General features: G+C 45.7%; 170 protein-coding genes and 1 other RNA gene (1 of these 171 only partly in view). 89 read left to right on the forward strand and 82 right to left on the reverse strand.

All coding sequences use genetic code 11. The annotated features are described in order from the left end of the window. From FME95_RS09495 to FME95_RS09515, 5 genes are all read left to right on the forward strand, one after another. Positions 1-960, forward strand: partial view of a histone H1-like repetitive region-containing protein gene (locus tag FME95_RS09495; protein ID WP_147714147.1) — the 3' portion only. Its footprint begins 213 nt before the window's first position; the window shows 960 of its 1173 coding nt (coding positions 214-1173); its start codon lies off the left edge, out of view; its stop codon occupies positions 958-960. 65 nt (positions 961-1025) lie between these two features. Then, positions 1026-2927 (forward strand): ABC-F family ATP-binding cassette domain-containing protein, encoded by a 1902-nt coding sequence (locus tag FME95_RS09500; protein WP_147714148.1) that lies wholly within the window; start codon positions 1026-1028, stop codon positions 2925-2927. A gap of 209 nt (positions 2928-3136) precedes the next feature. Continuing rightward, positions 3137-3697, forward strand: coding sequence for an ATP-dependent Clp protease proteolytic subunit (locus tag FME95_RS09505; RefSeq protein WP_147714149.1), 561 nt, complete (start codon positions 3137-3139; stop codon positions 3695-3697). Positions 3698-3794: 97 nt separating this feature from the next. Then, positions 3795-4133 (forward strand): P-II family nitrogen regulator, encoded by a 339-nt coding sequence (gene glnK, locus FME95_RS09510; RefSeq protein WP_147714150.1) that lies wholly within the window; start codon positions 3795-3797, stop codon positions 4131-4133. 286 nt (positions 4134-4419) lie between these two features. Continuing rightward, positions 4420-4863 (forward strand): hypothetical protein, encoded by a 444-nt coding sequence (locus FME95_RS09515; protein WP_147714151.1) that lies wholly within the window; start codon positions 4420-4422, stop codon positions 4861-4863. 72 nt (positions 4864-4935) lie between these two features. Here FME95_RS09515 and FME95_RS09520 read toward each other — a convergent pair whose 3' ends face one another. Both FME95_RS09520 and FME95_RS09525 read right to left on the reverse strand, forming a co-directional pair. Then, positions 4936-5478 carry a cysteine hydrolase family protein gene (locus tag FME95_RS09520; protein WP_147714152.1) on the reverse strand — a complete coding sequence of 181 codons (543 nt, stop codon included), beginning with the start codon at positions 5476-5478 and terminating at the stop codon, positions 4936-4938. 48 nt (positions 5479-5526) lie between these two features. Further along, positions 5527-6144 (reverse strand): HAD family hydrolase, encoded by a 618-nt coding sequence (locus tag FME95_RS09525; protein ID WP_147714153.1) that lies wholly within the window; start codon positions 6142-6144, stop codon positions 5527-5529. A gap of 97 nt (positions 6145-6241) precedes the next feature. Between FME95_RS09525 and FME95_RS09530 the strand changes: the two genes are divergently transcribed. Continuing rightward, on the forward strand, positions 6242-7162 hold the full coding sequence (locus tag FME95_RS09530) for a bile acid:sodium symporter family protein (RefSeq protein ID WP_147714154.1): 921 nt from the start codon (positions 6242-6244) through the stop codon (positions 7160-7162). A gap of 95 nt (positions 7163-7257) precedes the next feature. Here FME95_RS09530 and glpX read toward each other — a convergent pair whose 3' ends face one another. Continuing rightward, positions 7258-8277 (reverse strand): class II fructose-bisphosphatase, encoded by a 1020-nt coding sequence (glpX, locus tag FME95_RS09535; protein WP_147714155.1) that lies wholly within the window; start codon positions 8275-8277, stop codon positions 7258-7260. Between the two features lie 459 nt (positions 8278-8736). Here glpX and FME95_RS09540 point away from each other — a divergent pair, with 459 nt between their 5' ends. Further along, entirely contained in the window at positions 8737-11010 is a 2274-nt protein-coding gene (locus tag FME95_RS09540; protein ID WP_187265490.1) for a sensor histidine kinase, read from the forward strand. Between the two features lie 23 nt (positions 11011-11033). Further along, the gene (locus FME95_RS09545) at positions 11034-11636 is read left to right on the forward strand and encodes a response regulator transcription factor (RefSeq protein ID WP_147714157.1); all 603 of its coding nucleotides are present in this window, start codon (positions 11034-11036) and stop codon (positions 11634-11636) included. A gap of 35 nt (positions 11637-11671) precedes the next feature. On the opposite strand, the gene FME95_RS09550 is transcribed toward FME95_RS09545, so the two are convergent. Both FME95_RS09550 and FME95_RS09555 read right to left on the reverse strand, forming a co-directional pair. Beyond that, complete coding sequence (locus tag FME95_RS09550; RefSeq protein WP_147714158.1) at positions 11672-12265, reverse strand: FG-GAP repeat domain-containing protein; 594 nt, start codon at positions 12263-12265, stop codon at positions 11672-11674. Between the two features lie 126 nt (positions 12266-12391). Then, positions 12392-13270, reverse strand: coding sequence for an AraC family transcriptional regulator (locus FME95_RS09555; RefSeq protein WP_147714159.1), 879 nt, complete (start codon positions 13268-13270; stop codon positions 12392-12394). 169 nt (positions 13271-13439) lie between these two features. On the opposite strand from FME95_RS09555, the gene FME95_RS09560 reads away from it, so the two are divergent. The 3 genes from FME95_RS09560 to FME95_RS09570 all read left to right on the forward strand — a co-directional run bounded on the left by FME95_RS09560 (position 13440) and on the right by FME95_RS09570 (position 16694). Further along, a complete protein-coding gene (locus tag FME95_RS09560; RefSeq protein ID WP_187265491.1) occupies positions 13440-14588 on the forward strand; it encodes an aminotransferase-like domain-containing protein in 1149 nt (382 codons plus the stop codon). An 83-nt stretch (positions 14589-14671) separates the two neighbouring features. Further along, a complete protein-coding gene (locus FME95_RS09565; RefSeq protein WP_147714161.1) occupies positions 14672-15475 on the forward strand; it encodes a TatD family hydrolase in 804 nt (267 codons plus the stop codon). A gap of 40 nt (positions 15476-15515) precedes the next feature. Beyond that, positions 15516-16694, forward strand: a complete 1179-nt coding sequence (locus FME95_RS09570; RefSeq protein WP_147714162.1) for an MFS transporter — start codon at positions 15516-15518, stop codon at positions 16692-16694. Positions 16695-16733: 39 nt separating this feature from the next. Here FME95_RS09570 and FME95_RS09575 read toward each other — a convergent pair whose 3' ends face one another. The 4 genes from FME95_RS09575 to FME95_RS09590 all read right to left on the reverse strand — a co-directional run bounded on the left by FME95_RS09575 (position 16734) and on the right by FME95_RS09590 (position 19063). Then, a complete protein-coding gene (locus FME95_RS09575; RefSeq protein WP_147714163.1) occupies positions 16734-17534 on the reverse strand; it encodes an inositol monophosphatase family protein in 801 nt (266 codons plus the stop codon). 232 nt (positions 17535-17766) lie between these two features. Next, positions 17767-18402, reverse strand: coding sequence for a LysE family translocator (locus FME95_RS09580; RefSeq protein ID WP_222709930.1), 636 nt, complete (start codon positions 18400-18402; stop codon positions 17767-17769). Beyond that, positions 18402-18728 carry an antibiotic biosynthesis monooxygenase family protein gene (locus FME95_RS09585; protein WP_147714164.1) on the reverse strand — a complete coding sequence of 109 codons (327 nt, stop codon included), beginning with the start codon at positions 18726-18728 and terminating at the stop codon, positions 18402-18404. Before FME95_RS09585 ends, FME95_RS09580 begins: the two co-directional genes overlap by 1 nt. After that, on the reverse strand, positions 18725-19063 hold the full coding sequence (locus FME95_RS09590) for an NIPSNAP family protein (protein ID WP_147714165.1): 339 nt from the start codon (positions 19061-19063) through the stop codon (positions 18725-18727). Before FME95_RS09590 ends, FME95_RS09585 begins: the two co-directional genes overlap by 4 nt. A 192-nt stretch (positions 19064-19255) precedes the next feature. Here FME95_RS09590 and FME95_RS13720 point away from each other — a divergent pair, with 192 nt between their 5' ends. Continuing rightward, positions 19256-19678 carry an ArsR/SmtB family transcription factor gene (locus tag FME95_RS13720; protein WP_246109346.1) on the forward strand — a complete coding sequence of 141 codons (423 nt, stop codon included), beginning with the start codon at positions 19256-19258 and terminating at the stop codon, positions 19676-19678. 257 nt (positions 19679-19935) lie between these two features. Here FME95_RS13720 and FME95_RS09600 read toward each other — a convergent pair whose 3' ends face one another. Genes FME95_RS09600 through argC form a run of 3 tightly spaced genes read right to left on the reverse strand, consistent with a single transcriptional unit; the run spans position 19936 to position 22313 of the window. Beyond that, positions 19936-20610, reverse strand: a complete 675-nt coding sequence (locus tag FME95_RS09600) for a class I SAM-dependent methyltransferase (RefSeq protein ID WP_187265492.1) — start codon at positions 20608-20610, stop codon at positions 19936-19938. 4 nt (positions 20611-20614) lie between these two features. Further along, positions 20615-21340: a 16S rRNA (uracil(1498)-N(3))-methyltransferase gene (locus FME95_RS09605; protein ID WP_147714166.1), complete on the reverse strand. Its 726-nt coding sequence runs from the start codon at positions 21338-21340 to the stop codon at positions 20615-20617. A 25-nt stretch (positions 21341-21365) separates the two neighbouring features. Next, entirely contained in the window at positions 21366-22313 is a 948-nt protein-coding gene (argC, locus tag FME95_RS09610) for an N-acetyl-gamma-glutamyl-phosphate reductase (protein WP_147714167.1), read from the reverse strand. 138 nt (positions 22314-22451) lie between these two features. Here argC and FME95_RS09615 point away from each other — a divergent pair, with 138 nt between their 5' ends. Beyond that, positions 22452-24266 carry a choline/carnitine O-acyltransferase gene (locus FME95_RS09615; RefSeq protein ID WP_222709931.1) on the forward strand — a complete coding sequence of 605 codons (1815 nt, stop codon included), beginning with the start codon at positions 22452-22454 and terminating at the stop codon, positions 24264-24266. A 48-nt stretch (positions 24267-24314) separates the two neighbouring features. On the opposite strand, the gene metF is transcribed toward FME95_RS09615, so the two are convergent. The 4 genes from metF to FME95_RS09635 form a co-directional block, all read right to left on the reverse strand. Beyond that, positions 24315-25151 (reverse strand): methylenetetrahydrofolate reductase [NAD(P)H], encoded by an 837-nt coding sequence (gene metF, locus FME95_RS09620; protein WP_147714168.1) that lies wholly within the window; start codon positions 25149-25151, stop codon positions 24315-24317. A gap of 102 nt (positions 25152-25253) precedes the next feature. Continuing rightward, entirely contained in the window at positions 25254-26636 is a 1383-nt protein-coding gene (ahcY, locus tag FME95_RS09625; RefSeq protein ID WP_147714169.1) for an adenosylhomocysteinase, read from the reverse strand. 39 nt (positions 26637-26675) lie between these two features. Continuing rightward, positions 26676-27830, reverse strand: a complete 1155-nt coding sequence (metK, locus tag FME95_RS09630; RefSeq protein ID WP_147714170.1) for a methionine adenosyltransferase — start codon at positions 27828-27830, stop codon at positions 26676-26678. Between the two features lie 16 nt (positions 27831-27846). Beyond that, positions 27847-28791, reverse strand: coding sequence for a metalloregulator ArsR/SmtB family transcription factor (locus FME95_RS09635; RefSeq protein ID WP_147714171.1), 945 nt, complete (start codon positions 28789-28791; stop codon positions 27847-27849). A gap of 158 nt (positions 28792-28949) precedes the next feature. Here FME95_RS09635 and FME95_RS09640 point away from each other — a divergent pair, with 158 nt between their 5' ends. The 3 genes from FME95_RS09640 to tkt all read left to right on the forward strand — a co-directional run bounded on the left by FME95_RS09640 (position 28950) and on the right by tkt (position 33576). After that, positions 28950-29504: a hypothetical protein gene (locus FME95_RS09640; protein ID WP_147714172.1), complete on the forward strand. Its 555-nt coding sequence runs from the start codon at positions 28950-28952 to the stop codon at positions 29502-29504. Continuing rightward, positions 29494-31392, forward strand: coding sequence for a DUF3857 domain-containing protein (locus FME95_RS09645; protein ID WP_147714173.1), 1899 nt, complete (start codon positions 29494-29496; stop codon positions 31390-31392). Before FME95_RS09640 ends, FME95_RS09645 begins: the two co-directional genes overlap by 11 nt. 195 nt (positions 31393-31587) lie before the next feature. Further along, positions 31588-33576 carry a transketolase gene (gene tkt / locus FME95_RS09650; RefSeq protein ID WP_147714174.1) on the forward strand — a complete coding sequence of 663 codons (1989 nt, stop codon included), beginning with the start codon at positions 31588-31590 and terminating at the stop codon, positions 33574-33576. 89 nt (positions 33577-33665) lie between these two features. Here tkt and FME95_RS09655 read toward each other — a convergent pair whose 3' ends face one another. Together FME95_RS09655 and FME95_RS13825 are read right to left on the reverse strand one after the other, a co-directional pair. Further along, a complete protein-coding gene (locus tag FME95_RS09655) occupies positions 33666-34778 on the reverse strand; it encodes a hypothetical protein (protein ID WP_147714175.1) in 1113 nt (370 codons plus the stop codon). Between the two features lie 136 nt (positions 34779-34914). Beyond that, positions 34915-35115 carry a YfgJ family double zinc ribbon protein gene (locus FME95_RS13825; protein ID WP_147714176.1) on the reverse strand — a complete coding sequence of 67 codons (201 nt, stop codon included), beginning with the start codon at positions 35113-35115 and terminating at the stop codon, positions 34915-34917. 285 nt (positions 35116-35400) lie between these two features. On the opposite strand from FME95_RS13825, the gene FME95_RS09665 reads away from it, so the two are divergent. The 7 genes from FME95_RS09665 (at position 35401) to FME95_RS09695 (ending at position 45725) form a co-directional block, all read left to right on the forward strand. Next, positions 35401-36441 (forward strand): BMP family lipoprotein, encoded by a 1041-nt coding sequence (locus FME95_RS09665; RefSeq protein WP_147714177.1) that lies wholly within the window; start codon positions 35401-35403, stop codon positions 36439-36441. A 154-nt stretch (positions 36442-36595) separates the two neighbouring features. Continuing rightward, positions 36596-38173 carry an ABC transporter ATP-binding protein gene (locus FME95_RS09670; RefSeq protein ID WP_147714178.1) on the forward strand — a complete coding sequence of 526 codons (1578 nt, stop codon included), beginning with the start codon at positions 36596-36598 and terminating at the stop codon, positions 38171-38173. Continuing rightward, positions 38170-39291: an ABC transporter permease gene (locus FME95_RS09675; protein ID WP_147714179.1), complete on the forward strand. Its 1122-nt coding sequence runs from the start codon at positions 38170-38172 to the stop codon at positions 39289-39291. The genes FME95_RS09670 and FME95_RS09675 overlap by 4 nt, the downstream gene beginning before the upstream one ends. A gap of 3 nt (positions 39292-39294) precedes the next feature. Next, a complete protein-coding gene (locus FME95_RS09680; protein WP_147714180.1) occupies positions 39295-40281 on the forward strand; it encodes an ABC transporter permease in 987 nt (328 codons plus the stop codon). 357 nt (positions 40282-40638) lie between these two features. Further along, complete coding sequence (locus tag FME95_RS09685) at positions 40639-42465, forward strand: ABC transporter ATP-binding protein (RefSeq protein ID WP_187265493.1); 1827 nt, start codon at positions 40639-40641, stop codon at positions 42463-42465. Positions 42466-42474: 9 nt separating this feature from the next. Beyond that, positions 42475-44403 carry an ABC transporter ATP-binding protein gene (locus FME95_RS09690; protein ID WP_187265494.1) on the forward strand — a complete coding sequence of 643 codons (1929 nt, stop codon included), beginning with the start codon at positions 42475-42477 and terminating at the stop codon, positions 44401-44403. A gap of 20 nt (positions 44404-44423) precedes the next feature. Further along, positions 44424-45725 (forward strand): sulfatase-like hydrolase/transferase, encoded by a 1302-nt coding sequence (locus FME95_RS09695; RefSeq protein ID WP_147714183.1) that lies wholly within the window; start codon positions 44424-44426, stop codon positions 45723-45725. A gap of 85 nt (positions 45726-45810) precedes the next feature. On the opposite strand, the gene ahpF is transcribed toward FME95_RS09695, so the two are convergent. Both ahpF and ahpC read right to left on the reverse strand, forming a co-directional pair. Next, entirely contained in the window at positions 45811-47367 is a 1557-nt protein-coding gene (ahpF, locus tag FME95_RS09700) for an alkyl hydroperoxide reductase subunit F (RefSeq protein WP_147714184.1), read from the reverse strand. A gap of 126 nt (positions 47368-47493) precedes the next feature. Then, complete coding sequence (ahpC, locus tag FME95_RS09705) at positions 47494-48057, reverse strand: alkyl hydroperoxide reductase subunit C (RefSeq protein WP_147714185.1); 564 nt, start codon at positions 48055-48057, stop codon at positions 47494-47496. Positions 48058-48227: 170 nt separating this feature from the next. On the opposite strand from ahpC, the gene FME95_RS09710 reads away from it, so the two are divergent. Further along, a complete protein-coding gene (locus FME95_RS09710; protein WP_147714186.1) occupies positions 48228-49133 on the forward strand; it encodes a hydrogen peroxide-inducible genes activator in 906 nt (301 codons plus the stop codon). 345 nt (positions 49134-49478) lie between these two features. Here FME95_RS09710 and rho read toward each other — a convergent pair whose 3' ends face one another. The 3 genes from rho to hemB form a co-directional block, all read right to left on the reverse strand. Next, positions 49479-50735 (reverse strand): transcription termination factor Rho, encoded by a 1257-nt coding sequence (gene rho / locus FME95_RS09715; RefSeq protein ID WP_147714187.1) that lies wholly within the window; start codon positions 50733-50735, stop codon positions 49479-49481. Positions 50736-50920: 185 nt separating this feature from the next. Then, complete coding sequence (trxA, locus tag FME95_RS09720) at positions 50921-51247, reverse strand: thioredoxin TrxA (protein WP_147714411.1); 327 nt, start codon at positions 51245-51247, stop codon at positions 50921-50923. Positions 51248-51369: 122 nt separating this feature from the next. Then, positions 51370-52365 (reverse strand): porphobilinogen synthase, encoded by a 996-nt coding sequence (hemB, locus tag FME95_RS09725; protein WP_147714188.1) that lies wholly within the window; start codon positions 52363-52365, stop codon positions 51370-51372. Positions 52366-52503: 138 nt separating this feature from the next. On the opposite strand from hemB, the gene ubiE reads away from it, so the two are divergent. The 10 genes from ubiE to FME95_RS09775 all read left to right on the forward strand — a co-directional run bounded on the left by ubiE (position 52504) and on the right by FME95_RS09775 (position 59121). Beyond that, entirely contained in the window at positions 52504-53292 is a 789-nt protein-coding gene (gene ubiE / locus FME95_RS09730; protein WP_147714189.1) for a bifunctional demethylmenaquinone methyltransferase/2-methoxy-6-polyprenyl-1,4-benzoquinol methylase UbiE, read from the forward strand. Then, on the forward strand, positions 53289-53897 hold the full coding sequence (locus FME95_RS09735) for a ubiquinone biosynthesis accessory factor UbiJ (protein WP_147714190.1): 609 nt from the start codon (positions 53289-53291) through the stop codon (positions 53895-53897). Before ubiE ends, FME95_RS09735 begins: the two co-directional genes overlap by 4 nt. Then, on the forward strand, positions 53894-55510 hold the full coding sequence (ubiB, locus tag FME95_RS09740; RefSeq protein ID WP_147714191.1) for a ubiquinone biosynthesis regulatory protein kinase UbiB: 1617 nt from the start codon (positions 53894-53896) through the stop codon (positions 55508-55510). The genes FME95_RS09735 and ubiB overlap by 4 nt, the downstream gene beginning before the upstream one ends. A gap of 96 nt (positions 55511-55606) precedes the next feature. After that, positions 55607-55936 carry a phosphoribosyl-ATP diphosphatase gene (locus tag FME95_RS09745; RefSeq protein WP_147714192.1) on the forward strand — a complete coding sequence of 110 codons (330 nt, stop codon included), beginning with the start codon at positions 55607-55609 and terminating at the stop codon, positions 55934-55936. A 16-nt stretch (positions 55937-55952) separates the two neighbouring features. Continuing rightward, entirely contained in the window at positions 55953-56312 is a 360-nt protein-coding gene (locus tag FME95_RS09750) for a histidine triad nucleotide-binding protein (protein ID WP_147714193.1), read from the forward strand. Between the two features lie 102 nt (positions 56313-56414). Beyond that, positions 56415-56645, forward strand: coding sequence for a twin-arginine translocase TatA/TatE family subunit (gene tatA / locus FME95_RS09755; RefSeq protein ID WP_147714194.1), 231 nt, complete (start codon positions 56415-56417; stop codon positions 56643-56645). A 24-nt stretch (positions 56646-56669) separates the two neighbouring features. Next, positions 56670-57026 carry a Sec-independent protein translocase protein TatB gene (tatB, locus tag FME95_RS09760; RefSeq protein ID WP_147714195.1) on the forward strand — a complete coding sequence of 119 codons (357 nt, stop codon included), beginning with the start codon at positions 56670-56672 and terminating at the stop codon, positions 57024-57026. Continuing rightward, complete coding sequence (tatC, locus tag FME95_RS09765) at positions 57013-57759, forward strand: twin-arginine translocase subunit TatC (RefSeq protein WP_246109347.1); 747 nt, start codon at positions 57013-57015, stop codon at positions 57757-57759. Before tatB ends, tatC begins: the two co-directional genes overlap by 14 nt. Before the next feature lie 98 nt (positions 57760-57857). Beyond that, complete coding sequence (gene aroE / locus FME95_RS09770) at positions 57858-58670, forward strand: shikimate dehydrogenase (protein ID WP_147714196.1); 813 nt, start codon at positions 57858-57860, stop codon at positions 58668-58670. 109 nt (positions 58671-58779) lie between these two features. Continuing rightward, positions 58780-59121: a HopJ type III effector protein gene (locus FME95_RS09775; RefSeq protein WP_147714197.1), complete on the forward strand. Its 342-nt coding sequence runs from the start codon at positions 58780-58782 to the stop codon at positions 59119-59121. Between the two features lie 101 nt (positions 59122-59222). Here FME95_RS09775 and FME95_RS09780 read toward each other — a convergent pair whose 3' ends face one another. Continuing rightward, complete coding sequence (locus FME95_RS09780; RefSeq protein WP_147714198.1) at positions 59223-59666, reverse strand: YaiI/YqxD family protein; 444 nt, start codon at positions 59664-59666, stop codon at positions 59223-59225. Positions 59667-59909: 243 nt separating this feature from the next. On the opposite strand from FME95_RS09780, the gene FME95_RS09785 reads away from it, so the two are divergent. Further along, a complete protein-coding gene (locus FME95_RS09785; protein ID WP_147714199.1) occupies positions 59910-60413 on the forward strand; it encodes a copper chaperone PCu(A)C in 504 nt (167 codons plus the stop codon). Positions 60414-61001: 588 nt separating this feature from the next. Here FME95_RS09785 and FME95_RS09790 read toward each other — a convergent pair. The 4 genes from FME95_RS09790 to FME95_RS09805 all read right to left on the reverse strand — a co-directional run bounded on the left by FME95_RS09790 (position 61002) and on the right by FME95_RS09805 (position 62432). Then, positions 61002-61583: a 5-formyltetrahydrofolate cyclo-ligase gene (locus FME95_RS09790; protein WP_147714200.1), complete on the reverse strand. Its 582-nt coding sequence runs from the start codon at positions 61581-61583 to the stop codon at positions 61002-61004. Positions 61584-61637: 54 nt separating this feature from the next. Next, positions 61638-61816: non-coding RNA, 6S RNA (gene ssrS, locus FME95_RS09795), on the reverse strand. 78 nt (positions 61817-61894) lie between these two features. Continuing rightward, positions 61895-62227 (reverse strand): cell division protein ZapA, encoded by a 333-nt coding sequence (locus tag FME95_RS09800; protein WP_147714201.1) that lies wholly within the window; start codon positions 62225-62227, stop codon positions 61895-61897. Beyond that, entirely contained in the window at positions 62220-62432 is a 213-nt protein-coding gene (locus FME95_RS09805; RefSeq protein ID WP_147714202.1) for a TIGR02449 family protein, read from the reverse strand. The genes FME95_RS09800 and FME95_RS09805 overlap by 8 nt, the downstream gene beginning before the upstream one ends. 226 nt (positions 62433-62658) lie before the next feature. Between FME95_RS09805 and FME95_RS09810 the strand changes: the two genes are divergently transcribed. Together FME95_RS09810 and pepP are read left to right on the forward strand one after the other, a co-directional pair. Continuing rightward, the gene (locus FME95_RS09810) at positions 62659-63249 is read left to right on the forward strand and encodes a UPF0149 family protein (RefSeq protein ID WP_147714203.1); all 591 of its coding nucleotides are present in this window, start codon (positions 62659-62661) and stop codon (positions 63247-63249) included. Between the two features lie 61 nt (positions 63250-63310). Continuing rightward, the gene (gene pepP / locus FME95_RS09815; protein ID WP_147714204.1) at positions 63311-64633 is read left to right on the forward strand and encodes a Xaa-Pro aminopeptidase; all 1323 of its coding nucleotides are present in this window, start codon (positions 63311-63313) and stop codon (positions 64631-64633) included. 131 nt (positions 64634-64764) lie between these two features. Here the strand turns inward: pepP and prlC are convergent, their stop codons facing one another. Beyond that, the gene (gene prlC / locus FME95_RS09820) at positions 64765-66813 is read right to left on the reverse strand and encodes an oligopeptidase A (RefSeq protein ID WP_147714205.1); all 2049 of its coding nucleotides are present in this window, start codon (positions 66811-66813) and stop codon (positions 64765-64767) included. A gap of 149 nt (positions 66814-66962) precedes the next feature. Here prlC and FME95_RS09825 point away from each other — a divergent pair, with 149 nt between their 5' ends. The 8 genes from FME95_RS09825 (at position 66963) to FME95_RS09860 (ending at position 75360) form a co-directional block, all read left to right on the forward strand. Beyond that, on the forward strand, positions 66963-68450 hold the full coding sequence (locus FME95_RS09825; protein WP_147714206.1) for a hypothetical protein: 1488 nt from the start codon (positions 66963-66965) through the stop codon (positions 68448-68450). 89 nt (positions 68451-68539) lie between these two features. Next, positions 68540-69256: a ribonuclease PH gene (gene rph, locus FME95_RS09830; RefSeq protein ID WP_147714207.1), complete on the forward strand. Its 717-nt coding sequence runs from the start codon at positions 68540-68542 to the stop codon at positions 69254-69256. Positions 69257-69327: 71 nt separating this feature from the next. Then, positions 69328-70191 carry a YicC/YloC family endoribonuclease gene (locus tag FME95_RS09835; RefSeq protein WP_147714208.1) on the forward strand — a complete coding sequence of 288 codons (864 nt, stop codon included), beginning with the start codon at positions 69328-69330 and terminating at the stop codon, positions 70189-70191. Positions 70192-70392: 201 nt separating this feature from the next. Beyond that, entirely contained in the window at positions 70393-71544 is a 1152-nt protein-coding gene (locus FME95_RS09840; RefSeq protein WP_147714209.1) for a cytochrome-c peroxidase, read from the forward strand. Between the two features lie 287 nt (positions 71545-71831). Beyond that, positions 71832-72716, forward strand: a complete 885-nt coding sequence (locus FME95_RS09845) for a metal ABC transporter substrate-binding protein (protein ID WP_147714210.1) — start codon at positions 71832-71834, stop codon at positions 72714-72716. Next, positions 72716-73600: a metal ABC transporter ATP-binding protein gene (locus FME95_RS09850; RefSeq protein ID WP_147714211.1), complete on the forward strand. Its 885-nt coding sequence runs from the start codon at positions 72716-72718 to the stop codon at positions 73598-73600. Before FME95_RS09845 ends, FME95_RS09850 begins: the two co-directional genes overlap by 1 nt. A gap of 9 nt (positions 73601-73609) precedes the next feature. Continuing rightward, positions 73610-74509, forward strand: coding sequence for a metal ABC transporter permease (locus tag FME95_RS09855; protein ID WP_147714212.1), 900 nt, complete (start codon positions 73610-73612; stop codon positions 74507-74509). After that, positions 74506-75360 (forward strand): metal ABC transporter permease, encoded by an 855-nt coding sequence (locus tag FME95_RS09860; protein WP_246109348.1) that lies wholly within the window; start codon positions 74506-74508, stop codon positions 75358-75360. Before FME95_RS09855 ends, FME95_RS09860 begins: the two co-directional genes overlap by 4 nt. Before the next feature lie 58 nt (positions 75361-75418). Here the strand turns inward: FME95_RS09860 and FME95_RS09865 are convergent, their stop codons facing one another. Next, positions 75419-76780, reverse strand: coding sequence for an MATE family efflux transporter (locus FME95_RS09865; protein ID WP_147714213.1), 1362 nt, complete (start codon positions 76778-76780; stop codon positions 75419-75421). A 323-nt stretch (positions 76781-77103) separates the two neighbouring features. Here FME95_RS09865 and gmk point away from each other — a divergent pair, with 323 nt between their 5' ends. The 6 genes from gmk (at position 77104) to FME95_RS09895 (ending at position 84176) form a co-directional block, all read left to right on the forward strand. Continuing rightward, positions 77104-77730 (forward strand): guanylate kinase, encoded by a 627-nt coding sequence (gene gmk, locus FME95_RS09870; RefSeq protein ID WP_147714214.1) that lies wholly within the window; start codon positions 77104-77106, stop codon positions 77728-77730. A gap of 70 nt (positions 77731-77800) precedes the next feature. Beyond that, positions 77801-78010, forward strand: a complete 210-nt coding sequence (gene rpoZ / locus FME95_RS09875; protein WP_147714215.1) for a DNA-directed RNA polymerase subunit omega — start codon at positions 77801-77803, stop codon at positions 78008-78010. Positions 78011-78207: 197 nt separating this feature from the next. Further along, a complete protein-coding gene (locus tag FME95_RS09880; protein WP_147714216.1) occupies positions 78208-80307 on the forward strand; it encodes a RelA/SpoT family protein in 2100 nt (699 codons plus the stop codon). Positions 80308-80617: 310 nt separating this feature from the next. Beyond that, positions 80618-81145, forward strand: a complete 528-nt coding sequence (locus FME95_RS09885; protein WP_147714217.1) for a disulfide bond formation protein B — start codon at positions 80618-80620, stop codon at positions 81143-81145. A 71-nt stretch (positions 81146-81216) separates the two neighbouring features. Beyond that, a complete protein-coding gene (locus tag FME95_RS09890; RefSeq protein WP_147714218.1) occupies positions 81217-82449 on the forward strand; it encodes a hypothetical protein in 1233 nt (410 codons plus the stop codon). A 293-nt stretch (positions 82450-82742) separates the two neighbouring features. After that, entirely contained in the window at positions 82743-84176 is a 1434-nt protein-coding gene (locus FME95_RS09895) for an aspartate kinase (protein ID WP_147714219.1), read from the forward strand. On the opposite strand, the gene FME95_RS09900 is transcribed toward FME95_RS09895, so the two are convergent. The 5 genes from FME95_RS09900 to coaBC all read right to left on the reverse strand — a co-directional run bounded on the left by FME95_RS09900 (position 84173) and on the right by coaBC (position 88667). Next, positions 84173-85066: a GGDEF domain-containing protein gene (locus FME95_RS09900; protein ID WP_147714220.1), complete on the reverse strand. Its 894-nt coding sequence runs from the start codon at positions 85064-85066 to the stop codon at positions 84173-84175. The genes FME95_RS09895 and FME95_RS09900 overlap by 4 nt on opposite strands. Positions 85067-85268: 202 nt before the next feature. Then, positions 85269-85868, reverse strand: a complete 600-nt coding sequence (gene slmA, locus FME95_RS09905) for a nucleoid occlusion factor SlmA (protein WP_147714221.1) — start codon at positions 85866-85868, stop codon at positions 85269-85271. Beyond that, positions 85865-86776, reverse strand: coding sequence for an acetylglutamate kinase (gene argB, locus FME95_RS09910; RefSeq protein ID WP_147714222.1), 912 nt, complete (start codon positions 86774-86776; stop codon positions 85865-85867). Before argB ends, slmA begins: the two co-directional genes overlap by 4 nt. A gap of 152 nt (positions 86777-86928) precedes the next feature. Further along, a complete protein-coding gene (gene dut / locus FME95_RS09915) occupies positions 86929-87390 on the reverse strand; it encodes a dUTP diphosphatase (protein WP_147714223.1) in 462 nt (153 codons plus the stop codon). Positions 87391-87452: 62 nt separating this feature from the next. Next, positions 87453-88667 carry a bifunctional phosphopantothenoylcysteine decarboxylase/phosphopantothenate--cysteine ligase CoaBC gene (gene coaBC / locus FME95_RS09920; RefSeq protein WP_147714224.1) on the reverse strand — a complete coding sequence of 405 codons (1215 nt, stop codon included), beginning with the start codon at positions 88665-88667 and terminating at the stop codon, positions 87453-87455. A 243-nt stretch (positions 88668-88910) separates the two neighbouring features. Here coaBC and radC point away from each other — a divergent pair, with 243 nt between their 5' ends. The 4 genes from radC (at position 88911) to FME95_RS09940 (ending at position 91193) form a co-directional block, all read left to right on the forward strand. Next, the gene (gene radC / locus FME95_RS09925; RefSeq protein WP_147714225.1) at positions 88911-89585 is read left to right on the forward strand and encodes a RadC family protein; all 675 of its coding nucleotides are present in this window, start codon (positions 88911-88913) and stop codon (positions 89583-89585) included. A 318-nt stretch (positions 89586-89903) separates the two neighbouring features. Further along, positions 89904-90140 (forward strand): 50S ribosomal protein L28, encoded by a 237-nt coding sequence (gene rpmB / locus FME95_RS09930; protein WP_147714226.1) that lies wholly within the window; start codon positions 89904-89906, stop codon positions 90138-90140. Positions 90141-90152: 12 nt separating this feature from the next. After that, positions 90153-90311: a 50S ribosomal protein L33 gene (gene rpmG, locus FME95_RS09935; RefSeq protein WP_147714227.1), complete on the forward strand. Its 159-nt coding sequence runs from the start codon at positions 90153-90155 to the stop codon at positions 90309-90311. Positions 90312-90521: 210 nt separating this feature from the next. Then, complete coding sequence (locus FME95_RS09940; protein ID WP_187265495.1) at positions 90522-91193, forward strand: lysophospholipid acyltransferase family protein; 672 nt, start codon at positions 90522-90524, stop codon at positions 91191-91193. Between the two features lie 109 nt (positions 91194-91302). Here the strand turns inward: FME95_RS09940 and FME95_RS09945 are convergent, their stop codons facing one another. Next, entirely contained in the window at positions 91303-92046 is a 744-nt protein-coding gene (locus tag FME95_RS09945) for a DsbA family protein (protein ID WP_147714229.1), read from the reverse strand. A gap of 139 nt (positions 92047-92185) precedes the next feature. After that, a complete protein-coding gene (gene udk, locus FME95_RS09950; protein WP_147714230.1) occupies positions 92186-92818 on the reverse strand; it encodes a uridine kinase in 633 nt (210 codons plus the stop codon). A 259-nt stretch (positions 92819-93077) separates the two neighbouring features. On the opposite strand from udk, the gene FME95_RS09955 reads away from it, so the two are divergent. The 8 genes from FME95_RS09955 to FME95_RS09990 all read left to right on the forward strand — a co-directional run bounded on the left by FME95_RS09955 (position 93078) and on the right by FME95_RS09990 (position 101275). Beyond that, the gene (locus tag FME95_RS09955) at positions 93078-94238 is read left to right on the forward strand and encodes a phosphoglycerate kinase (RefSeq protein ID WP_147714231.1); all 1161 of its coding nucleotides are present in this window, start codon (positions 93078-93080) and stop codon (positions 94236-94238) included. A 167-nt stretch (positions 94239-94405) separates the two neighbouring features. Continuing rightward, complete coding sequence (fbaA, locus tag FME95_RS09960; protein ID WP_147714232.1) at positions 94406-95482, forward strand: class II fructose-bisphosphate aldolase; 1077 nt, start codon at positions 94406-94408, stop codon at positions 95480-95482. A 471-nt stretch (positions 95483-95953) separates the two neighbouring features. Continuing rightward, positions 95954-96292 (forward strand): P-II family nitrogen regulator, encoded by a 339-nt coding sequence (gene glnK, locus FME95_RS09965; RefSeq protein ID WP_147714233.1) that lies wholly within the window; start codon positions 95954-95956, stop codon positions 96290-96292. A 26-nt stretch (positions 96293-96318) separates the two neighbouring features. Continuing rightward, positions 96319-97560 carry an ammonium transporter gene (locus tag FME95_RS09970; protein ID WP_147714234.1) on the forward strand — a complete coding sequence of 414 codons (1242 nt, stop codon included), beginning with the start codon at positions 96319-96321 and terminating at the stop codon, positions 97558-97560. A 130-nt stretch (positions 97561-97690) separates the two neighbouring features. Continuing rightward, entirely contained in the window at positions 97691-98521 is an 831-nt protein-coding gene (locus FME95_RS09975; protein ID WP_147714235.1) for an LEA/WHy family protein, read from the forward strand. A gap of 115 nt (positions 98522-98636) precedes the next feature. Continuing rightward, positions 98637-99185 carry a DUF2058 domain-containing protein gene (locus FME95_RS09980; protein WP_187265496.1) on the forward strand — a complete coding sequence of 183 codons (549 nt, stop codon included), beginning with the start codon at positions 98637-98639 and terminating at the stop codon, positions 99183-99185. 4 nt (positions 99186-99189) lie between these two features. After that, positions 99190-100428, forward strand: coding sequence for a cystathionine gamma-synthase family protein (locus FME95_RS09985; protein WP_147714237.1), 1239 nt, complete (start codon positions 99190-99192; stop codon positions 100426-100428). A 190-nt stretch (positions 100429-100618) separates the two neighbouring features. Then, on the forward strand, positions 100619-101275 hold the full coding sequence (locus FME95_RS09990; protein ID WP_147714238.1) for a response regulator transcription factor: 657 nt from the start codon (positions 100619-100621) through the stop codon (positions 101273-101275). A gap of 79 nt (positions 101276-101354) precedes the next feature. On the opposite strand, the gene FME95_RS09995 is transcribed toward FME95_RS09990, so the two are convergent. Continuing rightward, the gene (locus tag FME95_RS09995; RefSeq protein WP_147714239.1) at positions 101355-104858 is read right to left on the reverse strand and encodes a PAS domain-containing hybrid sensor histidine kinase/response regulator; all 3504 of its coding nucleotides are present in this window, start codon (positions 104856-104858) and stop codon (positions 101355-101357) included. 92 nt (positions 104859-104950) lie between these two features. Between FME95_RS09995 and hemH the strand changes: the two genes are divergently transcribed. Further along, the gene (gene hemH, locus FME95_RS10000) at positions 104951-105964 is read left to right on the forward strand and encodes a ferrochelatase (RefSeq protein ID WP_147714240.1); all 1014 of its coding nucleotides are present in this window, start codon (positions 104951-104953) and stop codon (positions 105962-105964) included. Positions 105965-106318: 354 nt separating this feature from the next. Next, entirely contained in the window at positions 106319-106591 is a 273-nt protein-coding gene (locus tag FME95_RS10005; protein ID WP_147714241.1) for an HlyU family transcriptional regulator, read from the forward strand. 18 nt (positions 106592-106609) lie between these two features. On the opposite strand, the gene hslO is transcribed toward FME95_RS10005, so the two are convergent. Together hslO and hslR are read right to left on the reverse strand one after the other, a co-directional pair. Further along, entirely contained in the window at positions 106610-107488 is an 879-nt protein-coding gene (gene hslO / locus FME95_RS10010; protein WP_147714242.1) for an Hsp33 family molecular chaperone HslO, read from the reverse strand. 12 nt (positions 107489-107500) lie between these two features. Next, positions 107501-107905, reverse strand: a complete 405-nt coding sequence (gene hslR / locus FME95_RS10015; RefSeq protein ID WP_147714243.1) for a ribosome-associated heat shock protein Hsp15 — start codon at positions 107903-107905, stop codon at positions 107501-107503. Between the two features lie 212 nt (positions 107906-108117). On the opposite strand from hslR, the gene FME95_RS10020 reads away from it, so the two are divergent. Then, positions 108118-108948 carry a 3'(2'),5'-bisphosphate nucleotidase CysQ family protein gene (locus tag FME95_RS10020; protein ID WP_147714244.1) on the forward strand — a complete coding sequence of 277 codons (831 nt, stop codon included), beginning with the start codon at positions 108118-108120 and terminating at the stop codon, positions 108946-108948. Positions 108949-109011: 63 nt separating this feature from the next. On the opposite strand, the gene FME95_RS10025 is transcribed toward FME95_RS10020, so the two are convergent. Continuing rightward, a complete protein-coding gene (locus FME95_RS10025) occupies positions 109012-109896 on the reverse strand; it encodes an HDOD domain-containing protein (protein WP_147714245.1) in 885 nt (294 codons plus the stop codon). Between the two features lie 111 nt (positions 109897-110007). On the opposite strand from FME95_RS10025, the gene FME95_RS10030 reads away from it, so the two are divergent. Then, positions 110008-111204 carry a class I SAM-dependent rRNA methyltransferase gene (locus FME95_RS10030; protein ID WP_147714246.1) on the forward strand — a complete coding sequence of 399 codons (1197 nt, stop codon included), beginning with the start codon at positions 110008-110010 and terminating at the stop codon, positions 111202-111204. A 42-nt stretch (positions 111205-111246) separates the two neighbouring features. On the opposite strand, the gene FME95_RS10035 is transcribed toward FME95_RS10030, so the two are convergent. Together FME95_RS10035 and FME95_RS10040 are read right to left on the reverse strand one after the other, a co-directional pair. Then, positions 111247-112404: an imelysin family protein gene (locus FME95_RS10035; RefSeq protein ID WP_187265497.1), complete on the reverse strand. Its 1158-nt coding sequence runs from the start codon at positions 112402-112404 to the stop codon at positions 111247-111249. Next, positions 112401-113063: a histidinol-phosphatase gene (locus tag FME95_RS10040; RefSeq protein ID WP_147714248.1), complete on the reverse strand. Its 663-nt coding sequence runs from the start codon at positions 113061-113063 to the stop codon at positions 112401-112403. The genes FME95_RS10035 and FME95_RS10040 overlap by 4 nt, the downstream gene beginning before the upstream one ends. 188 nt (positions 113064-113251) lie before the next feature. Here FME95_RS10040 and FME95_RS10045 point away from each other — a divergent pair, with 188 nt between their 5' ends. Then, positions 113252-113731, forward strand: coding sequence for an RNA pyrophosphohydrolase (locus FME95_RS10045; RefSeq protein ID WP_147714249.1), 480 nt, complete (start codon positions 113252-113254; stop codon positions 113729-113731). A 141-nt stretch (positions 113732-113872) separates the two neighbouring features. On the opposite strand, the gene typA is transcribed toward FME95_RS10045, so the two are convergent. After that, positions 113873-115687 carry a translational GTPase TypA gene (gene typA, locus FME95_RS10050; protein ID WP_147714250.1) on the reverse strand — a complete coding sequence of 605 codons (1815 nt, stop codon included), beginning with the start codon at positions 115685-115687 and terminating at the stop codon, positions 113873-113875. A 153-nt stretch (positions 115688-115840) separates the two neighbouring features. Here typA and FME95_RS10055 point away from each other — a divergent pair, with 153 nt between their 5' ends. After that, the gene (locus FME95_RS10055; protein ID WP_147714251.1) at positions 115841-116938 is read left to right on the forward strand and encodes a DUF6630 family protein; all 1098 of its coding nucleotides are present in this window, start codon (positions 115841-115843) and stop codon (positions 116936-116938) included. 74 nt (positions 116939-117012) lie between these two features. Here the strand turns inward: FME95_RS10055 and ilvA are convergent, their stop codons facing one another. Then, positions 117013-118527 carry a threonine ammonia-lyase, biosynthetic gene (gene ilvA / locus FME95_RS10060; protein WP_147714252.1) on the reverse strand — a complete coding sequence of 505 codons (1515 nt, stop codon included), beginning with the start codon at positions 118525-118527 and terminating at the stop codon, positions 117013-117015. A gap of 183 nt (positions 118528-118710) precedes the next feature. On the opposite strand from ilvA, the gene rpiA reads away from it, so the two are divergent. Further along, positions 118711-119415: a ribose-5-phosphate isomerase RpiA gene (gene rpiA, locus FME95_RS10065; protein ID WP_147714253.1), complete on the forward strand. Its 705-nt coding sequence runs from the start codon at positions 118711-118713 to the stop codon at positions 119413-119415. Between the two features lie 14 nt (positions 119416-119429). Here the strand turns inward: rpiA and glgC are convergent, their stop codons facing one another. The 4 genes from glgC to FME95_RS10085 all read right to left on the reverse strand — a co-directional run bounded on the left by glgC (position 119430) and on the right by FME95_RS10085 (position 123496). After that, complete coding sequence (gene glgC / locus FME95_RS10070; protein ID WP_222709932.1) at positions 119430-120683, reverse strand: glucose-1-phosphate adenylyltransferase; 1254 nt, start codon at positions 120681-120683, stop codon at positions 119430-119432. Positions 120684-120770: 87 nt separating this feature from the next. After that, positions 120771-121250: a Cys-tRNA(Pro) deacylase gene (gene ybaK, locus FME95_RS10075; RefSeq protein WP_147714255.1), complete on the reverse strand. Its 480-nt coding sequence runs from the start codon at positions 121248-121250 to the stop codon at positions 120771-120773. Positions 121251-121281: 31 nt separating this feature from the next. Further along, the gene (locus FME95_RS10080) at positions 121282-122667 is read right to left on the reverse strand and encodes an ATP-binding protein (protein WP_147714256.1); all 1386 of its coding nucleotides are present in this window, start codon (positions 122665-122667) and stop codon (positions 121282-121284) included. A gap of 127 nt (positions 122668-122794) precedes the next feature. Continuing rightward, positions 122795-123496: a response regulator transcription factor gene (locus tag FME95_RS10085; protein WP_147714257.1), complete on the reverse strand. Its 702-nt coding sequence runs from the start codon at positions 123494-123496 to the stop codon at positions 122795-122797. 176 nt (positions 123497-123672) lie between these two features. Here FME95_RS10085 and smrA point away from each other — a divergent pair, with 176 nt between their 5' ends. After that, entirely contained in the window at positions 123673-124263 is a 591-nt protein-coding gene (smrA, locus tag FME95_RS10090; protein ID WP_147714258.1) for a DNA endonuclease SmrA, read from the forward strand. A gap of 88 nt (positions 124264-124351) precedes the next feature. Here the strand turns inward: smrA and FME95_RS10095 are convergent, their stop codons facing one another. After that, the gene (locus FME95_RS10095) at positions 124352-125500 is read right to left on the reverse strand and encodes a polysaccharide deacetylase family protein (protein ID WP_147714259.1); all 1149 of its coding nucleotides are present in this window, start codon (positions 125498-125500) and stop codon (positions 124352-124354) included. 1 nt (position 125501) lies between these two features. Next, the gene (locus FME95_RS10100; protein WP_147714260.1) at positions 125502-127232 is read right to left on the reverse strand and encodes a tetratricopeptide repeat protein; all 1731 of its coding nucleotides are present in this window, start codon (positions 127230-127232) and stop codon (positions 125502-125504) included. 275 nt (positions 127233-127507) lie between these two features. Here FME95_RS10100 and hisC point away from each other — a divergent pair, with 275 nt between their 5' ends. Next, on the forward strand, positions 127508-128566 hold the full coding sequence (hisC, locus tag FME95_RS10105) for a histidinol-phosphate transaminase (protein ID WP_147714261.1): 1059 nt from the start codon (positions 127508-127510) through the stop codon (positions 128564-128566). Positions 128567-128580: 14 nt separating this feature from the next. Here the strand turns inward: hisC and FME95_RS10110 are convergent, their stop codons facing one another. After that, a complete protein-coding gene (locus tag FME95_RS10110; RefSeq protein ID WP_187265498.1) occupies positions 128581-129081 on the reverse strand; it encodes a hypothetical protein in 501 nt (166 codons plus the stop codon). A gap of 289 nt (positions 129082-129370) precedes the next feature. Here FME95_RS10110 and FME95_RS10115 point away from each other — a divergent pair, with 289 nt between their 5' ends. Both FME95_RS10115 and lplA read left to right on the forward strand, forming a co-directional pair. Next, a complete protein-coding gene (locus tag FME95_RS10115; protein ID WP_147714263.1) occupies positions 129371-131041 on the forward strand; it encodes a glutamine--tRNA ligase/YqeY domain fusion protein in 1671 nt (556 codons plus the stop codon). 125 nt (positions 131042-131166) lie between these two features. After that, positions 131167-132180, forward strand: a complete 1014-nt coding sequence (gene lplA, locus FME95_RS10120) for a lipoate--protein ligase (protein WP_281289407.1) — start codon at positions 131167-131169, stop codon at positions 132178-132180. Between the two features lie 12 nt (positions 132181-132192). Here the strand turns inward: lplA and thpR are convergent, their stop codons facing one another. The 4 genes from thpR to FME95_RS10140 form a co-directional block, all read right to left on the reverse strand. After that, positions 132193-132714, reverse strand: coding sequence for an RNA 2',3'-cyclic phosphodiesterase (gene thpR / locus FME95_RS10125; RefSeq protein WP_147714264.1), 522 nt, complete (start codon positions 132712-132714; stop codon positions 132193-132195). A gap of 81 nt (positions 132715-132795) precedes the next feature. Then, positions 132796-133239, reverse strand: coding sequence for an NfeD family protein (locus FME95_RS10130; RefSeq protein WP_147714265.1), 444 nt, complete (start codon positions 133237-133239; stop codon positions 132796-132798). Beyond that, positions 133240-134139 (reverse strand): SPFH domain-containing protein, encoded by a 900-nt coding sequence (locus FME95_RS10135; protein WP_147714266.1) that lies wholly within the window; start codon positions 134137-134139, stop codon positions 133240-133242. It abuts the gene before it with no gap. Between the two features lie 75 nt (positions 134140-134214). Further along, entirely contained in the window at positions 134215-135120 is a 906-nt protein-coding gene (locus FME95_RS10140) for a LysR family transcriptional regulator (protein WP_147714267.1), read from the reverse strand. 146 nt (positions 135121-135266) lie between these two features. Between FME95_RS10140 and FME95_RS10145 the strand changes: the two genes are divergently transcribed. Next, positions 135267-135656: a tautomerase family protein gene (locus tag FME95_RS10145; protein ID WP_147714268.1), complete on the forward strand. Its 390-nt coding sequence runs from the start codon at positions 135267-135269 to the stop codon at positions 135654-135656. Between the two features lie 104 nt (positions 135657-135760). Here the strand turns inward: FME95_RS10145 and FME95_RS13775 are convergent, their stop codons facing one another. Continuing rightward, positions 135761-136789, reverse strand: coding sequence for a methyl-accepting chemotaxis protein (locus FME95_RS13775; protein WP_222709933.1), 1029 nt, complete (start codon positions 136787-136789; stop codon positions 135761-135763). Positions 136790-137406: 617 nt separating this feature from the next. Here FME95_RS13775 and FME95_RS10155 point away from each other — a divergent pair. Both FME95_RS10155 and FME95_RS10160 read left to right on the forward strand, forming a co-directional pair. Further along, positions 137407-138384, forward strand: a complete 978-nt coding sequence (locus FME95_RS10155) for a YHYH protein (RefSeq protein ID WP_222709934.1) — start codon at positions 137407-137409, stop codon at positions 138382-138384. Further along, on the forward strand, positions 138384-138683 hold the full coding sequence (locus FME95_RS10160; RefSeq protein ID WP_147714269.1) for a hypothetical protein: 300 nt from the start codon (positions 138384-138386) through the stop codon (positions 138681-138683). Before FME95_RS10155 ends, FME95_RS10160 begins: the two co-directional genes overlap by 1 nt. 16 nt (positions 138684-138699) lie before the next feature. On the opposite strand, the gene aptA is transcribed toward FME95_RS10160, so the two are convergent. Continuing rightward, positions 138700-140022: an omega-aminotransferase AptA gene (gene aptA, locus FME95_RS10165; RefSeq protein ID WP_147714270.1), complete on the reverse strand. Its 1323-nt coding sequence runs from the start codon at positions 140020-140022 to the stop codon at positions 138700-138702. A gap of 124 nt (positions 140023-140146) precedes the next feature. Between aptA and FME95_RS10170 the strand changes: the two genes are divergently transcribed. Together FME95_RS10170 and FME95_RS10175 are read left to right on the forward strand one after the other, a co-directional pair. Next, on the forward strand, positions 140147-141064 hold the full coding sequence (locus FME95_RS10170) for a LysR family transcriptional regulator (RefSeq protein ID WP_147714271.1): 918 nt from the start codon (positions 140147-140149) through the stop codon (positions 141062-141064). A gap of 130 nt (positions 141065-141194) precedes the next feature. After that, a complete protein-coding gene (locus tag FME95_RS10175) occupies positions 141195-141632 on the forward strand; it encodes a hypothetical protein (protein WP_147714272.1) in 438 nt (145 codons plus the stop codon). A gap of 135 nt (positions 141633-141767) precedes the next feature. Here FME95_RS10175 and FME95_RS10180 read toward each other — a convergent pair whose 3' ends face one another. From FME95_RS10180 to FME95_RS10225, 10 genes are all read right to left on the reverse strand, one after another. After that, positions 141768-142784, reverse strand: coding sequence for a hypothetical protein (locus FME95_RS10180; RefSeq protein WP_147714273.1), 1017 nt, complete (start codon positions 142782-142784; stop codon positions 141768-141770). Positions 142785-142800: 16 nt separating this feature from the next. After that, positions 142801-143352, reverse strand: coding sequence for a HEAT repeat domain-containing protein (locus FME95_RS10185; RefSeq protein ID WP_147714274.1), 552 nt, complete (start codon positions 143350-143352; stop codon positions 142801-142803). A 23-nt stretch (positions 143353-143375) separates the two neighbouring features. Further along, positions 143376-143783 (reverse strand): GFA family protein, encoded by a 408-nt coding sequence (locus FME95_RS10190; protein WP_147714275.1) that lies wholly within the window; start codon positions 143781-143783, stop codon positions 143376-143378. Between the two features lie 139 nt (positions 143784-143922). Then, positions 143923-144432 carry a chalcone isomerase family protein gene (locus FME95_RS10195; RefSeq protein WP_147714276.1) on the reverse strand — a complete coding sequence of 170 codons (510 nt, stop codon included), beginning with the start codon at positions 144430-144432 and terminating at the stop codon, positions 143923-143925. A 324-nt stretch (positions 144433-144756) separates the two neighbouring features. After that, entirely contained in the window at positions 144757-145317 is a 561-nt protein-coding gene (locus tag FME95_RS10200) for a DUF3833 domain-containing protein (protein ID WP_147714277.1), read from the reverse strand. Continuing rightward, positions 145318-145857, reverse strand: coding sequence for a chalcone isomerase family protein (locus FME95_RS10205; protein WP_147714278.1), 540 nt, complete (start codon positions 145855-145857; stop codon positions 145318-145320). It lies immediately after the preceding gene. Further along, on the reverse strand, positions 145829-146326 hold the full coding sequence (locus tag FME95_RS10210; protein ID WP_147714279.1) for a DUF2878 domain-containing protein: 498 nt from the start codon (positions 146324-146326) through the stop codon (positions 145829-145831). The genes FME95_RS10205 and FME95_RS10210 overlap by 29 nt, the downstream gene beginning before the upstream one ends. 187 nt (positions 146327-146513) lie before the next feature. Further along, a complete protein-coding gene (locus FME95_RS10215; RefSeq protein ID WP_147714280.1) occupies positions 146514-147794 on the reverse strand; it encodes a hypothetical protein in 1281 nt (426 codons plus the stop codon). A gap of 2 nt (positions 147795-147796) precedes the next feature. Beyond that, positions 147797-148576 carry an outer membrane lipoprotein-sorting protein gene (locus tag FME95_RS10220; protein ID WP_147714281.1) on the reverse strand — a complete coding sequence of 260 codons (780 nt, stop codon included), beginning with the start codon at positions 148574-148576 and terminating at the stop codon, positions 147797-147799. Next, complete coding sequence (locus tag FME95_RS10225; RefSeq protein WP_147714282.1) at positions 148573-150804, reverse strand: efflux RND transporter permease subunit; 2232 nt, start codon at positions 150802-150804, stop codon at positions 148573-148575. The genes FME95_RS10220 and FME95_RS10225 overlap by 4 nt, the downstream gene beginning before the upstream one ends. Positions 150805-151231: 427 nt before the next feature. Here FME95_RS10225 and FME95_RS10230 point away from each other — a divergent pair, with 427 nt between their 5' ends. Further along, positions 151232-152698, forward strand: coding sequence for an NAD-dependent succinate-semialdehyde dehydrogenase (locus tag FME95_RS10230; protein WP_147714283.1), 1467 nt, complete (start codon positions 151232-151234; stop codon positions 152696-152698). A 105-nt stretch (positions 152699-152803) separates the two neighbouring features. On the opposite strand, the gene hpxO is transcribed toward FME95_RS10230, so the two are convergent. After that, a complete protein-coding gene (gene hpxO / locus FME95_RS10235; RefSeq protein ID WP_147714284.1) occupies positions 152804-153961 on the reverse strand; it encodes an FAD-dependent urate hydroxylase HpxO in 1158 nt (385 codons plus the stop codon). Positions 153962-154369: 408 nt separating this feature from the next. Here hpxO and FME95_RS10240 point away from each other — a divergent pair, with 408 nt between their 5' ends. Next, a complete protein-coding gene (locus tag FME95_RS10240; RefSeq protein WP_147714285.1) occupies positions 154370-155080 on the forward strand; it encodes an SDR family NAD(P)-dependent oxidoreductase in 711 nt (236 codons plus the stop codon). A gap of 29 nt (positions 155081-155109) precedes the next feature. On the opposite strand, the gene FME95_RS10245 is transcribed toward FME95_RS10240, so the two are convergent. Then, positions 155110-155817 carry a glutamine amidotransferase-related protein gene (locus FME95_RS10245; RefSeq protein ID WP_147714286.1) on the reverse strand — a complete coding sequence of 236 codons (708 nt, stop codon included), beginning with the start codon at positions 155815-155817 and terminating at the stop codon, positions 155110-155112. A 281-nt stretch (positions 155818-156098) separates the two neighbouring features. On the opposite strand from FME95_RS10245, the gene FME95_RS10250 reads away from it, so the two are divergent. Then, positions 156099-157586: an aldehyde dehydrogenase gene (locus FME95_RS10250; RefSeq protein ID WP_147714287.1), complete on the forward strand. Its 1488-nt coding sequence runs from the start codon at positions 156099-156101 to the stop codon at positions 157584-157586. Positions 157587-157662: 76 nt separating this feature from the next. On the opposite strand, the gene aguA is transcribed toward FME95_RS10250, so the two are convergent. The 9 genes from aguA to FME95_RS10295 all read right to left on the reverse strand — a co-directional run bounded on the left by aguA (position 157663) and on the right by FME95_RS10295 (position 167047). Further along, positions 157663-158751: an agmatine deiminase gene (gene aguA / locus FME95_RS10255; protein ID WP_222709935.1), complete on the reverse strand. Its 1089-nt coding sequence runs from the start codon at positions 158749-158751 to the stop codon at positions 157663-157665. A gap of 11 nt (positions 158752-158762) precedes the next feature. Beyond that, entirely contained in the window at positions 158763-159635 is an 873-nt protein-coding gene (gene aguB, locus FME95_RS10260; protein ID WP_147714288.1) for an N-carbamoylputrescine amidase, read from the reverse strand. 32 nt (positions 159636-159667) lie between these two features. Next, the gene (locus FME95_RS10265; RefSeq protein ID WP_147714289.1) at positions 159668-160210 is read right to left on the reverse strand and encodes a cupin domain-containing protein; all 543 of its coding nucleotides are present in this window, start codon (positions 160208-160210) and stop codon (positions 159668-159670) included. A gap of 22 nt (positions 160211-160232) precedes the next feature. Further along, on the reverse strand, positions 160233-161078 hold the full coding sequence (locus FME95_RS10270) for an ABC transporter permease subunit (protein WP_147714290.1): 846 nt from the start codon (positions 161076-161078) through the stop codon (positions 160233-160235). After that, complete coding sequence (potH, locus tag FME95_RS10275; protein WP_147714291.1) at positions 161078-161986, reverse strand: putrescine ABC transporter permease PotH; 909 nt, start codon at positions 161984-161986, stop codon at positions 161078-161080. The genes FME95_RS10270 and potH overlap by 1 nt, the downstream gene beginning before the upstream one ends. Further along, positions 161983-163092: a polyamine ABC transporter ATP-binding protein gene (gene potA / locus FME95_RS10280; protein ID WP_147714292.1), complete on the reverse strand. Its 1110-nt coding sequence runs from the start codon at positions 163090-163092 to the stop codon at positions 161983-161985. The genes potH and potA overlap by 4 nt, the downstream gene beginning before the upstream one ends. Positions 163093-163200: 108 nt before the next feature. Next, positions 163201-164304: an extracellular solute-binding protein gene (locus tag FME95_RS10285; RefSeq protein ID WP_147714293.1), complete on the reverse strand. Its 1104-nt coding sequence runs from the start codon at positions 164302-164304 to the stop codon at positions 163201-163203. 42 nt (positions 164305-164346) lie between these two features. Further along, entirely contained in the window at positions 164347-165690 is a 1344-nt protein-coding gene (locus FME95_RS10290; RefSeq protein ID WP_147714294.1) for an aspartate aminotransferase family protein, read from the reverse strand. A 25-nt stretch (positions 165691-165715) separates the two neighbouring features. Continuing rightward, positions 165716-167047: a glutamine synthetase family protein gene (locus FME95_RS10295; protein ID WP_147714295.1), complete on the reverse strand. Its 1332-nt coding sequence runs from the start codon at positions 167045-167047 to the stop codon at positions 165716-165718. A 243-nt stretch (positions 167048-167290) separates the two neighbouring features. On the opposite strand from FME95_RS10295, the gene FME95_RS10300 reads away from it, so the two are divergent. Together FME95_RS10300 and FME95_RS10305 are read left to right on the forward strand one after the other, a co-directional pair. Continuing rightward, entirely contained in the window at positions 167291-168664 is a 1374-nt protein-coding gene (locus FME95_RS10300) for a glutamine synthetase family protein (protein ID WP_246109349.1), read from the forward strand. Between the two features lie 44 nt (positions 168665-168708). After that, positions 168709-169986 carry an NAD(P)/FAD-dependent oxidoreductase gene (locus tag FME95_RS10305; protein WP_147714296.1) on the forward strand — a complete coding sequence of 426 codons (1278 nt, stop codon included), beginning with the start codon at positions 168709-168711 and terminating at the stop codon, positions 169984-169986. Between the two features lie 63 nt (positions 169987-170049). On the opposite strand, the gene hemL is transcribed toward FME95_RS10305, so the two are convergent. Both hemL and FME95_RS10315 read right to left on the reverse strand, forming a co-directional pair. Continuing rightward, entirely contained in the window at positions 170050-171348 is a 1299-nt protein-coding gene (gene hemL / locus FME95_RS10310; RefSeq protein ID WP_147714297.1) for a glutamate-1-semialdehyde 2,1-aminomutase, read from the reverse strand. A gap of 103 nt (positions 171349-171451) precedes the next feature. Next, positions 171452-173170: a chloride channel protein gene (locus FME95_RS10315; protein ID WP_147714298.1), complete on the reverse strand. Its 1719-nt coding sequence runs from the start codon at positions 173168-173170 to the stop codon at positions 171452-171454. A 106-nt stretch (positions 173171-173276) separates the two neighbouring features. On the opposite strand from FME95_RS10315, the gene FME95_RS10320 reads away from it, so the two are divergent. The 4 genes from FME95_RS10320 (at position 173277) to FME95_RS10335 (ending at position 175335) form a co-directional block, all read left to right on the forward strand. After that, positions 173277-174035 (forward strand): DUF6776 family protein, encoded by a 759-nt coding sequence (locus FME95_RS10320; RefSeq protein WP_147714299.1) that lies wholly within the window; start codon positions 173277-173279, stop codon positions 174033-174035. A gap of 7 nt (positions 174036-174042) precedes the next feature. Next, complete coding sequence (locus FME95_RS10325; protein ID WP_246109350.1) at positions 174043-174459, forward strand: bactofilin family protein; 417 nt, start codon at positions 174043-174045, stop codon at positions 174457-174459. A gap of 74 nt (positions 174460-174533) precedes the next feature. Beyond that, positions 174534-174887 (forward strand): iron-sulfur cluster insertion protein ErpA, encoded by a 354-nt coding sequence (erpA, locus tag FME95_RS10330; RefSeq protein WP_147714301.1) that lies wholly within the window; start codon positions 174534-174536, stop codon positions 174885-174887. Beyond that, entirely contained in the window at positions 174877-175335 is a 459-nt protein-coding gene (locus FME95_RS10335; RefSeq protein WP_147714302.1) for a DsrE family protein, read from the forward strand. Before erpA ends, FME95_RS10335 begins: the two co-directional genes overlap by 11 nt. A gap of 120 nt (positions 175336-175455) precedes the next feature. On the opposite strand, the gene FME95_RS10340 is transcribed toward FME95_RS10335, so the two are convergent. Continuing rightward, the gene (locus FME95_RS10340; protein WP_147714303.1) at positions 175456-176832 is read right to left on the reverse strand and encodes a peptidoglycan DD-metalloendopeptidase family protein; all 1377 of its coding nucleotides are present in this window, start codon (positions 176830-176832) and stop codon (positions 175456-175458) included. Positions 176833-176895: 63 nt separating this feature from the next. Between FME95_RS10340 and tyrS the strand changes: the two genes are divergently transcribed. After that, entirely contained in the window at positions 176896-178089 is a 1194-nt protein-coding gene (gene tyrS, locus FME95_RS10345) for a tyrosine--tRNA ligase (RefSeq protein WP_147714304.1), read from the forward strand. Positions 178090-178668 lie beyond the last annotated feature (579 nt).

The raw sequence follows: 178668 nt of genomic DNA on the forward strand, positions 1-178668 counted from the left end.
TCATTGTCAAAGAAAGTAGCGACAGCTACGACCAAGGCAAAAAAAGCCACTGAGCGTAAACAAAAAGCCGCAGCTCGTGTTCGCACTTCTAAAACAGCTGTAGCCGCTCAATCGCTAGAAACTGCAGTGAAAGCTTTGACAGTAGCAAAAGACGAGTTAGCGGGTTTAAAAGCTGAGCTAGCCACTGCTAAGTCAACTTTAGCGAGCGCTAAGTTTGAACTTAAACTGGCAGAAAAAGTTAACAAAGGTTTAGAGCGTCTTCGTAAAGAAGAAGATAAAGAGCGTGAAGTTCGCGCTAAAGAAGAAGCTAAGAAATTAGCAATAGCAGAAAAGAAAGCAGCAGCTGAAGCCGCTAAAAAAGAAAAAGCTGAAGCTAAAAAGGCAGCCGCCGCCGCCAAAAAAGCCGCAGCTAAGCCAGCCGCTAAGAAGCCCGCAGCCAAAAAAACGGCAGCGAAAAAGCCAGCCGCTAAAAAAGCAGCGACTAAAAAGCCAGCAGCAAAGAAAGCGGTAGCTAAAAAGCCTGTCGCCAAAAAAGCCGCAGCTAAGCCAGCCGCTAAGAAGCCAGTAGCCAAAAAAACGGCAGCGAAAAAGCCAGCCGCTAAAAAAGCAACTGCTAAGCCAGCAGCTAAAAAGCCGGTTGCAAAACCAGCAGCGAAAAAGCCAGTCGTTAAAAAAGAAGCCGCTAAGCCAGCAACCAGCAGCACACCTGCTGTCGCACCAGTTAAAAAGCCAGAGCCAGCAACAACAGTAGCACCTAAGCCTGTTGTACCTGCTAAGCCAGAGCCTGCTAAAGTTGAGACAAAGCCTGAAGTAAAGCCGGGCTTTACAGCACCAGCACCTAAGCCTGCAGTGCCGTCAACGCCAGTGACTTCAGCGCCATCAAGCACGACGTCATCAACACCAGCTAGCAAGCCTGAAACTGAAGGCCGTAGCCTGTTTAATCCTAAATCTGACGCCTAATAGTTTTAATCTAAAGGTGTTTACAAAAAGGAGCTCCGGCTCCTTTTTTTATTGAAGTTAAATCGATGATTAAGTTATCTAACGTATCTATTCAACTGGGCGGTAAGCCGCTACTTGAAAACGCTTCCGCGACTTTTAATCCAGGTGAGCGCATTGCGGTTATTGGTCCGAACGGCAGTGGTAAGTCGACATTATTTAAAGTAATGCAGGGTGAGCTGGCGTTAGATGCTGGCGATTACGATGTACCTAAACATTGGCGTCTGTCACATATGGCGCAAGAGGTCGAGGCTGTCGATAGACCCGCGTTGGAGTTTGTTTTAGACGGCGATAGCGAACTGCGTCGGCTAGAGCAGCTGTTAAAGCACGCAGAACAATCCGGTAATGATGATGATATCGCAGAAGCGTTAGGGCAGCTGGATAACTACCAAGCCTTTAACAAGCGCCATCAAGCTGAACAGCTGCTGGCGGGGTTAGGGTTCTCGGTTGAGCAATACAACAATACCGTAGGGCAGTTTTCTGGCGGCTGGCGTGTTCGACTGAACTTAGCTCGTGCGCTGATGTGCCCAGCAGATTTACTGCTCTTGGATGAACCGACCAACCACTTAGATCTACATACCTGCTATTGGCTAGAAGGTTGGCTTCGACAGTTTGAAGGCACTCTGTTGTTTATTTCTCATGACCGTGACTTTATGGATGGTGTCGCTACTCAGGTGGTGAGTTTTGATAATAAACAGCTGACGCTATACCGTGGTAATTACAGCCAGTTTGAGCGACAGCGCGGTGAGCGCTTTGCTCAGCAGCAGGCCGCTTTTGACAATCAGCAGCGCCAGCGTGAACATCTTGAGTCCTTTGTTCGTCGTTTTAAAGCCAAAGCCACCAAAGCAAAGCAAGCGCAAAGTCGGGTTAAAATGTTAGAGAAGCTAACGCTTGAAGCACCGATGATTATGAGCCACGGCTACGACCTTTCCATCGATACCGGTGGTCGAGTATCGGACCCGGTGATCAGCTTGCACGATGTGAGTTTGGGTTACGAAGATAAAACCATTCTATCGGGCTTAAACCTAAGCTTGCACCCAGGTACTCGGTTAGGTTTGCTAGGGGTTAATGGTGCTGGTAAATCGACCTTGATAAAAGCATTGTCAAAAGAGCTTAGGCCAAAGCAAGGCCATATTCATTTTGGGCAAAACATTGCAGTCGGCTATTTTGCGCAACATCAACTAGAATCTTTAGATGATGATGCCAGTCCGTTTTTGCATATCCGCCGTATTGATAACGAAGCGCGTGATCAGGATATTAAAAACTTTATTGGCCGTTTTGGTTTTTCAGGTGAGCGCGCTAGTGAGCCGGTTGTTAATTTTTCGGGTGGAGAAAAGGCGCGTGTTGCACTAGCGATGATTGCTTGGCAAAAGCCAAACCTTTTGCTGCTGGATGAGCCAACCAACCACCTAGATTTAGATATGCGTGAATCATTGAACCTAGCGCTGCAGCAATATGAAGGCGCAGTGATTTTGGTGTCGCACGATCGTTATCTGTTAAACACCACTGCCGATGAATTTTGGTGGGTACGAGATGGCGGCGTTGAACCTTACCATGGCGATCTTGCGGATTACTTCCAGTTGCTGCTTAAAGCGCCAACGCAAACCAGCTCGACAAGCCGTGAGCAGAGTGATGATTCAGCTGTCGATAAAAAAGCACAAAGGCAAGCCAGAGCGGCACAAAGGGAACGTTTAAAGCCATTGCAAAAGCAGTTAAAAGCAACCGAGCAGAAGGTTGAAAAGCTACAACAGCAGCGTGAGCGAATTGAAATAGCGTTAGCGGACCCAACTATATACGAGGCAGACAACAAAGCGTTATTGCAACAAAGCTTGCTTGAGCAGGGTGAAGTTAAAACCGCACTGGAGCAGAGTGAAGCTCAATGGATGGAATTACTTGAAGAGCTTGAGGCGTTGCAGGCGGGCGACCAGTAGCTGCAGTACATCATAGAAGCCTAAACAAAGCGCAATATTTCGTGCTTTAGGCTTGCGTTCAAGGTGAATTTAATCATTAATCGGACATAACCCCTAATTACAATGGTGACATAGGGCGCTATCAGAAAATCTGAATAGCAAGCCATGGCAGCAGCGGGCATTTAATCGCTCATGTGTAATGCTTGTTGGCCCTATTTGAGGAGAATGAAGTGAAAAGCGAAGAAAATACAAACCCAGTAAGCGAGCGCCTGTTTTCTGGTCGTAAGGTTTTAATCTGTGAAGAAATTAATCAGACGATGGCGAAAAAAGTGACGGCTCAATTGTTGGCATTAGCAGAAGAGTCGGATGACGACATTACTCTGTTTATTAACAGCCAAGGCGGCCATGTAGAAGCCGGAGATACTATTCATGACATCATTCGCTTTATTAAGCCGAAAGTAAAAGTCATCGGCACCGGCTATGTTGCTAGCGCAGGTACTCATATCTTTTTAGCGGCCGAAAAAGAAGATCGCTATTGTCTGCCAAACACTCGTTTTCTAATTCACCAGCCGTCTGGTGGTGTACAGGGTCAAGCCAGTGATATTGCCATCCAGGCGCAGCAAATTGTGCGTATGAAAGAACGTCTTGCGAACATTATTTCTAAACAAACCGGCCAGCCGGTTGAGCGTGTTCGTGAAGACATCGAGCGTGACAACTGGATGACGACGGACGTTGCCATAGAGTATGGCATTGTCAATAAAGTCATCGAAACTATCAGCGAGCTAAACTAGGCTAAACTGATCAAAAAAGAGCCGTAAATACTCTTTGTATTTACGGCTAGCCAGGTAAGCTTGCGTAACCCAGATAACTATAATTGAGGGAAATAAAATGAAGCTAGTCAGTGCTATTGTGAAACCATTTAAATTAGATGACGTCAGAGAGTCGTTATCCGAAGTTGGCATTCAGGGTATCACCGTTACCGAAGTAAAGGGTTTCGGTCGTCAAAAAGGCCACACTGAGCTGTACCGCGGCGCTGAATACATTGTCGATTTTTTGCCGAAAGTGAAGGTTGAAATTGCCGTTGAAGATGATCAGGTCGATACCGTCATTGAAGCGGTAACGAACGCAGCGGCTACCGGGAAAATCGGTGATGGCAAAATTTTTGTTTCACCTCTTGAGCAGGTTATTCGTATCCGTACGGGCGAAACAGGTCCTGAAGCGATCTAGTCAGCTGATTGTAGATGTTAATGTTATCTAATCGGTAAAAGAGCTAAATCGGTAAAAGGGTTGCATAAAGCAGCCCTTTTTTTGTGCCAACGATAAATCCGTTGCGTTTGCTAATACCTCACCACGACCTTTTGCTAATCGCTGCCTAAATAAGGCTAAGCCGATTTCTGTATACGTTTAAACATGCGCTGAGTCGCATACAAAAATAACCACTACAGCTTAGAATAACCGACTAAACTTATCTGACTGATACAGTCTATTTAGTGGCCTGCCTATGGTTAATTCAATGGGTGATCGATTACCCGTACCGCCTGCGTTGGTGTATTTGCTGCACCAATTGAAGGTAAACAACATACGTTATCATCTGTTTGGTGAGATTCCCGGTACAGAAATGGCTTATGTTGACCTAGATAGAGATTATGCCGCTAACCTCAAGCAGCAGGTCTTGCCAGATAATTGGTCAATGATAACGCCGCATTTTTTGGCTAACCGAGCCTTGGTGCAAGGTCAGCAAGACCCTATTCAACAAGGCGAAGAGCCAGAGTCTATCGTTATCGCCTATGGTGATCATCACGATAAAGAGATTGAGCATTTGCAGGGTATTTGTGAGCAAATTCGCTATCTGCGTGAGCAGGTTGCCTCACGGTTGGTTTACCACAAGGCTCATCCACCAGAGCCGATGGAAATCCATCAGCTGATTAAGCAGCTAAAAGGGTCCGATCTTAGTTAGAGAGCAATTGGATAGAGCTACCAGTGGATAGCACTGCGATAAAACCAGCAACAAAATATAATGAGCTATAGGTTACAACGACTCTTCAATTGCTTTGGCGCTCATTACCTTTGGCGTGTATTTATAGCTGCTAATATTTGCCCATGTCTCATTATGATGAGCGGATATAGTTTTAGCATCTAATACTCTTGTATCGAGAGTAGTGTGTGCATCGCTCACAACCGTGATAGAAAACCCACGAGACAAAGCGTGGCGTAGAGTGCTATCGACACAAAACTCGCTCTGCATACCACAAATAACCAATTCGCTAACGTCTAGGCTTGAGAGTTGAGCTGCTAAGTCAGTATCTTTGAACGCATCTGAAAAGCGTTTTTGTACGATTATGTCGTCCTCTTCTTTTATAAGGCCTTCAGCCAGTTGCCAGCCTTTAGATTGCTCTTTGAGAGGCCCGTCTTTTGCTTGATGCTGTACAAAAATAACAGGAAGCTGCTTTTTTCGAGCAACATTGGAAAGTGAGTTAATCGTGCTGATGACGTTTTCTGAATTAAAGGTTTTATATTCACCAGAACATAGAGCGTTTTGAACATCGATAATAATCAGTGCTTTTTGTGGCATGCTTAAAGTCCAAGGTTGGTTAGGGCTGATGGTTTATTCTTAAACTGGCTAAGAAAGCAAAATACTGTATTTAGGTAATAGCGCTTTAATATCTTCAGGGCCAAAAACCTGTTCTGCATGTATGCCGCATTCGCGTGCTGCCGTGACGTTTTTTAAGCCATCATCAAAAAATAGTATTTCATCGGGTTTGCATTGCAGCGCGTTAATCAACGCTTGGTAAATTTTAGTGTCAGGCTTCATGACACCAAAGCTCATGCTGGTAAAAGGGTTGTCGAGCAGCGGCAGAAAGCTGTTTCGTTGTTTTAGAATTTGCCAATGAAAGGCGTTGGTATTGCTTAGCAGGCTCAATTGGTAGTTCGGCTTAAGTTGTTTAAGTAGCTCTACCACGCCGGGAAAGTCATCTTGCAGGATATTGCGAAAGCAGCGCTCAAAGTCAGGTTTGCTGATGCTTAGGCTGTTTTCTGCAACCAGTTCAGCGTAGAAAGTATCGAAGTCTATTTTGCCTTCTTCAAAATCAGTCGCAGCTTTTGAATTTGCCCAGCGAGCGTGAATTTTATCAAAAGCTATATTCTCGCCTAAAATTTTAGACACCTGATTGTGCCAGTCGATGTTGACCAGCACGCCGCCCATGTCGAAGACCAGATGCTTTATTTCTGTTTGCAGCATTGAAGTCGCCCCGAATCACTTAAAGGCAGCACTATATACTTTGCTTAGTTAAATGTAGATGATCAGCGGCTCAGAAAAGTTTATGAGTTGTTGTTCGATGCTTAACGTTATTACGATGCTGTTTCCGTTATGGGCGATCTTAGGGTCATTAGTTGCGTATTTTCAGCCAGAGCTTCTTGTTGGCTATAAAGGCCAAATTGTCCCGTTATTGATGATTATTATGTTGGCGATGGGGCTTACCTTAAAATTGGAAGATTTCTGGGCCGTTGTTTCCAATAAAAAGGCGTTAATACTGGGTGTGATTTTGCAATTTACGGTTATGCCTATTGTTGCATTAATCATTAGTATCGTGCTGCAAATGGATAAGGCTGTAACGATTGGAATGGTCTTGGTGGGTAGTGTTGCTGGTGGAACGGCTTCGAATGTTATTTGCTATTTGGCGCGCGGTAATGTGGCGCTTTCGATCAGTATGACGGCTACTTCTACGCTCGTAGGTGTTGTCATGACTCCGTTATTGATTGATCTTTTGCTGGGTGTTTCTGTCGACGTTCCGGCGTTAAGTATGATTGTGAGCTTGGCCAAGATTGTTCTATTACCTGTTTCAGCTGGCATCATGCTGAATTATTTCTTTGCCCGATACGTAGTGCGATTAGCCGATGTGTTTCCTTTTATTTCTATGGTCGCCATTGTTGCGGCCATCTCAATTATTGTAGCGATTAATCAAGCGCAGATAGCGACAGTCGGAATGGTGGTTTTCATCGGAGTTGTTTTGCATAACGCAATTGGCTGCTCAGTTGGGTATGGCGTCACTCGATTATTAGGCTTTGATCGGACCGTTTGTAAAACCATTGCTATTGAGGTTGGCATGCAAAATTCTGGCTTAGCAACTGCTTTAGCACTGAAATTCTTTACGCCCTTGTCGGCATTGCCTGCCGCGATATTTTCAATTTGGCACAACATAGCAGGTTCCATATTCGCTCTGGTCGCGGTATGGGCGGAGAAAGAATCAAAGTCGTGAACTGGTGGTGCAGAATTTGTTATGAGACTAACCACATCGCTGACTTATCTGTTTGGCGATAGTGAGTGACGAGTGGTTAGTCTAAAGCGATAGAACTAGCCTTGGTTTAAAATAGTATTTTTAATATCTTCGTCTTTTCGGTTCAGGTAATGAGTTGACTGAATTTTACGAATGGTTCGGCATTTGCCTCTAATCAACAGCGTTTCGGTAGTGGCAAGTTCGCCTTTACGTTTAACGCCTTCCAATAAGTCGCCTTTGGTAATGCCCGTGGCCGAGAATATCACGTTGTCCGAACTGGCCATTTCATGTAATTGATAAATACGGCCCGGTGAAACACCCATCTGTTCGCAACGAGTTGCTTCTAGTTGGCTTAAGCGAATGCTTTCTTCGTCTTCACCTTTGGCGTCTTTGCGTAACATAAGGCGACCTTGCATGTCGCCGCCTAGGGCACGAATAACCGCAGCTGAGACAACGCCCTCTGGCGCGCCGCCAACACAGTACATCATATTGACATCGCTCTCCGGCATGCAGGTCAGGATGCTGGCAGCAACATCACCGTCGGGTAGCGCGAAAACGCGTACACCCATTGCCTGCATTTCTTTAATGGCATCATCGTGGCGCGGTTTGGCTAATGTCACCACGACCAGTTCAGAAAGCTCTTTGCCTAATGCTTTGGCTACTGCGGTAACGTTGTCTTGCAGCGGTTTGTCTAAATCGATGACGCCACGTGCTTGTGGCCCGACAACCAGTTTTTCCATGTACATATCTGGTGCTTTAAGAAAAGAGCCCTTTTCACCGACAGCCATAACAGCAACTGCATTGGCTTGGCCCATGGCTGTCATGCGCGTGCCTTCAATAGGGTCAACGGCTATGTCGCAAGCATCGCCGACACCGGTGCCGACTTTTTCGCCGATATAGAGCATGGGAGCTTCGTCTATTTCGCCTTCACCAATGACGATCTCGCCGTCGAACTCGACTTTATTTAGCATCGCACGCATCACCTCAACGGCAGCCGCATCGGCTTTGTTTTTGTCGCCACGTCCTAACCAGCTATAGCCAGCTAAGGCGGCAGCTTCAGTGACACGGGAAAAATTAAACGCCAGATCGCGATGCATAGGGGAGCTCTCCAAAAAGTTTGCCATATTCTACCTGTTTTTATTGTTAAACGGCAGGTTCCCAGCCGTTAGGCGAAGCTAAGGTGCTGCCTTTAGTATGCGGCCGCTTTACTTGAAAGGTTAAAGGAATAACAGTTTTCATTTACCTAACAGAGCGTTTATCAGTATGATTTAGCGGCTTGGTCAGGCGTAAGTGGGTGACTAACGAAACGAGCATACTATTCGACTCTGTCTAGTAGATTAGATAGTTATTCGATCAGGAAATAGCGTGCTTTTTATAATAATAAATCAATGACGCCTATTCACAGTTCCATGCAACGCTTTTTAGCCGTCTGCTTTAATAAAACAGTGAGTGATCGGTGGCGCTATGTTTTTAATACAACCATGTTTTTAACAGTAATCATTGAACTTTATCGTCGACGCCATTGGCTAGCTAGCTTTTGCTGGATAGCAGTGCTCGTGAGTAGTGGTTTTGTTCAGGCTAGGGCAGAAGGCTTATTGGTTGAAGAGCATTCGACCGAAACGTCGCTTACTCAAGATTCTTTGCCATTAACTACTCAGCCATTGGTGCTCGCATCAACATCCGAGCCTTATTCGGTAGTATCGCGAACCACATCCAGTGGTTATTTTGCTGTCCAGCCAGAAGATTTTTTCAGCCTTAGTCAGCAAACTGAAATGCCGCAAGTGCCGAATTTATCGGACGATCAATTTGAATTATTTCCCGATTATCGCAGTAACCCTGTACAGGCGATTGCTCTGCGTGTCGACAACCAGACCAGCACTAAAGATTGGGTGTTACACGTCAGCAATTTTGGTCCTGATCAATATGTCGTTTGGTTGAAAACCGGGCAGGAGATTGAACGCCTCACTGTTGAGGCGGGTCATCAACCACTTGGAAATGCCTTAGGCCGTGCGATATCGCTGAGCCTGCCTGCGGGCGAGCAGACTGAAATCGTTTTACAGCAGTACGCGACTCATAAGGGCTGGATACCCTATGTTGGTCTGATGACCGCGGAACATTACAGTCAATGGTCTGCTCGAGTGGATTTTATTTATCAGGCTGCCGTCGGAGTTATTTTGGGGCTGTCGGTCGCCGGCCTATTGTGTTGGCTGTTGTTAAGGGAGCCGACCTTTTTTTGGGCTTCGATATCGGCACTTTGTGTCAGTCTTTATTACTTAGAACATGGCTACCTGTTTGAGCACTTTTATGGCGTTAAACATCAACGTGGCGATTCCTTTTGGTGGATTATCTCGCTCTCTAGTGCGTCTTTACTGGCATTTGCTGGCAGCTTTATTCAATTGGGTAAAGGCTGCAAAGCGCTAAAAATAAGTTTTTACAGCCTGGGCATTATTGCCATGCTGCTGCCGTTTATTGCGCCCTACGTAAGTTTTTTTACCAAGGCGGCACTGTATGCATTGGTTACCAATGCATTGATGCTGGCTATTTTGATCTCGGCGCTGATAAAGATTCGTAGCAGCGGTCGCTACTACTTAATGTATCTATTGGGTTGGCTACCGCTATGTTTCACCATTGGCCAATCGGCGTGGTTCTTTTTTGCAGACTGGTCGGAGGTCTCTCAGCTCGATGTCTCCTATAAGCTGATTTGGGAATTCTATCTGCATGTATTACATGTACTCATACACATCATTGCGTTAGTGGATCGGGTTCGCAGAATGAGAATAGAAAAAGCAGAAGCGGTGAGGCTGAGTAACGCAAAATCCCTTTATATGGCGCACAGCAGTCATGATTTACACCAGCCTATTTATTGCATGAATCTCTATGCCGATGCATTGCGGCCGTTTTTAAAGCAGCCGCAAGCGCTTGAGATCTTGGATAAATTGCAGACGTCTCAGAGTGCAATGAGCCGTTCGTTGCAGCAGATTATGGATTTAAATCGGCTAGAGGCTGGTGTGATCCAACCGCAGATCCAAGCCGTTGCGCTGCAATCTCTATTTAATGAGGTGCAGGGTGAGCTGGCAATTTTAGCGCAAGAAAAAGGCTTAAAGCTGCGCTTTTGTGCGACAACTCGATGGGTTCAGACCGATCCAGACTTGCTCTTGCGCATGGTAAAAAATCTGGTATCTAATGCGATTCGTTATACCGAGAAAGGCGGAGTGTTGGTTGGCTGCCGACATCGAGCAGGAGCAATCGAGCTGCAGGTGATCGACACTGGGCAAGGTATGTCGGACGACGCCATCTCACAAGTGTTCGATATTTATCAGCGAGTCAGCTCGGGTGAGCAAGATGGCGCGGGCATTGGCTTGTCGATCGTTAAGCATCTGGCTGAGCTACTGAATCATCCTATCCAAGTATCGTCACGCTTAGGTCAAGGCAGCTGTTTTAGTCTTCGCTTACCGCTTACGGAAAAACCGGTTAATTGTCAGCCATTAGCGAAACCTGAAACTATTGCTTTAGTTTGCCCTGAAGCAGGTCAGCGTTATTTGACCGATTACTTTATGGCTCAAGGCTTTGGTGTTGAAAGTTTTGCGTCTGTTTCAGCGGCTGTTGCGGCGGCCGTCGATAATCAAATCGCTATGCTGGTCTGTCATGCATCCTTATTGGCAGAACCAGAGCTGGAATTAATCTCCCAAGCAGCGTCGTTGAAAAACTGTACCTTGGTTGCAATAGACGCAGACTCACTGCCGAGTCATTGGTTGCAATTGCGCAGCGCGATGAACCTGATTCAATTAAGAGCGCTATTGAATTTCCATCAACGAAAAGCGAATCATTAGCTGATGTTTAGGTTGAAAAGCTCATGCTAAAAATAGTCCATACCGATGATCACGATATTTTCCGTGATGGCATGAAGCTGTTGTTGACGCAGTTATTTCCAGAGGCAGAGTTACTCGAAGCAGATAGTTTAGAGCAGTTAGAAGCTGTTTTAGCCGAGCATTTGGATGTCAGTTTGGTGCTGTTGGATATTCGCATACCTGGCGTTGAAGGTTTAGCTGGCCTTAAGCATATCAAACAGAGTTATCCGATTTTGCCGGTGATTGTCATGTCCACCGTTGATCAGGCTGCGAGTATTCAACAGATGGTTGCGCTCGGTGCCGACGGCTTTATTTCTAAGGACCTCGATAAAGCCAGTATTGTTTCCGCACTGAAAAGAGCGATTACTGGAGAACGAGTTTTTGTCAGCCCACATCATGCCGAACCGTTCTTGCAACTCAGTCCACGCAAGATTGAACTTATAAAATTGTTAGAGCAGGGTTTATCCAATAAAGAGATTGCCGATCAGATTCGGTTGTCTTCTTCTACCGTTCGAGATTATGTCTCTGAGTTGTTGACTCTGTTTGAATGCGATAACCGAACGCAGCTGGTCACTAAGGTGCGCAAGCTAGGCTATATAATCGATTAGACTGTGGGCTTGATCGTTAAGAGGGTTGTTCACCGTTAGCGAGAATGTACTAGAACCGTCTGCTGGTTTGTCTCATTGAAGCTATGTAATAAAAAATTGCCTTGGCCGTCATTCTCATACCAACCGATGTTTTTGTCGTTCATAGAGGTTGAGAATAAATCCAAGTCGCCATCAAGATCGATGTCGGCGGCACTGACCCAGCTAACCGCTTCTGTATTATCGTGAACTATGTGATGGGTAAACTGCTGATTACCGTCATTTTCGAACCAAAGTATACGGTAATTGGTTGAGCTAACGGCAAGCACATCTAAGTCTTGATCGTTGTCTAAATCGGCAGAAGAAAGGAAATAAACACCGTAGCTTTCGTTGGGATTACCAACCGACTTTTTGGTGAAGTTTTGTGCGCCGTCGTTTTCATACCAAGCTATATGATCATCGGCATAGAGCGATGAAATAACATCAAGATCGCCATCTTGATCTAAATCGACAGCGTAGGCTGCTAATACAGAATCATCCAATTCACTGAGATGCAGAGCCGCTTGGTCATGGCTATTAGCACTGGCTGAGCTTAGACGGCAGCCAGAGTACAGGGTGATAAATAATAAAGTGAGATAAAACGCTAATTGCATGCTCTGAAAGCCTATTTATCGGTTCATTTTGAACGCCTTTATAACGGCGCCTAAGGTACCTTTAATGAGGCTAAAACGTAATCCGACAGATGTCGGGTATTGAGTAATCATTTGATTGCTCTGAAGCTAGAGCCATAGCGGTATGCAGAATGTTAAATCAAAATGCTCTTCTGGGTCTATAAAGTGACAACGACGATAATTAGCGTACCCCGGCGTTGGTGCCAAACTGTAGCCACTGTTGGGGAGCCAATCATGGTAAAACTTATGCAGTATGGGCAGTAAGTCACCATAGAAGCCAGAGGCTTCAAAGCAAGCGTAGCTGCCACCGGGAATGATAAATTGGTTAAGTGGTAAAGCCTTTTTTGGTGAGATATCGACTTCGATACAGGCAACATAATGGCACTTATCTAAGGGCGTAATGTCGGCGTTCGAATGGTGCAGTCCTAGCTTAGGGAGTGAATCCCAGTCTAGCGATTGTTGACGTGCCCAGACTTCTAGCTTTTCCCATGTTTGTCGTATATCTCTGCCATAGCTTAGGTGACGAAGATACACGGCTTTGCGAGGAGGTAATGTTTTGACTGTGACCTGTGGCGTGGCGTAGTTCGCTGCTTTTTCTGCACGCTCGACGATAGCGCTGTCCCAATTTTGTTGTGTTTGTCTAATTCGGGCTTGGTAGCCATTGCTTCGCCATTGGCTAGGTGTGCATGCGAACTGTTTTTTGAACGCGTGTGAAAAGGATGCCTGAGATTTAAATCCGCACTGGCTAAGTATATTGCCTATGGATAAATCAGGGAAAAAAACCAATTGATTTGCGGCTAATTCTAAACGAACTCGACGAATATAGTCGGTAACGTTCTCTCCTACGACAGATTTAAAACAGCGATGGAAATGAAACGTTGACCAGTTAGCGGCTTCTGCCAATTGCTTTGCACTGAGCGGCTGATCAATGTCTCGATGAATTTTATGAAGGACATCGTTGATCCTGTGTTGCTGGCTTTTATGCATTGGTTTATTTCCAGTATCTATAAACGAGACGCTATCAGCTTAATTTTTAGGATGTTATAGAAAGCAACCAAAATAGCACAAATGGACAAAAGACTAAGCAACTTAGCGCAAACCTCATTGAATGCTTACGCGTAGAGTTTTGCTCTTCATTAGAGCAAAGGAGGTATTCATGTTACCCGCTCAACGTATGGCTTCGGTGCAGCCTTCCTATATTCGGAATATTTTAAAAGCCACCCAAGGAAACAATGTCATGTCATTGGCTGGTGGCTTACCTGATGAAAGACTATTTCCTACTCGGTTATTGGATAACGCAGCAAGAGAGTTGGACCAAAATATAGAAGTCTACCAGTATGGTTTGACTCGTGGTCTTCCAGCGTTAGTCGAGCACTTATGTGCTGAAAATAATCTGCCATCCGATGAACAGCTGCTTATTACTACTGGATCTCAGCAGGGGTTGGATTTAATTTGCCGAGCCTATTTGAACCCTGATGACCGAGTTTTGGCTGAAGCGCCAGTTTATTTAGGTGCATTACAGGCGTTTCAGCTTGCTCAAGCCAAAGTCGGCTTAATTGACGCAACATCAAAAGGGCCTGATCTTGACCAACTAGAGGCGAAGCTTGCTAAGGGCTGCGTGAAGTTTTTTTACGCGGTACCGGATTTTCATAATCCAACCGGCACTTGTTGGAGTAAGGCAACGCGAATCGCTGTTGCGGAATTACTTGACCGATATGAAGTGGCACTTATTGAAGATGTTCCTTATCGGCAGCTTAGATACAGTGGTGAACATCTGCCTTTGGTCAGTAGCTTGATGAAAGGAGACTTCTTTCTGCTTAACTCGTTTTCCAAAATAGCAACATCGGGTATGAGGCTTGGTTGTGTTCAGGCAACGAAAAAATTGTTACAGCCGTTAATTACAATTAAACAGGCCAGCGATTTACACACAGCTTTACCTATGCAGCAGATGCTATTGAGTCTATTGCAAGCGCCTGAATTTGAGGGCCATATTGCTTCATTGAGGCATCATTATGGACAGCGTGCACAAGCGCTCGCCAATGCACTGATCAGCCAAATTGGTGGCCGGTTAACATTCAATGAAGTGGAAGGTGGAATGTTTCTTTGGGCACGGATCAACTGCGTAAATGCGGTATCACTTGCTCAAGAGTGTTTAAAAAACGATTTGGCTGTCGTGCCGGGTCAAGCGTTTTGGCCGGAAGGCAAAGCAGGTTATCAAGCAATTCGGCTAAATTTCACTCGCTTAGCGCCCGCTGATTTAGAAAAGGCTGTCGGCCGTTTATCATCAGCGATGTCTGCTCTTTAAAACAAGAGTGACTTTTATCCCGGCGCTGAACCTGTAAACTTCGGCTTTTATTGTATTTTTCCAGTGAGCAGTGACGTTATTTTATGAGTAAAACTAAGCGCCCCATCCCTGTTTTTGATCAGCCGATTATCGAAACCCATTGCCATCTAGATTACCTTGAAGGTGAGGCGGTCAGTGAGGTATTGGAGCGCGCCACGGCAAAGGGCGTTGAGAGGATAGTCACCATTAGCGTCTCACCTGATAATCTAGCCAAGGTGCGCGAGCTCACTGAAAACCCGCTTATTTGGGGTACGCAAGGTATTCATCCGCACGATGCAGATGCCTTTACCGAAGCAACGGCAGCAGAGATTCTTAAACATGGTAACGATGACAAGATCGTCGCCATTGGTGAGATTGGTCTGGATTACTACTACGAGCACTCTGACCGTGCGGTACAACGTAAGGTGTTCGAGCAGCAGTTAGAAATCGCTATTCAGCTGGGTCAGCCTATTGTTGTTCATACTCGCGAAGCTGATGAAGACACCCAAGCGATTCTGAAAAACTTCAGCTCTCAATTAAAGGGTAATGGCGTTATTCATAGCTTTACTTCAGGATTACCGCTGGCCGAGTTTTGTTTAAATGAAGGCTTTATGCTCGGTTTTAATGGCATCGTAACTTTTAATTCTGCACAAAATGTTCGCGACGTAGCTGCCATTACGCCGCTTGATCGTATGTTGGTGGAAACCGATTCGCCTTATTTAACACCCGCGCCTTATCGCGGTCGTCCAAATGAGCCGCAATATTTGCCATTTATCGTGGAAAAATTAGCCGAAGTTAAAGAGCAGACGGTTGAGGTGATTCTTGAACATACTTACCAAAACGCTAAGCAACTGTTTGGTTGGCATTAACCGATTGTTAGCAGACTGCTGAAAATAAAAAGGAGCCATTATGCTAGGTATTGTTGTTTGGGGTTTAACGCTTGGCCAGGCGCTGTTAGTGACCGGCAATATTTTGTTGGTATCGGTCACGGCATTGGTTGGTGAAGTGATCAGCCCATCCTTAAGATTGGCGACCTTGCCAGTGGCGATGCAGTTTGTCGGTTTAATGAGCGCAACGTTACCAGCGGCTCTGTTAGTAAAGCGGTTAGGGCGTAAACGTATCTTTCTAATCGGTAATAGCATTGGTTTATTTGGTGCAGCGTTAGCCTGTTATGCTTTGTTTTTGGCGAATTTTTGGTTGTTTTCGTTAGCCACTTTTTTACTGGGTGTGGCGATTGGTATTGGTCAGCAATATCGTTTTGCTGCGATTGAAAACTGTGCGCCAGATAAAGCACCACAGGCCATTAGCCTGATTATGGCCGGTGGCGTATTAGCCGCAGTCTTAGGCCCTAATTTAGCTGTATGGTCGCAAAAGCTGATGCCTAGTGATCTCTACATTGGCGCCTTTGCTTGCCTATTCGCGCTGTATTGCCTCACCACCTTGCTTGTTGCATTACTGCCGCTGAAACCTGCTAGTTTAGAAGAGCAAATGGGTACAGCGCGCAGCTATAAAACTCTTTTAGCACAGCCAACGCTTATTGCTGCGATGACATCCGGTGCGATTGGTTATGGCGTGATGGTGTTGGTGATGACAGCAACGCCACTGGCGATGAAAAGCTGTGGCTTGGAATTCACTCATACTGCAAGCGTTATTCAATGGCATGTATTAGGTATGTTTGCGCCTGCCTTTGTAACGGGTCGCTTAGTGAGCCGATTTGGCGCCAGTAAAATTATTCAAACAGGATGTATTTTGTTGCTAGCCAGTGTCTTTTTAAGTCAGTTCGGCCAAAGCTATTGGCACTTTTGGACCGCATTGGTGTTGCTCGGTATCGGTTGGAATTTTACCTTTGTTGCCGCTACAGGTTTGTTAACCACAACTTACCAGCCAGCGGATAAAGCCAAGGTTCAGGGTTTAAACGACTTTTTGGTGTTTTCTAGCTCAGCGCTTGCCAGCATTTTAGCCGGTTATTTGCAGAGCCTGTTGGGCTGGAGTTTGCTTAATATAGTGATGATTCCGGCTATCTTGATTGCCATGCTGACGGTGTTTATCAGCGTTAATCAGTCACGGCGTCAAACGGTTGCGGCTTAATAAAGCCACAACCATTGCATTCGCCTGCCTAGTTTTGACTTACTGAGCGTCAGCTTCTGCTAATAAGCCTTGAATGCCAGAATAAATAGCCGGCGTCGTTACTAAGATATTTTGGCCAAATAACTGAGGGTTTTCGCCTTCAGGAATATCAATGAAGTGACCAAACTGAGCGCCGGCTTCACGTGCGATTAGCTGCGCTGCGGCAAAGTCCCAAGGTTTCACCGATTCGAAATAAGCATCCATACGGCCACAGGCAACCCAGCAAATATCGAGCGCGGCAGCGCCAATACGGCGTAAGTCGGCGCAGTTTTTCAGCACATATTCCACGCGTTTAAGAATCGGGTCGATGTTATCTTTCTGGTAAGGAAAGCCAGTAGCAACAATGGCTCGGTGTAGTTGGTTTTTTCCAGACGGCTGAATAGCTTGCCCATTTAACAAGGCACCTTTGCCTTGAATCGCGCTGAAGGTTTCTTCAGTAAAGGGGTTATGTACCACTGCAACTTTGCAGTCACCCTGATAAAAGTAAGCGATAGAAATGGCTACCTGATGATGGCCATGCGCATAGTTAACCGTGCCATCGATTGGGTCGATCACCCAGAGGTGCTCGCATTCGGTCGTGCTGTTCGGCGCGAGCTCTTCTGACAAAATATCGTGGCCTGCGAAGCTTGCCTGAATACCTTCACTAATGAGTTTGTCGGCGGCAACATCGGCTTGGGTGACGAGTTCGGTGTCGTCAAATTTAAACTCAATGGTGAGTGATTTACGTAACTGTTTAATTTCTTCACCAGCCTGTTTGGCGAGTGTTAAAGCCAGCGTTAGCATTGGCTGATAATCGGTCATAGTGCTTTACTCAAAAGTTCTTAAGGTTGTGGAATGCATGTATTCAAGAAGGTAGATCTTGGTCTGCTGTAACCGACTCGCCACCCTGTTGAAATCTGTTTGTCATATTATCCCTAAAATAGATGAACATCTTGCGACATCGTTAGGAAAGTTGATTTGGCTAGTTTGCGATAAAGCCTACACATTAAAGAGTGTCAGCTTTATCGCTCGATAAGCCAAAATCAGGATGTGATTAAGAAGACGCCATTTTGGCAGCAACGAAGACGAAAAAACCACCAAGGCAAGCTTCTACCCAACGCCGAAATTGACTGTATAGACGACGAATCGTTTCAGCAGAAAGCATCAAAGCCCATGCGCCATGGCAAACAAACGATATTATACATGCACCGAAAACATAGACAGTTGTTATGGTGATCCCGGCATTGTGGACAGCACCGACGGAAGTGATGGCAAGCCAAAACGCAATAGCTTTTGGATTGGTGACTTGCAGTAATAAGCCTGTCGAAAAGCAGCGAGCCAGCGAGTGAGATTGCGTCTTACTCGCCGTGACGGGAGGCGGGTTGAACGATTTTTTAAAGGCGCCGTAGGCTAAATAAAGCAAATAGCCTGTACCTACTAATCTCAAAATTAGCATGGCCCACGCCACTTCTGACAAAAGCAAACCAACACCTAAAAGTGTTAATAGGTTGATGCAGACGCTGCCCAAAGCGATGCCAGCGCAAGCCGTTAAGGCTTTCGTTCTTCCTTGTTCAGTCGCCAAGCCCATAAGCATCATCACCGCAGGCCCAGGAGACAGGCACGCGCCAATAAGGATAGAGTAAGCCGTAATAATCCCTGGTAAGAAAATCAGGATGTCATTCATTTTCATTATTCCCCTTTTTCGTTAATGGCTGGATTCATAGTGTAATCTCGATCAATGTGAGCAACACAGATACGATAGTCACTAAAAAGCTGTTGAATTCCGGTTTCTTGGGCGTCTAAATGCAAATGGTGGTTTCGCCATTGTTTAACGGAATCCTCATCTTTCCAGAAAGACAGTGACAAGTAACGATTGTCTTCGTTGATTGATTGAAAACGTTCGACTGAGATAAAGCCTTCAATTTTTACAAGGTGTTCTTTTAGCTGCTTGGCGATCTCAAAGTAATCGTTATTCGCAGAATCGTTAAGTGTGACTTGAAAAATAACGGCAATCATATCGATGCTTTTGGCGTTTGTTTATAGGTGCCATCGACAACTTCTAGAAAAGATCGATGCTCGGATACAATGAATTGCTGTTCTGACGCTAGGGTAAAGTTTTGTTGCCCAGCGGCATCGCCTCTTAGGCGCTTTCGGTAGCGCTCGTAGTCTGCCAAGCTGTTAAAGCTAATTAAGCCAAAGGCTTTGTCGTTCGTGCCCTCGTGCGGTAAGAAGTAACCTAATAAATCACCTCCGCACAGAGGAATAATTCGCCCCCAGTTCTCTGCGTACTGTTTGAATTGCTCTCGTTTGTAGGGGTCTATCTTATACTCAATAAAGCAAGTGATGGTCATTGTTTGTTACCTTTCGTTAGGTTGATTAAAGGTTTATCGATATAAATAAAATTACCAATAGGGTTTACCTTAAAGGTATAAATAGAAGCTTGCTTCGGTCGCCATCGAACTAATGTATTTTTCAAATTAAGAGAATGCTATTTTGTGGTGATCTGATTTTTCATGGGCCAGTAACGGTTAAGGAGCATTCAATTGGAGCCGAATTTTTCAATCATCGCAGGTTTAATTGGTGATCCTGCTCGTGCTCGTATGTTAAGTGCGCTCATGGCGGGTAAAGCTTTAACCACCACAGAACTTGCGTTAGAAGCGGACATCACCGCGCAAACGGCGAGCAGTCATTTAGCAAAATTGGTTGATGCTCAGCTGTTGGCTGTGCGTAAGCAGGGCAGGCATCGTTACTTTCAATTGCATCGTCCCGATGTTGCAGAACTGATCGAAAAACTTTTGAACGTTACCGTGACTTCAACAATTCAAACGGGGCCGGTGGACAGTAAGTTGAGGCATGCTCGAGTTTGTTATGACCATTTGGCTGGTGCGTTGGGTGTTGCGCTTTATGATTCATTAGTTAGCAAGAGTTTTTTAATCGATAACGGTGAAGAGGCAATAATAACCTAGCAGGGCAAAGCCTTTTTCCAAGATAAAGGTGCTAATTTCAACGAATTTAATCAGTGTAAGCGGCCCGTTTGTAAGTCTTACCTTGATTGGAGTGAACGTAGAAATCATCTTGCCGGTCAATTAGGCCACTGGGTTTTAGAAGATTTGTTGCATAAAAAATGGGCGCGCCGAGTCGAGGGATCTCGGCAAGTACACTTTACTAAATCAGGTCTACAGCATTTTCAAAAAGCGTATCAGCTAAGCGATATTTTGGCTGATTAGGCACCCTTCTGAATAAACACCATATCGCGGCCGACAAATTCAATAGCCTGAGCGCCAAAAGCTTCTGCTAACCAATAAAAGCTTTGCTCATGATAAAAGCAGACATGGGTTGGGTCGTTTTTGTATTGCCAGCGCTCAAAGGCATCCACATCTTTAACTCGTTGCGTCATTAACGCCAGCCAGCCGTTAGGCTTGAGCTGTTGCCAAAGTTTTTCGAGCTCTTGGCGTGGCTGATGTAAGTGCTCGATCACTTCGGTAGCGACAATGGCGTGGTAACTGTCTTCTAAAACGGTATTGTTCGGCTGATAAAAACTATCGTATAGGCTGACGTCGAAGCCTTCTTTTTGCAGTTGCTTGGCTAATGCCGGTGCTGGGCCGCAACCGAAATCAAGAATCTGTGCCGGCGGTGAAAGCCGTTCTTTCAGTGGTGAGACGATGCGGTTTAAGAATTGGTTATAGCCACTGTCGTCGACATCGTTTTCATGCAAATCGTAAATGGCTTTTTCTTCATGTGCAGATGGCCAGGTACTTTGTTCTGTGAACACCAGTTGGCAGTTCTGGCACTGAAAAAAGGTGCGCTTTTTATCTTCGCTGAAAAAAGACAGCTGATGCGATGAGCATAACGGGCAATCGGCAGGTGCTGTTTTGTTGGTGTTGTTCTTATTGAGCACGGCGTTAAAAATCGCCCCAGCGTTGTTGCAGCAAGCTGAGAATAACGACCGGTGCGGTCTCGGTTCGTAAAATACGCGGGCCCAGTTGCCAACTTTGAAAATCAGCCTGTTGTGCCAGTTCGACTTCTCGATCGGTTAAACCGCCTTCTGGGCCGATTAAAAAGCTGATTGAATGCGGTGTGTCTTCGGGCCAGCTAGGTTCTGTGGCGCTGGTATGTAACACCAGTTTAACGTCCGCCTGTGCGTTACTAACCCAGTTTTCAAGTGAACTAATTTCGTTCAAACGCGGCACAAAATCTCGATAGCATTGCTCGCAAGCGCTAGTGATAACAGCTTGCCAGTGCTGTTGCTTTTTTTCGGCGCGCTCGGCATTGAGTTTTAGATCGCAGCGTTCGGCGGTCAGCGGAGTAATTTCGGTTACACCCAGTTCGGTTGCCTTTTGCAGCGCGTAATCAAAGCGGTCGCCTTTGCTCATCACCAAACCCATGTGAGTGCTAATGGCGGGTTCCTCGGTTGCCGTAATTTCGGCGTTGATTTTAACGTTGGCCGAGCGTTTGCCGACTTCGACTAATTCAGCAGCAAATCGCTTACCTTGGCCATTGAATACTTCCAGAGGGTGGCCGTTGTTGAGCCGCAGAACTTTAATCAGGTGCTGAAACACTGAGGCTGGCAATTCCAATTGCTGGCCAGCGAGTGTTGCTTCGGCGAGGTAGGCTCGAATGGTGCGCATATAAAGTACCCTGTTGGTCAGAATGCTAGAGCGTTAAGCCTGTGGTTTCATCGAGCCCGAAGCGGCAGTTCATATTCTGTACCGCAGCGCCGGAGGCACCCTTACCAAGGTTATCTAATCGCGCAGTTAAATAGATGCGATCTTCACTGGCAAAGACAAACAGCTCAATACGGTTGCTACCGTTGCACGCGGTTGGTGCTAAAAAGCCATCTTCTAATTGTGAGTCGTCGTTCAGCGAAAACAGTTTCACAAAGGCTTCATTGGCGTAGGTATCGGCCAGCGTTTGCTGGATTTTTTCAGCATCGCCATTAATGGCATGAGCATGTAGTGCAACAGAAACCAACATGCCTTGCTCAACATTAGCCACGGTTGGCACAAACACTGGCGCATATTTTAAACCGGTGACGCGGGTCATTTCTGGTAAATGTTTGTGGTTTAGGTCGAGGTTTTTTAACCGCGCAGCGGCTTGGCTAGCATCGTTGCCTGTTTTGGCTTGGTAGTCGGCAATCATCGCATTACCGCCACCGCTGTAACCGGTAATGGCAGAAACCGTCATGGCGTAATCTTTAGGCACTATGCCTGCTTCAACCAATGGTGTAATCAGCAATGTCATGCCGCTTGGGTAGCAGCCTGGGTTGGCAATACGGTTACTGGTTTTAATTTTTTCACGGTAGCCGGGAAGCTCGGGAATACCGTAAACCCAGTTGTCATCTGTTCTGAATGCAGTTGAAGCATCGATAATCACGGTTTTTGGATTGTCGATTAGAGAGACCGCTTCGCGAGAGGCGTCGTCAGGCAAGCACAAAAAAACTACATCAGCATTATTTAAAAACTGACGGCGCAGTTCCGGATCTTTCTTTTGAGCTTCCGGAATACTGAGTAGCTCGACATTCGGATGCGCTGATAATCGCTGTTGAATTTGTAAGCCGGTGGTGCCGTATTGGCCGTCAATGTATGCGGTGATTTTGTTCATGTGCGATCAACCTAAATTGGATGCTGGTGAAAATAGAGCATGATTATACGCAAAAATTTGAGTTAGGCCCGACTCGGTTTTGATGCGCTGTATATCATTCATGCAAATGATGTCGATATAGTAGGAATCCGCGGGCCAATGGAAAAAACCTTCAGTAGCCAAACAACACTACCCATTATGGCGGTGCCGAGCCTCAAGAGTAGTTGTCAGAAATTGCTCGATTGGTCTAAGCCATTACAGACGAAACAACAACAGAATAAATCTAAGGTGATCATTGATCAATTCCTGCAGCCAAAAGGTGAAGGTGAACGGTTGCAAAATGCGCTGATTGATTGGAACCAAACTCAAGTGAACTCTAGCTGGCCCGCGGCTGTTTGGCAGGACCTCTATTTAGAGTCTCGCGATTCGGTGGTCATCAATAGCAATGTTTTTTATAGTTTGAAAAGCAAGTTAGATCGCCAAGTCTGTTCGCAGGCTCATATTGGCGCAGCGCTCATCGCCAGTGTCTATGGTTTTATCGCACTGATTGATCAAGAAAAACTGTCGGTCGATCAACAAAAAGGCGCACCGCTGTGCATGAATCAGTACAAAAATCTGTTCTCATCGATACGAATTCCGCAACCGCAAACGGATGTTTTTAAGGTTTCTGCTAATCGGCAGCATATAGTGGTGCTGTATAACCAGTGCATTTTTAAATTGAATGTTCTTCAACAAGACGCTACCCCTCGTTCGCCAAAGGCCATTGAGTGTGATTTGGATTTTATTTTAAGTCATCAGCAATCAGGCCAAAATTTAGGCATATTAACCAGTTTGCCACGCTCAGAATGGTCAGAGAAACGACAAGATCTGTTAGCGTTATCGGAAAAAAATCAGCAAGCCATGGCGATCATTGAGCAGGCAGCATTTGTTTTGTGTTTGGATCAACAAAGTCCTGAGGAAACGGTTGAGTTATCCAAGCAACTGCTTCATGGCTCTGGCTGTGATCGTTTTTTCGATAAGTCGTTGCAATTTGTGGTCTTTAAAAACGGCAAGACAGGTATCAATTTTGAACATACTGGCGTTGATGGCTCGGTCATGCTTCGACTTAATGCCCATATATACGACACCATCGATAGCGTTTCTTTTGTTGTGGACTCAACGGTTGTTACTGAATCGAATGTTGGTCCGTTAGCGCGTGCTGATGTCTCGGTTAAAGAGGTCCTGTTCGAATTAAATAGCGATTTACATCAGCTGTTAGATTCTGCCGCTCAACGCTTTATTGCTCATATACATAATACCGAGACTCGATTTTTAGATTTTTTGCCGTTTGGAAAGGCGCAAATTAAGCAATTTGGTGTGAGTCCCGATTCGTTTGTTCAATTGGCGTTGCAATTGGCCGAGCATAAGTTGTTTGGAAAATGTTTGAGTGCCTATGAAGCGGTAATGACTAGAGCATTTTTAGGCGGCCGAATAGACGTGTTGTATACCGTTTCGCCGCAATCGATCGCCTTTATTGAAGCCTTCCGCTCTAAAAGTCGTAGTAAAGAAGAGAAGATTAACGCGTTGATTTGCGCCAGTAAAAAACATATCGAAAGGGCCAATGAATGCCGAACGGGTGAGGGTATCTACACTCATTTATTGGCGCTTAAATACTGCTATAAAATCAAAGCTAAGCAGCTCGCTATCGATGCGCTGCCGGAGTTATTTTCAGACAGTGCATATCAATTGCTCACTCAGAGTGTTGTTTGTACCAGCACAACGTCAGAATATGGCGTCGACTTAGCTGGTTACGGCCCCATTGTGGATGATGGCTTTGGTATTCGATATTTTACGAAGCAGGACTCTATTCGTTTTAATATGACCAGCCGAATGAAGATGAAAGATCAACTAGCGAAAATGCAGCACTATATTGAAGAATCGTTACTCGAAATGGCAGAGCTGATGAAAAGCCAAACCGATCTCGTGGCGGAATAAAGCAAGGCTAGGCAGCAGCCAGTTTTAACTGGCTAGCTGCCTTTTGGGCTATTTTGTTAGTTTTTCTAAAATAGCTAAGGTCGGCTCGGAGCGATTCATGCTGTAAAAATGCAGCTTGGGTGCGCCAGCGGCGATTAAGTCTTTGCACAGGTTGACGATAAGATCGACACCCAGCTGGTGGATGCGCTTGCTGTCGTCGCCACAGGCTTCAAAAGATTTTCGCATCCAGCGTGGAATGTCAGCACCGCAAGCATCAGAAAAGCGCACTAGGTTGCTGTAATTGGTGATCGGCATAATGCCCGGCACTATATCGATATCGCAGCCGCGCTTACGCACCTCGCTGACAAAGTTTGTGTAGGCGCTGACGCTATAAAAATATTGCGTAATGGCGCTGTCGGCACCTTCTTGCGCTTTGGCAACAAAGTTGTCGATGTCTTTATCGAGGTTGTCGGCTTGAGGGTGCATTTCTGGGTAGGCTGCAACTTCGATTGCGAATGCATCGCCAAATTCCGATTTAATGTAACGCACAAGATCGGAAGCGTAATTGAAATCGCCGCCAGTGCCTCGCATACCGCTGGGTAAGTCACCACGTAATGCAACAATGCGCTTAATGCCAGCATCTTTATAACGAGTCAGTAATTCATGTACGGTATCTAAAGTGGAGCCAATGCAACTTAAGTGCGGTGCTGCGGGTACGCCACGACTGTTCATTTCTATAACTGTATTGATGGTGCGTTCTTGCGTGGAACCGCCAGCACCGTAGGTAACGCTAAAAAATTCAGGGTTGGCGGCTTTCAGCTCAGTGTGAGCTTTGAGCAGGTTATCAAAGCCGGCATCGGTTTTGGGTGGGAAGAACTCAAAACTGACAGGGACGGGCGTGTTCATTTTTCATTCCTTGTAATCTCATCTCAATCAATGGCAAACACATCAGGCGATGAAGCGCAGAAGTGTTTACCCTGATTGATAGCGCTATTAACTAAGCGTTAATCAGTACTTGTACTCTTCTGGCTTGAATGGGCCTTCAACCGGTACGTTAATGTAGCTGGCCTGTTTTTCTGTCAGCGTTGTGATCACACCACCGAAGCCTTTGACCATTTCTGCAGCGACTTCTTCGTCGAGCTTTTTAGGTAATACTTTGACGTAAACGTTGGCTGCTTTTTCATCGGCCGGTAAATCGGCAAATTTGCGCTCATAAAGATAGATTTGCGCTAACACTTGGTCGGCAAACGAACCATCCATAACGCGGCTTGGGTGGCCGGTCGCATTACCTAGGTTTACCAAGCGGCCTTCAGAAAGTAGAAGGATAAAGTCGTCAGCAGAATCAGAACGGAAAATCTGGTGTACCTGCGGCTTAATCTCATCCCAACGCCAGTTTTTGCGCATAAAGGCGGTGTCGATTTCATTATCGAAGTGACCAATATTACAAACCACAGCGCCGGTTTTAACGGCTTGCAGCATGTTTTTATCACAGACATCAGTGTTACCGGTTGTGGTCACAATGAGGTCGGTTGAGCCTAAAAGTTCTTTGTTAATGCAGCTTAATTCGCCAGTGTTGTTGCCGTTGATGTAAGGCGAAACCACTTCAAAGCCATCCATGCAGGCTTGCATCGCACAGATTGGATCAATTTCAGTGACTTTAACGATCATGCCTTCTTGGCGAAGCGATGCCGCAGAGCCTTTACCAACATCGCCGTAACCGATAACCAGTGCTTTTTTGCCGGCTAACAGGTGATCGGTAGCGCGCTTAATGGCATCGTTAAGTGAATGACGGCAGCCGTATTTGTTGTCGTTTTTCGACTTGGTGACCGAGTCGTTAACGTTAATGGCAGGAACTTTCAGTTCGCCTTTTTCAAGCATCTCAACCAAACGGTGAACACCGGTGGTAGTTTCTTCGGAGATGCCGTGAATTTGGTCGAGTAGACTTGGGTATTTGTTGTGAACCATTTCAGTCAGGTCACCGCCATCATCTAGGATGATGTTGGCATCCCAAACATCACTGCCGTCTTTTTCAGCCAAGATAGTTTGTTCAATACACCATAAAAACTCTTCTTCCGTTTCGCCTTTCCAAGCAAACACAGGAATACCAGCGGCAGCAATTGCCGCAGCAGCGTGATCCTGAGTTGAGAAGATGTTACAGCTAGACCAGCGAACTTCGGCGCCTAAATCGATCAATGTTTCGATTAGTACCGCCGTTTGAATGGTCATGTGAATACAGCCCATGATTTTGGCGTCTTTTAATGGCTGTTCTGCTTTGTATTTTTTACGCAGTGCCATCAGTGCTGGCATTTCACTTTCGGCAATGGCGATTTCTTTGCGGCCCCATTCGGCCAAGCTAATGTCGGCAACTTTGTAATCGGTGAAGGTAGTCATATCGGCGTCCTTAAATTTTTTAATAATGTGTTTTGCTGATTAGCTGTTCAGTGCTTTAGCCAGCTCATCGGCTTTATCGGTTTTTTCCCAACTAAAGCCTTCGCGACCAAAGTGGCCGTAAGATGCTGTTGGGCGGTAAATCGGCTTACGTAGATCAAGCATTTCGATAATGCCGCGCGGACGTAGATCGAAGTGCTGGCGAACCAGTTCAGAAATCTTGGCTTCGCTGATTTTGTGAGTGCCGAAGGTGTTGATCGAAATAGAAGTCGGCTCTGCAACACCAATAGCGTAAGAGACCTGAATTTCACATTTATCGGCAAGGCCGGCAGCGACGATGTTTTTAGCAACGTAACGACCCGCATAGGCAGCAGAACGGTCAACCTTACTTGGGTCTTTGCCAGAGAAGGCACCGCCGCCGTGACGGGCCATGCCGCCGTAAGTGTCGACAATAATTTTACGGCCAGTGACGCCGCAGTCGCCAACAGGACCGCCGATGATGAACACGCCCGTCGGGTTAATGTGGAACAAGGTGTCTTTGTGTAGCCAATCACTGGGTACCACTGGTTTGATGATTTCTTCTAATACCGCTTCGCGTAACTCAGGCAATTGAATGCTTTCATCGTGTTGGGTTGATAACACCACAGCATCAATAGCGACTGGCTTGCCGTTTTCATAGCGTAAGCTTATTTGCGATTTAGCGTCTGGTCGTAACCATTTGAGAGCGCCGTTTTTACGCAGCTTTGCTTGTTGCTCAACTAAGCGGTGTGCGTAGTAAATTGGCGCGGGCATTAGGGTATCGGTTTCGTTGGTGGCGTAACCAAACATCAGGCCTTGGTCGCCAGCGCCTAAATCTTTGTCTTCGGCTTCATCAACGCCGACGGCAATATCTGACGATTGCTTGCCAATGGCATTAAGTACCGCACAAGAGGCGCCATCAAAGCCGACATCTGAAGAGTTGTAGCCGATGTCTAAAATAACGTCGCGCACGATGTCTTCAAGGTCAACGTAAGTCGAGGTGCGGACTTCGCCAGCAACAACCGCCATACCAGTTTTGACCAGAGTTTCTACTGCAACGCGAGCATGAGGGTCTTCTTTGATGATGGCATCAAGGATGGCGTCAGAGATTTGGTCTGCCATCTTATCTGGGTGACCTTCTGAAACGCTCTCTGATGTAAACAGGTTATATTCGCTCATATTATTCCCTCAAGGTTTAATGTTCGTTGGCTGCGGCTCGGTAGACTTGTGTCTGCACTTGAAAGCCATTTCGCAGCGCTAAAAAGTTTGATTGACTGTGGCTAAACTGGTGACGTTTTGCCCACAGATGTAATTCATTCGGTTCAAAGCCCAGCCATTGGTCGCCACACTGTTCTCTTGCCCATTCTTGTTCGTGTTGGCAAAGATCGGTGATGATCAATAACCCTTCGGGCTTTAGTAACTTGGCGCACTGCGCGATCTCTTCTTCTGGCATCGGTACATGGTGTAACACCATATTGTAGAAGATGATGTCGTATTGATGCTGTTGCTGGTTGAGTAATTCGGTGCTGCCTTCAACCAGAGTTACGTTACTGTATTGCTGTGTTTGCTCAGCCGCTATGCTCAGCATAGCTGGTGAAATATCAAGACCAGTGACCTGATCGAAACGTTTCGCCAGTGCTGCTAAAAATTCGCCTTGGCCAGGGCCGACTTCTAATACGTTTGAATGGCCTGTTTGGTTTAGGCTATCAAGTAACTGAAGCGCTTCAGGACCGTAATGCTCGAATAACACAATGCGTTCTTGGTGCAGTTCGAATTGATCGGCATGATCAATAAAAAACTGCTTCGCCGATTGCAAACGCTCTTCACTGATGCGCTGTTGTTGTGCTTTTACATTGGCTGGCAACGGTTGGACATCAAGTTCACGAAACAGCCGCTGCTGAACTTCTAAAGCATCGCCAAGCGTGCGTCGATAAAAAATAGTATTGCCTTCGCGCCGCTTCTCGACCCAGCCAGCTTGGCTTAAAATTTTTAAGTGATGGCTCATGCCAGACTGCTTCACTTCGAGCATGTCGCTCAGCTCTAAAACCCCATAGGCACCGGTACCCAGCACTTGCAAAATGGAAATGCGGATTGGGTCGCCAATGGCTTTAAAAAATGTCGGTAATTGCGCTAGGTTCATGGTGGGAAAGATAGCAGCGCTATGGTCAATTGCAAGAACTATATCAAAATATTTTAATATAGTGCCTCATGACTGGTTTTCGGTTGGCTTGAGCATTTTTATTTTAACCAGCACAATGCGTTCAGGACCTGATAATTAACGCAGTGGTAGGCACATAGATGTATAAAACCTCGTCGATATGGCTGTTTTTGATCGGTATGACATTGGCGCTGCCTTCTACTGCAGTTGCCGAGCAAGCAAACAGGCGGCTGATAGCGGATGGCCTTTACCATAATGCAGCAACTAGCATCCTGTTATTGTTGCCAAAAAATACTCAGTGGTTTGAGCTCGATGTCGAGCCGAATGACAGCGACGATGCGTTATTTCAGCTGCAAGATGCCGATGGCCAGGTAAGTATCGTGGCATTTGAGTACCTTAATAACAGTATTTCTAATATTGCCAAGAATCGGCACATTCGTGTTTTGAACTCAGATAACGGTGTCGACTTTGGTTGTCAGGAGGCAATCACGCTGATCGACGCTGAACGTTACCGAGTGCGATCCGTGCAAAGCTGCATCCGTTCGGCTAGGTCTAATCAAACGGCTTATATCTCGACTCTGTTGCAAACCGATGATGCGTTATATGAAGTCTATTTTAACGTCCAAAAAAGCCCCGCCAATCTAGTAAAGGGTCTGATTCAGTCGGCACAAGGAGTGGATGTAGATGAACTCTAAGTTAATGGCCTTAATCTGGGCTGTGGTTGTCGCCTGTTGTGTTCAAGCTCAAGCCAGTATCCGCTATTCATTGGATAACGATGAGCTGATTCAATATGCCCTTGAACACATCAATGATCCGCCTGATGAGTTGACGATTGTGCTGCATCGTAAACGCTTCGACATTGACGGCAGCATCGTAAAGCGACGCGTGCAGGTTATTTGGTATTACCCAGATAACGATTCGATCGAAGATTACGGCACCGAGCAAATTCACTACAGCGGTTATGCCGATGACGTCGAAGTATTAGCTGTAGCCACAGTACGGCCCGATGGCACTGTGAAGCGCTTTAACCCCGACTTCGCGCAGCTATCGGACACCGATAATTACAACGCCTTTAATGATAATAAGGTCATCAACTTACCAGTACCTGGGCTCAGAACCGGCAGTTACTCGGTGCTTGATTATGTCATTACCACCGATAATCGACGCCAAGAGTCGGATATTTTTGAAACCGCCTGGGCGGGTTTTAGTGCACCGACGCAACGGCATGAGGTCTCGGTACACTGGCAGAATATCGATTTAAAGGTGCTCAACACCCATCCCGATTTGAGCTGTGTTAGCAAGCAACGCAGCTTTGTTTGTCAGGGCGATAACATAGCTGCCCCTAAAATCGACCGGCAAACCCTATGGCGCGACAAGTGGCAAGGGGTTTATATCGCATCGATGTCGGATTGGCAGCCAGTTGTTGAGAGTATGTCTGAGGCATTTGATAAGGCGTTTATTGATCAAACTGGGCTCGAACCGGTTTATCAGACATTAACCGCAGGCTTAACCAGCCAAGAAGAGATCGTCAGCGCACTGTACCGATTTGTCGCCGATGATATTCGTTATGTCTCGTTGTCGAATGCGGGCAATACACACACGCCTCACAGCATCGAGTCGATTATTGATAACCGCTATGGCGACTGTAAGGATAAGTCGGCACTGTTGCAGGCGCTAATGGACCGCGCCGGCATTGAGGCCTATCCGCGATTGGTGGCGACGAACCGTTCCAATATCGCCCAGATGCCGCTGGCGAGCGCGAATTATTTTAATCACATGGTGCTGTGCATTAAGCTCGACGGCCAAGAATATTGCTTAGATGCCACCGATAAAACCATCGACTGGCAATACACCTCAAGCTGGATTCAAAATCGAGCCAGCTTAGCGCTGGTGGATGGTGCGCAGCCTATGCCGATAAGCCCAGCGCAGTATCGTTGGCAAATGGATGTTATGACTCAGCTCGATTTTAACGAGCAAGGTGGTCAAACCGAAAAGCAAATACGTACTTATTATGGTGAATACGCAGCTTACATGCGCTCTAAGTTAACCGGGCTCGATGAAGAAGAAAGCAACGATTACCTACTTGAGCAATATCGAGATGTGGTCTCGGATATCGAACAGATTGAGCTTGATCAGCTCCCCGATTTGGATGCTGGTTACCAAGAGTTGAAGGTGCACACACAGGCGCAATTCGACCCCTTTGCGAATACCGATAAGTTATTGGCCTATGCGGAAGATGAGAGTTGGCTGCGCAATGAGCTAAATAGCTATGAAAACAATAATAAGTACGATGAGCTGTGGATAGCAGGGGTAAAACAGCGAAGTTTTGTACAGATAGATACCCAGGATATCTGGCAGCTAAGTAAGCCGGTGGCCAGTATCAACTTTACCAGCCAGTTTGGTGACTTTACTCGCAGTAGTCATATCTTAGGTGATCAGCTGTATATCATTACCAATTTACAAATCCCTCATCAGCAGGTGAGTCTTGAGCAAGCGGATCAGTTCAACCAATTTCTCGATATAGTGTTGGATCATTTGCGTTTCCATATTGAAGCCTTGCCCACTCATCCAGCAGCAGATTAATCGCGTTGTTTGCCTGCTGATTATTGCTGGTTGGTTATTTCGTCAATATAGCGGCGAAAAAGTGCATTTGGTTTTTGCCAGCAACGCCAAATTTTGGGACAATCAGCGCCCCATTGCGCAGTGCCGCAATGTCTTTGCCTCTAATGCCAAACTATATCGATAAAACGCGCGCCCAAAATTAAGGAAATAACGATAATGCCTTCTCGCAGTGATCTCGCTAATGCAATCCGTGCTTTAAGTATGGATGCCGTCCAAAAAGCCAAATCTGGCCACCCTGGTGCTCCAATGGGTATGGCTGATATTGCTCAGGTTCTATGGAGTGACTATTTAAAGCATAATCCAACTAACCCAACGTGGTTCGACCGAGACCGCTTTGTGCTTTCTAATGGTCACGGCTCAATGCTGATTTATTCACTGCTGCATCTTTCTGGCTATGACCTTTCTATTGACGACATTAAAAACTTCCGTCAAATGCATTCAAAAACACCGGGCCATCCTGAATACGGTTATACCCCAGGTGTTGAAACAACCACAGGTCCATTAGGCCAAGGTATTGCCAACGCTGTTGGTATGGCGCTAGCGGAGAAAACCCTCGCTGATCAGTTCAACCGTGAAGGCCATACGATTGTCGATCACAACACCTATGTGTTCTTAGGCGATGGTTGCATGATGGAAGGTATCTCGCACGAAGTCAGCTCACTTGCCGGTACTTTAGGTTTAGGTAAGCTGATTGCCTTTTACGATGACAACGGTATTTCAATCGATGGTGAAGTTGAAGGTTGGTTTACTGACGATACGGTAAAACGTTTTGAATCCTATGGTTGGCAAGTGATTCCAGCCGTTGATGGCCATAATGCAGAGCAAATAGCGGACGCGATTAAGGCTGCCAAAGCTAATACCGATCAGCCAACATTAATTTGCTGTAAAACCATTATTGGTTTTGGTTCGCCAAACAAAGAAGGTAAAGAAGATTGTCACGGTGCACCATTGGGTGACGATGAAATTGCCTTAACCCGTGAACGTCTTGGTTGGAAACACCTAGCCTTCGAAATTCCAGCAGACATCAAAGACGCTTGGGATGCGACTGAAAAAGGCGCAGCTTTCGAGCAAAACTGGCAGCAAGCCTTCGCAGCCTATCAGCAAGAATACCCTGAATTAGCGGCGGAGTTTTTACGCCGAATGAAAGGTGAGCTACCAGCAGACTTTGCTCAAACCGCACAGCAGTATATTGAGCAGGTGAATACGCAAGGCGAAACCATTGCCAGCCGTAAGGCATCACAAAACGCAATTGAAGCGTTAGCTCCAGCATTACCAGAACTACTGGGCGGCTCGGCCGACCTTGCTGGTTCAAACCTGACATTATGGAGCGGTGCAAAAGGCCTGACTGCTGATGATGCCTCAGGCAACTACTGTTTCTACGGTGTACGTGAATTTGGTATGTCGGCGATGATCAACGGTATTCAGTTACATGGTGGCTTAAAGCCTTATGGCGCTACCTTCTTTGTGTTTATGGAATACGCGCGTAACGCTATTCGCATGGCCGCATTAATGAAGCAGCCGGTGATTCATGTTTACACTCACGACTCTATCGGTTTGGGTGAAGATGGCCCAACGCACCAACCTGTTGAGCAACTTGCAGCCATGCGTGCAACGCCAAATTTAAATACTTGGCGTCCAGCGGATGCTGTTGAAAGTGCGGTGGCTTGGGTTTGTGCAATCGAAAGCAAAGAAACGCCAAATGCGATGGTGTTTTCTCGACAGGGCTTACCGCATCAGCCTCGTACAGCTGAGCAGTTAGCGAATATTCGTAAGGGTGGCTATGTACTGCAAGCTGCCGAACAACCTGATGCCGTACTACTTGCGACAGGTTCAGAGCTTGGTTTAGCGGTTGAAGCTGCTGAGCTATTGCGCGCGCAAGGCAAACAGATTCAGGTTGTTTCTATGCCCTGTACGGACGTCTTCGACGCTCAAGATGCCGCCTATAAAGAGTCGGTTTTACCAACAGGCGTTAAGCGCTTTGCAATTGAAGCCGCGGCGAAAGACTTCTGGTACAAGTACGTTGGCCTAGAAGGCGGAATCGTTGGCATGGAAAGCTTCGGCGAGTCAGCACCAGCGGCTGAATTGTTTGAGCATTTTGGTATTACAGCCAAAGCGCTTGTTGAGCTAGTGTTAGAGAAAGCCTAATCACTGAGCTAAACAAGTCAGAACAAAAAAAGGGCTAACAGTTAGCCCTTTTTTGTGCCTGATAGAAACAAGTTAAATATCAATAGTGACTAGCTCAAATAGGTTGCTATCGCATTTTTGGCGACGCTCGACTCAACTAGCTGTAGGTCAGCATCCTTAGTGGTGCGATCTTTTTTCCAGTTAGTCGTGGTGGCTTGGCAGTGCAAGTAATTAAAGTCTGTTGTTTCGGTGAGCAGAAAGTAGCCACCGCCAAAGCGGTGTACTGCCCAGCCAAAGCGATTGATAAAGCCTTTGCCGTTAACGCACCATTTGGTGTTGCCATAATTGAAGTCTTCTTTAACGAGAGTGTGATCGCGATGCGAATAAGCTGCACCATCGTCACCGGCAGGGTAGGTTTTGATTTCTCGAAATGAAATCGCGCCCCAAAAGGAATTAACCGCAGCGTCAAAAACATTCTGCTCGGTATTTTTAATGACCAGCTCATCAATATCGACACTTAAAACTGCCCGAGCGTCGCTAAATAGATCGCGTTTCACCAAGTTCATCATTGAGGTTTGTAGGAATCGCGGGCTAATTTCGAATCTAGAGCTCCAATTAGAAGGCCCGTATGGGAAGTCTGCGCCTAGCACGGTTGCAGCCTTCAGGCCTTTAATCGACTCAAGCTCAGCTAACAGCTGTTCTTTGGTGTAGTCGGTTGAGCCGTTATCAATGATGCAGACGCCTTCTAAACCGTGGGCTTTTACATGGTATTCAACCCAGTCTTTAATCCAAGACAGCTGGTTGTTTTTGTTCATGGCTAAGGCGCAATTTAAGCCTGCAAACAGTTCTGAAATACTGGTACGTGGCGTAATTTCAGTACTGAAATGGGGGTGTTGGATGCTTAATTTAGCATCAGCTGGTGCGCGGAATGAAATCTGATCGCAGCGCTGCCAAGTATTGCGCTTAATGCGGCCTCGAAAACGTTTGCCATTTACATACAGGTGTTTGCGCATAACAAACCACAGATTAAGAAAGCGTGGTGCGGTAATGATGAAAGATTTCGTTTTAGCAACATAGACACAGTCATAAAACAGCGTTTGCTGGTCGTAACGTTCTAAATAATGCTCTGTCCAGCGCTCTTCTGAGCGAACATGCTTGCGTGATAGGCCGCTGTTTTTGGGCAGCACAACGCCGGGTAAGTCGATAATTTGAAAAGGGTTCATAGTTACCTTTGGCATATTTAAATTTCAGCCAGCAGTATACTCATTGAAACCACAATATAGCGAGTTACGGCAATAACATAGGGACGCCTCGCTCAATTTAAAACGGCACTAGAACAGATGTTTTACAGTGGTCAGTTCATGACTTGACTGATCGGTTGGGTTTTTGCTCATTATTAGTGCTTTTTGCAAAAGACGGCTCGCTTCCGGCTTCATCATCGGGCTCAATAACACGCTTTCTGCTGACAAGTTGATTGCAATGGTTGCAAAAATAGCTAGAACTGCCGCAAGAACAGACGTGTTCGAGTGGCTTTTTACAATCTGGGCACAGTTTTGGCATGGTGATTCCTCCGGCTATATTAGTGTAGCCATTTTATACAGGCGCGCAGGTTGCAGACTGATCAGTCGCAATCGCGTAAAAGATAGCACTGCGATGTGGTTTGTTTCACATAATTAAATGATGACAAACCAGTATAGTCGCGATGAAACGACTGGTTGTACGTGTATAATGCAGTCGAAGTTTTTGCCATGCCTCAATAGTTAGAAAGAAAGGGTGTCTTAGCGCCTGACGTTGTAACTTCTGTAGCTGACAATCTCAATGTTAAACACCGAAAGGGGATTTTAAATGAAAGCGAACTTTAAAGCTGGCTTAGCTGCTTTATCGATTTTATCGACAGTATTTATTTTGAGCAGTTGTGATAATGCCGAAGAGGAAACTGCATCGGCATCAGACTCATTCAAACCAGCGGTTATTTATGACACAGCCGGTAAGTTTGATAAGTCGTTCAACGAAGCGGTTTTCCGTGGTGGCGTAGAACAGTTTAAATTAGACAAAGGCGTTGAGGTTGCAGAATTTGAACCGCAAAACGAAGAGCAGCGTGAGCAAGGTTTACGTACGCTAGCACAGCGTGGTCAAAGCCCAATCGTTGCTGTTGGTTTCAACATGCAGTCTGCGGTACAAAAAGTAGCCGAAGAATTCCCAGAAACACAGTTTGCTATTATCGACTCAGTTGTCGACCTACCAAACGTTCAGTCAATGTTGTTTGCTGAGCACGAAGGTTCATTCCTTGTTGGTGCGTTAGCGGCGATGGCTTCTGAAACAAACAAAGTTGGTTTTGTCGGCGGTATGGACATTCCTCTAATCTCTAAATTTGCTTGTGGTTATGAGCAGGGTGCTAAGTATGTTTCTGCTGATGCAGAAGTCTTCCAAAACATGACTGGCTCTACGCCAGCTGCATTTGGTGACCCAGCACGTGGTTCAGAACTTGCTAAATCACAAATCGCTAAAGGCGCAGACGTTGTCTTTGCTGCCGCTGGTGGTACTGGCTTAGGTGTTTACCAAGCTGCGAAAGACGAAGGTGTTTATGCCATCGGTGTTGATTCAAACCAAAACTATATTCAGCCAGGTTCTATGTTGACCTCTATGGTTAAAAAAGTTGGCTTCGCTAGCTATACCACTTGGGCTGAAGCGCTAGAAGGTGATTGGCAGCCAGGCATTAAAGTGTTTGACCTAGCCTCTGGTGGTGTTGATTACGCAATTGATGAGTACAACGAATCATTGATTACTGCAGAAATGAGCTCAACTGTTGAGTCTATTAAAGCAGACATCATTGCCGGTAACATCACGGTTCATGATTACACAGCAACGATGTCTTGCGACTACTAAGTTGCTTGGCTTAATTTGCTAAAACTCTAAACAGCACCGCACTGGTGCTGTTCTAATAAAAAGCAGGTTAGCGCCTGCTTTTTCCTGTTGTAAACCATGGTTACTATTAGCTCCAAACTAATTCGACCAAAAAGACGAAGAATTCGGGTGAGTCATGACTGCTCAAACACAGGTTGCTGCAAAACCAGCAATTGAGTTATGCGGTATTGATAAGCGTTTTGGCGCGGTTCATGCCAATAAGAACATCGATCTCAAAGTAGCGAAAGGCACTATTCACGGCATTGTCGGTGAAAACGGTGCGGGTAAATCAACGCTGATGAGTATCATCTATGGCTTTTATGAGGCCGATAGTGGAGAAATCCTTATCGACAATAAAGTCACAAAGATTGCAGATTCTAAAACTGCAATTGCCTCAGGTATTGGCATGGTGCACCAGCACTTTATGTTAATTCAAAATTTCACTGCTTTAGAAAACGTCATTCTTGGCGCCGAGTCTGGCGTGATGCTTAACGTCAGTTTAGATAAAGCGCGTAAGGAACTCACACGCCTTGCATCCGAATATGGTTTGGATGTGCCATTAGATGTACCGGTAGAACAGTTGTCTGTCGGTATGCAACAACGTATTGAAATTCTTAAAGCGCTTTATCGAGGCGCGAAAGTTTTGATCTTAGATGAGCCGACCGGTGTGCTAACGCCACAAGAGGCGGAGCATCTATTTAAAGTCCTTGAAGCACTGAAAAAGCAAGGCAGTACCGTCATTATCATTACCCATAAGCTACAAGAAATTATGGCGATCACTGATAACGTCAGCATTATGCGTCGCGGAGAAATGGTCGGTCATGTGAAGACCGCAGAAACCAACCGTGAACAGTTGGCTGAGATGATGGTGGGTCGCAAAGTATTATTGAATGTGAATAAAACGGCAGCCAAGCCAACCGATACTTTACTGAAAGTAAATCACTTATCTTGGCAGGATGATGCTGGCGTGCAGCGTCTAGAAGATGTTGCTTTTAGTGTGCGTGCTGGTGAAATCGTTGGTATTGCTGGTGTCAGTGGTAATGGTCAGTCGGAGCTTTTAGAGCTGCTTTCTGGCATCAAAGATATTCAGCAGGGTTCGGTTGAAGTTGCTGGTACCCAGTTAGATCAGGATAGCCAGATGACGCCAGAACAATTACGTGCGATTGGCGTGGCACATATTCCTGAAGACCGTCATAAGATGGGCTTAGTTAATTCTTTTGCCGCTGATGAGGCTTTTATTCTCGGTTATCACCGAGCTGACCAATATAACGGCAAGCTGTTAATGGATCAGGCCGCTATTCGCAAAGACTGCGCGGAAAAAATGCAGAAGTGGGATGTTCGTCCGCAGGACCCAAAATTAAAAGCGGCGAACTTCTCTGGCGGTAATCAACAAAAATTAGTGATTGCCCGTGAGATGGAACAAAAACCAGATGTTTTATTGGTTGGACAGCCAACGCGAGGCGTTGATATTGGCGCAATCGAGTCAATACACAACCGAATTATTGAGATGCGGGATGCCGGAAAAGCGGTGTTACTTGTGTCTGTAGAGTTAGAAGAAATTATGAGTTTGGCCGACAGAATTTTAGTGATGTTCGATGGCAAAATTGTCGGTGAAGTACCAGCAAGCAAAGCTAATGAACAAATATTAGGTTTAATGATGGCGAATATCGTTCCAGACGAAGTTAAGGCCTTGCAACAGGAGGCAGAAGCATGAGTCAGCAAGAAATCCCAAATTGGGTGTCCATCGTTATCGTACCGATTGTCAATATTATCTTGGCTGCTATCGTTTCTGGCTTTGTCTTTTTATACCTAGACATCAACCCTATCGATGCAGTGAGCACCATGGCGTATGGCGCATTTGGTAGCTCATATGGCTGGGGCTATACGCTTTATTACACCACTAGTTTTATCTTTACCGGATTGGCCGTCGCGGTCGCGTTTCACGGCAGCATGTTTAACATCGGCGGTGAAGGTCAGGCCTATATTGGTGCGCTGGGTGTAGGTTTGGTGTGTTTGTTTTTAGGTGGCAAGGTGCCATTTTTATTGCTGCTACCAATGAGCATTATTGCTGGCGGCTTGTTTGGCGCTTTGTGGGCATTTATCCCTGCGTGGTTGGCGGCTAACCGTGGTTCCCATGTTGTGATTACCACCATCATGTTCAACTTTATTGCGGCATCCTTGATGGCGTTTTTATTAGTTGAAGTGCTTAAGCCTGCTGGTTCAATGTCGGTTGAGACGGCGGTTTTTGATCAGGCAGCATGGATTCCTAAGGTGTTTGAAGTAGCAGGTAGCTTTGGAATTAAGATGCAGCGTTCGCCGCTTAATCTATCCATTATCTGGGCGCTTATATGTTCTGTATTTGTTTATATCTTTATTTGGAAAACCAAATGGGGTTATGAGATTCGCGCCATGGGGCAAAACGCCTCTGCAGCTGAATACGCAGGTATTAGCCTGAATAAAACCATCATTATGACCATGCTGATTTCTGGTATGTTGGCCGGATTTTTTGCACTCAATGTGGTTCAGGGTGAAGCGCACCAGATCAAATTAAGTTTGGTTAATGGCATGGGCTTTACCGGTATTGCTGTGGCACTGATGGGTCGTAATCACCCAGTGGGGATTTTGTTCGCAAGTCTGTTGTTTGGTTTTTTATACCAAGGTGGCGGCGAGCTTCAATTTGAATACGGTGTCGATCCAAGAATCATTGTTGTGTTGCAAGGTCTGGTGATTTTGTTCTCAGGCGCACTGGAGCATATGGCGAAACATCCGGTAGAAAGGGCTTATTTGATGTTGACGGGTAAATTTAACAAAACCGAACAAGAAGGAGCCTAAAAGATGGAATATTTTCAAACCGTTATTCTAATTTTAGATGCGACTTTACGAGTTGCGACGCCGCTTATTTTTGCTGCGTTAGCAGGCTTGTTTTCTGAGCGTTCGGGTGTTGTTGATATTGGCCTTGAAGGCAAAATTTTAGCCAGTGCCTTTGCTGGAGCTGCCGCAGCTTACGTATTTAACTCTCCTTGGATGGGTTTAATTGTCGGCGTTTTAGTGTCTGTTTCATTAGCCATGCTGCATGGCTTTGCAACCGTGACACACCGAGGTGATCAAGTTGTCTCTGGCATGGCAATTAATATTTTAGCCATGGGCCTAACCGCCTCGTTGGGTAATTTTTGGTTCCATCAGGGTGGCAATACGCCAAACCTAGTGAATGCGTTAGAGAATATCGATGCGCGTTTTACTACGATCGTATTTCCTTTTGCTGAGCAGCTGAAAGATGTGCCCATTATTGGCGGCATCTATTCTGAGTTGTTATCAGGCCATTTTTTATTGGTTTATTTAGCGTTAGCAGCGGTACCGCTGTCGTGGTTTGTACTATTTAAAACACGTTTTGGTTTGCGTTTGCGGGCGGTAGGTGAAAACCCAACCGCTGTTGATACCGCAGGTATTTCGGTTGTTGGTATGCGCTATATGGCGTTAGCAATCTGTGGTGCCTTAGCGGGTTTGGCTGGTGTTTACTTGTCGGTTGCCGTAACAGCACAGTTTTTACCGAACATGTCAGCTGGTAAAGGCTATATGGCTTTGGCGGCGTTGATCTTTGGTAAGTGGCGTCCTCGAGGAGCCTTGTTAGCCTGTTTGATGTTTGGCATATTGCAGGCCATTGCTGACCGCTCACAGGGTGCGATGATTGGTAGTGTAGAAATTCCAGTGCAATTAATTGAAGCGCTGCCTTATATCCTAACCGTTGTGTTACTCGGTGGCTTTATCGGAACCGCTATCGCGCCGAAGGCCATTGGTAGACCATACGTTAAAGAGCGTGAGTAAGTTTTGATAACCGCTTAGATTTAAAGCCCGCTATATGCGGGCTTTCTTTTTTGTACTTGCAATAAAAAATGATCTAGCCTAAATTGCTTACCACTGCTCGAATGGTTCGTGCAGAAACCCGAATGGCAACCTTATGATCAAGCAGATTTAACAAGGACATCCTCCATGAGTTTCATCTTAAGCTACATCATCGTTAGCGCATTTTTTGCGCCTAAAGGTTATTGCTAACGGGCAGATTTTTGCAAACTGGCCCGTAGCAAAGCGGGTTATTTGATTGTATTCAAGGCTCGCATTATGCGGGCTTTTTTATTTTCGAATAAAAATCCCGCAAACAATAAATTTAAGGGATTTTTAATTGTGAATACGCACGTTGAACACAAAAATCGTTTTTTACTGAACCTGATACAACAAAAAAAATGGTATTACTTGGGTTCGGTGTTAAGTGTTGGTTTAGCCAGTTATTTTTTGTATTTGGTACCTACCATTGGCCGTATCGCTATCGATCAAATTGTCAGCGACAGCGCAGCTGTTGATGGTGATTTAACAGCGCAACTTTTTGCACTCTTTACTTCTGTCCACGAAAAGCCCGAGCAACTGCTGATGGCCGGGTTGGCCATTGTCTTGGTCACTGCCTTTGCTGGGCTATTCATGTACTTAAAAGATTATCTCGCTGCAACGGCGTGTGAAGATACCATTCAAACACTGCGCAATCGTCTGTTTGAGCATTTGCATAAATTAGATGAACGTTACCTCAGCAAAGCCGATAGCGGTGACCTAGTGCAACGCTGTACATCGGATATCGATACCTTGCGTGAATTTTTAACATTGCAGGTGATGAACATCGGCCGCACGGTCGTGTTGGCGCTGATCATGGTTCCGTTGATGTTTATGCAGCATGTTTGGATGTCGGTGTTGTCGTTATTTTTAGTGCCGGTAGTAATTTATTTTGCTTGTACGTTCTATGTTCGAATTCGAGGTTTGTTTCAGCAGGTCGATGACGCAGAAGGTGAGCTGACGACGATTGTGCAAGAAAACCTGACCGGCATTCGCGTTGTTCGAGCGTTCGCACGGCAACAGCATGAGTGTGACAAGTTTGATCATTACAATCGAAAATACAGTGATTTGAATTACCGACTGCTGTGCATGCTCGCTAACTTTTGGTCGACGGCTGACATATTGTGTTTTTGTCAGAATGCTATTTTGCTGTTTGGCGGCGGTTGGCTGGTGGTGAATGATTATGTCTCGATCGGAACCTACTTTGCCTTTATCGGTTACATCAACATGCTGATCTGGCCAATTCGTCAGTTGGGTGAGGAGTTGAGTGAAGCCGGTAAAGCAACGGTTGCAATCAATCGCATTCAGCAAATATTGGATGCGCCAGAAGAAGTTGAACAGCAATCGTTGGTTGATTTGCCAGATGATTTTACCGCCGATATTGAATTTGATTCGGTAAGCTTTTCATTTGATCAGCAAAAACCGGCATTAAACAATGTCAGCTTTAAGGTTGCGGCCGGCGAAACCATTGCCATTGTTGGCCCAACGGGCGCCGGTAAGTCAACTTTGATCCAACTGTTGATGCGTCTGCAAGATTACCAACAGGGTTCCATCACTGTTGGTGGTATCGAGCTGAATCGTATTGCGCGTCAACAGATTCGTCAGCGCATTAGCACTTTATTGCAAGAGCCGTTTTTATTCAGTCGCTCGTTGCGCGATAACATTAAGCTGGGGCATAAGTTGGCAACCGATGAGCAGATGGTTACCGCGGCCAGCGATGCTTCGGTGCACCACACAATTAAAGCATTTAAACAGGGTTATCAAACCCTTATTGGTGAGCGTGGCGTTAGCCTAAGCGGCGGTCAAAAGCAGCGCGTGACGTTATCGAGAACGCTACTTAAAAAAGCAAAAATGCTGGTATTGGACGACACCTTAAGTGCCGTTGATTCTGATACGGAGCATAAAATTATTTCAGCCCTGCATAAAAAACGAGGTGAACAGACGCTGCTGATCATTACTCACCGCATCAGTGTTTGCCAACAGGCCGACCGTATCTTTGTGATGCAAGATGGTTGTTTGGTTGATAGTGGCAGTCACCAAGCGTTGCTATCTCGGCCAGGGTTTTATCAACAGTTGTGGCAAATACAAGCCGATCAACAACAGGCTGCTGATCAGCCGAATTTGGTTTAAGGAGTGATGATGAATACTCAAGATCAAACCGTACAAGCTGGCTCAGCGAACGACGCAGCCTCAGCTCAACAGAGCGCCGACAGCCAAATGGAAGAGATGCAAATCGACAACAGAGCGGCAGAAAACAGCACGCCAGCACAAAAGGGTGCTTGGAAACGATTGTTTTGGATGTGCTATCAGCCACATAAAAAACTATTTCATAAGATCATATTTCTTGCACTCTGTTGCGCCATGATAGAAGCCAGCTTAACACTGGTAACTAAAGCGGTGGTTGATGACATGGTGGCTTTAGGGCCAGAGATTAATTTGCAAAAGTATGCGCTGCTGTACTTGGCGATGATTGCTGTATTTGTCAGCTGTATTCGTGCGTTTATCCGTATTACTGGCCGACTATCTTCTGAGTTGATGTACTCATTACGCAAACAAACCTTTGAGCACTTACAAAGTTTATCGTTTTCGTTTTTCGATAAGAATGCCGTCGGCTGGTTGTTGTCCCGTGTGACTTCAGACATCGCGCGTATTGCCAGAGTTATCGCTTGGGGCACGCTGGATTTATTTTGGGGAGTGCCCTTTATCATTGCCATCTTTACAGTGTTGTTGGTGTTGGATTTAAAAGTGGGCTTGACCGTTTTAGCGTTGTTCCCGTTATTGGTCGCAGTGGCGTGGCTTTTTAATACCAAAATTCTTAAAAGTTCACGCAAGGTTAGGCGCACTAACAGCCGGCTCACCGCTATCTACAATGAAAGTATTGCCGGTATTCAAACCAGCAAGGTGTTGAACCGAGAGCAGGAGAATTTGCAGGCATTTAAGGTTGATAGCGCGATGATGCACAAACAGTCGAAGCACAACCTGCTGTTAACCTCTGCGTTTTATCCGTTTATTAATCTGTTTATCTCTGTCGCCATCGGTGTTGGTCTGTGGCTTGGCGGCATCGAGGTATTGGTTGGTACGTTAACGCTGGGCTCGTTAGTGGCCTTTATGACTTATGCCAGAATGTTGATGGATCCAATGTTAGAGGTTTCTGGAAAATTAGCAGAATTACAACGAACCACTGCCTGTGTCGAGCGAGTGGTTGGGCTGCTGGATGTTGAGCCAGAGATCAGCGATTCGCACTACGTGCGCCAAAAGATGGTGAATGCGATGGCGGCCGGTAGTAATGTCATTGATGGTGGTGATGAGACTATAAGCAGCATTGAATTCAATGATGTGAGTTTTGCTTATAAACAAAACGAGCCGGTGTTGTCGTCGTTTAATTTTAAAACAGAGGCAGGCAAAACCATCGCATTGGTTGGTGCAACCGGCAGTGGTAAATCGACTATCGTGAATTTATTGGCTCGCTTTTATGAACCGACGTCTGGCGAGCTTAAAATAAATGGTCTCGATTATCGTCAGCGCAGTTTGGCCTGGTTGCAATCCAATTTCGGCATTGTGCTGCAAACGCCGTTCTTATTTACTGGCAGTGTTGCGTCTAATATTCGCTACGGTAAGTTGGATGCCAGCGATGAAGAGGTGATCGCTGCAGCGAAGGCGGTCAACGCGCATGAGTTGATCATGAAGATGGAACATGGCTATCAAACGCAGGTTCAGGAAGGTGGCAACAACTTATCGACTGGGCAAAAGCAATTAATCTCCTTTGCTCGTGCCATTATTCATAATCCACAGATATTAATTATGGATGAGGCAACATCGTCGGTTGACACACAAACTGAGCATCTGTTGCAGCAAAGCTTAAAGGCGGTTTTAAAAGGCCGAACCAGCTTTGTCATTGCGCATCGACTATCGACCATTCGCGCGGCCGATGAAATTTTGGTAATCGATAAGGGCGAGTTGATTGAGCAAGGTGACCACCAGGCTTTGATGAATAAGCAGGGTGTTTATTATGGGCTCTATCAAAAACAATTTCAGACTGAGCAGCAGGCATCCTTGTTGACTCAATAACAAAAGCAGGAGGTACGATAATGAGTGTTCATCCTAGTGGGCTAATCTTGGTTGTGTTTTCGCTGCTAGCCAGTGTTGTTAGCGCCGACGATCAACCCAATATTTTGCTTATTATTGCTGATGACATGGGTGTCGATGCCTCTGCTTGTTATTCGTTGGGCGATCAACAGGCGAATATGCCCACCATTGAGGCTATGTGTCAGCGTGGCAAGGTGTTTGAAAATGCCTATGCAGCGCCCTTGTGCTCACCGACACGGGCGACGATTATGTCGGGCCAATATGGTTTTCGCACCGGTGTTGGTTCGGCCATTACCAAGCTTAATGCACAGGGGTTATCGACTGATACCCCCAGTCTTTTCGATCTCCTCGCTGACACCGATTACAGTGCCAATGTAATCGGCAAGTGGCATTTGGCTGGAATGGATGAAGGCTTCGACCACCCAGCTGCTTTAGGTGTTGAAGAATTTTGGGGCTTGTTCAGCGGTTCATTGAAAGACTATCAACATTGGACGGCGGTGTCCGCTGGTAAAGAGGAATCGGTAAATGAATACGCAACCACAGCCATTACCGATCAGGCTTTAAGCTGGATTGGCGAACAGCAAAATCCTTGGTTTTTGTGGCTAGCCTATACTGCGCCGCATACACCATTCCATTTGCCTCCGAGCGATCTACACAGCGCGACTGACTTAACTGGTGGCACTCAGGCGGATATCAATAAAAACCCTACCGCCTATTACAACGCCATGCTGCAAGCATTAGATACAGAAATCGGCCGACTACTGGCTTCAATGTCGGCTGATGAACGTGAAAATACCATCGTTATGTTTATCGGTGATAACGGTACGCCTGGCCGAGTAGCGCGTTCCGTTTATGGCGCTAAACGAGCCAAGGGTTCTATCTATGAAGGTGGCGTGCATGTGCCATTTATTGTTTCTGGCCCCAATATCGAGCCCGGTCGCATGACCGATTTAGTACAAACATCGGATCTGTTTAGTACCATTGCCAGCTTAGCTGGAGTTCGAGTGAGCCAGCCAGATAGCTTTGATTTTAGTCCGGCACTTTATGGCGATAAGAGCGCACGAGATTATATTTATGTTGAACATTTTGGAGTCGCGAGTTCGCAGCAGCGAGCCAATGTTTATGGTTGGGCGATTCGTCAGGGTGATTATAAGCTGTTGCAAAAACAGGATGCTGAGTCTGAGCTCTACAACTTAGCGACAGATCCTTATGAACATGAGGATTTATTCGCCGATGGTAAGTCTAATCAAGAATTGGTGATTGAAGCTAATATCATGGCTATTTATCAGGCGATAAAAAAGTGACTTGAAGCCTGAGCTTCAAGTCACAAGGTGGTGCTAATGAAGAAGGTACACAGCTAAGAAGCTAAGCTCTTAGCTGTTTTATTACTTAACCGCGCAGTAGGTAGTCGTATGCGGCAAGGGCTGCTTTCGCGCCTTCACCCATGGCAATGACGATTTGCTTATAAGGCACGGTGGTGACATCACCAGCGGCATAAATGCCCGGCTCGCTGGTTTCGCCTTTTTCGTTAATCTCAACTTCGCCATAGGCAGTACGATCAACAACGCCTTCCAAGAAAGAGCTGTTAGGCACCAAACCAATTTGTACGAAGACGCCAGCAAGGTCGACGCGACGAATATCGCTGGTGGCACGGTCTTGGTAATCGATACCAATAACTTTACCGCCTTCGGCGACGACTTCTTTTGTTGCTGCGTTTTTAATAATGCTGATGTTGTCGCGCTTTTCAGCTTGGTCAATCAGTACTTGGTCAGCTTTTAATTCCGGCGCAAATTCTAAAACGGTTACCGACTTAACAATACCGGCTAAATCCAGAGCCGCCTCGATACCGGAGTTACCACCACCGACAACCGCAATGTCTTTACCCTTAAAGAACGGGCCGTCACAGTGTGGACAGTAAGCAACGCCTTGGCCGATGTTTTCTTTTTCGCCAGGAACACCAAGTTCACGCCATTTAGCACCAGTAGCGATGATGATGGTTTTGGCTTCGATAACTTCACCAGATGAAAGAGTGACTTTTTTAACGTCGCCTTTTTCAATTGACTCAACACGGAAGTGCTCACGCTTAGTGATGTTGTAGTCGTTCATATGTTGCAACAGGTTGTTAGAAAGCTCAGGGCCTGTTGTTTTAGAAACCGAGATTAGGTTTTCGATACCCATCGTATCTTGTACCTGACCACCAAAACGGTCAGCAACAATGGTAACTGCCAAGCCTTTACGTGCTAAATAGATAGCCGCTGCAGCACCGGCTGGGCCACCGCCAATTACGACGGAATCTTGCAGTGGTAGCTGCTCTGCTGGTGCCGTTGCTTGCGCAATATTCGGATACTGAGCAATGAGTTTTTCAATAATTTGAGCGGTATCGATCTTACCGTTGGCAAAGCTTTCACCGTTGAGATAAACCGACGGCACACCTTGAATATTTCGCTCTTCAATGACTTCTTTAAATAATCCACCATCGATCATTTCTGATTGGATGTTTGGATTAAGTACGGCAAATTGGTTCAGCGTCTGCACAACTTCTGGGCAGTTGTGGCAAGAAAGGCTGATGAAGACTTCAAATTTAAGCGGCTCGCTGATGCTGCGTACTAAGCTTTTAATGTTTTCGTCGAGTTTCTGTGGCTCGGTGTCAGCATGTAAAACCGCCAAGACTAAAGAATTAAACTCGTGACCACCGGGAATACCAGAAAATAAAATGCCGGTGGATTGGCCGTCAACTTCAATTTGGAAGGTAATGGGACTGCGTGCAACATCACTGATGTCGCGTTCTTCAAAGCTGAGTTTGTCGGAGGCAGAAACGAAGCCTTGTAAAAAATCAACAAGTTCGGCGCGTTTGCTGTGTTCGCCTGTGTTTAATACCAGGCTAACAGAGCGAGAAAGATTTGCTGTGTAGCTTTTAAGTGCAGATAAAATGTCGTTCGTTAACATGGTTAAACCTTTAAAGTGCAGTAGACCCTACGTTTTAACGCATAGTTAAAAAGACGTATTGTCTAAAATCATGTTTGTTAAAAAATTAAGGCGGCTGAATAGCCGCCTTTTAGCTATCGAACTAGCTTAGATTTTACCAACTAGGTCTAGGCTAGGCGTTAGAGTTGCTTCGCCTTCTTCCCATGCTGCTGGGCAAACTTCGCCGTCATGGTTTTGAACATACTGAGCCGCTTTAACTTTACGTAGCATGTCTTTTGCAGAACGACCGATACCTAGGTCGTGGATTTCAGCAACTTTAACAACACCTTCTGGGTTTGCTAAGAAAGTACCACGTAATGCTTGGCCTGCTTCTTCGATCATGATGTCGAAGCCACGAGTGATCGCGCCAGTCGGATCGCCGATCATTGGGTAGTTGATTTTGCCAATCGCTTCACTGTGTTCGTGCCATGCAGCGTGAACGAAGTGGGTGTCAGTAGAAACAGAGTAAACTTCAACATCTAGGGCTTTTAGTTCGTCGTAAATTTTAGCCATGTCTTCAAGTTCAGTCGGGCAAACAAAGGTGAAGTCTGCAGGGTAGAACAAGAAGATCGACCATTTACCTTTAACGTCTTCTGATGAAATGGTTTTGAATTCACCATTGTGGAACGCTTCAGCGGTAAACTGAGGGATCTCTTTATTAATAATAGACATGCATATACTCCATTAGCTTAGTTAGTTTAATTAGGCTGAAAAACATTGATCAGCATTGATGAGGATAATAAGGTTGTTTGAATCTTTGTTGAATTAGAATTATTAAATATTGATGTTCGATTTTTTCGAATGTATAAAGCACTTAGTATTCTAGGATTCGGTTCATCTATATGATTTCGCTAAAACAGCTCAATTATGCACTCGCTGTATCGCAAACACGTCACTTCAGAAAAGCATCGCAGCTGTGTAACGTATCACAGTCGGCGCTCAGTTCAGCAATATCAGAACTAGAATCGCAGCTTAATGTACAGATTTTTGAGCGAGACAACAAAAAGGTTTTGCTGACCCCGCTTGGCGAGCAGATATTAGAGCGAGCTCAGCAGGTGATGACACAGATTGATGATATCGAGCAGCTGGCAAAAAGCCACACCAAACCGTTGAGTCAGCCGATGAGTTTAGGTGCAATCCCGACCATTGGCCCTTATCTGCTACCGCAAGTGTTACCCGCCTTACGCAGTGCTTACCCCGACTTAGAGCTAACCATCGTCGAAGAGCAATCTTCGGTCCTGGTTGAAAAAGTAAAAAGAGGCGAGCTCGATACGGCGGTTTTGGCATTGCCTTTTGATACCGACGGTCTTCTGTGTTTTGAGTTTTGGCAGGAAGACTTTTTTGCACTGAGCCATAAAGATCTGCAACCAGCAGATGTGAATAGTATCGATCGTGAGCAGCTGCAAAAGTCTAAGCTGTTATTGTTAAAAGAAGGTCATTGTTTAACCGACCATGCGTTAGATGTTTGCAAAATACCACGCCCTAAAAATGAGAAAACACTCGCCGGAACCAGCCTGTACACGCTAGTTCAAATGGTGGCAGGTAAGATGGGGACCACGCTGGTACCAGAAATGGCGTTGCCTTTTTTGTTACCGCACAACCCTGAGTTGCGAGCTTTTCGTTTGGCAGAGCAAGGGCCGCACCGTCGCCTTGCTTTCATTGTCAGGCCTAATTATGCCGGCTTATCGAGTGTTGAATTACTGAAAAAATTGTTTGTTGGTCAGCTGTCGCTAAATGCACAGAGTTGATCGTTTTTTTCGATGCTGAGCTGCTAATTTAAGCGATAGCTAATCTCATCTGAGTGCTAAATACTAACTCGGGTCAGCCACGGGAATAGAAACATGACTCAGTATCAGGACTCAAAAAAACAACTCGTAAAAACCAACACCGTTAAGCACAGCATGTCAGTGAATGACTGCAATTACACAGATAATTATTACGGTGATTGTGTTTGTCTGACTGCTCAGCTAAAACCAGCCGAGAAAAAGAAGCGCGCGTAAGCGGCTAAAAGAACCAAAGCCCCCAGTTAAGCGAGAGTCACTAAATGAGTGATCCGTTAGCTGGGGGCTTTTTTAGATGAGCTAAGGCTGCAATTAGCCTTTCATGCTGTTAAAGAATTCATCGTTGGTTTTGGTCTGTTTCAATTTACCAATTAAGAATTCAATAGCCGCAACATCTTCCATCTCTGCTAATAACTTACGCAGAATCCACATGCGTTGCAGTTCTTCTGGCGAGGTTAGCTTATCTTCACGGCGTGTGCCTGAACGGCGAATATTGATAGCAGGGAAGATTCGTTTTTCTGCAATCTTACGATCTAAATGCACTTCCATGTTACCGGTGCCTTTAAATTCTTCGTAGATCACTTCATCCATTTTAGAGCCAGTATCTACTAGCGCTGTTGCAATAATGGTTAGCGAGCCACCTTCTTCGATATTTCGTGCGGCACCAAAGAATCGCTTAGGGCGTTCTAATGCGTTGGCGTCAACACCACCAGTCAGTACCTTACCGGAGCTTGGTACAATAGTGTTGTAGGCACGAGCCAGACGAGTAATAGAGTCCAAAAGAATAATAACGTCGCGCTTGTGTTCTACTAAACGTTTGGCCTTTTCGATAACCATTTCGGCGACCTGAACGTGACGAGCAGGCGGTTCATCGAATGTAGAAGCAACCACTTCGCCGCGAACAGAACGCTGCATTTCAGTCACTTCTTCTGGGCGTTCATCAATCAATAAAACCATTAGGTCGGCATCGGGTGCATCGCGAGAAATCGCTTGAGCAACGTTCTGCAGCATAATGGTTTTACCGGCTTTAGGCGGCGAAACAATCAAGCCGCGTTGGCCTTTACCAATAGGTGAAGCTAAATCTAGGATACGACCTGCCATATCTTCTGTTGCGCCGTTACCGGTTTCGAGTACTAGGCGGCTGTCAGGGAATAATGGTGTCAGGTTTTCGAATAAAATTTTATTTTTTGCGTTTTCTAGCGGCGCGAAGTTGATGGTATCAACCTTGAGTAGCGCGAAATAGCGTTCGCCATCTTTAGGTGGGCGAATCTTACCGGCAATGGTATCACCGGTTCTTAAATTAAAACGTCGAATCTGGCTAGGTGAGACATAGATGTCATCTGGACCTGCAAGGTAGGAAGCTGCTGCCGAGCGCAAAAAGCCAAATCCGTCCTGTAATATTTCTAAAACACCATCACCGTAAATATCTTCGCCGCTTTTCGCATGGCGCTTTAATATGGTGAAAATTAAGTCTTGTTTGCGGGTTCGATTGATATTTTCGAGCCCCATGCTTTTTGCAATGTCTAACAGTTCAGGAACTGCTTTGGTTTTTAGGTCACTAAGATTCATAGATATTTGGCTTGAAATGGCAGGAGCGAGAAGCTCGGTAGGTTTAGTTGATTCGAATTATTGTTTGCTGGCTAAAATAATTAGCAATAAATTTACTATAGGCTCAGCAGGGAGTTCTGTCTAGATGTTATTTGCTTGATCAAAGTAGGGTGCTTGCCGTTGCTAAGCACCCAATTGGGACTAGCTTAGATGTTACTTTCGATAAATTCAAGTAGCTGGGATTTAGATAGTGCGCCAACTTTTGTGGCAGCGACTTCACCATTTTTGAAAATCATCAATGTTGGGATGCCACGAATGCCATATTTTGGTGGTGTATTTTCGTTGTCATCGATGTTCAATTTGGCAATTTGTAGCTTTCCTGCGTATTCGTCGGCTACTTCTTCTAAAACTGGCGCAATCATTTTGCACGGACCACACCACTCTGCCCAGTAGTCTACTAGCACGGGGTGTTCATTTCGTAGTACATCGTTGTCAAAACTATCGTCAGTTACGTTAAGAATGTTTTCGCTCATTTCTCGTATATTCATTAGAGTGTGAATGGCCCAGTTTACTCGTCAGAGTTCGACTGTCTATATTTTCGGCTAAAAAATAATAGAAAATGGTTTGTCATTAACAGGCTAATACCACTATAAAATCAGCGGTTTTGCAGGTATTTAGCTGCTTCGACCGCAAAGTAAGTTAAAATCCCGTCTGCGCCAGCTCGTTTAAAGGATAATAAACTTTCCAGCATGGTTTTTTCTGCGTCGAGCCAGCCATTTTGAGCAGCAGCCTTTAACATGGCGTATTCACCACTGACTTGATAGGCATAAGTCGGCACAGAAAACGTGTCTTTAGCGCGTCTTACGACATCTAAATAAGGCATGCCGGGCTTCACCATCACCATGTCGGCACCTTCGGCAATGTCGAGCTCAATTTCATGCAGCGCTTCATCGCTGTTGGCTGGATCCATCTGATAGGTTTCTTTACTGCTTTTGCCTAAGTTGCCCGCTGAACCGACGGCGTCGCGGAACGGGCCATAGAATGCTGAAGCGTATTTGGCCGAATAGGCCATGATCATTGTGTCGGAGTGATCTGCTTGTTCTAACGCTTGGCGAATGGCGCCAATGCGGCCATCCATCATGTCACTTGGCGCAATAACATCGGCGCCTGCGTCAGCATGAGACAGTGCCTGCTTAACCAGAATATCTTTGGTGATATCGTTTAATACATAACCCTGTTCATCGATGATGCCATCCTGGCCGTGAGTGGTGAATGGGTCGAGAGCCGCATCAGTCATAATGCCTAATTCGGGGTAGGCCTCTTTTAATGCTCTGACGGCTTGCTGCGCTAGGCCTTCAGGGTTGTAAGCTTCTTCAGCGTTGAGACTTTTTTTGTCATCAGGCGTGACTGGGAACAGTGCCAGCATCGGTATGCCGAGAGCCACCCATTCTTTCGCTTCTGCAACTAATAGATCAATCGATAACCGTTCAACACCCGGCATAGATTCTACGGCCTGACGGTTGTTTTTTCCGGGCAGAACAAACACTGGATAAATGAGGTCATCGACAGCTAATGTGTTTTCGCGAACCAAGCGACGAGAAAAGTCATGTTTGCGTAATCGGCGTAGGCGAGTAGTTGGGAAGCGGCGCATCGAGCTCTCCGAGGGTGGTCATCATTGAAGTCAGCAAGACTACCTCGGCGATAGCTAAATCGCAAAGCCTACTGAGCAGGGTGCAGCTGCGAAACGAACAGGCTACAATGAGCGCCAAATAACAGATTGAGTAACGCCATGACCTCCGCGCACGACAACCCGACGCCCGATCAACAGGACACTAACGAATCGACCACGCACTTTGGTTATAAAACCGTTAAAGAGTCAGAAAAAGAAAAGCTGGTCGCCGATGTGTTTCATTCTGTTGCTGCCAAGTATGACCTGATGAACGACTTGATGTCTTTTGGTATTCATCGAATTTGGAAAAAGTACACCATTGAGCTTTCAGCTGTTCGCGCTGGCCAAAAGGTGCTTGATATTGCCGGTGGTTCGGGTGATCTGACGTACGCTTTTTCCAAGCGTGTTGGTGCAGAAGGCAAAGTCGTGTTGGCGGATATTAATGACTCTATGCTTAAGGTTGGTCGTGACAAGCTAGCAAACAAAGGGGTTTCTGGTAATTTAGAAGTGATCCAAGCCAATGCCGAATCATTACCCTTTCCTGATAATGAATTTGATGTCGTCACCATGGCGTTTGGTTTGCGCAACGTCACTCATAAAGAAGCCGCGCTGGCGGAGTTTTGCCGAGTTTTAAAGCCCGGTGGACGCTTATTGGTATTGGAGTTTTCTAAACCAAAATCACGTCAACTGAGTAAAATGTACGACTTCTATTCGTTTACTGCCTTGCCGATTATGGGCAAGCTGGTCACTAACGACTCAGAAAGTTACAAATATTTAGCCGAATCCATTCGTAAACACCCTGATCAAGAAACCCTAAAAGGGATGATGGAAACGGCTGGCTTTAGTCGCACTCAATTCCATAATTTAACCGGTGGTATTGTTGCCTTGCACCGAGGGGTTAAGCCATGAGCGAATGGTTGTTGCCACTGCAAAAAATCATCAACGAAGCGCTGAGCTACGATAGCCAAGCGCAAGAAAAATTAACTCAGTTGGGTGAATGCAACTTGGTGCTGGCGCTGCAAGAGCCGAGCCTGAGTGTTAGCATCCTGATCGAACGTGACGGCTTCGTTATGATTGAACCGACCGCCGTAGAGCCTTTTAATGCCAAGGTATCGGGCAAAGCTAAGGATCTACTAGCAGTACTAAAAGCCAGTGATCGTACCGAAGCGATGATCAATCACCCGATCAACATCGAAGGCGATACTCGAACCTTTTTTGGCATTCAGGATGTTTTAGCGAATTTGGATGTCGACTGGGAAATGGCGCTAGGCGATAAGCTAGGTGATTTACCGGCTCACCTAATTGCCGATGGTGCGCGATTCATGGCCTCAGTTGCCAAAAACCAATGGGTATCGTTGCAACGCACCAAAGCTCATATGGCTCAAGAAGGTATCGATATACCAGCGCCAGAGCAAATACAAAGCTTTGTTCTTAGCACCGCGCAACGGGCTAAAGGCGATATCGAACAGTTGGCAGATAAAGTAAAAACATCCCTCAAAGGCTTTAATGGATGAGTTTAATGCGTCCGTTAAAAATAGCTTGGGCGATCAGCCGTTATCGGTTGGATACCTTGCTAACTATAGTGACATTACCTTGGTATGTTCGCCTTGCTCTGCTGTTTTGGCCAGCGCGCTGGTTTTTTCGGGCTAAAGCACCTGAAGGCCGAAGGCTTCGTTTAGCACTACAGTATTTAGGCCCAGTCTTTATTAAGTTTGGCCAAATATTATCGACTCGCCGAGATTTACTGCCAGATGAAATGGCAGATGAATTAGCTTATCTGCAAGACCGAGTGGCGGCCTTTTCTAGCCAGCAAGCGCAAGACATTATTGAGCAGCAACTGGCCAAACCGATTAGCGAACTGTTTAGCCGATTTGATAGTCAGCCACTAGCCTCAGCTTCTATTGCACAGGTGCACTCAGCCTGTCTGCACAGCGGCGAAGAGGTGGTGGTTAAAGTTATTCGGCCAGGCATTGATAAAACCATCGGCAAAGATATTCGGTTGATGAAATGGCTCGCTCGAGCTGTCAATTGCTTTGCCGACGGTCGCCGTTTGCGCCCGATCGAAGTAATCGAAGATTACGAAAAAACTATTTTTGATGAGCTAGACCTTTTGCGTGAGGGAGCTAATGCGGCTACTTTGCGGCGTAATACCTTAGCTGAAGGTAAGCTCTACGTCCCGAAAGTCTATTGGCAATATACCGCTAAGCGAGTGTTGGTTCTTGAGCGTATCTATGGCACGCCAGTATCGGATCTTGAGACGTTAAAAGCCCACAATATCGACTTTAAAGTCTTGGGTGAGCGTGGCGTTGAGGTGTTTTTCTCGCAGGTGTTCAAAGATTCGTTTTTTCATGCCGACATGCATCCGGGCAACGTCTTTGTCGATATTTCTAACCCGAAGTCGCCGACCTATATTGGTGTCGACTGCGGCATTGTTGGTTCATTGTCGCCAGAAGATCAAAGCTATTTAGCGCAAAATCTATTGGCGTTTTTTAATCGTGATTATTATCGAGTGGCCGAGCTTCATGTTGAATCTGGTTGGGTTCCGGCGGGAACCAAGGTAAAAGAGTTTGAAGCCGCTATCCGCAGTGTTTGCGAACCTATTTTTGAAAAGCCGATCTCAGAAATATCCTTTGGTTTGTTACTGATTCGTTTGTTTCAAACCGCTCGCCGTTTTGATATGACAGTACAGCCGCAGTTGGTATTGCTGCAAAAGACCCTATTAAACATTGAAGGCTTGGGTCGCCAGCTGTATCCAGAGTTAGATCTTTGGCAAACCGCCAAGCCGTTTTTAGAAGGTTGGGTGAAAACACAGGTTGGCCCTAAGCGGTTTTTAGAGATGTTGAAATCGCATGGCCCAAGCTGGGTTGCTAAAGCGCCGCATGTACCAGATTTGGCCTATGAAGCACTGCGGCAATTACAGCAACGACCGCAGCAGAATCACGACATCGAAGCGCAACTGCAACAATTGAACGCTAACGTCGTTAAAGCTAAAAAAATTGAGCGGCGACGTTGGATAGCGCTGGTGGTTGTGCTGGCAGGTTTAGCTTGGCCAGTATTGCCTGATAGCTTGAGTACAGAGCAGTGGCTGGCGCTAGCTGCTGCCGCACTGATTTTTTTATGGCCTTAGCCTGTCGCGCTTGCATGGCTGCAGCACAGAAGCTGGTTGTTAACGACAATAGATGTTAACGACAATAAATTTGATCATTAATGATGGATAAGAACTGTGGATTTATTTGAACAACTCGCCCAAACATTAGAGGAACGAAAGTCCGCTGACCCAAGTGCATCCTACGTTGCCTCTTTGTATGCCAAAGGGCTCGATAAGATATTAGAAAAGGTTGGTGAAGAGTCGTTTGAAACAGTATTGGCGGCGAAAAATGTCAAAGCTAATGGCGAAGGCAAAGAGGCGCTTATCTATGAAACTGCCGATTTATGGTTTCATCTGTTGGTGATGCTTTCGCAGCTAGGCATTAGCCCTGATGAGGTGATGAACGAGCTAGCGCGGCGCGAGGGCTTGTCTGGCTTGGAAGAAAAAGCCAGCCGCAGCAAGTAAACGAGAGGAGAGAGCAGTGTCTGATTGTATTTTTTGCAAAATTATCGCCGGTGAAATTCCCAGCAAAAAGGTTTATGAAGATGACATGTTGTTGGCCTTTTGGGATGTTGCTCCTAAGGCTCCGGTTCATCTGCTGGTAATCCCGAAAGTGCATATTAAAAACCTTTACGAGCTGAATGAAACCAACGCTGCTTATGCGCATGCTATGATCACTAAAGCGCCAGAAATCGCTAAACAGGCTGGCTTGGCAGAAGGTTTTCGCCTCATTGCAAACACCGGCGAGGCTTGTGGCCAAACAGTGCATCATTTGCACTTTCATATATTGGGTCGCTTTAATGAGTCTGGCGACACGGGCTTTCCTGGTGAAGATAGCTAGCGGTGAATCATTGCTTGCAAATAGTAGGCAGTAGAGACATAACAGATAACTAAAGACGTCGTTTCAACGGCGAATAAACGCAAACAGATAGAGGGTTTACCCATGGGTTTAGGTGGCATTTCTCCAATACAGTTGTTGATCATTCTTGCGATCGTCATTCTGATCTTTGGCACCAAGCGCTTAAAATCGCTGGGCGGTGATGTCGGTAGCGCAATTAAAAGCTTTAAAACCGCCATGAAGGAAGAAGAAAAACCGGCCGAGCCTGAGCCGTTAGAAAAGAAAAGCAAAGACGCCAATTTTTCTGAAGTTAAAGACCAAGAAAAACAGGACTAATCCTGTGCGAAGCGGAGCTTAAGAATGTTTGATGTTGGCTTTATGGAGCTGCTGTTATTGGCGATTATCGGTGTCGTCGTGATCGGCCCTGAACGCTTACCTGGCGTTGCGCGCACCGTTGGTAAGTATGTGGGCCAAGGGCGTCGCTTTATTCATAGTATCCAGCGCCAGATCGAGCAAGAAGTCAAAATAGATGAGTTGAATAAACAAATCATAGCGGAAGACGAGCAACCGATGTCGCAAGCTGATCTAGACGCAAAGCTGTCGCAAAACGGTCAGGTCGAGAATACGATTCACCAACCTGAAGCAGAAACTATTCATCAACCCGAAGCTGATGCTACCCATCAACCCGAAACAGAAACCATCCATGAGCGCCGCTGATCCAAACCAAGCCTCAATGCCGTTAGTTGAGCACCTAAAAGAATTAAGAGATCGGCTACTGCGCAGTATCATCGCGATTGCTGTGATCTTTGTCGGGCTGTATTTCTTTTCCGGTGAAATGTACATGATCTTAGTTGAGCCACTCAGGGCGATTTTACCGCAGGATGAAAACTCTGCACTGATCGCCACAGGCGTTGCCTCGCCCTTCTTAGTGCCGCTCAAATTAGCTTTAGTGATGTCGGTGTTGGTTGCTATGCCGTATCTTTTGCATCAGCTTTGGGGCTTTATTGCACCAGCCTTGTATCAGCGTGAAAAATTGCTAGCGGTGCCGCTGTTTATATCCAGTGTGCTGTTGTTTTACGCTGGCGTGGTGTTTGTTTACTTTGTTGTATTACCGCTGATTTTTGGTTTTTTCACGCACGCTGGACCAAGCGGCATTCAAATCATGCCGGATATATCTAACGTACTCGACTTCTGCTTAAAGATGTTTTTTTCCTTTGGTATCGCTTTTGAGATTCCAATTGCTACTTTCTTGTTTATTCGTACGGGTTTAGTCTCCAGTAAAAAGCTGGCCAGTATTCGGCCATATATTTTTCTTGGCTGCTTTGTTGTCGGCATGTTACTGACGCCGCCCGATATTATTTCGCAAAGCATCTTAGCAATACCGATGTACGCGTTGTTTGAATTAGGGCTATTAATGTCTCGATTCATTCCGAAAAAAAGTACAGATTAATACAAAGATTAACGGTGACTACTTAAAGCTAGCGTTGCTGAGTTGACTTCGATAGTTTAGACGCAATGCAGTAGAGGGTCATGGATAAGGGGATAAGTATGGATCGTTATTCAGTCGTTGGGCATCCTATTAAACACAGTCTGTCACCGATGATTCATCGCATGTTTGCAGAGCAAACAGGCGAGGAAATTGAATACGAAGGCATTGAATTGCCCGTCACCAGTTTTGAAACCCGTATTTGGCAACTCTTTAAAGAGGGCTACAGTGGTTTTAATGTGACCGCACCTTTTAAGGGTGATGCTTTCGATTTTGTTGATGATATGAGCGATCGCGCTAAACAGGCACGAGCCGTTAATACCATGAAGAAAATGCCGAATGGACGTATTTTTGGTGACACCACCGACGGTGTCGGTTTATTAAATGACCTACTCGACAACCTAGGTTGGACTCTAAATAAAGCCAATATTTTAATATTAGGTGCCGGTGGTGCTGTGCGCGGCGTGCTAGAGCCGTTATTGGCGCAAGACCCAGAAAGCCTAGTTGTTGCTAACCGCACGTTACAAAAAGCCGAAGAGCTTGCGGAAGAGTACCCAGCACTGACACCTTCGACCTTTGATGAATTAGATCAGCCATTTGATCTTATTATTAATGGCACGTCGGCCAGTTTATCGGGGCAGTTACCGCCTATTCCTGCTGACGTCGTGACAAGTCAAAGTCGCTGTTACGATATGGCTTACGGTAACAAGCCAACCGCATTCTTAGAGTGGTCTAAGCAACAGGGCGTTAAAGAATGTGCTGACGGCCTAGGTATGTTGGTGGGCCAAGCGGCGGAGAGTTTTTATATTTGGCGTGGTGTAAGGCCGGATGTTAAGCCAGTGATTGAAGCACTGCGTCAGCAGCTGTTGGATTGATAACGTCCATCTATGCAGCTCAGAATCAGCTGAGCTATTTATCAGTACATTTTAACGGCTTACCTTAATTTAACGACTTATCAATAGATGAAAGGCAGTTTTAATCAGCATGACATTAAATGAACTTTTAGAAGCGGTATACGCAAACCGCTCGGATTTGAAATTTGATCAGGTTTTGGCGTGTATCGATGCCGAGTTTGAATTCACGCCCTGTGCATTTGCTAATGGCAACTTGAACAACAGTGCGGAACAAAACCAAGGCTCTTGTAAGGTGCTTAGCTTTGCATTCAAAGCGGGGCTAAATGAATCGCAAGCCTTGTTGCTGTTTGCTGAACATTATCAATCGGTGTTGGCCGACCCTGAAGGCGATGCCCACCAAAATATTCGCCAGTTTATGAATACGGGCTGGAAAGGCGTCAGCTTTGAAAAGGTCGCATTGCAAAAAAAATAGCCAGTTAGTGTTTTGGCTAATTCTTCTTAAAAACCAGCCATTGGAGGTCACTTCATTGTTGCTGGTTTTTTTATGTCTGGTGATTTGTCCGTGTTCGCCTATTAGGCTTTGGCTAAAATCTTATCCAAGGCATTGGCAAAGTGCATTTTATCTTTTTGGTTGAGTGCAGGAGGTCCGCCCGTTTGCACACCGGATGAACGCATGGTTTCCATGAAATCGCGGATGTTTAAGCGGGCACCGATGTTTTCTTTTGTCCATCGCTCACCACGCGGATTAATAGCGTGGCAACCTTTAGCAATAACTTCTGAGGCCAGTGGTATATCCTGAGTGATCACCAAATCGCCTTCGGATGCGCGCACCACAATAAGGTTGTCGGCGACATCGAAGCCTGCCTCTACCTGAACAAACTGCAAGTAAGGCGACGGTGGAATGCTAATGCGATGATTGGCAACAAAGGTAGTCATCAGCTGTTTGCGTTGTGCCGCTCGGGTAATAATGTCCTTAATCACAACCGGGCAGGCATCGGCATCGACCCAAATATTCAAATCAGAACTCCTGTTCAAAATAGACTGACAATTTAAGCTGCGATTCTACCACCACTGATGCAATAAATTGGACTTACTAATTGTTCAGCCGATAACCCTTACTAGGCGTTAGTGTGGTATCGGCACTGCTGGCGAATTTTATTTATCGATGTCTCAGTGCTTAAATAAAGGTTACTTGGCCGATGCTTAATCCTGCCATGGCAGCACAGATTAAAAAATGAATAACAAAAAATAGGAAAAGCGATGAACGCTATAACGGTAAAAACCATCACCATGAACGCTTTAATGAAACCTCGAGCGTTAACTCTGTTTGTTAGCCTGCTTCTCAGCAGTGTCGCTTTTCAGGCTTCAGCAGCAACACTAGAAGTCGTTGAACCTTGGGCTCGGCCTAGCCCGCCAGGTGCGCCTTCTGCTGGCTTTATGCGTATTAAAAATCTATCGGATCAGGATGATGTATTGCTCAGTGCCAGTGGTGACTTTGCAAGCCGAATAGAACTGCACCTGTCATCAATGGTTGATGGGGTGATGAAAATGGCCGAGCAAGAACAGGGTGTCGTCATCCCTGCCGGTGGTGAGGTTGTGTTTAAACCTGGCAGTTATCATTTGATGTTTATGGGGCTGTATCAGCCATTTAATTCCGGAGAAGCCTACCAGGTCACATTAGAATTCAAGCAGGCCGGTATGATGACAGTTGTGTTACCGGTAAAGACGATTGATGAGGCAGCTAAAACACAAATGCATCATTAATGCTCATCGGCTAATAATTGAGCTGCACAATAGTGCGTGACTTGAGCGGAAAAATGGTTTGATTTCTTACAAATGGACTCTAGATGTTTGATGAGTCACATTACTGTCATCGGATAAGTCATTTTTTACTTAACTTTTCCGATAAAGTGACGATCTAATGGTAGTAACTATTGCATATGTGATGTGATTACTTATAAATTGTAGAGGCTGATCACAGAAATGAACGTAAAAGTTCAGCAAAATAATAGTTGCAAATGGAGCGAGTTACTCAAGGAATGATTAACGAGTAAATTCAACTAGTAGAAGTGTGTGTGCTAATGATTAAGAAACGAAGTAAACCAGATATAGTTGTGTTACTAGTTTTGATTCTGGGGCTAGGTGTAACACTTTCAGGCATGACAAAGAGCGAAAGCCGTCAGCCGTTGAGCAAATCGCAAATGCAGGCGTCCGGCGTTATTATTAATCAATCGAATTAGTTGCTACTAACTTGAGTGTATTAATAGTGCGTAGCCCGCTTAGCTACATAAAAATAAAGAATAGATCGTAAAAAAGCTTGGACTGGCAACAATCCAAGCTTTTTTATGGCCGTTAGAAATAGCTATTTTGATCGGTGATGACACCATCTAAAGCGAGATCCCAGGATTCTGTTGGGATTTTATCGACCTTCTGGCATTCGTGTGCCACACCAATGAGTTTTGGCTTACGAGGCCATCGGTTTAATCCAGCAAAGGTGCGATCGTAAAACCCGCCGCCCATGCCTAATCGGCCACCGTCACTGTCGAAACCCACCAAAGGCATTAACACCATCGATAACTGCCAAGGCTCAATCGCCAATTTAGTTGCCGGTTCTGGAATGCCAAAGCGATTGTTATACATAGGGGTGTCTGGAGTGTAACGACCAAACCACAGAGTTGGTTTCAACGCGTGAATAACCGGCAGATACAGCTCGATGTTGCGCAAGGCGCAGTAATCGATAAAGTCAGAAAGGTCGATTTCGCCGTCGCTGGCGTAGTAAAGCGCAATCTTTAGTTGCTGTTTGTTACCGAGCTGTTGTTTCAGTGTTTGAGTGATACCGAGAGCGGCCTGTTGCTGTTGCTGAGCGCTTAGGTTTCGACGGGTTCGGCGCAGAAATTTGCGCAGTTGATGCTTTTGTTCAGCAGGGTGACTCATAGCTAACACTCAATCGGATTCGAGTGGCTAGTGTAATACATTGATGAGTGGCTTTAAGCCCCCAAATTACCGCTGCTACGGAAGACCTTGAACCAAACAGTTCAAGGCGGTGACTCCTGCAATGAATTAGGCTTTCTGCCGGAGCAGACATGCACACAACATCGCGAGAAATCCCCTAAATTCGTAAAATAGGCTCGAGGACTTTTCGCAGCTGGCGAATAACCCAGGGGTGAGATGAATTATAAGGAAAATAACTCAAAAGACAGCCTTGACTTTCGATATATGAAAAATAAGGCTAACAGCGCAGCGCTTTAAAACAGATCGTTTTCGTCCAGCTCGAAATTTGAGTACTCGTCGTCTGCTTTAGGCAGTGCGCGTTCAATTTTTTCAACTAGTCGGTTGATCGTTTCACGCTCACTGTCGTTATCGGGACGCGCCTGTAACAGTTCGTGAGTTAGATTGAGTGCCGCCATGACGGCAATGCGTTCAATACCAAAAACCTTACCGGTTTCGCGAATTTCCTGCATTTTATTATTTAATGTATTGGCGGCGCTGGTGAGCTGGGATTCTTGGCCAGCCGGGCAAGCCACACGGTAATCACGATCCAGAATAGTGACGTTTAGTGTCTTAGGTTTTTCAGACATTCGGCTGCTCCATGTTCTTTAACCGCTCAATCATGGCTTCAACTCGTGAACGCGCCAGCTCATTTTGTTTAATTAATTTGGCACGCTCGGTCTTCCATGCTTCACGTTCAGCTTGAAGCAGTTTGTTCTCTTGCTCGAGTCGCTTAAATTCTCTCAGTAACTCTTCGATCTTTGCTTCGAGTGATAATAAGTTGGTGTTCGACATGGAAATAGCAAACCCTAGTGGCGAATTGGTGTGACCAGTATTGTTAATTTAACAACTGAATTCTGGTCACCATTTCAAAAAAACTCAAGAAAAATGTACCTTACACTCATAACCTTGGGTATTCAAAAGACTTACCAATACTTTTATTGAAAACCGTGAGTCGCGACATCGAGGCGTGGTAGGATGGCGCTTTCTTTTTAACCTGATCCGCTTTACTGGAGACTCCATGACCGATAGCCAAGAGCTGGGTATTAACCTGCACTACGATGATTTAGCTGAACTTTTTGTAAAGATGGGTTCCAGCCTAACGCCTGCTTACTTACAGGGCTCGCTCGCTGGCGTGTTAGCCTCCGGTAAGCGGATGAATATCGATGATTGGTTGGATTGGGCGCTGGATTTAATCGCGCCGACGGTTGAAGTTGAACAGGCTCACATTACTATTTTGCACGGCCTTTATCTTAAAACGCAATCTCAACTACAAGACGAGAGTTTAGGTTTTGAATTGATGATTGCCGGTGACGACACGCCCATTACTGACCGACTGATATTGTTAGGTGAGTGGGCTGGCAGTTTCTTGGGTGGCTTTGGCGCAACCGGAACAGTCAAAGAAATGAGCGAGCTGCCTGCTACGTTACAAGAAATTTTGGAAGATTTTTCAGAGATCGCACAGGTCGATGCTGAACAGGATGTCGAATTTGAAGGCGCCGAAGAAGACTACTTGGCGATTGCTGAGCATGTTCGATTGGGTGTCATTACGGTGTTCTTAGAATACAACGAACCGCCCGAAGCAACCGAAAACGACGACACAGTGCATTAATATACCGTCGATTCAGATAGCGTGAATTAAGGTATCGTTAGTTAATAGAGTAGGAGTTAGCATGAAAACCATCACTCAAGCCGAATACAAAGAACGGCGCGCCAGCCTAATGGAACGTATGGATGCCAACAGCATCGCCATTGTTCCTTCAGCGACCGAAAGCATTCGTAATAACGATGTGCATTATCCGTTTCGCCAAAACAGCGACTTTATGTATCTAACTGGCTTTGATGAGCCGGATGCATTGTGTGTCATCATGCCGGGTCGTGAGCAAGGCGAATATATTTTATTTGTTCGCGATAAAGATAAAGAGCGCGAAATTTGGGACGGCTATCGAGCCGGTCCAGAAGGTGCGGTTAAAGATTTTAATGCCGATGATGCTTTTCCGTTGGATGACATCGACGACATTTTGCCGGGCCTTATTGAAGGCAAGAGTCGAGTCTATTCGCATATGGGTGTCGATGCGGGTTTTGATCAGATGCTGATGGACTGGATCAATCAAATTCGCGCCAAGGTTCGCCAAGGTGCTGTGCCGCCAGAAGAGTTTTCCGATATCGCGCACATGTTGCACGACATGCGACTTTATAAGTCGGAACAAGAATTAGCGATCATGGCAGATGCCGCAAAGATGAGTGCCAAAGCGCATACGCGTGCTATGCAGTCATGTAAGCCAGGCATGTTTGAATATCAATTGCAGGCTGAAATAGAACACAGCTGCATGATGGATGGCAGTATGCGTCCGGCTTATTCTCCTATTGTTGGTGGTGGCAAAAACGCCTGTGTGCTGCATTACGTCGAAAACAATCAACCGTTAAAAGACGGTGACTTGGTGTTGATCGATGCCGGTGGCGAGCTTTCTTATTATGCCTCAGACATTACCCGAACCTTCCCAGTGAACGGTCGATTTAGTCCGGAACAGCGTGCCATTTATGAGTTGGTGTTAAAGGCAGAATATGCCGCGATTGCAATGATCAAAGAAGGTGTGCATTGGAATGAACCACATGAGTTAACAGTGCGGGTTTTAACCGAAGGTTTAGTCGAGCTAGGCTTGTTAACGGGTGATGTTGATCAGCTGATAGAAAATGAAGACTATAAAGAGTTCTTTATGCACCGCACCGGCCACTGGATGGGCATGGATGTGCATGACGTTGGCGATTACAAAGTTGGTGGTCAATGGCGAGTGTTAGAACCGGGTATGGTGTTAACCATTGAGCCGGGGCTTTATATTTCACCAGATAATATGGATGTCGATGCAAAGTGGCGCGGTATTGGTGTGCGTATTGAAGACGACATAGTGGTCACAAAAACCGGCTGTGAGATTTTGACCAAAGATGTGGTTAAAGACCCAGACGACATTGAAGCGTTAATGCAAGCCTCAAACTAGCACGCTACCGAGCTGCGGGAACGGGTTCGAAAAAGAGCGATAGTTATTGGTATAAAAATAGTAGCGTAAAAAATACCCTGCATTGCAGGGTATTTTTGTATCTGGATTGACTAAATCATCAAGCCTGTATTCTATGCTGCAGCTATGCCGTTGTGGCGCAACAGTGGCTCAACGCTAGGCTCGCGACCACGGAATTTTTCGAACAGCTCAGCTGCAGGTACGCTGCCGCCATTAGCCAGCACGATGTTACGAAAATCGAGGCCGGCCGTTTCGTTGAAAATACCTTCCTCTTCGAACCGGCTGAACGCATCTGCACTTAACACTTCGGCCCATTTATAGCTGTAATAGCCTGCGGCATAACCGCCAGCAAAAATATGGGCGAAACCGTTTTGGAAGCGATTTTCAGCAATGGCCGGAACAACCGAAACCTGACTGCGTACTTCATTTAATAACGACTGGATATCGTCTACTGAGAAGCCATCGGTTTTCATATGCAGCAGCATGTCGAACATCGAAAACTCCAGTTGACGAACCGTTGCCATAGCACTTTGGAAGTTTTTCGCCGCCAGTAGTTTTTCGAGCATGTCTTTGGGCAGTTTTTCTCGCGTCTCAACATGGCCAGAAATAAACGCCAGCGCCTCTTCTTGCCAGCACCAGTTTTCCATAAATTGGCTTGGTAATTCGACAGCATCCCAAGCGACGCCGTTAATACCAGACACCGACTTAACGTTAATACGCGTCAGCATATGGTGCAGACCATGACCGAATTCGTGGAACAGGGTGGTGACTTCATCGTGCGTTAGCAGCGAAGGTTTACCATCGACCGGTGCCGTAAAGTTACAGGTTAAATAGGCAACGGGCAGCTGAGTGTTGTCTTCATCTAACTGCATGCGAACGCGACAGTCGTCCATCCAAGCACCGCCACGTTTGCCTTCGCGAGCGTATAAATCGAGATAAAAACGAGCGATCAATTTACCGTTTTCATAAACGTTATGCAGGCTGACATCCGGGTGGTAGCTTTCAAATTCTTCGGCAGGTTCAAAAGTAACATTGAACAGGCGAGTGGTGGTTTCAAACAAACCTACCAATGCTTTTGAAGCCGGGAAGTAAGCGCGCAGCTCTTCTTGTGAAATGCTGTAGGTTTTTTGCTTGAGCTTTTCTGATGCGTAACTGACATCCCAAGGTTGCAGCTCGTTAATGCCAAGTTCGTTTTTGGCAAAGGCTGCCAGCTGCTCAAATTCTTGCTTTGCTTGTGGCACGGCTTTGTCGGCCAGCTGCTGTAAAAATTCGATTACTTGAGTTGGGCTTTGGGCCATTTTCGTCGCCAAAGAAACATCGGCATGGCTGTTGTAGCCGAGTAGCTCAGCAACCTGTTGGCGCTTCTGTAGAATCTCGGTCATCACTGGGCCGTTATCGAACTTACCGGCATCTGGGCCAAGGTCAGATGCCTTACTGACGTTAGCTCGGTAGACTTCTTCTCGTAATTCTCGGTTGTCAGCGTAGGTAAGCACTGGGATAACCGATGGCATTTCCAAGGTAATTAGCCAGCCGGTTTGGTCTTTTTGTTTGGCGTATTGCGCTAGGGTGTCGAGAGCTGTTTGTGGCAGACCTGCAAGCTCGGCAACATCATCGACTGGTCGCGTCCAGCTTTGAGTAGCATCGAGTAACTGCTCAGAATAGGTTTGGCTGAGCTTGGCAAGTTCGGTTTTCAATTGCGCGTACTGCTGTTGTTTCTCTGCTGGCAGATCAATACCGCTCAAGCGAAAATCGAGTAACGCCTGACGGATAGTCTCTTGTTGTGCGATCGATAAGTCTGCGAATTGTTCGCTTTGTTCTATGCTTTTATAAGCCTTAAAAAGCCCAGCGTGTTGCCCAAGCCATGTCGAATATTCAGTCACCATCGCCAATGCTTTGCCGTAAGCATCGCGCAGTTCAGGCGAATCTTTAACATTACTGAGGTGACTAAATAAAGCCCATGCGTTATCCATGCGACGCTCTTGTTGGTCAAGCGGCTCGATAAAGTTTTGCCAAGTTGCCGGTTCGCTATTGGCTAACAGCTGTTCAATGGTTTGTTTGCCATCTTCAATCAGCTGAGTCATGGCCGGTTCAATTTGTTCGGCAGAAAACTGCTCGAATGGCGGCAGCTCAAAATCTTCTAGTAGCGGATTGGTGGTTGTCATGTTGGCTCCTTGGGTTTGTGCTCAACGTAAGTAGGGCGCTGTGAAAGGGTATCGAATTTCAATGGGGTCAGCTGCTCTGACTACAAGTGAGCTGTCATAAAATGTTCATCACCTAAGCACCATTATTCAGTTTTCTGAAAAGAAATAACATGATTAAAAATATATCCTCAAAGCTGACTCACCCAATTACGCTGTTGTTGCAAGCGGTTGTTTTGATCTGGTGGTTGTTTTCTGGCCGTGGTGATGAGATCGGCTATGTCACGCTTGGTTGGTTACCCGAAGGCTATCAGGTAAGCGAGAGTTTTCTGGGTGTCGCGATCGATGCGGCGATGCTAACCGACGGCGAATGGTGGCAAGGGTCAGACTCTCCACCCAGACCGTTGGATTTAACCAATACTCAATTAGGTTACTGGACTCAATTATTGGCACCGGCTTGGTTGCGTTTAGGCGGTACCGAAGCCGATAAGCTGTGGCTGTATGAAGATACGGATCTTGCTGAACAAGCACCGCTGCTCACCCGAACTCAGTTAGAGCAGTTCTTACAATTTTCTGATTTCGTCTCCGCCAAACCCTTTATAACGGCTAATGCTGGACCGCGCACGCGGCAAGATGAACATTGGCAGCCAGAGCAATTTTTGCGTTTATTGAATTGGCTACCAGACGATTATCGCGGTGCGTTGGAGTTTGGTAACGAGCCCGGCGCGCATTGGGTTATTTTTGGCCGTAAACATCAAATTAGTTTCGAGCAGCTGGCGGATGAATATCGTCACGCTCGTGCGTTGGCGTATGTTCAGGGTATTGAACTTGCCGGACCTGCCAATGCCTTTTGGCCAAGTTTGGGTGAGCCGCTAAAGCAGATTTTTGGCTCATCAAAAGACTTTTTAAAGGCTGGCGCTAATCCAGATATTTTTACTTGGCACTATTATCCAACGCAATCGAGTCGTTGTGGTGTAAAAACGGAAAACGCCGATTGGGAGGGTTTGCTAGATGTTGAAGCCTTGGATGAATTCCGTAAACACAGCATAAAAGTCAGCATCTGGTTGCAGCTTTACAGTCCTGACTCTATTAAATGGTTGGGTGAAACTGGGCCAGCTCAGTGCGGCGGTAAAGCCGAATTAACCGATCGTTTTGGTGCTTCGTTATGGTGGCTTTCGCATTTGGCAACCGCTGCGCAATCGGGAAACAAAACTGTGATTCGGCAAAGTTTAGTCGGCGGCGATTATGCCTTGCTGCGTTACTTTGAGGGTTATTCACCAAACCCAGATTACTGGGCCAGCCTGTTATGGCGACAAAACATGGGTGCTCAGGGTTACCGGCTGATTAATAACGACGGCGTTGTGCGCGCTGCGGCTCATTGCCATCCGAGCAAGCCGGGTGTGATGTCGATGGTGGTGGTTAATTTATCGCGCCATGCGATTACTGTTGGTGTACCGCAAGCGCACGATGGTCGCTTTATCGATGTGACATCGCCGAGTCTAGAAAGCCGTCAGGTGTTATTGGAAGGGCAGCCTGCTGAAACACTTGATTGGCACAATCCCGAACGGTTGCCGTGGCAGCCATTGGCTCAGTGGCGGGACCTTGCTGGCTATAGCTACCGCTGGTTACAGATCGACAATGAGCCTGGCTGCCTTAGTTAAATAAAAAAGGTAATGGTTAACAGCTTGCGGAGCACTCTATATAATCGCCGCCAACGTAAATACAGTGACGAATTAGGATAGGTACCCATATGCGACCAAGCGGCCGAAGCAATGACCAATTACGCCAGATCACCATTGAACGATCTTTCACCAAACATGCAGAAGGCTCAGTCTTAGTCAGCTTTGGTGATACCAAGGTGATTTGCACCGCCAGTGTCGAGCAGGGCGTACCTCGCTTCATGAAAGGCGAAGGCAAAGGCTGGGTGACCGCAGAATATGGCATGTTGCCGCGTGCAACGGGCAGCCGTAATAACCGAGAAGCCGCACGTGGCAAACAAACCGGCCGTACGGTTGAGATTGGCCGTCTAATTGGTCGCTCGTTACGTGCCGCGCTAAATATGGAATTGTTGGGCGAATACACCATCACCTTAGATTGCGATGTGATTCAGGCCGATGGCGGCACACGCACTGCTTCAATCACCGGTGCCTACGTTGCACTCGCCGATGCCATTAACAAGCTGTTGGCCGAAGGCAGCATCAAAAAGAACCCGATCAAGCATCCTATCGCCGCCGTCTCGGTTGGTATCTGGAACGACACCCCAGTATTGGATTTAGATTACGCCGAAGATAGCACCGCCGAAACTGACCTCAATGTTGTTATGACCGGCACCGGTGGCTTTGTAGAAATTCAGGGCACTGCCGAAGGCGAACCGTTTGCACCAGATCAGCTAACCGCCATGCTTGCCTTGGCCGATAAAGGCGTACGCGAGCTGTGCGAGCTACAGCAGCAAGCCTTAGCGCAATAAACTCAAGCCATCAGGTTACGATTTATCATCAAGAAACTGCCCAGCAACTGCTAAGTAAACAGGAAGCCGCAATGACCTACAGCATGACCGCCTTTGCCCGCAAAGAACAAAGTTTTGATTTCGGCACGCTGTCGGTCGAAATTAAATCGGTCAATCAGCGTTATCTAGAACCGAGCTTTCGTTTACCAGAAACACTGCGACCGATCGAAATGAAGTTGCGTGAGCTGTTAAAAAAGCAGGTTAAGCGCGGCAAGCTAGAGGTTAATGCTAAGTTTTACGCCAATAACGATGAGCAATCGCTGGGCGTTGATTCCGCTCGACTAGCGGCAGTCACCGGTGCCTTGCAAACTTTAAGCGAGAGCGTTGATAACGCCGCGCCGATTAATTTGGTAGAACTACTGCAATACCCCGGTATTTTGATCAGTAACGAAATTGATACCGAGCAAGTGCAGGCAGAAATGACCAAACTGTTCAGCAATGCATTGGATGACTTCCTCGCCGGTCGAGAACGAGAAGGCGCTGTACTGGCGCAAGCCATTGAAGATCGCTTGGTAGACATTGCCGACATCGTGCAAGCCATTCGCCTAGAAGTACCAGAATGGGTGCAGAGTTTCCGCAACAATTTAAAAGAAAAAGCATTCAACTTAGGTGTCGAATTAAACCCCGAACGGTTAGAACAGGAAGTCGTATTGTTAGCGCAAAAAGCTGACGTCGCCGAAGAACTCGACCGGCTCGACGGTCACGTAAAAGAATGCCGCACCATTCTTAAACAAAAGGGCGCGGTTGGCCGCAAGCTCGACTTTTTAATGCAAGAGTTTAACCGCGAAGCCAACACACTCGGTTCTAAAAGCACCAAAGAAAGCATTACTCGTAATGCCGTCCAGCTTAAAGTGCTGATCGAACAGATGCGCGAGCAAGTGCAGAATATTGAGTAGGTTAAGAGCATAGATCACCTTTTCAAATTAGCTTGCCTGTTTACATGATCCTTCGCCTTCTGTTTGACGCTAATCAGGTGCATAGTGCTGATAAATGTGAATAATTATCAGGTGCTCTGATACTGTAGCTGCTTGATTGGCGCGGTAGAGCGGTACTGTAGAATTAGAATTGCTGCGTTGTTTTCAATTTGGGGGTGAAGCTTGTCTTATTCTTGGCGTGTTCTAGCGTTGTGTTTGTTGTTGCCCCTAGTTGCGGTGCAGGCCGATGAACCTGTGAGTTTGACTAAGGCGCAATTGGGTCAGGTGTTATATTTCGATGTTAATTTATCGAAAAACCGCACTCAGTCCTGCGCGACCTGCCATAACCCAGAACATGGTTTTATTGATAACCGAGAAAGCCTTCTTAATGGCATGGTGTCGCTTGGCGATGACGGTACTTCTTTTGGTGACCGCAATACACCAACCGCCTCATACGCTAGTTTTATTCCGGTATTAACGCTGAACGATGCCGGTGAGTTTCGCGGCGGCCAATTTTTAGATGGTCGTGAGCGTGATTTAGCCGGACAAGCCGGTGGCCCGCCGATCAATCCGATTGAAATGGGCATGGCCAACAAAGCCGAAGTTGTTGCTCGGCTGCAAGAAAACCCATTTTATCAGCAGGTGTTTGCGCAACTCTATGGCGACGATGTGTTCTCCGAGGTCGATCAGGCTTATGCCGCTATGGCTGATAGCATTGCCGAATTTGAAAAAACCGATTTCTTTTCTCCGTTCGACTCCAAATACGACCGCTATTTAAAGGGTGAACTGGAATTAACCCAGCAAGAGCAATTAGGTGAGGCGCTGTTTTTCTCTGACCAATTTACCAATTGTAACGCCTGTCATCAGCTTAAGCCCTTTCCCTCAAGCCAAGGCGAAACCTTCAGTAATTACGAATACCACAATTTAGGTGTGCCGGTGAATAATGCGGTTCGCGCCGCTAACGGCTTAGGTGCTGATTTTGTCGACCCTGGTTTGTTGGCGCACCCTAGAATTAATGATGAAAACCAAGCCGGAAAATTTAAGGTGCCAACATTGCGCAATGTCGCGGTAACTGCGCCTTATATGCATAACGGTGTTTTTAGTGATTTACGCACGGTTATTCTGTTTTACGATAAATTCAACAACAGTACTCGCACTGTTAACCCTGAAACGGGTTTGCCATGGCAAGCGCCTGAAGTGGCAAAAAATCTGGCGCTCGAAGATGAAGAGTTTGATGCGCCAGCCCTCAGTGATAAAGAAGTCGACGCGCTTGTGGCTTTTTTAGCAACCCTTACCGATCAGCGATATGAGCATCTATTACAGGATGCGCCTTAGGTATTGGCGCGTAGATGACTACTCTATGGGCGTCTTTTCGGCTGCGTTTTGGCGATTGGGTCGTTGTTATCTAAAAAAATAGATCGCTATATCTGATTTATTGGGCTTATTGCCGCCGCCATCTGGTTGTTAAAATAGACTGTAATTATCTAATGTGCCCTTATCAGTGCATTTTTTTATGTTTACAATCCAGTACCCTTGATAAAAGCAGGGTTTTCTTGCATTGTCTTATTATTCGATAATGAGAGTCATTATCAATTATGACAATAACCCACACTGAGATGAATATGAAATTTAAACAGAGAGTGCTGCTTTTGTTGGTTGGTCTATTGTGTCTTGGCCAAGTGAATGCAGCGGATAAACTTAAAGTGGTTACGACCTTTACCATCATTCAAGATATGGCACAAAATGTTGCTGGTGACGCGGCCGATGTGGTTTCGGTGACACGAGCAGGTGCTGAGATTCACGATTATCAGCCAACGCCAAAAGATATTGCACGTGCTCAGGATGCCGATTTAATTCTATGGAACGGCATGAATTTGGAGCGTTGGTTTGAAAAATTCTATACCAATATGGATAAAGTGCCTTCGGCGACCTTAACTCAAGGGATCCAGCCTATTTCTATTTACGGTGGGCCTTATACCGGAAAGCCGAATCCGCATGCTTGGATGTCGACCTCTAATGCACTGGTGTATGTAGAAAATATTCGTGCTGCCTTTGTCGAACATGATCCCGATAATGCGGCAACCTATAACGCCAATGCAGCAGCTTACTCGGAAAAAATCTCGGCCTTAGATGCGCAGCTGCGAGCTCAGTTTGAGCAAATTCCAAGTGATCAAAAATGGCTAGTGACCAGCGAAGGCGCATTTAGTTACCTAGCGCATGATTATGGATTACAGGAAGCCTATTTATGGCCGATTAATGCTGATCAGCAAGGTACGCCACAGCAAGTAAAAAGCCTGATCGATACAGTGAACGAGAATAAAATCCCAGTGGTCTTTAGTGAAAGTACGATCTCACCAAAAGCGGCGCAACAGGTTGCACGCGAAACGGGCGCCAAATACGGCGGCGTTCTGTATGTCGACTCGCTTTCTAAAGCCAATGGCCCAGTACCAACCTATCTTGATTTATTAACAGTCACGACAACAACCATCGTAAAAGGTTTTCAATAATGTTTAACGAGACCGGCGAAGTCTATGTGCCCTGTATTCACGCGAGGAATGTCAGTGTTGTTTATGGCAATGGCTTTAAGGCGATCGAAAATGTCAGTTTTGAACTCAATGGCGGAACCATTTGTGCTTTGATGGGCATCAATGGGGGCGGCAAGTCGACGCTGTTCAAAAGCATCATGGGTTTGGTGAAAACCCACTCCGGTGAAATTAGCCTGTCCACACTTTCTGTTGCTGATGCGCTTAAGAAAACCATGGTGGCTTATGTTCCGCAGTCGGAAGATATCGATTGGGATTTTCCGGTTCTCGTTAAAGAAGTTGTCATGCAAGGTCGTTTTGGCTACATGAATTTTTTACGTCGGCCGAGCAAAAAAGATCATGAGGCTGTTGAAGCTGCGATGCAGCGATTAGGTGTCGACCATCTTAAAGATCGCCAGATCGGTGAGCTTTCAGGCGGTCAGAAAAAACGAGTGTTTTTGGCTCGAGCCTTGGCGCAAAAAAGCATGATCATTTTATTGGATGAACCTTTCACCGGTGTCGATTTCAATACTGAAAATGTCATTATGGATTTGCTGCAAGAATTAAAAGCCGCTGGGCATTTAATTTTAGTCTCAACGCATAACTTAGGTAACGTTCCAGATTACTGTAACGAAGTGATCTTTATTAATCGGACAATTATTGACTCTGGTGCAACTGAAGCCGTGTTTAACCAAGAAAATATCAAGGCGACTTTTGGTGGTGTTTTAAGGCAGGTCGGCATTCCTCAGTCGACGTTGCACACGGATGATGATGGACGTCAGGTGACGATATTTTCAGATCATGAAAAACCAGCGGTGTTTTATGGCGATCCTGGTGAAGGTTCTTCCGTCGTGACAGAATCAAAATAGGGTGGCCATATGTTAGATGTTCTTATCGAGCCTTTAAATTATGAATACATGCGAAACGCACTGTTTGCCAGTGCGCTTATTGGCTGCGTGTGTGCATTCTTATCGGCTTTTTTGGTGCTCAAAGGCTGGTCATTAATTGGCGATGCGTTATCGCACTCGGTTGTTCCGGGTGTCGCGGGTGCTTATGCGTTGGGTTTGCCTTTTTCTATCGGCGCTTTTTTTGCGGGTTTTTTAGCGTCCATGAGCATTGCGGTTATTCGTAAACTCTCCAGCTTGCGAGAAGATGCCATTATCGGCTTTGTCTTTACTACCTTTTTTGCCGCGGGCATGCTCATTATTTCTCTGAACCCCACATCGATAAATATTAATGCGGTGATCTTGGGGAATATTTTAATTATCAGTCAGTACGATCTTTATCAGATTGTCGGCATCTGTCTCGTCTCTTTAATTTTATTGTTATTGTTTTGGAAAGACTTAGCGTTGGTGTTTTTTGATGAAAACCAAGCCAAAATTTCCGGCCTTAAAGTACAAACCTTGAAGGTACTTTTTTTTAGTGTGCTGAGTGCCTGTGTCGTAGCATCACTGCAAGCTGTTGGCGCTATTTTGGTGATTGCTATGGTGATTACTCCCGGTGCAACGGCTTATTTATTAACCGATCGGTTTTCAAAAATGTTGGTGCTGGCTTGTGCTATTGGTGTTTTCAGTAGCCTTATTGGTACTTACCTCAGTTATTTTGTGGATGGCGTGACAGGCGGTTTGATCGTCTTAACGCAAACGGCGGTATTTGCCATTGCACTTATTTGCTCGCCTAAATATGGCTTAATAAAGGGCAACAAATTAACCAAGCCTGCGTTAGGCGATAAAGCCAATTCGCATTTGCCAGAAAATTCGTTGGAGCAAAAATTGTGATCGCAGATATCGTTTCTTGGTTTGCAGAACCACTCCAGCATGGCTTTATGCAGCGGGCAATATTCGTTGGCTTATCGGTCAGTTTTGTTTGTGCGGTGTTGTCTTGCTTTTTGGTGCTCAAAGGCTGGGCATTAATGGGCGATGCGATTTCACATGCCGTACTACCAGGCATTGTTGTTGCTAGTTTAGTGGGTGTGCCATTAGTGATTGGCGCATTTGTTTCCGGCTTATCTTGCGCACTATTAACGGGTTACATCAAAGATCACAGCCGGCTTAAAGAAGATGCAGTTTTAGGTGTGGTGTTCGCCGGAATATTCGCATTAGGTCTGGTGATGTTTACCAAAGTAGAAACGGATCAGCACCTTATGCATGTGTTATTTGGCAATATGTTGGGTATCACCGGTTCGGCGATGTGGCAGTCGTTAGCGATTTCGTTTGTAACGTCGATTATCGTTTTACTTAAATATAAAGAATACATGCTCTATTGTTTTGATCATGTACACGCGCAAGTTTCTGGGCTGAATGTTAAGTTCTTGCAGTACTCTTTATTGGTTATGCTTTCGTTAACGATCGTTGCGGCGATGCAGGTGGTTGGCGCAATTATGGTGATCGCTATGTTGGTGGGGCCGGGCATTATCGGGCTGGTGGTTACTAAACGATTTTCTTATATGTTGACGATCGCCATCAGTGCTTCTTGTTTATCGACTCTGATGGGAGCCGTGACCAGCTACCATTTAGACGCCTCAACCAGTGCCTGTATTATTTTATGTCAGGCGTTAATCTTTATTGTCGCGCTGAGCTATAAAACCTTACAGAATGCTTGGGTGACACGTTACGCTAAGGTGGCTTAGGCCACCTTTTTTAATTCCTGTGTTAGCTTTGCCCTTGTTGCTGTTGCGTTGCTGAATGTTATTCAGCTGAATGAAGCACAGAAACTCGGGATTTGTTTTTCCAGCTGCCTCGTTGCCATCGAATAATAACGATAATGGCGCGCGTCCACTCATCTAGGCTGACAGCAATCCAAACGCCAACCAAACCTAGACTCCAATGCAAGCCTAAGAAATAAGCGAGAACGACGCCGATCCCCCACATGCTGACAATGCCGATCTGTACTGGGAACACGACGTCGCCGGTGCCTTTTAAAGTATTAATGACAATCAGGTTAACCGCTCGGCCGGTTTCTAAGAAAAATGCCACAACCAGTAAGTGCGCGATAAGTCGTTGGGTGTTCGGGTCATTGGTAAAGAATCCAGCCAATGGCGTGCGTAGAGAGTACATCAGGCCGGTCATTAAAAAGGAAATGATCACCCCTGATATCCAGTAGTGATTGACATTGCGTTGCAGCTCTTCTTTGCGATTTTGGCCGACCATGTAAGAGGCTAAAATCTGCGAGCCGTTACCCATCGCCATGGCAAAAGCAAAAATCACTCGCTCTAGCGTTTGCGTAATGGTTGCTGCGGCAAGTGCGGCGGTTCCCAGTTGAGCAATAAAAAACATGATGGTGACTTGTGCCAAATTATAAGAAAGCCCTTCGCCTGCATTGGGTAAGCCGAGCTTTAAAATCGCCTTTAGACGTTTACGCTGTGTTTTAAATAGCCGACTAATAGCAAAAGGAACTTTGTGATGACGAATGAGACCGTACGAGACGACCGCAGAAAACAGTTGGCTTGCCACCGTGGCAATGGCAACACCGGCAACGCCAGTAACAGGAATACCAAATGGCCCAAACAACGCGATAAAGTTACCGACAGCGTTGAGTAGGCCAGACAGTAATTGAATGACCATGGGTGATTTACTAAAGCCATAGGCCCGCAAAATGGTCGCAAAACCAATGCTCAGTGCCATACCAATCGACAAGCTGCCGACAATCAATAAGTAGCCTTGAGCGTAAGCCTGAGGTACTGGCGCCATATTGTAGAGCCCAACAATAGGACCGCTGGCAAAGAAGAACAGCACGCCAACCATCACCGAAAAAATGAGCATCAGCAGAATGCCCGCTTCAGAATAGGCTTGCGCTTCGTCGGGTTGTTTGGCACCTAGGTGTTGGCCAATCAAAATAGCGCTGCCGGAGGCCACGACTAAAAAGCTTAAGATCATAAAGACAACAAATTGCCCCGTTAGCCCGATTGCGGCAACGGCTTCTTGTGAATACTGTGCGACCATGGTGACATCGATGGTCATAATGCTCATGCGTAACAGCGTTTCAATAAAGATTGGCCAGACAATGGTGCGAATATTCATTCGCTGACTTAAGTTAGATGCGTGTGGCAAGGTGGCTCCTAAAAGCGCTAGCACTGTAAAGCCGCGTACATTAAACCCAGAAAATGGTTTAACGCCGCGCGCTATTGTTGCGTTATCGATTGTTATGGCTGCTCAAAAGTAATGGGCAGGCGGTGTTAGTTGTCTTATTAGATCGCTGATTTTATCAGGCGTTATTATTGCGACATTCTGTTATTGCTTATTCTAGACGGGCAGATCGAGTTCAACCCTATTTATCGTCCAATATGATGGCAATAAATCAGTCCGCTAAGCATGACTTTCTTGGCGCTCTTGCTATTATACCGCGCTCTTTATTGCATATGTTTGGTTATTTTATGTCTAACTCGATTGTTCCAGGTACCCTGTATATTGTTGCGGCACCCAGTGGTGCTGGCAAGAGCAGCCTGGTCAATGCGCTAATAAAACGCTTACCCTTTGTTTATCTCTCGATTTCGCATACTACCCGGCCAATGCGCCCAGGTGAAAACGATGGCGAGCATTACCATTTTATTAGTGCTGAAGAGTTTATTGCTCGGGCCGATGATGCCGAGTTTTTAGAGCATGCCAAGGTGTTTGATCATTACTATGGCACGTCGCAAAAATATGTCCAAAATCAGCTCGACTTAGGTCACGATGTGCTGCTCGAAATTGACTGGCAAGGTGCGCAGCAAGTTAGGCATCTTATGCCAAACTGTAAGAGCATCTTTATATTGCCGCCGTCTAAAGAGGCGTTGCAAGAGCGCTTAGAAAAGCGCCAGCAAGACAGTAAAGAGGTGATCGCTCGGCGTATGCGTGATGCAGTATCAGATATGTCGCACTACGAAGAGTTCGATTACTTAATCATCAATGATGACTTCTACAAGGCGCTCGATGAGCTGTGCACTATCTTTGTCGCCAACCGAACGGTGACAGAGCAACAAAAACAGCGCCACGATGCGTTGATTAGTAAGCTTCTGAGCTGATAATGTTTGCTTAAGTGAACGATTTGCGTACAATTGCACGCCTTGCAAAATTGGCACATAGGAGAGCACCATGGCACGCGTAACAGTTGAAGATTGTCTGGATAAGGTAGATAACCGTTTTGAGTTAATCATGGTCGCCAGTAAGCGCGCCCGCCAGATTGCCAACGATGGCGCAGACCTGATGGTAGAAGAAGACAATGACAAGCCAACGGTCATTGCTTTACGCGAAATTGCTGAAGGTAAGGTTAACGCCTCAATCTTAGAAGAAACCGAAGAGTAAGCCATTACTCAGTTTGTTTGTCGTTGTTAGTAAACCGTAAACAACGCTTATAAATGATAAAGAACCGGACTAATGTCCGGTTTTTTATTGCCGTTTAAAAGTGATCTAATACACTATAGAAGTGATCAGATATATTATAAACGATGCTTTAACCCTAAGGTTAAGCGCCTTTCTTCCACCACACGAATGGTATTGCTTTGTCCACTGTACATGACTTGGCTTTAAGGTTAGAAGATTACTTAACGCCAGAAAAGATCGCCCGTGTTAAGCGTGCTTACTTCTATGCCGAGCAGGCACATGAAGGCCAGATGCGGCGCAGTGGTGAGCGTTATATTACCCATCCATTGGCGGTGGCCAATATCCTTTCTGACATGCATATGGATCATCAAAGTTTGATGGCTGCCATGATGCATGATGTTTTAGAAGATACCTCCGTTTCTAAAGAAGCCATGATTGAGCAGTTTGGCGAAGGCGTTGCTGAGTTGGTCGATGGCGTTTCTAAACTGACTCACCTTGAGTTTGAAAGTAAGCTTGAAGAGCAGGCAGAAAACTTCCAAAAGATGGTCTTGGCGATGTCGAAAGACATTCGAGTCATCCTTGTGAAGTTGGCCGACAGGCTACATAACATGCGCACCATGAGTGCCATGCCACCTGAAAAGAAGCGCCGTAAATCGCGTGAAACACTGGAGATTTTTGCTCCCATTGCATTGCGTTTAGGCATCAATGACTTACGTGTTGAGCTGGAAGATTTATCCTTCGAGGCCATGTACCCGATTCGGGCAGAGCGCATTCGTTCGGCGATTAAAAAACAGTTTGGTGCCCGTAAAGAGCTGGTGAGCATTATTCAAACGGCATTGAGTAATCGTTTATCAGAAGAGGGTATCGATGCCGAAGTTCAGGGGCGAGAAAAGCACCTCTATTCGATCTACCAAAAGATGCGCGAAAAGCGCAAGTCGCTAAAAGAAATTCTCGATGTTTATGCATTCCGTATCACTACCGATTCGATAGACTCCTGTTATCGAATTTTAGGGGTTGTGCACAACCTCTATAAGCCGATTCCAAATCGCTTTAAAGACTATATTGCTATCCCCAAAACTAACGGCTATCAGTCGTTGCATACCACCTTGATTGGCTTAAACGGCGTACCTATTGAAATTCAGATTCGTACGCGTGATATGGAAGATATGGCCAACCACGGCATTGCTGCCCATTGGCTTTATAAAACCGATGAGAATCAATCGACCCAAACGCACCTTCGAGCGCGACGTTGGGTTAAAAACCTATTAGAAATGCAAGAAAGCGCGGGCGACTCGTTAGAGTTTATTGAAAACGTCAAAATCGACCTGTTCCCGGATGAAATCTATGTGTTTACGCCCAAAGGTCGCATTATGGAATTGCCGAAAGGGGCAACGCCGATCGATTTTGCCTACGCCGTTCATACCGATATTGGCAACAGCTGTGTTGGCTGTTTGGTTAACCGCAAGCTTGCACCATTGAGCCAACCGCTAAGCAGCGGTGATTCCATAAAAATTATTACCACGCCTGGCGCACGGCCAAACCCGGCTTGGTTGAACTTTGTCTTTACTGCTAAGGCCAGAACCAATATTCGATCATTCCTAACGCGTATGGAACGAGAAGACGCCATTGGTTTGGGTAAAAAGCTACTCGATACTCAGTTGGATTTATTGGATCGTAACTTTGAAAGCATACCCGCGCATGTATTAGAGGCGGTGCTTGAGGAGTCCTCACTGCGCGATGTTGATCATCTATTTCAAGAAATTGGTCAAGGTAATAAAACCGCTTACATGGTGGCGCGGCGTTTAGTGCAGTTGAACAGCGAAGAGCTGACTACTGGGCAGGCTTCTTTGACCATTCAGGGCAACGATGGCTTATTAATATCGTACGCCAAATGTTGTCGCCCAATTCCTGGCGACCCAATTGTCGGGGTGATGAGCAAAGGTAAGGGCATGGTGGTGCATGTTGAGCATTGCCGCAACATTATCGATTTGCGTGATGATCCCGACCGCTGCTTGGATTTGCACTGGGATAAATCGATGGAAGGTGAGTTCCAAGTTGAGATCCGACTCGACTTGCGAAACGCTCGCGGTGTCTTGGCCAGTGTTGCTAATGCCGTCTCGCATGCCGATGCCAATATTGAATCTATTCAGATGCAAGATGTCGATGCCAGTAATTCGAGAGTGTCGATTGTTGTTGCTGTCACTGGACGTAAACATTTGAGCCGAGTTATTAAACGACTGCACGCCTTGCCTTCGGTGTCTAAGATCGATCGAGTTTAAATAAAGCGTCAGCACCTCCGCCGAGCTTTGCGTTTAGGTTAAAGTATCAGCTTATCGGCATTTGCTCTGTCATAAAGCTTGCTGATTTGGCTGCGATACTGTTTAGGTTAAGAAATATAAGCCTCTTAAGTTAAGAAATATAAACTTCAGTTAGGTTAAGCAGTATAAATATCGGTTACGCAAATTAAGTATCGGCTACATACATAATAAGTAGTCGTTGTATTGTGCGGGTCATTTGATTTCAATCGCTAATGGCTTTCCAGATTGTCTCTTATAATGGCATATTCTTTATTATTTTAAGGCGCTGTTCATGTTACGACTATTATCTTCTTTTGTGCACTCACGCGGTTATTGGTTTGCCGTATTGGCGGTTGGTGTTGGTATCGAAGCTGTTGCGCTCTATTACCAACATGTCCTAGGCGAACCACCCTGTGCGCTGTGTATTCAGTCACGAGCCTTTGTGTTGCTGGGTGTTTTATTTGGCTTGCTGGGTGTTGTAGGAGCACGACTATCGTTGTTGCGTTACGCAGCTCAGTTAGGTTTGATCGTATCGTTGGGTTTTTTATGGCGCGTTAGCCGCGAGGCCGTTTTGGTTGAGCGTGGCTTAATGGAGTCGACCTGCGGTATGGACCCTGGCTTCCCAAGTTGGTTGCCGTTAGATCAATGGTTGCCACAAGTTTTTGAAGTGTGGACCATGTGTGGTTATACACCGGATTTTATTTTCGGTATGACCATGGGTGAAGGATTACTGTACGGTACGGTTACGTTATTTTTTATCGCAGCCGCTGCATTGTTAGTGCAGTTATTAACCTCATTAGGTTTCCGTCGTATGGCGTAATTGAGCGTTACTTATAGCCTAGGCGGAGAATATTAGGTTAAGGCGGAAAGTGTTTTGATTAGGAGTTTTTTATGCAGCAGAAGGTTGTAAGCCGCTATTCTCGAGCTGTCACAGCAAGCTTATGTATTGCGTTATCTGGCCTTGCGGCATGTGAAACCTTGCCAGCCGATTGGTTATATATGTCTGGTACAGGCAGCTGGCTTTCACGTTCTCAATCGATTAATGAAAAAATCACCTCTGTACCACTGCCGTTAGATAATGTCAGTGCTGATAACTTTTGGTGGCAAACAGAAAAGCCAAACAGCCAGCTGGTGTGGCGTGCTAATAGCCAAAACTCGTTGCCTGCATTGGGTAGCGAAGTCTTGATTCAAGGTGCGCCTGAAACTTGGCAGGTGGTTGATGCCAGTGCTGATATGTTGGTGCTTAAGCGCGGCTCGCGTTTGCGTTATTGGCCGAGAGATCAATGGTATCAATTGGAATGGGTTGAGGCTGAAGCCGATAGCAGTTTTTCTTTTCAACTTATACAGCAGAACAAACAAGCCAATAAACTGCAGTACGCTTGGTGGGATGCAAAAGTTTCGGCCGAGGTGCAATATCGGTTGAATTTGGACAAACGCCAGCCTTCGCTAACGCAAGAATTGTTAGTCCGTAATGATAGCCCGTTCGACTTAACAGCATCGGGTTATAGCTTCTCTCAAGTTGCGCAGCGCCAGCCGATTTTAATGCGTACCACAACGGCTTTAGCAGAAAATGATTCAGCTATTTCTGTGCCGGTAGAAAGCCAAAGTCAGGGCTTGCCTCTGTTAGTTTCAGATAAGGAGGTTTATTTACCTGCGAATTCTAGACAGTGGCTACCGGTTTCGACGACACCATTGCAATCTGTGGCACGCCATTATCAAATTAATTGGGATAGCAGCCAGAGCGGCACTCTCTCGTCACAATACTCATTGAAGCTGGCCGCGAAGCAATCCTTGCCTGCGATCTCAGGTGATGTCAAAGTCCCTTTGTTTGATCATAAGCTAGCGATGCTAACCAGCTACTATCAGCCCAGCAGTGACACACAGGCAGAGCTGTCGTTAGGTGAAAGCCAATTGGTATCGCTCAATGCAGAAGCGCGTGGCAAAGGCCGTTGGCTTTTGGAGACGGTTAACCGTACCGATGAGATGGCAGAAATATCCTTAACGCTGTCGCATTGGGATGGTAAGACGCGTCGTAAGGTGCCACTTAAATTACGTCTTCCGGCTGGCGATACAAAGCAATATAACGTCACGGTCAATTCGTTAGGTCAGCTGCAAGTTAACTAAACCTACTCAACCAGATCGAGGTTGAAACAGCGCGTTGACGTTCTTCTGCAACGGCAGAATAAAAGTCGTTCTAAAAACGTCAACGCCATCTTGTCAAAACACCATCGTTATCCTGTGCCTGCTTGATTGAGTTTCGGTGTAAAACTCTTACACTGCCGCTTCTGTATTTTAATCGTTAAGAACGTTTGGTTGCGTTATCGGCGTTGTTCTTCTGCCTTATGTTAGTTGAAGATCTGTCCTGTTAGCGTGCCAGCCGAAGTCACATAATCGGCATAGGTAAGGAATTAGCACGCATGGCACAGCATACCGTTGAAAAAATAGGTGGTACTTCAATGAGCAATTATTCCGCAGTGCGGGATAACATTGTTCAGGTTTCACGCCCACAGTCACAAATGTATCAGCGGATTTTCGTTGTCTCTGCTTATGGCGGCATGACCAATGCGTTACTCGAACACAAGAAAACACGAGAGCCAGGTGTTTATGCGTTGTTCGCCAATAACGACAGCGATTGGCAGTGGAGCGAAGCTCTGACCGATACCGCCAAAAAAATGCGCCAGAAAAATGCTGAGCTTTTTCAGCAACCGCACTTACTCAAACAGGCCGATCAATTTATAACTGAACGCATGGAAGGCGTTCGTTCTTGCCTGCTGGATTTACAGCGTGTTTGTTCCTACGGTCATTTCCAAATCAATGAGCACCTAGCAACGGTGCGTGAAATGTTAGCCGGAGTTGGTGAGGCACACAGTGCTTTTAATACAGCGCTATTATTGCAAGCCGAAGGTGTTAATGCGCGCTTTGTTGATCTTTCTGGTTGGCGGGAACCGGATAATCTACCGCTGGATGAAAAAATCAAAACGGTCTTTTCACGTTACGACTTCGCTAATGAAATGCCAATTGTTACTGGCTACACCCAATGCCAAGAAGGTTTGATGGGCACTTTTGATCGTGGCTACTCAGAAATTACCTTTAGCAAAATTGCTGAGCTAACTGACGCACGCGAAGCGGTTATCCACAAAGAATATCATCTGTCTACGGCGGACCCACTGGTGGTCGGTGAGCACAATGTGAAACCGATTGGCCGTACCAATTATGATATTGCCGATCAACTATCGTTGATCGGTATGGAAGCCATTCACCCTAAGGCGGCGAAAGGACTGCGCAAGCAAAGTATTCCGCTGCGTGTTAAAAATACCTTTGAGCCTGAACATGACGGCACGCTGATTACCAATGACTACCGCTCGCAAACGCCTCGTGTTGAAATTATTGCCGGTATTCGCCATGTCTATGCACTGAATGTCTTTGACCAAGACATGGTTGGTGAGCCGGAGCAATTTATTGAAATTCAACGTCTAGTTCAGGAGTTTAATGTCTCCTTGCTCGCTAAAGAGCACAACGCTAATACTGTGACGCTTTATTTGGATACCGGCATGAAAGTGGTTGAGCGTATTCAGGCGCGTTTAGAGCGATACTTTCCAAATGCAGAGATGAGCAGCCGCAAAGTGGCGATGGTTTCAGTGATGGGTTCAGATATGAGTGTGCCAGGTATTCTTGCCAGCATGTCTGGTGCGTTGGCTGATAAAAACATCAACGTCATGGCGGTTTATCAGGGCATTCGTCAGGTGGATGTGCGTATCGTTATAGAAGAAGACCATTACGATGCCACCATTGCCGCTTTGCATGAAGCGTTGATTGAGCGGCCAGGCTATTCGGTGAAAGCTGCCGGCTAAGGCAGCGCACCACAGACTTGGTTTCGACCTGCTTTCTGTGCAGTGACCAAGCGCTGGTCGGACATAAACACCAATTGCTCAACACTTTTGTTGGGCTCCCACTCAACAATGCCAGCGCTAATGGTGATTGGCTGTGGAAATTGGTTCCACTTCAGCTCAAAGATTAGTTGCCTAACCTGATTCACCTTAACCAGTGCCTGATGGCTATTGGTGTTCGGTAGTAGCACCAAAAATTCTTGGTTGCCGTAGCGGGCGCAAATAGTTTCTTTGTTAAAGTTCTGCTTAATGATTTGAGCGACTCGAGCGAGCACTGCATCGCCTAGATCATGGCCGTAGGTATCATTGATCCGTTTAAAATGATCGATGCCGATAAGCGCGACTGAAAAGGTCGCATTAATTTTTTTGGTGCTGTTGTAGAGTTCATGCAGCTGTTGAATTGCATGGCGGCGATTATACAGGCTGGTGGTTAGATCGAGTGTATTGGCGTTGCTTGCCTGCTGGCGAAATACCATCAGCTCTTCGACTAATTCTGTCACCTCAGTGAGTAGCAGAGTCTTGATATTGCTGTCTTGGTCATCGACTAGAAGTTTTGTACGTACCCAGCAGCTGTTTTGATGCAAGCTAATGCCCAGATACGGCTCTTCTAACGACTGCTCCAGTACTGCTTCGATGCTAATGCTTTGGTAGTCGCGATCGTAGAGATAGAGGCTGCGCTCTCGAAGCCATTGATCGTCCAGTACGCGTTGGCTTTGGTTTGAACCAAGCCAAAATAATGCTAATTCGCTGGCGGCGATCAATTGATGCTGCTGATTGAATTGAATCACCGCCGTGCGGCTGGCATCAATAATCGTGTTCGCTTGCATTGAGAAGTCTGTATTAAGTTGTTTCACCGCGTTTCCTTAACTGGGTGTTTAATACCTATAAACCACTGCAAATATAAAGGGAACCGCCAGCAGTTGCCTGCTTTTTTTGTCTTACCTCTAATGAGATAGTCCTAACGAGATAGCCCTAATGAAATCGTTCTAACGAGTTGCATTACCTAAAGCTTAAGTTAGCTCGGTTACATTAGGGTTGATAGCAGTCGGCCTAAGCTTAGGCGCTTGTTGGGAAAATAGCACGTGCAATGACAGGCCATTGAGTGGCCCAGTTATCGGTTGGCTTGCGTTTAAATTCGCTGCGCACAAATTGGTTAATGTGGCCTTCGGCAAATACCAGCATCATATTAGCAGCTTGCGCCATTGGCAGGACGGGACGAATACCGTCGCGAATCTCGCCATCGCGCATAATCTGCTTCAACTGGGTCTCTAGGCGATCAAAAATCTGTACCACTCGTGAGCGTAATCGCTCGACATCGCCTGCCAACGCATCGCCGATAAGTATGCGGCACATGCCTGGGTTGCGTTCAGCAAAGGCCAACAACAACATGAGCACGGCTTCGCATTGAGCCAGCGCTGAAGGCTCTTCCTGTAATATACGATGCACGCGGGTAAAGAGCGTTTCTTCGATAAAGATGATCAGGCCTTCAAACATTTTGGTTTTGCTTGGGAAATGGCGGTACAAGGCAGCTTCGGAAACGCCGACCTCTTTGGCAAGCTTTGCTGTCGTGATCGTTTGGCCCGGGTTCGATTCCAACATATGGGCTAATGATTGTAGGATTTGGTCTCGCCGAGAAAGAGAGTCGTTACTGCTCATAGGTACGCCTCTGTCTGATTGGTAATCAGGGTGCCGACACCGGTATCGGAGAAAATCTCTAATAGGGTTGAGTGTGGCACGCGGCCGTCGATGATATGGGCGCTGGTGACACCAGAATGCACAGCGTCTAGAGCGCATTGAATTTTCGGTAACATGCCGCCAAAAATGGTGCCGTCGGCAATAAGCTCATTAACCTGTTGAGTGCTAAGGCCAGTCAATACTTGGCCGTCTTTACCCTGTAAGCCGGCGATATTGGTTAATAAAATGAGTTTTTCTGCGCCTAGCACTTCGGCCATTTTACCAGCGACCAAGTCGGCATTAATGTTATAGCTGGCACCGTCTTCGCCAACGCCGATAGGGGCGATGACAGGAATGTACTCACCGTCAGACATACGTTCGATAAAATCTTTATTGATCGACTCAACTTCACCAACGTGACCGATATCGATAATTTCGGATTTTTGCAGCCCAGGGTTATCGACAGAAACTTTCAGTTTTGTTGCCTGAATGCAGTGTGCATCTTTACCGGTTAAGCCAAAGGCTTTTCCGCCAGCCTGATTGATCAGTGAAACGATGTCTTTATTGACCAGCCCGCCCAGCACCATTTCGACAACATCCATGGTCTCGCTGGTGGTGACGCGCATGCCGTTAATGAAATTACTTTCTATGTTCAGCTTTTCCAGTAACGAGCCGATTTGAGGGCCGCCGCCATGCACCACGACAGGGTTAATGCCGACCGTTTTTAGCAATACGATGTCGCGTGCAAAGCTGGCTTTAAGCTGTTCATCGACCATGGCGTTACCGCCGTATTTAATGACGATGGTTTTACCCTGAAACTTTTGCAAATAGGGCAGCGCTTCGTGCAGAACTTTAACAAAATCGTGAGCGGTACTAGTATCTAACGGCATATAGATTCCAATGGTGAAAAGCGACCTAACGAATGAATGAATGAGATTCATGATCGCAAAGTGAGTACTTACTTAATAGCCTGAATTAAAAAATAAATTAGCCGTGGCTGTCAATGTTTAACCAGCTGACAAAGCCACCTAACCAATACTGCTTATTCTTTACCGGTGCTACCAAAGCCACCCGTGCCACGTTCACTCTGCTGAAATTGATCTACAAGATCAAAGCTGGCTTGCACCACAGGCAGCAATACCAATTGAGCAATGCGATCAGCGTTGTTGATCGTGACGGCTTCATTGCCGCGATTCCAGCAAGAAATCATCAGTTCACCTTGGTAATCGGAGTCGATTAGTCCGACTAAGTTACCCAGTACTAAGCCTTTTTTATGGCCAAGGCCAGAGCGCGGTAAAATAGTTGCTGCTAACGATGGATCGCCAATATAAATGGCTAAGCCGGTCTTCACCAATTCAGTTTGGCCCGGTTGAAGAATCAACGGTTCATCAAGTAGTGCGCGCAGGTCCATACCCGCAGAGCCTTCGGTGCCATAAGAGGGTAGCGGGAAGTCTTCAGTACCGACTCTTGGGTCGAGGATTTTCAGTTGTAGCTTATGAGTCATTCAATCTGCCTTTTGATCAGTGCCAGTTGTTTAGTAAGTCAGGCTGTTAGTGAATCAGGGTGTTAGTGAATTAGAGTGTTGATGTGATCGAGAATAAAATGGCTGACGTCATGCTTTGTTGCTGGGCCAAAAGGCTCCGAGCCAGACTGAGTCACCCAAATAATCTCATTGTTGTCAGCGCCAAAGCCGATGTCTTGGCGTGAAACATCGTTGGCGACCACGGCATCAAGATTCTTTCGTTTCAATTTTTGCTGTGCGTATTGCTCGGCCTGCTGGGTTTCGGCGGCGAAACCAATAACGGTTTTTGGTCGATCAGAGTGCTTGGCGACCGTTGCTAAGATATCGGGGTTTTCTATGAGTGTCAGGCTTAGCTCACTGCCGCTGCCATCCTTTTTGATTTTTTGCTCGGCCGCTTCTGCGGGGCGATAGTCGGCAACAGCTGCGGTTGCAATGAAGATATCGCATGACGATATGCAGTCTAAGCTGGTTTTCAATAGTTGCTCAGCGCTGCGAATATCGAGTCGTTGCACGCCAGCAGGTGTTGGCAGGTTCACGGGCCCTGCGATTAACGTCACCTGAGCGCCGCGTTCAGCCGCAGCCGCAGCAAGGCTGAAGCCCATTTTTCCGCTGCTGTGATTAGATAAATAACGCACCGGGTCGATCGCTTCCTGCGTCGGCCCTGCGGTGATCACAATGTGCTTGTTGGCTAAGTCTGCCTGTTTAAACACAGCCTGAGCCTGATTGAAGATTTCTACTGGTTCTAGCATGCGACCGAAGCCCATATCGCCACAGGCTTGTTCGCCTTGAGCGGGGCCAAATTGGTGCAAGTGAGTCAGTGTTTGGTGCAACTCATTGAGGTTGCGCTGAGTCAGAGGGTGGTGCCACATAAATTCATTCATGGCAGGAGCGATGGCTAATTTAGCTTGGCTGGCTAAGCATAGCGTTGTTAAAAGATCGTTAGCCATGCCTGCATTCAAACGAGCGATAAAGTCAGCCGTTGCTGGCGCGACAATAATCAGATCTGCCCATTTAGCCAATTCGATATGACCCATGCCCAATTCTGCTGATTCATCAAATAGGCTGGTACTGACAGCATTACCCGACAAGGCTTGAAGTGTTAGTGGAGTAATGAATTCTTGCGCCGATTCAGTCATAACGACGCGGACTTCAGCACCGGCTTTGATAAAAAGCCGAACCAGCTCAGCAGATTTGTAGGCGGCAATACCGCCGGTAATGCCGACGATCACTTTTTTATTTCGGAAACAGGCTGTGCTCATACAGTATATCCATTGCTTGCTAATAGGCGGAGACTGGTTTCGACCTTATAACTGTTGTTGAGTTTCAATATAACGGCCGTTGAGTTTCAACGCGCTGCTAAGTATGGTGTTAGAGACTCTAAGTATGGTGTTAGAGACTGTCGCGCGCTAGAGCAGGCAGGGTAACACAACTCAAATTCGGTTGGTAAAGGCAGTCACGGCTGTTTTGCGCTAACTCATCAGCATTTAAACAAAGGATTGTTTATGTCGATTAAGCAATGGCCTGAGAGCCAAAGACCCAGAGAAAAACTGTTAAATCAGGGCGCAGAGGCGCTTTCGGATGCCGAACTGTTGGCGATTTTTTTACGAACCGGCATTCCCGGCTTAGATGCTGTGTCCTTATCGCAGAAAATCCTCAATAGGTTTGGCTCGATTGCTAGCCTGTTTCAGGTCGATTTAGCGGAATTTTGCCAAGGGCCAGGTCTTGGTCCGGCAAAGTTTGTGCAGTTGCAGGCCGTATTGGAGATGAGTCGGCGTTATTTGCGTACCGAGCTGCAATCGCGAAAAGCGTTAACATCGCCAACCGACACTCGAAATTTTCTATTGGCTCAAATGCAGGCTTTACCGCGTGAACAGTTCAGTTGTATCTGGTTAGACAGTCAACACCGCGTTTTGCGCTTCGAAACGCTGTTTTACGGCACAATCGACAGTGCCGCTGTGTATCCACGCGAAGTAGTTAAGGCGGCTCTGGCCTGTAATGCCGCAGCGGTCATATTGGCGCATAATCATCCCAGCGGAGTGGCGGAGCCAAGTTCGGCCGATCAGCTCATTACCGAGCGGATTCGAAGCGCCTTGGACTTGGTCGATGTGCGTTTATTGGATCATATGGTGGTCGGTCAGGGCGTGGTCATCAGCTTTGCCGAAAGAGGGCTGATTTGAACAAAAAAACAGCACCAATACTTGAGCTTGCCTTTAGATTCTGGTATAAATCGCGCCTCTTTGAATCAGGGCCCCAGGTCCCCAAGATTTTAGATAGAATTGTTTAAGCCTTTAAACCTTAAATGCTTAAACAGCGAGCGCTGTTTTTATCGAGCTCCGAGCAACGCAATAGCATTGCTTAGAACGAGAGGATGCCAGTTAGGCATGGGCTTAAAAGGCCATAAAACGGCATCCGTAATCTAAAACATGAAAATCCTGCGGTCGAATTAACTTATTAAGCTCAAGTGCGGTGTCACCGACCATTGGAGGCGACAAAGAATGTCTAAAGTTTGCCAAGTTACAGGTAAGCGTCCTGTAACAGGGAATAATGTTTCCCACTCACAGATCAAAACTAAGCGTCGGTTCTTACCGAATCTTCACACTCACCGTTTTTGGGTTGAGAGTGAAAAGCGCTTCGTTAAATTGCGTATCTCTACTAAAGGTATGCGTATTATCGATAAAAAGGGTATTGAGTCTGTACTAGCAGATCTACGTGCCCGTGGTGAAAAAGTTTAAGGAGTCTAAACGATGCCACGTGATAAGATTCGTCTAGTAAGTTCTGCAGGTACTGGTTATTTCTATACCACTGATAAGAACAAGCGTAATACGCCGGATAAACTAGAATTTAAAAAATACGATCCTAAAGTACGTAAACACGTTATCTTTAAGGAAGCTAAAATCAAGTAATTGAATTTTAGTACTCAAAAAAGCTCGGTTCGCCGAGTTTTTTTTTGTCTAGAATAAAAATACACTTGTCTGCTTGATCGTTATTTAAGCCCCACTTAAATCTGTCGTGCTGTTGATGCTTGTAGTATAAAGACGGCCATTAGATTCTTTTTGTATGCACAGGCTTTGATGTTGATGCTGTTTGCTACTCTACGAACCATAATTTTTTATATGCTGAGCGTGAGCTTTACCATGCTTTGGTGTGCTGTATTTGGCGTGATCGGCTATTTAGTGCCTCTGCCTCGACGTTATTACGTCGTTATTGGTGGTTGGGCTAAGGTAATCCATGCGCTGAGTCGGCTGTTTCTAGGAATACAGGTTCGCGTTCACGGCCGTGAAAATATCCCTAAAGAGCCCAGTATCATTGTCTCTAACCATCAATCTGCATGGGAAACCTTTTTCTTACAGCACTTGTTTCAACCGCAGTCACAGGTTGCAAAATCCAGTTTGCTGAAGATTCCGTTTTTTGGTTGGGCTTATGCCACCTGTAAGCCGATTGCTATCGATCGCAGCAAGCGCCGAGAAGCGATGCAGCAAATCATTGAGCAGGGTCGTGAGCGCATTGCTCAGGGCTTTTCGATATTGATTTTTCCTGAGGGAACACGAAGCTTGCCGAATGCACCGTTGCCGTTTAAAAAGGGCGGCGCTGTCTTGGCGTTGGCAACAGGAACTCATATTGTGCCGGTAACGCACAATTCAGGCTCTTTTTGGCACAACGATCGGTTTGTTAAAACGCCTGGTACGGTTGACGTCTTTATTCATCCGGTTGTGAAAGTGGAAGGTCAGCCAGCTGAACAGATCATGGCTGAAGTCGAAGCTATTGTGTTGTCTAAGCTAAAATAATCGCTTAAGTTAAAAAAAGCTGCCCAGCACTTAGGCTGGGCAGGTTCTATCTAACTCAAGTCATATCTACTAATTTAGGTCGTATCAAATCAATGAAGCAACGCAGCTGTTAGCTTTCTTTAGCAGCATCAATTGCGCGTTGAATGTCTTCTTGAGGGTAAGCGCCCTTGAGTATTTGGCCACCGACAACAAAAGCAGGCGTGCCGGTAATACCAAGCTGTTGGGCTAGGTATTTGGTTTCCTGTAGGTGTTTGGCGATATCGCCGTTAGAAAGTTCTTTCTCTACCTTAGCTCGATCCAAACCTACGCGCTCAACAACGGCCCAAGCATCATTTTCTGTGCGTACACTGCGGCTTTCAAGTAAGGCGCGATGAAACGCTTGGTATTTATCTGGGTAGGCTAGGTTTACTGCCAATGCGATATTTGACGCTTTAGCAGAGCCTTCCGATAAGATCGGCCATTCCTTGTAAACGACTTTTAAATCAGGATTATCCGCAATCAACTGCTGTAGCGTGCCATTGGCTCGCTTGCAATAACCGCAGTTGTAATCGAAAAACTCAACAATGGTTACACTGCCGTTTGGGTTTCCGCCAACAGGATCTATTGGGTTGTTCGTGAGCTGTGCCGTCATCTGCTTGAGTGATAGCGCCTCTTGTCGAGCTTGCTCTTCTTTTGCCTGGTTTTGTAGCTTGTAGATGGCTTCAGCGACAACTTCTGGGTTGTCGATAATGTATTGATGCACAATCTGCTCAATATCACTCTTTTCAAATTCTTCAGCTACTAGGGCTGTACTCGTGCTAGCCATAATGAGTGTGGCGAGGCTGATAGGTCGGAACAACTTAACTGCTTTCATGAGATCTCCGGTGTTAGGCTCTGCGCTTAGAGGGCTTGATCATACATAAGTTCCTGCGATTAAAAATATCATCAGGCGGTATCCGTTGCTTAGAAGCTGTAAATTTGTAATTTTGTAACAAAAATGGCCAAAAGGTGGATTAGTTGAGCATCTGCTGAATTCGGGCTTTCAGCATCTCAATGACGACTCGATTTTTACCGCCGCGAGGCACAATGATGTCAGCGTATTGTTTCGAGGGTTGTACAAACTCCAAAAACATCGGTCGTACTGTCCGCTTGTATTGTTCCAGCACTGAATCCATGGTGCGGCCGCGCTCTTCTATATCGCGTTTAAGTCGTCTAAGTAGGCAAATATCTAAGTCAGTATCGATAAAGACTTTGGCATCTAGGCGTTGGCGGATTCGCTTGTCGTGCAGTAATAGGATGCCTTCGACGATGACGACTCGGCTAGGTTGCAAGTCGACGGTTTCTTTAGAGCGATTATGTTGCGTGTAGTCGTAGACCGGAACAGAGATCTCTTGCTTGTTCTCGAGAGCTTGTAGGTGCTCGATTAACAGGTCGTGATCAAAGGCGTTTGGATGGTCGTAGTTGATCTGCTCGCGCTCTTCGAAGCTGATGTCGCTGCGCTCTTTGTAATAGCTGTCCTCTTTGATGATCGATACAGCCTCTTCGCCTAATTCGTACTGCAGTTCGTAATGGATCGTTTTAGACAGTAGGCTTTTGCCAGATGCTGATGCACCCGCAATGCCGATAAAAAGAGGCTTTGTTTTCATAAAGGTACCAAGTAAAAATAAATTGAACGGTTTTCGACTGCGCACGAGCGAACGGGTTAATTTGTACCATAAAAATGGCACGACCATTGGTGGCGGGCTATTCTATTGTTTTTGGTGGGAATTGTCGCGACGAACTTCGCTGATATTGATCAATCATAGTGTAATAAAATTACATATTGGCTGTTAATTACTGGTTGTGAAGATACAATAGAGGCTTAAATTTAATCCCACCTGAAAACAATCTTTTAAAGGATCTCACATGTCTGTAATTAAGATGACTGATCTGGACTTGGCCGGTAAGCGTGTGTTTATCCGCGCCGACCTTAATGTTCCAGTTAAAGATGGCAAAGTAACATCGGATGCGCGAATTCTCGCTTCTTTACCTACAATTCAACATTGCCTAGAAGCTGGCGCAAAAGTGATGGTTACCTCACACCTTGGTCGTCCTACCGAAGGTGAATACGCCGAAGAGTTTTCTTTGCAGCCCGTTGTTAACTACCTTAACGACGCCTTAGATTGTGATGTTAAATTAGCAAAAGATTACTTAGACGGCATCGAACTGAACGCTGGTGAGTTGGTCGTACTAGAAAACGTTCGCTTCAATAAAGGCGAAAAGAAGAACGATGACGAGCTGTCTAAAAAATACGCAGCATTGTGCGATATTTTTGTCATGGACGCCTTTGGTACTGCGCACCGCGCTCAGGCATCAACTCATGGTGTTGGTATGTTTGCCGATGTTGCTTGTGCTGGCCCGCTATTGGCGAATGAGCTTGAAGCACTTGCTAAAGCAATGGATAAGCCGGCTCGACCAATGGTCGCGATTGTCGGTGGTTCTAAGGTTTCAACCAAACTGACGGTATTGGAATCACTATCGAAAGTAGCTGATCAGCTTGTTGTTGGTGGTGGTATTGCGAATACCTTTATTGCAGCAGCAGGTCATAACGTTGGTAAATCTCTGTATGAAGCCGATTTAGTCGGTACTGCGAAAAAGCTAATGGATGAGTGCGCGATTCCAGTTGCAACCGATGTTGCTTGTGCCAAAGCGTTTGATGAAAACGCAGCAGCAGAAATCAAAAAGGTCGAAGATGTTTCTGATGACGACATGATTTTTGACTTAGGCCCTGACTCAATCGCTGTTCTAGCCGATATTTTGAAAGACGCCAAGACCATTTTGTGGAACGGCCCAGTCGGCGTATTCGAATTTAAGAACTTTGAAGCCGGTACAGCAGGTATCTCTAAAGCGATCGCTGAATCAGAAGGTTTCTCAGTTGCTGGTGGTGGCGACACTCTAGCGGCTATTGATAAATTTGGCATTAAGGCTGATGTTTCTTACATCTCAACAGGTGGTGGTGCTTTCCTTGAATTTGTTGAAGGAAAAGTCTTACCAGCGGTTGCAATGTTGGAAGAGCGCGCCAAGTAATAGTAGAGGCCCTTTCGGAGAGTGAGGGCATTTATTCGCACGGCCAATGATTGGACTAACTGCTATTTAGATAAGTCGATACTTAAATGAATCGGTACTTAGATAAATCAGTAAGTAGCCTAAGCGCTGGCCGTTTCTCCTTACAAATAAAATAAAAGGTTGATCCCATGACAAAAGTTCTAGATGTCGTAAAACCCGGTGTAGTTTCTGGAGACGATCTGCAAAAACTGCTTGAAGTCTGTAAATCTGAAGGCTTTGCCTTGCCCGCGGTAAACGTTGTTAATACCGATACAATTAATGCGGTTATGGAAGCAGCGGCTAAGGTTAATTCACCTGTTTTTATTCAGTTTTCTAATGGCGGTGCAGCGTTTCTTGCCGGTAAAGGTTTGAAGGGTGAAGGCCAAGAAAATCAAATTCGCGGCGCGGTTGCTGGTGCGAAATACGTGCATGCTATGGCCGAAGCCTACGGCATTCCGGTTATTCTGCACACAGACCACGCGGCCAAAAAATTACTGCCTTGGATTGATGGCTTGCTTGACGCTGGTGAAGAGCACTTTGCTCAAACCGGTAAGCCTCTGTTCTCATCACATATGCTTGATCTATCCGAAGAGCCGTTAGAAGAGAATTTAGAGATCTGTGCAGAGTACTTAAAGCGCATGGATAAGCTGGGCATGACCATTGAAATTGAATTGGGCATTACTGGTGGTGAAGAAGACGGTGTCGACAACAGCGATGTTGATCAGGCTGACCTATACACCAAGCCTGAAGAAGTGGCGCGTGCTTATGAAGTTTTGAGTGCTATTTCTCCTCGTTTCACCATTGCTGCTTCATTCGGTAATGTTCACGGTGTTTATAAGCCGGGTAACGTTAAGTTGAAGCCAGCTATTCTGGACGCGTCGCAAAAATACTGTTCTGATAAATTTGGTTTACCAGAAAAAGGCTTAACCTTTGTGTTCCACGGTGGTTCAGGCTCAAGTGCTGACGAAATTGCTGAAGCGATCAGCTACGGTGTTGTAAAAATGAACATCGACACTGATACTCAGTGGGCAAATTGGAATGGTGTGTTGGATTATTACCAAGCGAATGAGGCCTATTTGCAAGGCCAGATTGGTAATCCAACCGGTGAAGATGCGCCAAACAAAAAGTATTACGACCCTCGTGCATGGTTGCGCAAAGCGCAAGAAAGCATGGTTACTCGATTAGAGCAGGCGTTTAGTGAGCTGAACGCTATAGATCGTAACTAATTGAACAGCCTTGTTCATTTAAAGCCGAGCAATGCTCGGCTTTTTTGTGCCTGATAACTTTTGCTTAATAGAGGGCTTTAGCCACTAAAGTTTCATGTTCCAGTGGGATGGTTTAATCGAGGTGAAAGTGCGTTGAGTTTCATGCTCGAAAATGGCTCAATAATAGTGCTCGATATAAGTGCATTGCACGTAATGAGTGCAATACTTAGACGTAAAAGCAGAGAAAATTGCACTAAGCTATTATTTTCCTTGGGTTTTTTTAGTTGGCATGTACTTCGCTTAAAAAGAAATATCGTTGTATTACAGGGCGTATTTGCGCTTTTTGAATGCATTGCCAATCATTTAGATGAAGTTGATTGGACGTTTTATATACCATAAACAGAATTGAGTCAGAAAACAGCGCCTGTTGGTGGTTAAACCAGACCTGTTTGTCTTCCTCAATTCACCTCGAGCTACCGTGGAGCCATCAATATGAAATTAGTTTCCGCAATAATTAAGCCCTTCAAATTGGATGATGTTCGTGAAGCATTATCTGAAATTGGAGTTCAGGGCATAACAGTTACAGAAGTAAAGGGTTTCGGCCGTCAAAAAGGTCATACTGAGTTATATCGTGGTGCCGAATACGTTGTTGATTTCTTGCCGAAAGTAAAAGTTGAAGTTGCTATCAGTGACGATGTGGTTGATCAAACCATCGAAGCGATTTCTAAAGCAGCTAACACAGGTAAAATTGGCGATGGCAAAATTTTTGTTGCGCCATTAGAGCAAACAGTTCGAATTCGTACCGGTGAAACCGGCGACGAAGCGATCTAATTTAAGATTCCTAATCGGAGATTAAAATGAACGAAGTATTTGAATTACAGTATGCGTTAGACACGTTTTACTTCTTAGTATGTGGCGCTTTAGTTATGTGGATGGCGGCTGGCTTCTCTATGTTAGAAGCAGGTCTTGTGCGTTCTAAAAACACCACTGAAATCCTAACTAAAAACATTGCACTGTTTGCAATCGCTTGTTTTATGTATTTGGTTTGCGGTTATGCAATCATGTATGGAATGGCTGGAGAAGACGGGCTGCATGCCGCGGTACCATTTTTAGCTGGCATTACTGGTGACGGTGTTTCAGACGGCGACAGTTACGCTCCGTCTGCTGATTTCTTCTTCCAGGTAGTATTCGTTGCGACTGCAATGTCTATCGTATCTGGTGCCGTTGCTGAGCGCATGAAGCTTTGGGCATTTTTAGCTTTTGCTGTTGTTATGACAGGTTTCATCTACCCAATGGAAGGTCGTTGGACTTGGGGCGGTAACCCAGTCTTCGGTCTATATGAGCTAACCATGGTTGACTTTGCAGGTTCTGGTATTGTTCACCTTGCTGGTGCTGCTGCAGCGCTTGCTGGTGTTATTTTACTTGGCGCTCGTAAAGGCAAGTACGGTAAAAACGGTGAAGTAAATGCTATTCCTGGTGCGAACTTACCGATGGCTACTTTAGGTACGTTCATCCTTTGGATGGGGTGGTTCGGCTTTAATGGTGGCTCTGTGCTTCAGACTTCTACTGTTGATACAGCTAATGCCGTTGCCGTTGTATTCCTAAATACTAACGCTGCTGCCGCTGGTGGTGCGATCTCTGCGATGATCCTAGCGCGCATTCTATTCAAGAAAGCTGACCTTACTATGATTTTGAATGGTGCTTTGGCTGGCCTAGTTGTTATTACTGCTGGCCCAGATACACCAACTCCTCTACAAGCAACTATTTGGGGTGCTTTAGGCGGTATCTTGGTTGTGTTCAGCATCCTAGCGCTTGATAAATTCAAGATCGATGACCCAGTGGGTGCGATCTCTGTGCACGGTACTTGCGGTATTTTAGGTCTTCTATTAGTTCCTGTAACTAATGGTGATGCGACCTTCGTTGGTCAAATCGTTGGTGCGGTTACTATCTTCGTATGGGTATTCGTTGCTTCTCTAATCGTTTGGGGCATCATCAAAGCGGTTATGGGTGTTCGAGTCTCTGAAGAAGAAGAGTACGAAGGTGTTGATTTGGCAGAATGTGGTATGGAAGCATACCCTGAGTTCAACAAGGCTTCTTAATCGCCCTGTAAACTCGCTAATCAAAACACTTTAAAGAGCGCTTCGGCGCTCTTTTTGTTTTTATTGGAATCTACAAAATAACCGTTAAACTGTAAGACCTATTGTTCTGTCGTGTCGCTTAGAGGCCCTAATGAGATTTTTTTGTATTCTGTTTTTGTTATTAACAGCTGGTTGTGCCAGTTTTTCGGTAAATGACCTCTATAAAGAGCCGACCTTTAATTATCAGACCACTCAGCTACAGCAGCTTTCGTTTTCTGAACTGTATGCCAAAACGCAATTAACCATTACCAACCACAATGCCTATAGTTTGCCAATTCAATCCGTTACGGCGCAGCTTATGGTTGCAGGTGAACCAATTATTGCACTGGACAGTCCAATACCAACCTTAGCTCCTTCTTCGACAACCAGTGTTGAATTGAATTGGTCATTGGCTTACAGCGCATTAAGTGATGCTGCTCAGATTTACCTATCAGAAAATGAATTGCCGCTAACACTTGCGTTGACTCCTACGTTTGAAGTGCCAGTCTTAGGTGCTCGTTCGGTTAATTGGCAGCGAGAGTTTTTGGTACCTATTGCTAAAGCGCCTAAAGTGCGAGTAACCGATTGGAAAGTCAGTAACATCAGTCTGTCAGCATTAACCTTATCTTTTGATTTGGCGATAGATAATCCGAATGTGTTTTCTTTTGTAACCGAAGATTGGCAATTGGCGCTGAATACAGAAAATAAAAATATTGCTTCTTTCGATCTCAATGATGGCAGTATCGCCGCTGAATCGGCCACGCAAAAGCAGGTCGAGTTAACCCTCGGCTTATTTGATTTAGGGATCGCGGCACTAAATGGACTCAAGCAGGGGAGCTGGCCTGATAGTCTTGAGTTAGATGTCTCCGGCGATTGGCGATCTGATGACTTGGATGTACCGCTGCCATTGATTACATCTAATAGCCTGAAGGCGCTGTTTTAATCTTAGTGAGTTACAATAATATTATCGTTTTATGATAACCGTTAGCCTTGAGATTCAGGTGTTTCGGTGTGTTAAATATGCTTCAATGCATTGTTGTTTTTAAAAGGGTTTGATGATGTCTAAATCGATCGCTGATCAATTATTGGGACTCGGCTTAGCGGATAAAAAGCAGATTCAGAAAGATAAGGCCGAAAAACGTAAGGCCGATAAGCAGTCGCGTAAACATAAAGATGCAAATGACGATGAAGCAAAATTAGCTGTCGAAGCGGCGCGTAAAAAGAAATTAGAGCATGACCGACAGTTAAATCTAGCACGCCAAGCGCAAGCAGATAAGAAAGCGGTTCTGGCACAAGTTAAGCAAATGGTTGAGTCCGCTAAGATTCATTCGGATGACGGTGACATCAAATATAACTTTGCTGATCGGCTGGATAATAAGATTAAATCTATTTACGTCACTGACGCCGTTCAGCAAGACTTATCTCGAGGTCGACTTGCCATTGCTGTTAGCGATGGTCGTTACTATGTGATCACAAAAGAAGTCGCAGATAAGATTGCAGAGCGCAGCGAAAACAGCATTGTATTTATTGCGGATGCCAATAACGATGCACCAGACGAAGACGACCCTTACAAAGACTTTGTTATTCCCGATGATTTAATGTGGTAGGCCAATGACTGATAAAAAAGGATTTACGAGCTGTATTGTGCATCATGACCGTCGGCAAAAATTTTCCAACGGCCCAGTACATGCGCCAATTTATAATAGCGTGCTTTACAACCATGATAAGACTCAAGATCTGATTGATATCTTTCAAGGAACTAAGGCGGGCTATAGCTATTCTAGGCAGGCGACACCGACCTCCGATTCACTACAAAATTTAGTCAATGAAGCAGAGCAAGGCATTGGCTCATTAGTTTTTGCAACCGGCATGGCGGCCATTAGCTCGGTATTTTTAACCTTATTAAAAGCGGGTGATCACCTGATTGCCAGCCAATATTTGTTTGGTAATACCCATAGTTTATTGTTGACCTTGCAAGAGCTCGGTATCGAAGTCTCTTTAGTCGATACTTGTGATCTCGAATCGGTAATGGCAGCGAAGCAAGCCAATACTCGTATGGTGTTTACCGAAACCATTGCTAATCCGGGTACTCAAATTGCGGATTTATCCGCTATCGGTGACTGGTGTGCTGAGCTTGGCTTGGTTTATTTTGTTGATAACACGATGACGTCGCCTTATCTGTTTCGTCCCAAAGCCGTGAAGGCGGCATTGGTCATGAATAGCCTGTCGAAATTCTTTTGTGGTCACGGTTCTGTTTTAGGTGGTTCAATTACCGATACTGGTCAATTTAACTGGCAAGATTATCCGAATATTTTTGATGCCTACCGCAAAGGTGATTCCAGTAAATGGGCGCTCATGCAAATTAAGAAAAAATATTTGCGTGATATGGGCGGAAGCTTAAGTGCAGATGCTGCTTATCAAATCGCAGTAGGTGCAGAAACCATGGCTTTGCGCATGGACCGTTCTAACGCCTCTGCCTTAGCACTAGCCCAGATGTTAGATGCGCATCCGAAAGTTAAAAAAGTTTATTACCCAGGTCTAGCAACGCATCCTCAACATGACCTAGCGACTAAGCTATTTAAAAAATACGGTTCGTTACTGAGTTTTGATCTGATTGATGGCGCAGACTGCGCGGCCTTTTTAGACAGTATCGATATGGTATTAAACGCAACCCATTTGGGTGATAACCGAACCTTGGCGCTGCCTATGGCGAGTACGATATTTTTCGAGATGGGGCCGAAGAATCGGGCCAGTATCGGTATTGGTGATACTATGATTCGATGCTCGGTTGGCATTGAAGAGACCGATGATTTGTTATCGGAATTTTCAGCGGCATTAGAGCAATTATAAGACATTAGTTATTAACGTTAGGCGTGAAATATTATAAAAATTATACGCCAGATAAAAATTATAAACGCGGGAATAGTTGTGTCAGATGCTTGGTTAGTTGGAGCATCGGCACAGCCTTTACTGAGCGACATTCGATAAACGCAGATCCATCCAAAAACACTAGTGAATATCACTGCGAAGGAAGCACCTGATGGCTCGAGTTCTAATAATTGATGATCACCCATTGTTTCGCGATGCATTAAGATTATCGCTGATGCAAAAGCCTAAAGAGTTAGCATTGGGTGAAGAAAATGCGATTGATTTTTCAGAGTCATTCGAACAGGCGCGGCGTGTGCTCAACCATGATGCTGAAATTGAGCTAGTGTTGCTCGATCTACACCTACCTGGCATTGATGGTTTTTGGGGGCTGTTAGAGCTTCGCAAACAGTTTCCACATATTGCGGTGTTAATTATTTCAGGCAATGACGAACCCAGTGTTATCGCCAAATCTCGGGTTTGTGGTGCTGTTGGTTTTATTTCTAAATCGTTAGCCGCCGACAGTATTTTGCATGGCGTGCGCGATGTGTTGCAGGGCATGGAATTTTGGCCAGAAAATATGGTCGAACCGGACGCTGACTTTATCGATGTACCGTTGCGAATTAACGATTTGACTGATCAACAGATGCGTGTGTTACGCCATCTGCAAGAAGGTCGTTTAAATAAACAAATCGCCTATGACCTCGATATATCTGAAGCGACGGTCAAGGCTCACGTCACGGCGATCTTTAGAAAACTAAAGGTACTTAACCGAACGCAGGCGGTTATTATGGCGAATCGTCTGGATGTTGATCCGCCAAGTACAATTTAATTAAAAAATAAAAAGGTAATTCAACAAGCACAAGAAGCTAACGCAATAAGCTTAAAACGTTGCGATTAGTGCCATTTTATTAGCGGCCATAAACCGAAGCGTTGATCATGGCGCGCAGTGCAATGGCTTTGATAGGTTTCGATAAATAGCCGATGTTTTGTTCTTCCGCCGCCTGCTTGATAGCGAGGTCTGGGTGCGCGGTGACAAGGATTGCCGGTACTTTTTTGCCTTGCCAATGTTGCTGCAACTCAGAATATAGCGCTAAGCCATTATTTTGTTTGTCTCGTTTGTCTTTGGTTAAATCGTAGTCGATGATCAGTAAGTCTGGTGCTTCGGATTGATCGAACGCTTGCTGTGCCGATAGTGCCGTACTCACTTGGCAACCCCAGCCGGTTAGCAGTGTTTTTAAAGCATCGATGTTCCTGGAGTCATCATCGACCACCAGTATGTTGAGCGCTAGTTGATGAGCCGTATGCACTACTTCCGCAGGCAATGGACTATTCGTTGCCGTACTCTCAGGTACGCTGATCTCAAACATGGAGCCTTTATTTACTTTAGATTTGACTTCAATCGGGTGATTTAAATGCTGACTAATTCGACTGACGACAGCAAGGCCGAGCCCGACGCCTTCAGCTTCATGATGATGTTGATCTAAACGCTGAAAGTCTTCAAAAATTTGTTTGATATCCTCTTCGGCAATCCCTAAGCCAGAATCCCAAACCTGGATAACGATGCCGCCCTGTCTTTTTCTTGCCACCAAAAGGACGCCGCCGTTACGAGTGTATTTGATTGCATTAGATACTAAATTTTGAATAACTCGGCGTAATGAGCGCGCTTCACTTTTAACAAAATAATTATTTGGCCGAACAATCAGCCGTAAGCCTTTATTTTTGGCTTGGGCACTGAATTCATCAGCAATGGAATTAAAAAGGCTATTTAATTCTACGTTTTCTTTCAAGGCGTCTTTGCTAATGCCGTCGAGCTTAGCAATTTCTAACAGTGTAGAAATAAGTTCTTCGGTTGAGCGTAAAGCACTTTCTAATTTTGTTAGTGTTGCATCTTCGCTGTAGTTTTCGTGTAACGCGGCACTATATAAACGAGCGGCATTGAGTGGTTGTAAGATGTCGTGGCTGGCCAATGCTAAAAATCGTGACTTACTTTTATTGGCCTGTTCGGCTTCATTTTTTGCTTCCAAGAGTAAGGTTTGTGCGCGCTCACGTTCTTTAATTTCTGCGCGTAAATCCTTATTCATCTGATCTATCTGAGCGGTACGCTCGGCCACTCGTTGCTCGAGATTTTGCTTTGATTGTTTTAACGCTTCTTGTGTTTGCACGTGTTCGGTTATATCGCTAAAGGTAATAACAAGGCCGCCGTCTGGAATTGGGTTGCCGCGCATGTCGAGCACCTGGCCATTTTTACGAACACGGATAAAGTTAAACGCAGAACCGGTACTGAGATACTTCAGCCGCTTATTAATTTCATCCTCAATATCGGCGCCGTGAAAGTCGCTGTTGATTAGGTGGTGACGAATGAGATCCTCCGCTGCAGTGCCGACTTTAAGTTTTTCGGTTGGATAGGGATACATTTCGAGGTAGGTTTTATTCCAGGCGGCCAATTTTAAATGGCGATCCATCACAGCAACGCCACTATCAATATTTTCTAGCGTGGAAGAGAGAACCTGCTGATTAAAATGAATGGCCTTACTGGTTGCATCGAAAAAACTCACAACCTCTTCAAGATACATATCTCGACCACTCAGTGTCGACTGCAACATCGCCCGAGCTGAATTAGCACCAACGATTCCTGCCAGTTTACGTTCAACAAAACGAATAAAATCGATGCTCGGTTCTGCGTTGTTCAGCACGTGAATGTTATGTGCTAATTCGTAGTCTGTTAGCCAATTCTTTACTTGCGCGTCACCCGAAAATCGAGCCAGTAAATTAACCAGTTCGTTGGTCTTAATGTTGGGTTTTTGATACCGAGTGTCGTGTGAATGGTGAGAAGGTAAAATAAAGGCCGCTGCCTGTAACCGACCTGTTAGAGTGGTTTTTGTAACACTGGATATTTGGAACAATAAAAAGCAATTGGCCAGCAGACTAAAAAATATGCAGTGAGTGAGAGGGTCTTCAAAGCGTGAACCAAACAGGTGTTCAGGACGCAGCCAGTTGATAGAAAACGGACCGTTTGTTAATAGCGTTTCTGCGAGCCAGCCATGACCAATAAGTATTGGTACCATCAGTGTCCAGAACCAAACTAAGCAGCCGCCAATCATGCCGGCGTAAGCGCCAAAAGCATTCGCCTTGCGCCAGTACAGTCCAAACAGCATTGCAGGTACGACCTGAAAAATCAGTGAAAAGGCAATCAAGCCATTCGTAGTGAGATCGCCGTCCTGATTAAATGAAAGGTTATAAAGCCAGGCGAGCAATACGATAAACAGGATGACGACTCTTCGAGTCATCAAGATTTTGGTACCAAAAAAGTGCTTATCGCGTGACAAGCGGCCTTTGAGCATCGTTGGCAAAAGAGCATCGTTGGTAATCATAGTGGACAGGGTAAAGGTGGCGAGTACTACCATGACGAGAGACGCAGAAAAAACACCGATGAACATCAGAACGGTGAGCCACATATGATCACCAATATGCGGAACAAACAGCATAAAGGCTTCGGCTGTCATGCCTAAGCCCTCATGGAATATCCGATTATGAGCCGCAGCAATGGGTAAAATTGTTAAGCCGACAACTAATAAGTAGAGTGGAAATAACCAGCGCGCAGACCTTAGATTGCGATGGCTGTTGCATTCAACAGCACTGACATGGAATTGTTTTGGGAAAACTAAAATAGCACCGGCAGACACGATTATTTGAGTTATAAAGCCGGAATCGATATCTTGGCGCGATAATATTTGGTAAGACACCAAGTCGTTGGTAAATTGACTGGGCTGTGCATAAAAAACAAAAACGATGTATATCGCTAAAATAATAAGTGCGCCAAGTTTAATAAGAGAGTTTAGCGAAACCGCTAGCATTAATCCGTGACGATAACGATGAGTCTCAATTTTTCGAGTCACCAGAATAATCGAAAATAGGGTGATTAGCGTAATAACTGCAAGATTCAGAAAATTAGAATCATTCAGGTGTTGGGCCGAAGACAGCAGTCGAATGGATTGAGTAACCACCGTCAGTTGCGAAGCGATATAGGGAATCACGGCGACGCTGCAAATTAAGGTTGTTAACAAGGCGATGCCGCGTTTTTTGCTGTATCGCGAAGATAAGAAGTCGGCAATCGATGTGGTATTTTGTTTCTTCGCAACGGTGACGATTTTTGACAGGATTGGATGGCCGAATAAAAACATCAGCGCAGGACCTAAATATAAGGGGATGAAGGCCAGTTCATCATTGGTTGACGCAGTAACTGTGCTGTAAAAGGTCCAGCCTGAGCAATAGACCGCAAGCGATAGCGAATAAATAAAGGGTCGTATCGGCTTGGTTAATTGCCTGCCAGTTCGGCTGTCGCCCCAAAGGCTGATTCCTATAAAGCAAAGGATATAAAGCACAACGGAAATCAATAATAGCCAAGGGCTCATAGGTAAAGACTCATGTTTTCAGGTAGAGTTGGTTTAACGGTTTACTATCGACTCTAGTACACTAACAAGCAAACCATAAAAGTAAAAACATTATGAAAAAGCAGATACTCAAAGCCTCATCGGAACCGACAAAAGTCGGTGTTCTATTGGTGAATTTAGGCACACCTGATCGTTTAACCGTGACCAGTGTTCGGCGTTATCTACGGGAGTTTTTATCCGACAGCCGGGTGATTAACCTACCTCGATGGTTATGGTTACCGATCTTAAACCTCATTGTCTTGGTGGTTCGGCCGCGAAAATCGCTAGAAGCCTATCGTAAAGTCTGGTTAGAAAAGCAAGATCAGTCGCCGCTGCTTTATTACACCCAACAATTGACTCAAAAGTTAGCGGATAAGCGAGCAGACATCGAACTGGCTTTTGCGATGCGTTATGGTCAGCCAGCCATTGCTCAGCAAATAGAACACTTGCAGCAAAAAGGCTGTAATCGATTGTTGATTGTACCGTTGTATCCACAATATTCCGCGACAACGAATGCCACCGTGGTCGATCACGTTGCCAAACATTTGAAGTCTTTGGTGTGGCAGCCAACGATTCGGATAGCAGATCCTTGGTTTGCGCAACCGAACTATATCAATGCACTGAAACGCCAAGTCGAGCAGGCCATTGCCGAGGGTTATCAGCCGGATAAAATCCTGTTGTCATTTCATGGTTTGCCGAATGCATCCATTGATCAGGGCGACCCATACTATTATCAATGTTTGGAAACCGGGCGGCTTTTAACACAAGCCTTGGGTAAAAATAGCAATGAAGTCTTAGTGACGTTCCAGAGTCGGTTTGGTCCGGCGCAGTGGTTGCAGCCCTATACCTCAGAAACGCTAGAGGCGTTGCCAGAACAGGGTGTTAAAAAACTATTGGTGTTAACGCCAGGCTTTGTTGCTGACTGTATTGAGACGTTGGAAGAAATCGCCATTGAGGGGGCAGAAGAGTTTATTGCTGCTGGTGGCGAGCATTGCCGAGTATTGCCCTGTTTAAATGATAGCGAATTAGGTATTGAAGTAATGGATGCGGTTATTAATGAAGGCATTGCCGGATGGCATAAGGCTTAGAGGGTGTTGAGAAAACTAATAAAAGTAAAATAAAAACAGCGCCCTTATTCTTGTTTTTAGATGGGCGCTTTAGATTTTAATGTCCACTCTGTTTTTGTTTTTATTGTTGAGTTTCATTTTTTATTAGTGAATCTAATATAGCAGGCAGTGTGCCAATATCGCTTTCCCCTTTAAAATCAATGAGATACGCAATGGTGGTTAAAAATCAACCAGTTTCGCATAGGCGAGGTAACACTCTGCGTGATTCTGGGTAACACCTTTGCTTCGCGGTAACACTTTCTTGGAGTGTTCTTGTAAGCTGTTGATATTTAAGGGTTAATTTAAATAGTTAGATAGGAATTTAAGGGTAATAGTATGTTTGGTTGGTTTAAGAAGTCACCTGCAGCACCAGTGAAGCAGGTATGGGTTGAGCATAATGGCTTTCGTATTTGCGCAACGCCAATTGCAGAAGCTGGGCAATATCGAGTGAGCGGTATTATTGAAAAGGGTGAAGATGAGGCTGTAAAACAGCATCGCTTTGTTCGCGCCGACCTGATCGCTAATAAGGATGAGGCCGACGCATTCAGTGTGTTAAAGGCCAAGCTGATGATTGACCAGATGGGCGATGCTATCTTTAGTGATGATTAATCGTTTATTGATGTCGAGCTAGTTAATGGCGTCGTTCGCTTTGGGTGAGAACATCGCCTTAACTTGCTCAATGTTATAGGCGTACTTTGAATGGCAGAACTGACAGTCAATTTCGATAAGTTTCTGCTCTTCTACTAAAGAGAGTGCCTCGTCTTGGCCAAGCGTTAAGATTGCATTGGTTGAGCGCTCTTCACTGCAAGTACATTCAAAACGATGTTGATGCGATGGGTAAAGTCGTACGGTTTCTTCATGAAACAGGCGATGCAAGATGGTTTCACTGCTTAACTCTAGCGCTTCTTCTGGTTTTAGAGTGTCGGCAAGAAAGTTGATGCGGTCCCAGTCTTCGTCGTCATCCTGACTTAGGCTGCTTTCACTGGCCGAATGCGGCATCGATTGCAGCATAAATCCTGACGCTTTTTGTTGGTCAGCAAATAACCAAATGCGTGTTTTGATCTGCTCCGATTGCAAAAAGTAGTTTTCGAGTACCTTTTCTAACGTTAATTCGTCGTCATTAATAAGCACAATGCCTTGATAGCGCTGGCCTTTGTCTGGGTCGATCGTGATCGCAAGCTGACCTTCGCCAAGTAACTCTCCGCTGTCGTCAAAGTCGTCGTTGTACTGTGCTATTGCGCGCACGGCCTCGTTATTGCGGCATTCTGCCATCAGTGTACGTACCTGCCCTTGACCTTTTACCTGCAGTGATAAAATTCCGTCAAACTTGATGGTGTCACTGAGCATGGCGGTGGCTGCCATAAATTGACCGATCAGCTTTTGCACACCAACGGGATAGTTGTGTTTGCCTAAAACCTCTTGGAACGATTGGCTTAGTTGGGTAATTTCACCGCGGATTGGGGTGTGCTCAAATAGAAAGCGAGTGGTTGCGTCTGTGTAATTCATGGCTGGTGTCGTTTAATCCGGTTGGTTGATATTTTTGAAGCGAATAATGTCTCGTCGTTGCTTCTTGTTCGGTCGCTGATCGCTGTAGTTAGCGCCCAGATTCAGAGTTTTGCGGGTTTGTGCATTCGCCTCGCGCTTTTTAATTGAGTCTTCGGTTTCAGTATAGAGTTTCTGTGCTTCTGGTGCGCCAAGCCTTTTATCGCTGATACCCTGTACGATAATGGTTTTCTCATCCCAACCTATCTGCATACGAAGCTGTGCACCGAGTTCAACGGTTCGGCTGGGCTTGGCTTTTGTTTTGTTGTAATGCACCTTGCCACCTTCGACAGCGGCCTTTGCTAGCGCTCGAGTTTTAAAGAACCGGGCGGCCCAAAGCCATTTATCTAAGCGCACATTGTCGGTTTGTTCTGTGGTCATAAGAGAGGTCGCTATTAATCTTAAAGAGGCATCGTTTGTCTAGGTGAATACCGATGCGCTAAACCAACAAAATAAGGGCATTGTTGAAATATGCAAGCATTGGGCGATGTTACAGCAGTCAGAATGTTTTCTGTGTGGCGACTATTAGTAGTTCGGCGATTCCTAGAGCCATGCTAAACTAGCACCAAGTTTAATCAGGTGGGATCGTAGTGATGGGAAATGAGCAGCCAGGAAGTCTGTTGTCGTTAGGCGTTGCAGAATTGGATATGGCACCGCTAATGGCATTAGCAGAGCGCGCATCTAAGGCTATTCTAGAAATTTATGCTGATGAGTCTCTGTGGCAGCAACAAGCCAAGTCTGATGACACTCCAGTGACCGCGGCTGATATTAAATCGTCAGAAATTTTAGTGGCAGGGTTACCGTCTATTGTAGATTGCCCGGTTGTTTCAGAAGAAGCTTTACCTAGTTACGAACAACGCAAAGATTGGCCGCTCTATTGGTTAATTGACCCTATCGACGGTACCAAAGAATTTATTAATCGTACCGGCGAATTTGTCATTAATGTGGCGTTGATGCATAACCATCAGCCGGTGTTCGGACTGATCTATCAAATTGTTAATGGCCGTGCTTGGTGGGGTGGCCCGAGTGTCGGTGCTTACACGAATGAGCCAGTCAGAGCGCTTGAAAAACAGTTGCCAGAAGCGAAAAAAACACTCTTTGCGTTAGGTTCTAGACGCTCAGAATGGCGTGGTGGTTGGCGTGACCGGTTAGACAGTGAAGGCATAGAGGTGTCGGTTAAACCAATTGGCAGTGCTTTAAAATTTGCCTATCTTGCCGATGGCTCAGCGGATTTCTATCCGCGTTTGGGGTTAACCAGCGAGTGGGATACCGCAGCGCCTCAAGCGATTTTAGCAGCTACCGGAGGCGCCATTGTGCAATGGAATGGCCAGCCTATTGAATACGGTAAAGAAGATACATTGAACCCGTATTTTATTGCTGTCCGTGAGCAAAGCCTATTGGACTATTTTGTTGAGCAGTCGTAGGAGATTAATCAGCCATCACCTGTTGGTTGTGGCTGAATTGTAAAAATAAGAGTGTTGAGGATATTAGCTGCGGTGATTATTAATTACCGAAACAATGCCCATTTCACTAAATTCATCGATCATAGACTCTAAATCATACGAACCGAGGCCGGTGTATTCGTAGATTAGATTCTGGATTTGCTCCCACTCTGTAAAGTGGTCGCTTTTGCCTAAAATCTTGGCGCAGCCACAGATGTATTCAGCGATTTTTAATACTGCCAGTAATGACTTTTTATCGTTACTGGCTGAGCTGTTGGCCGAGAACACATTCGTCGTACTGTGGTGATCAGCAATGCATTCACAGATCACTTTCGGCAGCTTCCAAGCTCTGGCGATATAGTAACCAATGACCGCATGGTTGGTCTTAAAGAGTTCATTTTCAGTATCGATGATACGGGAATACTTTCCGCTGTAGCATTCTGGAAGGCAATCCATGTAATTAGCAAAGCGTCGGTTCATCAGTACGATACCGACGTTGTGGAATAGGCCAAGCAAATAGGCTTCGTCAACCAATGGCATACCGATTTTTTTAGCGACGTGTTTGCAAACAACCGCGACATCGAACGAGGTATCCCAAAAGTTATTCAGTTTTACGATGTCTTGGTCACTCAGTTCACCGCGAATACTGATGCCATTGATAATATTAATGACGGTTGTAACACCTAGTAGGATAGTCGCCTGCTGTACCGAGTTGATGTGATTAACAAGGCCATAGGCACTGGAGTTGACAATTTTCAGCATAGTGCCGGATAAGCCAACATCTTGGGCGATCAACTCTGCTATGCGATGGATGTCAGGCTCTGGAGCAAATTGCTCCATTTGCAGGTCAACCATGATTTGAGGTTGGGGAGGGACGCTTATGCCGAGTAGGATCTGTTCAATTTTTTGATTGTCGAGTTCAATGGTCATAATACAAGCACCGCTTAAATGTCGGTCAGAGTTTATCAGTGTATGATTTTTACAGGTAAGTATTTTTTTACTTAGCGTTAATTTTTAAGAAATATCGAAAGGATTATTGATTTGAACACAGAGCCAATGCGCCTAAATAAAGGCGCCGAGCGCCGCATTAAAGCTGGACACCACTGGGTGTATGCCAATGAGGTTGACCAACAAGCATCGCCGCTAAAGGGCTATCAGGCCGGTGAGGTGGTGAATGTTATTGACCATCGAGGTAAGGCATTGGGCAGCTTTATGGTCAATCCAAATGCGTTAATTTGTGCTCGACTGGTGTCGCGCCGAGCGGATCGTGAACTCTCCAGCTCATTGATTAAAAATCGACTAAAACAGGCGTTAGCGTTGCGACAGTATTGCTACGATCAGCCCTATTATCGATGGGTTTATGGCGACAGTGATGGCCTGTCAGGGCTGGTGGTCGATCGATTTGGCGACATTCTTTCGGTTCAGGTATCGACTCAAGGCATGGAGCGTTGTCTAGAAACGGTTATCGATCACCTGGTTCGTCTGGTTCAGCCGAAAGGTATATTGTTGAAAAACGATGGCAAGATGCGCTCGGTTGAAGGCTTGGAGTCATACGTTCGCGTGGCTTATGGCGAAGTGCCGGATGAGGTCGAGATAATTGAAAATGGCGTCAGCTTTATCGCTCCCATTATGACAGGCCAGAAGACAGGCTGGTTTTATGATCATCGAGCCAATCGTCAGTTGGCTGCCAGTTTTGCTAAAGATAAAACAGTACTTGATGTCTTCAGTTATCTCGGTGGCTGGGGTTTAACGGCTGGCGTTAATGGTGCAAGTCACGTCACCTGTGTTGACGCCTCGGGCTTGGCTCTAGCTGGCGTACAACAAAATGCTGAACGTAATGGCCTAGCCGATAAAGTAGCGACACTCGAAGGCGATGCCTTTGAAATCTTGCAGCAGCTGAATGAAGAGAAGCAGCGTTTTGATGTGGTGATTATCGATCCGCCAGCCTTTATTACACGCCGAAAAGATATTGAAGCCGGTGAGCGGGCGTATCAAAAGTTGGTTGAGGCAGCGATGAAGCTGGTTAATTACGGCGGTATTTTAGTCAGTGCGAGCTGCTCGATGCATTTAGAGACGGATCGTCTCCGCGACATGGTACGCAGCTCTGCTCGTAAGTTGGAACGACACGCGCAAATATTGGCTGAAGGCAGCCAAGGAACGGATCATCCAGTACTGCCTGCAGTCAGAGAGACACGTTACATTAAAGCAATTTTTGCTGCGATTACGCCAAACCTTTAGCGCTGACCGGCACGCCGCTACCGCTAAAGGTTGGTATGGGATTTATTCTAATAACAAGGATGTGTCGAATTGACGCATAAGCTGCACGAAATAGACCGAAACGGCAGCAACTGAGCTACGTGCCAGTTGCCATTGTTCGCTCGCTTCGGTATCCAGCGGGTAGTTTTCCGGAAGCTGTTCAGTTGCCGCTATGCTGTCGGCAACACTCTGTTGTAGCTCATCTGCACTGAAAGATAGGGCTGCAATAGAGTTTACCCAGTCAGTAAAGGCGTTACTGTCACCTGGCTGGCCGACGAAACTCTGTACGCTTTGCAGCATGCCAACTGGGTAGTTGCGGCCTGAGCCACTGAGTAACGCATAGTGATGCCATTCAGGGTCGGATAAAGCGGTTTCTTCGAACATAAACTGCAATAGATCAATCATCACATAGCGCTGAAAGCTCTGCAGAACCAAGTTGAGTTGCGCCCGTTCCGGTAACTCGTTGAACTGCTCGCTTTGCCAGCGAATCACTGCTTGATTGATTTGCTCTTGTAGCACGCTTGCCGCTACAGCTAGGTAGTTAAAACGACGCTCGACATTGACATCAGATTCATCGCCACGCAGTGTCCAGTTGCCTTCGATTGGCGCTTTCCATAATAAAAACTCGATCACAGGGAAGCCCAAAGAAGGGGATTCTTCATCCATTAAACGATGTTGCCGTCTCAGCGTACTCTCGTTCAATGGAATTTCTAACTCGTGAACAAGTCCGCTGTATGGGTATTCTGGGATACCACCGATGTAGCCGGGTAAAAATGGCCGAGTGTCGATTAGGTCAATAAGCTCATGGAAGGGCTTAATTTCACTGTAAGAAAACGGCTTTTGGAAATAGAGTTCCGAGCGACGCCAGCTTTCAAGGCAAAGACCAAAGGTTTCTTGGGCGTTGAGTTGATGGCTAGCAGATGCATCGCTGACAAAGGTCGCAATATCTTCAAACAAAAGGTTGCACTGAGTTTGGGTTTCTAGCACCGATGCAATCGCCGACTGTCTGAAATAATTGGCAGAATCTGTAAAGCTAGCAGTCGTTACAGTCGGTGAGTCACTGACCTCGCTGCTTGGCTCTCCATGAGCGTCATCCACCGGTTGGCTTTGGCTTGATGTTTCGGTGCTGTCACATGCGGTTAACAGTCCGAGTACCAATATCAAGAAAAACGTTTTGTTCACTGATCGTCCCTTAGGTCTAATACGGCCCAGCCTTCTTGCTGAGCTTTGTCTAATAAAGTGCTGTCTGGATTAACCGCCACTGGGTTGTCTACTTTGCTCAGTAACGGCAAATCATTGTGCGAGTCTGAATAAAACCAAGCCCCAGCGAGCGATTCATGTTCATCAGCAAGCCATTGTGTGAGTCTTGTCACCTTTCCATGCTGAAAACTGGGTACACCGGTTGGCTTACCGGTATAGACGCCATCTTTTATTTCTACTTCGCAAGCAATTAGATCATCGATGCCGAGCTGTTTAACAATAGGCTCAGTGACAAAGCGATTGGTGGCGGTAATAACTAATAAGCGATCACCTTGCTGGCGGTGTTTTTCAATAAGTGCTTGGGCCTTTTCAAGCATCATCGGCGCAATTTTTTGGCTCATAAATTGATTATGCAGCGGCGCAAGTTGTGCAGGCGTTTTATTGGCTAAGAAGGACAGAGCGAAATTGAGGTATTCATCGATATCGAGGCTACCTGCTTGATATTGCTTTAGGAAGCGATCGTTAGCTTGCGCGACCACTGTTGGGTCAACCAGCTGTTCTTCGACTAAAAATTCGCCCCAAGCATGGTCTGAGTCGCCAGCAATAAGGGTATTGTCGAGGTCAAAAATAGCGAGAGCCACCTAATTATCCTTCGAATATTTAAAAAAGGCCTTAATTCTAACCCGAATAGGCAGTTAACCACAGTGGTATTGCGCGCCATCAATCGTTTTAGCGTTGCGCTAGCGTAAAAATACCGTACGATGAGTGTCATAGTGTAACGAAATAGACGAAATTTAGTGTTTTTAACTGTAAAGAACGGGGAGGGTTAATGATTGACTCGGACGGCTATCGGCCGAATGTCGGCATTATCCTGACCAATAATGAAGGGCGAGTGCTGTGGGCGCGTCGAATTGGCCAGGATGCTTGGCAGTTTCCACAGGGTGGTATTCGTCAGCATGAGACGCCGATAGAAGCGCTTTATCGCGAACTCAAAGAAGAAGTCGGGCTCGATAAAGCCGACGTTGAAATTTTAGCCTGTACTCGCGGTTGGCTGAAATATCGACTGCCTAAACGCATGGTACGCTACAACACCTTACCGATTTGCGTTGGCCAAAAACAAAAGTGGTTTTTATTGCGCATGCTTGCCAATGACTCCCAAGTTTCCTTCCAGGCCACCGACGATCCAGAATTTGATGATTGGGATTGGGTTTCTTACTGGTATCCACTCGCTAAGGTTGTGTCTTTTAAGCGCGATGTTTACCGTCAGGCATTGGCAGAATTAGCACCCAGAGTATTACGTAGAGCCTAATGAGAGGCTCATTCTTAGCTGAGCGGTTACTGCTCCTTTTCTTGAGGCTAGATCAAAAATAGCAGGCAATAAAAAAGGCCTGCTATTGATTAGAATAACAGGCCTTCGCATGACTAAGTCGTCGACTTAGTTGCTCTAATATTACTTACGTGAAGCGCGCTTACGCTCATTTTCAGTCAGTAGCTTTTTACGAATACGAATGCTTTCTGGCGTTACTTCAACCAATTCATCGTCTTCAATAAATTCTAATGCTTGCTCTAGCGTGTGCTTCACTGGCGGCGTTAACGTCAGCGCTTCATCGGTACCTGATGCTCGAACGTTGGTTAGCTGCTTGCCTTTGGTTGGGTTAACCACAAGGTCGTTGGCTCTGGAGTGCAAACCAACGATTTGGCCTTCATAAACTTCAGTACCATGACCTAAGAACAAACGACCTCGATCCTGTAGTGGGAACAGGCCGTAAGCTAGGGTTTTACCCTTGACCATCGAAACAAGAACACCATTTTGTCGGCTGACCACATCGCCCTGTTTTACTGGGCCGTAGTGATCAAAGATGCTGGTCATAATGCCAGAGCCAGACGTCAGCGTTAGGAACAGGCCACGGAAGCCGATAAGACCGCGAGAAGGCGCTAAGAATTCAAGCTTGATACGACCTTTGCCGTCAGGCTCCATATTGGTAAGTTCTGCTTTACGCAAGCCCAACTCTTCCATGATCGAGCCTTGGTGCTGCTCTTCAACATCAATCACAACCTGTTCGAACGGCTCGTGAACTTCACCGTCAACAACGCGTTGAATAACTTCAGGACGAGAAACGCCTAACTCAAAACCTTCACGACGCATGGTTTCGATCAGTACAGAAAGGTGGAGCTCACCACGACCAGAAACGCGGAATTTATCTGGTGAATCACCTTCTTCGACGCGTAACGCTACGTTGTGGATAAGTTCTTGATCAAGACGCTCTTTGATATTACGAGAGGTAACAAACTTACCTTCTTTACCGGCAAACGGAGAGTCATTTACTTGGAAGGTCATGCTCACAGTCGGCTCGTCAACACTCAGTGCTGGCAATGCTTCGACATTCTGAGGGTTACAAAGTGTGTCTGAAATTTGTAGCTTATCGATACCGGTAATACAGATGATGTCGCCGGCTGATGCGCTTTCTACTTCGACTCGTTCAAGGCCGTGGTAACCCATTACCTGAAGAATCTTTTTGTTTTTACGGATTTCGTTGTCTGCATCGACGATCGATACTTGATCGTTTGGCTTAACGCTACCGCGAGTAATACGGCCAACACCAATAACACCGGTATAGGAGTTGTAATCTAACGCGGAAATCTGCATTTGGAATGGACCTTCGGTGTCTACGTCTGGCGCAGGAACCACTTCGGTAATCATTTCAAACAGTGGCGTCATGTCTTCAGCCATGTTTTCTGGATCGTCACCAGCAATACCGTTCAGTGCGGAAGCATAAATAACTGGGAAGTCGAGCTGCTCTTCTGTTGCGCCTAGGCGATCGAAAAGATCGAATACCTGATCCATTACCCAGTCAGGGCGAGCGCCAGGGCGGTCGATCTTGTTGATAACAACAATCGGCTTGAGGCCTTGAGCAAAGGCTTTAGAGGTCACGAAACGAGTTTGAGGCATTGGGCCGTCAACGGCATCAACCAACAATAGAACTGAGTCAACCATTGAAAGTACGCGCTCTACTTCGCCACCAAAATCGGCGTGTCCCGGTGTATCAACAATGTTGATTCGGTAGTCATTCCAAGTAATGGCGGTGTTTTTCGCCAAAATGGTAATGCCGCGCTCTTTTTCTTGGTCGCTAGAGTCCATAACGCGTTCTGCGCCTTGGTCTTTACGGCCTAGAGTGCCAGATTGCTGTAGAAGCTTATCAACCAGGGTAGTTTTACCGTGGTCAACATGCGCGATGATGGCGATATTCCTCAAATTTTCGATCACAGTCTTAATTCCGCTTAATTCTTAAGGTCGCGGATTATACTGCTCCTGTACGAAAAAGATACGACTGTCTCTTAGTTGGAGGCTAGTAAGCATTTTAAAGATCAATAAGTGGGCTTATTATTTTAGTATCTGTCTAAATTCGGTGATCTTTAGGTGTCCAAAAAACAACAGCCAATTGCAATAATAATCGCTATTTTAATTATTGCGTATGTCATTCCTCTCGTGATGGTGAAACACATAGCAAAAATGATTTGGTCGTTAGTGCAAATCTTCCCACTTTTCATTTGGACCGTTTTAAAGTTCATCCCAGTGTTTAGTTGGGGGCTATTAAGAGTTGCCCTTGTTATTATCAAAACAGCTGTATTGGTATTATTGGGCTTAGCCTTAAGCCCTATTTGGTATCCAATATATCTCTTTATTCAGCGTTCTAATCAAAAAACGGCGTTGATCAATCGTAAAAAACAATTGCGTGATGGCATCGAGCTCATGGATATATTGAGTACAGAAAGTATTCGATTAGTTGACTATACCGTTGCTGAATCAATCCGAGAGACCGTTTTATTTGATGATGAGGCTTATTTTTGCACTTTGTATGGAGAGGATGCTTATGATCCTGAATTCGATTTTGAGTGGTTCTTAATCGAGCACCTTATGGAGATTAAGGAGAGTAAAGGGCGGCTTGCTATTCGTATTGATTGGAAGGATATTGATGAAGTTGAGCCACAGACAAATGCAGTTCTCAGTGCACATGGAATAGTTGGTAATTTTAAACCGACAACGTTGACGGATTATGCTCACTCCATTGAAAGTGCGCTATGTGAATATGACAGTTGGTTAGTAAAAAATGGGTATCGATTTATTCTATGGGACCAAGGCAGTGATGAATATTTTGGCTTTATTTGTAAGCAAGACAAAATTGATACTGTATTAGAGTTGTCGAAATCAATAGGGTTGGATTTTAGAGTTAATATGTTTTTGCACTTTAATATTAGCTTTGTGAAAGCAGAAATCATTGAGAATCTAATATTTCTTATTGCCTCAGCAAAAGAACGAAATATTGATCAAGGCGTGACAACTTTTAGTTATTTTGCAGAAGACCTTAAGCATGATTCTTGTAATGTTAACGAGCTGTATGAAAGCCTATATCGCAACATTTCCGGTATGAGCCGCTTTGCGGACTTTACCGACGATGAATGGTGTGCTGTGGAGTCAATTACAGGGCATATTGAAGCCCACCAAAAAATCATCTAGCTTATGATAAGGCTAAAAATAGGACTAAAAAGGTGGCAGTTGCCACCTTTTTCACAAAGCATTAAAAGTGCCCCTTAGTTTAAAAACGCCTCATAAACAGGGTTGTTGGACTCATCCCAATAGGGGTAGCCCAGCTCGTCTAACTTGGCGTGAAAGTCTTTCACTTCGTCTTTTGGCACCTGAACACCGGTAAGTACACGACCATAAGCAGCACCGTGGTTGCGGTAATGAAACAGGCTGATGTTCCATTGGTCGCCGAGTGCGTTTAAGAATCGCAACAGAGCTCCAGGACGTTCGGGAAATTCGAAGCGCAGCAATTGTTCGTTTTGCACGCCATCAGAATGGCCACCAACCATATGACGAACGTGCATCTTTGCGACTTCGTTTTTTGTGAGATCTAAAACATCGTACTGATCTTCTTGGAAGCGCTTTAGCAATGCCTCTCGCTCTTCATCGCCATTGACCTTAATACCGACAAAGATTCTGGCGATTTCGGCATCGTTGTAGCGGTAGTTGAACTCGGTGATTTGGCGCTTGCCGATATGCGATATAAAACGCTTAAAAGACCCCGGTTTTTCTGGAATAGAGACAGAGAAGATCGCCTCATTGTTTTCGCCAACTTCTGCTCGCTCGGCGACATAACGCAAGCGATCGAAGTTGATGTTGGCGCCTGAGCATATAGTCACCAGCGTTTTATCTTTTAATTGGTATTTCTCGACGTATTTTTTCAGTCCGGCAATGCCAGCAGCACCGGCAGGTTCAGCAACGGAGCGAGTGTCGTCAAAAATATCCTTGATGCCGGCGCAGATCTCATCGGCGCTGACGGTGATGACTTCGTCGACATGGTCTTTAAGAACCTTAAAGGTTTCTTTGCCAATTTGTGCCACGGCTATACCGTCGGCAAAGAGGCCGACTTCTTTTAAGGTTACGCGTTTGCTGGCTTGCATCGCAGCCGCTAAGCAGGCGCTTTCTTCGTATTCAACGGCGATGATTTTTATTTCTGGGCGTAAATATTTTATGTAGGCGGATATACCAGCTGCGAGGCCGCCGCCGCCAACTGGAATAAAGATGGCGTCGATTTCATCAGGGTTGTATTGGTGTAAGATTTCTCGCGCAATGGTGCCCTGACCTGCGATGACATCGGGTGCATCGTAAGGGTGAACAAAGGTAAGCCCTTGCTGCTCTTGCAGTTCGCATGCATGAGCTAGCGCTTCGTCGAACGAATCTCCGTGTAGCACTACCTTGCCGCCACGTGCACGCACGGAACTGACTTTAATGCCAGGCGTCGTTACCGGCATAACGATGGTTGCTTTTATTTTCATCAGCTTGGCTGCGTAGGCGACGCCTTGGGCATGATTGCCAGCCGAGGCGCAAATGATACCTGCATCGCGCTGTGCCTGAGTGAGTTGCGCGATCATGTTGTAAGCGCCACGCAACTTAAAGGAAAACACCGGCTGTAAGTCTTCACGCTTAATTAAAATCTGATTACCAATTCGGCTGCTCAATGAAGTTGCCATATCCAATGGCGTTTCGATAGCGGCGTTATAGACTTTGGCGTTCAGAATTTTTTTTACGTATTTCTCTAACATGAAGACCCCTTATTGGGTGTGATGGTGTTTATCCGTGCGAAGCAGTAAATAATTAACGTTACAGTGTACGTAAAACTGAGCTAACGCCCAAGCGTTAAGCTGCTTGCTCGCACTTTAATTACGCAATAACTGTGAAAAGTCCGACAAATTATTATAATGCGCGCTCAGCAAGGGGTGACGCATATGACTCAAGACGAATTAAAGCAGCAAGTGGCTCAGGCAGCACTGGATTATATCAAACCAGAAATTCAGTCCGACGCCATTATCGGTGTAGGTACTGGTTCGACGGCGAATTATTTTATTGACGCATTAGCCCAATACCAAGGCCAATTTAAAGGTGCGGTGGCCAGTAGTGAAGCAACTGCAGAACGGCTAAAGCAGCATCACATCGACGTGTTTGATATGAACGAAGTCGAATCCTTAACGGTGTACGTCGACGGTGCCGACGAAGTGAATAAGCAGCTCGAGTTGATTAAAGGCGGCGGCGGTGCCTTAACGCGCGAAAAAATAGTCGCCTCTATCGCTAAATCTTTTGTTTGCATTGCAGATGAATCGAAGGCTGTTGAAGTCTTAGGTGGCTTTGCATTGCCGGTCGAAGTTATTCCTATGGCGCGTGCAGCCGTGGCGCGTAAGTTGGTGAAATTAGGTGGCCAACCGATTTACCGCGAAGGCGTTGTGACTGATAACGGCAACGATATTTTGGATGTTCATGGTCTTAAAATTACCGAAGCTAAACAATTTGAAGCCGAACTCAACGCCATTGTTGGTGTAGTTACTAACGGTTTGTTTGCGCAGCGACCAGCCGATGTATTGTTACTAGCAACCAGCGAAGGCGTTAAAACGCTCAGTGTGATTAATACTTCTGCCAGTGCTGGTGAGTTCTATTAGTCGGCTAGCTGTTCTTATAGTTTTGCCAACATATCTTTTGTCACCAGAGTAATACCTTGGTCTGTGATGCGGAAACCTCGGCTACGGTCCAGTTCTTGGTCGTAGCCTATTGCCATACCTTGCGGTATTCGGCAGCGACTATCGATAATCACCCGATTTAATCTGCAGTGTTCAGCAACGTCGACATCCGGCAGCAACACCGAATGTTCGACGTAACTGTGAGAATGCAGGTGCACGTTAGAATACAGCAACGAGTTAACCACTGAGGCGCCAGAAATAATACAGCCGCCAGAGACGGCTGAGTCGACAGCCATGCCTCGACGACTGTCATCATTGAAGACAAATTTCGCCGGAGGTAATTGTTCTTGAAAGGTCCAGATCGGCCATTCTTTATCGTATAGGTTGAGTGAAGGCGTTGGCGATACCAGCTCCATGTTGGCTTGCCAGAATGCATCTAAGGTGCCGATGTCCTGCCAATAGGGTTGAGTGTTGCTGTTTGGGTCTTTAAAAATATGAGCGGCAACGCGATGGTTTTTGATGATCGACGGAATGATGTCGTTACCAAAATCGTGACTTGAGAGGCTATCGACACTGTCGCGCTCTAATTGCTCAAATAAAAATTCGGTACTGAAAACGTAGTTGCCCATCGACGCAAGGCAGCGCTCGGCGTTATCAGGCAGCGGCTTTGGCTGGCTTGGTTTTTCTTCGAAATCGGTGACTTGATTATCGCCATCAATGCAGACTACGCCAAAATTATTGGCCGCTTCCTGTACCGATGTTTCTAAGCAGCTGATGGTCATATCAGCGCCGCTGGCAACATGGTCGGCAATCATTAAACCATAATCCATGCGATAGACATGATCGCCAGACAGTATCAAAACATAACGGGTATTTTCGGTGCGGATAATATCGAGGTTTTGTCGTACCGCATCGGCCGTGCCGATGTACCAGTCATCACCGACGCGTTGCGATGCCGGTAGAATATCAACAAACTCCGAAGTGTCTGCTTTAAAGTGGCCCCAACCGCGTTGAATGTGGCGAATCAGCGAATGCGATTTGTATTGCGTTGCAACACCAATGCGGCGAATTCCAGAATTGATGCAATTGGATAATGGGAAGTCAACGATGCGGTACTTACCGCCAAAGTAGACCGCTGGTTTCGCACGCCAAGCGGTTAATTCATGCAGTCGGCTACCTCGTCCGCCGGCTAAAATTAGGGCGTAAGTATCTTTGGTGAGGTTGCTGATAAAACGGTCGGCACGTTGCACTAGACGAAGATCCCTATAATAGCGATAGCTCTCATGATAGGTGATTCAGTCTCCATAGCAATCTATTGATAGCGTTTGAATGGCGCGCTAATCGCATAGCGGAAAGACGTTGGCGTTCAGCAATGACATTAACGCCGAGGTTGGAAACTCAATTTGTAGGCCGCGCTTGCCGCCGCTGGTGTAGATAGTTTCAAAGTTGGTACAGCTTTCATCGACTGCAGTTGGCAGTACTTTGCGTTGGCCAAAAGGGCTGATGCCGCCAATAACATAGCCAGTGGTTTTTTGTGCGATCTCTGCATCGGCCATGGTCGCGCTTTTGGCATTAAAACATTTAGCCGCCTGTTTTAGATTCACAGTCTCCGAGCTTGGAGCAATGCAAACCGCCAGCGATTTTGCATTGCCATTTAAGCAAATGATCAGCGTTTTAAAAAGTCGGTTAGCTTCGACCTCTAATTCTTCCGCGACCGCTTGGCCGTAATTGTCATGGTTGGCGTTGAAATCGGTTTGGTAATGATGAACGCTAAAGTTGACGTTGTGTTGCTTTAAAAATCGGCAAGCTGGGGTCATAACTCGTTCTCCAGTGGCGACAGACGCCGCGTTAGCCAAGTCGCAGTTGCAGAGGTAACTGTATTTCCACGATTAAACCGCTGGGGCTATTGTTGTCGGCGCGAATGGTACCACCGTGCAATTGCACTGCCTGTAGCGCAATGTTTAAACCGAGCCCAGCACCAGAATTGGTTTGGTCCAGCCGATAGAAGGGGTCGAACAACCGCTCAAGTTTATCTTCTGGAACTCCCGGGCCCTGATCTGCAATAGTTACAGTCAATACATTACCTGCCTGTTGCATGGTGACATCAATACTTCCATTTTCAGGAGTAAAGCGAATGGCGTTACGCAGCACGTTATCGAATGTACTGTGCAGCATTTGTGGGTCGGCATTCATTAACAGATCGTTCAATAGGGTGTCGTTAATGGTGATGTTGCGCGGTTCGGCTTCAAAGCGAGCGTCTTCAACGACCTTGCGTAGAATGTCGTCGACCTCTAAGGGCTGCCGGTCGATGTGCTGTAATTCGTTTTCAAAACGGCTGAGCTTGAGAATTTCTGAAATCATATGTTCTAGTCGATCGCTTTCGCGCTCAATTCGATCCAGTGCTCGATCCAGTCCTTCGGGGGCTTTTTGTCGCACAATGCCCATCGCGACTTGCAGTCGGGTGAGTGGTGAACGCAGCTCATGACTGACGTTACTCAGTAGTCGATGCTGAGCCGAAACCAGCGCTTCAATACGGTCTGCCATGTCGTCGAAGTCACGACCTAGTTCACCGATTTCATCTTGCCGCCGCGAAACACTGACACCGGCTCGCGAACCCAGATCACCTTTGGCCAAGCCACGAACCGATTGCCCAAGTTTCTCGATTGGGCGTACCAGTGACCAGGTCAACAGTAGACTCATTAAGCCAGAAATTAACAACGCCAGCGTCACTTGCATCCATTGGTTATCGAGCCAATAAGGCAGACTGGTTGGTTTTAGTGGCGGAACACCGCGTAAGAACAGCAGAAAACTCATGCCGTTAATGGTGATTGGGATAGGTCCTAGCCAGTTTTCGTTATCCCATTGGCCGATGTGCATGCCTTCGCCTTCCATCATTTCTGACAGCATGACTAAAATTCGTTTCGGCGGTTGAGGCGCACCCAACATGCGGTAATTATTGTCGACCAGATACCATTGATAGGCTGAGGTGGAATTAAACTCGGCTAGAGTTTGCGCCAGCTTGCTGTAATCCTCACTGCGGAAATCGACAGTTGGCAGTTGCATGGTGTTGAGAATTTCGATGTGCTCGGATGATGGCGTTTCAATGCTGTATTCTAGCGATTGCTGCACCGAAACAATGTAAGCCGCCGTAACAATAAGAATAAGTGAAAGCCAAAAACTGAGCCAAATTTTTCCGAAAATTGAGCCCAGAGGGTTGAGCTTTTTGAGCGCCATGAAAAACCCTCGTGGTTTCGATGGTGAAGCTGGGCACGTTAACTAACTTGCCCAGCAACAGGATTTAACGAACGATTGCTAGCTATGAACGACTGGTGCTAGAGCCAGTCGCTTAGATTGCTTGTGATTAATGGTTTGGATCAACAAACAGGTAGCCGACGCCGCGAATAGTTTGAATTTTGGATTGCTCAGATGAGCCGCCCAATTTTCGACGAACGTTACTGACGTGCATGTCAATTGAACGGTCGTAAGCCATAATTTCGCGCCCTAGAACTTCTAGGTATAAATCTTCTTTCGGTACCGCCTTGCCAGCACGAGACATCAGTACGCGTAATACTTTGAATTCGCTGGTGGTCATAGGGATGTGCTCCCCATCGCAATAAACGCGATAGGTATCAAAGTTTAATTCGACACCATTGCAGGCCAAAATGCCGCCGTCGTTACTTTGTGTCGAGCGATCCAGTTCAATTCGACGAATCAGTGCTTTAATGCGTGCCAACAGCTCACGGTGGCTGTAAGGCTTGGCTAGATAGTCGTCTGCGCCTAGCTCTAAACCTAAAATGCGATCTGTTTCTTCGCCTTTGGCGGTCAGCATCAATACCGGAACAATGGAGTTCTGGCGAATACGCTTAAGGGTTTCAAAGCCGTCGATGCCCGGCATCATCACATCTAACAGCACCAAGTCGTAATGGTGGTTGTTGATTTTATCAATGCCTTCTTCACCTGAATGAGCGGCTTCTAAGCGGTAGCCTTCAACAGAAAGGTATTCACTTAGCAGTTCTGCTAGGTCTCTATCGTCGTCGATCAATAGGATACTGTGTGTGCTCATAAGGTCTCTCGGTCTCTTGTTGTCATCAATAGTCATGCATCTTGGAGGCTATTTTGATCATTCCCAAGCTATTGGCTAAGCCTTTTACTGCACGTTTACACCCTTTAGATTAGATTAAAATACTCGACAATTGTCGCTATCTTTTGGTTATTATCGTCTGGTGAAATAGGTGATTTATGATTGAAGATGATGAATTCGACGACTTCATGAAAGAAATGAAGGGTGTCGAACCGCTTAAAGCAAAGCAAAAAGTTGATCTGTCTGCGCCCAAGGTTCAGCAGCCTTCGTTGATTCATCGAAGGCAAATGGCAGTAAAGGTTGAGCAAGGCTCACAAAATCATCTCACCGAAGAGATGATCGATCTGGTGCATCCGCTTGATGTGCTGGAATACCGCAGTGAAGGCGTGTCTTTAGGCGTGTTTCGTAACCTTAAGCGCGGTCAATACGCCATTGATGCCCGCTTGGATTTGCATCAAAAACGCATGAAGCAAGCGCGAGAAGAGGTTTTTCAATTTATTAAAGATTGCCGGAAATACGATATTCGCTCTGCCATTATCTTGCACGGCAAGGGTGAGTCGAGTGAGCCAAAAGCCTTTCTAAAATCCTGTACTAATACTTGGCTGAAGCAAATTCCAGAAGTATTGGCCTTTCACAGCGCGCAAAAACATCACGGTGGCGTCGGTGCCTTGTATGTGTTGATCAAAAAAAGTGAGCGCACCAAACAAGAAAACCGCATTGCTTATAACAAAGGCCGAATCGATTTTTAGTTATCTATAAATTTTTAGATGTCGATAAAAAGTGAGCGTTAGCCGCAATAAACCAAAACAGTGAGCCTTTTGAGGCTCACTTAAGCTGTTAGTCTAGGCTGATTTTGGGCGCATAACGTGAGCAGTCACTAAAGTACGCGTCGGTAACATTGGCAACGTCGCTGAGCTGATTAATGACGTACAGGTTTTTATCGTATAAATCGTGGAACAGAATAAAACCTTTGCGCCATAACAACATTAGCGTAATCACCCGGCTGGCTTCATCTTGTGCGCTGATCGAACGATTCCAATCCTGGCTGTCGATATTCCAAAGTATATTTTTACTGCCGTGTGCGGTTGATAAATAACTCAGCATGTCCTCGTTACGCTGACCATAGGGTGGTCGAAAAGGCGTACTGGTGCCGTTTAACTGAAAGTTTTTATCGAGCAACGCTGCGGTTTTATCAACTGAGTTTTTCCAGTCTTCCAACCTTGGATGTGCCTTATGAATATAGCCATGCGAGGCAACGCATTGCTGATCATAAAGCTGTTTTATATTGTCACGGCCGTGCAGTTCCAAACGTTCACCCAGCAGAAAAAATACCGCAGAAAGGTCATGATTGTTGAGGGTTTCGGTAACTTTTTCTGTGGTTTTATCGAGACTTGGCCCGTCATCAAAACTTAATGCAAACTCCAAATCGTTAAACTCAAAGCCGCTGATTTCGCTATCGTTAAAACTTAATATTTCGCTGCTGATACGAGGGAACAGTACCGCCAATCTAACTTGCTCATACAGGTAACGCTGATGAAAGGCTAAGGATTGAACCTTCCAGGCGTCGTAACGTGCGTCGAGCTTGGCGTACTGTGGTTGCATGGCTGTGAGAATGTCAGCTGTGCTGTCCACTTGGTTGCACTCGTCTGCGCAGCTTGCGTTATAGGCGGCTACCAAACGTTGCTCGGTCAATTCTGACCAGCGCGCCAGAGACTCAAGATTGGTATTTTCAATACCGGTAAATTCAGCAATGCTGTCCGCGTCTTCACGGTCTAAAGCGTTGAAAGCCAGTGCAAAATGATAAATTTCATAGCGGGATGCGGTGTTAAACACCGCGTTGCTATCGATCGTTTGAGGCCAAATAGCTCGATCGAAATAGGCTATTTTTTCCGGCCCCGCTGCAAACGCAACGGCACCGAAAAAATAACTATAACAACCACTAAATAAACCGACTATTAATGCCAATAATCGAACTTGGTTGCGCATTTTATAGTCCCAATTCCGCTTTCATACGAGCAATGCCATTGTCATAAGCGCTGTGAGATCGGAACGATTTTGCCCAATAAAAATTCTGTAGCGCTTCTTCATGCTTGTTTTGCGCTTCAAAAATTCGAGCAATGTTGTAGTACGAACTGGCGCTGACAACATTTTTTGTATTGCCTCTGGCTAGAGCAATGGCTTTACGGTTTGCCCAAATAGCATTCGGGTAATCGTTAACACGCTGATAAGCGAGGCCTAAGTTGCTGTAGGCTTGCGCAAAGCTTGGACGCTTAGCGATGGCTTCTTTGTAGTAATAGATAGCGTCATCGTATTTTTTCTCATGATAAAGCGCTTCGCCTTTTTTATTTAAGTCTAAAGCGATGCTAACCGATAAGCGCTCTTCTCGAGCTGCTGCAATCGGTGCAATAACTTTTTCTGGCTTACCACCGAGTAAAACAATATCGCCAAAACCAGTCTCGCTGCCGCTGGAAGATTCAATAACGATTTTAAATTCAGAAACTTCTAGGTCAGTTTCAAAGCTGCCGCTAATTTTTTTGCCATCAGTATCTACTTTGAAACGTCTGGCGCTTTCGCCATTAACTTTGATGCCAACAGTGCTTGGCAATGTTACGCCATCACCGGCATTAATTTCGAAGCGACTCACCAGTTCAGGTTCAGCAAAATTCAGCGCCAGCCATTCCCCTTCGCCTGAACCACTGACACCTTCAACCCAAGCGGTACTGGCAATACCATCAACAACAAAGTGTGGCGAGTATTGGCTGTTTGATCCGGCTAGCGCGTCTTTTCGACTCGACGCTGTAACCCAGCTAGGCGCTTGATATTGTGTGACATTGTTTTTCACTTCGTAACCAGAAATCAGCAATTCAATTGCGCGCCAAGTGAAGTCATTGTCTGGGCGCTCAGAGGCAAAGGTTAAACGATAGTTGTTAGAACTGCCGCCGGCTATCTGCGTGATAATACGATTAAATTGACCGGAGTCTTTATCGTAATAGGTGCCGTTAAGTTCTGCGGTCATTACTTTATATTGGTCGATGTTTGGGCCAACCGCGTGAAAGCGAATGTCGTGCTCTTTCAGCTCAGCGATGACATCATGCATAGTCAAAGGAGTGTGGCTGTTGCTGGCTTGAAAGGTTGCATCGGTAATAAGGATGAAGATTTTCTCAGCGTCTTCGCGAAAAGATTGGTTGGCTGCATTGTAGATGGCATCGAGTGCATTCTCTGGTTCATCGTCACCGCCAGCTGCGACCAAATCTGAAACCCAGCTTTTAAAGGTGGCGGCATTATCAGTCACTCGATAAGGCTTATAGATTTCATCTTTGTAGCTAATTAAACCCAAGTTAAAATCAAAACCGCTGGATTGGATGATGTTGGCAAATTCGATGGTTTTGTTTTTTAGTGCTTCGATTTCATCAGCCATACTGCCGGTATCGTCAAAGACAAAAACAACATCGACCTTATTGTTAGTGCTGCCTTCTGTAACGATCTCTTCAAACGAAGAAATGGAGACACCGTTCAGGTCTTCGATCAGCGAAAAATCCGCCTCGGTTAGGCCTTGAATAGGAGTGCCTTCGGCGTCCCGAACATTGACGTTTAACTCAATGGTTGGGAAGTGACTGGCGATGGGCTGGATATAAACTTCTGCAGGTTTAGCAAAGGCCGTGCTTGCCATTGTAGCCGTAAGCAATAGCGACGTTAGGCTTAGTTGATGCTTCATCATAACTTCTCTATAGGTTAAAAAAGGGTCTCACGGCCACAATAGCACCACGAGGCGGGCGTTAACTCAATAGGTTCAGCTTAAATGAATGTTTATTGCGATTCTAAGAATTGGTTCATATCTTGAAGCTTTAGGATTGTGAGCCGATGAATAATGTTTAAGCGCAATACAGATTATCTAAAAGCAATGGCCTCCTGACTATGATCTTTTTGACCATATTTTTGTATTGAATAAATGATTATAGTTGGTCTGCTATAACCATATTAGTGAGGCTTTGTATGAGCAGCTTTTGGACTGAAAAAATAAAATCTTTAAATCCGTATATTCCAGGGGAACAACCGCAGGATAAAAAGTATATAAAATTAAATACCAATGAAAATCCTTACCCGCCATCCCCAAAGGCTATTTCAGCGATGCAGGCTGAGGTAAATGCTGACTTACGATTATACCCGGACCCAAATGGCTCGAGGTTAAAAAACGCATTAGCTGAAAATTATGGCTTAAAGCCTGATCAGGTATTTGTTGGTAATGGGTCGGATGAAGTTTTGGCTCTGGCATTTCAAGGTTATTTTACCGATGGCAGGTCGTTAGCCTTTGCAGATATTACCTACAGTTTTTATCAAGTGTACGCAAAGCTCTATGATATTGAGCCGAAACTGGTTCCGTTGACTGAATCGCTCGATATTGATCCTAAAGATTACCAAGGTTTAGAAGTAGCGGGCATAGTCATTGCTAATCCAAATGCGCCGACTGGCAAAGCATTATCATTAAAAGCTGTTGAGACAATTCTAAAGGCAAACGCTGATGTCGTTGTTCTGGTTGATGAAGCTTACATTGATTTTGGCGCAGATAGCGCAGTGAGCTTAATCGATAAATATCCCAATTTACTGGTGGTACAAACGTTATCTAAATCTCGATCGTTGGCGGGTATTCGAGTTGGCTATGCACTAGGGCAGGCACATTTAATAGAAGGCTTAGAAAGGTTAAAGAATTCCTTCAATTCTTATCCTATCGATAGAATTGCCTTAGCTGGTGCTACTGAAGCAGTAAAAGATGATGATTATTTAAAGTTGATAACCTCGCAGTTGATTAGTACTCGTCAGCAAACGATTCAACAGATGGAAGCGTTAGGCTTTGACGTTGTCCCCTCGGCAAGTAACTTTATTTTTGTAACTCATCCCGATCAGCCCGCCGAAGCTCTTTATCTAGCCTTAAAGCATAAAGGCATCTTGGTTCGCTATTTTGGAGATAAACCAAGAATAGGTAATTATTTAAGGATCAGCATTGGCACGGACCAAGAAATGGTCGTGTTGCTCGATACTTTAAGCCAGCAATAATTGAACAGGCTCCGTTATTGCGTAGACGCTTCGTTCAGTGCTGCTCCATCGAGCTGATAAGATATTAGTTCACATTGGCCGCTTGGCTGAGAACGCGTTGGTACATGAATAATATTGCTGTTTAGTGAAAATTCCGCAGCGCCACAGGCGTTGAGTTCTTCGATTATTTCACCACTGTCTACATCGATAACCAGATTGTCGATACAGCCGGAACCGCAGCTGAGTGCGACAACGCGGTAATGGTCGTTAAAGTTAGCGCCTAAATCCACTTGTTCTTGGATAACATCTGCCTCTGCGCGCCAATGGTCATGATCGATATAGATGACGGCTGGAGAATGCACTCTTGTTACGGGAGTGATCCGCCGCACTGGTGCGGCGACCACTCGTCGAGGTTTGGCCTTAATCACCACTGGTGCAGGCTTAATAACGACCGGCTCGTGCGGCACCATTATGCAACTGCTCAGCGATAGCAAAAGGCTTATGCAAATTAAAGCAAGGTAAGGCTTGATGAACATCTGTCGGCACCTCCATTCTAAGTTCAGAGTATTCAGCAGCGCTATCGAGGGCTGATGATTGGCGCTGCCCGGCTAACCTAAATTCAGATTGATAGTGTAAGGCGGTCGTTGAGAGTAATTGTTCAATGGCTGTGCATTTACCGATCGCATACGCGAAATAATCGGATAGCTATCAGGAAATTGCTTTCGCTGCTCGGTTGCGACGAAATCTTTGCGATAGTCGCTGTTTATCAGGGCCTGACAGGGTATACTGCAAGGCTTTGAACTAACCTTGGAAGAGAACCCTTAAATGACTGAAGCTGCCTCTAACTTTCTGCGCACGATCATCGATAATGATCTCAAAGAAGGTAAGCACGAGACAATTGTCACGCGCTTCCCGCCAGAACCGAATGGTTATCTACACATTGGCCACGCTAAGGCTATTTGTATCAACTTCGGGTTAGCGCAAGAATTCCAAGGTCAAACTAACCTTCGCTTTGACGATACCAATCCAGAAAAAGAAGAGCAGGCCTATATTGACGCCATTAAAGAAGACGTTAAATGGTTAGGCTTTGATTGGGCCGGAGAGGTTAAGTTTACCTCTAACTACTTTGATACTCTCTATGAATGGGCCGTTCACCTGATCAAAAACGGATTGGCTTATGTCTGTGATTTAAACGCCGAAGAAATTCGCAGCTATCGTGGTAGTCTGACCGAGCCGGGTAAAAACAGCCCGTATCGCGAACGCAGCGTTGAAGAAAACTTAGAGCTGTTTGAAAAAATGAAAAACGGCGACTTCGATGAGGGCAGCTGTAGTTTGCGAGCCAAAATTGATATGGCTTCGCCAAACCTGAATTTACGTGACCCTATTATTTATCGCATTCGTAAAGTTACCCATCACCAGACCGGTGATAAATGGTGTATCTACCCGAGTTACGATTTTGCCCACGGCCAAGGCGATGCGGTTGAAGGCGTAACGCATTCACTTTGCTCGTTAGAATTTGAAGATCACCGGCCGCTTTATAACTGGTTCATTGAAAACCTTCCGGTACCTTCTAAGCCACGGCAGATTGAGTTTGCTCGCCTTAACCTAAATTATACTGTTACCAGTAAGCGTAAGCTGAAAAAACTTGTTGATGAAAAGGTTGTTAACGGCTGGGATGATCCTCGTATGCCAACCATATCGGGTTTACGTCGCCGCGGTGTAACAGCGCAAGCGATTCGCAACTTTATTGAATCATCAGGTATCTCAAGAGCTGCCGGTACAGTGGTGGATTTATCCATGCTCGACGCCGCCATTCGTGATGATCTAAACGACAACGCGCCGCGAGCAATGGCTGTGCTCAAGCCGTTGAAAGTGGTCTTTACAAATTTACCGAGCGATCACGAACAAATCGTCACTCAGCCGGTTCATCCGCAAAAAGAAGAACTCGGTGAGCGTGAAATTCCGTTCAGCAATGAAATCTATATCGATCAGGCTGACTTTAACGAAGACAGCAGCCTGTCGCGTAAAAAATTCAAGCGCTTAGTGCCGGGCGATTATGTTCGCTTGCGTGGTGCTTACATCATTAAAGCTGAAAGTTTTAGCAAAGATGAGCAGGGCAACATTACCGAAATTCAGGCCAGTGTGGTTGACGGTTCCATTGGTGAAAACATCGAAGGCATTAAACCTCGCGGTGTCATTCAGTGGGTATCGGTGAAACATGCGGTGCCTGCAACCGTGCGTATTTATGATCGATTGTTTAACCACGAAACACCGGATAAAGGCGATATGGATTTTATGGACCATATCAATCCTACATCGCTGGAAGTTTTAGAAGGCTGCTATGTCGAAGCCAGTTTAAAAGATGCACAGCCGGAGCAGCGCTTTCAGTTTGAACGTGAAGGCTATTTTGTTGCCGACCGATACGACTCTAACAGTGACAGTCTGGTGTTTAATAAAACCATTGGTTTGCGCGATGTTTGGGCAAGATCGGTTTAGTTTTTTAGCCGCTCAACAAGCCGTTATGTAATTAAACAAGAGATTTAATCATGCCGCGATACTGTAATTTTAACTAAATTATTGGTCGCGGTATTTTTTTATTGGTATTTGATTGGAACGATATTATGACCAGCCGTATTCTAATTTCTAACTCTCATGACCCTGCTTTTAACTTGGCGGTGGAAGATTGCATTTTTCGCTCAATGTCGGCAGATCAGCGTGTACTTTTTTTGTGGCGAAATGCCGATACCGTGGTTATTGGTCGTGCGCAGAATCCGTGGAAAGAATGCAATATCAAAAAGATGGAACAGGATGAGGTTTATTTAGCTCGTCGGCAAAGTGGTGGCGGTGCGGTTTTCCATGATCTAGGCAACACCAACTTCACCTTTATGGCCGGTAAGCCGGAATACAATAAAGAGATCTCTACCGATATTGTATTGCAGGGTTTAAAGCTGTTGGGTATTGAAGGCCGAGCAACGGGCCGAAATGATTTAGTGGTCGGTGATGATGAGAACATGAAAAAATTCTCTGGCTCTGCTTATCGAGAAACGCCGGATCGTGGTTTTCATCATGGTACTTTGTTGCTCAGCGCCGACCTCAGCCGGTTAGCAAACTACTTAAATCCAGACCCTAAAAAATTGCAGTCTAAAGGCATTACCTCGGTACGTGCGAGGGTGACCAATCTCGATCAAATCGTTTCTGGTATTGATCATCAGCAAGTCTGTGATGCGATCTCACAAGCCTATTGCGAATATTACGACGTACAGCCGGAAGTCGAATTTATCTCACCTGATGCTTTCCCTGACTTACCGAATTTCGCAGAAAAATTTGAAAAACAAAAAAGCTGGGAATGGAACTACGGCAACTCGCCGCAGTTTACCCACAGCTTGGATGAGCGTTTTGTTTGGGGCGGAGTTGAGTGTCACCTAGATGCTAAAAAAGCCGTGATTACTGACGCGAAAATTTTTACCGACAGTTTGTATCCTGAGCCGCTAGAAGCGCTTGGGCAAAAACTGATTGGCGTGCCGTACGAGCCGAAGGCGGTCGCAGCTTGTCTAGATGATATCGTGGCAATGTACCCACAACAACAAAGCGAACTGTTAGAGTTAAAAGCCTGGCTGGTGGAAGCCATCTCTTAGCGGTGCTGTTAATTAAACATCGCTATCTAGTTTAGCTTCATAGATGACCTGATCGTCTTCAGGTCTACTTTCAATTAAAGCAATGGCGCGAACCGGAATAGTAAAGTCAGCAAACTGAAATGCATCGAGCGGTTTGTTTAGCACAATGCGACGACCGAGCGTTATGTGTGGTCGGTAAGGTCTGTCTTGAGTTTCAAAACCCGCCTGTTGTAATCGTTGTATCAATTGCGTTTGTAGCGTCATCAATGGGTGGTTGTGCTCAATGCCCAACCAAAGGATCTGCTTGTTGCGTTTTTCGAATGCATCGATGCGATTAACTCTAAGCTCTGCTGGTGCTGGGCCTAACTGATGAATAATCTCGATCAGCGCTGGTACTTTTTCATCACTGATTTCGCCGAGAAACTCCAGCGTTAAATGATAGTTTGCATCACGAGTAAATTGCCCTTTGTCGGCTTCTTTAATCACCCAGTCGCGAAACGGCGTAATGCGTTTTTTTGTCGCGCTATCAAAGCTTAATGCAAAAAATAATCTCATGATTTTTTATTAGATGATGAAAGCGCCCGCAATGTGTTACGGGCGCCTTTTAATTGTTTATTGCAGAAAAATAACAGCCGCTTAGCTATTATTTTTTAGCGTAATAACAATACCTTCTACAGCAACAATGGTTGCGATATCGCCTTCGTTTAATGGCTTGGAGTCAGCAGAAAGTTTCGCCTGCCAGGTCGTTCCAGACCAGATAGCTTTACCTTCGCCATTGGCTTCGATTGGCGTGATGACTTTAGCCGTTTGGCCAAGAACATTATTACCCTTTATACCCTTTGGGTTGGTTTGCCACCGCTTAAGAGGCAGGTATAAAAAGGTCGAAACCAACATTGTCGCAATAATGAAAATACTCACCGCAGATAACCAGCTGATATCTGGGATGATCCAGCTAGCCAATGCAGTGATTAATGCTCCAAGGCCGATAAACAGTAGCCAAAAAATACTCAAGTTAAAGACAACTAACTCAGTAATGATGAGCACACAGGCCGTGACGATAAAAAATAGAAAAGGCAGCATCTAGCGGCTTTCCATGTTTTTCTTAAGTGAGTCAAAGGCGGTGAATGCTTTACTAACAACGCTCGATACATCCGAGCTGTCCGTTGGGATTAACGTCACGGTGCCTTCTTTAGCTAGATTAGCGAAAGCATTGATGTACTGTTCAGATAGCTGCTGAGCAACCGCTGAGTCACCACCGTTTTTGATTGCTTCGGCGATGACTGAAATCGATTCAGCACGCGCTCTTGCTTCAATTAAAACAGCCTCTGCTTCACCCTGAGCACGTAAAATTTTTGCCTGCTTATCACCTTCGGCTTCATTGGTTTGAGCGACTCGGTAACCTTCAGAGGTGGTTACTGCAACGCGACGTTCACGTTCAGCACCCATTTGTTTTTCCATTTCATCAAGAATAGATGATGGTGGTGAAATATCTTTAACTTCGTAACGAAGCACCTTGGTACCCCAAGCTTCCGATGCGGCGTCGATAGCTGCGGTGATGTTGCCGTTAATGTGTTCACGAGACTCGAATGTTTCATCAAGTGATAGCTTACCGATTTCGGCACGCATACTGGTTTGAGCCAACTGAGTAATGGCAAACTGTAAGTTAGCAACGCCATAGGATGCGCGTTTAGGGTCCATTACTTTTAAATAAAGTACGCCGTCAATTCCAAGCGAGACGTTATCTTTTGTAATCGCCTGTTGAGATGGCACATCGATCGCGAATTCTTTTAGCGAGTGCTTGTAGGCAACACGATCAATAAAAGGTACTAGGATGTGAATACCCGCTTCGATGGTATGAGAGTATTTACCAAGTCGCTGTACGATAAAGGCTTCGTTTTGCGGCACAATTCTGATCAACCGACTTAAGGTGGTGATAATTAAGATAGCCAAAACAATGGCAATAATGATTCCAAATTCCATGGGTAGTGTCCTTAGTTTTAAAGCAGCTTACTTTAGCTGACAGATGGTTTATTTAATAGTCCGCATTCTGGTTGCTTAGTGTTCAGAAAATTTATTCTTTAGCCAGCGGTAAAGCTCCAATACGGGACGAGGAACTTTTTCAGCATAGGGCCGAACGATAGAGATAGTATCAGCGAATTCGTTTTGAATGTGCCAATCCGGTAACACTTCAAATAATAGGCCTTGATTAATGGCTTGCTGCACGCTGAAGTCCGGAAGCATGGCAATGCCTAGATGATTAATGGCGGCGTCACGCATAACTTCACTGTTATTGGCGGCAAAAATTCCGAGCACTTGCACCGATTCACTGGCATGTGAGTCATGATTGAAAGTCCACACAGGTTCTTGAGTACCGCGCGGATAGTAGATGCAATGGTGCTCTTCTAGCTGACGAGGCGTTAATGGAATGCCTCGCTTGCTTAGGTAGTTGGGAGAGGCAACCAGCAGCGAACGAGTATTGCAAAGCACGCTGGCGACGGCGGTTTCTGGAATGGAATCGCTATGACGAATGGCAAGATCAAAACCATCGCTGGCCAGTGAGACAATTTGGTCGGTTGCCACGAGCTGCACTCGGATCTCAGGGTAGAGTTTTAAAAATTCACTGATCTTCGGTACTAGGTGTTGGCGGCTAAACGCCACTGGAGCGGTAACGCGGACAACGCCGCTGACAGGCCCGTCGCTGTCGCGAATGGTACGAAAGCTCTGTTCGATATTGGCAAAAGGCTGTTTGAGTTCGCGCACCAACTCTTTGGCGGCGTCGGTTAGCCGTACATTACGAGTGGTACGTTGCACTAGGGCGACACCGGCAAGCTCTTCTAGCTCTTTAATCTTTAGGCTGACAGCCGATTTGCTCACCTCTAGCCGTTCGGCAGCGCGGGTGAAGCTCTGCTGTTCTTCTAGCACGGTAAGCCAATGCAGGTGGGTCCATAAATTGGGGGTCATAAGGCTTTGTGACCTAATAGTTGTTAGATTGTTTAATATTATAAACAATAAGTTTTGTAACGGCGCTTTTTGTTTAGCTAATTCGTTGCCAAAATGCTTTTTAACCGATAAAAAACTTAATCCACCGAAAAATGAGGAAATACACCATGCCACTTATGCAATTTGATGTAATTGAAGGACGCAGCGAAGCTGAAATGAAAGCGATTTTGGATGTTACGCATCAGGCCGTTTTGGATGTGTTTAAAGTACCTGAGCGCGATCGTTACCAGATCGTTTATGAGCACAAGCCTGCCAATATGATTTTTGAAGATACTGGCCTAGGTTTTGAGCGCACTAAAGATTTAATTATGCTGCGTATTTTTACCAGCCCAAGAGCCGAAGAACAGAAGCTAGAGTTTATGAAAACCTTGGCCGAAGAGTTAGAGCAAAAATGCGGTGTTAAAGGCACAGATTTAATGATGTCGTTCTTTACTAACACTCGTCATGATTGGAGCTTTGCTCACGGTGAAGCGCAATACTTTACCGGCGCTCTATAGTTTTTAGTAGAGTGGTTAGACTAGCTGGCCAGAGCATGATTGCACTGGTCAGCTAAGGTCTAAATATTGACAGTTTAACAACCTTACAGTTTAGTCTGCTTAAGTTAGGATTTCTTTTTTTCTAATAGGGCTTGGTTGTTGTCGACCATTTCTTGAATTTGTTGGGTTGCTTCTTGGGTTTGATTTGCTAGCTGTTTGACTTCGTTAGCAACCACGGCAAAACCTCGACCAACTTCACCAGCGCGGGCAGCTTCAATGGCAGCATTTAATGCTAGCAAGTTGGTGTTACCAGAAATTTTGGTGATCACCTCAACGATTTGTGAAATTTGTTTGTAGTTAGTTTGCAGCTGCAAAAACTCTTTTTTCTCTGCTTCTTCAGCGGCTTTTTCGGCGGCGATGTTTCGGGCTCCGCCAACAACTCTTAATAGCGTGCCGTCTTCATCGCGTAAGCAAGCGCCGCATTCTCTAAACCAAATGTAGTCACCGTTTTTATGTTTCATTCGATAGTTTGTAACGTATTGAAAATTTGGGTCAGTGCTTTCCATTAATTCATTAAAGGCTGCCATCGTCGCGTCTAAGTCGTCTGGGTGAGCAACGGCAAAATAACTGTCCCAGCCGTCGGGAAATTCCTCTTTGCTATAGCCGATGAGCTCTCTAAATTTATCCGACCAAGTAATAACACTTTGCTCACTGTCAGGGTCGCCATCGGCAACTTTTAAATCCCAATAGCCTTCGGAAATTACTGCCTGTGCTAATTGCCATGCCGCTTGATTTTGTAACGTATGTTCTAGCTCTGTTTCTAATTCCGCGTATTCACTTTGTTGTTTTAAGTGCAGCTCATTTAACTGATTGAATTGTTGTTGGCTTTGCGTCAGCTGTTCGGTTAGCTGACTGAGTTGATTTTCTAACTGCTGATTTGTCGCCTGACTTTGTTCCAGATCGGACTTTAATTCTGCCATCTGACTACGGCAATGACTCAATCGGTTAAATAGTTTTTGCGAAAGCCGAAAGTGTGGCTCACTACTTTTAATTGTCGGTTCATCTAGCGGAGCTTGAGGGTTATCGAACTCAATGGTATCGATAAAGCTGTTCAGTTCCTGAATGACTTTGTTAGACGAGCGCAAAAAAGACATATTCCACCTACCTGTTTATAACGCACCAAGCTCGAAGTATGGAGTTTGATGACAGACGTTTTTCACTGGAGCTAATGAAATGACTGCTGAGTATTTTCTGGTCGCTGATCGTTCTAAGCGAGATAACTCTGTTGTTAAGCAAATATCGCACCTAGCATGGTTGCAAAGGCACGGTTAGCCATTGGCTGAGTTATTTAATTGATCAACTTTTAAGCTATCGGCCAGTTGTCGTGCAACCATAGCCTTAAGTTTAATTTTTTAATCTTGGCTCGCCTTGTTGCTATTGCAGCTTATGAATTCATTGCTTATTGAGCTGTCGACAGCACTTTTTCGCCCCGCCTTTATTGTCAGCTTGCACCAAATAGGTGATTCCATTTGTGCATTTAAGAATGCTCTGCGCTTGTTTTTATTGTGTTGTTGGCGACTCGAAAGCTAAGGATTATTTGAAGATAATGTGAAGTTTTAGTGCAGTATTAAACGGGCTGTTTTTGCAGCGTCGGTAGTATGCTGCTTGCCAAGGCAGACAAAATAAGTGTGCTTGATGGGCGTCTTTACGTCGGTATTCAACTAGATTGAGATATGTTCCAATTTACAGACGACCGATGGAGAAGCAAACCGTGAAACCTATTATGAAACTGGCTCAGAACCTCGTCTATATTGTTATCTCATTAGGGTTTGTTGCTTGCCAAGCAACAGAAGAAACGGCAATGAATGTTGATTCATCTAAGGTCGTTGGTATCGACATTAGTTTATTTGCTGACGGCGCGTTTTTAAAAGAACCTGAAATTGTTGACTGCGAAACCGCTGCGGGTACGCAAACAAGTTGCTATTTATTAACGACAGCAGGTGCACCCGGCATGCGCCAACCAGGCCCTTTTTGTCCGCGTACTATTGACGATGATGCCGACCAAGGCGGGGTTTGGTTCAGTAAAGAAGGTGCTGGTGATCTGGTCGATATTGATGGCTATTTTATCAAAAACTTAAGTGTTTACTACGATGACGAAAATTGGGCGCTTTACGATTTAGAGACTGGCAAAGTCCGCTATACCGCAACAAAGGCAGCGTGTTTAGGTGCGGCTAAGCCGGACGTAGAAGAACAATATAAGCAAAATTGTATCGAATGTTTGATGTCTTATTTGGATGATGACTTTACTCGTACTTATCTTATTCCAGTGACACCCATCGCAGCGCAGCAAAATGGTCGAGTGCGCACCGTCGGTATTGCTTTAGATGGTGCTGAGTTATCAGGCTCTGCACCTGTCGGTGCAATTTTAGGTGCCTATACCATTGCTGCATTCGATGACTGTGGTGGTCACATTAATGTGCATCAAGGTTACCATTACCATGCTGCCGCAGGCTGTGCCACTGTTGATGTTTCGGATGATGGTTATGCACCGTTGATTGGTTATGCCGCAGACGGTTATGCAATCTATGGCATGCTCGATGCCGCTGGTAATGAAGCCGAAAGCTTAGATGAATGCCGCGGTATAACCGATGCGGTTCGTGGCTATCATTATCGTGCAGCAAGCCCAAGTGAGAATCTGTTTATTGGATGTTTGCATGGTGAAACAGTGCGACCAGCGAGGCCTAATTAATGGCGATACTGTTGAATAAAAAAGCCAGCTTGCGATATGTTTTTTTCATCCTTATCGGATGTATTAGTCGCCAAGCAGTGGCTCACGGTGGCCCACTTAATGAGCAGGCCGTGCAGGCCTGTATTGCCAAAACAGTTTCTGAAAATTGCCAATATCAAGGGCATCATAACGACCTATACATAGGTACTTGCCAGTATTTAACTGAGCAGTCGCTGATGTGCGTGCGCAATAAACCGATTCAGACCATTGCACCAGAGACATCGACGGAGCCAGAAGGCGAGCACGCCGAAGCGCACTAGCCTTGCTGTTTTTACCTTAAGCTGTCTTGTTAAACGCCTCTTCCATTGCCGTCATGAGCCGATCGATTTCTGCTTTCTCACTAATGAATGGTAAACCTAGTTGAATGGTGTCGCCGCCAAAGCGAACATAAAATCCCATCTCCCAAAGTTTTAACGCAATCTCAGTTGGTCGAATGGTTGCATCGCCATTACGGTGAGCAACTGAAATACCAGCGGCCAAACCAAAGTTACGAATATCAAGGATATGCTGGCAACCTTTTAAGCCGTGTACGGCTTCTTCAAAGTAGGGTGAGAGTTCAGCAACGCGAGGAATGATTTTGTCTTGCTCTAGGATATCCAATGTTGCTAATGCAGCAGCGCAAGCAACAGGGTGACCAGAGTAAGTGTAACCGTGTGGCAGCTCAACATTCTGCTCAGCGCCGCCAGCGTTCATGAAAGTTTGGTAGATTTCATCTTGTGCTAACACTGCGCCCATCGGCACGGTGCCGTTGGTAATTTGTTTCGCCATGCAAATCATATCGGGCGTGACGCCGAAAACATCGGCACCAAAGTAGCCGCCAGCACGGCCTAAACCGGTAATGACTTCATCGAAAATTAATAGGATGTTGTGCTGCTTACAAATATTGGCCAAGCGTTTTAGATAACCCTTCGGTGGAATAATCACGCCCGCAGAACCAGAAAATGGTTCAACAATGACCGCCGCAATATTTGAAGCGTCGTGCAGTGCGATCATTTCAAGCAACTCGTCGGCTAGTTCAGCACCGGTTTCAGATTGGCCTTTGGTAAATTCATGGCCCGGCTGTAAGGTGTGCTTTAGATGGTCGGATTCAATCGCCTGACCCCATAGTTTACGGTTGCCGCCAATACCGCCCCAGCTAATGCCGCCCCAGCTGGCACCGTGGTAGCCCTTGGCGCGGCCGATAATTCGAGTCTTAGTCGGCTCGCCTTTTTGTCGCCAATAGGCGCGGGCAATTTTGGTTGCTGTATCGGTTGCTTCAGAGCCTGAATTGGTAAAAAACACACGGTTAAGGTCTCCCGGTGCTAAATCTGCAAGTCGCTCGGCCAACGCAAAGGCTTTTGGGTGACCAAACTGAAACGCCGGTGCGTAATCCAAGTCGAGCAGTTGCTGGCCGACGGCATCAGAAATTTGTTTGTGACTGTGGCCAATGCCGCAAGTCCATAATCCAGATAAGCCATCAAAAATTTTACGACCTCTGTCGTCAATGTAATAAGCGCCTTCTGCACCAGTGATGATGCGCGGGTCGGCTTTAAAGGCGCGATTAGAGGTATATGGCATCCAAAAGGCATCAAGCCCTTTTTGTGTTACTTGCTGGCTCATGAAGAAACTCCTAAAACGTTGTCAGCTGATCGAAAATACACTCAATTAGGCAAGCACTTTAGGTATTTTCATTAGTTTGATAAATTACAATCTATCGAAATAAACGTTGAGGTTTATGAAACTAATGAAGGCACTCTTAGGACAGCTCTCAGATACCGATATCAGGCTATTACGTGTGTTTATGGTGGTGGCCGAAAGCGGCGGCTTATCGGCAGCCGAAATGGAATTGAACATTGGCCGCTCGACCATTAGTCGTCATTTAAAAGACTTAGAAACTCGCCTAGGTTTGGTGTTGTGCCGTCGCGGTCGTTCTGGGTTTTCATTAACCGCAGAAGGTGAACAGATTTACGATTCTGCGCGCCGGTTATTGCTCTCGATTGAGGATTTCCGCCATGAAATTAATGATTTACACCAGAGCTTAAAAGGCCACCTGGTGCTTGCTATGTTCGACACCACCGTTACCAATCCAGCTTGCCAAGTGCATGAAGCCATTGCGCACTACTCGCAGGTAGCGCCAGATGTCGCCATTGATATCCACGTTGTGCCGATTAACGATATTGAAAAGGGCGTTATCGAAGGTAAGTATCATGTGGGAATTATTCCGCCTCACCGCCGTTCTTCTAGTCTCGACTATCAACCGCTTTTTGGTGAGCAGATGTATATGTACTGCAGTCAGGGCCATGCTTTGTTTGGCCGAAAAGGCCCGATTTCTACCCAAGAAATCATGTCGCAAAACTATGCTGGGCTGACCTTTAGTAGCCCAAATATGGAGCGAGGCCGTGAACTCGGCTTGGTGAATAAATCGGCAGCGAGTAACCAAGAAGGCATTGCAACCCTAATACAGTCTGGTTGTTATATTGGTTTCTTACCGGATCATTACGCCGCCATTCTCGAAGCAAAAGGGCGTATCCAAAAGCTAGATAATCCAGACTTTAGTTATTATTGTGAATTTACCGCCATTACTCGTAAGTCGCCTCAGCCGACGCGTATTGTAAAAACCTTTTTGCAGGCGTTGGAGCAAACTAAGTTAGCATCAGAGTAGGTCGAAAAATGAGTAGATTAAAGAGCGCCGATTAACTATCGCAGTTCTAACTCGAACCCGCTATGATTTGCTGGCTGATAAACCATAAAACAGTTAATACCGTTATAAATTAAATAAAAAGGTGAGTTACATGGATAAGAAACAGTTAGCACAAGACGCCATTGCCTTAGTTGCGCCTGCAATCGAAAATTTATTCAATACTGGCAAGCGAAACCTGTGTCATATCGTCGTCATGAACCCAGAATATATGCCGTGGGAAAAAGACTTCGACGACGCCATTCTCTTAGAATATTCGTTTGGCAACCCGAGTGAATGGGAGCTCGATTTTGTCGGCATGGCAAAAGCCAAAGCGTTGCAGTCGTGGCGCCATCGTGTGCCGAATGCCCAACTTCAACATACACATCCAGCCTCGTTGCGAGAAGATGACCTTAAGTTTTATGGCTCTTACGTTTATGGCGACATCGTGGTTTCGTGCAGTGGCTTAGAACAACATTTCGATGTGTTGATCAGCTCTTGGGTTGCACACGCGATGGAACAACTCGCTATTCATGATAGAGAAACATCATAACTAACATAGCAATAACTAAGCTTGATGATCCTTTTGTATGACGGATCAGAGCGATAAAAAAAGCCGAGCATTGCTCGGCTTTTTATCTGTTAAAGCTGTCAATGTGCGCAAAATACATTACGCGTGTGTTTAAGGTCACTTATTATTAAGCCGATCTATTAATTCATTAATAGCACCAGTCAAATCATAATCGTCTAAACTACCAATATCTTCTATATCTTGGTGTTTATAACCAAAGTAATAAAAACTTATAAGACCAATGCTATTGAACTTTGCACCACCGTATTCATAATAATCTTTAGGTTGGATAGGTATTAAGCCGTGCACACCTGCAGAAACTACATCGCCAAATTCATTTAGTTTAATACCTTTGAGAGCAATTACATTAATAGGCGCTTCATCAGATAAGTATTTATTTCCATCAACATATTTTTTTTCTGAAATTTCAAGCTTTAGATCCCCTGCAATTTGTTCTGCTCTAACCTCGATCAGGCCAACATAAATAAATAGGCTAGGAACACTGCCAAATTCACGCTGGTAATATTTCTTCCAGTTTTCATGCCCGTGTGAAACAGTTAATGTATTTACTGCGCCAGTATATTTAAACAAATCACAACTCCAGACGCTTGGTTTTTCTCGGTAGGCTTCATCATGACAGTCATCATTTTCATAGGTGTAGGTATCAGAATCTGCCTCATTGGATAGGAAGTTTGAATCGCCAAAAGAGACCCATGGTAAGTCTCCTGCATAGATGGGAGGCTGCGCCATTTCACGTTCTTCCTTAGTTAGGTATGCTCCACCTTCTGAAGTCCCAGAAAAACTACTTAAAAAATATCCACCCTTATAGGTCAGTTCTTTGGAGTAAGTTTCAAAGCCCATCGCCTTAACTTGCTCGCTTACTTGATTAAGCATTTCATCATAAAAGAAATTAATTTCTTCAGGGTTACCACGGCGGCGTTTAAGTATTAAAGGGTCTCGTACAGCCAATATGGTTTTTACTGGCTCGGAAGAAGCTTTAACTTTATCTGAATGCCAATAAAACTGTGATTCTCCCCGACTGATAGGTTTTATATCGACAGTTTGAGGTTTAACAACGGTGATACATGAGGAGGTTAAAATAGTAGCGATAAGTAATAATATATAGAGTTTCACTGTAAAATTTCTAACCTTACATTGTTGGAGGGATATACTTATAAAGGATTTTTAAATCATCGGTGCTTGATATACGATTCTCCAGATTTAAAAGAGCTGTTTGGTTTTCAGAATAAACTGGAGTGTTAGAATCAACATACTTAACAAGAAAATCTTTTGTTGAATTGCTATATGAAAAATAGGAATTAGATTCTATTAACCAATCGTTAATATAATCTTTCCCTATATGAGTAGATATTTTTGCCAATACACCATTTGTAACATTGTTATCACTTAACAAGGATATATTTTTAGAAATAAAATCCCAAGATTCTTCTGTACCAATATTTACTATTAACTCAAAAGATTCTAAGCGTACTTCTTGATTTGAGTGGTCGGTATATTCGCTTATCAATTCTAACGTATGTTCTAATTTCGCATTATATAATGCCTTTAAAGCAGTAATGATTTCGTCATGACTAGAAGCGTTAATCAGGATTTCTTCAAGGTAATTGTACATTTCGTCATATCTGCTACCTTCAGCAGTATTTCCTAACTTAGTGCCATTCGACTCTGCCCTTTGAACCATTTTTAGAGTGCAAGGGTAAGGTTTTAGTGTGGCCCCTCTTCAAACACATGGATGTCGTTCAAAATGCTGTCCCAGTTGCCTTTGCTGTCGGTAAAAATATGCGCTTGCGGTGATAACTCTACAGCGGTATCTAAGCTGCCAGCCGGCACCATGACTACGTTATTGGCCTCACTTGAACGCGGCATGATTGAGCTGCATATCGAACAAAAATTTCGTGAAAATCCGGTATCAGGGTGATTATAAAAACTGATCTTGTCTTCACCGGTTAACCATTCCAGAGATGCATTCGGTGCAAAAAGATTAGCGCAATGAGCGGTGCCGGATGTTTTTTGGCAGCGACTGCAATGACAAAAGAAAAATTTTTTGAAATCGCCAGTGACTTTGAATGTTACTGCGCCGCATAAGCATGAGCCGTTGTGAGTGGTATCCATAGTGTTCTCATCCAAATAAGGTTTATTGGATAAAAGCAAATTTTTTTATCTGGCGCAATATAAAAATACCATCGAGTCGTTACTGCGTAATAACAGTAACTATCACCTTAATCATAGCGAGCTATCGGTGTTTAAGGCTTTAGATGCTGCCGATCAGCTGGGCTCGTAGTTTGGGTTTGCTAACGTTAGGTGAGAGCCAGATGGCACCAAACAAAGGCCCAAATTCAGGGCTTTGGATACTGCCGACGAACTGGTCATTAAAGTAAAAATCGGTTTGAGCTGGGGTAATGTGTGCAATGAAACGATCGCCTTTTTTAACATCACGACATAATTCTTTCAGACGGGGGATGTAGGGAGCGTATTCTTCAGGATCAATGCCTAGGTTTGCCCAATGTTTGAGCGTGTGCTTCATCAATTGCTGTGATTTGATATCTCTAAGATAGGTTGTTTTAAATGCGTACTCACTCATCGCTGGATGATAATGACCGTCGGGTGAATAGAGTTCGGTGTTGTATAGGTCGAAGGTATAAAGTGACACCTTGGTTTGGCCAACGATCGCTAAGGGGCGATTAATGCCGAGGCTACTGGCCTGAGCAACGCTGATACAAATAAGAAACAGCGAAATGATTAAAGAATACTGAATAAACATAGTCGAATTCCCTGCTGGCTATGTGTATAACTAAAACGCTAATTTGGGCCGGTTTAATGGCGTGTTAAAAAGTGCATCGGTATTGAAGGTGTTACTGACTATTGATCCTTCACTATACTAATACAGTGTTTCAGCTAATAAGATGAAACACTTCGCAAAATAATGGATATATTATGAGTATCTTTCTACGTAAGTGCTTATATAGCAGGGAAATATGAGAGCTTTGTTACAAGGAAAGGACAAGGAAAGGACAAGGAAAGGATAAGGAAAGGACAAAAGCCCCAACCACGATCGGTTGAGGCGTAACGAGCGGACTGGCGAATATTAGCCTGGAATTAAAGTTTGCTCCTGACACTGGCTAAGCGGTAACTGCTTATCAAAAAAGATCGATAACTCCGCGACATCGACGCCGAACTTAGAGATTTTGGTGCGGTTGAATAGGCGATTCTCATCGAGCTGATAAATCCAATCATCTAAAAACAGCTTTCTAGGCTTGCCCTTAACCTCCAACATTAGATGGTAACGCCAATGAAATACGGAGCCGCGAATTTGGCCTTCGGCAGTACCGACGACATCACCCGCAGTACCTGAGTATTCGCCGTTACCCAGATGGGTTAGCTGCCAAGTTCGTTGATCGGTTTCGCCGTCATCGTAATAAAACACTTCGTGTAATTGGCCATTGTTACCCTGCCATTGCCCAGTAATGTCGACACAAAAACGCCGTGTTACCTTGCTCTTATAGTCTTCAATGATTCCCCAAGCGGTGACTTGACCATCAAAGTAATCTTCTAAAGCAAAGGCCGGTTCAGTTGCCGAGTAATCGGTAAGTTTGGTTGTACAGCTTGATAGCGTTATGGTCAGTAAAATCAGTGCCGCCAGTTTCATTTAAAGCGCTCCTATCAGTTGCTTGCGTAAGTCGGGTTGACTAGTGTTCGGTGATAGCCAGATGCTGCCAAACATAGGGCCAAAGTCAGCACCCTTTACGCTGCCAATGGCATTGCCGTTAAAGTAAAAATCGGTTCCGGTTGGTTGAATGTGGGCACTGAGCGAATCTCCTTTTGAGACATCAGGCCAAAGTTGTTTCAGCTGCGCGTCATAGCGTTGGTAAATCGATTCATCGACACCTAATTTACTCAGCTGTTTATAGGTTTGCTTAATCAGCTGCTGCTGTGTGATGTCTCTTAAATAGGTGATTTTAAGAACATAGTTATCGGTGCTTTCATCGTAACGACCATCCTCTGTGTAGAGCTCACTGTGATAAATCTCCCAAGCAAAAACCTTTAGTGTTGATTGGCCAACTAGGTTTTCTGTTTTCAGCGTTAATGCTTCATTGGCGCTGGCGTAACTGAGGCACAGTAAACAATTGAGAATTAGCAGGCCTTGGAGCATTGGCTGACTAATGAACGGGATGATGACGCGAAACATAGGTAAACCTCGTTGATGTGGTGACGAAAGTGAATACTAGGAACAGGCCTATCCAGACGGCAGTTAAAATCGCATAGGTGACCGAGGCCGAAAAACCAAAGCCGACGGCACCAAAGCGATGAGCCGCAAAATAACTAAAGGGCGCGCCGAAGCCGCAAAGATAAGGCGTGTATTTCCATTTACCGATCCAGCCAAGGCTGTGATTAATAGTGCTGGCAAACGCCAGCCATAATAGGATCAACCAATAGGGCGTGTGATCAAATTGAAAGACGCCGACAACTGTTAGCATGGCATCGGTGAATAAACCGATTAGCGCAACTATCAGCAGTGTCTTAATTTCAAAAAGGCGATAGTTAACCAAAAAAATGTGCAGCGCTAAGCCCAGAAGGGCGAAAGGAATAAAGGCGTTGCCCTGCAATATTAGGCCAAACCAAAGGCCGTTAAACAGTAATGCGTTAAACAAAATCATGATGTGAATCCGGTGATGTTTATCACCGACTATTACGTAGTGCACTAATGGTTTGGATCATAATTTTATCTACGGCTAATGTAATGGCGCGAATGTTTTACCGAGGCGGCACCTATGTTTTAGCAGCAATAAAAAACCGGGCAAGTGCCCGGTTATGAGAAGAGGTCGATTTGTATAGTCGATTTAGTTAATAAGAATAAGCAGCACGTATATAAAAATTATCTGCATCGTCACTGCCAGTTAAATCATTACTTGTGCCATTAGCCGTCCAGATATCGGCACCGATTTCAACGCTGAGGTTATCCGATAGGCTATAGCGTGCTCGCGGTGCGACATAAAAGCGTGAAGAATAGAAGAACCCTAAATTGGCAGAAAGGTAGAGTTTTTCACGTAATAAAGACCGATGCACATGCAGTATGTGGAACAAAATATATTCGTATTGTTGAATATGATACTCGAGGATTTCGGTTGATAAGTCGTCGTCAATAGCCGAGGAAAATTGCTCATTTTCATCGTAATTAAAGGTATAACGGAAAATCGACATCAACTGTGTATAGCTATTAAAAAATGTGCCGCTCAATTGAGTATTGGCGGTCAAATAAGAATTTTTAACGCCTAGATCTTCGCCAGCAAAATCCTCAGTAAGGTTAAAGGCGACATCTTCCGATAGTACAAATGGGCCTAGTGGAAGGCTCACCGCAGCGCCAAACAAATGGTTGCGACCATACTCAACGTCGGCATTGCCGGTCAGCGTGCCGGCACTGACGGTTAATTCGGAGAGATCGAAGCCAGGGTTGCGATCTACGTAATAAGCATAGAGAAGCTCTACATCCATACTCATGCCATAGTGCAGATAATTTAGATAAATAGACTGGGCATCGTCGGTCAGATAAGCCGGTTGATTGTAATCTAGATTAACATCCAAAGAGTCACTGCTGAGGTTTACTACCCCTTTAGGCTCGTAATCGGGTCTAGGAAAAGGAATGTAGATAAGATTTATTTCGTCTTCAAAGGTCGGGTAAAAGTCCAGCTTAACCATGAAGTCTGCGCGCTTACCGTCGTAGCCATCGTCTAAGCTTAAAATGGTTTTATCGGAACCATTGACGACATTTAATGGCCCGAAAGCATCCGAAAAACCAAGACCAACAAATTTTTGCCCAATAGAAAGGTCGAACGAATCGAATGATTTAGAAATCGATGCTTCGCGTAAAATATTTTCCGCCTCGATCCATTGGTCGTCGTTGGCCGTTTGGTACCAAAGATTGGCTGAGATGTTTGCATCCAACCCTTGAGGTAAATCGGTCTTTAATTCTGGTTGAATATAATAGCGATTGCGCAGCGTTTCATATTCTGTTTCCGGCTCGATCTCGCCATAGTAATCAACAAACGAGTGCAGCTGAAAGTCAGTTTCGCTGAATGCAGGTAGAGAAAGCATCGCCGCTGCGCCGCAAAAAATAATACCTTTCATGGTTATTCACTCCGTAATGAGCGGGTGGTGAAGTAACTGTCTGGGATGTCATCAACACTATAGTCTTCAACTTCAATGATCGACGTGTGTTCCGATTGCACGTTGTGCATAACAAGGTGAATAGGGTAAATACGCTCATCAACCTTGAAGACATCCTTTACTCGATAGGTTTTTAATAGGTCACCCTGTAGATCGTAATAATCTCGGCCATACAGGAAGAAGTCATCTTTGCTGTAGTAGTTAATGGTATAGCTATAACCACTAAGTTGTGTGAGCTCATCATTTACAGCCGTGTCTTTCACCATGTAGCTGAGCTTACCTTCAATTTCTTTTTCGCCGATGATTTCTTTTGTGTAGTCTGCATCGGTTCTCATGATCAGATCAGCATAGGTAAAGTCGCTGCCCATAAAGTAGCCACCACCAGATTCTTCTAGCGCAACACGTTTAATGCGGCGAACAGCAGGAAGATAAATCCACATCTGGCTAGGATCGCCATTAAAATAGGTGTGAATCAATAGCGAGGTATCGCGCACTGTTGGTGGGTACTCAAATTTGAATAGCAGATTGAGTTGCTCTGCACTCATTACCTTTTGGTAGGCTCGTGCTCGAACTTCGCGAGTGTCGCCATTTTGAGCAATCATCTTCACATTGAAGGTACCAGACAGCATAGGGAAACGAATAACCTCAGCGAAATTATTCATAACCTCATCGACACCAACATCTGAGTAAGCTGGAGAGAACGGGAATATCGCCAATCCGAGAATTAAAATAAATTTTTTCATTGGTTTGCCTTATTGCTTGATGATTTTTTACTTAATGCTAAAAGAGGGAGCAGGTAGATACTGAAAAAGAAAGATACCACCAACGAAGTTACCAGTAAAAGCCCGAGGTTACGGGCGCCAGAGAACGACGAAAGGAAGAGTACCGAGAACGACACTAATGAAGTTAAGAAGCTTAAGAAAATAGGTACGCCGCTATATCCCATAACATAGCCAAAAGCTTTTGACGTCGACTGTGCAAATTTTTCCGGCAAGCTTTCTAACGCTGCCAGTGTATGAATGCTGTAGTCGATGACTAAGCCAGTGATGATGGCAACAAAGATAATCGAAAAGGCATCAATACTCAGGCCTGCTGTTGCAATGATGCCAAGAGAAAAGAGCATCGAGCAAAAGCCGGGCACTAAACTCAACAGCGCTAAGCGAAGCTTTCGATAGAACGCCAACACGGTGATAAAGATTAGTACGCTGCCGATCAAAAAGGAGATCACCCAGTTGTTACGTAGGCGGCTGCGTTCGTCAGCCAGATCGTTAATCATGCCGTGTACAGAGAGGCTCCAGCCATCAGGCAGAGCTTGGCGCAAATCTTCAGTAGCCTGATAAAAATTATTTAAGTCATTAACGTCTTGATAGTGCACCATTCCACGTATCGAAAAGTAGCGATAAGAAGAATTAACTAAGGAGCCGAACTCAAGCGGGTCGTCGGTAGAGGAAGAATACACAATTAAGAACTGTTCAATTAGGCTGGGATAAATCCAAGCCTCCTGCTCAAAAAGGGATTCCTCATCGCCGTAAAAATAATAATTAATGCGCTTAAGTACCGATAAAATTGAGTAGTTGTAGCCGACAGATTCATTTTCTTGAAGAATTTGGTTCATCTGCTCAATTTTTAATAACGCCTCTTGAGATAACAGTCCCGATGCTTCACCGGTGTCGATCTCTAAAAAATAAGGTACCGTTCCAAAGAAATGCTGGTTAATTAATTCATCGGATTTTTTAATAGTATTGGACGCTGGTAATTGGCCAATGGGGTAAGGCTCAATTTGCAGCTTAGGCAATTGCAATAAGCCTAAAACGCAGCACGCCGCTACGGTTATAAATAATGTTCGGCGATAGTTATGAATAACATTGAATATGCGTATTTGTACCAGCTGGAAACGCGGTAGAATTTTCTTCGTGCTGGCTTTGAAGCCTAAGTAAGGCAGCCATAAAAATACGCCAGCAAAGGTAATTACAACGGCAGCAGAGATTAGTAATCCAAGTTGACGATGACCTGAGCCGTCGATGAACAGCAAGGAAATAAAACCGGTGAGCGTGGAAATAGCAGTAAGAGAAAGCGGGAACAGCAGGCGTTGTTGAATGCTTCGTTTTTCTGCTTCCAATTCATAAAATTGGTGATAAAAATAATGAATGATGTAATCACTGAGCAGGCCTAAACCGAATACCGGAACCAGCAAAACCAGAGGCGAATTATTCACGCCTAAAAACTGGATAAACAGGTAAGCACTGATCAATGAGGCTGCAATCAGCACCCAAGCTGAAGCCATTGCTCGCAGGTTGCGGAATATTATGAAGATGGCGGTGACCAAAATAAGCAGCAGCGGTAAAAATACTTTGATATCTTTTGTTAACAGATGCTCGGTTTTTGCCAAAATCGGTGAACGGCCGGTATATTCAAACGGCAGTATGGTTTGGTAGCTGGCTTGCAGTTCGGACATTTGCTGTTCGATCTGTAAAGGCAAAATGCTGTTGCCGAAATAGGTGAAAAACAGAAAAGCATCTTGATTACTGCTGATATAGGATTGCAGCTCGGGGAACTGCTCGATAGTCGACGGTAACGCAGCAAAAAAAGCATCGTCTAGGGTTGCGATGTTGTCAGGTATGACTCGCTCAACAACAATTTCATCCGACTCATAGCTTTCGCCAAACTCTTCTATTAAAACGGTTTGGCTTTTAATGACTCGGGCATTGATAAGTGAATCAACAGCAGAAACACCATCCAATTGCTTTAGCTTCTCTGACAGGCCAGACATCTTTTGTAACATCGCTTTATTCAGCTCACTGCCTTCTGGCAGTGTTACTGAGACAATGACCGCGTTTCGTTGCGATAACAGAAGTTCGGTTTGCATATCTGCATATACGTCTAATACCTGATCTTTCGGTTCAGGCTTAAAAAGTACGCAGAGTGTTGAAATTATAACAATAGCGAAAAGAAAGGCGGTTTTACGCAGCATTCAACATCCTTATTACCTAAGAATTCATCAGGGTCATTTAACAGCGCTGTGAGAGGGTTAAAACATAGGACTAACGACAAATCATTAAGCCTCTCAACCGAGTTTAACTCTGAAACAAGAATAAAGGTCGCTATGGTTAACTTTTAAGAGCTAAACAGCAATAGCTAAAAGTCAGCATTTGCATTTCATTTGTGCTGGCTCACAGGGAGCGATAAAGCCCTTAACGTCAGCGGCGTTAAGTTTTGCCTCTACCTAGATATAGATATTATCGCCTTAAATCATAAAAGCATAAGTTGCTTTTTATTGTTTTCTGCTTCTCAATAACGACCCTACAATATTAAGTAAGTTAGATGCGAAGCCATCAATCTAACAGTATGGCTAGTCCAACAGCACGGCGTTATTACAGCATTACAGCTAGGGTATTGATATGAAAGCAACTTTGTTACAGCCAGCATTACTAAAAAGTGAATCCTATATCGACGGTCAGTGGGTCAAAGCCGGCTCGGGAAAAACCTTTGCCGTGACCAATCCAGCCAATGGTGAGGTGATAATAGAGGTTTGTGATGCAGCTGTTGATGAAACGAATCGGGCGATTGCCGCTGCAGATAATGCTCTTAAGGGCTGGCAAGCGCTTACAGCGAAAGAACGCAGCCAGTTATTACGTCGCTGGTACCAGTTGATTCTAGAAAATGAAGAAGACTTGGCAACGCTGATGACTTTGGAGCAGGGTAAGCCATTAGCCGAAGCTCGGGGCGAAGTGAATTACGGAGCCTCCTTTATTGATTGGTTTGCCGATGAGGCGCGGCGTATTTATGGCGATGTCATTCCAAGCTTTGCTAACGATCGTAAAGTGCTGACCATTAAACAGCCAGTGGGTGTGGTTGCGGCAATTACGCCTTGGAACTTCCCGATTGCGATGATTACGCGTAAGGCGGCCCCGGCACTGGCCGCAGGTTGTACCATTGTTATTAAACCGTCGGAAGAAACGCCTTTGTGTGCACTAGCGTTAGCCGAACTAGCAGACCAGGCGGGCATTCCTGCTGGGGTGTTGAATGTTGTTACGGGTAAAGATTCCAAAGCCATTGGCGGTGTGCTGACCGGTCACACTGCGGTGCGTAAACTGAGTTTCACTGGGTCAACGCCGGTGGGTAAGTTGTTGTTATCTCAGTGTGCACAAACCGTTAAACGTACCTCGATGGAATTAGGTGGTAACGCGCCCTTTATTGTTTTTGATGATGCCGATTTAGATGCCGCTGTCGATGGTTTGCTGGCTTCAAAATATCGCAATGCTGGCCAAACCTGTGTTTGTGCTAATCGAATTTTAGTGCAAGACGGCGTTTATGATGCCTTTGCAGAAAAATTAGCCGAACGTGTTAAACAGTTTAAAACCGCCGATGGTTTCAGTGAAAACACGACGATTGGCCCGCTGATTAATCCCGCCGCTATCGATAAGGTACAACAGCTGGTTGAGCAAGCGGTTGCTAACGGCGCCAAAATTTTAATTGGTGGTACGACAGCCAGCGATGTTGGTGCGCAGTTTTTCCAGCCAACGGTGCTGACAGATGTCACCGATGATATGACTATCTTTTCTTCCGAAATTTTTGGCCCCGTCGCGCCGCTGTTTCGTTTTAATTCAGAACAGGAAGCCATTGATATGGCAAACGATACGCCCTTTGGTTTGGCATCCTATTTTTACTCTGAAAACATGGCGCGTATTTGGCGGGTTTCTGAAGCCTTGGAGTACGGCATTGTTGGCGTCAATGAAGGGCTTATCTCCAGTGAGGTGGCGCCGTTTGGCGGTGTAAAAGAATCCGGCAGTGGCCGTGAAGGTTCTAAATACGGCATCGATGAATATGTCGAAATTAAATATATTTGCTTAGGTGGTTTAAGTTAGTCAGCCTAAGAAAATCAAGTAAGCGAGCATCAAAAAAAACCGCCAGCTAGGCGGTTTTTTGATTATTTAGAGCAAGCTAGTTCTAGTTGCTATCGCGGTTGGTTCCTAGTCCAGTGGGCTGCCAAAAATATTAGACAGAATCCCCTTGGTAATGTTGCTACCGTCTTCTTGGCGCAACTCGTTGTACCAATTCAGAGTAACCTGCTTATCTTTCATATGGGTGACATCACAACGGCTACGAGCACGCAATACCAGTTCGTTGGCGCGTGGCGCGCGTTTGTTTTGATAGCGTACTAGCGCATCTTCAACACCATAGGTGTTTGTTTGTAGAGCAATGGCTAAAAAGACCGCGTCTTCCATTGCCATGCAACCGCCTTGGCCGATATCGGGTGTGGTGCCATGACCGGCATCACCTAATAGCGCGACACGGCCACGAGTCCAGTTGCTAAAGGGTTCAACATCGCAAATTTCGACACGGTTGGTGCGTTCTGGGTCGATCCGATCAATTAGGTCCTGTACCGGTTTCGCCCAGCCAGTGAAGTATTCTTTTAGCTGTGTTTTGTAGTTTTCGCGCTCGTTGGCTAGGCCTTGTGGTAATGGCACATCAAAGAAGAAATAAAAGCGATTTTCACCAATCGGCATCAGAGAGACACGTTTGCCTTCGCCAACAAAGGTTGTCCATTGGGTGGCTGGCGCAATAGCTTCATCAATTTCGACCAGACCATTCCAGTTAACATAGCCAGCGTAACGACGTTCTGTGTTGCTGCCCAGGACATAAGGGCGAACGATAGAATGAGATCCGTCTGAACCAATCAGTAAATCTCCAGTTTCGACATGGCCGCCAGCAAAGTTTGCCGTAACCACACCGTTGTCTTCGCTAAGATCTACAAGTTCGGCACCTAGGGTGACGTCTTCAGCGCCAAACTCTTCTAAAAGCATGGCTTGAAGTTCGGTTCGCGAAACCGGATAAGCGCGCTGGCCGGCTTCTTTATACAGAGGTTCAAGGCTGAACTGAGTCATAACGTCACCAGAGTCGCCTTCAAGATAAGCTAGGCTGTCCATCTGTCCGCCCAGCTTTGCAACCTGTTCTGTTAGCCCTAGATAGTTAAGGCACTTAACGCCATTAGACCAAAGCGACAAGGCTGCGCCAACTGGCTTGATCTCTTCGACCTTTTCGAAGATTTTGACCTGATAACCAATGTTTTTTAGGGCAATACCAGCACAAAGGCCACCCATTCCTGCACCAATAATAATTACTTTCATATTCATCCTATGAGGCGGGGTTTAGGTACCGCGCCATTTGCACACTGTAAAAAGATTCATTTTATCAAAGCATTAACAGGGCCATCTTTATCATTGAGCCCTACTGATTGCATGAATGATTGACCTGACGACATTACCGAATACTAAATAGTTGTGCAACCGGTCAGGTTATGGCGAGGCTTTAAGGCTGTTGTGCTAATCCAGCAAAAGCGGAGTAGTAGGCGGTAGCCAAGTTATCGACCAAGATACACAACTAGCCTCAGCTTGCACCATTAGAGTTGGTTTTGGCGATAGGCTTCACTGTTTTGGCGCGAAAGTGGTGAACTCTTCACCATCAATTAGCGTATTAAATGATAATGTCAGCTGCTATTAGCTGGTTCAGCCAGATAACAAAAAAAGGACACGCTGTTGAATATACTGATTGCAGGCGGCTCTGGAGGTATCGGTCGGGCGTTAATACAGCAATGCCAAATCGAGTACCCAGAAGCGCAAATACACGCAACCTATCGCACTGAAATTGCTACTGATTCAATAGCTGCAGGTGTTCAGTGGTGGCAAGTCGACTTTGCTGTTGAAGATTCACTGCTTGAACTTGCTCAAGCGGTTGCCTCGTTTGATTTGATCATTTGTGCGACAGGCTTTTTATGGTCAGAAAATCATCGGCCAGAAAAGTCGGTGAGCCAGTTCGACACAGACTTTTTTATTCAAAATATTACCGCCAATACCGTACCGACCTTATTGCTGGCAAAGCATTTTTCTAAACATCTTAAGGCCAGTGGCCGAGGCGTGTTGGTGTCGTTTTCTGCGCGTATTGGCAGCATTACAGATAATCAATTAGGCGGTTGGATCAGTTATCGCAGTGCTAAGGCTGCACTGAACATGGCGGTGAAAACCATAGCGGTTGAGTGGCAACGAACACAACCAAACAGCTGTATTTTTGCCTTCCATCCTGGCACGACTGACACTGCGTTGTCGCAGCCGTTTCAAAAAAGCGTGCCGAACGGAAAACTGTTTACAGCGACCTATGTTGCACAGTGTTTATTACGTCTCATTGAACAAACCAGCAGCGAGCAAACCGGTCAGCTGTTAGCTTACGATGGCACGCGTATCGACTGGTAATTACGGATGTACTGGTCTGCTATGAGGTGTTAATGCGTTAAGAATCGAGCAATCCAGCGCATCACCGTATCTGAATCGGCAGCATTATTTCGTAAAGATTCAATGCCTTGTTCATACAGAGCATCATCGAACACGCCTAATTCGTTACGCATCTGGATAACGTCTTCAATAAATTTAACTGAAAACTCAGGATGGCCTTGAATCGTTATGATGTGTTCGTCTTTAGCCAACATGTAGGCTGGGCAAAAGTCACTGGTCGCTAAGGTCTCAACCTCAGCAGGCAGCTCAGTCACCTGATCCTGATGGCTGACTAGAATGTGGATATTGTTTTTGTCTGGCGTCATCCAGTCAGGCTTTTGGATGACTTCATTGTTACTCAGGCCGATGCCCCAGCCTTTATTTGAGCGCTCAACCGTGCCGCCTAAAGCACGCATAATGATTTGGTGACCAAAGCAGATGCCCACGAGCTTGGTGCGCTTAGCATCGCATTTTTGCAGCCAGTCGATCAGGTTTAACACCCAGTCTTCGTCGCTGTGCGCATCATGTACGCTGCCGGTCAGAATATAGCCGTCGCAGTCGTCTATTGGATTGGGCAGCTGTTGTGCTAAGGCATCATAAAGCTGGAAGCTAAAGTCGCCATGCGGCGACAACGTCGCCTGAATCATATCGGCGTACTGACCATGATGGCTTGCTAATTTGGGGTCAACGAAGCCACAAACAATAATTCCTACTTTCATACCTTGCTCTACCTCTGGCTGGTGATCGCTGACGCGCCGATGAACTAGGATGGGGACGACAAGCGTTTGTGATTGAATACTTTACATTATTGGGTAACTTAAGGTAAAAGTATCTCTATAGGCTAATAATATTTAACAATTCGAGTTTGTCTAGCTCTGTGTGTCGAACACTGACGACGATAGCGTTGGCATTAAAACAACGCAGTCGCAAGACGACAACCGCAGTGACCAAACCACGAACCGATACACGCACTTAATACACACTAAAAAATAGGCTGGGTATGGCGACTCAAACATGGTCTGAAAAGGCGGCAACATTACACTATTCAACGCAGGCGTTTATTAATGGCCAATTGACGGATGCGATCAGCGGTCAGACATTCGACTGTTTTAACCCAGCAACCGGTGAACAATTAGGCAGTATTGCTCGTTGTGATCAGGCCGATGTTGATCTGGCTGTTAAAGTTGCTCGGCAGCAGTTTGAAAGCCGAGTGTGGTCAGGTTTGGAGCCAGCTAAGCGAAAGCAGCAGTTACTTAAGTTTGCTGCCTTGGTTGAGCAAAATGTCGAAAAATTAGCCTTGCTAGATACCTTAGATGCAGGCAAACCGATTGCCGACACCCTCAGTTACGATGCCCCTGCAACGGCTCGTTGTATTGCTTGGAATGCCGAGGCGATCGATAAGCTATACGATGAAGTTGCCCCGACGACATCGAACGCACTGGCGTTAGTCACGCGTGAAGCCGTGGGTGTGGTTGCAGCCATTGTGCCTTGGAACTTCCCGTCGGTGATGGCGGCGTGGAAATTTGCAGCCGCGCTTGCGGCGGGCAATTCGATTATTGTCAAACCTTCTGAGAAAAGCCCGTTGTCGGCTATTTATCTTGCCGAGCTTGCTTTTGAAGCAGGCATACCAGCAGGGGTTTTCCAAGTTCTACCAGGCTTTGGTCACGAGGCGGGTCAAGCCTTGGCGCTGCACATGGATGTTGATTGCATTACCTTTACCGGCTCCACTGCAGTGGGTAAAAAGTTGGTCAGCTTTGCTGGTGAGTCGAATCTAAAACGAACCTTTATGGAATGTGGCGGCAAAAGCCCTCACGTTATTTTCTCTGATGTTAAAGATTTGGATGCTGCCGTTAATACCGCTGCAGCCGCGATTTGTTACAACCAGGGTGAAGTCTGTACCGCCGGTTCTAGATTGCTAGTGCAGCGTGAAATCTACGATCAGGTGGTGGAAAAATTAGTGCCGGCCATCGGCGCATGGCAACCAGCCAATCCGTTATTGGAATCGACCAAGGTTGGCGCAATTATCGATCAGCAGCAGCTGGATAAAATTCTTGGCTATATCGACATCGCTAAAAAAGAGGGCGCGAATTTATTGTGCGGTGGTCAACAGGTACAGCTTGGCAGCGGTGGCTTCTTTGTACAGCCGACAGTATTTACCGATGTCACAGCAGACATGACTATCTTTAAAGAAGAAATTTTCGGTCCGGTTTTGGCGGTTACGGTATTTGATACGGTCGAGCAAGGCATCGAGCTTGCCAACGATACTGAGTATGGCTTGGCGGCGGGTATTTGGACGTCAGATATCTCCAAAGCAATTCAGTGTTCACGAGCATTGCGTGCAGGTACTGTATTTGTAAACAACTGGGATGGCGGTGATATGACCATGCCATTTGGTGGCTATAAACAAAGCGGCAATGGTCGCGATAAATCTCTGCATGCGATTGAGAAATACACCGAAATGAAGTCCACTTGGATCGAATTAAACTAGCCCATTCGTTAGGTTTAACGGCAATAAAAAACCGAGCCTCAGCGCTCGGTTTTTTTATGGCACAAACTTAAAAAAATTAGCTTGGGCTGTCATTCGCGCTGCTGGGTACATGCTGTGTCATACAATGGATGTTGCCACCGCCTAATAAAATTTCGCGGCAGTTTAGCCCCACTAATTGGTGATTTGGAAACGCCGCCTGCAATACAGACTGAGCTTTGGCGTCGTGTTTTTCATCGAGTAATGGAAAAATAATACCGCCGTTGCTGATTAAAAAATTAGCGTAAGATGCAGCCAGCCGTTCACCTGCTTGTCGCACCATACCACTGCTCGGAATAATACCTTCTGCTTCCTGTTCGCTGAGATACAAAGGGCCGGGCATAGGCAGCGCATGTACTTTTATTTTTCGTCCCTTTGCATCGGTCGATTGTTGCAATAAGGATAAAGCCTGCTGGCTTATGGCGTATTGCGGATCGGTTGGGTCATCGCAAACCGTGAGCAATACTTCGCCAGGTTTGACGACATGCAAAATATTGTCGATATGGCCATTGGTTTCATCATTGAACAGACCATGAGTAAGCCAAATGATTTTTTCGACACCCAGAATTTCTTTTAGTTGGCGTTCAATGTCTGACTTTGATAACTGCGGGTTCCGGCTTGGGTGCAGTAAGCATTCTTCAGTGGTGTAGAGCGTACCGTCGCCGTCGCAATGAATGGAGCCACCTTCTAAAATCAGATCAACTTCATCGCAGCTATCGCCGGTGACCTCGGTCATCTGTTTGGCGACGGCGTTGTCTAACGTCCAGTCATCATAAAGGCCGTCGAGCGTGCCACCCCAAGCATTAAATTGCCAAGAAATACCGCGCCGTTGGCCGTTGTTGTTGATCACATAGGTTGCGCCGATGTCGCGCATCCAGCAGTCATTGCTGGCGATTTTTAATACTTCGATATCATTAGGTAGTTGCTTACGAGCCTGACGGTAAAGTTCATCGCTGACAATGACGGTTACTGGAGTGAATTGAGCGATGGCGATGGCGAGTTCAACAAAAACGGCCTGCACAGGCTTGCCGTTGTCGCGCCAGTTATCAGGCCGATGCGGCCAAGCCATCCATACTTCATCCTGAGCATGGTGTTCGCCAGGCATAACGTATTGGCTGTGGGTGATCATGCCGGTGGCTCCTAGTGACCGTCTAGCGACAAAAGGTTGCGATAATGTTGCGGGCAACGATCACGAAATAACCCCCAGGCTGCTCGCTGATAATCGATCTGCGCCAAATCAAACTGGTGCACAAGAATGGTTTCATTTTCACGGTCGGCCTGTTGCACCACTGCGCCAGTGTGGTCAGAAATAAAGGATGAACCAAAGAAATTAATGTTCAGCTCGCGATTTTTTGCTGACTCTGTACCAATTCGATTGGAGGCTATCACCGGGATTTGATTCGCTGCGGCATGGCCTTGCATGACTCGTTGCCAATGCGGTTGAGAGTCTAGCTCCGGCTGGCTCGGCTCGCTGCCAATGGCGGTCGGGAAAAACAAAAGCTCAGCGCCCATTAACGCCATGCTGCGAGCGCTTTCTGGGAACCATTGGTCCCAACAGATGCCAACGCCAATTTTGGCGTAGCGGGTTTGCCAAACTTTAAAGCCGGTGTCTCCGGGGCTAAAGTAAAATTTTTCCAGATAGCCGTCGCTATCAGGGATATGAGTTTTTCGATAAGTTCCTAACAGGCTGCCATCGGCATCAATAATCGCAACAGAATTAAATCGGACTTGTCCTGCTTTTTCGTACCAACTGAATGGAATAACAACTTCTAATTCTTTGGCCAGCTGAGCAAAGCGGTGAAAGTTTTTATTCTGTTCGAGCTGACTTGCCAGCTGCAAATAATCTTCGGATATTTCGATGCAGAAATAAGGCGTCTCAAACAACTCCTGCAATAAAATAATTTGAGCACCTTGAGCTGCGGCCTTGCGAACCAGTTGTTCGGCTTTAGCTACGTTTTCTTCGCTGTCCCAGCTGCAACTCATTTGCGTCGCGGCAACGCTGACTTTAGCCATGGCTAATCTCCAAAAAATAGATGAGTGAAAATCTAGAAGGTTGGCGGCGTTGCTGCACTGATCAGTTCGCATTCGACCTTGCCGATGTTACGAAAACGGTGCGGCCGTTTGGTTTCAAAGTAATAGGAATCACCGGGCTTGAGTACTTTGGTTTGGTGGCCAATGGTAATTTCGATTTCGCCGCGTAATACAATGCCGCTTTCTTCGCCTTCGTGTTGCATGAAGTCGGTACCGGTATCGGCGCCGGGTGGATAAGTTTCGCGGATCATCGCCAATTTACGACCTTTCTTTTGGCTGCCAACCAGCAACATGCTGATAACGCTATCGCCAATGTCGACTAACTCATCACGACCAAAAAATAATTTGTCTTCGGCTTCAATATCTAAGGTAAAAAAATCGCCCATGGTAATTTCCATGGCGTCGAGGATTTTTTTTAGTGAGCCAATCGAAGGGTTTACCTGATTTTTTTCAATCTGAGAAATCATCGCATTTGTCACACCGCTGAGCTTTGCCAGCTCACGCTGTGACACGCCTTTCATTGTACGCAGCGATTTAAGTTGTTTACCAACGTCCATGAACGAATCTTACTCCTAAATATTAAGGTCTGGCTAAGGCTTTCATTTCCAGCCGGCGTTTCTTTTCTGCTCGTGTCATAAACCACCAAGCAATAAACGAAGCGACAGAAACTGCGAGCACCATCAGTGTCGCTAATGCGTTGATTGTCGGACTAATGCCGAGCCGTACTTTTGAATAAACAACCAATGGCAGCGTAGAAGAATTAGGTCCAGAAACGAAGCTGGTAATAATTAGGTCGTCCAGAGACAAGGTAAACGCCATTAACCAACTGGCCACCAATGCAGGGAATATCATTGGTAGAGTAATAAGGAAAAAGGTTTTAAAGGGTGTCGCACCAAGGTCCAACGCAGCCTCTTCAATGGAGTTATCTAATTCTTGCAGGCGCGAGCTGACGACAATGGTGACATAGGCCGCGCTGAAAGTTATATGTGCAATCAATATGGTCAGCAAGCCGCGTTGAGCAAACAGTTCGATCACGCCACCGAGCGAAATAAATAGTAACAGCAGTGACAAACCGGTAATGACATCGGGCATGACCAATGGCGCGGTGATCATAAAGGCGAATCCAGTTTCGCCTTTAAACTTGCCAAAGCGCTGTAAAATAAAGCTCGACATGGTGCCAAGAATGACAGCAAAGGTGGCGGATACCGCAGCAATAAATAGGCTTAACTTAACGCCGTTCATCAGTAGTTCGTCTTTGAATAATTCAACGTACCATTTGGTTGAGAAACCAGACCAAACCGTTACCAACCGGCTTTCGTTAAAGGAGTAAATAATCAGCAGCAGTATCGGTAAATATAAAAAACTGAAAACCGCGGCCAATATAACCCAGCGTAACTTGGAGGAATAAACAGGGATCGCATTCATTAGGTATCTCCCCTCAACTCACGTTTTTGAAACTTGTGGAACCAGATAATCGGCACCATCAAGACCATGAGCATGACAATGGCAACGGCTGAAGCAACAGGCCAATCTCGATTGCCAAAAAATTCTTGCCATAAGACTCGGCCAATAAGCTGTGCATCTGGGCCGCCTAATAATTCTGGAATCACTACTTCGCCAACAACAGGAATAAATACCAACATTCCAGCGGCAATAAAACCAGGCTTACACAGAGGTAATAAGACTTTTATCAAGGCTTGGAAGGGGCGAGCACCAAGATCGGCAGCGGCTTCCATTAATGAGTAATCGACTTTCATCAGCGCGGTATAAAGCGGCAGTATCGTGAACGGTAAATAGCTGTAAACGATACCGATATAGACGGCGACATTGGTATGCATAATGTGTAGCGGCTGATCAATAATACCCAGCCACATTAAAAAATTATTCAGCAGACCGTTGTTCTTTAAAATGCCGATCCAAGCATAAACACGAATTAAAAAACTGGTCCAAGAAGGCAGTACCACCAACATCAATAAAATATTTCGAGTCGCAGGCGAAGAATGAACAATCGCCCAAGCGGTAGGAAAGCCGATTAATAAACAGAGCGTGGTAGAAACAAAAGCGATCTGCAAAGAACGTAAGTAAGCATCGACATAAAGGCTGTCCTCTATTAAATAGAGGTAGTTGCCAAAGTTGAGCAAGATGGTTAGTTGGTTATCGACGTATTCGAATAAATCAGAATAGGGCGGAATAGAAAACTGAGCTTCAGAAAAACTGATTTTAAATACAAATAAAAACGGCAATAAGAAAAACAGCAACAGCCAACTGTATGGAATGGCTATGACGCCGATTTTAGCGACCGGTAAGTTACGCAGTGATTTAAGCAGCTTCATATCGTCAGTACGACCCCGCTTTCTTTTTCCCAATACAGGCTGATTGGGTCGTTCCAAGTAGGCAATTCTTCTTGTCGACTGACGTTCTGTACTGACACGGTAACCAGTTTGTTGCTTGGTAGTCGTATATGGAAAATCGATTGGCTACCGAGATAAGCAATGTCTTCAACAACACCGGTACAGCAGTTTTCTTCACTGGGCGGAGTCTCGGCTAAATAAATTTTTTCTGGACGTACGGCAACCATCAGGTGAGCGCCTTCGATGGCGGTTACGGCATGGTCAAAGGTGATTGGCCGTTTAATTTCATCACAACGGATAACCGAACGATCAGGTTGATTAGATTCTAAAATGCCCTCAAATACATTGGCTGAACCGATGAATTCAGCAGCGTAACGAGAGTTAGGTGATTCGTATAATTCTTTTGGCGTGCCGACCTGAACAAATTGGCCTTGGTTCATGATGGCAATGCGATCGGCCATTGTCATAGCTTCTTGTTGGTCGTGCGTTACCATAACGCAGGTAACTTCGACGCGTTCTAAAATATCGACAATTTCCAGCTGCATCTGTTCGCGTAAATTTTTATCTAACGCGCCCATTGGTTCATCGAGCAATAACAGTGCAGGTTGTTTTGCTAGGCTGCGAGCTAGAGCAACGCGTTGGCGTTGACCACCGGATAATTGATGTGGCTTGCGCTTAGCGTACTTCGTCATCTGAACCAGCTCGAGTAATTCTTCGACTCGATTTTTTATTTCTTGGCTGGATAGACTTTGTTGTTTAAGGCCAAAGGCGATGTTGTTGTACACCGTCATGTGAGGGAACAACGCATAGGATTGGAACATCATATTGACCGGACGCCGATAAGGCGGCACGTTTGCAAGGCTTTGGTTGGCCAAAATGATTTCACCTGAATTCGGTTTTTCGAACCCAGCTAACATTCGTAATAGTGTGGATTTACCACAGCCTGACGCCCCAACAAGGGCAAAAATTTCTCCCTGATAGATCGTAAGGTCAAGGTCATCGACTGCAACATGTCCGTCGAATTCTTTGCTAAGGCCCTTTATTTCAAGTAAGGGAACCTGTCGCTTAGGCGGCGTTAATTCAGACATACAATACCTTTCTAGCAAGAATGAGGGCCCAACCAAAGCTGTTGAGCCCTATGTATTCAGGAAGATGAGTTCCGGAGTAGTGAGCTCCGGAAAATTAGCTCCGGATAATTAGTTTTTCATCAACTCTGACCAAGCTCGGTTGATAACGCGCGAAATTTTAAGCGGCGTTAGTTTCGGGCTGTACAGTTTTTCAGATGCGGCGGCGGTAGGGTAAATACCTTCGTGCTCTAGAATCTCTTCGTCAATGAACTCATTAGAAGAAGGGTTCGGGTTGGCGTACCAAACGTAGTTAGTCACGTCTGCAATAACCTCAGGGCGCAACAGGTAGTTTAAGAATAGGTGCGCATTTTCAGGGTGCTTAGCATCTTTTGGAATGGCCAACATATCAAACCAAGCCATCGCGCCCTCGTCTGGGATGACATAGGCAACTTCTACGCCGTTGTCAGCCTCGTAAGCACGATCCGATGCTTGTAAAACATCACCAGACCAACCGACAGAAACACAGATGTCGCCGTTAGCTAAATCGTTAATGTACTGCGACGAGTGGAAGTAGGTGACATACGGACGGATCGGCTTCAATAGCTCAAGAGCTTCTTGGTAGTCTTTGGCGTTGGTGGAGTTTGGATCCTTGCCCAAATAGTTCAGCGCAGCAGACATGATTTCAGTCGGTGCGTTTAAGAATGAAACGCCACAGCTGCTGAGTTTTTCCATGTACTCAGGCTTGAACACTAAATCCCAGCTGTTCACTGGCGCATCTTCACCCAGTATCTCTGCAACTTTATCGACGTTATAGCCAATACCGGTTGTGCCCCATAGGTAAGGGAAAGAATAGGTATTACCTGGATCGGCGTTTTCTAACACTTTCATAAGGCTAGCATCGAGATTGCCGTAATTAGATAGCTTGCTCTTATCTAATGGTAGAAAAGCACCGGCTTGAATTTGTGCGGCTAGGAAGTCACTGGTTGGCACAACGATATCGAAGCCGGTGTTACCAGATAAAATTTTAGCCTCAAGAACTTCGTTAGAGTCGAACACATCATAAACTACGTCGATGCCGGTCTCTGCTTCAAAGTTGGCGATGGTGTCTTCGGCGATATAGTCTGACCAGTTGTATATGTACAGAACTTTATCTTCTGCCGCGATTGCAGTGTGGCCCATAGTGGCAGCGACCAAACCCGCTAAAAGCGTTTTTTGCATAGGCTTGTTAAGCATCTAAGTGTCCTCTTCTTTCTTTAAATTTAAACAGTCAAAGGATTAAAGTGAGTTTAGGGTGGTATCGAGGGCTTTCTTTGCTCGACTAACAAGCAAATCAATTTCTTCTTTTGTAATAATTAGTGGTGGCGCAATAATCATTGTATCGCCAACCGCACGCATCACTAGACCAGCCTCGATGCAATAATCGCGGCATTTGGCTCCAATTTCTAGTGATTTGTCGTAACGTTGATTGGTGGTTTTATCCTGCACCAATTCCAATGCGGCAACCATACCTTTTGAGCGAGCCTCACCAACCAATGGATGCTCTGCTAACTCAGCCCATTTTTCTGCTAGGTAAGGCGCGATTTCTTCACGCACCTTGGTGACGATGTCTTGTCGCTGCATTTCTTTAATGTTGGCAATGGCCACGGCGCAAGCAACTGGGTGGCCGGAATAAGTAAAGCCGTGGGTAAATTCTGAGTCGGTGGCTTTTAAGACTTCAGCCACTTCATCGGCAACCATGACACCGCCGAGTGGCAAATAGCCTGAGGTAATACCTTTAGCCATGCATAATAGATCGGGTTTTATATTGTAGGTGTCACTGGCAAACCATTCGCCGGTACGACCAAAACCGCAGATGACTTCATCGGCAATTAATAGAATCTCGTATTTATCACAGATGCGCTGAATTTCTGGCCAGTAACTGTCTGGTGGAATAATAACGCCGCCAGCACCTTGTATCGGTTCGGCAATAAAGGCCGCTACATTATCTTCACCGAGTTTTTTAATTGCCAATTCGAGTTGCTGTGCGCGTTCTAAACCAAGCTTTTCGCGCTCTTCGGCACTGCAATCGCCAAAGGTGTTTGGCTGGTCGATGTGGACGATATCCGGCACGATGCAGCCAGTTTGCTGGTGCATAGGCACCATGCCGCCTAAGCTTGCACCAGCAATGGTGCTGCCGTGGTAGGCGTTTCGGCGACTGATGATTGTCTTTTTATCGGCTTTGCCTTTGGCGTTCCAATAGTAACGAACCATGCGAATGACGGTGTCGTTGCACTCCGAGCCAGAGCCAGTAAAGAACACATGGTTTAAACCTTCCGGCGTGACTTCGGCCAACAGCGTAGACAGTTCTGCCGCTGGTGGGTGAGTCGATTGGAAAAATAAATTGTAGTAAGGCAGCTTCTTCATCTGCTCAGTGGCTGCGTTGATCAGTGGTTCACAGCTGTAGCCCATATTGGTACACCAAAGACCAGACATGGCATCGAGAATTTCGCGACCGGCATCATCGTAAATATAGATACCTTGCGCACGTTCGATCATGCGAGCGCCTTTGGCATTCAGCTCACTGTAATTACTGAACGGGTGAAAGCAGTGCTCAGCATCTTGTTTAACTAATGGGTTCATTGTACTTCCTTAAAAATTAATAGCTTTAAACATTCAGCAACAGGTATTCACGCTCCCAAGAGCTGATCACCCTGAAGAATGTTTCGTATTCTTTGCGTTTAATGGCGACATAGGCATCAACAAAACGCTTGCCTAAAATGTCTTTTAAATCGTCACAGGTTTCGAGAATTTTTAACGCTTCTTCCAGTGTGCCCGGTAAGGTGTATGGGTCTTCACTGGTATCGTCGGTGGCTTTTTGAGTCGGTTCAATTTTTTGTTCCATACCTAAAAGGCCACAAGCTAAGGTCACTGCCATCGCCAAATAGGGGTTGGCGTCAGAACCAGAATAGCGGTTTTCAACGCGTCGAGCTTTCGCATTGGATCTTGGAATTCGAATGCCGACGGTACGGTTATCTTCGCCCCACTCCAAGTTGGTAGGCGCCATGTCACCGAACACTAAACGTCGGTAGGAATTGACGTTGGGTGCGTAAAAGGCAATACAAGCGGGAGTGTATTTTTGTAAGCCACCAATATAGTGATACAGAGCGTCGCTATGGCTGCCATCTTCGTTGCTGAATATATTGTCGCCGTTAGCATCCAAAAGACTTTGATGGATGTGCATCGATGAACCGGGTTCATCTTCCATCGGTTTGGCCATAAAGGTGGCATAGATGTCGTGACGCAATGCGGTTTCACGAACCGTGCGTTTAAACAAGAAGGCTTGATCGGCAAGTTCTAAGGCATCGCCATGATCAAAGTTGATCTCCATTTGCGCAGCGCCAGACTCATGAATGAGTGTGTCGACGTCTAAATTTTGTGCATCGCAAAAGTCGAACATCTCTTCGAATAATGGGTCGAACTCGTTTACGGCATCAATGCTGTAGCATTGGCGAGCGGTTTCTGGTCTACCATTGCGGCCAATAGGTGGTTCGAGAGGGTAATCTTCGTCGAGGTTTTTTTGCACCAAATAAAATTCTAGCTCGGGTGCCACAACCGGAGTAATACCCTTCTCTTTGTATTTGTTGAGCACACGACGCAGTACGCTGCGTGGTGCGATATCAACTAGTTCGTCGTCGTTATTGAAGCAGTCGTGAATAATTTGAGCGGTTGGCTCTTTGGCCCACGGCACAAAACGAATGCTGTCTGCATCCGGCTTTAAATTCATGTCGCTGTCGGTGAGGTCGATCATGTCATCGTTATCAGGCCAGTCACCAGTGACGGTTAAAAAGAACAGGCTTTCTGGCAGCTTCATGCCATTTTCTTTGAGAAATTTATGGGCAGGGATAATTTTGCCACGAGCATTGCCCGTTATATCTGGTACCAAACATTCTACTTCAGTGATTTTATGTTCTAAAAGCCATTCCCTAATGTCGCTCATAACGGACTTTGTAACCTGCGGTTGGTTGAGAGGAATCGGAGCGCTATCGCTCAGATTTGAAAATAACATCGGCCAGTAATACAAATGCCATCATGTCATAGTGATGTCAAGCGGGTCGTTAACTATAATTTAACAAGATCGCTATATTTGGTGCTATTTCTTAGACTTCGGGTTGAAATTATTTACATATCGGCGCTCTTTCGAGTAGGCTGTGGATCAGAGTAAATCACAAGGATCACATTCATGTGGCTAGATAAAAAGCTTTGGATGACGGCAGAAGACCTCCCCGAAGCTGAACGTTTTATGGCATTGCACCCAGAAGTTAACAGCGTCGACCTGATACTTTTCGATACTAACGGTAAAGAACGCGGCAAGCGGATACCAATATCTATGTTGCCGAAGGTTGTTAAGCATGGCTTAGCATTACCCGGTTCTGTATTCGCGCTCGATATTAAAGGTGAAACCATTGAAGAAACGGGCCTTGGTTTTGAACAGGGCGACAGTGACAATTTATGCCGGTTAGTGCCCGGCTCGCTGAGGTTAATTCCTTGGAAAGAAGGCGTCGCCCAAGCGGTGTTGACCATGTTGAATGACGAGCAGGATGCGCTGTTTTTTGCCGATCCTCGTCGCGTTTTGGTTGATCAATTATGTGCGATGTCCGAACGTGAGCTAAAGCCTTGCGTCGCGATTGAATACGAATTCTATTTGCAAGATGTTGAGCCTGACGATTTAGGCCAGCCGCAGCCGCCAATCATGCCGTTGAGTCAAGAGCGCATGACGCAAACACAGGTTTATTCTCTCGATGAATTGGATGAATTTCAGCGTTTTATCGATGATGTTATCGCCGCCTGTGAAGTGCAGGGAGTACCAGCGTCAAACATTATTGCCGAGTACGCCCCCGGCCAATTTGAGATCAATTTGCGACACAGTGTTGATGTGATGCAAGCCTGTGATCAGGCTGTATTGATGAAGCGAGTGGTGCGTTCTATTGCCAAACAACATGGCTTTGTCGCTAACTTTATGGCTAAACCCTATACCGAGCATTCGGGTAACGGTTGCCATGTTCACATCAGCCTATTTGATAACGAAGATCAAAATGCTTTTGTTAAGCAACCGCAGTTATTGCAGCAGTCGTTAGCAGGTATTTTGCAGCAAATGCCCGAAACTTTAGCCCTGTTGGCACCGAACGCTAATTCCTATCGCCGTTTTCAGCCGGATATGTTTGTCTCGTTGTGGCCAAACTGGGGCTGGGATAATAGAACGACCGCTTTGCGTATTCCATCCGATAGCGAACAAAATTTGCGTATTGAACATCGCTTAGCCGGTGCTGATTGCAATCCTTACCTTGTGGTTGCTGCGATCTTAGCGACGTTGCAAGAGGGTATTGATGAACAATTAACGCCTCCGGAGGCTATCGATGGCAACGCTTATGAGATGGAAGGTGAAAACCATTTGCCGTTGTCGTGGCCTCAGTCGCTAGAGCGTTTTCAAGCCAGCGATGTGCTCATTAAGCGCCTCGGTAGCGACTACTGCCATACCTACTATGAAAACAAACGAGCCGAACAGCTAGCCTTTGATGCTCAAGTAACGCCATTAGAATATTTATGGTATCGCTAGCGTTAGGTTAACCCAGACCGGTTAAATTCTTCGAGGAAGCAGCTATGAAACAAAATTATGTTCATTCTTACTATACCGACAGCGCCAATCAACAATTTGATTTTCCCCAGTTGGAATCTGATCAGCGTGCCGATGTTTGTGTTATTGGTTCTGGTATTACTGGTGCGTCCTCGGCATTGGAGTTGGCTAAACGTGGCTATAAAGTCATCGTTTTAGAGGCTGAACGGGTCGGCTGGGGTGCCTCTGGCAGAAGCGGTGGTCAGGCAATTTTTGGCTGGGCTTCAGATCAATTCACACTCGAAAAAATGCTCGGCCAAGACGATGCCCGAAAAATGTGGGATATGTCATTGGAGAGCTTGGCAGTGACTAAGCAGCTTATCCAAGAACATAACATCGATTGTGATTGGTCTGATGGCATGGTGCATTTGGGTATTAAGCCACGCCATGATGCTGAGATTAAAGAATGGTATGAGCACATGGTTAATGTTTATGGCTATGAATCCTTACAGCTTTGGGATCAAAAAACCTGTCGTGAAAACATTGCCAGCGAGCGCTATACCAGCGGTATGTTTGATAGCAATAGTGGCCACTTACATCCATTAAATTACACGCTCGGCTTGGTCAAAGCGGCTAAAGACTTAGGTGTGCAGTTTTTTGAAGGCAGTGCCGTGAAAGATGTTCGCCCAGGTGAACCGGTGACGATTACAACAGAGAAAGCCACTGTCACCGCAGATCATGTGATATTGGCTGGTAATGCTTATCTTAAGGGTATTAATTGGGGAATAGAAAGCCGAGTGATGCCGGTGGGTACCTATGTCTGCGCAACTGAACCGTTAGGTAAAGATCGAGCGCTGGCGTTGATGAAGAATAATATTGCAGCTTGCGATATTAATTTTGTGCTCGATTATTATCGCTTGTCAGGCGATTACCGCATGCTCTTTGGCGGCAAGGTGAGTTATTCAGGGATGGAGCCGAGAGATTTAAAGGCGGCGATGCGCAAGGATATGTTAAAGGTCTTTCCGCAGTTGCAGGACGTGAAAGTTGAATCGGCATGGAGTGGCAATGTTGCTGTCACCATGAATCGCGCGCCACACTTTGGTCAGCTGCATAAAAATGTTTTTTATGCTCAAGGCTTTTCTGGTCACGGCATTGCTGCTTGTGGTTTTGCTGGCAAGCTGATGGCAGAGTCGGTTGCTGAAACCGCTGAGCGATTGGATGTGTTTGGCAAAATAAAACATATGCCGTTCGATGGCGGCAAACTTTTCCGTACTCCGGCCATGGTTTTAGGAATGGCCTACTATCGTTTACGCGATATGCTTTAACAGAACAGAATGCAGCGCGGTCTAAGGTCTAACCTTGCCGCGCTGAGTTTTATAGGCTGTTAATTAAGCTTCGCTAATACTAAGTTCACCCAATACGGCATCGGCTGCCGTTAGGGTTTTTTCGATGTCTTCATCGCTGTGCGCCAGCGATAAAAATCCTGCTTCAAAACTCGACGGTGCTAAGTAAACACCCTGTTCTAACATGCCATGAAAGAAACGATTAAAGCGTTCGCTGTCGCAAGCTTGAACTTCTTTAAAGCTACCGACACTTGCTTGCTCAGTGAAAAATACACCAAACATACTTCCGACCTGATTGGTGACTAAGCCGATGCCATGTTTTTTCGCCAGTTGGCGTAAACCGGTTGTTAGCTGGTTGGTTTTTTCTTCTAGCTGCTGGTGAGTACCAGCCTTACTTATCTCATTTAATGCTGCCAATCCTGCTGCCATTGCCACAGGATTACCGGATAAAGTACCGGCCTGATAGACTGGGCCGTCCGGTGCAAGACAGTCCATAATGTCTGCGCGGCCACCAAAAGCACCGACAGGCATGCCGCCGCCAATAACTTTGCCTAGCGTTGTTAGGTCTGCCTTGACGTTATAGCGCTCTTGAGCGCCGCCTAATGCGACTCGGAAGCCACACATGACTTCATCAAAAATTAATACCGAACCTGCTTGAGTACAGCATTCTCTGAGGGTTTCTAAAAAGCCATCGGCCGGTGGAATGCAGTTCATGTTACCGGCGACAGGCTCGACGATCACCGCCGCGATTTTATCGCCCAGTTCAGCAAAGCACAGTTTAACATCTTCGGCGTTATTGTATTCCAGTGTGATGGTGTGTGCCGCGACAGAGGCCGGTACGCCCGGCGAAGTCGGCACACCGAGTGTTAAGGCGCCAGAGCCTGCTTTGATCAGTAGACTATCGGCATGGCCGTGATAGCAGCCTTCAAACTTGACCAGTAGATCTCGGCCAGTAAAGCCGCGCGCTAAGCGTATCGCCGACATTGTGGCTTCGGTGCCGGAGTTAACCATGCGAACCTTTTCGATCGATGGGTAGAGCTGGCAAACTTTTTCAGCCATCTCGACTTCTAATTCTGTTGGCGCACCGAACGACATCGACTTGTCGACTTGTTGGTGTACTGCTTGGCGGATGACTTCTGCTCCGTGGCCTAAAATCATTGGCCCCCAAGAAAGAACGTAATCGATGTATTCCTTACCCTGATTGTCTGTCAGTTTACTGCCGAGGGCTTGTTCAAAAAAAATCGGTGTACCACCGACGCCTTTAAATGCACGTACGGGAGAGTTAACGCCGCCGGGTATGGTTTTTTTCGCTCGTTCAAAGAGTGTGTTTTCGGTGTCAGTCATAACCTTCCTGTCTTTGATTAACAAAATTATTGATGAGTTTATTTGTACAAGTATTGAATCAGTAGTTCAAAACGCAAAAGCGTAACTATTAATTAATACCTTGCTAGTTCAGTTCACTTTCAGAGGTCAATTCAGTCGATAGTTTGGCTCGAGTTACAAGGCCGATTCGGAATGCATCAATCGGCACTTGAATGGCGACCACGTCATCGTTTTGCAAGGTTTTAATACCTTCCAGCAAGGAGGCATCTTGCTGTAAAACGCTAATTCGAGAGCGAGCAGGAATGACCTTAGATAGATATTGATACAGGTTAACGTCGTCGTCTGGATCTAGATGTAGCCATTTCTCATATTGTTTTTTCAGTGCTTTGTGAGGGATTAAATAGCTTTCCGCCGCATAGCGGTATATCACCAAGCGCTTTTTAACGTGCAGCATTTGCTCGATCGACTCTGTATCCATCTGATCATGAATGACCACGAATTTGGTGATCGCAATTTCAGACAAAAAGCGACTGGCTAAGGCATTTCTAACTGGATGAGTACTAATTTGTAAGCCTTTGAGCGACAGCATGGTCTGGAAGATCGATGGCTGTAAAAAAATTGCCTGACAGGTTAGGTTAGCCAGTACCACAACAACCATGGTATGAAACATCATTTCTGCGTTTAGCGAGAGTTCTAGTACCGCGGTTAACGCGGCTAATGGCGCATGTAGCAAAGCACTCATCACGCCAGCCATGCCAATGAGGGCGTAGAACGAATCACTGCCCGAGCCTGGCAGAATGGCACCGGCTATCGCGCCTGTTGCCATGCCAATGACTAACGACGGCGCTACAATTCCAGCGGGGACGCCTAAGCCAACAGCAATGCCGGTCGCCAAGAGTTTGGCTGCTAAAATCGCAATAAGGTACCAGAGCGCAAACTCGCCATTGAGGATGCTCTCCATCACGCCATAACCGAGTCCCATCATTTGTGGCACAAGCATGCCTAAAAGGCCGGTCATAATGCCTGCAATGATTAACTTACTATCGCGCGATACCAGATCGATTGCGGCTAGCCGTTTAATGAGTCGATGCAGTGCTGCGGCGACTAAGCCTGTGGCAATGCCAGTTACTAATAAAAAGGGTGTTTCGGTGAGGCCTGCGGGTACGATGTCGACCGCAAAGAGGCCGGAGCGGCCGCCGATTAAAAAGTCGGTGACAACGGCAGCGGTAACGGAAGCTGCAATAATCGGGATAAAACCCATCAGGCTGTATTCCATAAGCACCACTTCCATGGCGAACATGACGCCAGCCAAGGGCGTATCGAAAGCAGCAGAGATTGCCGCCGCCGTGCCACAACCGGTTAGCAAGCGTAATTGACTCGGTGAGCGATGCATCATCCGCCCCAGCTTGCTGGCAATGCCAGAACCGACATGAACAGCCGGCCCTTCTTTGCCCATACTGAATCCAGAAGCCAAAGCGATCTGTGCCGACACTAACTGAAAAAGCGTATTGCCTAATGGAATTTTACCGCGACCTATTTGCAGACGGTCAATGACATGTGTAATGCCTACGTCGTGGTACCTGCTATTTGTATTGCGATAGAGTAAGATGAGAATAATGGCGCCAGCGATTGGTAAGCTGGCGCGGGCAAGAGGTGCAAGGCTGCCAAAACCAGCCTGATGACTGTCGTTCAATAGTGACAATACCAGCTCGATTGAAACCATAAAAAGCGCAATCACTAAGCTGGTAGAAATACCAATGAGAATGCCAAAACAAGACAGCAACGCTAAGCTATTGCTATGTAAAAGTTTTGATTGCCATCGTTTTAGTGTTGGTTGAGTCATTTGGCTTGTATATATTCCCTTGTGGCGCTCAACATCATACCGATTTATGACTCATTTTGTTACAGTAGTGCGATTAAGCTCGTTATTATCAAAAAGGTAAAGTGGAATGGCAAAAGTTAAAGGGCCTGCGCAGATAGAATATACCGCAGTTCCGCATCGTCCTTTGCAGCAAGTTGTAGTTAGGATGACGGTGGTTATTTTAGTGTTCGCTGCGATTTGTGCAGCATATTTGTACGGTAGTTATGTCAGTGTACGTCACGAGCAAAGACTACTTAACGAGGTTTCTACTTTACGCCAGTTATTAGATAATAACGCCGAGCGAGAGCGAGAATTAAGACAACAGGTGGCAGTATTAGAAAATTCTGCTTTTGTTGATAAAGGTGCGGTCAATGATGTTCGCAACTCAAACCGTGAACTGACCGATAGAATTGCAGAATTAGAGAAAGACATTGCTTTGTATCAGGGCATAATGTCACCTTCTGACAATACAACTGGTCTGACCATACAAGAAGTATCAGTTGCCAGTACTGCGCAACCGGGTCGTTACCGCTTTAAAGTGATGTTGACTCAGGTGGGTAATAACTCACGATACTTGAGAGGTTTTGTTGGTATCAACATTATGGGTGTACAGGACGGGGAGATTACCGCCTACCCATTGAAAGACCTTTCGGAGAATATAAATGATATCGATATCAAGTTTAGATATCGTTATTTTCAGGAATTCCAGGGAGAGCTAGTTCTTCCTGAGAACTTTACGCCTGATCAACTACAGGTTGTGGCTCAATCGGTGGGTACAAAGTCTGCTCGATTAGAACAATCTTATGGTTGGTCAGATTTGGAGAATGCTAAAAATGTGGGGCAGTGATAATAGCGTGAGTAAAAATATAACATTGATTACAGAAAAGGCGGAAATCTTAGGTGATATCCGTATCTCAGAAGCGTTGCATATTGAAGGTACTGTTCGAGGCAATATTTTAGCCGATCCAGACAGCAACGCAGAAGTCACCGTAGGTGCTAAAGGCATGCTTGAAGGTGAAATTCGTGCCCCACGCATTGTCATCAATGGCGAAGTTAAAGGCGATGTGTATTCATCAGAGCACCTTACATTGAACAAAAATGGCCTAGTTTCTGGTGACGTTCATTACGTCATGATGGAAATGGTTATGGGTTCAAAGGTAAATGGTAAGTTGCTTCACGTAGCCACCGAAGGCGGTAAAAAAGCCGCTAAAAAGCCTGCATTAGAAAATGTGGCGACGGTTGCACCTGTCGCACCAGCGAGTAAATCTTAATATCGCTGCATCATTATAATTGACTGTTTTGGTCGGGTATTGATAATTCAGTGTGAGTATATGAGGAATATAATATGACTGACGCCATTGTTGATGTTGCCGATCCAATAAACATTTCTGAGGCCGCCATCGAAAAAGTTCGAGCGCTGGTGGCAGAAGAAGGTAATGATGATTTAATGTTGCGCGTCTTTGTAACCGGAGGGGGCTGTGCTGGTTTTCAGTATGGCTTTACCTTTGACGACAGCATCGCCGAAGATGACTCCTTAATTACAAAGAACGATGTCAGATTTTTGATTGACTCATTAAGTGTGCAGTATTTGGGCGGTTCCACGGTTGATTACACGCAGGGTTTGGACGGCAGTCGATTTGTCATTCATAACCCTTCCGCGAGTACGACGTGTGGCTGTGGGTCGTCTTTTGCAATTTAAGCGTTTAGCCTCATTTGCGCTGTTAGCCAGTTTAACGGCGGCTGGCGTGAATGCAGAAACGCTGGTTCAAGGTGATGTTGAACTCGACTCGCCTCCTTATGTTGCGCAAATTCAGGCGCACACCGATGAAGAGCTGACACAAATCCTCACTCGGATTAGTAATCTTTATGACAGCGGTCAGTCCTACCCACAAAGCCAGCCGGTTGCTTTAGTACTACATGGCGACGAGGCTGCACTCTTTTTACGTCAAAATTATCAGATGAATAAAGATATCGTAGATTTGGCAGCGCGACTCGATGCCTTTAATGCGATTGATATACAGGTCTGTGAAACATGGATGCGTTATTCGTCAGTACCAAGAGCAGAACTGCCAGCTTTTGTTGATACCGTGCCTTATGGTCCAGATCAAGAAGCGAGTTTGCTTGAACAGGGTTACGAATACTTTTAATTCCTATCCCGCATTGCGTTGATGTCGTCGACATCAGTGGCATATCTAGACGGCTTTAAGCGCTTATCGTTGCATTGATTAATCCAAGCATTCTTTACGCTCAAAGCTTTTGCTGAGTATCTAGTTGGCTTCGTTGAGGTTGGTGAGGCCTGCTGCATAGGCTGAATCATAGACTTCAAGCTGGCCAGATAGGTTTTCTGCGTAAGCGTTAAAGTCTGCTAAATATTCAGAATTAAGCGGTTTCGCCGTTGGTAACTTAACCGTTTGAGGGTTTTTATGAACGCCATTAACACGGAATTCATAATGTAGGTGCGGTCCATTCGAGCGACCAGTGGTGCCAACATAGCCGATAATCTGACCCTGTTTTACACGCTTGCCGACACGAGCGTATTTAGAGAATTTACTCATGTGGGCGTAGAGAGTAGAAATGCTTTCGCCATGCTGCAATACAACAACGTTGCCGTAAGTTGCCGAGGTGTAGGCTTTAATAACCTTACCATCGCCAGAGGCTTTAATTGGCGTTCCTGTTGGTGCTGCGTAATCGGTACCTTTGTGCGCGACAATACGGTTAAGTACTGGGTGCATGCGGCTTGGGTTAAAACTAGAAGAGATTCGGAATACATCTAGCGGCGTTCGTAGGAATGCTTTGCGCATGCTTTTGCCGTCAGGTGAGTAATAGTCAGTATGGCCGCTAGCATCGGTGTAGCGAAGGGCGGTGTACTGTCTGCCGTTATTGATGAACTTTGCCGCCAAGATTTGGCCGTCGCTCAGCTTTTTACCATCAAGATAGTTTTCTTCGTACAGCAATGAAAATTGGTCGCCTTCGCGAATGTCTAATGCAAAGTCGATGTCCCAGCCAAATACATTAGCGACCTGCATGATCATATTGTCGGTCAAGCCTGCCTCGGCACCGGCTAAAAATAGTGAGCTGCTGATTGTCGCAGTGGCATATTTTGTTTGGATGTCGGGCACTCGCTCTGTGCGAGTAATGGTCGCTTTCTTATCGTTATCGATATCAATGCTATAGGAGACAGTGTTTGACTCGTTGAAGTTAATCTTTTTCAATATAGAGTCATTGTTGAAGGTGAAGATGAATTCTTGTCCTGGATAGATTTTTTCCAGCGGCTTTTTAATGGTCTCATCAGCGAGCAAACTATATAAAGTTGTGACGCCAGCGCCTGAGCGTTCGAATAGCGTTGAGATTGTATCGCCAGGTGATACAGTCTCTGAAATTTGTTGTAAGGTTGAATTGTTGTCGAACAACTCAATATTTGTGTCCGGCTCGATAGTCGGTCGTATTTCGACAATAACCGATCGACCTTGGCTAGGCCAAAGAGCAACCAACAGCACTAAGAAAGAGCAGGCTATGACGGCAATGAAGTGAGCGCGTGGCAAAGGGCAAAACTTAAAGAGTGACTCGATGTTCATGATGGCTTTACTGTTCTGTGACTGATGAAACTTAAAGTAGTTTATCAGCATTTTTTTAATAATGTGCAAACCAGTTCCGAATACGGGAAATAATTTCCACTTTTTTATTGTAAATATTTGTGAGGAGACTCCATGAATCTGGAGCAAGCATTGGCTGAGATTGGCCGAGGCACAGAAGAAATTCTGTTAGAAGACGAGTTAGCTAAAAAAATAGCCTCTGGTAAACAGTTGGTGGTCAAGGCAGGGTTCGATCCAACTGCGCCTGATTTGCATCTGGGTCATACCGTGCTGATGAATAAGATGCGCCAGTTTCAGGATATGGGTCATAAGGTTGTGTTTTTGATCGGTGACTTCACTGGCTTAATTGGCGATCCAACAGGTAAAAGTGCAACTCGGCCGCCGCTGACTGTCGACGAAATTGCAGCAAATGCACAAACCTATAAAGAGCAGGTGTTTAAAATACTCGACCCAGATAAAACTGAAATCCGTTTTAACTCGGAGTGGTTTGGGGAAAAGGGTGCTGACTTTATGATTAAGTTGGCGGGTAAGTTGAGTGTTGCTCGGATGCTGGAGCGTGACGATTTCAAAAAGCGCTTCAAGGCGAATCAGTCAATTTCCATCCATGAATTTTTATATCCATTAGTGCAGGGCTATGACTCGGTAGCGCTAGAGGCAGATATTGAACTGGGTGGTACCGATCAAAAATTCAACCTGCTGATGGGGCGAGAGCTGCAAAAAGGTGAAGGGCAAGAGCCGCAAACGGTTATCATGACGCCGTTACTTGAAGGCTTGGATGGCGAGAAAAAAATGTCCAAGTCGCTGGGTAATTATGTTGGTGTATCCGAAGCGCCTGGCACGATGTACCAAAAAATTGTATCGATCCCAGATTCTTTGATGTGGCGTTGGTATGAATTATTGTCGTTTAAGTCGCTTGACGATATTGCGCAATTAAAACAGTCGGTCGATCAGGGTGCTAACCCTCGTGATATCAAAATAGAGTTGGCGAAAGAAATTGTCGCTCGATTCCATGGCGAAGAGGCGGCGGCCAATGCTCATAAAGGTGCGGGAAATATTGTAGTTGAAGGCGAGGTTCCTGAAGGAACGCCTGAAGTTATTGTAGAGCTTGAAGGCCAAGAAGATTTGCCTATTGGTGCATTGATTAATAAGGCTGACTTGGCGACAAATTCTGCGCAAGCAAAAGACATGCTTAAGAATGGTCGAGTGAAGGTAGAGTGGCAGGTTGTCGAGCCTTCTCTTAAGCTGGGCCCAGGTAAGTACTTAATTCAGGCAGGAAAAAAGAAAATTGCTTGGGTGACTGTGCAGTAAGGTATTTTGCTTGAAGGGCGTTTATTGGAATTGCTGACTCAGTAATATAGATAAGCCTGTACGAACCTACATATCTATATACCTACTATAAGGCTATAAGAGGCCAGCTAATGCTGGCCTTTTTGTTTTTTGTTTAATGGCTTGTTTTGGCCTGCTGAGTGATGTCTTTCACTACTAGAGACTCTTATATTTGAGGCTTGCTATAAATAACTTGGTATTTCTTTAAATAGAGCTTGACGGGGTTTAATAAATCCTTAATATACGCGCTCCTTGCTGCTGAGGCAGTAAAGGAGTGGTTAGAAGTTTGGTTTTTCTTTGTGGTCGTAAGTTGTTGATTTCAAAGGAAAATAAAATAAATTTCTGATTGACAAAGTGGTTTCGATCATTAAGATACGCATCCACTTAAACGACAAGCCTATAGCGCCGCTGTCGAGATCTTTAAAACAAATAATTTAGAAGTAATTCGTGTGGGCGCTTGTGAGTCGATAAATTATCGAACACAAGCGACTGTCAAACATTTGTTTGGTTAACGTTATGTTCGAGCTCAGATTTTCCGGTTGGTCTTAAACAACTGGATAT

This window comes from Reinekea thalattae (assembly GCF_008041945.1).
In the GTDB taxonomy this organism is placed as follows: Bacteria; Pseudomonadota; Gammaproteobacteria; order Pseudomonadales; family Natronospirillaceae; genus Reinekea; species Reinekea thalattae.

Bases quoted from the DNA above. Each gene is read 5' to 3' on its own strand.
- FME95_RS09500 (WP_147714148.1), top strand. From the start codon at position 1,026: ATGATTAAGTTATCTAACGTATCTATTCAACTGGGCGGTAAGCCGCTA.
- glnK (WP_147714150.1), top strand. From the start codon at position 3,795: ATGAAGCTAGTCAGTGCTATTGTGAAACCATTTAAATTAGATGACGTC.
- FME95_RS09515 (WP_147714151.1), top strand. From the start codon at position 4,420: ATGGGTGATCGATTACCCGTACCGCCTGCGTTGGTGTATTTGCTGCAC.
- FME95_RS09520 (WP_147714152.1), bottom strand. From the start codon at position 5,478: ATGCCACAAAAAGCACTGATTATTATCGATGTTCAAAACGCTCTATGT.
- FME95_RS09525 (WP_147714153.1), bottom strand. From the start codon at position 6,144: ATGCTGCAAACAGAAATAAAGCATCTGGTCTTCGACATGGGCGGCGTG.
- FME95_RS09530 (WP_147714154.1), top strand. From the start codon at position 6,242: ATGCTTAACGTTATTACGATGCTGTTTCCGTTATGGGCGATCTTAGGG.
- glpX (WP_147714155.1), bottom strand. From the start codon at position 8,277: ATGCATCGCGATCTGGCGTTTAATTTTTCCCGTGTCACTGAAGCTGCC.
- FME95_RS09545 (WP_147714157.1), top strand. From the start codon at position 11,034: ATGCTAAAAATAGTCCATACCGATGATCACGATATTTTCCGTGATGGC.
- FME95_RS09550 (WP_147714158.1), bottom strand. From the start codon at position 12,265: ATGCAATTAGCGTTTTATCTCACTTTATTATTTATCACCCTGTACTCT.
- FME95_RS09555 (WP_147714159.1), bottom strand. From the start codon at position 13,270: ATGCATAAAAGCCAGCAACACAGGATCAACGATGTCCTTCATAAAATT.
- FME95_RS09560 (WP_187265491.1), top strand. From the start codon at position 13,440: ATGTTACCCGCTCAACGTATGGCTTCGGTGCAGCCTTCCTATATTCGG.
- FME95_RS09565 (WP_147714161.1), top strand. From the start codon at position 14,672: ATGAGTAAAACTAAGCGCCCCATCCCTGTTTTTGATCAGCCGATTATC.
- FME95_RS09570 (WP_147714162.1), top strand. From the start codon at position 15,516: ATGCTAGGTATTGTTGTTTGGGGTTTAACGCTTGGCCAGGCGCTGTTA.
- FME95_RS09575 (WP_147714163.1), bottom strand. From the start codon at position 17,534: ATGACCGATTATCAGCCAATGCTAACGCTGGCTTTAACACTCGCCAAA.
- FME95_RS09580 (WP_222709930.1), bottom strand. From the start codon at position 18,402: ATGAAAATGAATGACATCCTGATTTTCTTACCAGGGATTATTACGGCT.
- FME95_RS09585 (WP_147714164.1), bottom strand. From the start codon at position 18,728: ATGATTGCCGTTATTTTTCAAGTCACACTTAACGATTCTGCGAATAAC.
- FME95_RS09590 (WP_147714165.1), bottom strand. From the start codon at position 19,063: ATGACCATCACTTGCTTTATTGAGTATAAGATAGACCCCTACAAACGA.
- FME95_RS09605 (WP_147714166.1), bottom strand. From the start codon at position 21,340: ATGCGCACCATTCGAGCCTACCTCGCCGAAGCAACACTCGCTGGCCAG.
- argC (WP_147714167.1), bottom strand. From the start codon at position 22,313: ATGAACAAAATCACCGCATACATTGACGGCCAATACGGCACCACCGGC.
- FME95_RS09615 (WP_222709931.1), top strand. From the start codon at position 22,452: ATGGAAAAAACCTTCAGTAGCCAAACAACACTACCCATTATGGCGGTG.
- metF (WP_147714168.1), bottom strand. From the start codon at position 25,151: ATGAACACGCCCGTCCCTGTCAGTTTTGAGTTCTTCCCACCCAAAACC.
- ahcY (WP_147714169.1), bottom strand. From the start codon at position 26,636: ATGACTACCTTCACCGATTACAAAGTTGCCGACATTAGCTTGGCCGAA.
- metK (WP_147714170.1), bottom strand. From the start codon at position 27,830: ATGAGCGAATATAACCTGTTTACATCAGAGAGCGTTTCAGAAGGTCAC.
- FME95_RS09635 (WP_147714171.1), bottom strand. From the start codon at position 28,791: ATGAACCTAGCGCAATTACCGACATTTTTTAAAGCCATTGGCGACCCA.
- FME95_RS09640 (WP_147714172.1), top strand. From the start codon at position 28,950: ATGTATAAAACCTCGTCGATATGGCTGTTTTTGATCGGTATGACATTG.
- FME95_RS09645 (WP_147714173.1), top strand. From the start codon at position 29,494: ATGAACTCTAAGTTAATGGCCTTAATCTGGGCTGTGGTTGTCGCCTGT.
- tkt (WP_147714174.1), top strand. From the start codon at position 31,588: ATGCCTTCTCGCAGTGATCTCGCTAATGCAATCCGTGCTTTAAGTATG.
- FME95_RS09655 (WP_147714175.1), bottom strand. From the start codon at position 34,778: ATGAACCCTTTTCAAATTATCGACTTACCCGGCGTTGTGCTGCCCAAA.
- FME95_RS13825 (WP_147714176.1), bottom strand. From the start codon at position 35,115: ATGCCAAAACTGTGCCCAGATTGTAAAAAGCCACTCGAACACGTCTGT.
- FME95_RS09665 (WP_147714177.1), top strand. From the start codon at position 35,401: ATGAAAGCGAACTTTAAAGCTGGCTTAGCTGCTTTATCGATTTTATCG.
- FME95_RS09670 (WP_147714178.1), top strand. From the start codon at position 36,596: ATGACTGCTCAAACACAGGTTGCTGCAAAACCAGCAATTGAGTTATGC.
- FME95_RS09675 (WP_147714179.1), top strand. From the start codon at position 38,170: ATGAGTCAGCAAGAAATCCCAAATTGGGTGTCCATCGTTATCGTACCG.
- FME95_RS09680 (WP_147714180.1), top strand. From the start codon at position 39,295: ATGGAATATTTTCAAACCGTTATTCTAATTTTAGATGCGACTTTACGA.
- FME95_RS09690 (WP_187265494.1), top strand. From the start codon at position 42,475: ATGAATACTCAAGATCAAACCGTACAAGCTGGCTCAGCGAACGACGCA.
- FME95_RS09695 (WP_147714183.1), top strand. From the start codon at position 44,424: ATGAGTGTTCATCCTAGTGGGCTAATCTTGGTTGTGTTTTCGCTGCTA.
- ahpF (WP_147714184.1), bottom strand. From the start codon at position 47,367: ATGTTAACGAACGACATTTTATCTGCACTTAAAAGCTACACAGCAAAT.
- ahpC (WP_147714185.1), bottom strand. From the start codon at position 48,057: ATGTCTATTATTAATAAAGAGATCCCTCAGTTTACCGCTGAAGCGTTC.
- FME95_RS09710 (WP_147714186.1), top strand. From the start codon at position 48,228: ATGATTTCGCTAAAACAGCTCAATTATGCACTCGCTGTATCGCAAACA.
- rho (WP_147714187.1), bottom strand. From the start codon at position 50,735: ATGAATCTTAGTGACCTAAAAACCAAAGCAGTTCCTGAACTGTTAGAC.
- trxA (WP_147714411.1), bottom strand. From the start codon at position 51,247: ATGAGCGAAAACATTCTTAACGTAACTGACGATAGTTTTGACAACGAT.
- hemB (WP_147714188.1), bottom strand. From the start codon at position 52,365: ATGCGCCGCTTCCCAACTACTCGCCTACGCCGATTACGCAAACATGAC.
- ubiE (WP_147714189.1), top strand. From the start codon at position 52,504: ATGACCTCCGCGCACGACAACCCGACGCCCGATCAACAGGACACTAAC.
- FME95_RS09735 (WP_147714190.1), top strand. From the start codon at position 53,289: ATGAGCGAATGGTTGTTGCCACTGCAAAAAATCATCAACGAAGCGCTG.
- ubiB (WP_147714191.1), top strand. From the start codon at position 53,894: ATGAGTTTAATGCGTCCGTTAAAAATAGCTTGGGCGATCAGCCGTTAT.
- tatA (WP_147714194.1), top strand. From the start codon at position 56,415: ATGGGTTTAGGTGGCATTTCTCCAATACAGTTGTTGATCATTCTTGCG.
- tatB (WP_147714195.1), top strand. From the start codon at position 56,670: ATGTTTGATGTTGGCTTTATGGAGCTGCTGTTATTGGCGATTATCGGT.
- tatC (WP_246109347.1), top strand. From the start codon at position 57,013: ATGAGCGCCGCTGATCCAAACCAAGCCTCAATGCCGTTAGTTGAGCAC.
- aroE (WP_147714196.1), top strand. From the start codon at position 57,858: ATGGATCGTTATTCAGTCGTTGGGCATCCTATTAAACACAGTCTGTCA.
- FME95_RS09775 (WP_147714197.1), top strand. From the start codon at position 58,780: ATGACATTAAATGAACTTTTAGAAGCGGTATACGCAAACCGCTCGGAT.
- FME95_RS09785 (WP_147714199.1), top strand. From the start codon at position 59,910: ATGAACGCTATAACGGTAAAAACCATCACCATGAACGCTTTAATGAAA.
- FME95_RS09790 (WP_147714200.1), bottom strand. From the start codon at position 61,583: ATGAGTCACCCTGCTGAACAAAAGCATCAACTGCGCAAATTTCTGCGC.
- FME95_RS09800 (WP_147714201.1), bottom strand. From the start codon at position 62,227: ATGTCTGAAAAACCTAAGACACTAAACGTCACTATTCTGGATCGTGAT.
- FME95_RS09805 (WP_147714202.1), bottom strand. From the start codon at position 62,432: ATGTCGAACACCAACTTATTATCACTCGAAGCAAAGATCGAAGAGTTA.
- FME95_RS09810 (WP_147714203.1), top strand. From the start codon at position 62,659: ATGACCGATAGCCAAGAGCTGGGTATTAACCTGCACTACGATGATTTA.
- pepP (WP_147714204.1), top strand. From the start codon at position 63,311: ATGAAAACCATCACTCAAGCCGAATACAAAGAACGGCGCGCCAGCCTA.
- prlC (WP_147714205.1), bottom strand. From the start codon at position 66,813: ATGACAACCACCAATCCGCTACTAGAAGATTTTGAGCTGCCGCCATTC.
- FME95_RS09825 (WP_147714206.1), top strand. From the start codon at position 66,963: ATGATTAAAAATATATCCTCAAAGCTGACTCACCCAATTACGCTGTTG.
- rph (WP_147714207.1), top strand. From the start codon at position 68,540: ATGCGACCAAGCGGCCGAAGCAATGACCAATTACGCCAGATCACCATT.
- FME95_RS09835 (WP_147714208.1), top strand. From the start codon at position 69,328: ATGACCTACAGCATGACCGCCTTTGCCCGCAAAGAACAAAGTTTTGAT.
- FME95_RS09845 (WP_147714210.1), top strand. From the start codon at position 71,832: ATGAAATTTAAACAGAGAGTGCTGCTTTTGTTGGTTGGTCTATTGTGT.
- FME95_RS09850 (WP_147714211.1), top strand. From the start codon at position 72,716: ATGTTTAACGAGACCGGCGAAGTCTATGTGCCCTGTATTCACGCGAGG.
- FME95_RS09855 (WP_147714212.1), top strand. From the start codon at position 73,610: ATGTTAGATGTTCTTATCGAGCCTTTAAATTATGAATACATGCGAAAC.
- gmk (WP_147714214.1), top strand. From the start codon at position 77,104: ATGTCTAACTCGATTGTTCCAGGTACCCTGTATATTGTTGCGGCACCC.
- rpoZ (WP_147714215.1), top strand. From the start codon at position 77,801: ATGGCACGCGTAACAGTTGAAGATTGTCTGGATAAGGTAGATAACCGT.
- FME95_RS09885 (WP_147714217.1), top strand. From the start codon at position 80,618: ATGTTACGACTATTATCTTCTTTTGTGCACTCACGCGGTTATTGGTTT.
- FME95_RS09890 (WP_147714218.1), top strand. From the start codon at position 81,217: ATGCAGCAGAAGGTTGTAAGCCGCTATTCTCGAGCTGTCACAGCAAGC.
- FME95_RS09895 (WP_147714219.1), top strand. From the start codon at position 82,743: ATGGCACAGCATACCGTTGAAAAAATAGGTGGTACTTCAATGAGCAAT.
- slmA (WP_147714221.1), bottom strand. From the start codon at position 85,868: ATGAGCAGTAACGACTCTCTTTCTCGGCGAGACCAAATCCTACAATCA.
- argB (WP_147714222.1), bottom strand. From the start codon at position 86,776: ATGCCGTTAGATACTAGTACCGCTCACGATTTTGTTAAAGTTCTGCAC.
- dut (WP_147714223.1), bottom strand. From the start codon at position 87,390: ATGACTCATAAGCTACAACTGAAAATCCTCGACCCAAGAGTCGGTACT.
- coaBC (WP_147714224.1), bottom strand. From the start codon at position 88,667: ATGAGCACAGCCTGTTTCCGAAATAAAAAAGTGATCGTCGGCATTACC.
- radC (WP_147714225.1), top strand. From the start codon at position 88,911: ATGTCGATTAAGCAATGGCCTGAGAGCCAAAGACCCAGAGAAAAACTG.
- rpmB (WP_147714226.1), top strand. From the start codon at position 89,904: ATGTCTAAAGTTTGCCAAGTTACAGGTAAGCGTCCTGTAACAGGGAAT.
- rpmG (WP_147714227.1), top strand. From the start codon at position 90,153: ATGCCACGTGATAAGATTCGTCTAGTAAGTTCTGCAGGTACTGGTTAT.
- FME95_RS09940 (WP_187265495.1), top strand. From the start codon at position 90,522: ATGCTGAGCGTGAGCTTTACCATGCTTTGGTGTGCTGTATTTGGCGTG.
- FME95_RS09945 (WP_147714229.1), bottom strand. From the start codon at position 92,046: ATGAAAGCAGTTAAGTTGTTCCGACCTATCAGCCTCGCCACACTCATT.
- udk (WP_147714230.1), bottom strand. From the start codon at position 92,818: ATGAAAACAAAGCCTCTTTTTATCGGCATTGCGGGTGCATCAGCATCT.
- FME95_RS09955 (WP_147714231.1), top strand. From the start codon at position 93,078: ATGTCTGTAATTAAGATGACTGATCTGGACTTGGCCGGTAAGCGTGTG.
- fbaA (WP_147714232.1), top strand. From the start codon at position 94,406: ATGACAAAAGTTCTAGATGTCGTAAAACCCGGTGTAGTTTCTGGAGAC.
- glnK (WP_147714233.1), top strand. From the start codon at position 95,954: ATGAAATTAGTTTCCGCAATAATTAAGCCCTTCAAATTGGATGATGTT.
- FME95_RS09970 (WP_147714234.1), top strand. From the start codon at position 96,319: ATGAACGAAGTATTTGAATTACAGTATGCGTTAGACACGTTTTACTTC.
- FME95_RS09975 (WP_147714235.1), top strand. From the start codon at position 97,691: ATGAGATTTTTTTGTATTCTGTTTTTGTTATTAACAGCTGGTTGTGCC.
- FME95_RS09980 (WP_187265496.1), top strand. From the start codon at position 98,637: ATGTCTAAATCGATCGCTGATCAATTATTGGGACTCGGCTTAGCGGAT.
- FME95_RS09985 (WP_147714237.1), top strand. From the start codon at position 99,190: ATGACTGATAAAAAAGGATTTACGAGCTGTATTGTGCATCATGACCGT.
- FME95_RS09990 (WP_147714238.1), top strand. From the start codon at position 100,619: ATGGCTCGAGTTCTAATAATTGATGATCACCCATTGTTTCGCGATGCA.
- FME95_RS09995 (WP_147714239.1), bottom strand. From the start codon at position 104,858: ATGAGCCCTTGGCTATTATTGATTTCCGTTGTGCTTTATATCCTTTGC.
- hemH (WP_147714240.1), top strand. From the start codon at position 104,951: ATGAAAAAGCAGATACTCAAAGCCTCATCGGAACCGACAAAAGTCGGT.
- FME95_RS10005 (WP_147714241.1), top strand. From the start codon at position 106,319: ATGTTTGGTTGGTTTAAGAAGTCACCTGCAGCACCAGTGAAGCAGGTA.
- hslO (WP_147714242.1), bottom strand. From the start codon at position 107,488: ATGAATTACACAGACGCAACCACTCGCTTTCTATTTGAGCACACCCCA.
- hslR (WP_147714243.1), bottom strand. From the start codon at position 107,905: ATGACCACAGAACAAACCGACAATGTGCGCTTAGATAAATGGCTTTGG.
- FME95_RS10020 (WP_147714244.1), top strand. From the start codon at position 108,118: ATGGGAAATGAGCAGCCAGGAAGTCTGTTGTCGTTAGGCGTTGCAGAA.
- FME95_RS10025 (WP_147714245.1), bottom strand. From the start codon at position 109,896: ATGACCATTGAACTCGACAATCAAAAAATTGAACAGATCCTACTCGGC.
- FME95_RS10045 (WP_147714249.1), top strand. From the start codon at position 113,252: ATGATTGACTCGGACGGCTATCGGCCGAATGTCGGCATTATCCTGACC.
- ilvA (WP_147714252.1), bottom strand. From the start codon at position 118,527: ATGTTAGAGAAATACGTAAAAAAAATTCTGAACGCCAAAGTCTATAAC.
- rpiA (WP_147714253.1), top strand. From the start codon at position 118,711: ATGACTCAAGACGAATTAAAGCAGCAAGTGGCTCAGGCAGCACTGGAT.
- ybaK (WP_147714255.1), bottom strand. From the start codon at position 121,250: ATGACCCCAGCTTGCCGATTTTTAAAGCAACACAACGTCAACTTTAGC.
- FME95_RS10080 (WP_147714256.1), bottom strand. From the start codon at position 122,667: ATGGCGCTCAAAAAGCTCAACCCTCTGGGCTCAATTTTCGGAAAAATT.
- FME95_RS10085 (WP_147714257.1), bottom strand. From the start codon at position 123,496: ATGAGCACACACAGTATCCTATTGATCGACGACGATAGAGACCTAGCA.
- smrA (WP_147714258.1), top strand. From the start codon at position 123,673: ATGATTGAAGATGATGAATTCGACGACTTCATGAAAGAAATGAAGGGT.
- FME95_RS10095 (WP_147714259.1), bottom strand. From the start codon at position 125,500: ATGCGCAACCAAGTTCGATTATTGGCATTAATAGTCGGTTTATTTAGT.
- FME95_RS10100 (WP_147714260.1), bottom strand. From the start codon at position 127,232: ATGATGAAGCATCAACTAAGCCTAACGTCGCTATTGCTTACGGCTACA.
- hisC (WP_147714261.1), top strand. From the start codon at position 127,508: ATGAGCAGCTTTTGGACTGAAAAAATAAAATCTTTAAATCCGTATATT.
- FME95_RS10110 (WP_187265498.1), bottom strand. From the start codon at position 129,081: ATGTTCATCAAGCCTTACCTTGCTTTAATTTGCATAAGCCTTTTGCTA.
- FME95_RS10115 (WP_147714263.1), top strand. From the start codon at position 129,371: ATGACTGAAGCTGCCTCTAACTTTCTGCGCACGATCATCGATAATGAT.
- lplA (WP_281289407.1), top strand. From the start codon at position 131,167: ATGACCAGCCGTATTCTAATTTCTAACTCTCATGACCCTGCTTTTAAC.
- thpR (WP_147714264.1), bottom strand. From the start codon at position 132,714: ATGAGATTATTTTTTGCATTAAGCTTTGATAGCGCGACAAAAAAACGC.
- FME95_RS10130 (WP_147714265.1), bottom strand. From the start codon at position 133,239: ATGCTGCCTTTTCTATTTTTTATCGTCACGGCCTGTGTGCTCATCATT.
- FME95_RS10135 (WP_147714266.1), bottom strand. From the start codon at position 134,139: ATGGAATTTGGAATCATTATTGCCATTGTTTTGGCTATCTTAATTATC.
- FME95_RS10140 (WP_147714267.1), bottom strand. From the start codon at position 135,120: ATGACCCCCAATTTATGGACCCACCTGCATTGGCTTACCGTGCTAGAA.
- FME95_RS10145 (WP_147714268.1), top strand. From the start codon at position 135,267: ATGCCACTTATGCAATTTGATGTAATTGAAGGACGCAGCGAAGCTGAA.
- FME95_RS13775 (WP_222709933.1), bottom strand. From the start codon at position 136,789: ATGTCTTTTTTGCGCTCGTCTAACAAAGTCATTCAGGAACTGAACAGC.
- FME95_RS10160 (WP_147714269.1), top strand. From the start codon at position 138,384: ATGGCGATACTGTTGAATAAAAAAGCCAGCTTGCGATATGTTTTTTTC.
- aptA (WP_147714270.1), bottom strand. From the start codon at position 140,022: ATGAGCCAGCAAGTAACACAAAAAGGGCTTGATGCCTTTTGGATGCCA.
- FME95_RS10170 (WP_147714271.1), top strand. From the start codon at position 140,147: ATGAAGGCACTCTTAGGACAGCTCTCAGATACCGATATCAGGCTATTA.
- FME95_RS10175 (WP_147714272.1), top strand. From the start codon at position 141,195: ATGGATAAGAAACAGTTAGCACAAGACGCCATTGCCTTAGTTGCGCCT.
- FME95_RS10185 (WP_147714274.1), bottom strand. From the start codon at position 143,352: ATGGTTCAAAGGGCAGAGTCGAATGGCACTAAGTTAGGAAATACTGCT.
- FME95_RS10190 (WP_147714275.1), bottom strand. From the start codon at position 143,783: ATGGATACCACTCACAACGGCTCATGCTTATGCGGCGCAGTAACATTC.
- FME95_RS10195 (WP_147714276.1), bottom strand. From the start codon at position 144,432: ATGTTTATTCAGTATTCTTTAATCATTTCGCTGTTTCTTATTTGTATC.
- FME95_RS10200 (WP_147714277.1), bottom strand. From the start codon at position 145,317: ATGAAACTGGCGGCACTGATTTTACTGACCATAACGCTATCAAGCTGT.
- FME95_RS10205 (WP_147714278.1), bottom strand. From the start codon at position 145,857: ATGTTTCGCGTCATCATCCCGTTCATTAGTCAGCCAATGCTCCAAGGC.
- FME95_RS10210 (WP_147714279.1), bottom strand. From the start codon at position 146,326: ATGATTTTGTTTAACGCATTACTGTTTAACGGCCTTTGGTTTGGCCTA.
- FME95_RS10215 (WP_147714280.1), bottom strand. From the start codon at position 147,794: ATGAAAGGTATTATTTTTTGCGGCGCAGCGGCGATGCTTTCTCTACCT.
- FME95_RS10220 (WP_147714281.1), bottom strand. From the start codon at position 148,576: ATGAAAAAATTTATTTTAATTCTCGGATTGGCGATATTCCCGTTCTCT.
- FME95_RS10225 (WP_147714282.1), bottom strand. From the start codon at position 150,804: ATGCTGCGTAAAACCGCCTTTCTTTTCGCTATTGTTATAATTTCAACA.
- FME95_RS10230 (WP_147714283.1), top strand. From the start codon at position 151,232: ATGAAAGCAACTTTGTTACAGCCAGCATTACTAAAAAGTGAATCCTAT.
- hpxO (WP_147714284.1), bottom strand. From the start codon at position 153,961: ATGAAAGTAATTATTATTGGTGCAGGAATGGGTGGCCTTTGTGCTGGT.
- FME95_RS10245 (WP_147714286.1), bottom strand. From the start codon at position 155,817: ATGAAAGTAGGAATTATTGTTTGTGGCTTCGTTGACCCCAAATTAGCA.
- FME95_RS10250 (WP_147714287.1), top strand. From the start codon at position 156,099: ATGGCGACTCAAACATGGTCTGAAAAGGCGGCAACATTACACTATTCA.
- aguA (WP_222709935.1), bottom strand. From the start codon at position 158,751: ATGATCACCCACAGCCAATACGTTATGCCTGGCGAACACCATGCTCAG.
- aguB (WP_147714288.1), bottom strand. From the start codon at position 159,635: ATGGCTAAAGTCAGCGTTGCCGCGACGCAAATGAGTTGCAGCTGGGAC.
- FME95_RS10265 (WP_147714289.1), bottom strand. From the start codon at position 160,210: ATGGACGTTGGTAAACAACTTAAATCGCTGCGTACAATGAAAGGCGTG.
- FME95_RS10270 (WP_147714290.1), bottom strand. From the start codon at position 161,078: ATGAATGCGATCCCTGTTTATTCCTCCAAGTTACGCTGGGTTATATTG.
- potH (WP_147714291.1), bottom strand. From the start codon at position 161,986: ATGAAGCTGCTTAAATCACTGCGTAACTTACCGGTCGCTAAAATCGGC.
- potA (WP_147714292.1), bottom strand. From the start codon at position 163,092: ATGTCTGAATTAACGCCGCCTAAGCGACAGGTTCCCTTACTTGAAATA.
- FME95_RS10285 (WP_147714293.1), bottom strand. From the start codon at position 164,304: ATGCTTAACAAGCCTATGCAAAAAACGCTTTTAGCGGGTTTGGTCGCT.
- FME95_RS10290 (WP_147714294.1), bottom strand. From the start codon at position 165,690: ATGAACCCATTAGTTAAACAAGATGCTGAGCACTGCTTTCACCCGTTC.
- FME95_RS10295 (WP_147714295.1), bottom strand. From the start codon at position 167,047: ATGAGCGACATTAGGGAATGGCTTTTAGAACATAAAATCACTGAAGTA.
- FME95_RS10300 (WP_246109349.1), top strand. From the start codon at position 167,291: ATGTGGCTAGATAAAAAGCTTTGGATGACGGCAGAAGACCTCCCCGAA.
- FME95_RS10305 (WP_147714296.1), top strand. From the start codon at position 168,709: ATGAAACAAAATTATGTTCATTCTTACTATACCGACAGCGCCAATCAA.
- hemL (WP_147714297.1), bottom strand. From the start codon at position 171,348: ATGACTGACACCGAAAACACACTCTTTGAACGAGCGAAAAAAACCATA.
- FME95_RS10315 (WP_147714298.1), bottom strand. From the start codon at position 173,170: ATGACTCAACCAACACTAAAACGATGGCAATCAAAACTTTTACATAGC.
- FME95_RS10320 (WP_147714299.1), top strand. From the start codon at position 173,277: ATGGCAAAAGTTAAAGGGCCTGCGCAGATAGAATATACCGCAGTTCCG.
- erpA (WP_147714301.1), top strand. From the start codon at position 174,534: ATGACTGACGCCATTGTTGATGTTGCCGATCCAATAAACATTTCTGAG.
- tyrS (WP_147714304.1), top strand. From the start codon at position 176,896: ATGAATCTGGAGCAAGCATTGGCTGAGATTGGCCGAGGCACAGAAGAA.